We start from the raw sequence: 230686 nt of genomic DNA, 5'->3' as shown, positions 1-230686 counted from the left end.
CGTTGATCAGGGAAGTGATTTCCTTGACCGGATCAACGTTGGAGGTTTCAAGATAGCCTTGCCGGATCCGGCCAAAGCCAGCATCCCCAGGCACGCCATCAATGGGTGTACCAGAGGCGTTGGTTTCCTTGAAGAGGTTGCCACCCTTGGCTTCAAGACCAGCATCGTTGGCAAAGACCGCCATCTGAAGCTGGCCAAGTTTCTGCGGGTTGGTCTGGCTATCAAGCAGCGCATAGACTTCGCCGTCTTCGTTGATCTGCACGTCAACGGTATCGGACGGGAACACAATTGCCGGTTCGACCGGATAGCCATCGGCGGTCACAAGGCGCCCTTCCCCGTTGGTGTTGAAGGCCCCGGCGCGGGTGTAGAGTGTCTCCCCTTCGGCGTTGGTCACGACAAACCAGCCGCGGCCATCAATCGCCATATCGAAATCGTTACCGGTGTTGTCGAGGTTGCCCTGCGTGTGAAGGTTGCGGATGGCAGCAGTGCGGACACCCAGACCAAGCTGCGCACCTTCGGGGATCGGATCCTCGCCAGTGCGGTTGGGAATGCCCTGCACACGCTCGGCCTGATAGAGCAAATCGGTAAACTCGGCACGGGCACGTTTGAAGCCGGTGGTGTTCATGTTGGCAATATTGTTGGCAATGACTTCAACATTGAGCTGCTGGGCACTCATGCCGGTCGCTGCGATAGCGAGAGATTTCATGGACCTATCCTCAGGTGATGATCAAAAAACTGGACTGAATAGCGCGGTTCCCGCTCAGATCGCCATGCGGCTGACTTCCTGATAGGCGCTCACGATCTTGTTGCGAATGGCGATGGCGCTCTGAAGGGTGAGTTCGGCATCCATCACGGCCTGCACAACATTCTGCACGGACTCCTTACCCTGAATCCCGGCAATGGAGGCGCTTTCGCCCTGTTTGATCGTGGCGATCGCATCGCTTGAAACTTTTGCGAAATAGTCGGTGAAGGACTTTCCGGTCTCGTCAACGTCAGCGATAGCATTCGCCTGCTCGGTGTTAACGAACCGGCTTTCTGTCACGCCCTGCGTGCCAATGCTGTTGCTAGTCATGCTGGAAAGGGAATTGATTGCGTCAATCATCATGAGCTCCTAAGCAGATCAATTGTACGCAACACCATGCTGCGCGTTTGAGAAATCACTTTGAGGTTTGCTTCGTAACTGCGGTTTGCTTCACGCATGTCCGACAGTTCGATCATTGTATTCACGTTGGGAAGTTTGACCCGACCGTTTTCATCCGCAGCCGGATGTCCGGGGTCATACTCGATGCGAAACGGGGCCTTGTCTTGGCCGATGTCCTTGATCTGGACGAGATCGGCTCCGGTTGCCCGGTCCATTTCGCTTTTGAACGTTACCGTCTTGCGGCGGTAGGGGTCGGAGCCAGCGGTTTCGCCGGTCGACTGGGCGTTGGCCAGGTTTTCCGAGATGACGCGCAAGCGCTGCGCCTGTGCCGACAACCCGTTGGAAGAAATCTGGAATGTAGCTGAGATCGGATCAATCATTATTGTACCTTTGCGCTCAGAAGCATCATTTTGTGCATTGACTTCATGACACTGGTCGTCAGGGTGTGATCGCGCGCGATCTCGTTGACCTTCATCATTTCCTGTTCAAGAGACACCGAGTTGCCGGAATAGGTGACGTCCCAGCTGTCTTTCTTTTCAACGTCCCCGGTGCGTTCGGTGTGTTCGAGCGCAGACATGTGCCCCGGCTGGGTGCTGCGCATGTTGACCTGTGCCTTGTCAAACAGTGCCGTGAAGGATTCGACGTCCCTGGCCTGATATCCGGGGGTGTTGGCATTGGCGACATTTTGGGCCACGGTCGCTTCGCGAACGGACAGCCAGTTCTGATGCTGGTTTGCCAACTTCATGATATAGACAGGATCCATCGTCACTCTCCGACTGTTTCGATGATCAATATTTAGCGGACCAAACTTGCCCGAAGCTTTCCAAGCTTATCTATCTTATTGAAATATATATATTATTTTCAATTCTATTCAAATTTTCCAAACAATCCTGCATAATTTGCGGCGCGAAAAAGCCAATGAACTCAAGCTCTGCCATGGCGCCAAGCGAGCTTGAGACAAAAAAAAAGCCGCCATTCACGCTGAGTGAATGGCGGCAGGTTTAGCTGCAGGGCAGGCAACAAATCAGAAGAATGAGCGGATCAAGCCCCCGACCAGAATGTTCCAGCCGTCAATCAGAATGAAGAACAGGGCCTTGAAGGGCAGCGAGATGACGGTTGGTGGCAGCATCATCATACCCATGGACATGGTCAGGGTCGCAACGATCAGGTCGATGACGAGAAACGGCAATACCACGAGGAAGCCGATTTCGAACCCCCGCCGCAATTCGGAAATCATGAAAGACGGGATCAGCACACGCATCTCGACATTGTTCGGGTCATCAACGGCGACCCCTGTCAGACGCGCGGCGGCAAGATCGTTGAACAGGGCAAGATCCTTCTCCCTGACATGATCGAGCATGAACTCCCGGAACGGCTGTGACACCTTCTCGTACGCCTGCTCTTCCGTGATTTGATTGTCCATCAGCGGCTTGAGGCCATTGCGCCATGCCTGATCGAAGGTCGGAGCCATCACATAGAAGGTCATGAACAGCGCCAGGCTGATGAAGACGATGTTCGAGGGCGTGGTCTGAAGGCCAAGACCCGAACGCAGAAAAGAAAAGGCAACAGCAAAGCGAATAAAACTGGTGACCATGATCAACAAGCCGGGTGCCAGTGACAGAACGGTCAGAAGGGCGATCATCTGCACCATGCGCCCGCTCGCGGACGCTTCACCGACAGGCAACAGGTCGCGCAAGTCCGGCACCTGAGCGCTCGCGGGCGAGATCAAAAGAAGCAAAAACCCGATAAATACGACTAGACGTTTCACTGGACCACCATCGTTTCGAGAATGAACTCGTTGACCTTGCCTTCGGTCCGGATCTGGGCACGGTGATTGAGATCCTCTCGCAAATGCCGCAGACCGCCGGCTCCCTCGATGTCAACCAGCGTCAAGGTCCGGATGTAGGCGGAGATATCACTTTCGATCTTGCTCACCAGAACCGGAGCGTCTTTGACGTCTTCCTTTTTGAAGATGACAGTGCCCTGAATGCGAACGAACACATTCTTCGGATCGGCAAGATTGGCCACGACTGGCTTGATCGCCTGAATATAGCCGGTGCTTTCATAGATCGGGACGATGCCGTCATCGCTCTGATGCCGTTCGGTCTTGAGCACGGCCAACCGGGTCTGGTCGACAAGATTCATGCCGGCAAGGGCTCCGGCACCCGCAGCCATCAAGGTGAGAATAAGAACAACCGGGATGACACTCCGGTCAGAACGTTGTGCCGCCGAGGCAGTGCCTCCTTCGGCAGGTATCATGAGATCGGTCATTGCAGCTGCGTTCCTGTTGAGCTGAGTTTCACGGTCTTTACGACCTGTTCTTTCCGGGTCAGGCAGGGATGCGTCATCCCTGTCCCAAACGAGATCGATCTTTGGATCAGAAGGGCGCGATTTTTTCATAGACCCGCTGTCCCCAGCCAGGATGCTGCATTTCCGTGACCTGCCCACGCCCACCGTAGGAAATGCGCGCTTCGGCAATCTTGTCATAGGTAATGGTGTTGTCCGGCCCGATGTCTCTGGTTCGTACAATGCCCTCGACATTGAGAACGCGTACTTCGTTATTGACGCGGACTTCCTGCGAGCCGGAGATCACCAGATTGCCATTGGGCAACTTCTGGGTAACGATCGCGGCCACTTGCAGGTCGATGGTCTCGCTGCGGTTGATCGCTCCGCGCCCGTTGGTTTCGATTGCCGAGTCGAGGTCGAGATCGCCCGCGCCTTGATCGCTGAAACCGAACAGACCAAACGCAAAGTCGATCCCGGCATTGTTGTTGGAGGAACGACTGCGATCGGATTTGTTGTCGAGATTGGCCTGATCGGAAATATTGATCGCGACCGTGAGCACATCTCCGATGGACTTGGCCCGTGGTTCCTTGAAAAATTCGGTGCGCTCGGAATCCCACATCGATTGATAGCTTTTGCGCGGCGTTGGCTGATATTGAGCCAATGGCGGGCGCAGCGCCTTATAGCGAAGCCCGTGACCGACCGGGGTCAGCTCCGGTGTTCCATGGATGCTCTTGAGGGTATCCGAACAGCCCGAGAGCGTCACGATGGTCAGCAGCGCCAGAGCGGGTTTGACAAGGTGACTAGTCATCAGCCAACTCTCCTTTGTCCAGTTCAACAAGCGATGCCATGCCTTCGGTCAGGCTCGAGGCGCGATCCGCTTCCATTTCATTGAGAATGCTCCCGACGACGCGCGGCTGCATGCCAGTCAACAGGCCAATCGCGACATCATTGTCCAGTCTGGCCAGGCTTTCCGCAGCGGCGTCGGGACGCATCCGCTCGTAAACCGAAACGATGTGCTCTTTCACTTCACCAAGAATTCGATCTCTTTTTTCGATCCACGCGCGCACATCCGTGCGCAGGGCTTCTAGCTTCTGCGTCCGCTCGTCGATATCTGCCTGCAATGCAACGAGATTGTGCAACTGCCAGGCGATCCGCTGTTCTCTGGCTGCATCGGCGATGTTGGCGCAGTAACTGCGTGCATCGCTCTGATTGACGTCACTGGCAGCGGTCGCGACTTTGGAGGCCACATCGCTTTTGTTGCTTGGCGCCGGCGCTGCGGAAACGACGGCGGCAGCCATGCAGAGGCCAAATACAAGGCCGGTCTGCATCAATCGGTTATTTCGGTGAGCTGGGGTCAGCCAACCTGACAAGCTGATCATTTGCGCCTCTCGTTTTTGCGCATTTTTCACGAACGCGCAGATGGAACGGTCAGGAGGCAGTTTGATCGGGAAAGCTTGTGTCAGGCTGATGTGGTGCCCTTCCCGGCCGGATTGTTCCACCGAACGAGACGATAAGGAGGCTTAATTGGCTATCGTAGAGGGAGGGGACTTTGGGGGTGCCTTTGCGGCACCCGGCCATCTGGATCCGCGCGGGGCGGGCATGATGCCAACGCGGCGCGCCCGGATGCGCCATCGGGCAGAGCCTGCCCGAGCGTCGGTTCAGTTCAGCGTGGACTTGGGTGACCACTCCGTGGCGACCGGCTTGAGACGGGCACCCTTCAAGGCGTCAACAAGACAATCGAGTTCGTCCAGAACAGAGTCGGCGGGCTGCTCGATGGTGAGTTCCTGCAGATTGATGTCCGTCACCGAGGCGGCCAGCAGCATCTCGAATTTGACGACAACGCCAGCGTTGCGAAACTCAAGATCAAGCATGATCCGTGGTGCGTCCCCCCATTCGACAACCATATCGGCGCTGTCACTGTAGATGACAGTGCCCTCGCGGAAGAACAATTCGGCTGAGGACGCGATCAAGTCCCGGATATTTCCATGGGCTTCAGAATGGATATAGGCGATGAGATGATCTACATCGATCAAACGCAATTCAGAGCCAAGGTCCTCGAAAGCCCACATGATGGCACGCGTCAGGCACTCCTGATGACTACCGGTCTGTGTGGACTGTGTTCGTTCACCTGCGGGAGCACTGCGGGTCAGTTTAATCATAAGTCCCCGTAACCGGTTTTGATTGAGTGTTATCAGCGGTATATACATAATATAGCAATTCCGCAACAATACGATAGAACTGTGGCGGGATCTGCATATCCACTTCACTCTTTGCGTAAAGTGCCCGTGCAAGCTGAATGTCCTCAATCACCGGAATGTCGTTGTCTTCGGCGATCTGGCGAATTTTCAGAGCGATGAGGTCCTGCCCCTTGGCAACGACCATCGGTGCCTTGTCATCATTGTGAACATAGCGCAGCGCAACCGCGAAATGGGTCGGGTTTGCGATCACAATGGTCGCCTCCGGAACAGAGGCCATCATGCGATTGCGGGCCCTGTCCCGAGCCAGAGACCGCATACGCCCCTTGACCATCGGATCCCCTTCGGTTTGCTTGTACTCGTCCTTGAGTTCCTTGCGGCTCATGCGCAGTTCACGCCGCCAGTGACCGCGCACCCAGATGACATCGAGTGCGACGAGCGCGATGATTGCGACACAGATCCCGGAAATCAGGCGTATCGTAATCGTGAGCAATTCTTCTGGCAGCAGAGTGGGATCAGTAAACATCATGTTGGCCAGTACCTGACGCTCGTTTGACAAAAGAATGCCAATGACAACAGCAAGAATAATGAATTTGGCAAGAGCCTTGAGAAACTCCACTCCTCCCTGAGCGCCAAACATGCGTTTGAAGCCCTTGCCGGGAGAGAGTTTCGAAAGATCAGGCTTAAGTCTTTCGAAAGACACTTGCGGTGGATGCTGAAACCATGTCGCGGCCAACCCGAAGACGAGAAAGATCGAGACAGGAACAACGAGAAACCGGGCAATTTCAATACCGACGGCACTCGCGAGCTGTATGAAATCCGTTTGGTTTTCAATTCGGATATCTCCTGTTCCATCGAGTATTCGTCCCATGACGACCGACAATCTCGAAACTTGCGAGCTGATCGCATATCCCAGAACGATGAGAAGGCCCAATATGCCAGAGAAGACGTTGACTTCCTTCGAAAGCGGAATGTTCCCCTTTTCGATGGCATCACGGATCTTCTTCTCCGTGGGTTCTTCTGTCTTGCTGTCTTTGTTTTCATCCGACATTTATGGTCACGCAGTTTTGTGAAGGGGGCGTCGTGACTATTGCAACAGGGCTCCTCCTTCCTGCTTCGGATTGAGATCGATTTCGCCGCGCCCGGCCATTTCCAGGGCGAGATCGGTGATCTCGCGCCGGGCTGCCAGAACGTCTCGTTCTGCCGCTGGCTGGCTGCTTGCCAGTTCGTGCTCGACCATGCGCCGTGTCCGGCTTGCGAGGGTCGACAGGATGGACTGTCTGAGATTGACATCCGTCCCCTTGAGCGCCATGACAATCTGATCGGAATTGATCTGATCGAAGATCGCCATGCGGGCGCGCGGCGTAAGATTGACGATATCGTCGAAAGTGAAGAGCAGGCTCTTGAGCGCTTCGGCCGATTTGGGCTGGCGATCCTCGAGATTGTTCAGAGCCGCTTCCATCTGGTCGCGTTCCATCTGGTTGAGGATATTGGCCATACGCGAGAAGGTATCCGCCTCCATGTTGCCCGAGAAGTTCAGCAGGAAGTCTTCGTGCAATACCTTTTCGATGTCCCTTGAGGCATCCTGCACAATCGGCTTGATCGACAGCATGCGACGCATCAGCTGGTTGCGCAGATCCGCCGGAAGCAGGTTCATGATCTTGGCGGCTGCTGCGGGTTTGCTGCGCGACAGGATGAAAGCAGCTGTCTGGGGATGTTCCTTGCGCAGATAATTGGCAATCGCACTTTCGGAGATGGTCGAGATCCTGTCCCAAATGGACCAGTTGGACGCACCGGCGACATCAGCCATGATGTCAGACACTTCATCGTCGGACAACACGCCCGTGAGGAGCTTCTGGACCTCGTTTACCGATCCATAAAGGCTCGAGCCGTCGGAGAATTGCTCGACGAATTCTTCGATGATCTCTTCCATTTCGTTAGCGCTGACACTGCCTAGCTGTGCCGCAGCGCGTGTGATCAGCCGAATTTCATCGCTGTCGAAATGGCGCAGCATTTTGGAGGCGTTGGTCTGGCCCATGCCGAGCATCAGAGCCGCCACCTTGTCAATGCCGCGGAACTTCCTCTTCTGTGGCTGAGAAAGCTGAACTTCGTTCGAAACCGGTGCCAATGCCGTCATGACATACCTCTGTTGGGCTATTCTTTTTGTCCGTCATGTCTTCGCAGACCTGCCCGCGAAGACCGTCTTGAGGGGAGCGCTCCAAGCGCCGTCAGTTCACTGTTTCGGTGGAGGCTGACGCGTTGGTGCCGACAATCTCGGTCAACGAGACGCCAAAGCGGGAGTTGTCGTCTTCAACGACAATGACCTCACCGCGAGCAATGACGCGGCCATTGACCACGACCTCGACCGGCTCGCCAACCCGATGGTCGAGCGGGATCACCGCCCCGCGTCCCAGCTTGAGAAGATTGGACACCAGCATGGACGCAGAGCCGAGCACGACCTGAATGTCGACCGAAATGCCCAGAACGGTATCGAGGTTGCGATCGCTATCGATGGTGGAACCGAAGGTCTGTTCCTTGACGGTTTGCTCGCCAAAGTCCTCGAATCTGGGTTCCTTGTGCACGGCATCCTCAAGCGGAGGGTTGGGCATATCTTCGGGGCTGATTTTCTGGAATTCAATTTCGTCGGACATCTGTCAAAATCCTTCTTACGAATTGGGTTTGTCGGGCGAATGGTCAGCTCAGGACTTGAGACGGACCTTGCGAAGCATGGGTGGAAGCTGATCTTCCAGACGGTGAAAGCTGGGTTCTACAGCTGAAGGTCCGCTTGTTGCGTCCTCACGGCCCCGGCTTCCGGACACGCTATTTGCCGCTTCGCTCACTTTCTTTAGGATGTCGATCTGGTTGGAGCATTCCTTGCCGATCTGCTCCTGAAAGGTGATCATCTCGAGCCGCAACTCTTTCTGCTGCTTGCGCACTTCCCGGGTCATCTGGTCGATATCGGTCACGATGTCCCGCGCTTCATCAATGCGGCTGCCAAGGGCATTCAGCACCTGCTGGCCACGAATGTTGATTTCGTCGATGGACAGCTCGATACCTTCAAGCGCCTGCGTGGTCTGTTCCATGATGCGGCGGAACTCGAACTGGTTGTCCCGCAGTTTCTGGAGCCGCGAATTCATTTTCAGGACCCACACACAGGTCACGACGAGAGCGGTCATCAAAATGCCGTCAGCGAGATAGGATATCATCGAGAATGTCCTCTTTCTGATGGATGGAATCCTCGACCTTGAGGCAATAGGATCCATCGGCCTGACCCATGGTGCAGGCGAACAGGGATTGATTGTTGCAGCGCAAGGTGACCTTGCTTCGCGGCGTCGCCTGAAGTTGCAGCACATCGCCCACCTTCAGGTCCGACAATTCGTCCAGTGAGATCGAGCGTTCCTCAAGGACCGCGTCCAGTTTCACGTTGGTTCTCTGGATCTCGGCCTGGAACTGCTGGGTCCATTTCTTGTCGCGATTGTTGCCTTCGCCAGAGACGACCTGCGTCAGGTTCTGTCGCAAGGGCGTCAGGGCATTGTGCGGTATGACAACGAACATCTCGCCGCCCCGCCCGATCGCCTGCAAAAGCAGACGACCAACAACGGCTGTGTTGTTTCTGCGGCCGATGACAGCAAAGTCCATGCGGCTTTCGATCCGCTCGAACTTCAAGGTGATGTCGGAGATCGACTTGAAGGCATCCTCAAGACACTTGATCGCATCGGCGAACAGGGAGCGGGAGACGCGCGTCTCGATGTTGGAGAAGGCGCGCTCGTCATCAACCGGCGGCTCGGTGCCATCGGCTCCGAACATGACTTCCATCATCGAAAAGATGAAATCCCGGTCGAACCCGATCAGCAGGCGGGTATCCCATTCTGGCGTATAGACAACGGCGGCCAGAGCATTGGCTTCGTTGGCATCCAGAACATCGCCAATCCGTTCGTTGCCGACGTAGCTCACGGAGACATAGACCGGAGAGGCTGCACGCTGGCGCATGGTGTCAGCAAAGACCCGGGCTGCCCTGTCGAAAATGATCGGCAGCATCGGCAGGCGTTCAATCGACGTGCCCGCAGCATCGAGCAGACTGTCGGTAATGGGCGTGTGATGGGCTTGCATCATCGACTTACGCAGCTCCCTTCTGGTTCAACTCATGGACGGAGCCTTCGGCTGGCGAGAAGGTACCGGCATTCATGGTCTGGTTCTCGACCTCGTCAATGCTCGGGCGGTCCAGTTCGGAAATGGTCTTGCGTCCATGCTCAAGGGCAATCTGGGGGGCGGCCCCATTCATGAAGGCCAGCAACGTCTGCTTGACCAGCACATATTGGCGGCTTTTCTTCTCACGTACCGACTTGACCTTGTTGGCGAGCGGACCAACGAGCGCATAGGCGGCAAAGATACCGGCAAACGTGCCAACCAGTGCCGCGCCGATCAGGCCTCCCAGGATGGCCGGGCTCTGATCGATCGCGCCCATTGCCTTGATGACACCGAGCACTGCGGCAACGATGCCGATGGCAGGCAGGCTTTCCGCCTGTGCACTCAGAGCCAGATAGGGTTTCATCTGATCGCGCATGCGGGTCATCAGCTCTTCATCCATAAGGCCCTCGATTTCGTGCGGGCGCGCATTGGACACAATGAGCAGGCGGAAATAGTCACAAATGAAATCCCGCAGGGCGATGTTGCGCTGGATGGCGGGATAATGGGCGAAGATTTCCGAAGTTTCCGGCGTTTCGATATGGGGCTCGACCTCGTTGCGGCCCTTGGCCCGCAATTCACGCATCAGCGTGTAGAGCAGCCCGAGGACATCGAGATAGTCCTTCTTCTTGGGCACCGAGTTGGACACCGCTTCGGTGAAGGCGATCCCGGTGTCGCGCACCGTCTTAAGAGGGTTGGCAATCACGAAGGTGCCGAAGGCGACGCCAAACACGATGACGAATTCCCATGGCTGCAGCAGCACAGCAACATGGCCACCCATGGCAGCGAAGCCACCCAGCAATGAAGCCATTGCGATGAAAAGTCCGAGAAATACACTCAAGATCGGCTCTCCCGATTTAGAATTGTCGTTGAGAACAACCTAGAAGGTCTGTCTTGCGCGAACCTGACCTGAGCGGCCAGCTTGGGAGGCGGGCATCGGCTCCATTATAAAGAGCGAAGAAATGACAGCGGTGGGCGCGCGAAACACACGGCAAAAGACATGGTCAGCCTGGGACAAGCTGCGGGGTGCATTTTCGCTGCAGTAACTTCAGGAGTGCCCGTTATGATAGATACATCCCTACGGCTGACCATGCTCAATTCCAATATGAGCAAGTCGCTTGATACGGTCAGAAAAGACCCTCTTGTTGACCGGCTGAGCGAAAAATATCTCGATAAAATCCGCGACATCAAAACCATCGATGAGTTCATCGAAGACTATGACGTCTTCAGCTATGCGATGAAGGCCTATGGTCTGGAAGACATGACCTATGCCAAGGCCTATATGCACAAGGTGCTTGAAGAGGGCATCAGCAGCGATGACGCCTTTGCCAACAAAATCACCGATGAACGGTTCAGAACCTTTGCCGAGGCGTTCAACTTTGAACAATTCGGCGAGGCGACCACCTCGTTCGAAGAGGTCCAACAGGGCGTTGTCGACAAATATGTCCGCCAGTCGCTTGAGGATCAGGAAGGGGAGGAGAATGCCGGTGTGCAGCTCGGTCTCTACTTCCAGCGCAAGGCCTCTGAAATCAAAAACCCACTCGAGCTGCTCGCCGACCCGGCGCTCGCCGAGGTGGCCCGGACATTGGCTGGCATTCCCAATGAAGCCGCCGGGGCCGATCTTGATGTGCAGGCAGCCATGATCGAAGAGCGCATTGATATCGAGGATTTACAGGATCCCGACAAGGTCAAGGAACTGCTGGTTCGCTTTACGGCCCTGTGGGATCTGGAGAACCAGAATGTTTCGGCATCGGTGCCCAACATACTGCTCAATGGCAACAACATGGTCAGCATGGATGAAAGCCTTTTGGCAAGCCTGCAAGGGCTGAAACTGGGAGGGTTCTGATGCCATCTTCGCTCTATGTCTCTCTCTCCGCTCAGGTGTCGATGGAAAACCGCATGAACTCCATTGCGCGCAACGTTGCCAACGTCAACACCTCCGGATACCGCGCTGAGGAAATCAGCTTTTCCGAAACCCTGACCCATGCGGGCAAGAATGACGTGAGTTTCGTGTCCATGGGGGACACTTACATCTCGCGGCGGCAGGGTGCGATCACCAAGACAGACAATCCCTTTGATGTCGCCATTGAGGGGGAAGCCTGGTTCTCGATCCAGCGCGGTCAGGAAATTGCCTATACGAGGGACGGGCGCCTGACGATGGATCAGACCGGCATGCTGACGACCGTCAATGGCGAACCAATCCTGTCCGCATCCGGCGCGCCCATCCAGATGGATCCGGAAGGCGGCAAGCCCATCATTCAGGCGGATGGCGAGATCATGCAGGATGGTCAGGGTCAGGGCCGTCTCGGCCTGTTCGAGATCAGTGAAGAAGACAAGCTCACGCGCTATGGCGGCTCGGCCGTCGTAACGGATGGCGTCCCCTTCCCCGTGCAGGATCCGACGAAGGCCCGGGTGGTTCAGGGCTATGTCGAGGGCTCCAATGTCAACGCCATGACCGAAATGACCAAACTCATCATGATCAGCCGCAGCTTCGAGAGCGCAGCCAAGGCCATGGAAACAACCGAGAATGCGCAAAGCCAAGCCATTCGTGAATTGGGAAGCGATTCATGACCACCCCAGTCACAGCCACACACTCGATCGCGGCCTCAGATCCTGTTGATCTCAGCCGGATCACTCAGGACTTTGGCTCCTTTCGCCCCGAAACCTCTCATCACGCGACACAAGCCGATGCGCGCTGGACAACCCGGGCCACAAACCCGGGGGTGGCGGATGCGCCTTCCATCGATTTCGGATTTTCGCTTGAAGACATTCCGCTGGTCGGTGACTTCCTGTCGATGGTGTCATCGCTGTTCCACACTCAGCCGTCCGGTCTTGATGGCAACAGGATGGCACAGGATTCGACACCGCCGCCCCCCTCCCAGCTTCATGCATCGGCTCAGCAGCCCGAAGCTCTCAAATCCACCTCCGGGGATAGCGCTCTTGATTTGTCAAGGCTGCTCAAGCTCGACACCATGGCCGGGATTGACCCGACAACGACCACCAAGACAGCCAGTATCGAGGCGACGCGTGATGGGGACAGCAATCTTGATGCCCTGAAACCCGCTCTCCCCGCCGTTTCCGGTCTGGTTCATCATCCATCGAACCGGCTGCCTGCAGAAACCCTTCAGCTTTTGCAGGAACGCTATCTGAAACAGTTCCCCCAAGAGGGCTAGCCCATGGATCATCAGACCTCCAGCAGCCAACCGAGCCCGGCGCGGCCAGCGCGCGCAAACAAGCTTGATCGGCTGCACGGTGTCATCCGACTGCTACAGGATGACACGACCTCGTTGCGCACGTGTGGTGCGGTCACCCAGATCACACCGGGATATTATGGCATCAGCGGGCTGGACAAGCATGTCTGCATCGGCGACTGCGTCGAGCTCGATGTGCGCCGCGCCAATGGGCGTGGACCAGCCCGCGCCGAAATCATCCGCATCGACGAAGGCAAGGTCTACGCAAAACCCTACAGCCAGAATCTCGATGTCGGCATTGGCACACGGGTTCTGTGCATGGGACCAGTGCAACTCTGCCCGGACCATAGTTGGACCGGCCGGGTCATCGACGCGTTGGGACGCCCCATCGACGGACGCGGCATGCTCGTCCCCGGCCGCGACCCTGTGGCGCTTGAAAGCGACCCGCCGCCAGCCATGGAACGGGCAATGATCGACAAGCCCGTCCGTACCGGTGTGCGGGCCGTCGACCTGTTCACACCGCTTTGCGTGGGACAGCGCATCGGGGTGTTTGCCGGCTCCGGGGTTGGCAAGTCGACGCTTCTGGCCATGTTTGCCAAGGCGCTCGATTTCGAGGTGGTTGTTGTGGCCCTCGTCGGCGAAAGGGGCCGAGAGGTGCGAGAATTCATTGAAGGCACGCTCGGTGATGCGTTGCAGAAGTCGATTGTCGTGGTCGCCACAGGCGATGAAAGCCCGATGATGCGGCGTCAGGCTCCCAAGACAGCTATGGCGATTGCCGAGTTTTTCCGCGATCAGGGCAAGTCCGTCCTGATGATCATGGACTCTGCCACGCGCTTTGCTCAGGCCGCGCGCGATGTGGCCATGGCATCGGGGGAACCGGCGGTTTCGCGCGGCTTCACGCCCAGCGTCTTCTCAGAACTCCCCCGTCTGCTTGAGCGGGCTGGACCGGGGCGCCAGCCACACGGCTCATCTGAGCCTTGCGGTGCGATCACCGGCATTTTTGCGGTTCTGGTCGATGGCGACGACCATAATGATCCGGTTGCGGATTCGATCCGAGGCATTCTCGATGGGCATATCGTGCTTGATCGCGCCATCGCAGATCAAGGGCGCTATCCTGCGATCAACGTGCTGTCATCGGTCTCCCGAATGGCCAACAAGGCTTGGTCGAAAAACGAGAACCAGTTGATCCTGCGCTTGAAGGGGATGATCGCGCGCTTTGAGGAAACCAGAGACCTGCGTCTGTTGGGTGGCTACACCAAGGGGGCTGATCCGGACCTTGACCACGCGATGGTACTCATTCCGCGCATCTACGACATTCTGTGCCAGGCCCCACACGACAGCGTGAGCAGCTCGGAAGTCGAGGATCCGTTCCGCGCACTGTCAGAGGCCCTTGCTGCCCAGGAGGCAGCAACCTGAAGACAGGTCAAATGACGGATCACGCAAGACACGCTCGGTCATCAGATCGGCAAGCCACACGCAAGCCAGCACTCCTATCATCCAGAACAGACCTTTTCATCATCAAGCGAGAGACCTGAAATGGCGATTTCCATACCTTCCGATCTGGTACTTGATGTGGTCCGGGCAGCCGATCCGGTCGCGCAACAGAATGCAACGATGCGGCTTGGCACATCTTCGGTGCCAGGCGCACCTGCAACGGAATTTGCCTCTCTCGCCACCCAGTCGACCAATCAGGACAGCATGGATTTCAAGGACACCTATTCGTCCATTACAAATCCCGCCTTTCTGACCGACGCAAGCAGCGGTGTCTCGCGCTATAACATGTCGCCCAAACGTTCAGATCTTGGCGTGAAATTTGAAGCCATGCTGCTCAACCAGTTTCTGGGCGAAATGCTGCCTCGGGATTCCGAAGCGTTTTTCGGCAAGGGCACAGCAGGCGAAATCTGGCGCTCGATGATGGCCGAACAGCTTGGCGACCAGCTCGCCAAATCCCATGCCGTCGGCCTTGCCGACTATCTCAAGATCCCCAATAGCAACAAGACCGTATCACAGGGTTGATGTCACATGACGACCACACATGAAGCCACCGAACTGAATGACAATGAAGCGTCGGCCATTGTATTGCGCCCGTTGAGCCAATCCCTCCCGGCATCCGCCGATGAGGCGTCCTTCTATCTTGAAGAGAAGATGCTCACCACGGTGAACCGCGCCATATCCGTCGTCTCCGACGAGACCAGCGCCCTGCGATCCAAGTTGGTCGTCGATCTCAAACCCTACTCCGATGCGAAGTCACGCGCCCTGCTCGATCTGAACCGGGTGATGAGCGATATCGATATGCGCGATGTCCCCACCAGCGTTGTCAACGAATTGCGCCTGCTGCGCGAGGTGCTTGATGACAATGAACGCCTGCTCGCACAACATCTCGAAGCGGTTCGCGAGATTACGGATCTGCTTTCAGCCACGATGATCAAGGCTGAATCCGACGGGACCTACTCGTCCAGCCCGGCCCAGCATCTGGAGGCAAAATAGATCATGCGATATACCTTGCTGGGTTTCTGGATTGGTGCGGTTGCGCTGCTCTCGGCCTATTTCTCCGGCATCTGGATGAACCGGCAGACCTTGATGGAAATTGCCGAGTCGCCGCAAGCAGGCATGGATTATGAGAAGACACGCGCCATCAGCGTCCCGATGATTGCCGACGGCAAGGTGCATGGCTATGTGGTCGCCCAGTTTGTCTACACCATCGATGGCAGCAAGCTGACCACCCTCTCGGTGCCGCCCAACCCGTTTATCGTCGATGAGGCCTTTCGCGCCATCTACAACGACCGAGAAATCGATTTCAGCGACCTCAAGCGCTATGACCTTGACGGTCTGACCAGCAAGATCCGAACCAATGTCAACGCGCGGATGCGCGGCAATCTGGTGCACGACATTCTGGTCGAGGAATTCAGCTTTTTCCCAAGTTCCATGGTTCATGCCGGATAGGGGGCGCTTTGCTCCCTATTTTTTTGCCCGAACGCCAGACGCCATGCACAGCAAACCTTCGCGAGAGGCATCCCACAAGCCCAACGCAAGTTTGCCGCGTCATTATCCCCAAAAGCAATTGACCCGCATTGGAGAGCGACATGTCTGACTTGAACGTCGTCGCAGGTGTTAGCCTACCGCCTGAGAAGACCAGCCGTGATGTTGGCTTTGCCTTCGGTATCGTCATCATTCTGACGATCCTGTTCCTGCCAATTCCCGCCTTCATGATTGACATTGGGCTATCGCTGTCCATCGCTCTTTCGATCCTGATCCTGATGGTCGCATTGTGGATCGAGAAACCGCTTGAGTTTTCATCCTTTCCCACAATTCTGCTGATCGCCACGATGCTGCGCCTGTCGCTCAATATTGCAACGACGCGGATGATCCTGTCACAAGGCCATGAGGGCCTGCATGCGGCGGGCGCGATCATCAACGGCTTCTCGCAATTCGTGATGAGCGGCGACTTCGTGATCGGTTTGATCGTCTTTGCCATTCTCGTGATCGTCAACTTTCTCGTGATTACCAAGGGTGCGACGCGCATCGCCGAGGTTGGCGCCCGCTTCACCCTTGATGCGATCCCCGGCAAGCAGATGGCGATCGACGCCGACCTCAATGCCGGGCTGATTGACGAAAAGGAAGCCCAGTTGCGCCGCCGGGAGCTGGAGGAGGAAAGCTCCTTCTTCGGTGCCATGGATGGTGCCTCCAAATTCGTCCGCGGCGATGCGATTGCCGGCCTGATCATCACGGCGGTGAACATCTTTGGCGGCATCGTCATCGGTGCCACCCGCTATGACATGAGCCTTGGCGAAGCCTCCGACGTCTTCACCAAACTGTCGGTCGGGGATGGTCTGGTCTCTCAGATCCCCGCGCTGATCGTGTCACTGGCTGCCGGTCTTCTGGTCTCCAAGGGCGGCACCCGTGGCTCGGCAGAAAAGGCGGTCCTGGGACAGCTTGGCAAGTATCCACGCGCCTTGTTTGTTGCGTCCAGTCTGATGATCATTCTGGCTCTCATGCCCGGTCTTCCGTTCCTGCCATTCGCCATTCTGGCGGCCATCATGTCCTTTACCGGTTACACCATTCCGCGCAAGCTGGCTGCCGCGCAGGACGAGGTTGATCGCAAGACTGCTGTTGCGGCTCGCCAGCGCGAACTGGACGAGCGGATGTCCGTGAAACAGAACCTCAAGGCATCGGAAATCGAGCTGTGCCTTGGCAAACAGTTGACGGCCCAGATGCTGACGTCGCGAGATGATCTGGCCAACCGCGTCGCCAAGATGCGCCGCAAATTTGCCGAGGAATATGGCTTTGTTGTCCCGGATATCCAGCTGACGGACAGCCTGAGCATCAACCCGAAAAGCTATGAAATCCGGATCCACGGCACCGTGATTGCCAGCCATGAGTTGCGTGTCGGTGAGCTGCTTGTGCTGTCAGGCCCGGAGAACACCGGCAAGTTGCCCGGTGAGCCGACACGCGAACCCGCCTTCGGCATGCCAGGCATCTGGGTGCCTTCAGCCTATGCGGATGAAGTCAAGCGCATCGGCATGGAATCGGTCGACAACACCTCTATCGTTCTCACGCACCTTAGCGAAGTGATCCGCAACAACCTGCCGCAGCTCCTCTCCTACAAGGACATGCGCTCGCTGCTGGATCGTCTGGACAAGGAATACAAGCGTCTGATTGACGACATCTGTCCGGCCCACATTTCCTACTCGGGTCTTCAAGCTGTCCTCAAGCTGTTGCTGGCCGAGCGCGTCTCGATCCGCAACCTGCATTTGATCCTTGAAGCGATCGCGGAAATCGCACCGCATGTGCGCCGCTCCGAACAGGTTGTGGAACATGTGCGCATTCGCATGGGGCAGCAGATTTGTGGTGATCTGGCCAAGGGCGGCAAACTCGCCGTCATCCGCCTTGGCAACAAGTGGGATCTGGCCTTCCATGATGCGCTCAAACGCGATGCGAAAGGCGAAGTTGTCGAATTTGACATCGATCCGCATCTGGTGGAGCAATTTGGCGAAGATCTCACCAAGCTGGTGCGCGAAAAATCCGGCAACCATCAGAGCTATGCCATTCTGACAACGCCTGATGCCCGCAGCTACGTTCGCATGATTGTCGAACGGCTGTTCCCCACCCTGCCCGTTCTGTCTCATCTCGAGGTGGTCCGAGGCGTCGATCTCATCACCATTGGCAACGTATCTTAACAGGTGACCATGTTCTGGCTTCAGCCAAATACGCTCGTTGCGGTCTTTCTGATCTTTTGCCGCATCGGTGCCTGCCTGATGATCGTTCCAGGCTTCAGCAGTGCTCGGGTTTCCCCGAGCATTCGCCTGTTCATTGCCTTGTCCTTGTCGTTGGCCCTGTCTCCCCTGCTTGTTGCAAAGGTGTTACCGACCGTGACACAGGTCACCAGTGCCCATCTGATGTTTCTCATCGCAGCAGAGATTCTCATCGGGGCAACCATCGGGTTTATTGGTCGCGTCTTCATTGCCGCCCTGCAGACGATGGGCAGTTTTGCCGCCATGTCCATGAACCTTTCCGGCATGGCCGGTGCTCCCATCGAAGACAGCGAACCCGTCCCGGCTCTCGTCAACCTCATGACGCTGACTGCCATCACCCTGATTTTCATTTCAGGGCTGCACTGGCAGATCATCGATGGTCTGGTTTCCTCCTATTCGGCCGTGCCGCCAGCGATGATCATCGATGCGCAGGACACGCTCATTCAGGCAACGGATGCGCTTCGGGAAGCCTTTCTTCTGGCACTGCGTATCGCCAGTCCGTTCGTCATCTATGCGGTGGTTGTCAATCTGGCGCTGGGATTGACCAACAAGCTGACGCCGCAGATCCCCGTTTATTTCATTGCCATGCCGTTTGTCATCGCAGGCGGCCTTTTCCTGATGATGTTCGTCATCGGCGAAATGATGGGCATTTTTGTTGATCACCTGTCTCAAGTGCTGAGCCGCTAACCGGAGAAACGATCCATGTCTCAACGACTCAACCGAATGCGCGTCCTGCTCAAGGCGCAGGAACAAATGCAACGCAACGCGCAACGCGCCGTGGATAAGGCCTCCAAGGAACTGGACTATCTGCGCCAGAAGGAGATGGAGCTGCTGTCCCTCATGTCTGATGGCGACCCGCTGCTCGTCAATGCGCTGATGAACTCCCATGTCAACCAGATCCGACAGGTCAACCAGCGCAAGAACGACATGCAGGATGCCCTGGAGACGCTCAAATCGGAAACACGCAAGCAGGCCGTCTTCATGGAGGCCGTCAAACGCATGGCGTCGGTTCTTGAACAGGAAGAACGCAGCGAAGCGGAAAAAAAGAACCATCAGGAAATCATCGAACAAACCGCTTATCAGAGCGAAGGGCTGTAAACCGAAGCTCCTCAATCAGCTCATAAGCCCTTGATAAAAAGGCCATTTCCCACCAGGAAATGGCCTTTTTCTTTTCAACAGAAAAAGATGTCTTCAACCGCCGATCAGGTCAGGTTCAGGCAAGCTTGTGTGCGTAGTGTCAATCTTGCGAGAGGTTGGACCACAACCCAAACCAAGGTTCAAAGGCATGACGCCGCTCCTCTCGTGCCGGTGAAAATCCGGAATGTCCCCATTATTTGTCACAATCACACATTGAAAGGGACATCATCATGTCTAACAGTATTCTGACCAATGCATCTGCAATGACCGCTTTGCAGACCCTGAACGCAACCAACAAATCCATGTCGGAAGTTCAGAACCGCATTTCTACTGGCCAGCGCGTATCGTCCGCTCAGGACAACGCTGCCTACTGGTCCATTGCAACCACCATGCGTTCGGACAACAACGCTTTGTCCGCCGTACAGGATGCCCTTGGTCTCGGTGCCGCAACGGTTGACACCATGTACACCGCACTGAATGCCACTGTTAAAGTCGTTGATGAAATCAAGGCAAAACTGGTTGCTGCCAAGCAGCCAGGTGTTGACCGCGGCAAAATCCAGTCCGACATCAACGAGCTGCAGAACCAGCTCCGTAGTACGTCCGACTCGGCCGTGTTCAACTCTGAAAACTGGCTGTCTTCCGACGTAGCGACCGTTAACAAAAAAGAGATCGTTAGTTCGTTCAGCCGCGCCGGCGGATCCATCAGCATTCAGACTATTGATGTTGACATCACCGGTGTTCAGTTGTTTGACACTAACGCTTCCAACGCGGGCGGTTCCGAGACTGGTATTCTTGACGCAGATCTCGGTTTCTCGTGGGGTGGCTCCAACATGGGTACGACCTCGAATGTTGTAAACATCGATATCAGTGCTGTAACTGATGATGCTAACGACCTCGCCGACCTTGAACTGGTAATTCAGGCCGTTGACACACAGTTGGGTAAAATCACTGATGCTGCAACGACCCTGGGTTCCGTCAAAACCCGTGTTGACCTGCAGAAAGACTTCGTTGGTGCACTGACGGATGCTCTTGACCGCGGTATCGGCCAGCTGGTTGACGCTGACATGAACGAAGAGTCCACCCGCCTTAAAGCTCTGCAGGTTCAGCAGCAGCTGGGTATCCAGGCTCTTTCGATTGCAAACTCCAGCTCCGACAACATTCTGTCCCTGTTCCGTTAAGATCAGGCAGAGTGAGGCTCTGGAAGTCAACTGCGACAGTCAACAAAGGCACGCCCTCCCGAGGGCGTGTCTTTTCCTTTTTTGGAACTGAGTTTTCCCGTTCTTTGGCTCTGATGATCCGCCTTGGCAGGCTTCGCGCAAGTTTGCCCGCTCATATTGGATATCAGAAGTAATCAGTCTTGTAAGAGGTTCCCGTTCGATGCCAGGAAGTGAACAAGCCGAGAAAATCTGGTCCAATCTAAAAGATCTGGGCCCCAAACGCCTCATGGCGCTGGGCATTATCGGCGTTTTGACGCTGGTGCTTGTTGGCGGTGGAGCTTATCTCCTGTCCCGACCGCAGATGACCACCCTTTATTCCGGTCTCGATCGGGATGACATCACCCGGATCGGCTCTGCTCTGCAGGATGCCGGGATCCAGTTTGATGTGAACACCGAGAGCTCCGCAGTCCTCGTCAATTATTCATCAACAACGCGGGCGCGTATGCTGCTAGCCGAGCGTGGATTGCCCAGAGGCAAGAGCGCCGGCTATGAATTGTTTGATGATCTCGGCTCGCTGGGCCTGACCTCCTTCATGCAGGAAATAACCCGCGTCAGGGCGATCGAAGGGGAATTGGGCCGAACGATCCAGTCGATGAAAGACGTTCAGGCTGCAAGGGTCCATATCGTGTTTCCCGAAAAGGGATCCTTCCGCTCCAAGGACCAGCCGCCCTCGGCATCCGTTGTTATCAAGACGCTCGGCTCGGGGGATTCCAAGACGGCGCAGGCCATTCGCCATCTCGTTGCTGCTGCCGTTCCGGGCATGGTGCCCAGCAAGGTAACGGTCCTTGACTCCACCGGCACACTGCTGGCCTCCGGGTCTGGCGAAGAAAACAGCTCCGCCGGTGAGATGGAAGGCCTTGCCTCGCGTATTTCGTCCCGCATTCAGGAAAACATCCGCAAAACCCTGACCCCCTATCTCGGTCTTTCCAACTTCCAGGTTTCGGTCAACACGGCGCTGAACACGGATAAACAGAGGATTGCAGAAACAATCTTTGATCCCAACAGCAGGATCGAGCGTTCGGTGCAGACCGTTCGCGCCAGCGAAAGTGCGCAGAATGCGACCTCACAACGTCCAACCACGGTCGAACAGAACCTGCCTGATACGGATGTAAATGCCGGTGGTGAAGATCAGTCGATCGAAGAGAATGAACGCCGCGAGGAAACCGTCAACTATGAAATTTCATCCAAGAAGGTCGAACAAACGCGCGAAGGCTATGACATCGAACGCCTGTCAATCGCCGTTCTGGTCAACCGCCAGCATCTGATCGACGGACTTGGCGAGAAAGCTAGCGAAGAGACGATCAATCAAGCACTTAAAACCCACATGGATGAAATCCGCGCATTGGCGACGTCTTCCGCTGGCTTCGATGAGGCTCGGGGCGACCAGATCAAGGTGTCCATGGTCAACTTCGAAGTCGGCACCGGTGATCTGGCTCCGCTTGAGCCCCTGTCCATCACACAGGTTCTGCTTCGACAGTCCGGCAACATTGCCAACGCAGTCAGCATTCTCGTGGTGTCCGGTCTCCTCATCTGGTTCGGCCTGCGCCCGGCGATCAATTCGCTGATGCCCAAGTTCATTGCCAACGACAATGAAGCGCCGGACACCGAGGACACCTTTGAGACAGAGCTGGAAATGGGCGGAGTGGAAAGCTCCATCCACGGGCCGCTCCTTGAAGACCTCTCGCGCAAGCTTGAAGCATCGCCAGTTCGCAAGCTTGAGCAGGTTGTCGATCTGCATGAAGAGCAGTCCGCCGCCATTCTCAAACAATGGTTCTACCAAACGGAGAGCGCATAATGGCACGCGCGATCAAAGATCTCCTGCCCAACGTGAGCATCTCCGAACAGCCCTCGCCAGCAAGGCAGGGCACGCCGATGGCACCGGATCAGGCTGTTTTCGGCGGGCTCGAGGTGCTGCTGAAAAAGTCCGTGCAGGTGGCCTTGCCTCCGGAACCGCAGGATGAACAGAGCCTCAAGACGGAGGCCTGGTCCCGCGGTCTGCTCGAAGCGGAAACGCTGTGGCAGGAACAGAAAATCAAGGATCTGGGAGAGCTGCGTGCCCAGTTCAGCCGTGAAAAGGAAGATCTCGCCAATCTTCTGCATATCTCGCTTTCCGGCCAGATCGATCGGCAGTTTCAAGACATATCAAATCGGTTGGCGGACACACTTGCAGAGCTTCTTGAGCCGTTTCTCGAAGAGCAGGCATCAGCCTTGATGACACAACGTTTCGCCGAAGTGGCGAAGGTGGCAATGAAAGAGGCGGTTGAAGGAACACCGATCCTGAAAGGCCCGAGGCAGCTGCTTGAACAACTCACCATTTGCCAGAGCTACCTGAAGGCGTGCGCGCAAGAAAGCGCCGAAGGCGAGGCAGACGACAGCACGCACACCCAACAGGACGAACTGTCACTGACAATCGACAAGACAGTTTTTGAGACCCGATTGAAGCCTTTTGTGGCGCAACTCAGAGAGGCCGTTCAGGATGAATGAGATTACCAAACAAGGCGAACACGAGCTTATCATCGTGCGCCGCCGTCCTGACATGGATCTCGATAATGCAAAAACCGGTGTCTGGAAGATTGCGCATGCCGACTTCATGACAGCGATGATGGCGTTTTTCCTTGTCATGTGGCTGATTTCCACCACCGATGATGCCGCCAAGCGCGAGATTGCCCAATATTTCAATCCGGTCAAACTGGCGGAAATGTCCCAATATCAAAAAGGCATTGCCGATCCGGAACCCAAGGCGGGAAGCGCGGAGGCGGATGCTGCATCACAGGCGGTGAAGAAGGGCTCGGCTCATGTGACGGAGAATATTTCCTCCGACGTGCGCAAATTCGGGGAAGCCGGCAATCGCACCTTTGAGGAAGGCGCCATCACGGCCGAAGCCATACCAACCTACACCGAGGCAGAGATTTTTTCCGATCCATATGGCGTCCTAAACCGCATCATGATGTCGGCAGAAGCCTCCGGGCAATTCGACGCACAGCAAAGTGATGAAAGCGCGGGAACAGAATCGCGCATCGGGACCAAGGGCGGTGAAGCCCTGCGCGATCCGTTTGACCCTCTCTATTGGCGACTGGAGCCAAACCAGCCGACCGATGGTGCGCTCGTTGCTGATATGCAGCAGCCGCAGCAGCCAAGGATGGATCCCCAACTCGGAGAAGCCAACGAACTCGATGGTCTGATCACCGGTCCCGATCCCGTCTCCGACATTTCCATGGGTCCCGCTTCAGGCACGCGGATGGCATCTCTGACTGAGGGGGTGGAGCCCACACCCGCTCTCTCCGTAAAAGCGGATCAGGCCAAACAGAAAGACAGCAAGGGTGATGGGTCCAGCCTTTCAGCTATTGCCTCGAAGACCGGCTCGACGGTGGCCATGACCGGAGGACCGGAAGCCAAGAAAGCAGCGCTGGCACAGGAACAGACCAAGGGAGCAGAGAAGACCGAGACATCTCCTTCAGCCCTTCTTGAAGACTATCGTGCGGCGCTCAAATCCGAACTCAACAAGGCACCGAAACTGGACATCGGCAAAGAGCTCTCGGTTCGTGACAAGGGGGATGGCCTCCTGATCGATGTCACCGACAGCCCGTCCTGGGGGATGTTCGCGGTCGGCTCAAGCGAACCCTCAGCCCGGTCCATCGCCCTTTTGGAAAAGATCGCACACAGCCTGTCCGGCATCAAAGGCAAGATCATCATTCGCGGCCATACCGACGGCCGGCCCTTCCGCGCCAAGGATTACGACAACTGGCGCCTGTCGACCGCTCGGGCCCATATGGCGCGGTTCATGTTGGTCCGCGGAGGCTTTGATGAAAAACGGCTGTTGCGCGTGGAAGGCTACGCAGATCAGCAGCTCAAGCATCCCGATAAACCGGAAGCCGATGACAACCGCCGTATCGAAATACTGGTACAGCCAACCGCAGGAGCAACCGAATGACGTCCCTTGGCCCCACCCGTTGGTCCCAAGCCATGCGTCTTGGTGCTGCGCTCTTGATTTCCGCCACGGCTTTGAGCGTTGGAGCGGCATTCTCTGCCGAACCCTCTTCCGATGAAGCCAAAACGCCCATAACAGAGAATACTCGCCCCGTGCGTGTCATCGGAACACCGCCGCCCTTTACCACATCACAGAAGAGCACAAGCGGTGCGTCTGAATCTCCTGAATCTAATGTCGCCCAAGCAGTGGATCAGGTGGCAGATCAGGGTGTGGAGACCCCAGTGGATCTAGCGGTGGATCAGACATACGACAAGCCGGATAGCGGACGTGTCGCCCGCGATGATCAGCCCTATATGATGGTGCGCCTGTTGCAGGATCTTCAAGCACAAACCGCCAAGGGCTCTACCCATGCGCTCAGAGCGCAACGGTCGCTTCTGGCCCGGATGAACGATCAGTTTGCTAAGATTGATCCGGTGGTGTGGGAAGACCAGCGCAACATCCGAGCGGTCACCCTGTTCATGCTGTCCGGTGGCCATCCCGCGATCGGCACGCGGCTGCTGGAGATGGACTTGCCGAACCACGTCGACACGAGCCTGATTTCGGCGTCCCTTGCTTATATCAAGGGGCAGAAGTCGGACGCCTACAGGGGCTTTTCGGCGCTTGATCCGCTACAGATGGAACCGAGCCTGGGTGGGCAGATCGCGCTGGTGCAGGCGGTTCTGTTTCTGCCTCACGATCTGAATAGCGCGCTTGAGGCGGTCGACAAGGCACGCTTGCTGATGCCCGGCTCGCTCATCGAGGAAGCGGCCTTGCGGCGTGGTGTCTCCATTGCTGCGGCCATGAAAGATCCCGAGCTGTTCCAGACCTACGCCATTCAATATATCCGTCACTATCACAACTCGATCTACAATTCGGATTTCCGTCGCCGCTTCGGCTTTTCCATGCGTCGCTTCGGGACCAGTGAGAATGAACAGACCTTTGCCGATCTCGATATCGTCATCTCGGAATTCGATCTCGATAGCCAGCGGCAATTTTATCTTCTGCTGGCCCATGCCGGTCTTGTGGAGGGCAATCTGCATCTGGCGCTCCAGGCCGCGACCAAGGCCCTGCCGCTCACCATGAAAAATACGGCAGATCGGTCTCGCGCCGAGCTCTATATCGCCGGTTCGATGCTCAAGGCCGAGACACTCGACCAGGCCCTTGAGCATCTGTGGGCCGTGCGGCGCAAGGATCTTGACCCGCGCGACATGCTTCTGGCGGAGCGCGTCACGGAAATCCTCAATGGCATCCGTCACTGGCCGGAAGCCAAGGAAGCCTTGTCGGAATTTGCGGACAAGGATGTTGATCCCGTTCCGGAAAACAAGGACTGGGAGTTGGACACAATGACCGACGCCCGCAAGCAGCTTGAGCAGGCTGATGATATTCTCAGCTACGCAGACAAACCAATGAAGCAGGCCTCCCGATGACCCAGCAAAGCATTTCCGCATCCCTTGGCATGAACAATGGGTCCCGCGTCACTGCCGGCGGAGGCAAGGGACAGTTTTCCGGCCAGAACTCCAGACAGAATGGCATGGTGGAAGATCCTGATGACGGTGACTTTACCGAACAGGCCAGCGGCTCATCGGACAAGGCTTCAAAGGACAGCGACAAGGCGGACGCCAAAAAGGACGGGCCGGATTTCGACGCCTTGCTTCGCGCGCTCAAAGGCAAGGGACAGAAAGAGGCTGGCGGGAAGGATCAAACAAGCTCGCCGGATGCGATGAACGACGGCTCAGACGCGACCGGCCAGAATGGGGCCGGCGTCTCCTCAGACAGTCTTCTTGCGAAACTCTTCGAGGGGCTTTCATCCGCTGATGCCAAGGCAGCAGCCGACGCCCAACAGGGCGCACAAGGCAAAGCGGGAGCCGCAGCAGAGGATGCGCTTTCGAACGTGATGTCCGCCAACCAGCTAAGCGGCAAGACCGGAGCTCAGGCAGCGGGCAGCGACCAGTCTGCATCCAAAGCAACCATGGCCTTGCTGTTTGACCAGAAGTCCAACGCCTCCCAGATGCCCGGAACCGTGGCCAATGGGGAGACGGTCAATGCCAAACCCGGGCTTTTCGATGCTTATTCCGTTGAGACAAAATCCGTTTCCGCCTTCGACAAGATCGTGCCCGTCGTGAAGGAAGCCGTGCTGTCACCGTCGCAAAAGGCCCTGAGAGACGGCTTTACGGTGATGCGGCAGGAAACCCACTTCGCACCGACAGCGTCGGTTGATGCCTCCAATATGGCGACCACGAACGCGATCTTCCAACAGATCAGCACGGCCATTGCCAATGATCTGTCTCCGTCGACACTCGCCAAGGGGGAGGCTTCTGCCTCGTCTTCGAATGCAGCTCAGCAATCTGCCTCCGGCGGTTTCCGCATGGCGAGTGGCGGTGATGCCCTGCGGGTGCTCGATATCCAGCTTCATCCTGCGGATCTGGGCAAGGTGCGGCTGTCGATCCGGCTCAATGAAACCTCGGTGGACGTGCGTGTGGAAGTAACAAACGCCTCGACGGCTAAAGTCCTCGAAGGCAACAAGCAGATGCTCGACATGCTTTTGAATCGGGCGGGATATCGGGCGGATCACATTTCGATCGTCGCCATAGACGACAAGAGCGGCGCTCAAATCACGCCCCCCTCACCCAACAACAACGCTCAGAACCAGCCCAACCAGCAGGGACAGCAAGGCCAGTCAGGCGCCTTTGCTGGTGAGGGCGGCAATGCCCAGCAGGACAGCGGCGATCAGCAGCAGCCGTCCGGCCATGAAGACCCGTATTCCGGCGCGGCAGTCGATGCGTCGCACTCTGCATCCGATGAGGCTCACAATGATCAGGATACGACACGGCACGCCAAAGGCATTACTCTTTAGCTTCCTCCTTGCCATGAGCCATCATGGCGCAAACGCGGGTCAGGCTACTTTTGACCCCGTTTGCGAGAAGGAAATGCGCGCCGCCGCAGCTGCCGAGGGTGTGCCTCTCGGCATCCTTTATGCTGTCGGCCTGGCCGAGACGGGACGCGGCAAGAAGCTTCATCCCTTTGCCCTGAATATCGAGGGCAAGTCGGTGTTTGCCACCTCCAAGCAGGAAGCGCTTCAGACGGTGAAGACCGCCCGCAAGCATGGCAAGAAGCTGATCGACATCGGCTGCATGCAGATCAATCACCATTATCATCGCAGCGAGTTTTCTTCGCTTGATCACATGATCGATCCCCGCGCGAATGTGTTTTATGCCGCCCGCTTTCTCAAACGGCTGCGAAAGCGTCAGGGAAGCTGGACAATGGCGGTTGCCCGCTACCATGCCGGTCCCAACAACAACCCGGCCCAGAAGCGATATGTCTGTGCAGTGATCCGCAATCTGGTTGCCAGCGGCTTTGGAAACTGGACGCCAACGACGCGCAAATTCTGCAAGTAACCAGCCAACCCGGCGTAAGACCGAGCTGGGGAACACCCCTCCGCGGCCTCGAAAACCAGCCCGACATACCGGGCTTTTCTTTTCGCTATTCTCTTAAAAATTTAATTAATTCAGTAATTTAAACCCTTCGCCTGATCAGTTTCGCGCAAGGCTCCCAAACTATCTTGTCCAATACAGTCACCTCATGAGTCCGCATCGGGCTTGGTAGCGCGCTGGTGTTCCATTGGAAATCGGAGCGGCGCGCGGAACAGACAGGAGAGCAAACATGAGCCTATACGGCGTAATGCGTTCAAGTGTTTCAGGCATGTCAGCCCAGTCCAGCAAGCTCGGCGCCGTCTCTGATAACATCGTCAACTCGGCAACCGTTGGATACAAACGCGTTGAAACCGAATTCCGTTCAATCACCATGTCTTCCGGCGAAGGCTCCTATAACTCAGGAGCCATCGAGGCGCGGTCTCGCTACGCGATTTCAACCGCCGGCAACCTCGACTTCACAACATCGGTGACCGACCTGGCGATCGAAGGCAATGGCTTCTTCATCGTCAATGATGCCGATGGCACACCATCCCTCACCCGTGCCGGACGGTTCGTTCCCGATGAGAACGGCGATCTGGTCAACACAGCGGGCTACTATCTTCAGGGCTATGATCTGGAAAATGGGGTCCCCACCGTGGTGGCAAACCAGATGACAGGCATGGAGACGGTGAACATCACCGACATGCGTCTGGCCACCGATCCCACGACAGAAGGCTCCATGAAAGGCAACCTGCCAGCCGGTGCCGTGGCGAACGCTGACAAAACGCCGATCCCACCATTGCCCTCGTCGGGTCTTCCGGGGGCCGAGTTCGACGCGAAAACCTCGATGGTCACCTATGACAACCTCGGCAATGAGGTCACAGTGGACATCTACTTCACCAAGCTAACCGATACTACGGGCAACTCGACCTGGGAAGTCAGCGTCTTCAACAAGGCTGATTCCACTGATGGCGGCTTCCCCTATGCCATGGCTGGCACCACGCCGCTTGGCACGCCCTACACCAACCCGCTTGGCACCACCACGCTAACCTTTGACAACACCACCGGCGAACTGACCGGTCCGGACGCTGTCGCCTTCAACATTCCCGACGGCACCGCGGCTGTGGACCTGTCGTTCACCGGCATGACCCAGTTGGCGTCCGACTTCATCACCGTTGATCCGAAAATGAACGGCAACCCGCCCCAGCAGGTGGAGACGGTCGAAATCAGCAGCGATGGCACCCTCTATGCGATCTATGAAAACGGCAACCGCGAGGCCCGTTACAAAATCCCGCTGGCCAATGTGGCCAGCCCGGACAATCTCAAGCCAATGGGCGGCGAGGTGTTCCGGACCACCAGCGACAGTGGTGACGTGATGGTCGGCTTCGCCGGTGAAAGTGGGCTTGGGACGATGCGGTCCATGGCAATCGAGGGATCCAACGTGGATCTGGCAACCGAGTTGACCAACCTTGTCGTGGCCCAGCGGGCCTTCTCCGCCAACTCCAAGGTTTTCCAGACCGGGTCGGATCTTCTGACCGAGGTCGTCAACCTCTCAAGATAGGACTCCTAGAGGGCTGCACGGTCATTGCCGTGATGTCGGTGCAGCCCGAAGGATCAAGTAACAGGTTCATCCAATGAGTCTTTCAGTCGCACTTCAGGTTGCCCAGTCCGCTCTGACCACCCGTCAGAGAGAGACGTCCGTCCTGGCACAGAACATCACCAACGCAACGACCGATGGCTATAGCCGCAAATCGGCTCTGGTCTCGTCCCTGCGCTCGCAAAACGGAACAAGCGGTGGCATCACCGTGGATTCCATATCTCGGGCAACGGATCAGGCCCTCTTGTCCAATCTGATAGCGGCGACCTCATCTGCGATGACAGGCGAAGCCTATCTCGATGGTATTCAGCGTCTGTCACAAACCATTGGAGATCCGATCGAAGGGCGTTCACCGAGTGCCGCTCTTGGCAACTTCGTCAACGCCCTGCAGCAATATAGCGCCGAACCGCAAAACACGGTTCTGGCCGGTGCGGTACTGACCAGCGCCGAAGATCTTGCCAACACGCTAAACACCGCAACACGGGCGGTTCAGGCCGAACGCGAACGGGCCGATTCCCTGCTCGCGGACTCCGTGACCACCATCAACACATTGCTCAGCGACTTCGAGGCCGTCAACAACGAGGTTGTTCGCGGCACAAATTCGGGCAACGATATCACCTCTGCACTGGACCAGCGGGACCAGATTGTTCTGGAGCTGTCCGAATTCATGGGTGTGCGTGCGGAGACCCGCGGCAGCAATGACATGATCATCACCACCGACAGCGGTGTGATGCTGTTCGAAACAACGCCGCGCGAGGTGAAGTTCGAGCAGAAAACGACCTTTGTGGCTGGAGCGAGCGGCAACGCGTTGCTGGTGGATGGTGTACGGATCGCCGGGCCGGGCGCAACGATGCCGGTTTCCGAAGGCAAGATCGTCGGGCTGATGAATATCCGCGATGATGTTGCGGTCACCTATCAGACCCAGCTTGACGAAATCGCGCGCGGCCTCGTGACGGCGTTCAAGGAAACCGATCAGGGTGCGGGCACCAAACCGGACCGCGTTGGCCTCTTCACCTATTCCGGCGCGCCAGCCGTTCCGGCAAGTGGAACCGTCATTGCCGGGTTGGCTGGCGATATATCCATTGCCAGTTCCGTCGATCCTGACAGTGGTGGCGATATCAATCGGCTACGAGATGGAGGCATCTCCGAGCCGTATGACGCAGACTATGTCTACAACACAGGCGGAGAAGCGGGCTATGTCGCGCGTCTTCAGGAGATCATCACCGAGCTCGACAAGCCGATGAGCTTTGATCCGACCGCCAAGGTCGACCCCAGCAACCCTCTGGCAAGCTTTGCTTCCTCATCCGCGAGCTGGCTGGAGGGGGAACGCAAACAGGCTGACGGTGTCAACGAACGCACCTCGGTCGTAGTCGCCCGAACCGCTGAATCCCTGTCGAACATAACAGGCGTCAATATCGACGATGAAATGCAGGCAATGCTGGAGATTGAACGCAGCTACTCAGCCACTGCCAAACTCATCACCACCATCAACCAGATGCTCGAGCAATTGCTCGATCTTGCGGGGTAAGCCATGAAAACCGCTTTCATTTCCACGGCCTCACTGACCAACAATACACGCAGCTCGATCATGGACCAGAGCATTTCTCTGGCCAAACTGCAAAAGGAAGTCTCTTCGGGGCGCAAATATGATGTCGGTCTGGATCTGGGCATCGGCACGGGCGAAACCATTTCCCTGCGCAGCGAATTTGCCCGTCTCAACACAATCGTCGATACCAATGCGCTGGTGACGAGCCGGCTTGATGTGACCGAGACCGCGATGATCAACCTCAGGGACAGCGCCCAGAACATGCTGGCCACGCTTGTTGCGAGCATCGGTAGCGAAACCGGTCGCGAGGTTACCATTTCGGAATCGAAAAACAACCTTGAACAGTTTGTCGCCACCCTCAACACCTCGTTCAGCGGCTCCCACCTGTTTGCGGGCATCGATGTAAGCAACCCGCCCCTGACCGATTATTACAATCCGGCGGGCTCCGCGAGCAAAGCAGCGATCGATTCCTCGTTTGCGAGCTTTCTGACAACCAACTCGACAACGGTTGATGCGTTAACGCCAGCGCAGATGCAGGCCTATCTCGATACCGATTTTGAAGCGGAGTTCGCCACTCCTGGAGGCTGGAGCAACTGGTCCACCGCCTCGGATTTCGAAACCGTGAACCGGATCTCAACCTCCGAAACCATCGAAACATCCGTCAGCGCCAATATCGACCCGATGCGCAAAGTGGCTAAGGCCTTCACCATGGTTGCCGAGCTTAAGGGCGCGGACATGAAGCAAGAGACCTTCGATGTCGTGGCACAAAGAGCCGTCGAAATTCTGGGCGAGGCTGTCGAAGGCATGAACAACGCTGTCGGCAAGGTTGGCAACGCTCAGGCCCGTGTTGCACGCGCCTCGGAGAAGCTTTCTGTGCAAACCGACCTGATAAACGAGAGGATTTTGGCGCTGGAGAATGTCGACAAGACCGAAGTTTCGGTGCTGCTGTCCAACGCCTTGACGCAGCTTGAAGTCACCTATTCGGTCACAGGCCGGATGCAGGGCATGAGCCTGCTCAACTATCTCTAGATTCCTCGGTTTTTGCATGAAGCAAAAGCCACAGATACCAAAGTGTAGCAAGGACGATGATGTATACCGCCTATTACGCTGAATGCTCCGATCTTTCGAGCGAACTGAGCCGCAATAACGAATGGTCAGCTCTGGATAATGTGATTTCAGGGCTGAAAATGGCCAAGGAAGAGGGCTACACCACCACTCAGGCCAGACAGGCCTTACACAACACCCTCATGGTGTGGAGCTTTCTGCTCGAAGATCTGAGCGACAACGACAATGATTTTCCAGAACAGCTCCGAGCGGATCTCATTTCCATCGGCATCTTCATCATCAAGCAGATCGGGCGGATCTTTCAGGCCCAGTCCGAAGACATCGAGAGTGACGTCGCCGGACTGATTGATATCAACACGGCAATCAGGGACGGACTTGTGCAATGAAACCCATGCGACTGACCTTCAAACCCGGTGAGCGTCTTTATATCAATGGCGCCGTGATCCGGTTTCCGCAGCGGACGACACTGGAGTTGCTCAACAATGCCGAGTTCCTCCTCGAGAGCCAGATCATGCAGATGGACGATACAACGACGCCGCTGCGTCAGCTCTATTTCGTCGCACAGATGATCCTGACGTCTCCCTCGAACGCGACAAACGCTCAAGACACCTTCATGCATTTTGCCCGCAGCCTGACCCAGTCGGTCGACCATTACAGCCTGTGTGCAGGCCTTCAGGTGGTCGTCGACATGATGAATGCCGGCAAAACCTATGACGCCATGAAGCAGATCAGAAAGCTCTATCCGCTCGAAGAAAGCATTCTCAAGGGAAGCGATCTGGAATGGTCCAGCTCCTCAGACGAGGCAGCCGCACCAGAAGCAGACCCCGCCCCCGTTTCGATGGCCGGTGGGTTCTAGCCGCCGCCAACCCGTTGTTCTTCCCCTATCATGAAGGATCATGACCGATGAGTGTTTCAAACGTTTCCGGCGTTGGTGGCAATCACGCCACGGCCGCCGCAACCACCACAGCCGACGCCACGACCATGGACTATGACTCGTTCCTGCAGCTCCTGGTCACCCAAATGCAAAATCAGGATCCGACCGCTCCGACCGATATGGCCGAGCAGATGTCGCAGCTGGCCTCATTCTCGAATGTGGAGCAGAATATCCAGACCAACAACAAGCTCGATTCCGTACTGTCGCAGCTTTATGTCAACCAGTCCGCATCGCTTGTCGGCAAAACCATCACTTCGGCAGATGGAATCTCCGGCAAGGTGGATGCCGTTGGCATCTATACCGATGGCGTGGTTGCGACACTTGAAGATGGTTCCAACGTTCTTGTCGGTCCGGGGGTCACCATTTCTCAATGAATGAGGTAGACGCACTCGACCTGGTCCGGGAGGCCTTCTGGACGATCATCATCAGCTCGGGCCCGGCCGTTGCAGCTGCAATGATCATCGGGGTGACAATCGCCCTGTTCCAGGCGCTTACACAAGTGCAGGAAATGACGTTGACCTTCATTCCCAAGATCCTCGTCATCTTCCTCACCCTTATCGCCAGCGGCACCTTCGTGGGGGCAAAGATCGCCAGCTTCACCGATCTGGTCTATGACAAGATCGAACATGGCTTCTAGCCGATGCGGCAGGATGCTTCGGGACCAAAAGGACACCCCCGTTCCTGAGCAGAACGAGGGTGCACGTTTGGTAATTGCTGGCTAGTGATGCCCGCCTTTGACCCGCGGTGCCAGCCACGGCAGAAAGGCAGCCAGCATGAACACCACGGCGATGATACCGAACATTTCCAACGTCGATAACAGGACGCTCTGGTGATAGACGGTGCCAGTGAGACTGCCGACGGCAGCCTCATGCGACATGCCTTGCTGCATCATGTCATAGATGACGCTATCCGTGTTGGGCATGGCATTGACGAGCTCGTTCTGCTTGACCCGTGCCGAGTTTTGCCAACCGGTTTGCACCAGCGACGTGGCGAAGGCTCCAGCGAGTGTTCGCATGAAGTTGGACAGGCCTGCAGCATTGGCCATTTCATGCGGCTCCACCGTAGCCAGAGCAAGGCCGGTTACCGGGACAAAGAACATCACCATGAAGGGGCCAGTGAGGAGGGTCGGCCACGCCATCTGCAAAAAGGTGACATCGCCGTTGAAGGTCATGCGCCAGACCATCATGGCACCAAGGCCCAGAATGCCCGTTGACAGAATGATACGGGAATCGATCACATCGTTGAGCTTGCCGATAATCGGTGCGGAGACGAAGGCGAGAATGCCCATCATGCCTGTCGCATATCCGGCCCATGTCGCGGTGTAGCCCATATTCTGCTGCAGCCACAATGGCAGGATCACCACCGAGGCGAAAAACGCACCAAAACCGGCAGCAAAGGTGATCGACGCAGCGGTAAAGCCCCGATGCCTGAAAATGCGCAGGTCGACAATGGGATTGTCATCGGTGAGTTCCCAGATGAGAAACGCCAGAAAGCCAATCACGGCCACCGCTGCCAGAATGCAGATCTCCGGCGAGGCGAACCAGTCCTTGTTGCGCCCTTCTTCAAGCAATATCTGCAAGGCCCCGACCCAGACGACGAGAAGCCCCAACCCCACGACATCGATGCGAGCCTTGGCTTTCGGATCGGGTTGATGGCGCAACAGCGCCCAGACCACGAAGCCGCCTGCGAGCGCTACGGGCACCTTGATGAAGAAGATCCACTCCCAGCCGTAGCTGTCACAGATGATACCGCCCAGAATGGGGCCTGCGATCGGGCCGATCAGCGATGTCATGGCCCACAGGACCGAGGCTGCGGTTGCCTTTTCCTTGGGGAAGATGCGCACCAGCAGCATCTGCGACAGGGGCATGATCGGTCCGCCGACTAGCCCCAGAAGAACGCGTCCAGCAACCAGCGTGGTGAGCGAGTTGGCCATGCCGCAGTAAAGCGAGATAAGCGCGAAGCCGAAAAAGCAGAAGATGAAGGTGCGCATGGCACCGAACTTCATCGACAGCCAGCCGGTGAGCGGGACGGTGATCGCCTCGGCCACCGCATAGGACGTGATCACCCATGTGCCTTGCGACATGGAGACACCGAGCGAGCCGGCAATCGTGGGTGTGGAGACGTTGGCGATGGTGCTGTCGAGCACCACCAGAAAGTTGCCCGTACCGATCGCAAGGGCAGCAATCAACAGGCGAGCCCCAGTGAGGGGCTCGCTTTTGCTATCATCAAATGACATGGTGCACGATCCCCTGCCTCTATTCCGCGACGTGGATGTCGGCTGCCATCGACAGGCCGACTTCGAGCGGATGGGATTTCAGTTGCTCGGGATCAAGCTTGATGCGGACCGGAAGGCGCTGGACAACCTTGATCCAGTTGCCGGTGGCGTTCTGGGCCGGCACCGCCGAGAAGGCTGCGCCCGTACCACCCGAAAAGCCGACCACGGTTCCGTCGAAGGTGACGTCATCACCATAGAGATCGGAATGCAACGAGACAGACTGACCGGGTTTGACGTTTGACAGCTGGACTTCCTTGTAGTTGGCATCAACATAGACTTCATGCAATGGCACGACTGCCATCAACCGCATGCCGGGCTGAACCCGCTCACCGATCTGGACCTGTCGCCGCGAAATGACGCCATCGATGGGTGCTCGGATCACTGTGCGGTCAAGGTTGACCTGTGCCTGATCCCGTGCGGCCTTAGCGGCAAGGACTTGCGGATTTTCCTCAAGGCTCGCCCCTTCAATCATCGCTGCGTTGGCCTGTTGAGCGCCTTCGGCTGCCTCCAATCCGGCCTGTGCAGCCGTAAGCGAGGCCTGCGCCCCTTGCAGATTTGCCTTGGCAATCTTGAAGCCGGTTTCGGCCCCGGTTAGTTCGTCCCCGGATACGGAGCCGCCTTCTGCGAGGGTCTTGCGTCGCTCAAGACCGATCTTGGCCTTTTCGAAGTTCGCCTGCGCGGTCCCAAGCTGCGCCTCGGCTCGGAGCTTGCCTGCTTTACCACCTTCGATTTCGGCCAAAAGGGTCTTGTTGGTCGCCTGAATGGCCCTGACTGAGCGCAAGGATTGCTGGTAGGCGGCTTCCGCCTGCTTCAGGCGCAAGGTTGCGTCGGTGCTGTCGAGCACGACAAGGACATCGCCCTTCGAAACATGCTGGGTGTCGGCGACTTTCACCTCGGTCACCTGTGCGGCGATCATCGGTGTGATGTTGGCAATCTCCGCCCCGACATAGGCGTTATCTGTGACCACATGCTTGGAGGCATAAAGCACATCATAGGCATAGTAGCTGCCGCCAACGATGGCGACAGCAGCGATAAGGCCAAGGAACAAAGGCCCGCGCTTTGCCTTCTTGTCAGGTTCATGCGAGGCCGTATCGGCCTTTCCCGGCAGGGCCGTTACGTTTTTTTCGTCAGACTTGATCGCAATGTCACTCATTTTGTTCACTTGTTTGTCTCCATTTTGCGAAAGCCTCCACCAAGCGCACGGACCATTTGCACATCGAGGGCAAAACTGCGTGCTCTTAACGCTGCGGTTGCACTGCGGGCACCAATCATGGCGTCCTCTGCGGCTAGGACTTCAAGATATGTGGCAAGCCCGCCATTGTAGCGCTGCTTGACAAGATCGTGGGCTTTTCTGGCGGCTTCGGCGGACTTCTGCGTCGCGTAAAGGCGTTTGCGCAACTGGCGTTTACTGACCACAGCGTCGGCCACATCCTTGAGCGCCTGAACCAGTGTCTGGTCATAGGTCGCAACCGAAAGATCGTGACTGGCTCTGGCCATGCGGTAGCTGGAACGCAAGCGCCCTCCGTCCAGAATTGGCAGGGAGACAGCAGGACCAACCGAGCCAAGGGTGGAATTGGTGCGGGTCAGCAAATCCAGCCCCAGTGACTGCTTGCCGATCATGGCGACCAGATTGACGTTCGGGTAGAACGATGCTTTGGCTTCGTCGATCCGGCTGAGAGCCGCTTCCGCTCGCAAGCGTGCCGCGACCACATCCGGACGCCGTCCAATCAGGTCGAGCGGCAGGTTCTTTGGCAAGCCGGAGTAACGCCCGCCGCGCACCTTCGGTCGCTTGATGGACTGTCCACGATCCGGCCCCTTGCCAAGCAGAGCCGCCATCTGGTTGCGTGCGAGACCGATCTCCTCGTCGATTGCGGCAAGGCGAGCGCGGGTGCTTTGCTCGGACGACTTGACGCGTTCGAGTGCGCTTTCGTTTTCAAGTGCCTGATCGAAGCGCGACTGGATGAGCTTTACCGTCGACTTGCGAACACGCAAGGCATTGATGGCAGCGTCACGGCTGGCATAAAGAGCGGCTATCTTGGCATACGTGCCCGCGATACCGGACGAAATGGCGAGACGAGCTGCGGCAGCTTCGGCCTCGGCGGCCTGCTGCTCGCCCTTTGCCGCAGCAAGAGCCGAACGGTTCTTACCCCAGAAGTCGATTTCCCAGTTGAAGTTGAGAGATGCGATCCCGGCATCGTTCCACCCCTTGGGCACGAACGCTTCATCCATCAGATAATTGTAGCTCTGATGTTCCTGTTTGGCGGTTGCCTGTGCATTGACGAACGGCAGCAGGCTGGACTTGGTCATGCCGGTCTTTGCGCGCGCAAGCTTGAGGCGTGCGGCCGCGATTCGCATGTCATTTGCACCAAGAAGGCCCTCTTCCATCAGTTCGGAGAGTTGTGCATCACCATAGACCCGCCACCAGTGATCCGACGGCCACGCAGCAAGACCTGATTTGAGTGCCCCGTCCGTTTGGTAGGCGGTAACGGGCTTGATGTGCGCCAGGTCGCCTTCCTTGGGAGGAATAGCGCAGCCAGCCAGTAGGCATATGAGGGACAAGACCAACGGCTTGGTGCGCGAAAACTCTTGTTTGAAAAGCGACATGATCAGATCATCCAGACATTCGGGATAAATACTTAACCGTACTGTACGGTACTATTTTGAAGCGTTATTAGCTTCTGAGCTTGCGCTCGTCAAGCCAAAACTGTACACTTAGGTTCACGAATAGAAGGATGGGTTAATGCGCGTCAAAACGGACGAAAAGCGGCAGGAGATTGTCGCCGTCGCAACAAAGATCTTTGGAGAGATGGGCTATCACGAAGCCAGCATGTCGGCGATCTCAGCGGCACTGGGCGGATCGAAGGCGACGCTTTATGGCTATTTCAAATCCAAGGAACAATTGTTCGCCGCCGTGTTGACCGACGCTCTGGAAGAATATGGCTCCCAGGTATTTGATGCCCTCGAGACGCGACATGATGCTGATCTTAAAACCGTGCTTCATGAGTTCGGGCATGCCTATCTGACGTTCGTTACAACGCCGGAAGTCATGTCCCTTGGCCAGAATGCCATGACGCAGAAATTCTCCGAGGATCTCGGCCCGGAGCTGTACAAGAACGGTTCTCAAAAAGGCTGGCGGCGCGTCGAACACTTCATGACGGCCAAATTGGATGAGGGAGCGCTGTCGGCCCCTTCTGCGCTCGTGGCCAGTCTACAGTTAAAAGGGCTCCTGGAAAGCGGCATTCTCGAGCCATTACGGTATGGCTGCGAACCGCATGTGACCTTTGATGAAGCCGTCGACTATGCAGTTGCGGCCTTCCTTGGCGCCTATGGTGCTCAGCCGGCCAGTTGAACCACTTTTCGAAAGACGGTTGGCAAGGCTTCATCCTGCCACTCCTCAGGCGAAGACCACCAGCCCTTGTCCGTGGGGCTGTTATGCTCGCTTTTGGCCTCATAAACATCCAGTTCGAGATGGAAATGGGTGAATGTGTGCGTCACCTGCCCGGTGCGCTTGCGAAACTCGAGACCGGACGGGGCAACGTCGAGCGCGGAGGCAGGATCAAAAGCCTCCCCTTCCCGCTTATCTGACCAGTTGGTCGTTGGCACTTCGGTCATGGAGGCAAGCAGGCCACGCGGCGCTCGTTTTTGCATCCAGACAGCACCATCCTCACGCACAATGAGAAAAGCCGCACCACGCCGGATCGGCTTTTGCTTTTTGGCCGCCTTGACGGGAAAGGCTTCCATATCGCCCATGCGCTCGGCCTCGCACAATCCGGTGAAGGGACAAAGCGCACAGGCGGGCTTTTTGGGGCTGCAAAGGCTCGCGCCCAGATCCATCATGCCCTGGGCAAAATCGCCCGGACGGTCCTTGGGCATCAGGTCTGCCATCCGGGCCCGTATGGGTTTCTTGGCTGCAGGCAAAGGCTCGTGGATCCGATAGAGGCGCGAAATGATCCTCTCGATGTTGCCATCCACCACCGGAACCTGCTCGTCAAAAGCAATAGCGGCAATCGCTGCGGAGGTATAATCCCCGATACCGGGCAATTGCTTGAGCTCTGCAGCGGTCTGAGGAAAGCGTCCACCATGGTCATCGACCACGACACAGGCGCATTTGTGCAGATTGCGGGCACGGGAATAATACCCCAAGCCAGCCCAAGCCCTCAGGACATCGTCCTCATCGGCTGCGGCCAGATCGTCTACCGTCGGCCAAAGCGCCAGAAACTTCTCGAAATAGCTTTTGACCGCTCCGACCGTTGTCTGCTGCAACATGATTTCGGACATCCAGACATGATAGGGATCGGCGATGACACCCACATCAGCATCGCGAGGGCTGACGCGCCACGGCAGCTCGCGATGATGGCGGTCGTACCATGCAAGCAGCGCCTTCGCATTCGGGCCATTCGATTTTGTGTCTGATCCAGTGGGGAAGTGGGTGGCCGTCATGTCGGTCGTCTCGAATCCCTTGTTGCCAATTGTCACGGACTTCAAGATGTCGGCGACCACGCATCAGGATGCAAGGGCTAATTTGTGCAAAACGGTCAGGGAGAACGGAACATACGAAGCTCGATCAGGCAGACTTGTCGAGGGCTTTTGCGCCGCCCTTGCCCAACTGCTGGGCTGCTTCGTAGTCATCGGTCAGCTTGTTCATATAGTTGATGAAGGTCATCTTGGACTGCCGGTTCTTGCCGTCCTCAATGATTTCCGAGAAGGTGGATTCGTTGATGCTGCTACCGCCGAACAGCAGAGAAGCCGGGGACTGACTTGTACCCTTGGCGATCTGCATTTTCATGTCCGTAAGATAGCTGACAAATTCATCCTTGGTCAGTCTTCCATCGCCAAAGGTATCTGCAACCTCGAAGTTGGCGCGGCTGAGGATGGGAACACTCTGTGCTTCATCGACATTCAGATCGCCGCTTTTGTCCACATCGAACCGTTTGACCATGATGTCAACGGCATCTTTTTCGCTGATGCGGAAAATTGGAGCAAACCCGGACGACACAAACATACACAGAACCTCCTTTGAATGTTTCCAAGTGTATCTGGGTAGGGTTAATGGATTCTTTCGATTCAAAGTTCCTTTACCATGTCTGAAAAAAGGCAACGAAGTCGTGAACATAGGCGCATTCAACAGTGGGGATCAAAGAAATTTTACTGCATCTGAAGTCGATCGGGCTAAAGGTTTTTCTGGATATTCAGCGCCAAGACCCTTATGTCTAGTTGGAGTTCACAGAATTGCAACAAAGCACCCGGACACATCATGCATTCCTTTTCCTCCGCCCTGCCAGCCTCCCTACAAGCCATCGCGCCCGCCAGCAGTCTCGTGCTGGGACAAGGCGGCGATATGCTCAACAGCTACGGGCTCGACAAGGAAGAATTGCGGCGTCTTCTGGCTGATACAATTCAGGGCTCGGATGACGGCGAGCTGTTCTTCGAGCAAACCCAGTCGGAGAGCCTCATCTTCGACAATGGTCGCCTGAGAAGCTCTGCCTTCGATACCGGTCAGGGGTTTGGCATGCGCGCTATTGCTGGAGAACTGGCTGGCTATGCCCATTCGGGCGAAATGGACATGAATGCGCTGCGTCGGGCCGCCGACAGCGTGCGCAATGTTGCAAAAGGCTACAGCGGCATCGTAGCAGGGCCCCCGCCGCGGGCCAATCACAAATTCTATGAAGCCATCAATCCGGTCGACGACATGGCACTGGGTGCAAAGATCGCCCTGCTCGAGGAAATCGATGCCTATACGCGCGACAAGGATCCTCGCGTGCGGCAAGTCACCGCGTCCCTGTCAGGCGGCTGGCGACGGGTTGCGATCCTGCGCGCCACGGGCGAACTGGTTGAAGATTTCCGCCCTCTCGTGCGGATCAATATCTCCGTTGTTGTGGGCGAAGGATCGCGCAAAGAGACAGGCAGTCACGGCTTTGGCGGTCGGGATTCCTATGAATTCTATCTCAAGGACAATGGCCTTGAAGGTGGCTGGCAAAATGCTGCCGATGAAGCAATCCGTCAGGCCCTCGTCAATCTGGAAGCCGTCGACGCACCGGCAGGCGAACTCGATGTGGTGCTCGGGCCCGGCTGGCCTGGCGTCCTGCTGCATGAGGCGGTGGGCCACGGTCTTGAAGGGGATTTCAACCGGCGCAAGAGTTCGGCCTTTTCTGAGTTGATGGGCCAGCAGGTGGCGGCAAAAGGCGTCACGGTCGTTGATGACGGCACCCTTTCAGGCAAACGTGGTTCCTTGCAGATCGACGATGAAGGCACCCCGACCCAGCGCACCACCCTCATTGAGGATGGCGTTCTGGTGGGCTACATGCAGGATCGGCAGAATGGTCGCCTGATGGGCACCTCATCGACCGGCAATGGCCGCCGCCAGTCCTATGCGCACCTGCCCATGCCGCGCATGACAAACACGCTCATGGAAGCGGGCAATCACGACCCCAAAGAAATTCTGAAATCGGTCAAAAATGGCCTCTATGCGGTGAATTTCGGTGGTGGTCAGGTCGATATCACCTCGGGCAAGTTCGTCTTCTCCTGCACCGAAGCCTATCTTGTCGAAGATGGAAAGATCGGTCCGCCGGTCAAGGGCGCAACGCTGATCGGCAATGGCCCCGAAGCGATGAAACGGATCTCGATGATCGGCAATGATGTCGCGCTTGATACCGGCATTGGCACCTGCGGCAAGCAGGGTCAGGGTGTGCCGGTGGGTGTCGGTCAGCCGACGTTGCGTCTTAACGGCATCACGGTCGGCGGCACCCGAACCTGATCAGGCGAGGCGCGCTGTCTTCAGAATCGCGTTCGCGCCAGCAGTGCGGCACGCAGTCCACTCGCCGTGCCGATCTGACGGCAGCGCTCGTGCTCGTCTTCCCTCTGCCGCTTTCCGTCTCATGCTAGCTGCGACACTTGCGCACAGGCAAATCGACATCAAAGGCGTGTGAACCAGCGGTCGCTAGACGAGCGTGTGCCTTGATGCCCTGTCGCTGGGCAATGTCGCCAAGACACTGCAAACACGTCTCATCTCTTGTCTTGAGGCGTCTTCAGTCATGCGCTCGATAGAAGGAAGCGCTTGCAAGGCTATGCAAATTGCGACACAGTTTCTGATCTTTGCTACAATTGGGGGATAGCAAATTGAGAAGAACCTGGCAGGCCGGGATGATCGCTCTTGCGCGATCTCAGGCCATGAAGTCATTCATGCAAAATAACAGGAGTACGACTGCGCTTGCCAAGCGTTATGTCGGAGGGGCAAATGCCGTCGAAGCGATGGATTGTGCCGTTCGGCTGGCCGAGCAAGGGATCAGCAGCTCCTTTTTCTATCTGGGTGAGTATGTAGACAGCCCAAAGCTGGTAGAACAAAACATTAACGCACTGCAGAGCCTGATCAACCTGATCGAAAAGGCACCGATTGAGGGCAACATCTCTGTCGATCCGACGCAGGTCGGCTGCTCCATCGACTGGAACAGCGGCGCTGCCGCCTTTCGCCCACTCTGCAAAGCGCTCAAAAAGGCTGTCAACAGCCGCCCGGGGGCTCATTGCATCATGATCGACATGGAAGATCATAGCGTTGTTGGGCAGACGGTCGACCTACACAACGCATTGTCTGATGAAGGGTTTCCTGTCGCCCTGACCCTGCAGGCCTATCTCAGGCGTACTGCTGATGATCTGGTGTCGGTCATTGCGCGCGGCGGTCGAGTGCGTCTGGTCAAGGGGGCTTTTGTGGCTGGCGGTAACATCGCCTACGTCGGTGAGCGGGCCGTCAAGGCCAACTACTACCGCCTCATTGACCTGATGCTGTCCAAGGAAGCCCGTGACAATGATTTTTGCCCGGTGTTTGGAACCCACGATCACGAAATCCACGCCTATGTCATCGAGAAAGCGGCTGAAATGGGCTGGTCGAAAGGCTCCTACGAATTCGAAATGCTGTATGGGGCACGGGATGATGTGGCGGCTGATCTGGCGCGAAGAGGCGAAGCCATCCGGCTTTATCTGCCATTCGGTTCAGATTGGTGGCCGTATGCCATTCGCAGGATCGGCGAAAATCCGAAGAATCTCATGTTGCTGATGCGCAGCCTGCTCTAGCACTGGCGCTAAATTTGGCTCTGGCCGGGTCGATCACGGCTCCTTGATGTGCACGTTTCTTGACAAGACCGGGCATTGGCCCAACACTTTGGTATCCGTCCAACGTCAGGGATATCGCCGCCATGGGCCATCCGCTTGAACATGTGATTGAAGAGCGCATCAGGGAAGCAATGGAAAAGGGCGATCTTTCAGATCTGCCCAACGCAGGAAAACCCATAGCCAATCTGGCCGAGAGCACCGAGGATACCCTCGCCCGCGTGATGCGCGAGCAAGGTGGCAAGCCCGCCTTCGTTCTGCTCAATGGCAAATTGCAAGCCTTGCTGACGCGCATGACCGAAACGGATGATCCGCTCGCCCGCAGGGCGATCGAGCAACAGATCGCCGACTTGCGCACCAAGCTTGCCATTGAAAAAGAACGGGGAAGCTGAACCTTTCCTTGCGGGACACCGCCCGCTTGAAAAGCCCCCTTCCCCGCCTGTCATTCTGCGCCCGATCGGCTAGAAGCTGTAGGTTGCGAACACCGATCCAGACATCTGGTTGCTGGTGCTTGAAACCGGGCTCTTGTCTGCATCGCCAACAAGACGCTTGTATTTGATCGTGGTGCCGAGCAGAAGATTGGGGCCGACCGGCTTATAGAGTCCAGCCTCGACGCCCAGGGCCTTGAAGCCCGCGGCCGCGCCAAACACCGACTTGCCCGAGCGTGCCGACTGGGTGGCTGTTACGCCATAATATTCCTTCATGTAGACCTTGTCGGCCCATTCGGCAGACATGCCAAGGCTCAGAGCTGGCCCCGTCATGCCGTGTCCGGGCACATTGGGGTCGGGGCGCACTGCACCGGCATCCGCACCGCCAACCATGGCCAGCGGTATGAAGGTCTTGATCCCGAATTCGCCGCTCACACCTTTGGAGCCGGCGAAATACTTGGTCACGTTGCTGTAGGCCTTGACCGGTCCGGCATCATATTCGATGAACGCCTTGGCGTTGAGGCCACCATCAATATCGCCCAGTCCGTTCAATTCGGAGCGGCTGTCCTTTTCCTTGCGACCGAAATTGTAGCCAAGGGCCGTGCCCAGCTTGAAGCCGTTGTGCGAAAAGACATTAATGCCCAATCCCTTGCGGACATCGAAGAACAACGTGTCGTTCCAGACGATGCTGACAAAGGGGACGGGCATGACCTTGTAGTGCTCGGAGCCCTCATATTCGGGGGTGACAAACAGCCCTCCCCCTAGAGAGATATCCCAATAGCTGGCGTCGGAATAGCCGCCTGCCATCAGTGTGTCGTAGACATTATCCGCCTGTGCAGGCAGAACCGTGCCGAGCATAAGAAGAGGTACGGCGCAAGAGAGCCTTGCGCGCAGCGTGGTATAATTTGTAGCCATGGCGAAATCCAAACTCGTTCAAGCAATGACCCCTTTGATTCTCCCTATTTAGATTAACACCAGGTGAATCAACGCCACTTTTTTACCAATTGTTGAGCATTCCCTTCCTTTTAGCAGCGCTCCCAAGGTCGCATCACCGCTCCTTGCGTACTTCACCCGTCCCACCTAGGCCCTTTTGAGGCGCTTTGAAGATGTGAGGAGAGAATCGGTTCGGCAGCCTCATTGAAGCTGCGAGCCTGAATAACTCATAAAACAGCCGGGCAAGAATTGACCTTTCGGCGAGCCTGCTATAGAAGGAGCGCTCACCCCGTGCAACAGTAGCCGATTGATTGATGACAGGTGGCCAGACCGACCTGTCGTTTTGGGGTAGGGCTTCGAGACGCGGGATTATTTTTTGAAAAGCCGGACCCTTGGTTCGGCGTGGACATCCCGGAAAGTCTCTCTATGACTCAATTCGACGCTGTGCATCCCGCTCTCGGGAGTGCATTGACTGCGCGTGGCTATGAAAATCTCACTTCTGTTCAGACGGCTGTTATCGAAGACGAAGCCAAGGGCCGCGACCTTCTCGTCTCGGCTCAGACCGGCTCGGGCAAAACGGTTGCCTTTGGCCTTGCCATGGCCGAAAACCTGCTGGACGAAGAAGGTGCCCTTCCCCGTGCAGCGGAGCCTCTGGCTCTGGTGATTGCACCAACCCGCGAACTTGCACTTCAGGTCAAACAAGAGCTTACCTGGCTTTACGCCGAATGCGGTGCCATCATTGCATCCTGCGTCGGCGGCATGGATATCCGCAGCGAACGGCGCGATCTGGTGCGTGGCTGTCACATCCTCGTCGGGACGCCGGGGCGTTTGCGCGACCATATCGAACGCGGCACGCTTGATCTCAAATGGCTTCGCGTCGCTGTTCTCGATGAAGCAGACGAGATGCTCGATCTTGGCTTCCGTGAGGATCTGGAATTCATCCTGTCAACGGCAGCCGAGGAACGCCGGACCTTCCTCTTCTCGGCAACCGTGCCGCGTCCCATTGCGCAGCTGGCCAAGACCTATCAGCGCGATGCCCTGCGCATCAGCACGGCAGAAGAACGCCAGCAGCATGCTGACATCGACTATCACGCCCATCAGATTTCGGCCAAAGACAAGGAAAGAGCCGTCATCAACGTGCTGCGCTTCCACGAAGCGCCGAGCACCATGATCTTCTGCGCAACCCGCGAAATGGTGCGCCATCTCTCCTCACGCCTCAGCAACCGCGGCTTTGCCGTTGTGGCGCTGTCCGGCGAGTTGAGCCAGACGGAACGCACCCATGCGCTGCAATCCATGCGCGATGGCCGGGCCCGTGTCTGTGTCGCGACCGATGTTGCGGCACGCGGCATTGATCTGCCGAACCTCGATCTGGTGATCCACGCGGATCTTCCCAACAATGCGGAAGCCCTTCTGCACCGTTCGGGCCGAACAGGCCGCGCAGGCCGCAAGGGTGCTTGCGCACTGATCGTCCCGCACAACAAGCGCCACGTCATTAACCGCCTTCTGAAAACCGCCAATGTGCGTGTGCACTGGGGTCCGGTTCCGAGCATCGACGATATCGTGCGTCAGGACCAGAGCCGCATCTTCACCCATGAGGCACTGACGACCGGGCATGACGACGCTACGATGGAATTGGCGCGCTCGCTGCTGTCCACTTATGGCGCAGAACAGATTGCAGCCGCTTTCCTGTCGACCCAGCAAGCTTACTATCAAGCGCCCGAGGATGTCTCCGACATCATCGAGACGCGCGATGAGAAACGTGAGCCCCGCGAACGCAACGACTTCGAGAACGGCATCTGGTTCCGCATCAATGCGGGCCGCAAGCACCGTGCAGAGCCGCGCTGGCTGTTGCCGCTCATCTGCCGTGTTGGCGGTTTCTCCAAAAAGAAAGTCGGCTTCATCCGCATTCTTGATGGCGAGACCATCTTCGAATTGGCTCCCGATGTTGCGGATCGCTTTGAAGACATCACCGAGACCGAAGGAACCGGCGAGAAAAGCCTGCGCATCACCAAAATCGGTGACCGTCCCGAACAATTGCTCGGCTCTTCAGGGCGCGGCGCGCCGCGGGGCAAGAAAAACACTCAGGGCGATGATGATCGCAGACGTGGCGGCAACAAACGGTTTGACAAGCGCACAGAAGGGCGCAGCGAAGGACGGTTTGACGGTCGCAAACGCAGCAATGGCGAAGGCCACCCCAAGGGGCGCAAGGAAAATCGCGGCAAAGCGTCAGGCAAGTTCGCCACTGATCGGGTCTGATCAGGGATTGCAGGGATAAAGCTGCATATGCGGCTTTATCTTATCTGCCATCGCGAATGAGCATAGATAACAAGGCTCTTGCCTCTTTTTATTTTGCCCAGACGCGTCTATATTGATGATCTACTCTCTACGACGGGCATGCCAGGTGACGATGTCATCCGACATGCCCAACTGTTTTTATGGCCCTTGTCACCCGATACATTGGATTGTTCGGCGATTGAGGGATATGCTGCCCGCCAAAGATGTATAAAGCTGTCTCGAAAGAGGCCTTGAGCCGTCAGCGCCCGCGCGCTCCGGCATAGACCCCACAGGATGGTATATGACAACTGAGGACACGCAGCCCGAAGACTCCCGTTCAAAAGAGCAACCGTCTCCCCAAACCGCCGCTCAACGCGGCAAGTTCGTCACCGGATCCATCTTCCACCACGTCGTCACCATGACGGCTGCGGGATCGGTCGGCCTTCTGGCTGTCTTTTCCGTGGACTTTGCCAACCTGTTCTATATCTCTCTGTTGGGCGAAACTGAATTGGCGGCGGCGATCGGCTATTCCGCAACGATCATGTTCTTCAACAACGCGGTGGGCATCGGCATGACCATCGGTGGCTCGGCCATCGTGGCGAGGGCCCTTGGGCCGGGAGACAAGGAACTGGCAAGACGACGAGCCGGGAGCGCCCTGCTCACAGTGCTTGGCCTCATGGCGATACTGGCGAGCTCGATCTACATGTTCATTCCCGAGCTGCTGACCCTGATTGGTGCCGCCGGTGAGGCGCACACCGTCGCCGTGGGTTTCTTGTCCATCGTCATTCCCTCCCTGCCGCTGCTCGGCATTTCCATGATGCTGGCCGGTTTTCTGCGCGCCAGTGGTGATGCGAAAGGCTCGATGTTCGTTACCCTTTCGGGCGGCTTTGCCTCGGCGATTCTCGACCCGATCTTCATTTTCGGGTTTGATATGGGCGTTGAAGGCGCGGCTATCGCATCGGTTCTGTCGCGGTTGGTGATGATCGGCGTCGGTTTGCGGGGCGCTGTTTATCTGCATAATCTGGTACACCTGCCGCGCAGCCTCAAAGAGGTTGTCGAGCATTGGAAGGTTCTGCTGCCAATTGCCCTGCCCGCCATTCTGACCAATGTCGCCACGCCGGTCGGAAATGCCTATGTGACGATGGCTATCGCGCCTTATGGCGACGAAGTGGTCGCAGGCTGGGCGATTGTCGGGCGGATCATTCCGCTGTCCTATACCGCGCTCTTTGCCCTGTCCGGTTCGGTCGGGCCGATCTTCGGGCAAAATCTGGGGGTCGGGCAGATGGACCGCGTCAAGGAAACCCTCAAATCCTCGATGTATTTCATTCTGGGATATACGACACTCGTCTGGCTTATCCTGTTTGTCGCGCAGGGCTGGATCGTCATGGCCTTTGGTGCCGAAGGCAACACCGCGCAGTTCGTGCGCTACTATTGCACCTGGATAGCGCCAAGCGGCATCTTTCTGGGCTTCCTGTTTGTCACCAATGCCGCGTTCAACAATCTTGGGTATCCGACCTATTCCACCGGGTTCAACTGGGGCCGCGCGACGATTGGCACGATCCCTCCCGTCATGTTGGGGACCCATCTTGCCGGAGCTGAAGGGGCGCTGTTGGGACAGGCAATCGGCAACTGCGTCTTCGGTCTTGCTGCGATCCTGACGTGCTTTTATGTCATCAGCCGCAAAAAGGCCGATATTGATCCGGACGGATCAGAGGGGCCCGGGGATTACTATTCGCAGCGGGCGCTATCGCCACTCTCCTCGGGCAAGGCCAACATGTGATGCGCATTAAAGGCTGGCCAACCATGTTCATTGGCGAGACTTTTCGCATCACAGCGCTGGTCAACAAAGCTCCATGGCGCTAGAAAGAACGCAAACGAACAACAGACACTGACGATCAGGAGCCAAGAGAAGATTATGATCACACTGCCAAGCTCCGGCAAGGAAGCCAAAATCCGCTATCTGGACGCGGACTACCAGATCTTGTCCGGCGGCACCTTTGTCACCTGTGCCGTTACAGGTCGCCCCATTGCGCTTGAAGACCTGAAATACTGGTCTGTCGCTCGCCAAGAGCCCTATGTGGATGCCGCAGCGTCCTATGAAGCCGAGAAGAAAGCCATGAAGGCCTGAGCGACCTTTAAGGCTCAGGCTCGGGATGCTCGGGATGGGCCGAACGGATACCTTAGCGGCGCGAGAATTTGCGCTGCGCCTGTTCGATGGCCCGTCGCGGAAAAGCCCGGTCGTCAAAGACCATGTTGACTTCGACCACATGGGCCTTGCGTGCCAGCTTGTCACCTGCCTTACCCAACCCCACGAGACGGACGTGGTCCTTGGCCGTGGTCACGATGGACAGATTCTGGTCCTTGGCCCGCTTGAGAATGGCTTCGGCTTCCGCCTCGGTGTAGGGGTGATGGTCAGCAAACTCCATCTGGTCGACCCGCTCCAGTTCCAGCTCATCCAGCGTATGATAGAATTTCTCCGGGCGTCCGATACCGCAGAATGCAAGAACGTGCGTACCGCCCAGAAGATTGCACTTGCCGGGGCGCAGGCTTGCATGATTGGATGCCTTGCCAAGCTTTGCCGCCAACTGCCTGAGGCGCGGTGCCCGTTCCCCTTCGCCGATGACGATGAACTGATCCGCCCGGCGCACCTGTGGCAGCAGCGGAGCGCGCAAGGGACCGGCAGGCAGGACAAAGCCGTTGCCGATGCTCTGCTGTGCGTCGACCGCCACGAGCGTCAAATCCTTGTAGAGATAGGGGTTCTGGAACCCGTCATCCATGATGATGATACCGCCACCGTCACCGCTTGAGGCGACGTCCTCGGCCAACTTGGCGCCCCCTACCCTGTCTCTGGCCACGATGGTCGGCCCGATCCGCGCGAGCAGCAAGGCTTCATCACCGACATCCCGGACACGGTGCGTCTTGGGATCGACCTTCAGGGGGCCGCCCTCGGTTCCGCCGTAGCCGCGTGTCAGGAAAATGGGGGACAGTCCGATCGCGCGGGCAGCAGCCCCGATTGCGATGACCATCGGGGTCTTGCCCGCTCCACCGGCAACCAGATTGCCAACACAAAGCACAGGAAGGTGAGCCTTGTAGCGAGCCGGTTTGTTGAATCGGGATAAAGAAATACGGCCATAGAGAAAGCTGACGGGATAGAGCAGCCAGGCAAGCATGCCCCGCTCCTTCCAGAAACCTGGAGCCTTCATGTCCGATTTTCTCCTTAAGGTGCGCGAAACCCTGCATCGGTGTTGGCGCGATTCAGTTCCGCATTGATCTTGAGCGGATTGAGAAACGGCGTCAACTCCATCATTGTCCGATCAAGCGCCCCAGCAAAGGGGCGCAGGGCCTGACGTGCCAGTTCCGAACGCCTGTGCACCTCGGCGGAGGAGGAGAAGAGACGCGCCAGAGTCTGGATGAGATCGCGCTCGGAATTGAGGCGTTCGGCCCCGCCAATCCGGTCAAGAGCCTCGTAGATATCGCCGAAATTGCCGGTATGAGGCCCATGCAGGATCGCGCAGCCGAGGCGGGCGGGTTCAATGGGATTCTGCCCGCCATGGTTCACCAGAGACCCACCGACGAAGGCAACCCGTGACAAGCGGTAAAAAAGCCCGAGTTCTCCCAGCGTGTCGCAAAGATAGACGCTGGTCTGGGGATTAAGGCCCGGTGCAACGGAGCGGCGCTGAACGTTGGGGACCAGCAGCTTGACTTCCCTTTCGATCTCCTCGCCCCTTTCGGGATGACGCGGCACGATGATCGTGAGGAGCTGGGGCATGCGTTGCGCCATGCGCTTGTGAGCCTGAGCCAGCAGGCGCTCCTCTCCGGGATGCGTACTCGCGGCGATCCAGACGGGCCGGCTGCCGATCACTTCGCGCAGGGTCCGAAGCTCCTGCTCGTCGGCGGCGGGCGGCGGCACATCGAACTTGAGATTGCCCGTCACTTCCACATTGGCCACCCCGAGCTGAAGGTATCGGGTGCGGTCCTCTTCGGTCTGGGCGAGACACAAAGGCACATTGCCGAACATTTGCCGCACCGCAAAGGGAAACTTGGACCAGCGTTCGTAGGATCGCTCGGACATGCGCCCGTTGACGATGATCAAAGCAATGTCCCGGTGGCTGAGCTCGGTCATGATATTGGGCCAAAGCTCTGACTCGACAAACAGGGCGAGGTCAGGCTGCCAGAAGTTCAGAAAACGCTTCACGAAAGGAAGAATGTCGAGCGGAACGAACTGGTGCATCGCGCCTTTCGGCAAGCGCTGCTCGGCAACTTGGGCAGATGTCACCGTGGTGGTTGTCAGCAGAACCCGCGTTCCGGTCTCGACGATCTGCTCGATGAGCGGAATGATGGCATTGGTTTCGCCCACCGATGCCGCATGCACCCAGACCAACGGGCCAGAGGGACGATCAAAGGAGGCTTTGCCGTAGCGCTCGTTCCGCCTTGCCCGGATCTCCTTGCCGCGCGAATCCCGCAATGTCAGAAACAGGGGAACGATCGGGCTGAAGGCATAACCAGCAGTGCGATATGCCGAAAGTGCGATGCGTCCTGACCAGTCCATACCTGTTCTGTTCCGTTCCGTTTATCCAGTGGGCGGCTTATGGGCTAAAGATGGCAGAAGCAGGGCCGCATCCCGATCAAACAATGCTATGCTGACACGATGCGCCAGACACGCGCACCTTGCTGCCCTCAAAGATAATAAGACTGTTCTGCCAACCCGGATGCGGGTCCATGTTTGCACGGGGCTCTACAAACCTTTTCGCACCTATACCATCTCGGTGGGGATTTAGAGATTCCTTTTTTCGGCAACAGGGATAAATTCCCAGTATTTTGAATATTTTTTTGTAAAAAATGCTATATTTACCAATGGATAAACACATTGAAACAGCGCCTAGCACCTCAAGAAGGCCTCGCGCTGGTCATGACCAAATGCATCCCGCGTCAAGCAGCTTCACCCACGTTTAGAACGCAGGCTGCCATATGCTCTGTCGGTCACGGCGTTGAGCTGCGCCTCCACGGTCTTGCGTGCCTCTTCGAGGGCGTCCGCGTCAGCATCGTGATCAACATAGATCGGATCGCCAATCACGAACCCTGCCTTGCCGAACGGCAAGTTGATCGAAGCCTTGTCCCACGTGTTGAGATCAATTCGGCAGGAGGATGCGTAGGCGATGGGCACGATAGGACGGCCCGAAAGCTTGGCCAGCGTGACAACGCCGAGGCCGCACTGGCGCGCACCGGTTTTCGGCACGTTGACCGTCATTCCGACATTCACGCCTTCTGCAAGAGAGGAGACAAGGTTCTTCAGCGCCGCGATGCCGCCCTTTGTCATGGTCTTGGCTCGATTGCGGCCACCGGAGCCGCGCACCACTTCCACCCCGAGGCTCTCAGCAGCAACGCTGTTGAGATGGCCGTCGCCAGAGCGCGAAATCAGAAGACGCATCCGGAAGCTTTTGCGGCGCACCAGCGGCATCATGAAATGCTGTCCATGCCAGACCGCGACGATCACCGGTTCCTCAGCCTGTACCCGGTCATAGGCGTCGTCGTAGTCGGTCACGATGCGCGTGGTGTGGTGAACAAGCCGGAGCCAAAGCGCAATCAATCGCCCTGCGATGGTCAGTACGGTCTTCGAGCGGGCGATTTTCTTCAATTCTGGCAATTTTTACGTCTTCCCCGGTCTTTCCATACGCCGCAGGCACCCCATTGCACATAAGTTGTGCAATGGGGTGCGGCCCTGATATAGGGCTATTTGACCTTAAAGGAAAGGGCAACGCACCACTCTGTCACAGGAAGTGAGCCGAAATGGGCACCTCCTCCTTTGCGCGGGAAGCGCTTGTGGGCAATCGCCTGAACCGCCTATTCTTCCTCAGGGTCCATCAGACGATGCATGTGGACGACGAAATAGCGCATGTGTGCATTATCAACCGTGCTTTGCGCCTTGGATTTCCAGGCATCGAATGCGGTCGCATAATTGGGATAGATGCCAACGATATCGAGCTTGTCGAGATCCTTGAATTCAATGCTTTCCAGATCGGTCAGTTCGCCACCGAACACCATATGCAAAAGCTGTTTTGGCTGTTCTTCAGACATAGTCTCTCTCCAGTCCTTTGGTCAGTCCGCGCCTGTCGAGGTCAACGAATAGAGGCCGTTCGCCTCGTCAGCATCCTTACAGGCACATGGTTTGTTCCTTGGCAGATCTATCCGTAAAGAACAGAAAGGGCCAGAGTCGACTGCGCATAATGTGGGGATTGATGCCCCAGATACTGCGAAAGTCGAGTTCCGAAGAGTGCCCTCAGTGCCGTTTGGGGAACGGCAGAACCGGCATGATGGCTGCCATCAGGTCCGCAATCGGGTGACCGGCTGCACAAAGGCACCCGTGGCGACAGTCTTTGCGATTGTATCGAAGAGGCTGGTTGGCATTGTCACGCAGAACACCACCGGCTTCCTCGAGAATGAGATCAGCGGCGGCCAGATCCCAGTCATTGGCATGTTCACGGGCAAGCGCCAGATCAAGCGCACCATTGCCGACCATCACAATGCGATAGGCCAACGAGCGAATATAGCCACGCCCTTCAACCCCGGCCCGGGCCAGCGGCCCCTTGTCGATCACAATACGCGGACCGGCGGCGCGTGCGCCCTCGAGCGTGCGCAGTTGCGGACAGCGCAGTCTGGCTCCGTTCAGGGTTGAACCTGACAGTTTGGAAGCCAGATACATTTCATGCCGCACAGGTGCATAAAGAGCGGCGGCCACCGGCCTGCCGTTTTCCACCACGGCAAGGGAAATCGTCCATTCGGTGCCGCCATCAATGAAGGCGCGGGTTCCGTCGATGGGATCAATGACAAAGACCCGCCGCTTCTCGAGGCGGTCGTCGCTGTCTTCGCTTTCCTCGGACAGCCAGCCATAATTCGGGCGCGCCGCCATGAGGCGCTCTGCAATCAGATTGTTGACGGCCAGATCGGCTTCGGTGACCGGACTGTCATTTTTCTTGGTCCAGACCTCTGGGTCCTTCTTGAAGAATTTGAGCGCAACGTCCCCCGCCTCACGCGCAACCTGTTCAAGGAGCTTGGTGTCTTCACGAAAGGCATGATAGTCCGCGCAAGGCGTCATCTTATCGTCCTGCAACAGTCATTCCCTCGATCAGAATGGATGGCGCGTTGACCGCCTGTTCGAAATTCAGGTCATCCGCAGGAATGATCCGCGCGAACATGTCGCTGAGATTGCCCGCAATGGTGATTTCGGAGATGGATTCGGCGAGCTCGCCGTTGCGGATACGGAACCCTGCAGCACCGCGCGAGTAGTCGCCCGTCACGCCGTTGACACCGTGCCCGATGAGGTCGGTGATAAAGACCCCGTCCTTGACACCACGGATCAGGTCTTCCTTGGTCTGTGACCCTGGCGTAAGCGTCAGGTTGGTCGTCGACGGATAGGGGTTTGCACCGGAGCGCGTTGCCCTGCCGTTGGTCTTCAGGCCCAGTTCGGCAGCTGTGGCGCTGTCGAGCACCCATTGGTTCAGATAGCCATCCTCAACCAGCGCCAGTGGTTTGCAATCCACGCCTTCGCCATCGAACGGACGGGAGCCAAGGCCGCGGACCAATGTCGGGTCATCGGTTATGCTGATGCCTTTGGGGAAAATCTGACGCCCGAGACGATCCATCAGGAACGAGGTGTGGCGCGCGATCGCGGTGCCGTTGATGGCCGAAGCCAAATGGCCAATCAGCGAGTTGGCAACTCTGGGCTCGAAAATGACGTCGTAGGTGCCGGTTTCCATCTTGGCAGGATTGACCCGCCCCGTGGCGCGTTCGCCTGCCCTGCGCCCCACATAGGCGGGGTCCTTGAGGTCTTCTCTGTGCACGGCCGCCGAGAAGGAATAGTCCCGCTCCATATTCATGCCCAGCCCGGCAATGGCGGTGGCCGAGAAGGAAATGCGCGAAGTCAGATAGGCACCGACAAAGCCATGCGAGGTGGCCAGCACGGCTCCACCCAGAAAATGACCTGCGGTGGCGCCACCCGATTTGGTGACCCCGTCCACTTGCAGCGCCCCCTCTTCGGCCTCATAGGCCATCTTGAGCAGCTCTTCGGTGGTGGGAATGCTCGGATCATAAGGATCAATCGCAGCGACGCGGTCGATGACGATGTCATTTTCCATCAGGTCACTGCGTGCCGCCAGACGTGCGAAAGGATCGCGCGGCGACAAGCGGGCCATAGCAACGGCGCGTTCTGCCAGCTTGGCCAGAATTTCGGGATCCGATGTGGTGTTGGTCGAAATGGACGCCTTGCAGCCATCGATGAAGACCCGCAAAGCCAGCGAGTCATTCTCCGAGTGTTCATTCTCCTCAGGCGCTCCGTCGCGCAGGCCGACCGAACTGGAAACCGCGCGGGCGGCAACGGCATCTGCGGAGTCTGCGCCGGCTTTGATTGCAGCCTCAACAAGATGTTGGGCTCGTTCAAGGTTTACGGACTGGTCGAGAAGGTCTGACATGAAGGCTCTTTGCTTGCGGTTCCGGAAATCGATTACGCGAGAGGCGTTCGGATTCCTCAGTCTTAGGGGCTCTTAGGAAACGGAGCAAGTAAAAAGGCATTGGCCCATTGACGCAACCAGTCGTTTGATTGGTTAGGGAAAAGTGAATCTCCCACCTCGGTAACCATTCCCTAACCCTATAAAATATCACGCTTTTTTAACCCTGCGACTTAAGCAAATAAACAATGGTTCCTGCTAGCTTGGAGGCATCAAGAAAGAAGCATCCGAACAGGAGCTCACAGGAGAAGGCACGTGAGGCGTCACGACAATCATAAATACACGGAAGCCATTTCCTACCAGATCGAGGGGGCGGCACGCGTCGACCCCCACGACCTGATGAAATATTTCCAATCCTCGGACATCCGATCGAAAGTCGCCAGACTGGCAGGGCAGGACGAAGCAGACCTGTTTGGCAGTCAGGTGCCCGGCATGGTGCAGATCAAGGAAGATTATGCCCTTGTCGAAAGCATCCTGACCTGCGGTCTGCCGCTGATCGTTCGGGTTCCCATGTCCTATTTCAAGGGCGTTGGTGCGCGCTTTGTCGTTGGCAAGCGTGAAGGCTCTCCGCTCATCTGTATTCTGGAACTCGTCCATGACGATCCGAATCTGACGGTTCCGGTCATGGCCACCACCGATCTGGAAGAGGCGGCCGTTGACTGGAAAAGCTGGTCTCGACGCTATGGTCTATCGATGCTGCACCAGCCGCTCGATGCGGACGGATATGTCACCGTCGACTGGGAACGCGGTGTACCGGCGGGACTGGCTCCCGGACCGATCAAACCGCGCCGCCATCACGCCCAGTTCGCGGCACGGCGCCCACGCTTCCTCGTACGGCGCAAGGTTGGCATCAGCGGTGAACTTGCCAATGTATCTGGCCGTGAAATTATCGCCCGCACCTGATTTGTGCTGCGGGCGTGCCCGCTGTTGGTCGCGCCACCAAGGCTCCCCTCGCTGATCACGAAACCTTGCGCATGACCAGCGCCGCGTTGACACCACCGAATCCGAAACCGTTCGAAAGAATGCTGTTAAGCCGCTTCTTCGTCACCTTGTTGGGCGAAAGCTCGAAGATATCGGCGTCGGCTTCCGACTCGTCGATGTTAAGGCCCGGCGGCACCAGATCCTCCCTCAGAGCCAGCACCGAATAAACCGCTTCAATGGCTCCAGCGGCTCCGAGCAAATGTCCAATAGCCGATTTGGATGAAGTGACGGCAAGATCCTTGCCGCGTTGCGGGAAGACAGACCGGATCGCGGCGATCTCGGCTGCATCTCCGACCGGCGTTGAGGTGCTGTGCCCATTGATATAGTCGATGTCGGCCGCGTCGGCTCCGGCCATTTTCAAGGCAAGCCGCATGGATCGTGCGGCACCGGATCCATCCGGACGACCAGCGGTGACATGATAGGCATCGGCCGTCGTGCCGTAGCCTGCGAGCATCGCTAGAGGAATAGTCCCCCTTTTTCTGGCATGGCTCAATCGTTCAAGCACGAGGGTCGCGGCACCTTCGGACAGCACAAAGCCGTCATGGCCCTTGTCAAAAGGACGCGAGGCCTTTTGCGGCTCGGCATTGTGGCTGACCGACAAGGCTCTGGCAGCAGAAAAGCCACCGATGGATACCGGATCCACACAGGCATCCGCACCGCCGCAAACGGCAACATCCGCTTCGCCTGATGCAATCAGCCGCATGCCATCGCCGATTGCCTGTAAGGATGCAGCACATGCGGTCACCGGACAGCCAACCGGTCCGGAAAATCCATAACGGATGGAGACCTGACCTGCGGCCAGATTGGCAAGAAAGGACGGCACGACGAACGGTGAAAGCTTGCGCGGGCCGCGTTGCTGTACTGTTGTCACCGCTTGGGTAATCACAGGAAAACCGCCAACACCAGTTGCGATGATCGTTGCTGTTCGGTCTTTTTGCTCCTCATCTTCCGGCTTCCATCCCGCTTGCGCCAACGCTTCTTCAGTTGCCGCCAGCGAATACTGGATGAAGAGATCCATCTTGCGCATGTCCTTGGCGTCCATATGATCCAGAGCATCAAAGCCGTGCGGGTCATCCTGTTTGGTTGGCACCAGACCGGCAATCTTGCAGCCATAGTCTGCGGTATCGAACCGGGTGTTGGTGACAATGCCGCTTTGACCGGCAATGAGACGCTTCCAGTTTGTCGCAACACCAACCCCCAGCGGGCTGACTGCCCCTAGTCCCGTGACGACGATCGGATCGTCGGTCCTTTCCTCCAGATTGCGCATTGTTCATTCCTTTTCATCATATTTCGTGTATATACACGTTAAAGCGAAAATTTTACATGGTGCCGAGCAGGTGCAACACGGCGCGATATTCGTCGACATCCTGTTCAGCAAGTCGGGTTTTCATGGTCTCTCGGGCCTCAAGCCACAGCGGAATGAGCTGATCGAGCAGAGCCTGACCCTTGTCGGTCAACATGCAGACCCTGCCATTGCCCTTGTCGGCTCGTTTTTTGACAACCAGTTCCTTGCGGACCAGCCCATCGAGATTGCGGGTCAAGGTTGACCGATCAAGATCCATCAGCGTGGCGATTTCGTTGATTGTCCTGCCTTCGTTGTAGCGCAGGAACATCATGACGAAATATTGCATGGAGGTGGTGCCGTATGGTGCCAGCGTGCGGTCATATTTGCGGGTCAGGGACCGGGCTGTCTTGACTGTATTGAGGAACAGGCACCGTGGGTATTCTTCTTCCACGTTGACGCTCATGTCAGTTTGTTTTCCATCATCACGCATGGCGGCACGGTATCATGTATATACACGAAGTCAAGATGGCCCCCACTCTGCAAGCCAGCCACATCGGGTTTTATCGCGGTGGTGAAGGGTTCAGCTTTCCATCAAAAGCGACAAAGAGCGCTTGACCTCATCCTTGCTTGCTTCGCTGGAAGCAAGGATATCGGCAGCCTTGAGGAAGTCGAGCGGACGGAAACTGGCGATCAGCGGTTGGACCAGAATATCAACCTTGTCGTGACGCATCTTCTCGCGCTGAATCGTCTGCATCAGGATCTGCGTTGCACCGAACCCCATCTCGAACGATCCGACTTTGCCATCAGCAGGCTTTTGCGGCAGGCCGACCACATCGATGGCAATGATGATGTCCACCGCGCCCCTGAGATGATCAACCGGCATGGGATTGACGCAGCCACCGTCGATCAACACCTCATCCCCGATCAACACCGGGCGGAACAAAGCCGGTATTGCCATTGAGGCAGCCATGGCTTTCATGACGCTCCCCTCGCGCATGATCACTTCTTCACCGCTGAAATAATTGGTCGCGGACATGGTCACGGGAATGGAAAAATCCGCGAAATCGGGCTTGATCTCAGGCGGCAGAAAAGCCTCGGCGAGCCATTCGGGATCAAACTGCGCCCAATTGCCGATGTGTCCGGGCGTTGCGAACAGCTCGGAGAAGCTCTTGGGTCGGTTCTGCCAAAGGCGTGACAGCACTTCGCCGCGGTTGCCGAACAGGTCGACCACATAGGTTCTGAGGTCGGCCCCGGACATGCCCGAGCCATAACAGGCAGCGGCAAGGGCACCGATGGAGCAGCCGGAAAGAGCAAACGGCTTGATGCCCAATTCATCCAGCGCTTCCATGATCCAGATATGCGCAAGGCCTCGCGCGCCGCCGCCACCAAAGGCTATGCCGACTGTTTTTTCACTCATCGCCGTTATCCAACTGTTGGGCAAACTCAAAAAGTTGATCGGAATCAAGGGAATTTTGACCAGGCTGCCGTTGAAAGGCAAAGGCCAAACCGTGCCGAATGTATCAATCTGGCTAGATTGACACAATTGGCGCGCCCCTCTTACGCTGATACAGGATTTATATCTGGATTTTGACAAAATTGTTTCATCAGACCTGTTCCGCACCCATATTTCGGCGTTCGGCCAAAAGCACGATCCACATTCCTTCGCATCGCGCCGACCTGTCGGCTCAAGTCGATGCGCTGTGCAAAGGGATTGCGCTTGGCCACAGCATCCATGCGTCTCCGGACGGCATTGCTATTCGGTCACCAGAGGATGCAATGGACGGGCAATGGCTCTATTGTCAGAGCTCGGGCTCGACAGGCAGGGCCAAAACGATCAGGCGCAGACCAGCCTCGTGGATTGCGAGCTTTGACGTGACCGCAGCGCGCTTCGGTGTCGGGCCGGAGGACACCTATGCGGTGCTCGGAGCCCTGAGCCATTCTCTGACCCTTTATGGTCTGATGGAAGCAATGCATCTGGGGGCTGACTGCCATTGTCTTTCCGGCCTTAAGCCGCGCAGCCAATATGCGGTGCTGCAGTCGGGCGCGGTGAGCGTGGTTTATGCGACGCCATCACAATTACGCCTGATGCTGGAGACGAAAAGCACAGACAAAACAGGCAAAGCGGAGGCCGAGGCTGTTCGCCTGATTTTCTGCGGTGGTGGCAAGCTCGATGAACCAACCCGTTTGGGTTTGAAACGCCGATTTCCCGGGGCCGCGCTTTATGAATTCTATGGCGCATCAGAGACCAGCTTCATCACCATCTGGGATGAAAGCACCCCAGCCGGCTCGGTGGGACGCGCCTATCCCGGTGTCGACCTGCGGATTGGGGAAGCATCGGAGCCTGCGCAAGATGGTGTGGGGGACATCTGGGTCAGAAGCCCTTACCTGTTTGATGGATATGAGGGGCCGGACAGTGGCGACACTCGCTGGCAAGATGGCTGGGTCAGCGTTGGGGAAATGGGCGCGCTGGATGAGACTGGCAATCTGTTCCTCAAAGGCCGCCGCAGCCGCATGGTCACCATCGCTGACCAGAATGTATTTCTGGAAGATGCGGAAGCGGTTCTCCTCGCCGACCCAAGAGTGCGGCTTTGCGCCGTGTTGGCCGAGACCGACAGGGTGCGCGGACATGTGCTGGTTGGTGTGGTCGAGGTTGCCGACGGCTCCATTGCGGATGGGGCTTTGGCCGAAGCGCTCGTGTCGCTGGGCCGCGCAGCCCTCGGCCCGCTTGCAGCCCCAAGGCAGATCCGCTTCATTGATGCCATGCCGATGCTTGCGTCAGGCAAGCCGGATCTCAAGACACTCGAACTCTGGCTTCAGCAACGACAGGAAGCGTGCCAATGACCCCTCTCTCTCCGTCCTATGTCATCGCGGCAAGGCGCAGCCCGGTTGCCCCGCGCAGCGGGGCCTTTGCCCACCTTGCCAGTCACGAGTTGTCGACACCGGTGATCAAGGCTTGTCTTGCGGATGCCGGGCTAAGCGGTGATGCGGTGGAGGAAGTCATCCTGTCGAACGCCCTTGGTGGCGGCGGCAACCCGGCCCGGGTCTCGGCCCTTGCGGCAGGCCTGCCGGAGACCGTGGCCGGGCTTTCCGTCGACCGGCAATGTGCGGGCGGCCTTGATGCGCTGATGCTGGCCGATGCGCTGATCCGCTCCGGTCGACACGAGATTGTTCTGGCTGGTGGTGTGGAGAGCTATTCCCGCCGTCCCTTGCGGTTTCGCACTTTTGCCGATGGGTCTGCACCGGAGCCTTATGAGCAATCCCCCTTCACGCCATGGCCGGATCGGGATCCGGATATGGCAGAAGCCGCCAATGCGCTTGCCGAGCATATGGGGGTTGGCCGCAAGGAGCAGGACCTATACGCCATCGAAAGCCACAAGAAGGCGCTGGCTGCCCAGATGGAGAACCGGCTGGAAGATATCGTTGCCATCGACGGGATCGCGTCCGATGCCTTCACCCGTCCGCTTAGTGAACGCCTGTGCGATCGTGCGCCGGTGCATGCGGGCAGCATCACCTCGGCCAACATGAGCGTTGCGGCGGACGGGGCGGCCTTTTGCCTTGTGGTTTCGGAACGGATCGCGCGGTCCCTCTCCTGTTTTCGGATGGAGATTGTCTGCGGCGGCACGGTCGGCGGTGATCCGGCTATGCCCGGTCTTGCACCGGTCAAGGCGATCACCGGCTGTCTTGGCAAGGCTTGTGTCCGGCCTTCCGAACTGACGGTGGCGGAAATTATGGAAGCCTTTGCGGTGCAGGCGATTGCCTGCCAGCGCGGTGGCGACCTGCCCATGGACATCGTCAATCTTGGCGGCGGTTCGCTTGCGCGCGGCCATCCTGTCGGCGCGTCCGGGGCCATTCTGGCCACCCGCCTTTATACCGAACTCAAGCAACGCGGCGGCACCGGTCTTGCGGCCATCGCGGCGGCTGGTGGATTGGGCACGGCCCTCATTGCCAAGGCCACCAACCCGGACGTATAGTGCGCCCAAACAGAATAGGAGACAGTCCGATGATCAAACTCAATGTTCAGGAAATGGCCTGTGGTGGCTGTGTGAAATCCATCAAGGAGGCAATCACCGCCGTTGATGGCAGCGCCGAGGTCAATGCAGACCTTGAAAGCGGCACCGTGGAAGTCACCTCGTCCGCCGCGCCCGAAACCGTGCGCCAGACCATTGAGGAAGCGGGCTTCCCCGCCCAACTCGCCTGATGACCTGAGCAAATACGACCAGACATCTAAAGGAAGCGGGCAAGTCCCGCTTTTTTCACATCTTTTGCGTGTGCGCGGCTTGCCATATCTTCCCGTTCTGTGCAGTCTTGGTTTCAAGACGGGGAAACGCATGTCAGATAGATCAATCTTTCGGAATTTGACTTTTTCCCTTTCGGGCATTGCCGGTGTAATCGGTGCTATTCTGGCCGGATTGGGCGGTATTTTTATCACCCAAGGATCTCCTGTTTTAAACGGAGCAATCTGGGCGGCGATCTTTTTCATCCTGTTTGCCGTTTTTCTCTCCATTCTTACGCTTGTTGACGCACAACCACCGGTGAGAGAGGGGGTTCTCAAATGGATCCGCAAGCGGGACAATATCTGGGTCTATTCTACGCTCGTCCGGTGGTTTGACAGGTTCTTCTCTGGCTATATTTCAAAGGCCCAGATGAGAGCCGGTTTGGACGCAGAGCGGCGCCCTAGTTGTTCGGTCCCGGGATTTGATGGATCGGATTCATTTTGAATCTTTCCGGATCCTCTGTCCACTTTTTGCAGATAAATTCGTATGGGGTCAGGCCCCTTAGCGTCTTCAATCGTCTAGCGAAGTTGTAGGCATCTATGAAAACAGCCAGATGCTTCTGGAGTTGCTCGTGATCGTCGTAATGGAACCGTTTGACGGTGGCATCCTTAATAGTCCGGTTCATCCTCTCGACCTGACCGTTGGTCCATGGGTGCTTCACTTTTGTCAGGCGGTGTTCAATGCCGTTTCCAGTGCAGACCCGGTCAAAGATGTGCTGGAACTCATGGAGATCGCGAGACCGATTGGTGAACTGGATGCCATTGTCGGTCAGAACAGTATGGATGGTATAGGGCACAGTGGCGACCAGATTGCGCAGGAACTGTGCAGCATTCATCTTTCCTGCCTTGGTATAGAGTTCAACGAAGGCATACTTGGAAGTCCGGTCAATAGCCACAAAGAGATAGAGCTTGCCTTCAGCTGTCTGTACCTGGGCAATATCGATATGGAAATAGCCGATCGGATAGCTCTTGAAACGCTTCTTTGGCTGCTTGTCGCCTTCGACACTCGGTAGTCGCGAAACTCCGTGTCGTTGCAGGCATCTGTGCAGTGAAGAGCGCGTCAGATGCGGGATTGTCGGCTGGAGTGCATAAAGGCAGTCGTCGAGAGGCAACAAGGTATGCCTGCGGAAGGCGACAATGGTCGCTTCTTCTTGCCGCGAAAGCACAGTCGAACGTGGCTCCTTCGGTCCGGTTCTTAAGTCCGCTTGTGAGGTGCGCGTCTTCCACTTGACGACCGTTTTCTGATTGATGCCGTATCGCTTGGAAAGCACTCTCAGGCTCTCTTGACTATTTTGTATTGCTCGACGGACTGCCTCTGTCGTCGTGGCGCTGCCGTGTAGAACTTGGCCCATAGTGCTTCCCTCCATTCAAATGAGAAAGGTGCACCATCAAAGCATGGGATCAAACACCTAGTGCATTTTCCTGGCCGGTGATCGACCTTTCACTGCGCCTCGCTGTAGCCTATCCGCTGCTCTTCATGCTGCTTCAATGGACCATTACAGGAGAGGATACCGGCTTTGGAAGTATCATTATTTTCAAAGCCGCAAACGCTTGGATTCGTTACGGCCTGACCTGTCTCATTGCGCTCATGATTGTCTTTGGTATTCTGGCGTCAGCCAGCCCGAACGCGACTGTGAAAAAGCGTTCGGGCTGGCTGTTTTGGATAGCAGGCGCATTCGCAGTCGCATTCGCAGGCGCAGGCGCAGTCGCATTCGCAGGCGCAGTCGCATTCGCAGGCGCAGTCGCATTCGCAGGCGCAGGCGCAGTCGCATTCGCAGGCGCAGGCGCAGGCGCAGGCGCATTCGCAGTCGCAGTCGCAGGCGCAGTCGCAGTTGCCTATTTTACCGAACGTGGCTTTGGACGCTTGGCCTATGGTTCACTTATCCTCGTATATTTGGCTGCAGCCCAAATTGCGATCATTCTGGCATCGCATTTAGCAACCGCCCCCAAACATGAACTACTTCTGACCAGTTTCTCGATTGGTGTTTTACCCCTCATCAACGCCAGCTTTGACTATTTGTCCTATGGCACGACGTCTTGCTTGCTGCGCAAGGGGTTGGTCAGCAGAGGCTCACGAAAGCTCATCTACGGGCTGGTCGATATTGGTGCTGCGATCCTCATCCTTTATGGGGTCGCTCTCAGCGCCTCCCTTTGCCTCAGTCTCATCAACCACACTTCCGCAACCCCGCTCCTGCCTCTCGGACCGCTGCTTGACGCTCTGGAAGATGATAATAGCCGAGGGGCCTATACATGGCTCTATGTCAGCCTGCTCACCACGCTGGTGCCTACGGCTATGCATCTTGTCATCGTCATGCTGAGCGCCACCACGTGGATTCGCATCGGTGCCAAGCAGTGGATGGCATTGAAGATTGATAGTGAAGGCCATGATGGAAACCGGTTGCTCGGGGTAACAAGCTTCGCTTTGTTCATGACAGGGTATGCCATGCTCATCCTTGCCTTTTTTTTCGAGCTTTGCCCCTGGCTTTTCGAGAATTTTGGAGCTGGCGCCAAGGCATTGCGCTACACCGTCGAATTCACCTTGCAGCTGTTTGGTTTGATTTCTTAACCCTATTGCTCCGGTTTCATCCCGAGCGATCAGGGATTTTTTGCATTTTGCAGCAAAATATTCCTGTTTTTCATCAGAAGGCTGAAATGCAAAGACTTTGTTTACCCTGTTTGAGCAACATGTCTCGGTAAGCAGTATTTTTTGAAAGGCGCCTTCATCATGAATTCAGGACACGCGGATGCCAATTCAATCCGCATTGCAGTTGTCAGTTCTGACCCCGCCTTCCGCCGCATGATCAGCGACCAGTTGTCAGGCACTCTCGAGTCCAAGCTGCAGCGCGGCTGTGACTTCCAGATCTTTGACGGCAAAGTCCCTGCGAGCTTTCTGATGGAGCCTGCGTGCGCCCTCATCACCTTTGAGGAAGACGAAGAGCTGAAGGTCCTGTCGCGCCTTGCCAGCCGCCATCCCAACATGCTGTTGCTGGCGCTGAGTGAAAATGGCTCGGTGTCGCGCGCCGTTGCCTCCATGCAGGCCGGGGCTCATGATTTTGTTGCGCGCCCTGTTTCAGCCGATGCTTTGGCCAACCGCCTCAGTGATCTGCTTGTTCATCACCGCCCTGCCCCTCATGCCGATCCGGTGGCGAGCGTGGCCTCGCCGAAGCCCGGCCACGCGACAGCCGAGATTCTGACGCGCGGTGAGGATATCGTGGCTGAGGAAGATGTGATCAAGGATTTCGAAGGCTTCATCGGCAATTCCCCTGCCATGCAGGGGGTCTATGACCAGATCATGCGGGTCTCCGCATCAAGGGCGCCGGTGTTCATCACAGGCGAATCCGGCACGGGCAAGGAAGTCTGCGCGCAGGCCCTGCATGCCCGCTCCAGCCGCGGCTCGGGCTCCTTTATCGCCATCAACTGCAGCGCCATCCCCAAGGATCTGATGGAATCAGAGCTGTTCGGCCACATGCGCGGCGCCTTTACCGGCGCGACCGAAGACCGCAAGGGCGCAGCCGAAATGGCCGATGGTGGCACATTGTTCCTTGACGAGATTGGCGAAATGCCGCTTGACCTTCAGGCCAAACTGTTGCGGCTCATCCAGACTGGCAGCCTCAGGCGCGTTGGCGGCAGCAAGGAAATCTCGCTCGACATCCGCTTTGTGGCGGCGACAAACCGGGATCCTCTGGAAGAGGTCCGCGCAGGGCGTTTCCGTGAAGATCTGTTCTACCGCATGCATGTGCTGCCGATCCACCTGCCGCCCCTGCGCGAGCGTGTCGGAGATATCATGCCTCTCGCCCGCTCTTTCCTGTCGCAATATGCGCTCGAGGAAAGCAAGGGCTTCAAACTCTTCTCGCTTGAGGCAGAAAGCATGCTCAAGGCCTATCGCTGGCCGGGCAATGTCAGGCAGTTGCAGAACATCATTCGCCGGCTAACGGTGATGTATGATGGCAGCGTGGTCGAAGTGGAACATCTGCCGGACCTTCTGGGCGATGACACCTTTTATGACAGCGACCTCAACGAGGCCATCAGCAATCTGCGCAATGTCGGACAAATCATGGCGTCCCACATCGAGCCATTCTGGAAACAGGAAAAGCAGATCATCGAAGGGGCGCTGAACCATTTTGATGGCAACATCTCCCGCGCTGCTGCCGCGCTCGAAATCAGCCCTTCGACGATTTATCGCAAACGCATGAGCTGGGCGCAGAAAGAAGCGGTCTAGCTCCGTCCTCCACGTTCTATCCTTTTTCTCGCCGTGCTGTTTTCTTTTGAACAGTGGCCGTGCACCGATCTTCTCTCGACAGATGCGATCTGGCTCAGTATGACAGATCCAGTATCAAGGAGCGACAAGTCTCCCAGAAGAGGTGTTTTCATGATCCTGATTGTACGGGGACGGGCGAGCGAAGCCCCCAAACCGCCACAGACCAAGCCGCAGCGCCGCAATTTCATGGTCGCGGTTGAATGCGCGTCAACGGCCGATGCAGACGAAAAAGCAACGGCATTCATGAAGGCTGGCGGTTACGACTTCATTTCCGTCATTGGCCACTTGCGGGTGACCGGCGATCTGAAGGATCCAGTCATCGCTGATATGGTGGACAAGGCGCGCCGCAACGGTATCGGCGCTGCGATTTATCGTTAGGCTTTCACTGATGAGCTATTCTCTTATTCGTCCGGCCACGGATGACGACGGTCCGGCCATCAAGGCTCTGATCGCCACCATTTTCAAAGATTATGACCATTGCTTCTTCGCCGAAGAGGAGTTCCCCGAGCTTGAGCACCCGCAAAGCTATTACGCTGCGCTTGGTGGCCAGATGTGGGTGGCAGAACAGGGCGGTGAGATCGTGGGCTGTCTTGCCGTCGGGGAGACAACGGTCGAGGGCCTGTTCGAGCTGTTCAAGGTCTATGTTGCCAAGTCGGCGCGCGGTCAGGGCCTCGCCTGGTCGATGTACAATCTGGCAACGGATCTGATCGACGAAAGAGGCGGCAAAGCGATCAGGCTTTGGACCGACACCCGTTTTGTCGAAGGCCATGCCTTCTATGACAAAATCGGCTTTGAGCGCGTGCCTGTGGTGCGCTTTCTGGGCGATGTCTCGGACACTTGGGAATATTGCTACCGGCTTGATGCAAACTAGCCGCGTGCGCTCATGCAAATGAGCATTTCCGAGACCATGTGATCTCGGAAATGCTTCAAACACATGATACTGAGCGTTCAGTTATCAAAAGAGAGCTGAACTTTTAATTCTGGCTGTCAGGTGCGGTCTGATCCGGTGCCTGCGGAGCCGGGGACTGCTGCTGATTGAAGCAGCCGCGCTGGGACCAGCCACGCTGATTGTTCTGGCCCATGGTGTTGCCCTGAAACTGGCGCCCCATGCCGGGTCCGAAGTGATGGCCGCGAGGCCCACCGCGCTTGTTCATCATGCCACGGTTCGGACGATCGGATTTGTCGATCTTGCCATCGTCATTGCGATCCATGCGACCGAACATGAAGGTCGCCGGTTGCTGAATTTCTTCAAGGGTTACCTTGCCACTGCCATCGCGGTCCATCCGCTGAAAGGCGCGAACCATCGCCTGCTGGGTGATCTTTTGCCATTCGGTCTTGAATTCTTCAAGGGTGATCGCATTGTCGCCGTCGGTGTCATTGTCCTTGATCTTGGCTTCAAGCCCTGTGGTCAGTTCCTCTTTGGTCAAGGTGCCGTCCTTGTCGGCATCAAGCGCCATGAACATTCCCCGCGGGCCCATCATGCCTTTGCCGCCACGCCCTTTAAAGCCGTGCCCCATGAAGCCTTGGCCCATATAGCCCTGCCCCATGTTCGGGCCGCGTTCAAACCCGCGTGCCGTTGCGTTGTCGATGGTCAGCGCAGTTGCGGATACACCACCGATCAGGGCAATTGCCAGGGTGATTTTGCTCAGGTTTTTCATCTCTTTGTTCCTCTATCAAACTGTGCCAATTTCTCATTGGCGGCGGGCCCGTCAGGCCGCAAGGGTCAGGTGACTGGCCTTCCGTATCCCGGGGCCGGTTGGGTGTCGGCGGGTGACCTGTAGAGAGGTTTTTGCCCTGCCGATGAAGTGAAGATAGGGGGTATTTGTCGCGAATCTATCCCGGGAAACGGCGATTTTGTCGCACTCTGTATCGCCATGAGAACTGGTTACACAGGGTTACAATTTACCGCAATTCCGCTCCCGAAAACGCGTTATTCTGTCTTGGTCATCGTAATTTTCGTGTTATCTGAAGAAGAACGAAGCAAATGGTGACACAGATCTATCCGGGTTGATCGGGATCTTGTCATCCCTGACAGCAATTGCTGGCACGGTCCGGTTTGACAGGATGCAATGGAGAGAATGGCAATGGAACAGTCGGTTCATATTCTGGTGGTGGATGATCATCAAGATATCCGCGAACTCTTGTCCAAGTATCTTTCCAAGAACGGCTTTCGTGTCAGCGACGCGGATGGTGGCACCAAGATGCGGCAGGTTCTCAAAACAGCTGCCATTGATCTCATCGTGCTTGACGTGATGATGCCGGGAGAAGATGGCCTGACACTCTGCCGGTATGTTCGCGAGAACGAGAATATTCCAGTCATCCTCCTGACTGCGCTTGGCGAGGAAACCGACCGGATCGTCGGCCTTGAGATCGGCGCCGATGATTATCTGTCCAAGCCATTCAATCCACGCGAACTGCTGGCGCGCATCAAGTCCGTTCTGCGGCGCAGCAAATCCTTGCCGCCGGAAGCCCAGAAGACCGAAGAGCCTGATGTCCTTAAATTCGAGGACTGGGAGCTGCATGTGCATCAGCGCGAGCTGCTCAGCCCAAAAGGCGTCACCGTGCCGCTCAGCGCTGCGGACTATCGTCTGCTTGTCACCTTCCTGAAACGCCCGACGATGGTGCTGTCGCGAGACCAGCTTCTGGACCTCACCTCAGGCCGCACCGCGCAGATCTTTGATCGATCCATCGACAATCAGGTCTCTCGTCTGCGCAAGAAGATCGAGGAAGATCCCAAGACCCCCAAGCTGATCAAGACCGTGCGCGGTGGAGGCTATGTCTTCACAGGCAAGGTGACCGGCAAGGTCTCATCCAGCGACCTCGACATATCTGATCTGGGAGACGCGCTTTAGCATGCCAGATGCCTCTCCCGCCCCAGACGCCTCCCCCAACAAGGATAAAAAGGGCCGGAAGGCCACTCCGTTCTGGCGTCGTTTGCGGCTGTGGCCGCTGTCGCTAGCAGGACAGCTTGTTGCGGCCCTGTTGATCGCGCTGGTCATTGCACAGGTGATTACGATCTTCATCTTTGCCAACGAGCGCTCTCAGGTTGCGGTCATGACCTATCGCGGACAGGTGCTTGATCGCACAGCATCCTTGGTGCGGGTGCTGAACCAGACCGATGAGAGCGTCCATGCCCGGGTCATTCAGGCTGCGGGTGGCCAGACCGTTCTCTACTCGATCCGGGACGAGACCCCGCTTTCCGTACCAAAGGCAGGAACGCTGGAAGCAGCTCTGGCGGGCAAACTGGAGTACCGCGCAGGCCTTGCCCACGGAACGGTTCGGATCAGCGACATTGATGAAAGCCTGTTCTGGCGTCGGCGCGACAATCGCCAGAATGACGCCCCCCCCAGAGCAATGCCGCCCCCAGGCGCAATGATGTCCAGTGACATGCCGCCCAATCCGGACCGGCGCCGCTTCATGCATGAACGGGATGATCGCAGAGGCTGGGGCCGCCGCTGGCGGGAGCAAAACCCCAACCGAGCACCGATGCGCGGACGGTTCCGCAATCCCAAACTCGAAGAACTCGACATGACCCTTGCCATCCCGCTCGACAATGGCAAATGGCTTCAAGTGCGCACCGGTTTGCCAACCCTACCGGACCAATGGGGACGGCCGTTTCTGATTTCACTCGCGATGACTGCTCTTTTGATCCTGTTGGTCGTGCTGTTCACGGTCCGACGCCTGACGGCCCCGTTGCGCGATCTCGAGCGCGCATCGCGCAAGCTGGGCAGAGGCGAAACCATCGAACCGCTCAAGGAAGCTGGCCCCAAGGAAGTGCGCAACACGATTTCCGCCTTCAATGCCATGCAGGAACGCCTGATGCGCTTCGTTCAGGACCGAACGCGCATGCTTGCTGCGGTCAGTCACGATCTGCGCACACCCATCACGACCATGCGCCTCAGGGCAGAATTCGTTGATGACGAGGAAATGCGTGACAAGATTCTGGCGACCCTTGACGAAATGCAGGCCATGACCGATGCGGTTCTTGCCTTCACCCGCGAGGACGCGACCAACGAGAAAACCCGCGAGGTTGATATCGCGGCCATGTTGTCGTCGCTTGAGGAGGATTATCAGGATCTGGGCAAGGAAGTCTGCTTCCAAGGGCCGGACAGTCTGGTCTATCCCTGCCGGGCGGTGAGCCTGAAACGGGCGTTGTGCAATCTCATCGAGAATGCCCTGCGGTATGCAGGGGACGCCAAAATCAGTCTGTCAAAAGACGCGCACGGCATCCACATCAGAATCATGGACAGCGGACCGGGCATTCCCGCAGCCAAGCTGGAGGAAGTTTTCTCTCCCTTCTATCGCGTTGAAGGATCGCGGAACAAGGAAACCGGCGGCGTCGGTCTTGGCCTCTCCATCACCCGGACGATCATTCGCAGTCACGGCGGCGATGTGACGCTTACCAACCGGCCCGAAGGCGGCCTTGAAGCGATCATCAGCCTGCCGCGATAGCAATCGACACGCTCAGAACGCCATCCATCCACCTTGGGAGGGCGCTTGCGGCCGCGCGCTGCCACCGACTTCGTTGGATGGCGATAGGATCGTCATAATCCTGTCATCAAATGGACGCCATAACCATCAATAGCCCAACAGACCCAGTATAGCCGGCTCCCGCCGGATGACGGATTTGCCCTCATCCTTGCAATGGCAGCGGAACGAAAGAGCCGGGCACAAGACAAAGGATAGCTTTATGGCGATCTCATTCCGGCTGGCAAAAGCCCAGCAATTACAGGAAATCCGCGCCCTTTACCTGAAAAACATGGCCTATATCGGCGAACGCATGGGAGTTGGTCAGCCAGCCCATGCTTTCTCTCACCTCGACCAGTTTCTCGCCAACCGCAATCTCTATGTGGCGACAAATGAGGACGGAACGGCAATTGGTGCGGCCGCCATGAGTGAAGTCGACAATGCGCTCTACCTCGATTATCTCGTGATCGGGAAAGACTGGCAGCGTCAAGGGGTTGGGTGTTTCATCCTGTCGGAGCTTGAGCTTATCGCGGAATCGCGGGAATTGCCGTTTCTCAGACTGCATACCCCCGAGGTGATGACCGAGCTCGTCGACTACTACAACGTCAGAGGCTTCACCGAGACCCACCGGGCTGAGCCAGACCACGGGCGCGACAAGATCCTGCGGGTCTATTTCCAGAAGGCGATTTCCGGCAGCGATCTACGCATGGATCCCGAGCACGAACATGATCGCCTGCTCGCCTGAGAAGCAGGCGGCATCCTTCAGACGCATAGGAGCTTTGACCAACGCAGGGCTTGAGACCTCGTCCCAAAGGACGTAATCAATGGCCTTTCTCCTCTTTCGGCAAGTTCCCATGCGTCAACCCAAGATCATTCTCACCTCTCGCGACTATTCCCTTTCGCTTTTCACATCAGACGTGCTTGCAGGCATCACCGTGGCCATGGTCGCGCTGCCTCTCAGTCTGGCGATCGCCATCGCCTCGGGCGCCGATCCCGCGAAAGGGCTCGTGACCGCCATCGTTGGCGGATTTTTCATTTCGCTGCTTGGTGGCAGCAGGGTGCAGATTGGTGGGCCGACCGGTGCTTTCATCGTTGTCGTGTTCGATGTCATCAGCACTCATGGTTACGATGGTCTGGTGCTGGCGAGCCTGATGGCGGGCATAATCCTTCTTGTGGCGGGTTATTTCCGGGTTGGCCGTCTGATCCAATTCATCCCCGATGCCGTCGTCAACGGCTTCACGATCGGCATCGGCATTATCATCGCGACCAGCCAGATCAAGGATTTCGTGGGGATCAATCTTGCCTCAGAGCCCGCGGATTTCATCGACAAGGTGCCTGCCCTCATCGCAGCCAGCGATACCGCCAGTCTGGCGGCGATTGCGATTGCGATGACCACCCTCGTGATGATCGTGCTTTTGCGCCGCACCTTTCCGCGCTTCCCCGGTCTGGTGGTTGCCATCGCGGTTGGATCGCTGCTCGTGGCGTTCCTTTCGCTTGATGTGGATACCATCGGATCGCGTTTTGGCGAGCTGCCGCGCACGCTGCCCTGGCCGCAAGTTCCCGAGATTACCCTTGATCGGATCACCGAGCTGTTTCCTTCAGCCCTGATCATCGCCTTTCTGGCAGGGGTCGAGTCGCTCTTGTCCGCGCTGGTCGCAGACCGGATGATCAACGGCAATCACCGTCCCAATGCCGAGCTTATGGCGCAAGGCGCGGCCAACATCGCATCGGCTTTGATGACCGGCCTTCCCGCAACTGGCGCTATCGCCCGAACGGCAACCAACGTGAAAGCCGGAGGGAAAACCCCCGTGGCGGGCATCGTCCATACGCTGGTCATCCTCCTCGTGATGCTCGTTGCCGCCCCGCTCGCCGGTCATCTGGCGATGCCTGCCCTTGCTGCCCTTTTGATGCTGACCGCGTGGAACATGTGCGAGGTGCACAAATGGGGTGAGTATCTCAAAGGACGACGGAGCGACCTCGTTCTGCTTCTGTTGACGCTCAGCCTCACGGTTCTTGTGGATCTGACCGTCGCGATCGGCGTCGGTGTGTCGGTAGGGCTTGCATTGCGTCTGTCTCGGAGGAAAGCTGTCGATAGTGACTGGCACACTCCGGAGCGCTGATATCTGATGGTTTCCTCTTCCCTGCCCCGCCTCATCCTCACCGGCCCGGAAAGTTCGGGCAAAACAATTCTGGCGCAGGCATTGGTGGAGACACTCGATGGCATTCTTGCGCCGGAATATCTACGGGACTATTTCGAGGTGCGAGGGGAATTGACGCTCGAGGATGCCATTCCCATCGCACAAGGCCAGTGGGCCAATGAAGAACGCGCAGGCGACATCGCGCAGGCAGAAGACAAATTGCTGATTTGCGACACTGACCTGATTTCATCCCTCGTGTATTCTTGCCATTATTACGAAGACGAGCTCAACACACCGCTTTGGGCGCAGTGGGAACAGTGGGCAGAGAGCCACAAGAAACGTCTCAAATCGCCGCCCTTCGCGCCCCGTCTTTATGTTCTTTGCGGAACGGATTGCCCTTGGGTGCCCGATGGTCAGCGCGACGCACCGGAGAACAGGGAGCACTTTCTCCGTCTGTTCGAGTGCGAATTGAAGGCTCAAGGGTGTGACTATATCACCGTGTGGGGTTCGGTGGAGGAACGACTGAGCGCTGTGCTGTTCCATCTCGTTCAGAACCATCTCAAACGCGGCTGAGCGCCACCTATCGCTCGCTCACCCCTCCCTCAAATCCGACAATCTAAAGGGTATCGCGTTTGATTTTTGCGCTAAAACCGAGGGCTGGCGCGATGCGGAAGGGCTCCTGCTACCAAATGGGCAGAAAAAATTGTCGCTTTTTTCGATCGTTTTCTTGACTTGCCTGTACGTCGTGACTACATGAAAGTCCGTCGTTGGCACTCACCAATAGAGAGTGCTAACAGGCTTGTAAATCGAGGAGCAGACCGCTCGGATGCCGCTGTATAAGATAGGGGCATTATACGCCCTTGTCGAGGGTCCGACGGCTGCATAACAGACAAGGGAACGTTTCAGAGATGAAATTCCGTCCTCTGCATGACCGCGTCGTCGTACGCCGCGTAAAATCCGAAGAGAAAACCGCTGGTGGCATCATCATTCCTGATACCGCCAAAGAAAAGCCGAGCGAAGGCGAAATCGTTGCTGTTGGCAACGGTGCTCGTGACGAAGCTGGCAACCTGGTCGCGCTGGAAGTTAAAGCGGGCGACCGTGTTCTGTTCGGCAAATGGTCCGGCACCGAAGTCAAAATCGACGGTGAAGACCTGCTGATCATGAAAGAGTCCGACATCATGGGCATCCTGGGCTAAGCGCCAGGAAAACCCGTCGAACCGCCTCTTATAGACAAGTACTAGATTTCAGGAAGAGCTAACATGGCTGCTAAAGAAGTCAAATTTGGTCCCGACGCCCGCGAGAAAATGCTGCGCGGCGTGGACATTCTGGCTAACGCTGTAAAAGTCACCTTGGGCCCGAAAGGCCGCAACGTGGTGATTGAAAAATCCTTCGGCGCACCGCGCATCACCAAAGATGGTGTTTCCGTTGCCAAGGAAATCGAACTTGAAGACAAGTTCGAAAACATGGGCGCACAGATGGTGCGTGAAGTTGCGTCCAAAACCAACGACATCGCTGGTGACGGCACGACCACTGCTACCGTTCTGGCGCAGGCTATCGTTCGCGAAGGCCACAAGTTCGTTGCTGCTGGCATGAACCCGATGGACCTGAAGCGCGGCATTGATATCGCTGTTGCCGAGACCCACAAGGCGCTCGAAGCTTCCTCCAAAACGATCAACTCTTCTGAAGAAGTTGCTCAGGTTGGCACCATCTCCGCTAACGGCGAAGCCGAAATCGGCCAGATGATCGCTGATGCGATGCAGAAAGTTGGCAACGAAGGTGTTATCACCGTAGAGGAAGCCAAGTCTCTGGAAACCGAGCTGGAAGTCGTTGAAGGCATGCAGTTCGACCGTGGTTACCTGTCTCCGTACTTCGTAACCAACACCGAGAAAATGATCGCTGATCTGGAAGATCCGTACATCCTGCTGCACGAGAAGAAACTCTCCAACCTGCAGACGATGCTTCCGATCCTTGAAGCCGTTGTTCAGTCTTCCCGTCCGCTGCTCATCATAGCAGAAGACATCGAAGGCGAAGCGCTTGCTACGCTCGTTGTCAACAAACTGCGCGGCGGCCTGAAAATTGCTGCTGTCAAAGCTCCTGGCTTCGGCGATCGCCGCAAAGCCATGCTCGAAGACATTGCTGTCCTGACCGGCGGCACCGTGATCTCCGAAGACGTTGGCATCAAACTCGAAAGCGTTACCCTCGACATGCTGGGTACTGCCAAGAAGGTCAACATCACCAAAGAGACCACCACGATCGTTGATGGTGCTGGCGCAAAAGACGGCATCGAAGCCCGCGTTGCACAGATCAAAGCTCAGATCGAGGAAACCTCTTCTGACTATGACCGTGAAAAACTTCAGGAACGTCTGGCGAAACTCGCTGGCGGTGTTGCTGTTATCCGCGTTGGCGGTGCAACCGAAGTTGAAGTGAAAGAACGCAAAGACCGCGTTGACGACGCCCTGAACGCAACCCGCGCTGCTGTTGAAGCCGGTATTGTTCCTGGTGGTGGCACCGCCCTTCTGCGCGCAACCACGGCTGTCGAGAAACTCACCTCTGACAACCCTGACATTGAAGCTGGCATCAAGATCGTTCTTCATGCCCTCAAATCTCCTATCCGCCAGATCGCCGAAAACGCTGGTGTTGAAGGCTCGATCGTTGTCAACAAAGTTCTGGAAGGCGACGAGTCCCTTGGCTTCGACGCTCAGACAGAAAGCTATGTCAACATGATCGAAGCTGGCATCATCGACCCGACCAAAGTGGTTCGCACTGCTCTGCAGGATGCAGCCTCTATCGCTGGTCTGATGATCACCACCGAAGCCATGGTCGCTGATGCACCGTCTAAAGATGGCGGCGCTCCTGCAATGCCTGATATGGGTGGCATGGGCGGCATGGGCGGCATGGGCGGCATGATGTAAGTCATACCCCAGCTACTTTGCTGAGATTAGGGCAGTCCATAGCGGGCTGCCCTTTTTTTGTTGCGCCCATGCTTCTCGCTTGGTCGCGCGTCCTCGCGGCGGAGCCGCTGCGGGCGTGTCATTGTCTGATTTGCGCGTCCTCGGGGCTAACGCCCCTGCGGGCGTCGCGGGGTGGCGGCATGATGTAAGTCATACCCCAGCCACCTTGCTGAGATTAGGGCAATCCATCGTGGGCTGCCTTTTTTGTTGCGCCCATGCCTTAAGGCCTGAGCGTCCTCGCGGCAGAGCATGAATGCACGCTTCCCTGCTGCTGAATCTGATGCATTGAGGCTTCTCCCGGCTGCCCAGATCATAGTGTCACCGCTCGCGCTAGCATTGATGCTGGCGGGCGTCTGAAGATCTGCCTGCGGGGCGATGAGTTGAACATCAGCATCTGGAAAGTCGCTATCGAGACTTGCAATATGCCCGGACCGTGGATGATCTGACTGGCAAAGTGCGCGTTGGAGTCCTCTGGCCTGCCACCATTGGGCGAAGAGGCATCAATCATTGATGAAAATACAAACTATTTCCTCAACACACTATAAATCAAATTCAAAACGCAAACCCTGAATAAAGATCTTATCAAAAGGCGGGATATACATCTTCTCCATACGTTCTTCACAAAAGCCTCGCAGTTATCCAAAATTTTTTCTTTGCCTAGCCATACAGCTTCAGGTTTTGTTGCGATTTTTCACAATTCCATTTCTGTATGTTTTCGTTGGCATTTATGGATACTCGATGTATTTCCCTTCAACTGATAGTCGTTTACCCCGTCCGCAATGACACCTTATGCCACACGCTAATTAGTGAACATTAACTAATAGTAAGACATTCGCCTCATACTGTGCACCCTGAACGGAGGTGTCATGGGACTGTACAGTAGGCTCTCATTTCTTGTGAAGTACCCTAAGGCGGTGAATGCAACGCTGTTTGGTGTGGTTTTCGCTCTGCTTCTCATTGGTGCAGCAGCCATAGGGTCCATCCAGATTCTCAAGGGTCTGGACAAGCAGATGGACCGGGATCTTCGAAGCCTGAATGTGATCGGTGACAATATCGGCAGAACGGTTGCGAAACTTGAGATTCCGAGCACAATGGTGCCTTGCTCGAGCGCCTTTCAATCTTGGCTCGAGCGTATTGGCTTCCTTCCCGATGGTATTCACGAGATCATCTATGATGATGGAACCGTCTCATGTTCCGTAACAGAAGGCCTGCGCCATGCCGGATTGAAGCTCGGCGAGCCGGACATTATCGATCAAGCCAACGGCTACCAGCTTTGGCTCGACCGTGATTTGCAAATGTTGGGTCAAAACGGGCTGACAGGTACATTCTTTCGCAAGAACAGCTTTACTCTGGTTCTTCCCAGAATCGATCTGGAAGAGGCACTGACCACCTGGCATGAGCGGGAGATGCTCTCACCGATCAAGGATGGCAGCATGCGCCATCGGGCGGGGAAATTCGGTCTGAGCCATGGTTTAGAGCTGACAGCGCTCCCCGATTCCGGTTTTAGTCTGGAGAAGGCAAGCTTCTGGTCGTATAAGTGCAACTCCAATGACCTGATCTGCATATACTCGGTTGCGCCTATCGCAGACACCTTGTTCTCCTCAAGAGGAGCGCTTGTTCTGGTGGTTGCCATTTTGGGCGTTGTTGCCTTTATGCTGGCCAAGCTTCTTAGTAGACGCGTCATGCGCATCTGGTCGTTCCAGTCGCGGTTCATCCGCACCATGTCCTATGAAACGCTTGAATGCTTCTACCAGCCGCTCCTGTCTCTGGACACTGGCGAAATCGAAGGCGTCGAAGCGCTCGTGCGTTGGCGGGATACTGATGGCTCGCTTGTATTTCCTGACCGTTTTTTGCCGATTGTCGAGAAAAAGAGACTGACAAAGCAATTGACTGCGTGCGTCATCGCCAGAGCGATTGACGACCTTCGCACTATTGAGTTCTCCGTTGAAGTGCCCCGCGTGAATATCAACATCTTCCCGCAGGATTTTGAGGGCATCTGGCTAATCAAGGCCCTGTTGCCAATGATCGAGGCTCCGCGCAAGCTGCAGCCCGTGGTAGAGATCGTCGAGACGGCCAATCTGCCGCTAGAAGAAACCAAGGAAGCGGTTTCGCTTTTGAGAGCAAGCGGCATAGAGACCTATATCGATGACTTTGGCGTGGGCTACTCGAGCATCCACTATCTAAGCGCTCTGGGCGCTGATGGCGTAAAACTCGATCGCTCCTTTGCCATGGCCCCCGAAGGGAGCCTCAACAAGACAATGCTGTTCAGTGCTATCGAGATGATCAGCAAGACCGGCCTAAAGCTGGTTGTCGAGGGTGTCGAGGATCGTGACCGCCTGATGGAACTACGGGCCACCAACAAAGTGGACATCATTCAAGGCTATCTCATCAGCCCGCCCATGTCGCCTAAGCGTCTGCGTACGTTCCTTGCGGACTTCCAGATAGAACGGCTTCAAAACGTCACGCACACAACTCATGTGCATCCTGACATCAAGGCTGTCTTCAAAAAGTGACCGTGGCATCAATCCGATGTCAGGCCGTGCGTGCCGTCAAACATTGAGCCTGCCCTTTCTTTCCTTTCCGTAGTCGCAAGAAATGATCCGGCCAGTGCCGGACCGTAGAATGTCGTCTCGTGGAACCGATCAAGGTTTGAACCCGAGATTTCATTCACAGGTAAATCATCTTTTACAAAGCTATCCACCCTTGATTGACAATCCATCGATTGCACCCAAAAACCTCAGGAGGTCTTTACCAAGAATCTCCCGCCAGCATTGAATATCCACGCAGTTCTCCCGAATTCAGATAAACGATTGCAGCCTTTACGACCGCAACCAAGCTGCCATCCCTAATTTATATTTAATATTTATACGAGTATAACGCCATTCTTGAATACCTATATTTACCAATTCTTATTGTAGTCTAATTTTAGAAGATGGATTAAAAACTCGTTTACTAAGCATCGTCATACTGAGGTTCATACAGCATTAGTACGGAGTGGTCATGCTTGGTTTTAACTTTGGTGGTCCTGATGACACCGCACGTCTGGCAGCGCTCGGGCGCTCTTGGGCGATTATCGAATTCGATCTCGTCGGCACAATTCTGTGCGCCAATGACAATTTCTGCCAAGCTTTGGGCTACGCACAGAGTGAGATCGTGGGCAAACATCACAGCATGTTTGTATCCGATGAAGTACGCAACTCCTCTGACTATAAAGCCTTCTGGACCGCGCTTGGATGCGGCGAAGCGCAGAACGGTGAATACCTGCGCAAGAGCAAGGATGGCTCCGATGTCTGGATTCAGGCCTCCTACAGCGTGGTGACAAACAAAGTAGGCAAACCTGTCAGTGTGATCAAGATCGCGGCCGATATCACCGAGCAGAAACTGAATGCTCTGGCGGTGGCCGGACAGATTAACGCCATCGACCGGTCGCAGGCCGTGATTCATTTCAAGATGGATGGCACCGTCATTGAAGCCAACGAGAACTTCTGCGATGCTCTGGGGTATCGCCTTGATGAGATCGTCGGCAAGAACCACAGCATATTCATCGATGCAAACTTCAAAAACAGCCAGGGCTATCAGGCCTTTTGGGACAAGCTGCGAGCCGGTGAGTTTCACTCTGGCGAGTTCAAGCGTCTGGCAAAGGATGGAAGTGATGTTTGGATCCAGGCAACCTACAACCCGATCCTGGATGATAGCGGCCGGCCGATCCGTGTTGTCAAGTTCGCCACCGACATCACCGCCACCGTCGAAGAACGTCTTCGTCGCGCGCAAGTTCAACGCGACATCGATGCCGAACTGGATGATGTCGCCAATGCGGTGACACACACCAATGAACAAGCAGGCAGCGCAGCCAACGCGGCCATCGAAGCGTCATCGAGCGTACAGACAGTTGCCGCAGCTGCCGAAGAGCTCGTCGCCTCGATTGAGGAAATCAGCCGCCAGGTCTCTCATGCGACAGGTGTTTCCGAGCAGGCCGTGCAGGAGTCGATCCAGTCCGAAACCATCATGACCGGTCTGTCCGAGCATGCCCAGAGCATTGGTGAAGTCATCGAGCTGATCGATAGCATCGCCGCTCAGACCAATCTTCTGGCCCTCAATGCCACCATTGAAGCGGCGCGCGCCGGGGAAGCAGGCAAGGGCTTTGCAGTGGTCGCGGCCGAGGTCAAGGATCTGGCAGCTCAGACAACCAAAGCCACGGATAGCATCAGCTCGCGGATCAACTCGGTGCAAACTTCAACCAACAGCGCCGTGGCCGCCATCAACGAAATCCGTCAGGTGATCGAAAGCGTCAATCAGATCGCGCAGAGCATTGCTGCTGCCGTCGAAGAACAGTCGGCCGTTACACGGGACATTTCAGACAATATGCAGCAAGCGTCGCACGGTGTCGGAACCATCTCGTCAAACGTCGAAACGATTTCCAACATGACCGCACAGATGCAAGCCTCGACACAAAAAGTACGAGAAGCCTCAAAACTTCTCGCCTAACAAAAACAACAACATCACCACTCCTCCTCCTTGATGGCTGGATCTTCGGATCCGGCCTTTCTTTTTGGTGGGCGCAATGAAGGCTGGGATTAGCCGGGTGAGTGCGACGTTCTGACTTACCGGATTGTCGCAGTGGAACAGAGAACGGTTTCGCGCTATGATGATCTGATTATAAACCTGTCGCTTTGACAGGATGAGTTTGAGCACGAAATTGATGTTCAACTAACATGAGCGCTCCGGCCCTTTCGGGAGGCCGGTAGCGCTCGTATCTTATGCGCTGCCGCTTGTACATGTATGCTGCGCTGCTGAATGGCTAGCTACGGCTCTGGATAATCCGAGCCAGAGTATGGTCATGCTTTTGTCGATCAGTAATGCGGGGGCTTCTGATTGGCCGGAGGGCCGGTGTTTTCCTCCAGCTCCACCACCATATCACTGAGCCCCTTCAATTGCCGGGTCAGACGGTCGATGTGCTGCCATTGCTGAGACATCACTTCGGACAACTCGTCGATTGTCTTGGACTGATGTGTCACCTGGATCTCCAAATCGACGATCCGTTCTTCGAAGTCATTGCTCACAAGAGGTCTCCCTGAACTGCCTAAATTTTGGCCATAGTCGTTGATCCTATAGCAAACAAATGATCGATCACAGGCTTGGCGAGGATAATCATTCTAATCTTCTCATGAATTGACGCAGCTCAAGGTAATTTCCTTTGCAAATCAACAGGAATGTGTCCCGGGGGGCTAGCAGGAGAGCAACTTATGAGATTGGCAAAGGGCACCGATTACGCCTACCGCATTTTGATGCTGGTCGCGATAAACAAGGATCGCGACATGACGGTTGAATCTGTGTCGACCGCCTTGCGCCTGTCCCGCACCCATTGCATGAAGATTATCGCCAAACTGTCCAACGGCGGGTTTCTCAAGACCCAACGTGGTCGGGGTGGTGGGCTGGAACTCGGTCAGGAGCCATCGGACATTCGCATGGGCGATGTGGCCAAGGTAATGGAATCCGATTTCGGCTATGTCGAATGCCTTTGTCCGCGTTGCGATGATGAACCCAAGCCCGACTGCCCGATGTTTGGCGGCTGCGAGATGTCCCGCATCATGTCCCGCTCGGTGAAGCAGTTCGTCGCAAGCCTCAATGAACACTCCCTTGCCGACGTGCTTCGGCGGTCCAAGAATGCCCCCAATCTGATGATGCCGGACTGTCCTGATCCCCTTGATGAAAGCGATCTGGTGCTTTCTGATGAAAAGGCGCTCTAGCTCTCTCATCCCGACAGCATGTTCACGGGCGGGACGCGTACACCTGCCGTTTAGAATTTGTTTGCCTACAACCAAATTCAATGTATGGTTGTTTATACGATGAGTTGATCGCCTCAAGTACAAACAAGGGTTGACCATGTTAGACGATCTCGACGCACGCGACCGGGGAGAACAATTTGCGTTCCTGGTCAAGATGGCCATCAAGGCCAACAAAAGACACGACAATGCGTCTGTCGCGAAAAATATGGGGCTGAGCTATCATGCCTTTCATCAACGCCTTGATGGCAAAACCATTTTCTCTGCCGATGAAATCAGACGCCTGATTGCTTGCTTTCCCGATGCCGCAATCGTCAGCTATCTGCTGAGAGGCACGCGCTTTGTCGCCGCCGAGCGCATCACAGCAGGCCTTTCGGAAGAAGAGGAAGCAATCTATCAAGCTGCGCACAGGATCGTCTTTGAAGCCTCTGATGTGTTGCGCGTCGTGGATCAGGCACTGAACGACGGGCATATCTCGACCCGGGACGTTGTCACGATCAACGGCGAAATCGAGGAAGCAGAACGCAGTCTCGTTTCCCTCAAGGACTTTGTCGACACCCTCAAAGGGAGACACGTGACCAGAGCCTAGGCCTCTGGTGAAAAATACCCTCGTTTTCGAATACGTCTCACCCAACCAGACAGCTGATGCGACATATCGCGCCTGAACAGCTTAAAAATCTGGAGTCGAATTTAATCGATATCATCACCTGAAGTTGCCATCTATGGAGGTACCGAAGGCTTTTTGCAGCTTATCCGGTTACCCGTCCCAGCCAACCCATGGAGGTACTTCATGTTGTCGTCGCATGCCATTCAGGATCTCAGCCCAGCCAACCCTGCCCTTCTCAAAGTCCTGACGCCATCCATTGGTCCGTCCGGTGTTGAACTGGACTCATTTGTCCGCATGCCCGCTCTTGAAGGGCAGCTTTGTGACCTTGCCCACTCCCTGCTCGTTCGGGATATCGTCTTCGAATGTGAGGGCGAAGGCGCCATGGCACAATTGCCGTCCTTTCCGGCGGCGGTTCGCCAGGTCATCGGGACGGAGTTGATGAAGACCGCCTCGCGCGAAGCATTGGCTGGTCTGCCCTGTCCCTGGACACCGGCTTGCGGGTTGCATGTTTTCTTCAATGGGCAGTCCGGGATCGGAGCTACAGCCGATCTGTCGCGCCCCATGCTGCCGCCGCCTTGGTTGATCCGGAGCGAATCAACCGGTGCCAACAGCCTCAGAATCACGGTCCGCCTCTTTGGGTTGGGGCTCTTGTGGACTGGCGAACTCTCCGAGGCGACCCATCGCGCAATCGAGCATGGAATTCACATTGGTGATATTGGCCCCGTCTGTCAGGGCGTTCTGCACCGCTCCATCGAAGATATCTGGACCGGGGAACCGGACGATGCTTCCCAGACCGAATGCGCTCTGATCTCTTTCAACACCCCGTATCTAGCCAGCAGTACCAGCAATCCGGAGAAACCGGAAGCCGGGTTCCTTGCTGCCATGACGGACCGATGCGCCGCCATTGCCCGGTAGCACGGCATGCGTCTTGATGCAGACCGCAAAACCCTTGACCGGGCCATTGATCAGGCCAGTGTCGACGGCCGAGGACTGGGACAGATGGAGTGGAAGCGCACGCTGAGCCAGAAGGGCGGACAGAGCGTCACCATAAAAGGGCATATGGGGTTATTGCAGGTCAAACCAGGTCAAGGCGATTGCGAACCGCTGGTCCAGCTGCTGCATATCGGATCCCTGTTGCATGGTGGGGAACAGGTTGCATTCGGACTTGGGCGATACGATCTCATTCTCATGACGTCACGATCATAGAGCGGAGGAGGCTGGCTCTCCTAAACGCATCAACAGACCCGTGGGCCTGTACCAGGTTGGAGCCTTCCCAAGATACCGACTACAACTTTAAAAAGAGGCGAGCCGCTAGTCCCCCGAAAAGCGACTCGCCCTATCGCATCAACGGATTGCTCCGGTTGCGATGTTATTCTGGTTGTATTTGACGTTAAACTATACCAAAAGCAATCAGATTTCATCCACTGAATTCGATTTGTGTCCAGAGAAAGACAATTTGTTCACTTTTCGAGCAGTTTTTCCCAATAATTTGTTAATACACCGCCCTCGAATGCAGTTTCTGGCACGATTTCGCCCTTCATAAAAATCGCAATCTGCAGGTTGCGCGCGATTGTTTCAGCGCGATCAATGTATAGTGCTGCGGCTGCCGGTGGGCAGATCTCCCGTGCGGTCTTTCTAAACAGATCTAGCCATTGTGCAAAGTCATCGGGCTTCAATCCCTCCAACTGCGTGTGGGCCGGAACGGGTCGCCCACCATATTCTCGTGTTTGCATCAACATCGACCGCCAGAAGCGTTTCATGGTGTCGAGATGATCCGCCCAGTTTTGCGTCATCCCCTTGGCAAACAGCACAGACAAACGAGGGTGCTCCCGAATGCGGTCGTAAAAGGTTTCGACCAACAGAGAAACCTGTTCCTCGGTAATGGAGGAATCGAGCGGTTTTCCCGCGCGCTCCATACGCGGCAAAGAGCGACCGTGTAAAACTACATTGTCGGTCGCGTCTGCTTCGCTTTGCACCGGTTCGGTCGGCAAGGACCCTGCGATTGTGCTGGCGATGCCGGAGGTCTCGTTTGTCGAATTCCTTGAGCGGGTCATCACTCTCAACCCCATAGTGTGCGCTCAGCCGAATCTTTGAGCCACAAAATACCGATTATAAATGATAAAACAAGAGAAAATACCGAGACTGAATGTATCGTCGGCCGGGCGACCCAGCGGATATCGGGTGTCTTGCTGACCCTGATCAGTCGCAAAACAACTGATATTGCGAAACCCGAGCAGAAGGATCCTGATCAAATCGCTCCAGCCGGGCCTGATCTCTTGGACTGTCGACGGCTGGCCGAATCCCCGTCCAGACCCGGGTATCGATGCGCCAGCTGTTCTTCTGAGGCACACGGGCGGGATCCTTGAGTTCAAGCAACATGCGCCTCTGCCATGGCTGCCGAGCATGCTCGGCTGATCGCCAGAGCCAGCGCCGCTCTGCCCGTTCGACCAGACCGCGAGGCCGTGGCAACTCAGCAACCAGAATCGGACACTTCAGCAGCTTGAACTGACTGAGAGCGGCCGTCACCGCCCTGACTGCGACCTCAAACAACAGAATGGGCGGCTCGAGGTGCACAAAGGCTGGCGGGCTACCCCAATGGGCTAAAAACCGACGGATCTGGGATCGGATTTCCGCTTCGATGACGTTGGTCCGCAGATTGAGGCTTCTGGCGGCCCGAGCAAGATCGGGCCTGTCCGGAAGCCTGCCAGCATATTGCCGGTTATCGGGGAAAAATCCCGAAGACAGCGGCGGAAAGCTCTTGGTCAACGTCAAAGTAAGCCCAACCGGGATCTTCGGCGGGCCCTTCTGATCTCGGCTTTGCAAACGATGGGCCTCTTGCGGCCAGATGTCCGAAACTGAAAGACAGGCGATGGCGCCGATAACCTGCCTGCCCGCAAGATCCATGATGGCTTCATCAACGCCTTCTGACAAAGCAAAATCCAAGGCACAAAGCACGGCATGATCCCCGTTCGGAAAAAGGCTGGAAAGGGGTGATCAGATTGTATCCGTCGCCCTTCGCCACAAACATGCACTTCGCTTGGCCTGAATCAAGGGCTGATCGACCTATTATCCCGCTGGATCGAAATCTCCCCGCTCAGCCTTTACATTGCTGTATTCTCAGAATTCCTCAGGTGTTTTTCGCGTATTAGTCATGTATCGCACAATGCTGCTAGGCTTGCTGCATGACTACTTGAATTCCATTGAACAAAACTTCCGCACCAACTAACAAAATTTTCACCTGAATTTGGTCATTTGTTCAAATTTTCTTTTCCGCGCCATTCTCAAGCTTGACTACGCAAGCTATACTCTGCACCTGCGCACGATGAATGTAAGTTTTGGACATTACTTGTTCTGTTTAAAAAATTCGTCCTGCAAAGCATATTATGCTATAATATGATGAGATCCAGTATAGGATAAACTATATTATGCACACCAGATCAATTTAAATATGTTTATTCAGTGAATGCGACTGATTGAAAATTCAAATGCACACCTAAACTAAATCATAAGCGCAGCATACGCACTTTTTCACTTAAATAGGTAGTAAAGCTTTATTTTCAGTAGAATTCTTATTTTTCCTTCCATATACTATTACAAGGGAAGTGCCGAAACCGATAGTGCTTGTCCCCCAAGCTGTGCTGTCGGACCACGGGCTTTCAATCTTCCCGATATGACGGTCCCCACGTGCAAACCGTCTTGAGAGGTCGCTGGACGCAGCGGCCTCTCTTTTTGCCATACCCCGACGCCTTTATCATGCCCCCGTCATCTTGCTCCAAGACCAAAGATATTCACAAGCCGCTTGAACTTCTCTCATTTTCGCCCTATGTTCGCGGCATCATCTAGAGAAGGGCTGGCGCCCTCGCCAACCTGCCGACCGCGGCAAGGTGGCACCTACACGGGATGTGGCGGCATCTTTGCAAACCGCGAAGATGGCGCAAACTAGCGGAATGATACCTTCCCCCGTTTTGCCAGCCTTCCACACCGTGTCACAGGTGTCGTCTTTTTGCGCACCGACATGCAAGGAAGGAAAGACTATGTTTGAAGCTGTCGATTTCGATCGCGATTTCTCCGTAGACCAGCTCAGCCCTGCACCTCAGGGCGGACGCGATCGTGCAAAAACCGCCATGCGCGAGCGCTCTCCGAGCGAGGCGACCCTTGCCGTGCTCGAGGCTGGCTTCCGAACCCGTGTCATGTCGTGGCAAACAGCCCATGATGTCGGCGCGCGCAGCGGCCTGACCCTTGGCTGTCTGAGAGAGAGAACCGAACAGTGCGCCGCCTTGACTCGCGCAGGCCTGCCTTATGCGGTGGATGAAACGCTGTTTGCTGCGCTGGTTTATCACTATCCGGTGCTGTCACGCGAACTTTCAATCGCATTTAAATAGCACGGGCAAATAGCACGGCCAAATAGCACGGCATGTTTGCCGCAGTACGCCGATGGCGGGCCGCCGGAACAATTGTTGCCTACCGGGTCGGAAGAACGGGTCAGACCCGGCGGGATGCCCGCACACGGGCAGCAGAGCTCAGAATCCCGCCTTCCTGTATGCGTCCCTCGCGCACTGCGCTTCTGATCCAGTTGACGGCAATGGCAGGCATGTCGTCGTTGGCCATCGCCGTGTTGGACATAAGCAGCATGTCATAGCCTGCCTCGACCGCACGAATGGTGGCCTCCTGTGGGGGGGCCGTTTTTCGCACGGCCCCCATGTCGAGATCATCGGTCATGGCCAAGCCCTCAAAGCCGAGGCCTCCGCGCAGGACATCCTTGATCAGGGCACGGGAAAAGGTCGTCAGCTCCCCATTGCCGCGCTGACCAACACGGACAAAGAGATGCCCGCTCATGACAGCGTCGGCCAATCCCTGCCGAATCAGAAGCGAGAAGGGCTTGAGTTCCTGCGGATCCCATGTCTCGCGAATGTCCACGAAGCCGTGGTGGCTGTCAGAGCGCGACAGGCCGTGACCGGGGAAATGCTTGATCGAGGTGGTCATACCATGGCGTCGATGGGCACGAATGAAGGCTCCGGCATAGGCTGCGACCGTGTTCGGGTCGGCACTATAGGCACGGCGGTTCTTGCCGATGACCGGATTGTAATCGCGATGCAAATCGACGACCGGCCCCAGATTGAAGGTGAAGCCGGCGCGTGACAACTCCTTGGCGGCGGTGCCGTAGAGTTTTTCCGCACTGGCAACGCTCCGGCTCTGAGCCACCTTGAGCGCTGATGGCAGTCGGGTGAAGCCGTGTTTCTGTCTTAACCGCTGAACTACACCGCCTTCATGATCGATGGCGATGTGCCTCACGCCGGCATTGTGGAACAGACGATTGAGGCCCGCCACATCGCGACTCGAGCCGATGTTGCGCCCCAGATAAACCACCGACGCAGCGCGTCCCTTGGCAATGTGCGAGGCGATGCTCTTGACAAATTTACCGTTGGCGCTGCGACCAGTAAAGCCGATCATGATGAGTTGTCCGATGGCCTGATCGAGCTCGGCGGCATTGACGATCGTCGGGCGGATCAAGACAGGCGCGGCGAGCGCTCCGGCAGTCAGCATCATGGCGCTACGGCGCGTCAGGCTTTTGGGATCGCTCATCAGGGGCCTCATGTTTGGCGCGGTGATTCTTGACGGGAAAGCACGTGAATGGCCTTTCAAGCCAAATCAATGAGTCGAAATCAAGGCTATGGGCAGCCATAAGCTGGTGCCCTCACCTTTTGCTTGAAGCTCAGGTGCTTTCGGCCTCAAGACGGGCCAGCAGATGATCGAACAACGGGTTGGCCGCCTGGAAAATATAATCGAGTTTGCCAACGGAGATGGTGGTTGCCCCCAGAGCCCGCAAACGGCAGGCGATTGAATAGACCGCCCCTTGCGGCGCATGCAGGCGCATCACGTGCTCCTGATGTCCATAGGGCGCGTAGGCGCCGTTCGCCTCGAACTCATCACAGATCTGCTGGCTTATGGCGGCTGCATCGTGATGGGCTGCGGTGATCTCGCGGCGGGTGCGCCCGGCTTCCTCGGCCTGAACGCGGTCGAGAATTTCACCCAGCGCCGTCTTGGCCGCATCGGACCAATCCGCTGTCAGAGAGGCGACAAGGTTCGCTTCAGAGCGCAGCATCACCCCATCATCAAGGATCTTGAGATTGTTGGCCTCAAGGGTCGATCCGGACGAGGTGATATCAACGATGATATCCGCAGATCCGGCAGCAGGCGCCCCTTCGGTCGCTCCAAGACTTTCAACAATGCGATAATCGACGATACCGTGTTCGGCGAAGAAACTGCGCGTCAGGTTGATGTATTTCGTCGCGATGCGCAGGCGATGGCCGTAGCGCGCGGGCATATCCATGGCCACGTCGCCGAGATCCTCCATCGTGCGCACATCGATCCACGCTTTGGGCACGGCTATGACGACGTTGGCATGGCCGAACCCGAGTTTGACAAGCAGATCGATATAGCGCTCCGGCGTTGTCAGATGCTCGCGGATGAGATCTTCGCCGGTGACACCCAGATGGACCGAGCCGTTTTTCAGCTCCTTGGCAATCTCCGATGCCGACAGAAAGGCGATTTCCACATTGTCGATGCCCTTGAGATGGCCACGGTAGTTGCGCGCCCCGCCCGGACGCGCGACATCAAGCCCGGCGCGGGCGAAAAAGGCGTTGGCATTTTCCTGCAAGCGACCTTTGGAGGGCACCGCAATGATCAGAGGATTGTTGCTCATGTTGCTCTCTCCTATGCCATGCTCTTGGTATCGCCAAGACGATCCAGCCAGACGACGAAGCCGATGGCCGGCACGGCGGCGATTTCATTTTCGTCGTTGAGTCTGGCGCGCTTTGCGAGGATGCCCAGCAGGCGGTCATAGCGTCCGCCCCCGGCGACGGGCTTGTCCTGACCATCGAAATGCAGCTCGAAATTGAAGCCCGAATAATAGTCAAGCCGGCGTCCGAAATCGGCCTTGAACCTCAATTTTGTTCCATCGGGAACGGCCGTCTGGATGGCGTCCATACGCTCATTGAAGGCGCTGAGCGCTCCTCCCAGCAGGCCACCCTGCTCGGCGTCAAAGGCTGAAAGCTGCTCAAGGCTTTGCTTGCCGACACCCTCAAGATCGAGAAAGCGCGCAATCAAATCAAGCTTGTCGGCATCCCAACCGGCGTTGGCCGCCAGTTCGGCCTTTTCCATGTAGCGCTCGGCGATATCGCCAACGGACCGGCCACCAATCGCGTCCAAACCGGCAATGTCGAGCATTTCCTCGACTGCCTCGCGCACGTCAGACCCGGCCTTGCCATCAAGGATACGCGCCAGTCCGGCGGATGCATCGGCATTGTCCGAGCCGCCCTTCGCGAGACGCTCGAGCATGCGGTCAAGCACCTTGCGATCCCCAAAGGCACCTTCAAGGCGTCGCTGCCAGACCACAGGGGTACCAAGAGCAGTCAGCAGGGCGGAAAGCAGGGCATTGTCGCCGATCGTCACGGCTGGCGTCGCGCCTGACAGATTGGAGACCATGGCGAGGGCGCGCGCGATGCTGTCAGCGTCAAAGGACGCTCCGCCTTGCGGATCGATCTGCTCGATACCGGCCTGATAGAATTCCCCGGGCACACCATCAGGACGCTGGCGGAACACGGGGCCGACACATCCATAGCTCGCGGCGCGATCGATGGGACCGGTGCCCAGATGATGCAAACAGGCGGGAATGGTGAATTCAGGCCGCAAGGCCATCTTCTCGCCATTTGCGTCCGGTGCCACATAAAGGCGGCGGCGGATATCCTCGCCCACCAGATCAAGGAACAGATCGGCGTGAAAGAGGATCGGCAGATCGATGGCGGTCGCTCCGGCCACGTCGAACTGCTGCGCCAAAGCGCTGCGCATGTCATCTGTCAGAAGTGTCATCTCGTCTCCTTTGGCCCGCGCCTGCATTGCGGGCTACTTGGCAGCGGCGCGACCAGCATCCCGATCCGCGGCCTGATCTGCCAGCATCTTTTTGACTGTCTTAATAAGGTCAGCGGTGGGGACTTCCACCTGCGCCGGACGACTCTCGCGCCAGGTGGCGTTGTCCTCGATTTCCGCAGACAGGCGCTTGCCCTCTTCCAGATCCTTGATCTGGACGACGCCTCTCTCCTTCTCATCGGAGCCCTGAATAACGGCAAGCGGACAGTCGCGCTTGTCGGCATATTTGAGCTGGTTGCCGAATTTCTTCCAGTTGCCCTGATACATCTCGGCGCGAATGCCCTCTGCGCGCAGGTCCTGCACCATCTTCTGGTAATGCCCAAGGCTTTCCACGTCGCCATCCATGACGGTGACCAGCACGGGTGCAATCACATCTTCATTGTCGAGCTTGCCGAGGTTTTTGAGCGCTGCCATGAGGCGTGACACGCCGATGGAGCACCCTGTTGCGGGCACATCGCGACCGACAAAGCGCTTGACGAGACCGTCATAGCGACCACCGCCACCGACGGAGCCGAACTGAACCACTTCGCCCTTCTCGTTCTTGACGTCAAACAGCAGCTCGGCCTCGTAGACCGGGCCGGTGTAATATTCGAGGCCACGCACGACAGACGGGTCAATATGGATGCGGTCCTTGCCATAGCCGCAGGCATCAAAGATGGCCTGCATGGTGGCAAGCTCCCGCGTTCCGGCGTTGTCCATCTCGAGTGTGCCTTGCGTGAAGGCGATGACCTTTTCGACGTTGTCAGGGCTCAGGCCCGCGCCCTTGGTGAAGTCGCCGCTTTCATCCTTGCGACCCTCGCCAAGCAGAAGCCGCACGCCATCCGCGCCGAACTTGTCCAGTTTGTCGACGGCCCGCAATACGGTGAGGCGGGTTTCGGCATGCTCATCACCGGCAAGACCGATTTCTTCCATCACGCCGTCTAGAACCTTGCGGTTGTTGACGCGAATGACATAGTCACCGCGCGAAATGCCGAGGGCTTCCATGGTATCGGCCATCATCATGCAGATTTCGGCGTCGGCTTGCACACCCGGCGCGCCGACGGTGTCGGCATCGAACTGCATGAACTGGCGGAATCGTCCCGGTCCCGGTTTCTCATTGCGGTAAACATAGCCCGCGCGATAGGTGCGGAACGGCATCTGGATTTCGTTGATATTCTCCGCGACGTGACGGGCAAGAGGCGCTGTCAGATCGTATCTGAGGCTCATCCATTGTTCGTCATCATCCAGCAGCGAGAAGACACCTGCATTGGGGCGGTCGGTATCGGGCAGAAATTTGCCAAGGCAGTCGGTATATTCGAACGCAGGCGTCTCGATGGGATCGAAGCCATGATGCTCGTAGACAGCCTTGATCTTGGCGATCATGTCGTCTGCTGCGCGAATGTCGTCAGCAGTCCGGTCCACAAAGCCGCGCGGCAGGCGGGCCTTGAGTTTGTTGGGCTTCTTGTCTTTTGCCATGGTTGGACGTCACTTCGATTTGAATGGGTTAAGGAAATCCCGCTCGTTGCAGGATTATGGCCTTTTCCCTAGCCCATCCGCCCGCAGGCGACAAGGGTGAAGCAAGACTTTTTCGCCCCTGTCATCGTTCCGACAAGAAGGCGTGAGGCAAGCGGCTTTGTAAATACGCGCAAGGAACGGACAGCCTGCCTTGCCCGTTTGCTCGTCGGAAATTGTCCCGGCGACGGTTGACGTCAGGTGGGGCGACGAAAATCAGACCGCTCCTTCTCCACCTGATCGCGGCAGATGCAGCCTTCGATATGGTCATTGACCAGCCCCATGGCCTGCATGAAGGCATAGACCGTTGTCGGGCCAACGAAGCTCCAGCCCCGTTTTTTGAGATCCTTGGAAATGGCTTTGGAGATATCGGTTTGGGTCAGTTTGATCAACTCTTCATAGATTGGCCGGTCCGGGCGATCATTGGGGCCGGGTTCGTGAGCCCAGAAATAGGCCGCCAGTGACCCGAATTCGGCGCGCATCTCCTTGGCGCGCTGAGCATTGTTGATGGTGCTTTCTATCTTGGCGCGGTGCCGGACGATCCCGGCATCCGCGAGGCAGCGCTCCACGTCTTCTTCGGTAAAGGCAGCGACCTTGTCCATGTCGAAATTGGCAAAGGCGGCTCGGAAATTCTCCCGTTTGCGCAGGATCGTGTACCAGCTGAGGCCTGCCTGAAATCCCTCGAGACAGATTTTCTCAAACAGGGTTCGGTCGTCGGCCACCGGCCTGCCCCATTCCCGGTCATGATAGTCCTGATAGTCAGGCTTACCGCCGTGCCACCAACAACGTGCCAGACCGTCTTCGCCGATAATCAATCCGTCCCGCTTGTTCATATCCGCCATTTCGCTACCTCGAACCGATAATTGTTCTTATTTTGTTCTAGTTGAGATTCGTTAATGAGTCAATAAAACCCACAGGCCTTTGACAAGCAGCGTGTCGGTGCTTTCGGGTTATTTGCAAAGCTCTTTGCTACGCAGGCTCTCAGTGCTTTCCGGGGGAAGACACCTGCCGCTGATGGGGCTGTGCGTGTGGGGAGTGAGCTAAGCTTTTTGCTCACGCAAGGCTCTCGGTGCCTTCCGGAAGGAAGACACCTGCCGCTGATAGCATTTTGCGTGTGGGGAGTGAGCTAAGCTTTTTGCTTGCGCAGGCTCTCGGTGCCTTCTGTGAGAAGACACCTGCCGCTGATGGGTCTGTGTATGTGGGAAGCGAGCAAAGCTTTTTGCTTGCGCAAAAAGCTTAGTCGAACAGGGCGTCGATGTCGTCCTGGCTGGCAACACCTTCCTCGTTGTCGAGGGCGGGACCGTTCAGAAGCGCTGCATCGCCTTGTTTTTCCATTGGATTTTCGACTTCGATTTCCTTGAAGTGATCGATGCCGCCCCAGATGTCCATCATGTTGACGATGCGGCCTTCGATAAACCGCAAGACGTTGACCACCTTGGTGATGCGCTGCCCGGTCAGATCCTGAAAGTTACAGGCTTCGAAGACTGAAACCACGCTTTCCTGAATATCGTGGGTCCACTGATCTTCTTCACCGGTCAGGACTTTGGAAAGCTTTGACGCATTCTCGTCGATGATCTCTGCGGAAGCGAGGATCTGCTCGGTTGCCTGTTCCGTGCCCTGCACGATGGCATCGAGTTCATCCGTGACACGGTTCATTTCCGCCGAATGAAGACCGTTGACATGAAGGGTGGCAATCTCGCGCTTTGTCTCGGCGATGGCCTGATAGATCTCGTCCATCTCCTTCTTGAGCTTCAACGCTTCGCTCATTTCGGCGCGATAGCTCTCAACGATGTTCTCGTTGAGGTCCTGAGCCGGGGCCATCATGCTCTTGAGAGCTGCCAGCTCCGTCATGATGTCCTGATACTGCCCCCCGGACATTGAGCCATTAGCTGCTTGGGGCTGTCTGGACGATTCGTTGCCCAGAATCTGCTCAATCCGAAATGGTTTCGTCGCCAGTGCCATTCCCATTCTACTCCTGAACCTTGAATGTCATAGGCCGATTATCATTGCCGGATGTTCCGAAATACCTACGTAACAAATTGGCATTAGCTAACGGCACAAATTTAGGATGACCATAGGCTCGCTTTCGTTAAAAATAGGTTTGTGTTTTCAAAAAAATGAACATGTCCGTTCCGATTTGTTGTCGCATAATTTCCTTAGCTCCGCGCAAAATTGAACGGGGAGAGAACCGATCATGTGAAGTTGCCATCGCGTGGCCGATTGACGCGCATGCCCATTATGCGCATTGTTGGTCTGTTGAATCTGCCGGTTCTGACTGAGCCCGCTTCCCATGCCTGTCTTCGAGCAACACTGCAGGACCCATAAACGTGAAAAAAGCCCCGATCTGTCAGCCTGCCGGCATCCCCCTGCGACAGACACGCCCTTATGGAGCACGGTTGCTCAAGGCCCGAGCGCACGCGCAGCAACTGGACTATCCCAAATGCGATGTCAGTTCATTCGGTTTTGTGGTCCTCATATCGCTGACCCTGTTGTTGGCGATCCTGACGGGACCCGCGTCGGCGAACAGTTTCAGTGACAAAGATGTCATTGATGGATTTTACAAGACCGTCTTTGGTGCCGAAATCAAATCCCTGAGTTGGGGGACACAGACCAATCGGGTGAAAAAATATGTGAAACCGGTCAAGGTCTGGATCGACAATCGCGCCAAACTCAACCGCCTAAAGACCGTGCGCTCGTTCGTGAGGGGATTGCCGAGCAAGATCCCCGGCCTGCAATTGCACCTTGCCCGCACGCCCAAGGAAGCCAATTTCCGGATCTATATCGTGGATTCCGCCAACTACCAGCGCACCGTGCAGGATGAGGTCTTTCATGATCCCAATATGGCTGTTCCCGGCCAATGCATCGTCCGGGTGCTATCCAGACGATCGGGGATCCTGAGGTCAGACGCCGTGATCGTGTCCGATCAGGGGCTGTCGTTGTTCCGGCGCTGCATGGTGGAGGAAATTCTTCAGGGACTGGGTCCGGTCAATGACGATGCCAGCCTGAGCTACTCGGTGTTCAACGATCTGACGACTTATGATGCGTTCACCAAGTATGACCGGTTGATCCTCAACATGCTCTACAGTCCGTCCGTGAAGCCGGGAATGACACAAAAGCAGATCCATCCGCTGACACCGAAGCTGTTGCATTATGCCAAGAAGGTTGTCGGACACTGATCTCCTATCCTCTCCTTTCCTCCTACCCTCTGCTTTTCACGCAAGACTGTCTGACCTGAGAGTCGGGCGGAGCTGATATTATCAAAGTTTTAAGGATAAGTCGGCACCGCTAACCAATTTTTAACGCTGACTCCAATTCGGCGGCTTTGCAAGTTTTCATTAACCTTTTCGATTTGTTTCCAGCCTACCATGGGGACGAGGAAATGCGTAGATCCCGGCCGTGTATTGGGCATGGGAGGGCATTTCGAAAGTGTTGTTTCAGTTGGGCTCAATGTCCATGAGCCCAGTCGTCGATTCTGTGTTGTGAGTATGTCGATGAAGCGTTTGTTATTTTGTCTGTGCACGAGTGCTCTCGTTACCACCGGGTCTTATGTTGCCCCGGCGGGTGCCAGTTCATTGCGTTATGCCCCGCCTCCTCCCGTGATGCTCAAAGCTGATCAGATCCAACCATGGGTCATGCAATTGCGTCCGGGTACACACAGGGCTGTCCCACGTGATGCCCGACCAAGAGTCGATTTCAGCCGTCTGGCACCAGCGCCCAATCAGGGCCGGACCCATGCCGCATCTGCCAAGCAGCGGAAGCAACGCGTCCGCGGCATTGATCCGCGCTTTTTGCCAACTGTCGTCGATTATGCCGGTCCGCATCGGGCTGGCACCGTCATCGTGAACACCAACGAGCGTTACCTCTATCTGGTTGAACCGGACGGCACCGCGCGCCGGTATGGCGTCGGCGTCGGTCGCCCCGGGTTCTCATGGGCCGGAACGCACAAGGTAACCCGCAAGGCCGAGTGGCCTTCCTGGCGTCCTCCGGCAGAAATGCGTGCCCGCCAGCCGGGCCTGCCCGCCTATATGGAAGGGGGACCGCGCAATCCTCTTGGGGCTCGCGCGCTCTATCTGGGATCGACCCTTTATCGCATTCATGGCTCGAACGAGCCGTGGTCCATCGGTCATGCGGTCAGTTCCGGCTGCATCCGTATGCGCAACGAAGATGTCATGGACCTTTATCAACGCGTTGGCGTCGGAACCAAGGTGGTCGTGATCTGACGCTGCAAGCAAAGCTATCTCTGCAGGTGAGAGAGTAGGATCCCGAAGACGGATCTTGCACCTTGGGCTCCCTTTTCGGGGGCCCTTTTTTTTCGATCTGAAAGGGATTTTGAGAACGACCTGGAGGAAAACCACGGTTGCAACGGCAACAGCGCGGAACTGGACGGGATGATGACGCGCTAAAGCATATCGCAATTAATTAACCTCATACCCGGCAGCTTTGAAGTCGTTCAGACACTCCTTGGCAGAATAGAGGTCACAAATGTCACCGATCGCGTCTGAGATTGTATCGAAGCTTCTGGCTGCTCGCTTGCGCAGCAGTGTCTTGAGTTTGGAATATGCCATTTCGATGGGATTGAGGTCCGGTGAATATGGCGGAAGAAACAGCAGCCATGCTCCCTTTGATCTGACGAGCTTTTGAGCTTTCTCACTTTTGTGGAAGGCGACATTATCGAGGATGACGATGTCGCCAGCTGACAGGGTCGGCAGTAGTTGAGTTTCAATCCAAGTTTCAAAGATACGTCGGTTCATCGGAGCATTGACGATCCAGGGCGCAACCATCCCACGGGATCTCAAACCAGCGATGAAGGTCTGGGATTTCCAATGACCAAAAGAAGCGTGAGCGCGATAGCGCTGTCCTTTTGGTGACCATCCAGACCGTTTGGTCAGCTTCGTGTTGGTTGATGTCTCATCGATAAAGATCAATCGGGACAATGCTTTGTTGAAGAAAGGCCGGCGCTGATTGATCCATACATACCGATCATGAGCAATCGCGGCCCGTAGCTGTTCAGTGGCTACCAGACTTTTTTTTATGGCTCAGGCCGAGCCTGTGAAGCACGCGCCCAACGCTAGAGCGATGCACATGGACCCCGCGTTCAGCCAATTCCAGACAAAGCTCATCAAGCGTCAGATCGCCATTCTCAGACATGCGCCTTGTGATCCATTCATGATGCACACCCAACTTGCCTTTGTCTGGTCGGCCTTGCTTGCGAGGCTGCACAGAACCCGTCTCTTTCTTGAGAAGCATCAGGTTATTGACAAACCGTGGTGACACGCGGAAATGGCTGGCGGCCGCCCGATGCGAATGACCGGCATCAACAAATGAAGCAACACGTTCGCGCAATGCAATAGGAAGTGATTTGCCCATGATGATCCCCTTTTCTCAAAGGGAATCACAATTGGCAAAAAATGGGAATCCTGAATCTCATTAACTGCGACACGCTTTAGAGGAAAGCGAGCGTGCGCAGGCGCTTGTCGTGATACATGCGCGCATCGGCCAGAGCCATCAGCGATGCGAGGCTGCCGTCGGATTCAAAGAAATGCACGACACCAATGCTCAGACCAAGCTCGGAGAAGCCCTGCTCGGCGATGCGCTGTTCAATGAGGTTCACCTGCTCCCGCAGATCTTCGGCATCAAGGCTGCCCGCCCTTGGGAAGACCTGAACGAACTCGTCTCCCCCCAAACGAAAGACACGGTTATCGGCAGAAATACGGCTGAGTTCTTCTGCGACAAGACGCAACGCGCGATCGCCCTCACTGTGCCCCAGTGTGTCATTGATCCGCTTGAAGCCGTCAAAATCGATGATCATGATGGCCGAGTTCCGCATGGCCTTGGGATCGAACATCGAAAGCTCGCCCCCGTCCTGCACCTCGTTCTGCATGTCAGAAAGGCATTCCTTGATGAAATTCTCGAAAGCCCTGCGATTGCCCTGTTCGGTTATAACGTCGGTGTTGGCATCCTCTGTCGCTCTTAGCGCTTCGGTTCTGGCGGATCCAACCTCGATATAGAGGCCGTACAGCAGCGCCAGCTCCCGCATCAGGGTGACAACATCCTTGAGATCCTCCATCGCATGATCATTCGCGACAAGCGCATAACCAACACATTCGTTGAAGGAGTTCTTCAATCCCATGCCGAGCACATGCTCCAGCCCTGCGGCTCTGACCTCACTACTATTGGTAAGATAGGTCTCAAGTTCCGTGCCCACCATGATCTGGCTGCAAGGCTTGAAGTCGTCCCGGCAGCGCAGCGTCGGCATCATACCGGACGACAGGGACTGTCCATCATAGGCTTCGTTGAAGCGCAGCGAATGAGAGCCTGCATCCAGCCCACCAAGGGTGATCCAGCGTACATCGAGATGCTTGCGCAATGTATCGAGCGCAGCCCGATCAGGCTTTACGCCGTTGGAGACTCGCTCGGAGAAGTCGTCTCTCAGAGACTGAATGCGTCGCCCCAGCAGATTATCATACTTGACGAGCAGCAAGTTGTTGTCGCCGTAAGCATGGCAGGAAACACTCCAGCCGCTCATGGAGGCCAGATCGAACAATTCGTCGGAGAGATTTCTACCGCACCCACATTTGTGCATAGAACAAAAGGACAGGATCCGCTCTTCCAGACCAGAAGGAAGATCGTTGATGGCCTTGTTGCGATACTGAACCTGACCGGCGGGGTCAATGATGATCACGCCGTCGCTCATTTCTTCGAAGATCGTGTCTAGACTGATTGGCAGTGTCCTAGGCAACGCAGTCATGATTGTTGGCCTCATCTGTGCTCTCAAGACAGAATTATCGACACTGATTCATAAAATCCCCTTAAACCATAGAGTTTTCTTTGTCTTTTTACCACCAAGCCCCCCGCATACATCCTGATGCAGAGAAGCCGCACCGCCTTTTGGGCGAAGTTAAAACGTCCATTCGCCCTTGCAATCATGATTGGCGGGGCTATCCTATTTTTCAACGATTCCAAGTTGTTTGGTTCTCACGAACGGGGCAACTGCGACAATTTGGCTTAATTTTTGATGAAAAAGATGCTTCATCGATGCATCAAATTCGCTAAGAATTCAGTCATGGTACGAGTAAATCCCGACGCTCCTAACCTTGTCGTTAACGTTTGATCGGGTAAATTCGCAAAAGGACATGTCTCATGCGCATTCTATAGGTCCAGACTAGACCCAGACCTGGCGCAAACAGCATGATAGAGAGGACCAATCCCATGAAGAAGTTGATCGCAATCACCGGGCTCGCTTTGTTGACAGCCACCGGTGCAGCGCTAGCAGATGGTGACGCAGCAAAAGGCGAAAAGGTTTTCAAGAAATGCAAAGCCTGCCATCAGATTGGTGAGGATGCAAAAAACCGGGTTGGCCCGATCCTGACCGGTGTGGTCGGTCGCAAGATTGCCTCGGTCGAGGATTTCAAATATTCCAAAGCCTTCCAGGAAAAAGCAGAAGCTGAACCTGATTTTGTGTGGACCGAAGAGAATATCTCCGAATATCTGACCAAACCGAGAGCCTTCATCAAGAAGAACAAGATGGCCTTTGCGGGCCTCAAGAAAGAACAGGATCGCGCCGACGTGATCGCCTATCTCAAGAGCTTCTCTGAATAGAGTGGCCAAGCGACGCTCGATCATTCATTGATCCATCATGCATCCCGGTGAGCCTGTCGCCGGGATGTTTTGATTCAAGAGGCACCTAAACCATGTAGGTGGTCAGGCGCGTGTGACTCTTGCGCAGGTCATCCCAGGTCCATCCCTGTTCACGGAATGCAATCCGTCCGTGGGAGATTACAACCCGTTTGCGGGCCTGAGCGCCGCACATCTTGGCAAAAAAGAGTTCTGCCACATGGTTTCTTGCTGCCATCCAGAGACCAAGTCCTTGATAGTTCTGGGCAATGAGCGCTGCGGCGAGATCGACAAACAGACGCTGACCATGGCCTGATCGCTGATAGTCGGGATGGATGTAGAGAGCATAGAGCTCGGCATCGGTCTCAAGCTCCTCTCCTTCCCTGTCCCCTGTTCGCATCGGCCCGGCCAGACCATAGCCGACGGGTTCACCGTCAACAGCAATCAGCCGCGCGATAAGATCCTCGCCATCATCGGCCAGCCAGTCCCGCCAATGGTGGATCTCCGCTTCGGCATCAAGACGGTCAAGACTTTCCTTTGGCAGCAAGCCCTTATAGGCATGTTGCCAGCACACGACCTTGAGGTGAGCGATTGCGCCTGCATCTTCCGGGGTTGCCGAACGCAGGGAAAATACAGGCTGATTGAGTGTCATTGGTGGTAGCTTTTCGGAATACGGGAAACAGTTGGCGCAGGTGATCTCAAAGACACGATAAGACAGGCTAACTCAAAAAGACAAGCTGGGGTGCTCAACACATTCCCCCAGCTCATCTGGCCTCCCCCGTTTATCTCGTGCCCAGTTCATTTCGTGATGGTCTGGTGCGCACCACCCGGCATGCTCTGAGAGCATTTTCAAGCACTTGCAATCTATCGAATGACGATCTGCGTAAAGTCAGAACGCCGTATCCAATCACTCGATCTAGCACCATGCAGACGGGATGCATTGCGCTTTTTCTGCTTTTAGAGCCAGCTCAACCGATCACGTGAGCCGGCAACCAGAAGACAGCTTGCGGCATGATGAGCACCAGTGTCAAGCCGATCAATTGAAGTATGAAAAACAGTGCCAATCCAATTTGCGGCTGCTTGTGACCGAGCTCCCCGCTGCCGCGTTGCCCGGTGGTTAGCTCCCCGCTCTGTCTCGTGTAGGTGACCACCGACGTGAGCAGTGCCAGCCAGACCAGAGCGGCCATCCAAAGGCGCGTCGGGGCGTATTGATCGAGAAGACTGAGCATCTGGAATGGATGCAGGGCGCTCAAGGACAGATCCGGATCGCTATTCGCCGCCATATCTCCTCGCGCAATGGCAAACTCACTCCACAGGGGGCTCAACAGAGAGGAGAAGTCGAGCGAGGCAAAGAAGGGGCGCAGCATCGGCAGCAGAATGAAGGTCAAAAGGATCCAGTCAACAAACAGGCCGAGCGCCACAAGACATCCCAGCACAAGGAACAGAAGCCACCAGGCGCGTGTCAGTGGGTCAAGCGAAGCAAGAAGGTTTGTACTATCGGCCAGCAGATCCGTCCCGCCAAGCGACAGGAACACCAGATGAAAGCAGTAGGCCGCCAGCATCATGGCGGCAAGATTGCCCGTCGCCGCAAGCGATCGACAAGCCGCTTTGGCGAGCGAAGCCGGACTGAATCTGCCCTGCAAGATGGAGAGCAGCATGATGGCACAGGCGAGCACAGAGAATGTCGTGGGCAACGTCAGCTTCCAATGAAGGAGCAAGAGCACTGCCAATGCCACCAGAAAAAAGAGGGGGGCAACATCGAAGATAAGCTTCGCCAAACGGACCATGCGCCCCTGCGCGGCCACAGCCGCTCCCTTGTGCGCTATCGAATCCGCCAACCCTGCCCGATCCCGCAGCCTTTGCAGATGCGCGTCCACCCAAAGATCAAACAGCCAGTTGACCAGATAGACGCCACACATGAGGGATGCAGGCACCAGAAGAACGAACGTCATCGCTTCGGGGGATAGTTCGAACAGCCTGGCGACGATGATCATGAGCAGGCTTGCCGGCGTGAACATGGTCATGAACAAAGACCGCCGACCCACGTCGACCTCGACAGCCGACTTAATCCTGATCTGAGACTTGCGCTTGGCGCGGCTGGCTTGGTCAATGGTCAGCCAGGCTGGATCGGAATAGCCCTTGATGGCCCGAGAGGCTCGTTCCATTTGGCCGGTCGCCACCATGAATTCGGTGAGCAACAACAACAGGGGTAAACAGAGCAGCGAGGAATCGAACAACAGGTCGGAGAACAGGAGGTGCGGCAGATCACTCATGCGATCGGTTGAGATCAGACCGGTTTGCACGCCAACCCAGCCAAAGGCCAAAGCGAGAGCAGACAGCTGGAACGCAACCGGGTAGCCGACCGGGTAAAGCAGGACAAAGCTCAACAGCAGCAGCACCGGCGCATGGTTGAACCAAAGGCTTTGCAGCAAGGGAAGCCACTCGGTCATTACCCGCCCTTCCCTTCCATCCCCTGGCTTTCCGTCTTGCGACCAAAGCGAGAGGCTCTGAAGGCGGACTGGCTATCGGGCATATCAATGTGAGAGGCGGCCCGTTTGCTGAGGTAATGGGGACCATAAAGATAGACCAGCGAACGCAGCATGACGCTGATCGCCGCCAGACTGAGCAACAGGAAGGCAAATGGAAAAATCGCAACCAGGATCCATTCGGGCACGGTTTGGCCGCCAACCGTCAAGGCAACGTCCGGCCCGATTTCCCGCCCTTGATGGATCTCGATTGCAAACAGACATCCCTGTTTCACGGCGGTCCAACAGATTGGTAACAGGAACAATACTCCGCCGATAAACTCCTGCCACGCTTTGCGCTTGAAGTGATTGTCCTCCAACCGACAGGGTCGACGGTGGTGCGCGTTGCGGATATAGGCGAGCCCGAGCCCACCCAACAGGAAAATGGTGGTGAACCAGCTTAAATAGGCCTCATCGCGACTGACAAGCAACCGCTCCGGGTTTAGCCAGGACAGCCCGGCGACATCGAAAGCCGCCGGGGATCCTCTTGTAACGGACAGCAGAGCCAACAACAGCAAAGGCACGAACAAGAGCGCGGTGAGATAGCCCATGAAGCTCAGGAATCTCGAGAGATCCTCGCTTGCTTCCTGCGCACTTAACCAGACACCGCCACTCTGGCGGCGGCAACTGATCGTGAAGAGGCAAGCCACCAGAAGGATAGCAACAAGAAGCCCCAACGGTTCATGCAACAGATCGTACCAGTCATGTTGTGGGATCCAGATTTTCACGATGCGATCCATGGCGGACGGCAGAATGATGAAGGCCAGAGAAAACAGCACAAAGGCAAGCAACAGAAAAACGGGCCGCCCCCGACGCCAGACAGCGATCAGAAGCGCGACAAAGCCTCCGACAAGTGCGGCAACGACCTGACTTTCTTCAACAAAAATGGTCGCGAGGGTCAAGGCAATACTGAGCCAGGCGAAGAGAGAGCCCACCATCAGCAACCTTCACCATCAATCGGGTATCCCTTGGAAGGCAAGGTATTTGTCCTTGTGTGTGATTTTGATTGCAGCTGCACCTGATTTTCAGGCTGCCACAAATTGCGAAGAATTTCACCGGTAGCAGGCGTCATTCGATCGAATTTATATGTTTTTGTTCATACATCGTTAACGACAACAGACGCGGCAAGGATGGTCCATGCGCGCCCGAGACGCCACAAGCGGGTCGAGGGTCGGTGCCTTTTGCTCACGTCTTGGACGGGGTGAGCAGACGATGAGCCGATTGTCATCACACCCTTGTGGCCGCACTCCACAATATGATGTTGCTGGAAAGGATACGCTCCTGTTACAACCTTTTCTTGGAAGGACTGTTTTTTTTAAAACCAGATCCACCCTTGTGAAAGGCCAAGATGTGCATTGGGCACAGCCGGAAACAGGAAAGGCTTTTCAGCCTTAGTGACGCGATTGCCACAGGAAGCAGGGTAAGTCGCGAAAGACCAATATCCTTCGTGGAGCGCCCCCAGCCCGGTCGCAACAAACGGGCAAATGAAAAGCACCTCATGGAACCGTCTGCATCAACCCAAGGCAGACTGCAACCAGCCAGAAAGGGGTCTCCAGCCGCTCCTGATGGCACCAGACAATGAAGATCACATGGACCAGATTGAATTGAATTTCGGTGATGCGCCAGCCAACGCTAGCAGCAACAAGCGGGTCGGCCTGTTCGTCACCTGCCTCGTCGACCTTTTTCGCCCGACCATCGGCTTTGCCGCGGTGAAACTGATCGAGGATGCAGGCTACACGCTTGAAGTCCCCAAGGATCAGACCTGCTGTGGCCAACCTGCCTACAATTCCGGAGACCGGGATGATGCCAAGGCCCTCGCCAAGCAGGTGATCAAGGCCTTTGAAGACTATGACTATATCGTCGCCCCGTCCGGTTCCTGTGCCGCCATGATCGCCAAGCATTACCCGTCCCTTCTGGCCGATGATCCTGATTGGGCTGACCGTGCCAGCGATGTCGCGGGCAAGACCCACGAACTGGTGAGTTTTTTGGTCGATGTCGCCGGGGTCAACGAGATCGCTTCGAACTACCGCGGTTCGGTCACCTATCATGACAGCTGTTCGGGCCTGCGCGAAATGAAGGTGCAGTCGCAGCCGCGCCAACTGCTTCAGTCCATTGATGGGGTTGAGCTGAAGGAAATGCGCGACAGTGATGTCTGTTGCGGTTTTGGTGGCACCTTCTGTGTCAAATACAGCGATATCTCCAACGCCATCGTCGAGAAGAAATCCCAAACCGTCTCGGATGCCGGTGCCGGAACGCTTCTGGCGGGCGATCTAGGATGTTTGATGAATATGGCTGGCAAACTCAAACGTGAAGGCTCTGCCGTTGAAGTTCGGCATGTGGCGGAAGTTTTGGCAGACATGGCGGACGGCCCGGCAATCGGTGCCAAGAAACAACGCTAGGAGGCGGTAGACGACCATGGAAATCAAGTCACCGACCTTCAAGACCAATGCCCGCGAAGCGCTGGCCGATGCCAATCTGCAAAAAGCGCTTAAGAATGTCGAAAAGGGGTTCATCGGCAAGCGCCAGCAATCGGTTGACGCCCTGCCCGAATTCGAAGAGTTGCGCGATCGGGGCCGAGCGATCAAGACCCATGCGCTCAAGCATCTAGATCTCTATCTCGAGGCCTATGAGGAGAAGGTTCTGGCTACCGGCGGGCATGTCCACTGGGCAGAGACCGGACAGGACGCCTGCGAGATCGTCAAGACAATTTGCCAGTCGGTTGATGCCAAGACCATCACCAAAGGCAAGTCGATGATCTCCGAGGAAATGCAGCTCAATGCCTTTCTAGAGAAGGACGGCATGAAGGTCGTCGAGACCGACCTTGGCGAATATATCATCCAGCTTCGCGGCGAGCATCCCAGCCACATCATCGCACCGGCGGTGCATGTCACCAAGGATCAGGTGGAGGCCGATTTCCGCCGGGTTCACACCCATCTGGACAAGGACCGGGATCTGTCCGAGCCGGTCAGCCTTTTGGGCGAAGCGCGCGAAGTGCTCAGAGAACAGTATTTTGCCGCCGATGTGGGGATTACAGGGGCCAACTTTCTGATTGCAGAGACCGGCTCTTCGGTGATCGTGACCAACGAGGGCAATGGCGATCTCACCCAAACGCTTAGCCGGGTGCATATCGTGCTGGCCTCGATTGAAAAGGTGGTCCCGACCCTCAATGATGCGGAGCATTTCCTCAGGCTTCTGGCTCGCTCGGCCACCGGACAGGAGCAGAGCGTCTATACCACGATCTCGACCGGACCGAAGCGGGATGAAGACCCGGACGGACCGGAAGAATATCATGTCGTTCTTCTGGACAATGGGCGTTCGTCGATGCTGGGCAGCGAGTTCGAGGAAATGCTGCGCTGCATCCGCTGCGGGGCCTGCATCAACCATTGTCCCGTTTATCACGCGGTGGGCGGTCACGCCTATGGCTGGGTCTATCCCGGCCCGATGGGTTCGGTGCTGTCCCCGTCCCTCATCGGGGTCGACAAGGCGGGCCACCTGCCCAACGCCTCGACCTTCTGCGGGCGCTGCGAAAGCGTCTGCCCGATGAAGATCCCGTTGCCCAAGATGATGCGGCACTGGCGCGAGCGCGAATATGAGCGCCACCTCAATCCCACGACACAGCGCTGGGGTCTAAAAGGTTGGGTCTTCGTGGCCAGCCGCCCCCGCCTTTATCACGCCCTTGCGGGCCTTGCGATGGGTGTGATGAAGCATCTGGCTCCGATGACCGCGCTGATGCAGAAGCTGCCGATGACCGGCGCATGGACCAAGCATCGCGAGTTTCCGGCTCCAGAAGGACAGACATTCCAGCAACAGTGGGCCAAGGAACAAGAAAAGAGGAAAGCGGCATGACCACCAATGACAACAATGCTGCCCGCTCGGCCATTCTGGGCAAGATCCGGCGCTCTATCAGTGGCGGGGCCTCTGATGCCGATCGGTCCACTGAGCGCAAAGCAGTTGAGGCGCGATTGGCAGAAAAGGCCATCGGTTTGATCCCCGCCCGTGCCCAGATCGACCGGGAAGAGCAGATCAAGATGTTTCTGGCCTTCTCGCAAGCCGTTTCCTCGTCAACGGATCGGCTGGCGTCCTATGACGATGTGCCCTCCGCAATCTGTGCCTATCTGCGGCAGCATAACCTGCCGCAACAGGTGCGAAGCGGCAGCGATCCGCGCCTTGCCGCCATCAACTGGGCGGCTGAACCGCAATTGGAACGCCTGATTGGTCCATCTGACGGGAAGGACGCGGTTGGCGTTTCGCATGCTCTTGGCGGCGTGGCCGAAACCGGGACAGCCCTTCTGGTGTCCGGCCCGGATAATCCCACAACACTCAATTTTCTGCCCGAAACCCACATCATTGTCGTCAATGCCGATGACATCACCGGCGATTATGAAACCCTGCAGGCGCGGCTTTATGGTGAGGATGGTGAAGCGGTTATGCCGCGGGTTGTCAACCGGATCACCGGTCCGTCCCGCTCGGGCGATATCGAGCAGGTCATCATGCTCGGCGCCCATGGCCCAAGAGACGTCCATGTGATTGTGGTCGGCTAGCCACACGCCCTCTCTGAACCGCGCTTTCTTGACCTATGGTGCGGGGCAAGGCATCCTCAGTGTTTGAGCAATGCTATGCCCCGTTCCCTTCAGCGTCTTTTGGCTCTGAAACGGGGTGGAGGACGGCATAATGGATGACACCAAAAGCCAGTTTCTGACATTTCTCGATCAGATCTATGGCCACGCGGCGATTGAACAGATCTCGACACTGACCGGTCTTGACGGCAACGATCTCGCCAAGGCAAGCGACGTGTTTGTTCCGACATTCCTCACCGAATTGATGAAAACCTTTGGGCCGGATGGTGATCCGTCTCCGCCACTTGAGACATCCCGCACCACGCCGAACCCATTCTGGCCTGAAGCTGTCAGCGACGCCATGGCCTCGCTTTTGGAACAGGGAGCGAGCAGCGCGGCCGCCTCTTCCGCCTCGGGCCAAGATCGACACGGCGCCTTTCCCATGGATCTGATTGCCGGGCAAAGTGCGGCGATGGAAAGCCTCTATCAGGTCTTTATGGGTCAGATGGCACAGGCTAGGCTGATGGAGGACGCACGACGTGCCACGGGATTGTCCCGGCAGCAGTTGTCGGAATTGTTCCCGCTGCTGACAACCTACAGCCTGTTGCCCCTCTCGCCACGGATGATGATGCCCGCGATGGATGATCCGGCTGGCTGGATGGATTACTGGGGAGACTTTACCCGCCGCACCTTCCGTCAGGCCAGTGAGGAACTGGAGGCGATGCCAAGCCCGCTTCATGCTGCTTTTGATGGTCTACTGGCCGGGTTCTATCCCGACGCGACCAAGGCGGAAGCACCGGAAAAAGAACCGGATCCCGCCCAAGAAATGCGAGACGCAACGCTTGAGCTGCAGACGCAGTATCTTAAAGGGCTGAATTCCCTGTTCGAGCATTATCAGCCGAAAATGGCGGGGCGCTGACGAACAACGCGCCAGAGAATGCGGACAAGTCAGAGAATGCGGACAAGTCAGAGAATGCGGACAAGCCAGAGGCGGCAAAGACAAAAAAAGACCCGCCTCAGGCACATCCCCTTTGAGGCGGGTCAAGGAATGGGGATCTCAAGGAAAGATCCCCGGCTGCTTAGCAAAAAGTCCCCCAAAGCCCTCTCTACCGGTACAATAACCGGCCCGGATGTGCGGAATTAAGAGAGCGAGTCGTGCTTCAAGGGACAAGCTTCCTCAGGAGCCGCCGATGCGGCAGGGCGATTCCGAAGGTCTTGGGGCTTCTTGAGCCTTGCCGGATGGGATGATCAACCCGGCAAGGCCTCATTCAGTGGCTGCTATTCAGCAGCGATGCATACATCTGTTCGGCGCGTGGAACGCCCCGCCACATAGGGCTGTTCGGGCAGTGGGCGCGGCCATCGGGCCAAGGCGTCCAGTTCGCTCGAATGCACGCGGCGGCGGGCTTCAAACGGGTCAATGAGGAACGGATCTTTGCGCAAGGGCAAGGCATTGGCACTCACGATATCGCCCCGGGTCAGGCCGATATCGGCAAGGGTCTTCTCATCAAGCTTGCTGAGCTGATTGAGAGCAGCCCGATTGCGGGCGATGTTTGCAAGGCTCGTTGCGAGGCGGCGGAGGCCGCTTGCACTCGAGGACAGGGTTTTGATGAATCCCGCTGTCAGCATGGGTCTTCTCCTAGTGTCGGGATCAGTCCGCCATCATGCGGAACTGATCGGTTACGTTTGAAAGGTCCAAGCCCGGTTTCAATCTTTGGACTTTGGACCGTCCGCCCCGCCCTGCTGCCTGCTTGCCAGATCGGTTTTCACGATCAGGCGTCGGTTTGAACCGGTGACAGGACGCACACCCCTGCTCTTGAAAAACGCGATCTGCAAATCGGTGTCTCAACCGTTTCCATGCTTGCTCATCGGAACAGGTTCCCGTGGTGGGTGTTGACCTCAATATCGTGGATTTCGTTTGATAAATCCAACGAATGTTTTTTATGGAAACCATCTTATTTTGTGATAGATTAAAAAAACAATCATGTGGTCCATTGTCAGACCCTGCCCCTAAAAATTTCCATTACTATATGAAAAGATTGGCAAAAACGTGAATGCACTTCTGGATCTTGATCAGCTTCGCACCTTCATAGCCATCGCTGAAACAGGCAGTTTTACCAAGGCTGCAGAGCAGGTGAACAAGACGCAATCAGCCGTTTCGATGCAAATGCGCCGTCTGGAAGAACGTGTCGGCCAGCCGATTTTCGCACGCGACGGGCGGCAAAGCAGAGTGACTGATGCGGGTGTGCGCTTGCTGGATTATGCGCGCCGAATGCTGTCCCTCAATGCGGAAACCTTCGCGGCCTTCTCGTCAGACGGCATGTCCGGCAAGGTACGCCTTGGGCTTCCTGATGATTATGCCCCGCGCTTGCTGCCGACGGTGCTGGCGAGTTTTGCCACGACCCATCCCAACATCGAGATCGAAGTGGTCTGCGAACAGAGTTCCTGCATCTACCGGCGGATAAAGGATGGCCGACTGGATCTTGGCATCGTCACTCACGGGGACTCGATTGCCGAGCGCAATGGACGGATCATTCGCTCTGAACCCCTTCTGTGGGTTTCTTCGGCGCATCACTCGGTGCATTGTCAGACGACCATTCCACTCGCCCTTGGCACCAAGACCTGTTCGTGGCGTCAGCGGGCAACGGAGGCCCTGTCCAAAGCGGAGAAGAAATACCGGATTGCCTATGTCAGTTCTTCGGCTGCGGCTGCGACCGGTGCCGTGATGGCTGGCCTTGCGGTGGCCGTCCTGCCTGAAAGTGCGCTGACATCGGACATGCGGGTTCTGGGTGCACGTGAGGGCTTTCCGGAGCTGCGCAATTGCAACATTGCGCTGATACGCTGTGAGTCTGCCAAGGATCGCATTCACACGGCACTGGCCGCCCATATCGTCAACGCGCTCGACAACGTATCAGGCAGCAGCCTTGCCGCTGAATGAAGATTGGCCTTCATCGCCCACGCGTTGCTAGCCGTGCTACGAAACACCTGTCCTCTGGCGCTGTGGCGGGAAGCTAGCAATGAAGTCCGGGTCATCGATGTCAAGATGCTGCGCCACTTCTGGCAACCGATCCCAGATTTCATCATAGCGAAGACAAAGAACAGTATCGCAGCTTGCTTGTTTTTCGAACCAAGCCTGCTTTTGCTTGCGGATCGCGCTCTTGTAAGCCTGTCTGGCGCGCGCGCCAGACGAAATCGTGGCCAAAGGGCAAGCAAGCTTTGCAGCCTGAAATTTCAGCCATCTCCGTCTGAGAATGCTTCTGGTGGCCTCTTCTTCGGACCCGAATATGTATAGCGCTGTTCGAGGGGTGTCTCTGGGTTCCCAATTGGGTGGCCGCGGTAGATGCTTCAAACCGTCATGGTCATGGGGGCTGTTGATCCGCTTGTACCGGGCGACCTCGTTCATCAGTATTGAGGTTGCGACGCCTCCCGGCGAGCTAATCAGCACATCAATCTCTCTCGGCACGACAGGCAACCAGACCTTCCGCCAACAAGCCTTCAAGAATAACTTGATCGTGCGCTTCATTTTTCGTCCTCCGTCAATTGGATTGAACTGAGGTCGATCTCCGGTCGAGACCGAGACGCAACAATATGAGGCCAGTGAAGGACGACTTAAGTGACCATTTTATGGCAAGTGTGATATGGAAGGAACCCCGGCGCAGGCCGCGAGATGGTACCCGGCAAGGGCTTTAGCGATTGCCACCCTGCATGACGAGAATGTTGCCGGCAACGATCGCGAGCAGGCCCGCAAGGCCTGGCAATGTCCATTGATAGCCCTCGAAAATCGTCGACAGCACGAGAGCCACGATGGGAAAGAGCACCGTGAGATAGCCCGCGCGCGCAGGCCCGATGCTCGATAGCAGGGTCATATAGCCCCAGAAGGCGATGACCGATGACATGATCGTCAGCCAGCCCATGGCAATCCAGTATTTGGGGCTCCAGTCGATGAGAAACGGCTGATCAAGCACCTGCGAAAGAATGAACAGCCAGACCGTGCCGTAGAACATGCTCCAGGCATTGGCGCTGATGAGCGGGACCTCGAATTTCTTGTTGGCGACGGAAATCATATTGCCCGTGGAAAAGCACAAGGTTCCGGCCATGCCCAGAGCAAGACCAATGAGAATGCCTTCATTGCCCGCGTTGTTGGCAATTTGTGGCCAGAAGATAAGGCCAATGCCGGTAAAGCCGAGAAGAGCCCCGATGAGGCCGAAACGCGTCGGGATCTGGCGAAAGAAAATTGCCGACATGATGATGTTGACCAGACTGGTCAACGAGAAGATCACCGCCATCAGACCGGACGCCATATAGCTCGCCGAATAGTAGAACAGCACAAAATTGCTAGAGAACATAAACATTCCCAGCGCCATGATGCGCAGGTGGACCTTTGGCGGAAAGCGCAGGCGATACCCACCGATGAACGCCCCGATGAACATGATAGAAGCGGAAATGGCAAATCGGTAGAGGCCGGTGACCAGCGGTGAGACGATGTCGAGCTGATTGGCCATGGCAATCCAGCTGGTGCCCCAGACGACCACCATCATCCCGTAGAGCCCCATATCCTTTGGCGACATGGCACCGAATTTACGCGGCGCCTGCCCGGATGCAGGTGGTATCATCGTTGCTTCGCTCATGGGGTCCTCAGCGCATACACGTGCCGGTCGCGTGCCTCGACAGAGGGGCTGCGCGAAAATAACGATGCAAGTCTAGCCAACCCGATCGATTGAAACCAATGACAAATCGAATACCTTTCATCAAATTTTGTGATCATTAGGGCTGCCATTCCCTTCCGCCTGCCATTGTCACAGCGATATCGCGTGCTGGCTTGCGTTCCGGGCATCATCTGGAAATATTTTTCCGTTTTGGACAGTTTTCGATACAATTCTTCCATCCAACTTCCGCTTTGGATCACGAACAGAGGGAAGACCAAGACCATGCATTTCAATCGCGATCCTTTTGCTCAAGCGTTATCGCAGCTTGATCGCATGATGGTTCGGCGCAGATCGTTACTGAGCTCGACCGAGGCCGGTGGGATACGTCTTACATCTTGGGGCTGCACGACTATTCCGCCTGTTGATGGCTATTCAAAAAGTCGTGACCGGACAGTCTACGCCATCCTGTCTCGCGCCCGTTTGCAGAACTGATACCCTCACGGAATATGCCTTAAAATGCTACCAAATAAGGACTTTTCACCTGTCTGAGCAGAGGTTAACAAAGCCTTACGGAGTTCACTCCGAAACGGGAACATTTCCAAAAGCAATTATTTTTGAGAATAAACTTTCTCTACAACCAGAAATTAACTTGACTGATCGGCGTGAATGGTTCGTAATTGCCCTATCAGAGTTGAGTCATGAAGTTTATATGTAACGCCCTGGTTGTGCTGAGTTATCAGCGAGCAAGTTATACCCTGCTTGCTGACAATGCCGATCTAGGCACAAATTGAGTTTCAATCGAGATACGGGGACGCAATTCACGGGTTTGGCTGGTCACCGAGCTCCACTTTCGGAACCGATTTCCAGTTTTCCGCTTGCGCTTTGCCCCCACAGACAGCTGATGGATTCGACGTTTATCCTGAAGCGCAACCGGCTTTTTTTTCTCAAACAGGCTGAATGCCAGACAGATAGGTCCGCCGATCTTGTTCCGTTTCAGCCCCAAGAGAGTAAGCCAGCCAGGTCTGAATGGTGCCCGCCGTATCCAACTCCGTAGTCGGCAGATTTCACGTCGACATGATTTCTTGGGAGGAGGTTCGCAATGCTTGAAAGACTGGAGAGTCCTCAGCAGACTGCAAACACAAATGTGCCCTACGGTCGTGATCTGACACGCCGTAACGAATTTGCTCAGCCGGGCATTGGCATTTCAAGCTCGATCAGGATTGCCAAGCTTGAGGAGGATCTCGCTTGGCACCACGGTCAGCACGCGCTTGAATCCTGGCAGTTTTCAACCAATCTGCATGGAATGGGAAAGACGTTTTCTTTCCGCGTTGATGTCATATTGGTCAAGACCGGAAAAGGCAAATCAGAAGCATCTCTCGGCCTTTGCCTGATGGATCTGGAAACCGGGTGGATCCGCGAAACTGATACGATGCTACCGCTGGAAGACCTTCACGTCGGCGGTAAGGGCTTACGCATTCAGACGCCAGAGCTGACGATCCGCGGCAGCAGCACGGACATTTCCATCATCGCCGACATGCCAGACGCCTTTGTTGAACTGTCCGGACTGGTGCTCAATCCGGTGCTGCTCAACAACGGTGGCGCTCCGTTTCATTTTCTGGGCGCAAAACAACGCAAATTTGCCGTCCCTGCAATGAGTGTTTCGGGAGCGGTCACGCTGATGGGCATGCGCCAGTCCGTGAACGGTGCCATGTGGTTCAATCGGCAGTGGGGCGAGTTGCCCAAGCGGTTCAGCCTTGGACGGGATCTGGAACGACGCCAGTGGATCAACGTCTATCCGCATCTGGACAACGGCATCAGCCTCAGCGTTACACAGTTCTGGGACTTTGAAACCGACACGATCGACACCGAATGCACCGTCATGTTGTCGGATGGAACAAATGTGGTGGAGGCCATTGAGCCGCTGCAGATGCACAATTATGTCAACAGTCGCCGCTCGGGAAAACGCTACCCGCGGCATCTGGTGCTCTCGAGCGAACCACTGGAAACCTGTCTGCAGATCAGTCTGCCAGACAAGCACCGCGAAGTGCTCTCGAAGATGGGTCAGATGACCAAATTCGATGGCAAGATCAATGTCAGCGGCTATCTCTATGGCGAGGCCGTGAGCGGAGACGGGTTTGCCGAAATGCTGGGACGCTGGCGCTAACGCACCTCGTGGCCCCTCCTCTTCGAGATTACACAAAGCCCTGCGGCCGCTCATCCGAGCGGCCCTTTTTATTTCAGCCATCTGGGACGATAAAGGACCGTACGCTCCGGGATGACCGTTTCATCATCACTGCGGTAGATCTCATATTCGGCACATTGCTGTTGGCCAGCCTTGGTCGCGCTGATCGCCGTGCATTCAGCGATGAAGATCTTGCCTGACTTGGTGGTGAACTTCAGATCATCGAGCGGTTCGTTCTCAATGGTCTCCACGGTTCCGAAATAGCTCTTTCCCTCGAAGACAACCAGATCATCGAGGCGCACGCCGCCGGGATAGAAAAGCAGTTTCACCGGTGTCTTATCCGGTTTTTGACCCATGATATCAGTGGGAACACACGCTCCCAAAGTCGACAAGGTCAAAATGCCGCCAATCAGAAACTGTATCAGCCTTTTCATCGCATAGATCCCCCGTTCCGTCCTTCATGATCCTTTGATCCAGAAAGGGAGGCGAAATGCGTCGGATCCGGCTTCTTAGTAGGCGAAGTCCTCAAAGACCCGATCGATGTTGCCGCCCCATTCGTTGTTATATCGCATGAGCAACTGGTCCGAAGGCGTGAGGCCCATGGTCACGGTTTCCTCAAGCGCTGCCAGATACTGGGTTTCATCGAACCCGGCCCCATTGAGCCGATCCCGTGCGGCAAGACCTTTGCGGGAAAGGTCAACCACCTGTTTGGCGATGGCGAGAATGTTCGTGTCCCGGAATTTCGTCTTCAGGCCATTGGTCGCAACATCGATGCGCATCGCGTCCCGCTCTTCCGCGGTCCAGTCCTTGACCAGATCCCAGGCCGCATCCAGTGAGGGCTGATGATACAGCAGCCCCGTCCAAAGCGCAGGAAGCGCACAGATGCGTCGCCATGGCCCCCCATCCGCGCCGCGCATCTCGATATAGCGTTTGAGGCGCACTTCGGGGAAGACGGTTGTCAGATGATCTTCCCAATCCTGCAGGGTGGGCATGGTGTCGGGAGTGTCATCCTTGCGCTTGCCGTTGAGGTAATCGCGGAATGTCATCCCGGTCATGTCGTAATAGGTGCCTTCCCGCGTGATGAAATACATCGGCACGTCGAGCGCCCAGTCGACATATTGCTCGTAGCCAAAACCTTGCTCGAAGACGAAAGGCAAGGTGCCTGTCCGGTCCGGATCCGTGTCGTGCCAGATCGCGCCGCGCAGGGACTGGTAGCCGTTCTTGTGACCATCAACAAAGGGACTGTTGGCAAACAAGGCAGTTGCTATGGGCTGAAGGGCGATACCAACCCGCATCTTCTGGACCATATCCGCTTCGCTGCCGAAATCGAGATTGACCTGAATGGTGCAGGAGCGGAACATCATATCAAGACCACGACTGCCCACCTTGGGCATATAGTTCATCATGATGCCATAGCGGCTCTTGGGCATCACCGGGACCTCTTCGCGATGCCACTTGGGTGACACGCCCAGACCGAGGAAACCGATACCCAAGGGATCAGCCACTTCACGGAGTTGTGCCAGATGGCCATGCACTTCGCGGCAGGTCTGATGCAGATTGTCGAGCGGAGCGCCGGACAACTCGAACTGGCCACCGGGCTCAAGAGAGATGGCTCCGCCTTCGATCGGATCGACCAGACCGATGATCTTGCCCTTGTCTTCCACGCGCTTCCAGCCCAGAAGCCCTTCCATGCCGAGCAGCAGGCGTTCTATGCCGCGCTCACCCTCGTAGGGCACAGGATCCAAGGTATCCTTGTAGAAGACGAACTTTTCGTGCTCGGACCCAATGCGCCATTTGTCCTTGGGCTTCTCGCCGCTCGAAAGAGACTCGATAAGGGTCTCGCGGCTATCAAGGGTCAGGACGACAGGGGATGTATCGGAAGCGGCCATTTATGGGCTCCTTGCAAATTGGGCAGGCTTGGCTGTCGATTAAGGGAAGGCAGCACGCTGTGTCAACTTAGGATCTTGGAAGCCGGGTTACAATGGCAGCGCTGCGGATTGTTGCGGGATTCAATTTTCATATTCCCGATCATGACATCAAAAACAATCAAAGAAAGTCAATGTATCCCGTCTTGTGCACCGAATTTCCATGAGACACAAGGTCAATATAGCGAAATTCAAGCCAATTCAGGCGGTTGTTCAGAAGGCCTGAACGATGAGCAAAAGACCGCCACGAAGGCGGTCCTGTTCGTCGTTCCCATTGGGGATCTGCTCGGCTGAGAGGGGTGTCATCGGTCGAGCCTATTTGCCCGCCCGATCGGCTTTGGCCCGGCTGCCTGCCCATTGGAACAACACAATGCCGGCCCCGATCATCAACGCGGACAGCAACAGGTTTGGCGGCAGCGCCTCATCAAGCCAGAGCCGTGCAACGCTGGCCCCGACCACTGCGCCGACCAATCCGATCTGCGAAAGATAGACGGGTCCTGCAACCTTTTGCAGGATGAAATAGAGCAGGTAGAGCAAGCTGAATGTGGCGACCTCAAGGGCCAGAAAGGGCAGTGTGGCGGGCTGGAACAGGCTTGCGGGACCGGATGGTCCCTCAAATGTCAACGCCAGCGGAAGCAAGCCGGCTCCGGCAAACAGCAGCATCATGCTCGCCAGAAAGAGCGGCGCGACGCCTGTAGGCCAGCGCATGGTGCGGTAGATATTGCCCATGGCGAGAAAAAGCGGCCCGGTCAGTGAAACAAGGATCCAGAACAGCGGCGCATCACCCAACCCCGCCTTGGATGCTGACAAGAGCACACCGCCCGCCAGTCCCAGCAGGAGAGCAACCATGCGCCAGAGCGCAAAGCGTTCGACACGCAGCATCAATGCCAGCAGATAGGTGATGAGCAGCGGGAACAGAAGCGTCATGGAAATGAAGCCCGCTCCCACATGACCGACGGCCATGAAGGCAACCGCATTGGGCAACACGAACAGCAAACCCGACAAGATGCCATATTCGAGCACCTGTCCCCGCAGAGCGGCCCCCTGTCGCCGAACAAAGCTTGTCACGAAGAGCACAAAGCCTGCCAACATCAGGGCAAACGAGAGAAAACTGAGCGGACTGGCTCCGGCGCGAATGCCCTGTTTGCCCAGAAGCACCTGAGCGGCAAGCAATGTCCCCACCACGAGCACCAGAAGCACGGGCAGGGCCTGCTGCTTCAGTGTCTCAGTCGGTGCATCCGGGATTGCAGAGGCGGGCGCTTCATCCAGTACCGCGTTGGTACCGGCATCGGCGGCGATCGTTTCTTGTGTCATTGGCTACCTCTATCACGAAGCTTCAAAATCTGGAAGGCTGCGGAAATGGGTGCCTTCACGCGCCTTCGAGTGCATCTTCAATATATCTTGTCATTAATTATCTTAATGTCAAGATATTTACTCAAAAGATAAATTGCACATGATCGTTCAGCGCCTTATGGTGGGGGTTATGGCGGCCGCAAGGCTCACAAATTGACAACGCAAGCAGGGAAACGAGGCAATGAAACAGCAACAGAAGGACCGAGCGGGGGTCGCAGCAGATCAGTGGCGGCAGGAAAAGCCGGACTGGGATCTGCTGCCGATGGAGCTTCTGGGGCGCATCAACGAAACAACCAATGTCGTGCGGTCACGCCATATCGACCCCCTGTTCGAGCAATTCGGATTGCAGAGCGGTGAGTTTGACGTACTGGCGACCCTGCGCCGTGCGGGGCGCAATGAAACGGGCCATTATGCCCTCACCCCGTCGCAAATGTATGATGCAACCATGATTTCGTCGGGCGGCATGACCAACCGGCTTGACCGGCTGGAAAAGGCCGGACTGGTTGAGCGACGGGCCAATCCCAAGGATCGGCGCGGCACCATTGTCGCCCTGACCGACAAGGGCACCGATCTGATCGAGACTGTTGCTCAGCGCCATCTGACAAATGAAGCGCGCATTCTCGCAGCCCTGACACGCGAAGAACAACAGACCCTGAACGGTCTGATGGCCAAGCTGCTCATCAGTGTCGAGCAGCTTGATGGCCCGCAACAGGAAGCCTGAAGGGCAGACCGGCTGGCTTGCACGTGAGAATTCTTGATGCTTCAGGCTTTGCCGTGTGAGGCGGCTTGACGCTGCGCGAGCTGTTCGCGGTAGATCATGTAAATACCGCCGCAGACGGTGACGACAATGCCCAATCCGGCCAGTTGATTGGGCAGATCAGAGAAGATCGCCCAGCCAATCGCTGTGGCAAACGGAATTTCCAGATATTGCATCGGAGCCAAGGTTGCGGATGGCGTATAACGAACCGCAGCGGTCATCAACAAGTGACCGACGGTGCCGATGGTGCCTGCGCCGATCAACAAGGGCCAGTCCTCAGCACTCGGCCATAGTGGACTGAAAAGCGGAAATACCTCCGCATCCAGCACAAGCACCGGGATGAACAGGATGCCCAGCGCCATGATGCCCGAGACCACCTGAATGGAAATGGGGTCGATCTCACGGCTCATGGTTCTGGTAACCAGCATGAAGACCACAAAGGTCCCGGCCACGCCGACTGGCCAGAGCGCATTCGCCCCGACGGCAAGGAAATTGGGCTGAACAACCATCAGCGTCCCGATGAAACCGAAAAGCGCCGCCGCAATCCGGTGCGGTCCGATCTGCTCCTGCATAAAGATATGGCCAGCGAAGAGCATCAGAATGGGATAGATGAAGGCAATGGCCGTGGTATCCGCAAGTGCCATGTGCTTGAGGCCGTAATACATGCCCACGATGCCCAGAATGTGCATCAACGAGCGCCAGAACAGGCACCACCAAGCTTTGGCGGACAGGTTCAGAAGATGACCCACGCCCTTCTTCTGGCGCAGCATCAGGGGCGTCATCAGCACAATCTGGCAAATGTAGCGCACGATGAGTACCGTGACGACAGGAACACTACCGGACAGGATTTTCATAAGTGCGTCGGCAAAGGGAATGACAGCACAAAAAGACAGCATGAAGGCAATGCCAAGCAGGGGCCTGTCACGACCAGCCATCAGAAGCGGCGAGAGTTTGGGTGTGCTGTTGTCAGTCATGGCGCGACGCTATGCAAGAATGGGGTGAGAGACAAGTCAAAGATTTTGATCGGTCAAAGCCGCTTTGTTGATGAATGGCAGCAAGGCGAAGCTGGGCTGACAGCCCCGACGCACTTTGGTCTATTCGCTGAGCGCAATCCGGGCACCGATGCCCAGCAGCAAGCCGCCAAAGGCCCGGTCGATCCACTGAGTGAGTGTGTTGTGGTTGCGCAGGAACCGCCCCAATGACGCAGCAGCGAGCACGAAGCAGGCCTCGACGGCGAAGGCGATCAGGATGACCACGCAACCCAGGAACACCGTCTCGGCAAAGATCACCAGAGACGACCGCCCTATATCATGGGCTATGAACTGGGGCAGGAAGGCAAGAAAGAACAAGGCGGCCTTGGGATTGAAAATATCCACCAGAACGCCCTGCCGATAGGCGGCAAAGGGCGTCACGCTCTGCTTGTCGTTGGCCTCGTCAAGCGCCAGTGATGACTGTCGGCTGAACAGGGTCTTCAACCCCAACCAGACCAGATAGGCCGCGCCAACATATTTCACGATCGAAAAGGCCATGGCAGAGGTGGCCAGGATAGCCGAAAGCCCGAGCGCGGCGGCAAAGACATGAACCAGCGCCCCGCTACATACCCCGAGAGAAGCCGCGATCCCAACTTTCCTGCCGTGACCGATTGTGCGGCTCATTATGAAAATCAAATCGGGTCCGGGCGCAATATTCAGCATCAGACAGGCGAACAGGAAAAGGCCCCAAGAGTCAGCGGACATGATCATTCAGGAAATCCCATGATGAGAGAGGGGGAGGAACTAGACACAATCGCAAGCGCATTGAATGGTGTATGTGCCTTTGGGACAGTATGTTTATCGCTTGCGGGTGGTTGGCGGGCCTAACGCCAGTCACCCAAAACTGCCTGAAGAATGGCGAGCGCGGCCACCGCAGCGGTGTCGGCTCGCAAGATCCGGGGCCCGAGCGGGATTGGCGTGACAAAAGATAAGCCCCTGAGACGCTCCCGTTCCTCGACCGAGAAGCCTCCTTCAGGACCGATAAGCAAGGCGAGTGGCGGCACGGCCTCGCCCTCACCACGAAGCGTATCGAGCAGCGCCAAAGGATCTTTGCCCAACTCCCCCTCATCGCAGAAGACAATATGGCGGCCGTCCTCATTGTCTTCCCAACCGTCAAGCAGTTTGGGCAGCGTAACAGGCTCGGTGACTTCAGGGATGGCAAGGATTCCGCATTGTTCTGCTGCCTCGATCACATTGACGCGCATCTTGTCGAGTTTGGGACGCCGCTCCTGCGTGTGCTGGGTGAACACGGGGCGCAACTGGCTTGCTCCCATCTCCACGGCCTTTTGCGCCATATAGTCGATGCGAGCGGATTTAAGTGGTGCAAAGAGATAATGCAGATCCGACCCCAGCTCTTGCGGTTGGGGTCGCAGCTGCTCGACCGGCACAAGGACGCATTTCTTGCGACCAAGAGGCCGCACTTCGACCTTCCATTCACCATCGCGCCCGTTGAAGATGAGCATCTCGTCACCCTCTTCCATGCGCAGCACATTGAGCAGATAGTTCGCTTGCGCCCGGTCGCAGGGAATGGCGATCCGCTCGGCAATATCCTGTTCCACCCAAAGGCGCTGGCTCTTGAAGTCGTAATGGGACATCGGTCTCGCTCGGTCTTGAGAAATCACACTTGTCCTTATTGCGCCGAATGGGCCCATGTGACAAGAGGCAGATCGCCCGAACTCCCATACAGAAACACCGCGCTGACACTCCGACGATGGACTCGGCACATGATGTCTGGATGGTGCGTCAGGGCACAGGGGTGCTTGACCGGAGCGGGAAAGACAGGCACCTATGAGGATCAAGCCTTTGTTCCGATTCTGATCCTTGGGAAGTGCCATGTCCGACCCTGCACCCTCCAACGCTACCGAATTCACCGTCTCGGAAATCTCCTATGCGGTGAAGTCCTCGATTGAGGATCAGTTCGGCTATGTGCGTGTGCGTGGTGAATTGGGGCGCGTGTCTCGCCCGGCCTCCGGCCATGTTTATCTCGATCTCAAGGATGACAAGTCGGTGCTGTCCGGCGTTATCTGGCGCGGACAGGCCTCGCGCCTTGCCGTGAAGCCCGAACAGGGTCTTGAGGTGATCGCAACGGGCAAGCTGACCACCTTCCCCGGCCAGTCCAAATACCAGATGGTCATCGACCATATGGAGCCGGCGGGCGCTGGTGCCCTGATGGCGCTGCTCGAAGAGCGCAAGAAGAAACTTGCTGCCGAAGGGTTGTTCGCCAAGGAACGCAAGAAGCCTCTGCCCCACCTGCCGCGGGTTATCGGTGTGATCACCTCACCGACCGGGGCCGTTATTCGCGACATTCTTCACCGGGTACAGGATCGGTTTCCTGTCCACGTGCTGGTCTGGCCTGTTCGGGTTCAGGGAGAGAGCTGCGCCGAGGAAGTCGCAGCCGGTGTGCGCGGGTTCAATGCCTTGCCTGCGGATGGTCCAATCCCGCGGCCTGATCTTCTGATCGTTGCACGCGGGGGCGGGAGCCTTGAGGATCTGTGGGGGTTCAACGAAGAAGCCCCGTGCCGGGCCGTCGCCGATAGCGATATCCCCGTCATTTCCGCCGTCGGGCACGAGACCGATGTCACCCTCATCGACTATGTGGCTGATTTGCGCGCGCCGACTCCAACAGGCGCTGCGGAATTGGCGTTACCGGTGCGGTCTGAGCTGGTGGCGACACTGGGTGATCTGGGCCTTCGCCAATATGGTGCGGTGGCCCGCATGATGGATCGTCGCCGGGCGGACTTGCGCTCAGCAGCCCGCGCCCTGCCCCAGCCGCGAGACATTCTTGCCCTTGCCAGACAGCGGTTCGACATGGCATCGGGTCGGCTCGATCAGGGCCTTGTCAGCCTGACGCAAAATCGCCGGTCGCGTCTTGAGGTCGCTTCGTCCCGCCTGCGTCCGGGCTTGATTTCGGATCGCGTCCGCTACCAAAGAGAACGGCTCGAGGATCGCAACAACAGACTGCAGAAAAGCCTTGTCAGCTCCACCCAGACCAGACGCGCTCACCTTGACAGCACGGCTATTCGCCTGCGCGGCGGTCTGGTCACTGAGCGGACCAAAAATCACAAGCAGCGTCTGGCTGATCTGGGTGATCGCCTGACAAACAGCTCGATGCTGACGCGCAAGCAAAAGCGCTCAATGCTGGATTCAGCCAGCCGACTGCTCGACAGTCTGTCCTACAAGGGTGTGCTGGATCGCGGCTTTGTCATGGTCAGGGATCGGGATGGCTCTCCCATTCGCCGCGCCGAACTGGTTAATCCGGGACAGGGGTTGAGCCTGCAATTCGCCGATGGTCATGTCAACGCAACGGCATCTCTGATCGACCCCTTCGTGCCGAGCGATGAAGATGTCGCCCCGGTGGCCAGCGCTCCGCTTCCCACAGAAGCGGGCTTGGGATCTGAACAGGGGGCCGGGATCATGGGGGCCGCTGCGATTTCGGCCGAGGACATCGAAGCCCACCTTCTGTCCATCGCCGGAAAGCGCGCCCGTCGCCGGGTTGTGCGCCGCAAGGCTCCGGTGACCGCGGAAAAAGCCGAGGCCGCAACCAAGGCAGAGGGAAAAGCGGGAAAAGAGAGCTTGGACAGTTCGACGCCACCGCTTGAAACCGCAGAAGACGAAAGGCTGGTGGAAGAACTCGAATCCTCGGTGCAGGCAGCCGAGGAGGTATCCACGCAGCGTCTTGAAGAAGCCACCGCGAAACTTGCCAAGACAATTGAGCAGGAAATCCTTGCCCGCCTCAAGGAACAGGCCAAGCAAGGCCGTGCCCGCAAGAAAGCGGAGAAGGACGGCAACAAGGATGGTAAGGATGACAACGTGCAGGGCACCCTGTTCTAGGTCCGCCCTGCCCGCTTCGTTTGATCAAGTCATCTTATCGATGCTGCGCAAGGTTTGACCTCAAGCGCCTTTCAGCTGCTCGATGATGCCAGTTGCACCGGATTTTTCGACGACACCAGGATTGTCTTCGAGATTGAGATGGGTGACGACACCATCATCGACAATCATCGAGAAGCGGGAGCTGCGCACGCCCATGCCGCCTGCTGACATGTCCATGTCGAGGCCACAGGCCCGGACGAACTCAGCGTTCCCGTCAGCCAGAAATGTGACTTGACCCTCGCCACCGCTTGCCTTGGCCCATGCGCCCATGACGTAGACGTCGTTGACCGAGACAACCGCGACTTCATCAACACCAAGCGCATGCAGGCCATCGATAGAATTGATGTAGCCGGGCAGATGGTTGTGGTGACAGGTGGGAGTGAAGGCTCCGGGCACACCAAACAGGACCAGCTTGCGGCCTGCGGTCATGTCGGAGAGTCTCTTCTCGATCTTTCCATCTTTGCCCATGACCATAAAGGTCGCGTCAGGCAGTTTGTCTCCGATTTTAATCATGTGAAGTCTTCCCTTTGTTGATTTCGGTATTTGGTTTGGTTGATCTCAAGTCTAGTTTTTTAGTGTTATTGACTGTTCCACGGCGTCATCACCGTTGGTCAGCGTAAAGGTCAGCTGGGCACCTTTCGTGACTGCGCCTTTCGGCAAGCCTTCGAGCAACAGTTCGAACTGTTGCGTGTCACCGTTCAGAGCCAAAGGTTTTGCCAGTGGCAACAGCCAGCCCTCGGGGCCTTCAACAAACAGGTCCTTGTCGCCGTACCCATCAGGAATGCGCGTCGAGATGAGCAGCCGGCCGGGCGCGTTGTCGGGCGTTTCTTGCGCGATGTCCGCAATCGAAAAGCCCTCGGACGGAACGCCGGGCACCAGAGCCATGTCTCGATCAATCAGAAGCTCCGCACCGGGATCAAAATTGTCGCCACCAGAAATGTCCAGCGATAGATCCGCCGCAATGGGGACGCACAATTCAGAGCAAAGGCCCAACTGTGCATTGATCTTCAGCTCGACCGGTTCGCCATCGTCATCAGGCGTCACCAGAATCGGGAAAATAATGGCATCCTTGAAACCCAGCATCTCACTCGTACCGACCTTGTAGCGCACTGGAGCGGGCCATCTGATCTCCATTTTCGCCATATTCCCGGAGCCGGATGCGTCGATGAGCGGTGGAATTCCGGAATCACCGGGTACCTTCCAATAGGTTTTCCACCCCGCATCCAGAACTATTTCGAGCCCTGCCTTATAATGGCCATCGACCGTACCCCCTGAAATCAGACGCATCCGACCGCCAAGGCTTTCCTGCCATGGAGAGGTCGCAGCCTCAGCCTGAGGCAGAAAAACGAGGATCGACAAGGCAGCTGCGCCAATGCAGTGCAACAGATTATTTGAATGGAATATCAATCGCTTCATTGCTATCAGACCTATTGCGATGAACGCATTTTCAGCAAACACGCCGGGCCTTTGCCTGTCAATCCCGGTCGCATGCCGCTTTGGTACACACCGCGTGTAATGGCGGACAATCACGTCGACATCATGACATAAGCCATGTACCCCTGCCTTCTGCAAACAATGGAGTTTCATATTTTTGTGATGAACCCGACAGCCTCATGGTACTAGGTTTGCAAGGGATCTTTACAGTCTCATATCGGCGCGGGTAACCTTAAGACATGATTGATTTGATCAAACAGGACGAAGACAGAAACGAGATGCCCTCCTCGCTGGAGGGGCAGTTTCTTGTCGCCATGCCAAACCTCAAGGGTCCGCATTTCGAGCGGAGTGTCGTCTACCTGTGTTCGCATTCACAGGATGGAGCGATGGGGCTCGTGGTCAATCAGGTCTCGACCCAGATCACCTTTCCCGATCTTCTCCGCCAAGTCGACATTCTGGGCGAGAATGACGACATGATCAATCTGCCCATGCCCGCCAGAGGCATGGATGTGCTCAATGGGGGACCGGTGGATCAGGGGCGCGGCTTTGTGCTGCATAGCGCGGACTACAAGCTGGAAAGCTCCACGTTGGCGGTGTCCGATGAGATCTGCCTGACCGCAACTGTCGAAATCCTGCGCGCGCTGGCCGAGGGCCGCGGGCCGAAGTCTGCATTGCTGACGCTTGGCTATGCAGGATGGTCGCCCGGCCAACTCGAGGACGAGCTGCAGAGCAACAGCTGGTTGACATGCAGTGCCGACAGTTCCCTGTTGTTCGATTGCACCCCTGGCGAACGGTACGACCGCAGCCTCCAATTGATGGGCATTGATCTTTCGATGCTCTCCAGCGAAGCGGGTCACGCCTGACCCCGGCAATAAGCCCGGCAAACGGTTTTTCCAAACGCCTTTCAACAGACAGTCAGTTGCACACCCGATGACACGCGCCGGATCGCTTTCTCGCGCAGGCAAGAGGTCTAGGGCTTCTTGCCACCGCGCATGGCTGATTGGATCGCCGAGGCGATGTCTTGATCGATGTTGGAGAGATCCGGCATGTTGAAGGGCAGATCGGAATCCTCCTCCTCATCCATTTCGGTTTTGTCTCGTTCAACAGGGGATGGTGTTCCGGTGCCATTCTTGTTGTTGGCATCAGCATCCGCGTTCGCTGAAGAAACGTCCTCCGCATTATCCGGCTGCCGGGATGGCCCCACAGGGTCACCCGTGTTGTCCGGCTCAGACTCGGCCGATTTGGCTTGCTGAGCTTCGGGACGCGCCTGCTCATCTTGTGGTTCGGCAGGGGCTCGCGCCTCTTCTTCGGTCGGACGTGGCGGCATCGGCTGAGCCGGTCTTATCAAGGGCGGCGTTTCGAGGCGCTGCGCTTGCACCGGAACCGGGTTCACGGGCCCTGATGGTGGTTGCGGCAACGGCTGGTTCTGGACCGAAGGCATGTTTGGCTGTACCGGACGGGCTGCCTGCGGTTGGGCCGCGGCAGGACGCGGCGCGGGCGCTGCCGGTGAATTGCTGTAGGCCGGTTTCGATATCGCAGCAACTTGTGGCATCTGGGGATTCGGTTGCTGGGGTCTTGGTTGACCGTGTCCGGACATGTTGGCGTACTGCGGCCTTTGCGGCTGAGGTCCGTTTGGCGCTCCGGCCTGCGGATGTCTGGCTGCTGCAGGCATCGGGCGCTGGCCCTGCGGCACCGGCTTTTGTCTGGGGTGCGCGGGATGAGCAGGTCGTCCGGATGGCTGCACTCTCGGATTGTCTTGCGGTTTCTCTTCTTCGGCGGCTTGCTTCTTGCGGAACGGATTCACGAACAGCGAAGCTGTCGCCTCCATGCGTTCACGAAGGCTGGTTTTGGGCGCGTCATGGTCTTCCACGCTGTCTTTACCATCGGCGCTTTCGCGGCGCATGGGCTTGTTGCTCGGGGCCGGAGCCGTTTGGACCGGGCCAGAGCTTCTCGCATCGTTTGACGAGACGGCTTCTGCCGCAGCCACACCCAGAGCATTTTCAAGTTCGATCTCAAAACCGGCCAGCACATCGTCAGGAATTCCCGTCTCGCCCTGCTGGGGGCTGGCTGGGGAGGCTGCTGGCTGATGCCGAGTTTGCGGATCGCCTTGCACCGGTGCTGGACGGGCGACTGCTGCGTCCCGCGGAGGCATCTGACTGTGCGCCCGCCTATCGTCTTCGCGCTTCTTCAACATGCCATTCATGCGTTCGCTCAGGCGTTCGACGGCAGTCTGGCCGGAGGTCTCTTTGGGTGCAGCTTGCTCACTCGGCGCGGGTTGTTGCGTTGCATGATTCTGCGCGGTTGAACGGTCCTTTGGCTCGTGCGCCGTTGGCTGTTCTGCCTTCTGGTCGCCGCGCGCTTCGGCCTCTGCTCTCTTGGCACCTGCTGGCTTGGCACCTGCTGGCTTGGCAGGCGCTTCCTCTGACGCCAGATTGGCGGCGAGGCTCTCTGCGAGCTGGGTTTCGAGCGTATCGTCTTCTTGAACCGCTTTATCCGCTTTGCTGTCAGGCGTCGCACCAGTCTCGGGTCTGTTGGCCTCGGCGGCTTTCGTCTCGCTTGATTGGATCGCAGGACCCGCTTCACCCTCGGTCTGGGAGGCAGGCCGGGGTTTGTGCATGGGTTCCGGCTTTGGCAGGCTCTGAGCAGCAATCTCGCGGGCATGGGCCTGCTTGCGTTCCAGCTCTTCAACTTCCTTGCGGCGTTTTTCTTCGCGAATTCTGCGCACTTCCTCGGCCTTGCGAGCCGCAGCCTCGGCTTCTGCCTGACGGCGGCGCATCAAGGCTTCTTCCTGAATCTGGCGTACTTGCTCAATCTGTGTGAGCAGCAGCGCGGCAGCATCGGCGGGGGCCAGCGGCTTGCCGAAAAGGTAGCCCTGCCCCATAGGACAGCCCATCTCGACCAATTGTGCGGCAGCTTCGTCGTCCTCAATGCCTTCGGCAACCAAATTGAGTTCAAGGTCCTGAGCAAGCTTGACGATCGAACGCAGAATGATCGGAGCGCCCCCCTGATCATGGCCGACAAAGCTCTTGTCGATCTTGAGCGTATCGAACGGGAAGTGCTGCAAGTAGGATAGCGACGAATAGCCCGTGCCGAAATCATCCAGCGACAGGCCCGCTCCCAATTCACGCAGCTTGTCGAGCACCTGAGAGGCGTATTCCGGATTGCCCATGACCAGGCTCTCGGTCAATTCCAGCTTCAAAGTACCCGGATTGACATTGCAGCGCGACAGGATGGTCTTGACGTCGTTGATGAGATCATGACGCAGGAGCTGTTGCGAGGAGACATTGACGCTCATGAAGAGATCGCCCATGCCTTCCATCTTCTGTTGCCACTGATTGAGCTGGCGGGCGGCCTGTTCCATCACATGGATGCCCATGGGAACGATCAGACCGGTGCGCTCGGCTGCGGGAATAAAATCGGACGGGGGCACGTTGCCGCGCTGCGGATGGTTCCAGCGGGCAAGGGCCTCGAAGCCCTTGATCATGCGATCATTGAGATTGACGATCGGCTGGAAGACGACTTCAATTTCGTTGCGATCAAGCGCTGCGACAAGATCCTTGTCGAGCGATCCGCGCCCGCGGCCCTGTTGCCGCAAAGATGGTCTGAATGGCTCGATGCGATCGCCGCCCATGCGCTTGGCATGGTAGAGCGCCAATTCGGAATCGTTGACCACGTCGCCAGCCGCCTTGTGGCCGTGCACGTCCTGAATCGCGATGCCTATGGAGACACTGAGTGTCAGTTCGCGTTCACCGAAGACGATGGGAACCTTGAGCACTTTGCGCACGCTGTCAGCAAAAACGGCAATGCGCTCGGGTTGCTGCTCGGAGATCAGGATGATGGCAAACTGGTCACCATAGAAGCGGGCGATGGAATCCTGTGGCTTGAGTAGCCGTGACAGCCTGCGCGCAACCGTCAACAGAATGGAATCGCCAATTGAAAGACCGTAGTTGTCGTTGATGTGCCGGAAGTTGTCGATGTCAACGAGCAGAACGGCGGGCTTGGCGGCCCCTTCCGCCTGTGTGCGGACCATGGCTGCGGTCAGCCGGTCATGCAGCAACTCGCGATTGGCAAGGCCGGTCAGATTGTCATGCACGGCATCGTGCAACAGGCGCGATTCGGCCGTGCGCTGGTCGGTGATATCAAGAAGCGTGCCCACACAGCGAACGACCTCGCCATCGGTGCCGACCACAGGTCGGGCGCGCAGTTTGAACCAATGATAGTGGCCATCCTCGGCCCGCAGGCGGAAGTCCTGATTCACGCGGCCCCGGCGCTGTTCGATGATGGCATCCAGCATGGCAGAAAACCGGTCCCGATCGCGCGGATGCAACAGCTCAAGCCAGTCGCGTGCATGGCCACCCAGAGCACCGCGTTTGAGGCCAAGCAGCTTTTCCGCGTCGCGTGAGGTGTGAATACGGTCGCGTGGCACATCCCAATCCCAGACCATGTCGCCAGAGCCGACAATCGCCAGAGCACGACGCTCGCTATCCGAGACGATCCCCTGGGCGAGAATGCCGCCCGAGAAGGCATGCTGCATGATGGTGAAGCAGAAAAGCAGCACCAGCAGCACAAGACCACCGCTGAGGGCCGGCTGCACCAGATCGTTGTCGATGACGCCGGAAACCGCACTGCCGGAGGCGAGCAGCCACAAGAGCAACAGGGACCAGGTGGGAATCAGCATGATGGCCCGGTCGAACCCGGTGTAGGCCAAATAGAGAATGACCGCCAGACCGGCCACAGACGTGACCACCATTGAAAGGCGCGCGATACCGGCGCCAAGAGAGGGATCATAAAAGGCAACACCCAGCACGACAATCAGGAACACAAGCCAAATGCCAGTGGCGTGCAGATAGCGCACATGCCAGCGGTGCAGCGTGAGATAGGTAAAGAGAAGAATGAGTATGGAGGCTGAGAAGACGACCTCGGCAACCGCACGCCAGATCGGCTCGGAGGCCGTGGGGATATCGAACAACCGCCCCATGAAGCCGAAATCGATGGCCAGATAGGCCAGCACGGACCAAGCCAGCAGGGCCGCCGCGGGGAACATCGCCGCCCCCTTGACCACAAACAGGATGACAAGGAAGAGCGCCAGCAGGCCAGCAATCCCCAGCACGATGCCGCGGAAGAAGGTGTAGCTGTTCACATAGTCCTTGTAGGCCGCAGGCTCCCAGAGGCTGAGACCGGGCAGGCTGCGATGGCTCTGCTCCCCGACAAAGGTAACCACGTTGCCCGGGTCGAGCGTGACGCGAAAAACGTCTGCCTCGCTGTCCGGAATGCGTTCGGGCGCGAAGCCCTGCGAGGTGGAAATCGCAAAGACGCGCTGCGCACCCAGATCGGGTTTCAGCAGGCCAGAACCGGCCATGCGAAAATGCGGGACAACGAGATAGCGGTCGATCTGACGATCAGAATTGTTGGCGAGCGCGAAGACAAACCAACCCGGTGGCGTGCCCTGTTGGCGTGCGCGCACCTCGATTCGCCGCACAATGCCATCCGGGCCCGGTGCTGTGGAGACCTGAATGCGGTCGCCTTCGCCCTGATAGGTTTCGACAACCGGAGTGAGGTCGAGCACCTTGATATCAGCCTTGACATCAACAGCTTCGACCGCCCAGGCAACAGAGGTTGATGCCAATCCAAGCAGAATGGTCAGAAGACAGGATATCAGGACGGTTACGCGATTCACCAGGGGCCCTCATCTATTCAGTATCTGTTCAGATACAGTGAACCATAGTTAAAATTTTGCGACTCGCCACACAAGGCGAAATTCCATTCTTGCGCCTTTTTCAAATGAAAAGGCAATCATTTGGCCATCCTGAGACGTCGTAGATGCCTCAACGGTCAGAAACGCGCTTTTGCAAGAGGTTTCCATAGTTAAGCTTTATCGGATTCGACGCGCGACAATCTACCGATCATGAGCAGGAAAACTCCATTCCTCCCTCTCAACGCCTTATATTCGCGGATCGTCTCCGTGCCGGGCAAAAGCTCAGCTTGCCCGTCAGTCGCTCGCTATCTGTTCAGACAGTCACCAAGGTGGATTTTCTGGCTTTTCAGATCAGATCTGAGAAGCGAGAACAGCAGATGATCTTCCCACCTGCCGTTGATGCAAAGATAGCTGCGGGCCTTTCCCTCCAGCTTGAACCCCTGTTTCATCAATACAGCCATTGAAGCCTGATTGATCGGCAGGCAAGCGGCTTCCACTCGGTGGAGCCCCTGAAAATCAAACAAATAGGGCAATAACAAGGCCAGAGCCGCGCTCATGTGCCCCTGTCCAGCATGATCCTCGCCCATCCAGTACCCAATCGAGGCCGACTGGCAGATGCCGCGGCGAATGTTGGTGACGTTGACGCCCCCAAGCAGGTGGTCTCTGTCGCGATCAAAGATCAGATAGGGCAACGCCCGTCCGATGCGCCGATCCCGCTGATACTGCTCGAGACGACGCCGAAAGCCCTCGGGGGTCAGGTCATCTGACGGCCAGACCGGCTCCCACGGGCGCAGAAAATCCGCACTTGCGGCGCGCAAATGCGCCCATTGGGAATAATCGACCTTCGCCGGAGGACGCAGATACAATCGTTCACCGCCCAAAGGGTCGCCGATCGCGGGGACGGACACGCCTCGCGTTGCGAACTGACTGACGGAGAAAGCCAACCTCTGTGTGGAGGCCCAACTCCTCGGGCGATCAGGGGAAGTTTTTGGCTCTGCCGAGAATCCGGTCTGGTCCGGATGGGAAGCGGAACGCGAACGCATGACTTTGCCTTTCAATGCATAACGCAAGAAGGACATCCAATCCCTGCCGTTTCTGGCCTGTTCACCGGCCATCGCAACAACTCCCGTTTCTCCGCCTGCGGATCGGACACGCCCACGCACAAAGGCGCAGGCGCGCAAAGATCCCCATACCCTCACGAGAGAAACGGTGGGGGCAGATGCCCAGATCCGACTCTCCCTTCGGATCCATTTTACTCAATTGACCTGTTTTCAGATAGTCACAATCTACCACAAGTCGAAATTACCGCCCCTGCTCGAACTGACCTCTTTTCAAGGCGTTTCGTCGTTCTTGTTGTCAGGTGCGGCGGTTGCCTCGTTGTCCTGGATTGCATAACCGAAGGCTCGATGCCCGAGCCCTTTGGTCCTGTCATCCCTTGCAGACAGCGAAGGGGTTGATCAGCTCAAAGCCCTCCTCCCACGGCCTTGATCTGTTCTTCAGTGGCCGCCGGGGCACAGCCCAGACGACTGGAAATCTCGTCGATCCACATCAGATTCTCGACCGGGCCGACCGATGCCATTGATGGGGGCGAGCCGGTGATCAGATTGCCTGCCAGATCGCGCACATCGGCAACCGAAATGTTGGCGACGGAGTCGATCATTTCTTCAAGGGATTTGGGATGTCCGAAGAGCAGCTTCTGACGCGCCAATTGACCGGCGCGAGCCGAGGGGCTTTCCATGCCCATCAGGAGACCGGCCTTGATCTGGGCGCGGGCCCGATTGAGCTCCACTTCGGTGAGATCCTCGGCAGCACGCGCAAGCTCACCGGTGATGACCGGCATTAATTCTTCAAGATTTTCTGCCCCTGTCGCCGCGTGAATGCCGAACAGGCCAGTCTCGACGACCCCCCAGTGGAAGGCATAGACCGAATAGCAAAGGCCGCGCTTTTCGCGCACTTCCTGAAACAGACGTGACGACATGCCGCCGCCAAGCATCGTGGCAAGAATCTGGGCCGTGTAGAAATCCTTGTCCTTGTAGGACCGTCCCTCAAACGCCAGAATCACTTGCGCTTCCATCAGGTCGCGCTGAAGGTCACGGCTCTCGCCTCCCAGATAGGTGGCCGGTGTCGGTAAGGGGCTTTCTTCTGCATCAAAGCTCGAGAGGGCCTCTTTTCCCAGCGCAACGAGCTCTTCATGCTTGACCGCCCCGGCGGCGGACAGGATCATTGAGGGTCCGCGATAGTGGGTGTCCATATATTGATGCAGATCGGACGGGTTGAAATCACTCACCGTATCGGGCGTGCCCAGAATCGTGCGCCCAAGCGGCTGACCGGGAAAGGCCAGCTCCTGCAAGTGATCGAAGACGCGATCTTCCGGCATGTCATGGGACGCGCCGATCTCTTGCAAAATGACGTGCTTTTCGCGGTGCAATTCGTCAGGGTCGAAGCTGGAGTTGACGAGAATGTCACCCAGAATATCAATGGCGAGCGGAAGGTCTTCCTCCAACACGCGGGCATAGTACGAGGTGTGCTCAAGGCCGGTCGCGGCGTTCAGCTCCCCGCCGACGGCCTCGATTTCCTCGACGATAGCCACAGCTGACCGATTGCTCGTGCCCTTGAAGGCCATATGCTCCAGCAGATGGGAAATGCCGTGTTGCCCTGCCTTTTCGTGACGAGAGCCAGCCGAAACCCAGACCCCGACGGCCGTGCTTTTCAAATGCGGCATTTCATCAGACAGAACGGTCAAACCGTTCGCCAAACTGGACATATTTACGGTCAAACTCTCACTCCCATCTGATGATTTCTCATCCCTACTGTTCAGACCGTTCGATTATCAGCATTTTTTGACCCAACACTCAATCCTGATTTTGGACAGCCCTTGCATGGGAGAGAATGAAAGCCTCGACCGCCTCGACACTATTGTCGATGCTTGACAGCTTTTCCTCCCTGTCCAAGAGGTCCGACAACCAGGCGGGCAAATCGGGATGGTACCCGGATGCGTCTTCAACGGCTTTGGGGAACTTGGCCGGGTGTGCTGTCGACAAGACGATCATCGGGCTTTTCGGCCCCGCACTTTCACCTTGCGCGTCTGCCGCGGCTTCTTCCTCGGCCAGTTTGCGGGCAACATGCACGCCGACCGCGGAATGTGGGTCGAGCAGATAGCCCGACGCCCCGAAGACCGCCTGAATCGTGGCGGCGGTGGCCGCTTCGCTGGCCCGGTCAGCCGCAAAACTCTCGCGCAACGCCGTAAGGGGCGCCTCGGCAATGGTGAACGAGCCGGACTGTTTGAGACCAGACATCATGCGACAGACAGTCTCGCTATCACGATCATGAAGCTCGAATAGAAGGCGCTCGAAGTTCGAGGAGACCTGAATGTCCATGCTGGGCGAGACGGACGGGGTCACACCGAGCACCTCATAGGTGCCCGTCTCGATGGTGCGAGCCAGAATGTCGTTCTGGTTGGTCGCAATCACCAGCTTGTCGATGGGCAGGCCCATTTTCTTGGCGACATAGCCTGCGAAGATATCGCCGAAATTGCCCGTCGGCACCGTGAAGGAAACAGATCGCTTCGGCGCGCCCAAAGCAACGGCGGCGGCGAAGTAATAGACCACCTGAGCCATGATGCGGCCCCAGTTGATGGAATTCACACCGGACAACGCCACCGTCTTTCGAAAGTTCTCGTGTGCAAACATGTCCTTGACGATTGCCTGACAATCATCGAAGTGGCCCTTGAGCGCGATGCAATGCACATTGTCATCAAGCACCGACGTCATCTGACGTTGCTGGACCTCGGAGACACGCCCCTCGGGGAAGAGAATGAAGATGTCGGTGTTCGCGCGTCCCTTGAAGGCTTCAATCGCGGCACCACCCGTATCGCCGGACGTCGCACCGACAATCGTGGCACGCGCATCGCGCTGCTCTAGGACAAAGTCCATCAGCCGCGCCAGCAATTGCATCGCCACATCCTTGAAGGCAAGCGTCGGACCGTGAAACAGCTCAAGAACGAACTCGTTTGCCCCGGTCTGCACCAGCGGCGTCACCGCCTCGTGCCGGAAGGTGGCATAGGCCTCGTTGATCATGGTGCGGAAAGTCGCATCGGGGATCTCGCCATCGACATAGGGCTTCATAACGGCAAAGGCGATGTCGGCATAGCTCTTGCCCGCAAGATCCGCGATTTCCTCGTCAGTCAGGGTCGGCCAGACCTTTGGCAGATAGAGCCCCCCATCGCTGGCAAGGCCAGCCAGGATTGCATCACAGAAACCCAGTTCAGGGGCTCCGCCCCGCGTGCTCAAATATTTCACGACTAACCAACCTGTGTTTGTCTCTGCTCATCCCCAACAAAGGGTCGAGCCGCTGAAGTCGCGCGAACCCTACATCCTCCGACATGGCAGGGCAAGAGCACGCGCGGTGCTGTCCCTGTCCGCGTCACGTCGCCGACCATACAGACGGCTCAGCGCTGGCGACCAAACGTGAAAAAGCAGCGCAGGGAACCCTACGCCGCTTTTTACAAGGAAGGCAAACTTCCGGCCAATGTGTGGGGTGGGACGCTCTATTCAGCCGCGATCTGAGAGCGCAAGAGGCCTTTAGTGGCTGGGATCGCCGGGATGCTCTGCTCGGAGTCTCCAGCAACAGAGGCCAGCGTTCGCATGGCTTCGGTTACGGATTGAGAAACGCCCCGAACATCCGGGTTCTGATCATCCAGCGCGCCGACAAGACCGGCATCTTTGTTTTCCAGTTCGCTCTTTTTGAGGTTGAACTGGATCTGCTGTTCTTCCAGAAGGCGGAGGCCTGCCTGCAACACGTCCGCGTCGCTTGCAAAACGTCCGGTGGCCACCTGGCTGGAGATGAACTGTTCGAAATAGGTGCCGATTTCTACCGCTTTGTCTGTCGTATTCACGTCAGCTTGCCTTTCTTTTTTTGGTCATGCCATCCTTGATCATGCGCATGTCGATGGTGCCGCATCTAACATGCAACATGATGCTGTGAAGCTGGCGGCCAGCCCTTATCGAACCGTCAGGTTTGCCTCGTAAGAAAGCTGAAATTGCTCACTTGAAAGACCGGTGTTTGTGACCTTGGTGCCGTTTGTAGCCACTTTCGTGCAAACGATCTTTCTTGGTCCCGGTTCTTTCCTCCGCGAACTTCACGACTGCAGTGTGGCAAGCTCTTAACACTTTGGAAACGATTCTTTCACGCTGTTTGTCCACTTCCTATGACAAGCGTTTTTTTAATTTCCACAAATCCCCAGAGTTCGCATTGGTAAGCCTCTGACACTTCATGGCTCCTGCCTGTCAAGCGTGGCAATTCGCGCAATTGCTCAAATTTTTTGCGTTTTGTCTGGACAGCGAATTATCCCCAAATCGTACTTTTTTTGTTCCTCTCGACCGACGCTGAGCCGGGCCAGTTCGCGTCAGTATGGGCGAACGAAGCAACATTGTTTCACACAACGGATCGTGCCGGATTCGCGTTCCTGCAAAGAATCCGGGTTCGGCACAGCAGGCATTTACGGATCGTTAACCGCCGAATCAATCCGGTGATGATTGTCCCGCTCAATTTTGATAGAATTTTAGTTAAATCATAAGGCGACAGACATGTGGGGGCCTTCCGGCCCTTGTCAGCTGTTGCCACCTCAGCAAAAGGATAAAAAGCCGTGACAGTCACATCGGAGCGCCGCCGGGAAGACAGGAAGCGTGTCCTGAAAGGCGGCAAAATCTTTTACAACAATTTTTCGATCAGTCTGGATTGCACGATCCGCAATGAAAGCGAACATGGCATGCAGATCCGGATTGATCCGCAAGCGGCTCTGCCGTCGCACTTCGCCCTTCTCAATCGCAAAGAGGGAACCCTCGCCGAAGCCAATCTGGTGTGGAAGCACGGAGACAGTGTCGGCGTCGAGCTTTCGACCGAAATGAAAGACGTTCGTACATTCGGAAAATCCGATATCCGACGGATGTCGATTATCGCAACAAGGGGCTGAAAACGCGCTGATCCCAGCAAGACACGACCTCAAGGCATGCTTATCTCGCACGTAAGCGTGGCGGTGGACCCTCACAGGCCAACGCTTTTTCGTTCTGCTCGGTAAGAAGTCCAATCGGGGACCGAAGTTCCGGCTATCCTTTGAATGGTGCCATGCCCTTGCGAGCCAGCTCGTCGGCCCGTTCATTGCCCTCGTGACCGGCATGCCCCTTCACCCAGTGCCAATTGACCTTGTGCCGCTTGAGCGCCTCATCAAGCGCCTGCCAGAGTTCGACATTCTTCACCGGCTTCTTGTTGGATGTCTTCCAGCCATTCTTCTTCCAGCCATGAATCCAGCCGGTGATCCCGCCCTTCACATATTGACTATCGGTCCACAGATCGACTTCGCATGGGCGCTTGAGGGTGTTGAGCGCCTCGATGGCAGCCCGTAGTTCCATGCGGTTGTTGGTGGTTTCCGCCTCGCCGCCGCAGAGTTCCTTCTCATGTGTGCCCATCGTCAGCAAAGCCCCCCATCCTCCCGGTCCCGGGTTTCCCGAACAGGCACCGTCGGTGAAGATAGTCACATTATCCATGGAAAGGTCCTTTGGGTCTGAAAATCCGGCTAACTGGGTATGCTCATAACGCCTGATGAGATCACGCGCCTGAGGGCCTTGTCTAGACACACTGAGCTGTCGTGACAAGCCCATTGGCACGGCGGGGCTGGACCTTTCCAGTGTGCAGGTGTAGAGCTTGGCCAACAGTGAAAGCCTTCAGGAAGACGTGATGAGCGAATTGAACACAGAGGCATTGGCCGAAGCCTATAACAGGGCACTAAAGCTTGAAAAGGCAGGTAATCTGGATGAGGCAGCCGCGGCCTATCGCGAGGCGCTGGCGCTGGATCCGGATGATCACACCGGTGCTGCCATCAGGTTGGCCTCAATCGAGCGCGGTCCGTCACCGGAGAAGGCTTCTGTTGCCTATGTGGCAACGCTCTTTGATCAGCATGCGTCCGCCTTCGAGAAGATCCTCGTCGACGATCTGGGCTATGCCGTCCCGATGATGGTGCGGGAGATGATTGTCGGATATCAGCCCGAACGGCAGTTTGCGCGCATGCTCGATCTTGGCTGCGGCACCGGCCTGACCGGCATCAGCATGAGCGGCAAGGTGGACGAGATGATCGGCGTCGACATTTCCACCGGCATGCTCGATGAAGCCTACGACAAAGACGTCTACAGCGAGCTTTATGCGGGCGATGTGGTCGAGTTCCTCCGCGACATCGAGGATGACGGCTCGGATCAACAGGGTGGCTGGGATCTGATCGTCTCGACCGATGTCCTGCCCTATCTGGGAGACCTCGAAGAAAAATTCCATCATGTCGGACGGTGCCTCGACACAGGTGGTCTGTTTGCCTTTTCCTCCGAGACCATGCCCGATGCCTTTGGAGACGCCGATTACAAAGTGGGACCGAAACAGCGCTTCGCACATTCGGAGCGCTATGTGCGACGCCTGCTCACGGCGAACGGCATGGATGTGAAGCATTTCCAGGCCATTGTGGTGCGCACGGACGAAGGCAATCCCATTTATGGCCATCTGGTCTTGGCGGAAAAGCGCGCTGGCTGAGATCATCGCCGGAGTGGCAAAAGACGTTTTAGGGCAACAACGCCGCCTTTCCGTTTCCCTCAGCTTTTTGTTCGGGCGAGAAATACCGGCTTGACTTTGCCCCCCCTCCCAAGCAACTTGAAGCCAACAGGATTAATGTCGCGATCCAACCTGCGGTGAGCCCGAGGGGAAGCCCCAGCGGATTTGCTGCATCAGGCCAGCGGGAGAGCAAGAGGATCAAATATCCGATTGCGCCGAAGGAGCAACCGCCTCGGAAACTCTCAGGCACAAAGGACCGCCCGGCCAGCGACACTCTGGAAAGCAGCCGCGGGCATCGTTCCCGGCTCACCGAAGGAAGCAACCGGACCGCATAGACCCCGATGGGCTGAGCGGGATGGGAAATCTCTCAGGTTCTGTGACAGAGGAGGCACCGATGCTATTGGAACCTGTCCGGTTTCCAGACGCACCCGTGCAACCCCGGGCGCTTTCGTGCGCCGATTGAACAGGAAAGAGATGATGGCTGATCTCAGTGCTACCCAAAAGACCCCTCTTTACGATCTGCATGTGGAACTGGGCGGCAGCCTTGTCGACTTTGCGGGCTATGCCCTGCCCGTGCGATATCCCGCCGGCATCATGGCCGAACATCTGCACTGCCGAGAGAGCGCCTCTCTGTTTGATGTGTCGCACATGGGGCAGGCCCTGCTTAAGGGCGCCGACCATGAAAGTGTTGCGCGCTTTCTTGAAAGCCTGACGCCGTCGGCCTTTACCAAGCTTGGCGTTGGGCGCATGCGATACAGCGTCCTTCTCAATGACGCAGGCGGCATCATTGATGATTTCATTGTCACCCGACCAGAGGATCCCTCGCTTGATGGCACCTTGATGCTGGTGGTCAATGGCGCGTGCAAGGATGGCGACTATGCCCATCTGAAAGCCAACCTTCCCGATGGCATTACGCTGACGCCGCTCGACAGCAAAGCCCTCATTGCCCTGCAAGGCCCCAAGGCCATTGATGCCCTCAAGCGCCATTCCGGCAAGGCAGACGGGCTGACCTTCATGTCGCAAACGCTCGATGTCATCGATGGGATCGAGGTTGTCATATCCCGTTGCGGCTATACCGGCGAGGACGGCTTTGAGCTTTCCTGCGACCAACAAGATGCCGAACGCCTTGCCCGCCTTTTGCTTACAGAGCCGGAAGTTGAGCCTGCGGGACTTGGCGCCCGCGACAGCCTGCGGCTTGAAAGCGGTCTTTGCCTTTATGGTCACGACCTCACCACCGAGATTGATCCGGCTGAAGCGGATCTTGGCTGGGCGATTCAGAAGCGTCGGCGCGAAGAAGCCGGGTTCCCCGGAGCGGAGCGCATTCTGACTGGCCTTAGCGAAGGTCCGTCACGCATTCGGGTGGGTCTCAAGATTGTGGGCAAGGCCCCGGCGCGGGAAGGCACGGAAATCCAGTCCCCTGATGGCGAGAGCATCGGCATCGTGACCTCAGGCGGCTTTGCTCCCAGTCTTCAGGCCCCCATCGCCATGGGATATGTACTGCCGGAGCATGCAGTGGCAGGAACCAAAGTCAATCTCATCGTGCGCAAGCGGATCATTGAGGCCGAAGTGGCAAGTATGCCCTTTGTTCCGCAGCACTATGTTCGCAAAGCTTGATAATCACGCCCAAGCTGCCACCATGGCAGTTCGGCCAGACCGTTCAAACGACCAGTTGATCAAAAGGACGCCAGATCAATGAGCACCTATTACAGTGAAGAACACGAATGGATTTCTGTGGAGGGCGACGTCGCCACCATCGGTATCACCAATTATGCCCAGAGCCAGTTGGGCGATATTGTCTTTGTCGAGCTACCCGACGTTGGCACCACTCTGGAAAAGAGTGATGAAGCTGCTGTTGTCGAGAGCGTCAAGGCAGCATCGGAAGTCTATGCGCCGCTTGATGGCGAGGTGGTGGAAACCAACGGCAGTCTTGAAGAGGATCCGGCGATGGTCAATTCCGATCCGGAAGGGGATGCCTGGTTCATCAAGCTCAAACTCTCCAACAAGAAACAGCTTGATGATCTGATGAACGAGGATGAATACAAGGCTCTGGTGGCAGACCTCGACTAACCAGCGCGTCCCAAACGAAAGCCCGGCTGTCGAGCACTGATGCACCTGCACAGATGTGCTTGGCGCCCGGGCTTTTTTTGATTGTGCAACCCGTGTCCCATCAGGCTTCGAGCTGTAGCGGCTCCGGCTGCGCACTGTCGTGCATTTCGTTGAGTAGGGCCAACATGCCCAGCTTGTGCATCGGGCGACCAAAAAGATAGCCTTGCGCGATGTCGCAGGCAGCTTCGCGCAAGAACGCGACCTGATTCTCGGTTTCCACCCCTTCTGCCACGACTTCAAGCCCCATGCCCCGGGCAAGGTTGATAATACCGCGCACCAGCTTGCGGTCCTCTTCCTTTTCCTCAAGCAACATGACGAAGGATCGGTCGATCTTGAGCGTGTTCAACGGCAGGCTTTTTAGATAGCCAAGGTTGGAGTAGCCGGTACCGAAGTCATCCATGGCCAGCGAAATGCCCTTGTCGACAAGGCGCGACAGCATGGCGGCTGCGGCCCATGTGTCGTTCACGTCGACGCTTTCGGTGATTTCAAGGGTCAGGTAATTGGGGTCAAAACCGCACCGGTCCAGATGGCCGAGCAGTTCTTCCGGCAGGTTGGGATTGTTCAGCTGCAGCGGCGACAGGTTCACCGACAGATCGATCATATAACCCGCCTCATGCCACAGAACAACGTCCTGACAAGCCTGGCGAATGATCCAGTCCGATAGCTCGTCAATCAGCCCGGCGGTTTCTGCAATTTCGATAAATTCCATCGTCGGGATCTGGCCACGTTTGGGATGGAACCAACGCACGAGGGCCTCGACGCCAACAATGCGGCGGGTGCCATCACGGTCATCGAGGGAGACCTGCGGTTGATAGTAGACCTCAAGACCCGAGCCGGTTTCACTGCTCAGTGCCCGGCGCAAGTCGCCTTCCAGCAGCATGCGATGCTTGATCGCCACGCTCATTGCAGGCTCAAAAAACGCATAGGTCTGGCGGCCCTTGTTCTTGGCGGAGTAAAGAGCCAGATCGGCATCACGCATCAGGTCTTCGACAGAACTGGACAGCTGAGGATAGCAGGAAATACCGATTGAGGTCGAAATGCAAATCTCGTGCCCGGCAATTTCGAAGGGCGAGGACAGCGCGTCGATCGCTTTCCGGGCCGAAGACTTGGCGTCATCACGGGAGCCATACATCACGATTGCAAATTCATCCCCGCCAAGGCGCGAGACGATATCCTCTGTTGAAGAGAAGATGTTGACGATACGAGAGGCCGCTTTTTTCAGCAGCCTGTCTCCCATTGGATGGCCGAAGGTGTCGTTTACATCCTTGAATTTGTCCAGATCAAGCAACAGCAGATGGAAGCTCCCCCCATCCCGATCGCAGGTCTGGATGTAGTCCGCGACCTTCTCATTGAGAAAGGATCGGTTTCTCAGTCCGGTCAGGGTGTCATGCTGTGCCAGAAACCGAACCCGTGCCTCACGCGCCCGGGTTTTCTGTTCCTCATTGCGGGCGCGCAGAGCTTCCAAACCGATAAGGCTCATGAGCAGAGCACCACCAATCGCAGATGAAATCAGCAGGGTGTCCATGGATTTCAGAGCATGGGTCAATTTGTTCTGCAGGCGATCCGCTTGCCGCATGCGACTGCCGGTCACCGCGCTTGCAAAGGTGGAGATCAGTTTGTCGTGCCCGTTCAACTCATCGCGGACCGCACGATAGCTTTTGAAATCACCCGGCCTCAAGATCTGAAGAATGGGATCAATTCGCTGAAGCGTTTGACGCAAGGCAGCCAGTTCTTCCTCCAGAGCCGGCTCTTCCTGTTTCACGATATTGAATTCGGTGTTGTTGATCGAAAACATCCGGCTCCAGAAGATATCGAACCAGGTCATCAAATCCTCATGCGCGACATAATCGCTTCCGGCCGTCGAGAGCAAACCGGAATCATTCAGGATGTAATTGGTCAGCTTCGTGCGGAAACGCCGGTAATCCAGTTCGAGACGCAACCCCGCATCCCGGCCGGATGTCATGTGGTAGCTTTCCTCGATCTGCATGCGAAGACTATCGGTCTTGTTGAACTGGGATAGCTCAAGCAAGAAAAGCAGAGCAACGGCACTCAGGTAGGTAACGACCAGCAATTTGTACCGATGTTTCATCTGACGTCTATCTTCCTGATCTGCCAAACGTAGCGCGCCGCATATTTGGGATCGTGTAATTCGCTATTGTGGTCGTGTGGATAGATCAACCGCAACGGGCCACGTGTACGCACCGTCAGGCGTTTGCCATCCTGCTCAAAGGCAAGAAGAACGTCATGCTTGTAGAAATCTTCGGTGGGTATTTCGACCTGATAACCATCCAGTGCGCTGATGGTCACGCGATGGCCCCTGGCTCCCACGTGCGTGAGCAGACTACGCATCAGCACGCCCTTCCAGTCGGACGCCGTGTCGGAACAACATGTCCGGGTGTGCAGGCGCTTGGTGCCAAGGCTTTGCAGCATGCCGATATCAAATCGCGCTTTGCCGCCGCCATTGTGATTGGAAAGCAGCCCAACAACGGTCAGGATCGTTGGGCCTTTTGGCTCTTGGAGTGATTTTGCGTTTGCGTTGGTCGCCACCAGACCCGGGAAATGGAACAATGTGACAGTCATGATTGCGATTGGTAATCGCCTTATCATGTTAAATCTGCTCATCATCCGTAACCCTACCCAGTAGCTAAAAATTTAATCGAACCTGAGCAAACCACACCGGGTTTCACAAATCGTAAAATATGGGGACAGGGTAGTACAGAATTCCGGGTACGTGACGGCTTTAATTAGTCAAGGTTAGCCAAGTGTAAAAAAGCCGGACACCCCGTCGATTTTACAAGACTCTCGATTGCGGCAGGCGACGGTTGCCGCCGCGCTTGCCGCTATTCTGGCTTCCAACTGCTCAACGCATCGATCGTGGCGGGCAATTCCGCCAAGCGGCGAACAACCGTCTCAGCGCCTGCATCCATCAGATGCTCACCATGCCCCAGATAGGTGTGCCCAGCACCGATGAACCCGATCACACGCATGCCGGCGTTGCTTGCCGCCTGCACGCCATGAAAGCTGTCTTCCACGACGAAGCATTCGGCGGGATCGACATCAAGCGTGGTTGCCGCGTGCAAAAAGACATTGGGATCCGGCTTTGGTGCCTTGGTGCCAACTTCGATGGCGGAATAGATATAGGGGCGGAAACGATCCCACAGACCGGTGCGGCGCAGATTGGCCTCCAGCATTTCGGAGCTCGAGTTCGAACACATACACCGGGCATAGTCGAGTTGATCGAGCATCTCTTGCGCGCCTTCGATGGCTTCGAGCTTGTCGATCCTGCGCATGGCGAGATCGTTGATGCGGTCCGTCAGATCATGCGGCAGCGAGCGCTCCAGCTCTGCTTCGATCTGCTGGATGATTTCCTCGTTGGTCATGCCCGCATAGGTGCTGTTGTAATCCTCAAGGCCAATTTCGAGCTCTTCTTCCTGAAAAATTTCAACGCTGGCCCGAGCCCAGAGAATTTCGGAATCGATCAGAGTCCCGTCGCAGTCGAAGATCACCAGCATGTGTATTTTTCCTTGAAGTCAGTCGTGTGGGCTTTGAAATTGGCGGGAGAGCCCCGTCCAGTCGATGCATGAACCGTTTGGCCGTTAAGGTCAATGGCCATGCGATCACATATAGTGACAGTCTTTGCGTTCCACAAACTCAGCCTCAGCTTCGCGCTGATGGGCCGCGCAGGCTTCGATAGATCCAGGCGCCATAAACCGCAATAAGCGCAAATGCCAATCCGAACCAAGTCAGGGCATAGGAGAGATGCGCATTGCGGAAAGTGATACGCGTTTCGCCGCCCTGAGGCAGCCCATTGACGCCCTGCCCGCTCAAAAGGTCGATCCAGTAAGGCGCAGTACGATCCTGATCGAGCAGCATGAAACCCGCCATCTTGTCCACCTGACGGCCGATCCAGACATTCTTTTCCCTGTCCGGTCTGGGGCTGTTCCAGTGTTCGGGTTCATCGAACCGGACCAGACCGGTGACGGTCTGCTCGCCCGCCACGAGAGTCTGGGGGCGTGTCTCGGTCTGTTTCATTGTTTCGGGAACGAAGCCGCGGTTAACGATCACCGTCCAGCCTTCGGCAGTGGTCAAGGGCGTCAGAATGAAGTAGCCAGACCCGCCATAGTCACCGCCTCTTGGATTGTTGAGCGGAAACCAGACATGGACCTCGCGGTCGTGATTGTAAGTGCCCGTGGCGGTTACCGGAAGATACTCGCTTTCTTCCTGGCTGAGATCGGCCCACTGGTCCGGGCCCATGGCGGGAACGGGTGCGGCCTCGATGCGCGCATTGACATCCGCGATCAGTTGCTCCTTCCATTCCAGCCGGCGCAGCTGCCATGTCCCCAGCGCGATGAGGGCGCATAGGAGGACGAGCGCAAACAGGGTAAAGGTCGCGATCTTGAGTGTTCTAGTCGATCCGGTCACGCGTCAATCCATCTCACAGCAACAATCAGGAACATCTTCAACGGTTATAATGCCGAATGCCAACAAGGCATATGCTTTCCGTTCAATTCGTTCATTCCTGAGCAAAATATCCCCTGCCACGCCTAGTGTTGATCATCCGGTTCAACTGTCGAGATGTGACCCTGCTCGGCCTTGGTCAAAAATTGCTGGGCAATGAGCGCGCCTTTCAACCAGTAAAGGAAGGCAAGGCAAAGGATGATCGTCACTGGCCCCCAAATGAGCGGTAGAACCCACAGGGGCGGCTCATAGACGAATTCGGTGTAGAGAACACCTCCCATCGCCATAAATCCGACGATCGTCATGACAAACACCGCCGGGCCATCACCGCTATCGGCAAAGGAAAAGTCGAGACCGCAGACATCGCAGCGATCGGCAATTTTGAGAAAACCGTTGTAAAGCGAGCCCTGACCGCAGCGAGGACATTTGCCGCTCAGTGCGGATTTCATCACGCTGCCCTTGTTGCTGTCCATATCGCCTCTCTTTTTGCTCTTTGCCTTAATGCAAAAAGGGTGATGCAAGACCACCCTTTCTTTCGTCTCTCGACCCTTAGCCCGCGAGTGGGGCAGATCATCTAGTGGTGGGCGATCACGCCGCCCGCATTGCCCCACAGATAGATGGAGGCGAACAGGAACAGCCAGACAACATCGACAAAGTGCCAGTACCATGCGGCAGCTTCGAACCCGAAATGCTTCTTGGGGGTGAAGTGGCCCTTGTAAGCACGAACAAGACAGACGATCAGGAAGACCGTTCCCACGAAGACATGGAAACCGTGGAACCCGGTTGCCATGAAGAAGGTGGCCCCATAGATGCTTTCCTTGAAGCCGAACGGCGCATAAACATATTCATAGACCTGCACGCAGGTGAAAATGACGCCGAGAAGGACCGTCAGGATGAGGCCCCATTTGAGGCTGTCATTGTCTTCCTCGATCAGGGCGTGATGGGCCCACGTAACCGTCGTGCCTGACGCGAGCAGCAAAAGCGTGTTAAACAGCGGCAGATGCCACGGATCAATCACTTCGATGCCTTGCGGAGGCCATGTGCCGCCAGTAAATTCGGCACGGGCATATTGTTGAATTTCACCGGCGAAGAGGCTCGCGTCAAAGAAGGCCCAGAACCAGGCCACGAAGAACATCACCTCGGACGCAATGAACAGGATCATGCCGTAACGCAAGTGCATCTGGACCACCGGCGTATGGTCACCGGCGCGGGATTCCTTGATCACATCGCGCCACCAGGCAATCATGGTATAGAGCACGCCCAACAGGCCGATGAGCATGAACCAGATCGGACCGTCATGGAAATAGGTGACCGCACCGACAGCCATCACAAAGGCCGACACCGAGCCAATGAATGGCCACGGGCTGGGATCGATGATGTGATAATCGTGATTTTTGGTATGAGCCTCAGCCATTATGGGTCCCTCCAAGCTCCTTAGCTTTTTTGCTGCGCCCCTGCGCGCAGCTCAATTGGTTCTCTGCCTGTCCCGGTTCCTTTCACCGCAGCTTCTTTTGCTTTGGCGTTCGCCTTTTCGTCGGGAAAGAACGTATAGGACAGGGTGATCGTATCGATCGATTTCAAATTCGGATCCAAGTCGATGTCAGGATCGACAAAAAAGACCACCGGCATGGTGACGTGCTCGCCCGCCTGAACGGTCTGTTCAGTGAAGCAGAAACACTCCAGCTTGTTGAAATAGATGCCTGCTGCCTGCGGCGTGACATTGAAGGTCGACGTGCCAGACGTCGCGATCTTGCCCTTGTTGACCACCTCATAGGCGATCTGGGCGGTTTGACCGATCTTCATGGTCACCGGCCGGTCGATCGGCTTAAAGTTCCAATTCAGGCCACCTGAGACATTGGCATCGAAGCGTACCGTGATCTTGCGATCAATCAGGCCAGCAGGGGCAGTGTCTGCGGCTTGCGTGGTGCCTCCATACCCCGTCACCTGACAGAAAAGCTGATAGAGAGGCACCGCAGCATAGGCCATGCCGACCATGCAACCAACAAACACAAGAAGACCTATCGCCAGACGCCGGTTAGCGCTGGAGGGATCTTTCCGGCTCTTGTTGTGCATGGTCTTGGTGTCACTCATCGGGTTTCTTGTCTTTCTTTCGAACAGGTCTGGTCGTCAATCACTTTACAAAGGGCGATCCATCACGCCCGGACCCATCTTGACGATGGTGACGGCGTAGAACAGGACCACCAGCAGCCCGAGCACCACCGCGATGGCGATGGAGCGATTGCGCTGACGTTTTTTCTGCTCTTGGTTCAATTGAACCATTTCAACGATCTGGGGCATGGTCTTCTCCTTTTGGGTTCCAATGCGCGCTAGATCAGCGCCGAGAGCATCGGCAGCCCGATGAGATGCTCTGCCAACAGTGTGGCATAGAGCGCAAACAGATAGAGGATGGAAAAGCCGAACATCTGGCCGGCGGCCTTCTTGGCAGGTGCACCCTCGCGAATGAAGTAGACGCGCAACGCTGCGACAAGGAACAGGGCTCCGAGCCCGGCAGAGAGAACGGCGTAGGTTATGCCTGCGAAACCGAGCGCGGCAGGCGCCATGCCCAGCGGGACAAGCAGGACTGAATAGAGCAGGATCTGAGCGCGGGTGACTGCCTCGCCAGCCACGACGGGCAGCATCGGCACTTTGGCCTTGCGATAGTCCTCGCTCTTGATCAGAGCCAAGGCCCAGAAATGGGGTGGTGTCCACATGAAGATGATGAGGAAGAGAAGGATCGATTCCATCGTCACGGAACCGGTCACGGCCGCCCAGCCGATCATCGGAGGAAAGGCCCCTGCGGCACCGCCAATGACAATGTTCTGCGGCGTCGAGCGCTTGAGCCAGATGGTGTAGACCACAGCATAGAAGAAGATCGTGAAGGCCAGCAGCCCGGCGGCCAGCCAGTTGATCAGCAGCCCGAGGATCAGCACAGAGCCGACCGACAAGGACAGCCCGAAGCTCAGGGCCTGCTCACGCGAAATGCGCCCGGCGGGAACGGGACGATTGGCGGTGCGCGTCATGACCGCATCAATGTCGGCGTCATACCACATGTTGAGGGCACCGGATGCGCCGCCACCGATGGCAATGCACAGGATCGCGATGAAGGATTCGAGCGGATGCAGGGAACCGGGGGCAATCGCCAGACCGACGAACGCGGTGAAGACAACAAGAGACATGACCCGAGGCTTCAGCAAGGCGATATAGTCGCGCACGTCTGCACCACCAAAATCAACCATTGTGATGTCGGTGCCGTTCAGCGTCGCTGTCTGGTCTGTCTGCTCCATCAGGCTCATGTCACTCTCCCTTTTCTTACCAGCAATCGGACGGATCAATTAATGCCAATCAGTCCGGCGTGGGTGTCGGGAGCGCCCCTTTGGGCGGGCCCGGATCTCGTGGGGGCAGTCTTTGGTTGGAATGCCCCGATACGCCTTGCCTTACTTGATGCGCGGCAATTCTTCCCATTGGTGGAACGGCGGCGGTGACGACAGCTGCCATTCGAGGGTATCAGCCCCTTCACCCCAAGGATTGGCAGGAGCCTTGCGCTTCTTGGCGAAGGCCTCGAAGATGCTGTACAGGAATACCGCGACACCGATTATGGTGATGTAGTAGCCATAGCTCGAGACAGCGTTCCAGCCAGCGTAAGCATCGGGATAGTCCGCATAGCGGCGCGGCATGCCCTGAAGGCCGAGGAAGTGCTGCGGCAGGAAGATCAGGTTCACACCAATGAACATGACCCAGAAATGGATCTTGCCGAGTGTCTCGTTGTACATGATGCCGAACATCTTCGGGAACCAGTAGTACCAGGCCGCAAAGATCGAGAAGACAGCACCCAGCGAGAGCACATAGTGGAAGTGGGCGACCACATAGTAGGTGTCATGCAGGGCCCGGTCGAGACCGGCGTTGGCCAACTGCACCCCGGTTACACCACCGATGGTGAACAGGAAGATGAAGCCGATGGCCCAGAGCATGGGGACGCGGAAGGACAGCGACCCGCCCCACATGGTGGCGATCCACGAGAAGATCTTCACGCCAGTGGGCACCGCGATGACCATCGTTGCAAACAGGAAGTAGGCCTGCGTATCCACATCAAGACCGACCGTATACATGTGGTGAGCCCAGACGATGAAGCCAACGACACCGATCATGACCATGGCGTAGGCCATGCCCAGATAACCGAAGATCGGTTTTCTGGAGAAGGTGGAAACGATGTGCGAGACGATGCCGAAACCTGGCAAGATCAGGATATACACTTCCGGATGGCCGAAGAACCAGAAGAGGTGCTGATAGAGGATTGGATCTCCGCCACCGGCCGGATCAAAGAAGGTGGTGCCGAAGTTGCGGTCCGTGAGCAGCATGGTGATGGCACCGGCCAGCACGGGCAGCGAGAGCAGCAGCAGGAAGGCCGTGACCAGCACCGACCACGCGAACAGCGGCATCTTGTGCAGGGTCATACCCGGCGCACGCATATTCAGGATCGTGGTGATGAAGTTGATGGCACCCAGAATGGACGAGGCACCAGAGATGTGCAGTGCCAGAATGGCAAAGTCCATGGCCGGGCCGGGATGACCACCGGGGCCAGCGCTCGACAGCGGCGGATACGCGGTCCAGCCACCACCAAAGCCGTTCGAGCCGGACGGACCTTCAACAAACAGCGAGATGATCAGCAGCGCAAAGGCGGGTGGCAACAGCCAGAAGGAAATGTTGTTCATGCGCGGGAACGCCATGTCCGGTGCACCGATCATGATGGGCACGAACCAGTTCCCGAAACCACCGATGAGCGCGGGCATAACCATGAAGAAGATCATGATCAGGCCGTGGCCGGTGGTGAACACGTTGAACATATGCGTGTTGGTGAAATACTGAAGGCCGGGTTCCTGAAGTTCCAGGCGAATCCCGCCAGACAGGGCACCACCGATGATCCCAGCGACAATCGCGAAGATCAGATACATCGTGCCGATGTCCTTGTGGTTGGTCGAATAGACCCAGCGCTTCCAGCCCGTCGGGGTGTGATGCGCATCACCATGCGCGTTTGGGGTAGCGGATGAAGACATATCTCTGGTCCCTCTCGCGCGGCCTATTGGGCGGCCAGCTTCAGATTTGTTTCGGGTTCAAGCGATGCAAGAAGCGCCTTGTTGGCAGCCTCCACATCGTCGGCGGCAGCGGCGAGCCAGGTGTCATACTGCTCTTGCGTTACAACGCGCACAACGAGCGGCATGAAGGCATGGTCCTTGCCGCAAAGCTCTGAGCACTGGCCGTAGTAGATGCCCTCTCGATCGGCTCGGAACCAGCTCTCGTTGAGGCGTCCCGGCACGGCGTCCATTTTCACACCAAACACCGGCATGGCGTAGGAGTGAATGACATCGGCGGATGTGATCTGAAGCCGAACGGTCGTGTTGACAGGCACCACCATTTCGTTGTCAACGGCGAGCAGACGTGGCTCGTTGGTGCCTTTTTCTGCGCGTTCCTCGTCGGTCAGCATGATAGAATCGAACAGGACATCAGGCGTGTCGGGATATTCATATCCCCAGTACCACTGATAGCCGGTCACCTTGACGGTGAGATCCGCTTCGGGAATTTCCAACTGCTTGTAGAGCAAGCGGAACGAAGGCACCGCCAAAACTAGGAGGATGAGGATCGGAACAACGGTCCAGGCGATCTCGATCATCGTGTTGTGCGCGGTCTTGGAAGGGTTCGGATTGGCCTTCTCATTGAACCGGACCATCACGATCACCAGAAGGGCCGCAACGAACAGAACGATGACACCGATAATCCAGAAGGTGAAATTGCCGAACCAGTGGATGTCATCCATGACCGTGGTCACCGACTCCTGAAAGCCGATACCCCATTCGGACGGTAGTGCGAGGGCGGCACCAACGGATGAGAACGAAACCGCCATCGCCGCGAGGAGCGCAAGCATTGCCCTCCTGCCGGTATCCACCATCGTTCCGATGGCCCTGTTAAGAGACTTGCTGATCAACACCTTCTTGATCCTCCCTTTCGAGCGTGCTCTGCGCGCCCTCAAAACCCGAGGGCACCACTGATGCTTGCTTTGCTGTCTTTCGTGGCGTGAACCGGTGCAACACCTAAGCCCACTGCCAAACATGGTCGGGACCGGAGAGTCGCTTGCGCCCCCTAAAGGCCGCGATCACACTCCGGTCCGAACCATGCCGAACTTTCGACACTTTCCTGCATCAAGCTAACGCTTCCTCCGATGCAGGCCTCTTGTCTCACTTGCGCCTTCGCGCGAGGGTATTTGATCCAGATCAAACACCCCCCATTGACGCATATGCGTCCGTCTGTCGCAACCTTTGAAATTGGGAAATTAGTGCGACAATATGTCTCTATTTACAGAAAAGACGCGAGAGAACCTAACTTTTCCTATCTGTAATTTTCCATATTGGGTGGAAAAAGTTGCATTATCCCCAATGTTTTATTGCCACAATTGCAGGTTAGTGCTCACAGAGCATTCAAATATGCGACATTTGAACGACGAATCAGGCAAATAGGACGGGACCCGAGGTCTCAGGGCCTTTTTTCGAGCAGACATTCATGGTGACGATCCCGATGAAAGAAGAGCGCGCGCAAGACCGCCTTCCCCGCAGTGTAGCCACGTCGGCCCTGTTGGCAGTGGCATTCCTTTTGAGCACGATTGGGCTAATGCTGGGCCTTGGTTCCGGCAGCGCCCTTGCACAAGGCGCGGTTCGCTCCGTGCATGGCGAGTGGGAAATCCGGTGTGACACACCGCCAGGTGCCCCTTCTGAACAATGCGCCCTCATGCAGTATGTAACCGCTGCGGATCGCGACAATGTGGGCCTCACCGTGATCGTGCTGCGCACTGCGGACAAGTCAGCCCGTATTCTGCGCGTCCTCACGCCGCTTGGTGTGTTGCTGCCGCACGGGCTTGGCCTCAAGGTTGATGATACCGATGTGGGGCGTGCAGGGTTCGTGCGCTGTCTGCCTCAAGGTTGCATCGCCGAAGTGATCATGGACGACAAGCTGGTTGAGCTGATGAGCAAAGGCAGCACGGCCACTTTCATCGTCTTTCAGACACCGGAGGAAGGCATCGGCATTCCGATCGCCCTCAGCGGCTTCAAGGCTGGCTTCGAAGAGCTGAAGTGATCCATTCTTCGCGTGACGGGTAAGGGCCTCATCTGAGGCCTTTTCTTTTTCAAAGGCTTTTCATCATGACAGACATGCATCAGGGGAGCTGTCTTTGCGGCGGGGTCTCTTTCCGCATCCAAGGCCCGTTCGAGCACTTCTTCCTGTGCCATTGCTCCCATTGTCGCAAGGGTACCGGCTCAGCCCACGCATCCAACCTGTTCAGCAACTCAGCCCATCTGACTTGGCTAGCTGGCGAGGACCTGATTGCCCGCTACAATCTGCCGGACACGCGACACAGCCGCAGTTTCTGCAAGTGTTGCGGCGCGGCGTTGCCCAGTGTCCAACAGGACAATAGCGGCATCATGGTGCCCGCCGGGTGCCTCGATACGCCCGTGGAGCTCGAACCGACCGCGCACATATTTACAGGCTCTCGCGCCAACTGGGATGAGAAGCTGGAAGACGTCATCCGCTTTGACGCCCTGCCGACAGGTTAAGACTAGCGAAACGGCAGCTAATGTAACGTGGGAATCTGCGGTGTGTCACTGCACCCGCCACCGCTCGACTTTTCCGTCTGGGCTCGAAGAGATTTCTTGAGGGCAGCCAGTTCCATCTTGGTCCACGTAATGCCGAGCCCTTCTATTCCTTCAGGGCGATGTCCCATCAGGGCCTTGATCTTTTCGGCTTCCTCAGGGCTGGGAAAGGCCCCGAAAGCAGGCAGACTGTCGCCATTCTCCAGCACAGGGTGCAGCGACAGTACCGTCTCCTCGGTCGCCCAGGAGGGGCGATAGAGCTCAAGGATGGCGATGTCCGAGAAGGGGGTGCGTGTTACGCGTTGGCGAAATAGCCAGTCACGGGACGTCTGTACAAGCTGCTGGCAGGAGAGATCCAGCCGCGTTTCCCGTGCTTCTCCCAGAATGGCAGAAAGCAGGAAAGAGGTTCCCGCAGCCGCACCGACAAGGCCCAGAAAGCCATATGGGATGAGCAGCCAGCTGAAATGGTTCCAGTTCGGCGCAACCAGCAGATACCACGGCAAAAGCCAGAGCACACAGCCAAAAAGGCCCACCATCACCCTCACTGGCAGGGGATAGTGATTGCGGAAAAGGAATGGATCATCCTTCGCCTTGGTGCCGTGGCCTGTGCCGCATCTGCTCATGCTGTCTCAACCCTCAATACCATAATCCGCTGCTGACCGGATCGAGCGGTGGAAGCGCAGTTTCTTCAGATACTCCACCGGATCCTTCGGTGTGACTTGCGCGCCTTCCGGCACATTCAGCCAATCGTAGAGCCGGGTGAGCAGGAAGCGCAAGGCCGCCCCCCGGGCCAACAGCGGCAGGGCGTCATATTCAGCCTGCGTGAGTTTGCGCACCGACTGGTAGCCCTTGAGCAAGGCGCGGGTCTTGGTCACGTTGAACATGTCATCAGGCTCGAAACACCAGGCGTTGATGCAGATCGCGATGTCGTAGGCGAGCAGATCGTTGCAGGCAAAATAGAAATCGATAAGGCCGGAAAGCTCATTGCGCAGGAAGAAGACATTGTCCGGGAAAAGATCGGCGTGAATAATGCCTTCTGGCAGGTTCTTGGGCCAGTTGTTTTCAAAGAAATCAAGCTCGGCGGCGATTTCGGCCTTCAGTCCCGGCTCCACCGTGTCGGCTCGATCGGAACACATCGCATAAAGAGGCCGCCAGCCGGGCACCGAGAGCGCGTTCTCGCGTCTCAATTCGAAATCCTCGCCCGCCTGATGCATCCTTGCCATCGCGACACCAAGCTGTTCGCAATGCTGAACAGTGGGCCGCCGGACCCACATGCCTTCCAGAAAGGTGACCATGGCGGCAGGACGGCCAGCGAGATGACCCAGCGCCTTGCCTTCCTTGTTGCGTAACGGGGTCGGACAGTTGAGGCCGCGCTCGGAAAGATGCTCCTTGAGGCCAAGGAAGAAAGGCAGGTCGTTTGGATTGACCCGTTTTTCATAGAGCGTGAGGATGTAGGGACCGGTCGTGGTCTGGACGAGGAAGTTGGAATTCTCCACCCCTTCGGCGATGCCCTTGTAAGATGTGAGCGAGCCCACATCGTAACTGTTCACGAAGGCGTCAAGTTCTTCGTCGCTGACCTCGGTATAGACCGCCATATCGGGCCCCTTTCGTTCTTCTTCTTGCGTTTTTTCTAAAAGCTCAGCGCCGGGCAGAGTGAACCGGCGGTATCCGGGTCACCCCACCGCCTCGGCCTTGGGGCCCGCCTCGAGAACACCTGCAGCAATGGCAGCCTCGCGCAACTCGCGGGGGATGTTGAAGATCACATCCTCATTGGCGGTGACAACCGTCTCAACTTTTGCATCATAGCGTTCCGAGAAGGCGTCGATCACTTCATTGACCAGTATTTCGGGCGCCGATGCGCCTGCCGTGATGGTCACGGAGGAAATGTCGCCAAGGCTCTCCCAATCGATGTCCGATGCCCGTTGCAACAACAGCGAATGGCGGCATCCGGCGCGTTCGCCGACCTCGCGCAGACGGCGCGAATTGGAGCTGTTCGGTGCCCCCACCACGATCATCACATCAGAACGAGGGGCCGTCTGCTTGACGGCTTCCTGACGGTTGGTCGTGGCGTAGCAGATATCGTCCTTGTTCGGCCCCTTGATGGAGGGAAAGCGACGTTTGAGAGCCGCAACAATATCAGCCGTGTCATCGACCGACAGGGTTGTCTGGGTGATCCAGGCAAGATTCTCCGGATCTCTGGGCTCCAAGGCCTCGACATCTTCCACGGTTTCAATGAGCTTGACCACATTGTCGCCAAGCTGCCCCATGGTGCCGATGACCTCGGGGTGACCGGCATGACCGATGAGCACGATCTCGTGGCCGCGCCTGTCGTGCAGGATCGCTTCCTTGTGAACCTTTGACACCAGTGGGCAGGTCGCATCGAGATAGAAGAAATTCATCGCACTTGCGGTCTCGGGCACCGATTTGGGCACGCCGTGGGCCGAGAAGATCACCGGCTGCTTGGTCTGGGGGATTTCATCCAGTTCCTCGACGAAAACCGCGCCCTTGGCCTTGAGGCTCTCGACCACGAACTTGTTGTGCACAATCTCGTGGCGAACATAGACAGGCGCGCCATAGGTGGCCAGCGCCAGCTCTACGATCTGGATCGCACGGTCAACGCCCGCGCAAAAGCCGCGCGGGGCACACAGATAGATGTCGAGTGGGGGGCGTTGTTCGCTCATACTGTCCTGTCCTTGGTGCAAGCCTTGCTGCGCATGTCGGTCGCTTTTTGGGAACGGGACCCGATCGGATCGCTCCTATTTGCTGCTAACAAGGCGATTGTCCGGGACAATGTCAAGATGTTAGGACCGGGAAAACGCCTCCAGATCCCGAGAAAAAGCCTTGGCAATTCTGTTAGTATTCGCCATTTGATTCAATTGTGTTATATGTTCCGCCCAATTGGGGCCTCAGTTGCAGGCAAAAGGTTGAGCTCTCACAGCTCATCAGGTCTGCCGCGATGGTGCGGCTCAAGTCAGTGCGTCAAGAAAGAGTTGAATATGCCAGTGTCTCTCTCCCGTCTTCGTGATCTGGTTGCCCTGTCTGTTGTTGGTCTGTCCCTGGCGGGATGTGTCACAGACGGCGTGCAGACCACGGCGAGCGATGTGTCCAATTCGGGTAAGGTGGTTGACGAAACCACGCAGTTGGTGCTGTCCAATGCGAACAAACTCAATGGCTATTGTCCAACGATTGCCATTCTTGGGGATACCAATGCCTATCAAAGCTACACGCGCGGCAACGCAGGCAATGCGCACGAGCTGATCTATCAGGCCTCCATCACACAGACCGCTCGGGAGTGTACCTCACTGGGGGCGGAGATGTTCCTCAAGGTGGGGGTTGCCGGCCGCGTTCTTGGCGGACCAAAATCCTCAGATAACAGCAAGGCCGTCCTGCCGCTGCGTATTGTGGTGAAGCAGGAAGACACTCTGCTCTATAGCCAGTTGCACAAGGTCACTGTCCAGCTGAACCCGCCGGATCGTTCAGGTTTGTTCGCCAAGGTCGACGAAGCCATCGGCATCCCCAGCCCGCAGGAGCGGAATGTGGAAATCCTCGTCGGATTTGATTCGGGGAACTGAGGGCGCCTATCGGCCTTCGGCATCCGCCTGTTGCCGCGCCATAGCCACGGCGTCCTTGATGCGCGTGACCATTTCTTCGGCCTCCTGACGGCTGTCGAACATGCCGGCGCGCATGAAGGGGCGACCGCTGGGATCCTTCATTTCAATCAGCGCTTCTGCAGTCAGACCTCCCTCACCTCTGACGGGCCCTTCCTTGATGACGAAATCGACGATTTCGGAAAAGGGCACAACGTAGGGCCGCGACCGGCCAAGGATCGAAGCCGAGATCTGACGCGCCTCATTCTTCTCGAAATCGAAATCGAACTGGCGTGACCATCCCATCAGCCCGTGCGAGAACCACACCCACCCCAGCCCGAAAGCAATAAAGGCAGCAGCTAGCATCAACAGGGTCAGGTAGACGTTGCCCCCCTCGATGCGTGGCCCGAAGAGCACGTAGAGCGACAGCGCCAAAAGCGCCAATCCGACAATGAGTTTTCTCAGGCGCACCAACCGCGAGAGATGGTTGCGGATGGATATGCGCTTCGGGTTCGGATTGCTCATGATCGGTCCTTTTCAGACTTTGTGCTCTTCTCCAACGCTTCTTGCCTTGTGATTGCGACAAAGACAAGAGCCTGAGACATCTTGCCACCTATATGATTGAGCGATGGCAAAGAGATCCTACGTGGTCACACCATGTCAGATTGGCGGGAAAAACAGATCATAGAGCACATAGAGGCTGAACAGGCTCATCATCGTCAAGGTGCAGAAAACCGCGAAGGACCCCAGATCCTTGGCTTGCCGTGCAAATTCGGCGAACTCGTTGGTGAGATGATCAACCAGCACCTCAATGGCGGTGTTGAGCGCCTCGACCGCGATTGTGACAAGAAAAATGAAGGTGAGAATCGCGTAATGCTCGAAGCGGGCACCGATCAACATATAAAGCAGCATCAGGGCGCCATAGAAGATCGCCTCGGCCTGCGCAGCCGTTTCCTGAAACAGGCGCTTGGCACCGGCGAAGGAATAGCGCGCCGCATTGAAGGTATGGCGTATGTGTTTGGTGGCGGTTGGGCCAGTTGGCTCGTCTTGCTCGACCATATCCATCAAACTCTTGTCATCCATCTGAATCTCATCGGGCATCTGAATCTCATCAGGCATCTGCATCTCATCAGGGGCGGACCATCCTTATAACACATGCACTGAATAACATAGCACTGTGTGATTCTCAGGAAGATCCCAATGACCGGATCGTTTGGCGTCCTTACACCCGATCCGTGTGACAGAGAGATGACGGGGGAGATGACGAGGGAGATGACGGACACGATTTGCGGACTGGCTGGTGGTGTTAGGGCAGGGAAAACGGGCGCTCAGCTCCGACCAAAGAGCCTTTCGATGTCACTGAGCTTCAGCTCCACATAGGTGGGGCGGCCATGGTTGCACTGACCCGAATGCGGTGTGACTTCCATTTCGCGAAGCAGTGCATCCATTTCTTCAGGCCGCAGGCGTCGCCCCGAACGGATTGATCCGTGACAGGCCATGGTGGCGGCGACATGGAGGATTTTTTCCTCCACCCGACTGGCCTTGTCCCATTCGGCAAGGTCGTCAGCAACATCCCGCACGAGGCGGTCAATATCCGGTTTGCCAAGAATGGCCGGGGTTTCGCGCACGGCCACGGCACCCGGACCGAAGGCATCGAGCGTCAAGCCGAGGGCTTCCAGATCTTCCTGTGCGGCTTCAAGGCGTGCCACGTCATCTTCTTCTAGTTCCACCACGTGGGGAATGAGAAGACCCTGACGGGCAATGCCCTTTTTCTCAAGCGAAGCCTTCAAGCGCTCATAGACCAACCGTTCGTGGGCTGCATGCTGGTCGACGATCACAAGCCCGTCTTCGGTCTGGGTGATGATGTAATTCTCGTGAATCTGGGCACGCGCGGCACCAAGGGGACGCCTCAAGGTTTCGCTGTCCGGCTCTGCCATCGTCGCGCGGGCGTCCGCCGACGGACGGCTGACATCGGCCATTCGGCCTTGCGATTCCCCCCCCTGCCCGATTGGTGCGTTCGGATCAAGGGATGCCTCGTGAGGCTCCATCCAGTGGCCCGGGGCAAGGCCCTCGGAGAGCCCCGATATCTCATGACCCGATCGTTCACTAAAGGGCTCATTGTGTGTCGGCAAATCGTGTCCGGCCGTTGCCGTAGCCTCGACCGGATCGCTCGCCGGGGCATAGGGGCTTTGGCGCCAGTCCCAATCAAGCGGGCGGTTTGGCTGTGCGAACGGACGTTGCGGTTGGGCAGCGCCGGACGTTGCCTGCGTATGGCGCATGCCATCCGGGCGCAAGGCTGCAAGGGTTGCCGTGCCGCCGGTCGAGGTGGCGCGGTGCCCCGCCTCCATCAAGGCCTGACGAATGGCCCCGACGACAAGGCCGCGAATGTGCCCTGAATCCCGGAACCGGACATCGGCCTTGGTTGGGTGGACATTGACATCCACTTCGTGCGGATCAAGATCGATAAAGAGAACGACGCAAGGATGCCGCCCCCCTGCCAGAAAGTCCGAATAGGCACCGCGAATGGCGCCAAGCATCATCTTGTCGCGGATGGGACGGCCATTGACGAAAACGAATTGCTGCAGGGAATTGGCACGGTTGAGGGTCGGCAAACCGGCATAGCCGGTGAGACGCACCGTATCGCGCAGGGCATCAAGCTCAACTGCGTTGTCGCGAAAGGCCTTACCCATCACCTGCCCCATGCGCACGAGATGAGCGTCCGGTCCCTTGACTGATGCATAATCAAGTCGCGAGCGATCCTCACCGGTAACGGTGAAGCGAATGCCGGGATTGGCCATGGCGACGCGCTTGATCACTTCGGAGATGGCAGCGTTTTCCGCCCTGTCGGTCTTCAGGAACTTCAGCCGTGCGGGCGTTGAGAAAAACAAGTCGCGTACCTCGATGCGCGTCCCGACATTCAGCGCCGCGGGCTTGGGTTTGCTTTCCTTGCCGCCTTCCACTGCGATTTCCCAGGCATGGGGTTCGCTGGCGTGGCGTGACGTGATCGTCAATCGCGCGATGGAGCCAATGGAAGGCAGCGCTTCGCCGCGAAACCCCAGATGCCGGATATCCATGAGGTCATCGGGATCAAGCTTGGAGGTGCAATGTCGCTGCACCGCAAGTCCCAGATCCGGCTGGGTCATGCCGTCACCATTGTCGAGCACGCGGATGAGATTCTTACCGCCACCCGCCGTGACGATCTCGATGCGGTCGGCACCGGCATCAATGGCATTTTCCACCAGTTCCTTGACCACGCTCGCGGGCCGCTCAACCACCTCACCAGCGGCAATCTTGTTGATCGTCGCCTCGTCCAGCTGAAGAATTCTCGAAGTGGTTTCCGCCATGGGAACAAGCTGCTTTCTTGGATTTGAGAATCGCCCGATCCAGAATCAGGGCAATGCCGGAGAATGCCACAGAGCGGGGAGCCGTCGCAATCGCCTGCAGCCTGAGCTGCACGTCAAAAAAAGTGGTGTCAGTTCAACCAAGAACCGGCTGTTCTTTGCCGACAAGATCGTCAAGCTGGTTGAAAAGCTTTTGAGAGCAAGGACTGAGAGCGGTTCAGCCTCTTGGCGGGGCGGCCTTCAGTCCCGCCGCGCGGCAAAGAAATCCTTGAGCAATTCAGCGGCTTCGGTTTCGGAAAATCCTGAATAGACATCCGGCGCATGGTGACAGATCGGCTGATGATAGAGGCAGGGGCCATTGTCGACGGCACCGCCCTTGATGTCAGCGGCGCCAAAATAGAGTCTGCGGATGCGGGCAAAGGAAATGGCCGCCGCGCACATGGGACACGGTTCAAGCGTCACGTAGAGATCGCACTCGGGCAGGCGCTGGCTCCCCTGCGCCTTGCAGGCCTGCCGAATGACAAGAATTTCGGCATGGGCGGTGGGATCATTGTGCTCAATCGTTCGGTTGCCATCAGCAGCAAGGATTGTGCCGTCCCTGACCAGCACAGCACCGATGGGCACTTCGCCCCGCGTCTGGGCAGCGCGCGCCTCGGCGAGTGCGCGTTGCATGAAGCTCTCAACACCTGTGATGCTGCCGCTTTTTTCCGATGCTAACCTTGTGTGACTGCTCTGCATGGGCCACTTGCCGTTTTCGCTCGCCTTGACTGTCGCATCTGTGGTAAAGGCTTTCGCCATGGAACGCAAATCTGGTCAAAATGGACCCGGTTCTGCCGACGCGACGTCGCCAGACCGATCCGAAACTGCGCGCCGCGATGGCGCCCACAAGAAAAATTCTGCAAGCTTTTCTGATAGGAAAGACAGCATGCACAAAGGTGGCAAGGACAACAAAAGTTCTTCAACAAAAGGCCGTGGCGAGAAAAAGCCATACCGGACGCGCGATCGCGACGGTGGCGGCTGGGCTCCGGGCCTTGATGCCCGGCGCGAAACGCAAGAAGAGAGCGAAATGCGCAGCAGCAACGAGCGAACCGAGCGTGATGAACGCAAGCCCGCCAAACGCTCGTTTGGTGCAGACGGAAAGCGCGGCTTTGCCGGAGAGCGCCAAAAACCCGGCGCGAAGTCGTTTGACGGCAAACGCAAGGACCGTCCCGCATCGGCCCGCCCGCACAGCAACAAATCCGTCAAGCCCACGGAACCCGACAAGCCGAAGGGGCCAGCCTACACGCCGCCAACACGCGCCCTCGAGGAGGGCGAGCGCATTGCCAAGATCATGGCACGCGCTGGTCTGTGTTCGCGCCGCGATGCGGAGGTCTGGATTGATGCCGGCCGGGTAAGCGTTAACGGCAAGGTGCTCGACACCCCCGCGATCAACATTCATCCCAAAGACAAGGTTCTGGTCGACGGCGCTCCCCTGCCCGTTCGCGAGCGCACACGCCTGTGGCTTTACAACAAGCCCAGAGGTCTTGTGACCACCACGTCCGACCCGGAAGGCCGTCAGACGGTGTTTGAAAAGCTGCCCGAAGGGTTGCCGCGAGTGATCACTGTGGGACGCCTTGATATCAACACCGAAGGTCTTCTGCTGCTGACCAACGACGGCGGTCTCGCCCGTGTGTTGGAGTTGCCCTCCACGGGTTGGCTCCGGCGCTATCGCGTGCGTGCCTATGGCAAGGTGACACAGGCCCAGCTCGACACGCTGGCCGAAGGTGTTGCTGTTGACGGCGTTCTCTATGGCTCCATCGATGCAGAAATTGAGCGCGAAGTGGGCGACAACGTCTGGATCACGGTCGCTCTGCGCGAAGGCAAGAACCGGGAAGTGAAAAAGGTTCTGGGCCATCTTGGCCTTGATGTGAACCGTCTGATCCGTGTCTCCTATGGTCCGTTCCAGCTGCTTGATCTGGAAGAGGGCAAAATTTCGGAAATCCGTGGCCGCGTGCTGAGAGATCAGCTCGGCGAACGGTTGGTGGAGGATTCTGGTGCGGATTTTGACGCGCCGATCCTGACCGAGATTGCCAAGGAAGATCCCAAGAAGGACAAGAAAGACGAGCGCAAGAAATCGGGCGGTGCCAAGGGCGGCTATCTTTCGGCCAAGGAAGGCGCACGCGTGATTGCCGATCGCGAGGGTCGCAAAGCCCGCGGATCCGACAGGGATCGGGATGGCGGCTTCAAGGATCGCGATGGCCCCCGCAGCCGAGACCGCGATGGTGGTCGGGACAGAAATGGTGGCCGGGATCGCGATGGCGGCCGGGATCGGCAGGGCGATGACCGCGGCTTTGATCGCGGCGACAAGCCAAGCTACAACGCCATTCCCTATGCCGAACGCAAGAAGTTTGATCCAACCGCTCCGCGTCGCACGAGCTTCGTCTACCGGGAAGAAGGCGCAGACGGACGCAAGACCTCAGGGCGCAATTCGCGCAAGGTCGGCGGTCGCCCCCAAAAGGCAGACATGCTCGACCCCAATGCCCGCATTGAGCGCAAGAAGTCCGACGGCTCCAAATCCTTTGGCGGCAAGAAGGGCTTCGGCGGCGGCAAGAGCAATGCCGGGTCAGGTAAATTCCGTGCCGATGGGCCGCGCGGCTCTGGCCCCAAGGGATCACGTTCAGAAGGGCCACGCTCCGGTGGACCGCGTTCTGGTGGACCGCGTTCTGGCGGCTCAGGTCCGCGTGGATCGGGTCAGGGCGGTTTCCGGCCCGGTGGTCCGAAGGGACGGTCCGGGCGCGACTAGTCCAAACGGCTTTGTGCCATTCCGATTGACCGGGCGTTGAAACCGTCCGGTCTTTCCTTGTTTCAATACGTCTCTGTCTTTACGAACATCAAGAAGGCCCCTGATCATGCGCATTGTCGGAGGACGCCTCAAGGGCAAGCAACTGGCCAGTCCCAAAAGCCAATCGATCCGCCCCACAACGGATCGGGTGCGCGAGACCCTGTTCAATATTCTTGCCCATTCCTATGATCACGTGGTTGAGGATGCGCGGGTGCTCGATCTGTTTGCGGGCACTGGTGCTCTTGGCTGCGAGGCGCTTTCGCGCGGCGCATCAGCGGCGCTTTTCGTCGAAGATGGCATCGAGGGGCGCGGTCTCATCCGGACCAACATGGAAACCCTCGGCCTGAATGGCGTTGCCAAGATCTTTCGCCGGGATGCAACAAAGCTTGGCGACATCGGCACCATGGAGCCCTTCTCTCTTCTCTTCATGGATCCTCCTTACAACAAGGGGCTTGGAGAGCGGGCCCTCGAGAGTGCTGTTGCAGGCGGCTGGCTCAAACCGGCGGCTCTGATTGTCTGGGAAGAGGATGAGCGGGCCGAGCTTGCCATACCCGATGGCTTCGAGCGTCTCGACGAACGCAGCTATGGCGACACGAAGCTTGTTTTCCTGCGGTTGGGCCAACCGAACCTCGCCTGATTTACGCAAAAACCAGTTGCTTGAGCGCGCAACCACCCAACAGGCATTGAACGTCAGGCTTTTCCTGCTCTTTTTAATCTGTGATCACGCCAGATCGTGAAGACACCAGCGAAGACGACCAGCATGGATCCCAGCAGCATTACCATGGTCAAATTCTCGTTGAAGATGAAATAGCCATAGGCCAATCCATAGACGAGTTGCAGATAGCTCAGGGTCTGGACCGTCACCGCTTCAGAAAGGTCCAGCGCCCGAATGAGGCAATAGTGACCTGACACCCCTGTCAGACACAAAGCGATCAGCCATACCCAATCCGCAAGCGGAATATCGGTCCAGAAGAACGGCCCGATGCAACTGGTGACCACGAGGCCGATCACGCCGGTGTAGAAGAAACTCACTTGCGGCGGATCCGTACGTCCAGCCAGGCGGGTCAGAATGTTGTAAAGGGACAGCGTGAAGACACAGAACACCGGCAGGAAAGTATAGTTCGAGAAATCCGCATCAAAGGGATTGATGATGATGAGGACGCCGCACATGCCCACGGCAATTGCCATCCAGCGCTTCCAGCCAATGATCTCACCAAGGATCGGAATGGACAGCAAGGCTACCATCAGCGGCGCGGCAACGAAAATCGCCTGACTTTGCGCCAGGCCCACATAGGCGAAGCTGAGAATTGATAACAGGATTTGCACGACAAGCAGAAGGCCTCTGCCAATCTGCAACATCGGGCGGGCGGTGTGGATCGCCTGGCGAAAGCTGCCCTTGGTATTCATGACCAGCAACACACCGAACAAAGCAAAGGCCCAGTAGCGGATCATGCTGATCAGAAACGGCGAATAAAGCTGGCCCACATGCTTTGTGATCGCGTCCTGAATCGAAAAGATCGTGACTGCAAGCAGGGCGAAGACTGGGCCGGAAATGCGCATCTGTCATTCTTTCAGGGGTGTGCGACCGCTTGTGGCTCGTGGCTTGCCTGAGGAAAGACAAGCACCAATGGACTGGCCACACATGGAGGGCGACGGGAAGCTTCTTGACTATTAGCAAGCGTTGCCTCGACATGACAAGTCGTTTCTGGTCATGACAGTACGCCACAAACCCGGATCGGGCTTTCTGCTTGAAAATGTGCAATTTTTCTGCTTTGGAGAGACGAGGACAATGATTGCTCTACACCTTTTGGCTATTGCTCTGACCACTTGATTCCAATCAAAGCAGTCCATAAAGGCGTTGGGCCATAGTCACATAGCCGAACACTCGGCAGTCTCTGACGGCGGCTTGCTCACTTGCTGAAGAGATATTCATCTAGTCATGAAGATCGACCAAATCCGGAGATTAGGATTTGGCGGTCTATCACACATTTGCCCCCTAGGAGAGGAGGCCGGATATGGCCATCAAAGATATCGTTTGCCTGCTCGACACGGAGACGGATCTCACAACCGCCCCCGTCCAAATCGCAACGGAAATAGCCAGCCATCTGAATGCGCACCTCACGGGCGTTGCTCCGCTGATCGAGCCGGTCGTCCCGGCTCTCATGGTTCAGCCGGTGCCCGATCAGTTCATTGCCGACGCGCGTAACCGTTCGATCCAGAAAGCAAAATCTGCTCTGGAGCGGTTCTCGGAATACGCTCAAAAAAGCGACGTCACGCTCGAAACCCGGTTGCTGGACATCACACCCGGAGGTCTAGAAACCTTCGTCAACAACACGCGCCTTTGCGATCTGATCATCGTGGGACAGGACAATCCGGACAAGCCGGAACCCCTGCGCGCGGATCTGATTGAAGCTGCACTGTTCGATTCAGGCCAGCCGATCATGGTCGTGCCCTACGTCGGCACAGAAGCCTTCTCGGCCAAAAAGGTCATGGTGGCCTGGGATGGGTCCAAGACGGCCGCGCGTGCCATCCATGCCGCCATGCCCATCCTTGAACTTGCCGAGGAAGTACAAGTCGTGCTGGTCGATGGCAAGAAACTGCATCTGCCGGGCGACCCCGGCGCCGATCTGGCAACCTATCTCGCCCGTCATGGGGTAGAAGTAACGATCAGCAGTGTCTCGTCCGAAGGCAAGGGCGTTGCCGGCGCTCTGCTGGACTATGTCGAATCGAACAAGATCGAACTCGTCGTGATGGGCGGATACGGTCATAGCCGCATGCGCGAATTCATCATGGGTGGGGCCACACGCGAAATGCTGACGTCAATGTCAGTGCCTTGCATCATGGCCCACTAGAGCGCACGACAGCGTGCCCGGCGAGGATAGCCTTGCCGGGTGGCGCATTTTGGTGTCCCCTTTTGAGGGCCGTCGTTTCCTGCACGGCGTCTACTCGACAAGGATGACCCAGCTCATGATCAGCTGGATGATGGCAAACAGCGGCAACCAGGTATGCTGGGTCTGGACATAGTTGGGTGTCCTCGACGCCATTTCCGCCAGTTTGCGCAATTTGGATTCAACCTTGTTGAGTCGTTCCTGCGATTTCAGGGAGTTCTCGTGCATTTCCTGCAAGGGCGCGATCTGCTGCAGAAGCATATTGACCTGCCCCTTGAGGCTGGACACTTCCGTCAAGACTCTTTCCATGTCTGCAGAGCGACCATAATCGGCCGCCGAAAGCTTGGTGCCCAATACATCAATGTCCGAGCGTAGTTTCTGGTATTCCGCAATTGCTCGATGATGATTGGCCCGGTGGCTTTCATCAGCATCAACCAGATTCTCCACACTCCCCAGTTCCATTTCCCGTTCCAAGTGCCTTACCCCTGTCGCGCGCCCACTCAATACCCGTTCACGATCGCGCTAGGCGAAAGACTAACAGCAGAACTTTAATAGATTGCATCTGTTTTTATTTGCCTTTTCCTTTGCTTAACACCTTATTAATCGCCCCGATCTTGGACAGGACTGTCTTTAACTAAAGTATGATCCAGATTGCTTGTGAATTTCAAAGCAAAGCGCTGGCAACACTGGATACATCAAGGACAAGCTGTCATGGGCCGGTTAGGGACAGGAGTGCCTCCTCGCGGGGTGCCGTTTCATGGGCTTCCGTGGGCTTACATGGACTTACAGCGAATGAGGGGATCATGAGCAGCTACCATCTCGACGTCTTTTTCAGGCCCCGCAACGTCATCGTCGTCGGTGCCTCGGCAGCGGAGGGAACCATCGGACAGGCGGTTACGCGCAATCTTCTCAGCGGCAAATATCGCGACAAGGTGTATCTGATCCACCCGGACGGGGGGGAGATCGAGGGTTTGGCGGTGCTCACGTCTGTTGATGCGTTGGAGATCAAGCCCGATCTGGCCATTGTTGCCCTTGCGCCGGACAAAGTTGCGCCCGCCATCAAGGCCTTGGGCGAGAAAGGCTGCCGGGGCGCCGTGGTGATCACCACGGAGATGGGCGGGCTTGACGACAAACAGAAACGCGAAACCATGGATGCGGCGGCAGATCACAAGGTGCGACTGATCGGTCCCAACTGCATGGGTATCCAGTCCCCGCGCCATGGTCTCAATGCGTCCTATTGCCATGTCTCGGCACTTTCAGGCGATCTTGCGCTGATTTCCCAATCGGGAGCGATCACGGCCTCGGTTGCGGATTGGGCCAGCCACAACAACATCGGATTTTCTGGCCTCATTTCCCTTGGCGACAAGGCTGATGTCGATTTTGCCGACATGATGGACCACTTTGCCATGGACCCGCACACACGGGCGATCCTGCTTTATGTGGAGACCATCATCAACGCACGCAAATTCATGTCGTCAGCCCGTGCGGCCGCCCGCACAAAGCCGGTGGTCCTGATCAAGTCGGGACGCCACGCAGAGGGCGCATCGGCCTTTGCCTCGCGCAACAACAAACTGGTCGGTGCCGACGCGGCCTATGATGCCGCGTTCGAGCGCACGGGGCTGCTGCGGGTGCATGACCTCGACGAGTTCTTTGCCGCCGTCGAGACCCTCACGCATGTGCGCAAGCTCAATGGCTCCAAGCTTACGGTGATGACCAACAGCGCCGGCATCGGTGTTCTTGCCGTGGATGATCTGATTGATCACGGCGGCTCATTGGCCACGCTTGAAGACAGCACGATTGACAAACTCGACGCCATTCTGCCAGCCAGCTGGTCTCGCAGCAACCCGGTCAACATCGTGGTGGATTCTGGCCCGCAGCGCTACAAGGATGCGCTTGATATCCTCATGGAAGACCGCAACAGCCACGCGATCCTAGTCATGACCTGCCCGACCGCGCTTGCCACCGGCGAAGAGGCAGCCAAGGCCATCATCGACGTGATCGAGGAACGCAAGAAGGCGGGCAAACGGCGCATTCCGGTGTTTGCGGCATGGCTGGGCGGAGGCGAAACCGTCAATCGGATGTTCGAGGCTGCTGGTATCCCACACTATCCAACGCCCGCTGATGCCCTCAGGGGATTTTCCTACGTGGTGCGCTACATGGAGGCGCAGGATCAGTTGATGCGCATGCCACCTGCCATCGGCGATTTTCAGCCCGATTACGAAGCGGCACGGACGGTGATCGATGACGCTCTGCATGATAGTCAACACCGGTTGAATGCAGTGGCCGTGACCAAGCTTCTCGAAGCGTATGACATTCCCATCGCCCCCTCCTATGCCGCTCCAACGGCGGTTGAAGCGGCCCAGAAGGCAGCCCCCCTCATCGCTCGTTATGGCTCCGCCGTGGTCAAGATTGACAGTCCCGATATTCTCTATAAATCCGACATCGGCGGCGTCGTGCTTCACCTTGGCAACACCGGAGCCGTTGCCACGGCGGCACAACAGGTCATGACCCGGGCACGGGAGGCCAACCCCGAGGCCGTGATTGACGGCGTGACGGTTCACCCCATGGTCAGGAAGCCCCATTCCATCGAACTGTTCGCCGGCATGAACGTAGATCCGATTTTCGGGCCGGTGATGGTCTTCGGGCGCGGCGGTACTGCGGTCGAGGTGATCCGGGACAAGGCCATGGCACTGCCTCCGCTCGATCCCCTCTCGGCGCTCCGCATGATCGAGAAGACACGCGTCAACCGCCGCCTCGAAGGCTATAGGGACACGCCTGCTTGTGATCGCGCGGCCCTTGCGCAAATCCTCGTTAAGATGAGCCGGATGGTCGCGGACTTCCCCGAAATCGCTGAACTCGATTTCAATCCCCTGTTGGCCGATGCCGGTGGCTTTGTCATTGCCGATGCCCGTGTTGAAGTGATCAAGGTGCCCGAGGGCATCCATCCGCACAATCGGTTTGCCGTCAAACCCTACCCGCACGACTGGGAACAGGTGCGCGAGCTCAAGAATGGCCGCACGGTCTTCATCAGACCCATGAAACCCGAAGACGAGGCGCTGTTTCCGGGCTTTTTCGATCATGTCACGGATGAAGACATGCGGCTGCGTTTCTTCTCGGCGGCGCGCACCATGACCCACGCCTTCATCTCCCGGTTAACGCAAATCGATTATGCCCGTTCCATGGCCTTCATCGCGGTGGACCCCATGAGCGGTGAAATGCTGGCCTCGGTCCGCTTGATGGGGGATGGCAATCATGAAACGGGTGAGTATGCCGTGATGGTGCGTTCGGATCTCAAGGGATTGGGTCTTGGCTGGATCATGATGAAGCTCATCCTGCAATTTGCCGAAAAGGACGGTTTTCGCGAAGTGGCCGGAGAGGTCCTGCGCTCCAACAAGACCATGCGCCAGATGTGTGAAGCCCTCGGCTTTGAAACCCGGACGGACCCGGATGACCCTGATCTGGTGCATATGGTGTTCAAGGTGCCTGAGATCGGCCGCAAGATTGCGGATCTGATCTAGCCGCCATCAAAGCATGAACGTGGATTCCATAAAGCAGGACCGCGAACCGGGGGGATTCGCGCTCCTGTGATGTCAGTGTTACGGGGCAGAGAGACCGCCGCATCTCAATGCTGGTTTCCTGTTGCAGCCAGTCGGAACTTTTGCTTTTTGCCCTATCCTGTTCCGAGCGATCAGCAACCAGGAACGCGCTTTTGCGAACAAACCGGTTCTCTCCAGTCGTCATGAATGCGCTTCCTGACATGCCCCATCAGCTTAACATGATTCCAATCGTTGATCTCGTCAGCACCGACCAAAAGTTGTGCTGTCAAATCGGCTCCACGGTGACGACTTGAAAAGTGTAGAGATCGCCGTCTTCATCCTTGATCGAGACATATTCGCCCGGCCTGAAGGGGTGCTGACCAAAACGATAGCCGGCCTCGACGTCGTCTTCACCTTCGATATCATAGGTAAAGGCCCAACTGCCTCCGGGCCGATGGATGAGATGGCCATGCTCGTCGGTCTCCCCCTGCCAGAACCGGTGAACCCGACAGTCCTTTCGATGCTCCCGCCAGGTTGCCGCGTCAATGTGGCCTTCGGCATCAAGCGGCGCAACAAACTCATAGCCGTGTTGGGCGCTGCCGTTCGGATGCTCAGCATCGCGCGCCAGATTAAGCCGCACTTTTTTCATGATAATGTTGGACATGTTTCCTCCCTGCGCTTTCCTTGTCTGGGTGTTCGACCTGCAATCAGGCCTGCCAGTTGCGTCCAGAAAGCCAGCAACCGCTTGACCCCAATACACGTTACGCCCGATCTGATGCACCGCACCCCCGGCTGGATCGCGACTCGCAAGTTTCCTTATTCGCACGATGCTCCCGAAGAATAGCCCCAATTACCTTCGATTGCTTCACGTCAAGAATACAACTTTAATCCAAGCTCGCAGTCAAATAGCCCTAGCGTATTGTTTTTGCGTATAAAATTCGCCCACATTGAATCGTTTAAAGAAGCTGTATGGGAGGTTACGTATCTTGACATCCCTCAATGCAAAAGACGCTTCCTGTCGGCATTGTTAGCGCATGATTGGCCGCAGTCAGTTCGTGTTAACTGCCTTCAGCTCGGGCGTGGTGCAAAGTTTCACCACTGCATTCTTCGGAAGCGGACAGATGGAATCCCTCAGTTACCAAATCCCGGCCAAAGAGCCGTTCGATTCTCTGGACCAGGATCACGCGCTTACAGCAACGCACAGCGGTCTGCCGCTGTCTGTGAGCGATGAACAGCGCGCTGTCGTTGCCTTTCTGACTGAGCCGCGCAGTTATGGCGAGACCGATCCGGTCGATCGGATCGACATGATGTCTTCGGTGCTGTTCATGGCCGGCGGCCATTGCTACAAACTGCAGCGCGACGTACCTCTGGGACAAAGCGAAGCCTTCACACTTGAACAGCGCCATCAACTGGCTAAAGAGGAAATGCGGCTGGGAAGTGCCTTTGCCCCGGAGCTTTATCTCGGGCTTGTACCGGTGCGATGTCTCCATAATCAGCTGTTTCTGGACCTGCCTCTGACGGCAAGCGAAGAGAGATCGACCGATGTCGCACGCATGGCATCAGAGGCTCCAATCGTCGACTGGCTGATCATGATGCAGCGGTATGATTTCTCCAAGTGCTATGACAAGCGGGTGGAAATCTATCAGCCCAATTTCGACGAATGCAATCGGCTGGCCGATCTGATCGCGCCCAGCCAGACCAGACGGCAGAAGCGCCGATCCGCCCGCAGCTGGCTGCGGCATCTGGAGGAGATGATCGGCAGCTTCTCGCCGCTGGTTCGCGCACTTGATAGAGATGCAAAAAACACCACTCTCAGAGCCTGTCTCAATCGGGCCTCGGAATTGCTTGAGCGCGCCTCACAAGGGTTGCAGGAACGCTGCCAGCACGGCCAGTTCCATCCCATTCATGGCAATCTGGGCCTGAGCAACGTGGTGGAGACATCCAAGGGCCTGCGGCTTATCCATCCACTGGTCAGCTCAAAAGCCAATCAGGTGCGCAAGTGGCATGGTGACCCCTTCTATGACCTCGCTTCTCTGATCGCCGAATTGTGGTCGCGTGGTTTGCATCGTCAGGCGAATTGGGTTTTTTCGCACTATTGCAACAATCAGGTCGACAGCGATGCGCTCAACGGATTGAAGGTGCTGGATCTTTATATCTTCATGCGCGCCACGGACAGGGCGAAACGGCTGAGTGCCGCCTTGACCACCCGACCATTGCATGAAACCGACGGCGGCATGAAACCCCGTGCGCTCAAGGGATATGTGACGACGGCGCGCGAGAGTCTCTTGCAGGATGAAGCAGCACTGGTGGTCATTGGCGGCAGCACCCATGCAAACCGATCCAACCTTGCACGGTTGCTTGCTCCGGTCATCGGGCGCCTGCCGGGCGCGGTCTATCTATCGGCAGATCAGGAGATCCTGTCTCTGCATGCGGTGGCGTCACCGTCCATGCTGCCCCAATCGGCCCATCGCAAGTCGGTTTGGCGGTTGGTTTATCGCAGAATGGCCGAGAAGGCACTGATTGCCCTTGAGACCGGATATTCAGTGGTCCTGGAAGGACGGTTCGACAGCCCGGAAAGCCGAGAGATATTGACCGAGCTTGATCACAAGATCCCAACCTCGGTGTTGCTTCAGGCCTTTCATCTGTTCGATACCTCGCGAGACCATCGGCATGGTGCAGAACTTGCCCCAAAGGCAGGAGCGCTTGAAGAGTTGGAATTGCAGAGCGCATCATCAGGGTGTGACCGTGTCGAGCTTGGCACCTCAGAGGCAGTGTTGCCGATTCTCCGCAGAACCGAGCTCAGCCGGGACTGGACCCGCTGGATCGAACTTGATGCATCAAGCTCTGTAGGCAGCCTTCTTGAACAGACGCTCAGCCAGATCAATCCTGAATGGACACCAGTTTCCAAGGGAACGCTTCACTAGGCCGACCTGGAGCATGACAGCTCATCAATCCGTTTTGGTGCGCTGCGTTGACGCCATCCGAAACCGGCAATGCATCAGGGTTCCAAGACCTTGTTCACTCGACAGGGTCATTTCCCCGCCGATCGCTTCAACAAGTTGGCCCACCAGCATCAACGGCAGGATTTGCCGCAAACCGATCTCGCTTAATTGCGACTCGATGTGCAAGGGGTTGGTGATCGTCCGGATTTGGCGTGCCGACAGAGCCGTGCCCGTGTCCAGACACTCGAACACGATATGCTGACCTGAACTGTGCTTGCGCAATTCGACGCGAACCGGCTGTCCCTCTTCTCCCAGAAGCCGTGCCAAAGCCCCCTCGACCGCAAGTGAGATGATGCGCGAGAAGGCATTGGCATCGCCATTGACCATCAGGCCTGAGTCGTCTGTGCAATCGATCTGGATCGGGCTGTTGCGCACTTCAGCTAGGGTTTTGAGAAACGAGGATTGTTCCTTGAGCAAACTGGCAAGGTCGCAGCTGTGATCGCGGGAATAGAACCCCTTGATTTGCGCATCCGAGAAATCATGAAGCAACTCGAGCTGGTGAGCGGTGCGTGTGACCGAGCTCGTTGCCGCGACGACCAGATTTTCGATTTCGTTGAATTCGGCCTGCAAGGGCATATGGCGGCAGAACTGCTCAAGATCCTGAAGAGCTGGTTGAAGCAATATCTCCATGGCTTCCTCAAGCCAGACGCGGAATTCAACGCCGTTGATCGCAGTACTCTCGCTGTTGAGGGTCCCGTCCAGCAACAGCATGATATCTTCTGCTTTCACTTTCAGGGTATCCTCGGCAAACCGGATCCGGGACGTCATCGCGGCATTTTCTTTGCTGTTACCGGTCGCGCTCTGAATGCGATCAACTGCCCGATGGGCTTCATTGCGCGTTCGCACCACCGCCTGACCGAAGATCTGTGCCAACTGCGAGCTTTGTTCACTATCGCTTTCAGCCTCCTGCATCGACACACTGCCGCGGCGGCCCATTTGGGACAGAAAAAAGTCCATTTCACTCTGAATGCCGAATTGCGCCCGTGAGAGGCCGCGCGCTTCGTCAAATTCACTAACCCTCAGTCTGCCGTAGAAATCGAGAACCCGAGCTGCGGCATAGGTTATGCCAAATGACCAGGCTGAAATCGCAAATATGCCAATTAGTTGGGCAATCATAAGCTCAGTCAGGTTTGCACTCCGGCTCATCTGGAGCACTGGCGAGAGAAGGCCACCTATGAGGCCGCCAGCGAGGAACGTTGCAATCAGATCTCCCGGATCGTCAACCTCGATGACCATCAGAATGCGCCGCAGACCGATACAGACCGTTCCTGCAAACAAGCCAATCAGGGCTGCATTTGCTGCGGTGACGTACGGCGCAAAGGCAACCAGCGCGATGGCACCAGCGAGTGCGGCAGCCATGACATCCATCGCCGCTCCCTTTTCGCGCTGGGACATCAGCAAGATCATGGCGGACACCACGGCGAAGCTCGCCCCCAAGAGAACCTTGAACAGAACGTCAGGCATGGCGTCGAGATTAGAAACCTGAGCGATGCTCAGACCGGCTGTGCCAAAGATCATGACAATCACGCCAAGCGCATGCATCGTGGGGCTATGGCCGCGGGGGCGTCCGGAATGGAGCGGGAAGCGCCCTCTGCGAGGACCAATGGCGGCGCTGGCGGCCAACCCAACAGCCCCGGCAGAGACGAAGATGGCCTCGGCGCCAGTCTGATCGTTGAATCCCAAGCCAGAGATCCAGCCGGCGTGACCGGTCCCATTCGATCGCACCCAGTGGGTCACGAGTGGGACAATAAAAAGTGCGGCAACCCCGACCAGAGCATTGCTTCCGATGAAGTTGCCACGTTCGGACAGCGAAGCCGTGGCGAGGATGCAAGGGATCGTATAGAGCAGAAGAAGAGGCAAATCGTTCATGTTGAAATCAACATCGATCTGCCCAAACAATCCAAAGCCAAGGCCGAAGAGGCCCGCGACGCTCCTGCCACTGATAAGCGAGTAACCGATCAGCCAATAACATACAAGCCCAATGCAGAAACCGGCGACGACGCGCGTGATCGTGTCCAACTCGTTGCGAGCTTTCACTCGGCCGGACATCAGCAACAGTATGCCCAAAGGCAAACCGAAGCCTGTCATCGACATGAGGAATTGAGCCAGTTCGAGCATGGGATTCTCTTGAATGTTACAGTATGACGGCTATTGCAAAGACCACAGTACAACTATCAGAGACCTCGAAACAACCGGTCCAAGAGTAACGAGGTTCAGGTTAGCCGCCCGTTAATAATCACAACGCAACGGCGGCAAATGCTGATTTGTTTTAGATTGCCCATAAGCACAAACACGCAAGTATCAACCGAATGTGCAGCGATTGGCATTATTGCATGGAATTCCCGTGGGGGCGTTCATGGCTGAGGGCGGATTTCGACCCTCTGGGAATCAGCTAAGCCAACAAGGATATGGTCGCCGCTCTCGTTGATCCGCATGCGCCCATACTGCGCCCGCTCAAAGGCGCTTGCGTGGCCTTCCTGAAAGAAAAAACTGTCGGGATGCAAAGCCACAGGTCGCACAGAGTTTCCGGGATCGACGCGAAAGGCAAACAGACGCTCATTGCTTTCGAGCGCCACGTCCGAGCGGTGAAAACGGTTGAAATGTGCCACCTTGTTGCCATCGATGCGCAGCACCAGTTGAGAGGCGTCTTCGGCAGCCTCTGCTGCACCGCCGCCCTCATCTCTCAGCGCGTTCAGCCGGCTTCCCGCTTCTTGTGCGATCTTGTAGTTCAGGCGCATGTAATCCCCTTGCATCAACGAGCGCGGATCAACGGGCGCGAGCTCCAAGAAGATCAACTCACCATTGTTCCTGAGGGTTTCCTTGCTGAAAATGGCATAGTTGAAAACGACGAGGATCGGCAGCAGCGCGATGAGGATAAGCCGACTAGGCATGGTCTGCATCTCCATTGGACAGGGGCCCTGTCACCGTGGGGTTCTTCACCGCCGACAGATGCCAGCCCTTCGCGTAAACGATGGCCGCACCGAACAGGAAGACAATGCCCGACAGGATGAGAACAACAGACTTCTGCAAAAGCGTAATATCCAGAGCATAATAATAGTAGCAACCAAAGCCGAGCGCTAACAAAAGCCCCAGCAGCGAATGAACGGGCCGGTGCGTGGCATAGCCAGCGATCATCAGAGCCAGAGCCAGAAGGATTGCAGGATCGGCAACAAGGCCCAGAAGAACAACCCCGGCAAAGGCGATCAGGATCGGTTCGGACCGCCAGGCCGTTTGTCGCCCGGCGATCCAGCGGATCAGGGCGAACAAAGCAAGCGTGAGCAGGATCTGAATGGGCCATTTCTGTGCGAACCCGCTCATATCGATCGACAGATCGACAACATCAAGATCGACCTGCTTCAGGCCGTGCATCTTGACGAAGGTCGACACGATGCCAACACCGGCACAAAGCGAGACGATCAGCGCGTCAAACAGGCTGGTGAGCGCTTTGCGGACCCACGGATAGGCTAGAAACGCAGCTAATGCGAGAAGATGCGCTGCGACCAGAGCGGTGAAGGCAAAGGCGCGCCCTCCCTCCGGCCCGTCAATCAGCAGACAGATCCAAAAGGACATCAGAAAGGTGATCCCCGCCACGAAGCGCTCGAGCGACGAAGGGAAAAGCAGAAAGGACAGGATCGCCACAAGCCCCAGAATGGCCGCCACCGGCCAGGTCCATGACAGATTGAACAGGGTATCGGTCATCTGAACGAGACCGGAGATCAGTGCCACCTTGCCCGCTTGCAGCAGAGTGAGCGCGGTCTGGACCATAAAATCCTGCGCCAGTCCGAGTTTCTTGATGCCGGACCGGTATAGCCCCATCGCAACCAGCATCAAAAGCAGGCCATTGCCGATCAGACTGGCGTCATTGAGTTTGAACAGACCAAACAGATAAAGTAGATAAAGGAACAGAAGTCCCGAGACAATCGCACCAATGCCGCTGAGCGCTCTGAGATAGAGCGGCGCCTCTGCATGAGCGCGATCTTCAATGGCAAGAATTTCGGTCTTTATCGCGGCCGCGTCCTCCGCCGTCAACGAGAAGTCCTTGCGCACATGGTCCAGCCACTGAGGAACCTTCGGTGCCTCGAGCATCCAGCGGTAGCCCTCCTCGATGAGCGGGGCGTGTTTCTTCGTTGCTGTGGGCTCCTTTTTGATCGGGGTATCAGTCACCGTGCTGCTCCCCGTTCATTGCTTCGATTTCAGTGGGTTCCACTTCAGATACAAGCTGCAGAAGTTTGCGCAGATATCCGGCGGCCGCGCCAAAGGACCCAATGGCAGCGATGCCTGTCAGAAGCGTGGTAATCAGCGCATCAGCCTCGTGGTTGTCAAGAAAGACAGCGAGGCCGACCAGGAACAGCAAACAGGCAACGAGTAGTGCCATGGCAAGCACCGGAATATCGAGATCCACATAGCGGAAATAGAGATAGGCCCCGGCAAGGAGCACGCAGCCGACAGGGCCAACCAAGCCGGAGACACCCTCCCCCGATGCCACGGCGGAGACAAACTCGATCAGCAACGGGAAGAGACATCCAAGGGTCGCTGCGACCAGAAGCCAGCGGGTCCAGACCGGACCGAGCCATTGGTTCGTTTCCCCTCCCCGTTTCGCGCTTAAGCGCACGATCCCCTCTCTCAGGACAAGTGCGCTGCCGTTCAACAGGCTGAACGTAAAGGAAAGGTAGGCATCAAGGGCGGAATTGCTGCCCAATGCTTCGTCCCACCACAACATCAGAGCGATGTTGATCAGCGCCCACCATATAAGCCAGAGAGCGGAAAAGCGGGACAGGAGTGTCCATGGCGTGATCAGCAGAGCCCAAAGCGCGAACAATTGCCATGGGTCCGCGCCACTTTGATAGATCTGCCCGAACGTTGCCAGAAACACGCCAACGAGCGTTGAGGCCACAAGCAGCAGCAATTGTCCGCTCAGCCGTTTGAGCGTTATGAACCAGGCGCCAAGGGCCGCAGCGATCAAACCGGCCTCGATCATTCCCAGCTTTGCCAGATCGGGAATGGAGGCCCAGTTGAATGCGAAGAAGAACACAATGCCAGCAAGGATAAGCCCGGTGCCGAAAGCCAGCATCAACACCATCGCCCACTGGGCCCACGCCCGAGACGGATGCAGCCAATCGAGGGATGCTTGACGTAGGTCCGGCGAAATCACGCCCTTCAGCGCCAACTCGTCGAGGAGATGACGGTCGAGAGATATGCTGTTCAACCGTCGCTGGTCTGAGGATGTGCTTGCGTTCCGTGTCATGGCGTTCCGTGTCATGGCGTTCCGTGTTATGGCGGCATTGTCCTGATCCGTAAGCTCGCGTCGAGCGGCTGAAAGACCTATTCAGCCGATTGCGGCCATTTCGTGAGCAATACCGCCTTGGGCGTAGGTCTCAGGCAACCATAGCACGGGTTTTGGTTGGAATCAGTGCCTAGGAACGGTTTGCCGCTTCCGTCTTGGGACGCAGCTTTTCGGTCACCGTGATCACCGTGACCGACGCGAGGCCACAAAAAACAAAAGCACCGGCGAGTGCCAGAATGGAGCCGTCATAAATCAGCCCGAGGCCCGTCGCGATCCCCATGGCAATGAAGGTCGAGATGGCACCGACCCACGCGGATGCCATACCGGCGACATGCCCGACTTCTTCCATGGCCAGCGAGTTCATGTTGCCGAACATCAGGCCAATGCAGAAGAACATGGGGCAGAACATGGCAACGAAGAGCCAGAGTGGTGGAACAAATCCGTAGGGGTAAGATACGGCAAGCGATATGGCAGCCAGTATAATCAGGGCTGTTACCGCCGTCTTGGCGACGCGGCGCATGCCGAAGTGAACCGCCAGCCGGCTGTTGGCAAACGAGGCGACGCCGATCGACAGAGCCAAACCGGCAAAGAAGTATGGGAAATTCTCACCAAGACCGTAGGTGGACTGGAACAGGTGCTGTGCAATACTGATGTAAAGGACGAATGGCCCCATAACGATGCCAGCGCCAATCATGTAACCCAAACAGCTGACGGTGGTGAAGACCGTGCGTGTGCCATTCCAGAGCGATGCTGGCGAGATCTTGATCCGGCGTGATGGGGGCAGGGTTTCCTTCTGCCGGACCAAGAGCCAAACGCCTCCGATGGTCGACAAAAGCATGAAAAACAAAAACAGCGATCGCCAGCCAGCGATTTGCGCCACCACCTGTCCGAGGATCGGCGCTATGACGGGAACAAAAATGAACACGCCCATGACAAAGGACATCACCCGCGCCATCGCACGCCCGACAAACAGATCCCGCACCAGCGCGATCAACACGATGCGCGGTCCGGCAACACCGATGCCTTGCAGGAACCGCCCGAGCATCAGCGTTTCAAACGAGGTGGAGACCATCGCAAGAATGTTGCCAGCAATGAAGATCGCCATACCGATGAAAATGGTCTTCTTGCGACCAAGCTGATCAGACAGGGGGCCATAGAACAGCTGGCCAATCGCCAGACCGGCAAACAGCGTCGTGATGACCTTTTGCAGGTCCTGAGGAACGGTATGGCCCAGCTCCCTGCCCACTTGATCCAGAGAGGGCAGAATCGCATCGGTGCTGAGGGCTGGAAGTGACATCAATAGCGCCATCAAGATGATGAATTCTGCAAAGGGCATGTTCGGCTGCGCCTGATCCTTGTCAGTTTCGTTCGGCGTTTGCGCCTCCGACGGAGGATTGACCGTGGTCTGCTGGGTCACTTGAAGTGCTCCAAAAAAGTAGAGCCCAAAACCATTGCACGCTGACAACGCGAGCAGCTGTTTGCGTTAATGATCGGGACTGAAATGTCTAAATCGGATGAACCGGGGAAACGAGAATACGGCACCGGTGGATGAATTGAATTGTTGTTATTATCATCTCCCAACATGCTTGGCTAGACATGACATCGATACGCACTTTATTGGTGCATAGATGAAAAGTCGTTATAAATTCGTTCTTCGAATTAAAATAGATCAATAAATATTGATAAATCATCAGTTCAATATACTATCATTTTTTATAAATTTTATGATCATATAAATCTCCAAATTTCGAATATAACGCATTTTATTTTCATTGTATTCTTGCTGGAAAGATCCAAAAAAACCTTCTTACACTCAATACACGACCACATTATGCAAGTATTGCATACCCAATAATCTACTATAAGTATATTTACATACATTGAAGATTCCCTTCTTAGAAGATGCTAATGTTTTAGCATTCATTAAGATTGTTATAGAATACTAATAAAAACAATCCATGGTTGTTTCTCCATACGCTATGCTGGCCACAGCCCGTACTAAGGCTCAAGAGGCAATTCTAATGACATCCAAAAAACGTTCAATTTTTCCGGCATGGCTTCATGGTCTGTCAGCGAAAATCTATTTCATCGTTCTTGTGTCCATTTTGGGGATCGGTGTTCTCACTGTGCAAAGCAGTTTTTTCAGCAGAGAGGATCTCGAGCGCTCGAAAAGTCTGGAACTCAAACATCTGATCGAAACCGCTATGGCCACGATTGAGTCGTTCGATCGTCAGGCAAAGGCGGGTCAGATGAGTGTGGAGGAAGCACAGACTCGCGCACAAGAAGCCCTGTCGATTCTGCGTTACAATGACGGCGACTATTTCTGGATCAATGACGACAACGCGGTCTTCGTCATGCATGGGACCGATCCCGAACTTAAAGGGGTTGACATGTCGGACAAGCAGGATCCCAACGGTCTTTATTTCATGCGGGAGTTCGTCAACGTTGCCCACGATGGTGGCGGCGTCGTTCGCTACTCCTGGCCACGCCCGGGCAACAGCCAGCCGGTTCCAAAGATGGCGTATGTCGACTATCACAAGGACTGGGGCTGGGTTGTCGGAACCGGCTCTTACATCGATGATCTCGATGCGATCTACTGGTCAAATCTGAAAAGTCTGCTCATCAGCAGCCTGATCATCTTGGCAGTGCTCAGCTCCGTCTCGGTCTTTCTTGCGATCAGCATTACCCGTCCGATTGGCCAAATTGTTCATTCGATGCTGCAACTGGCGGAAGGCCAACTCGACATTTCCATTCCGCATCAGAAGCGGCGCGATGAAATCGGGAATATGAGCAAGGCCTTGCTGGTTTTCCGCGACAACGCGAATGAACGACTGACCCTTGAAGCACAACAGGCTGAACAGAAGGCGCTGGCAGAAGAACAGCAGCGAAAGATGTTGCTTGAGATGGCGGATACATTCGACCGGCAGGTCGGCTCGATCTTTACGCAGGTCAAGCAAGGGGCTGAGATGCTTGAGCAGGAAATGAGCCTTCTCGCTGATCGCGCCAAGGAAAACACCGATCGTGTGACAACGATTTCTTCGGCCATGGAAGAATCGAGCACCAACGTGGAAACCGTTGCAAGCGCGACCGAGGAAATGACAGCCTCGATTTCAGAGATTGCCGTTCAGGTAGAAGAGTCACGTGGTGTCGCCGAAACTGCGGTGGATGAGGTGAACAAAGCATCTCATGTGATCTCCACACTTTCGCAGGCATCCGATGCCATCGGCAGGATCGTCGGTCTCATTCAGGATATCGCGGAACAGACCAATCTTCTGGCGCTCAACGCGACCATCGAAGCGGCAAGAGCAGGTGAAGCCGGCAGAGGCTTTGCCGTCGTTGCCGCAGAGGTCAAGGATCTTGCTTCGCAGACCGGCAACGCCACCGAGGAAATCTCAGGCCAGATCGTCTCCATCCAGAACAACATTTCCGGTGCAGTCGACGCGATCGGGCTGGTCAAGAAAACCATCGACAGCATGACGGCTATATCGAGCACGATTGCTGCTGCGGTTGAGGAACAGGGAACGGCAACCGGCGAGATTTCCAGCTCTATCACACTTGCAGCTGCGGGGAGCCGTGACGTTTCGCACAATGCGGAAGCCCTCAATGGTCTGGCCGGCGAGAATGGCAAATCGTCCGTCATCATGTCTGACAACATGCGCGAGCTTTGTGAACAGATGGATTCTCTGGAGCAGCAGATCGTTGACTTCCTCTCAGGTGTTCGGGAGCATCGCACGGATACTCAGGAAGCGACAGCAGCCTGACCCCTGAAACGATCCTGAAACGCCTTTTGGGCAATTGTTTCAAGATGTTTCCCAGACAGACAAGCTCTTCAATCCCGCATTTCCCAACAGAAGTGCGGGATTTTTTCATTCATGAGCCGCGATGCCGCTCGGTAAAGCGCCCCTTGGCGCTTGTTGAGGGGCGCGACCTGCCCTCCTGCCAATTTCCACGGGGCGTTTATATATATTTCAATATTTTTCTGTGATGCTCACTGAACCTTCGTTGTGACACGGATCGAAAGCAGCGGAATACTCGGACGATGACTTTTAGGGCTGCCAAATGAGTGATGGCCATTTCATCCGGGGACTGTTTGGACAGAGTTCGAGGATATCGGGATGCATGAAGGAACTGGCAACAAACGTGACTATTTGATAGCCTTTTGCCTGCTGATTGTCATACTTGCCGGAGATGCCGTGCTCCTTTATTTCTCGTTTGGGGAAGGCACCCAGACCGCAAGAAACGCCCTGTCCTTTTCAAACCAGATCTTCATAACAGCGACGACGCTTCTGTCGATCGGACTCTATTTTTCGATCAAGCATGTCAAGCGGCTCGCCCAAGAGCTGAGCCATCTGCAAACCAAAGCAGAAAAGCTCGAGCGCAAACATACCTCTCACAAGACAGGCATCGACTCCCACGCCATCGTTTCGATCACCGACGCCCGCGGCACCATCACCTATGCCAACGACAAGTTTTGTGAAATTTCCAAATACTCCCGGGACGAGTTGGTCGGCCAGAACCACCGCATCTTGAACTCGGGTTACCATGACAAGAGCCTGTTCAAGGACATGTATCAGAAGATCGTGCTTGGCGTGAGTTGGTCGGGAGAAATCCGAAACCGCGCCAAGGACGGCAGCATCTATTGGGTTGCAACAACTGTGATGCCGATCTACGACAAGGACGGAAAGCTCGAAGAAATCATTTCCATCCGCACCGACATCACCGAGCTCAAGCTGCAGGAGAACGCTCTCAAGGAGTACAACAGTCTCCTGTCGGCGACCTTTGAAAACTTTCCAGGTTCCATCAGTGCCTATGACGCGGATTTCCGGCTGCAGATCGCCAATCCGTCTTTCTATGACCTTAACAGCATATCGGAAAAGGAATTTCCTGTTGGCAGTCACATGACGGATCTGCTCCGTTTGATGGCCGAGCGGGGAGATCTTGATGAGCTTGGCGCAGATACGGTTGAAGACCTCGTTGACAAGGCTTTCGATCAGGACTTCTTGCTTCAGCCACATGTGCTGGAGAAGAAAATGTCAAATGGCAAGGTTCTCGAGATCAAAGGGTGGCCGATTGAAGGTGGCGGTTTTGTCAGCTCCCACATCGATGTGACCGAACGCAGCCAGATGATCGAGGATCTGAAGTTCAAGCGCGAGGAAGCAGAACAGGCTTCCCGCGATCTTTCTGCTGCCCAGCGCGAGCAGATCAAGACTAATTCGCATCTGCTCAATTCAATCAATTCGATGAAGAACGGCTTTGTCATCTGGGATTGCAAGGACAGACTGGTAATGGCCAATGATGCGTTCAGGCATTTCAATGGCCCCATCGCCGAGCACATCAAGCCCGGTCTGCTGTTGCGCGAGTTGCTGACCCTTTGTGTGGAGAAACAGGTCTGGCGCGCCGAGGGTTGGGAAACGCAGGCCCTGATCGACAAGCGCAACGAATCTCTCGAAGAAAACGGTGAAATCGAGCACGAAATAGCGCTGTACGACGGAACTCAGCTCGTTGTCACCGATCGCAAGCTCTCAAATGGCGATATCCTGTCCACCTATGCCGATGTCACGACAGCCCGGGCACGAGAGGCGGAATTGCGCCGAACACGAGACGCTCTGCAGCATATCGCCTATTATGATGCGCTTACCACCCTTCCGAACCGCGCACGCTGTCAGCAGGATCTGGAAAAGAAATTCAAGTCAGCGACGACACCGCGCCGTTTTGCCATCGTTCAAATCGACCTTGACCGGTTCAAACGTGTCAATGACACGATGGGCCATGCTGTCGGCGATCATCTTCTCAAGGAAATCGGGACGCGCCTGATGTTCCTTGCGGAAAAGGTGCATACATTCCATCCCTATCGCTGGGGCGGAGATGAATTCGTGGCAACGGTCGAGGTTGACTGCACGACCGATCTTGAAGATCTGTGTCAGGAACTCACAGATCTGGTGGCCATTCCGGTTCAGTCTGACACGCTCACTCTTTGGCCAACAGCGAGCCTCGGTGTCGCGGTGTATCCTGACGATGCTTCTGATCTTGAATCCCTGATGATCTACGCCGATCTGGCCCTTTACAAAACCAAGGAAATGGGACGCGACGGCTATCAGTTCTTCGCAGCCGAGATGAAGGAGAAGGTCGACAGCGACATCGAAATCGAAACCGACGTGCGAACCGCCCTTGAGCAGGACCAGTTCGAGCTCTATTTCCAACCACAAATCAGTACGATAGACGAACGCGTCACCGGGATCGAAGCTCTGCTGCGCTGGAACCATCCCGAAAAGGGCCAATTGCCCCCCGGTCTCTTCATGGACGTGGTCGAGCAACATGGCATGGCATCGGCGCTTGGTCGCACGATCTTTGAAAAGGCGATGATTGCTGCGCGAAAATGGATTGATGAAGGGCTCGATTTCGGTCGCCTGTCGATCAATCTGTCTCCGTCCCACCTCAAGAAGAATATTCTCATTGACGACTTCTTCGAGAGCGTCGAGCGGCACGGTGTGAACCCTGACCTTCTGGCCGTTGAACTGCTCGAAAGCACATTGATGGATAACAAGCACCCCAACATCATGGAACTTGTCAGCGCCATGGCGGCAAGAGGCGTTCATATCGAGCTGGATGACTTCGGAACCGGATATGCGTCCCTTTCGCATCTATCGAACTTGCCCGTCGACGGCATCAAGATCGACCGGTCGTTCGTGAGCAACATTTCAAGCTGCGAGAAGCAACAGGCGATCGTTGAGGTCGTGATGTCCATGTCCAAGTTGATGCAGTTGCGGGTCGTGTGCGAAGGCATCGAGACGCATCAGCAGCTGAGCACCGTATCCCAGATCGCCAATTGTTCCGTACAGGGTTACCTCGTCTCGCGCCCGCTGAGCTTCGATCTCGTCACCAAATGGCTGCGCGAGAAGCGCTATGAAGGGGTGCTAACCCCTCCGCCTCCTCGCAAGCAGGACGATGACGATAAGGCAACGACCTACTTCGGCAGCACCAACTGATCCCTCTAGAGACGGAGACCCGGATCAGCTTTTTGGCTTGTCTGCCCCTTCGTCATCTGTTGTGACGTCTGATTGCTCTGCAGAGACCTTTTGCTCTGACGAAACTGGGGCGCCGTCTGAAGCATCGTCCTTAGCGTCGTGTGCCTCGTCCGTCTCTTCCGGCTCAGCCTCAGTGTCCGCTGCCTCCGCTGCTTCTGTGTCTTCATCAGAGGAAATCTCTTCCTCTTCTTCGGACGGTTCCCAGCTATCGGGAACGACAACATAGCGGTCTTCTTCGTTGAGCAGTTCGGGAGAGACAACACCACCGAGGGTCGCCGAGGTGGACGCGAAATCGAAGTCGTCCTTGTCTTCGGCAACCAAGGCGTCGTTGCGCACGATCCTCACCGCCAGATAGGCGACCAGAAAAGCCAGCAGGAAGCAGGGGAAGAGGAAAAGAGCATCGACACCCATATATTGCATCAACACCGAGGTGACGACCGGACCAATCGATGACCCAACGCCGAAAGACACCAGAAGGCCTGCCGCCATGCGGACATAGCCATTTTCATTCGCATGGTCGTATCCATGCGCAGCAGCGAGCGAATAGGCAGGCTGGGTTGCCGCGCCAATCAATGCCCCGACAAACAGGAAGAGATAAAAGTTCCCAGAATCGAGCAAAGTGATCGAGATCGAGGCGAAGATGCCCAGAATGCTGATCACAAGCAGAACCAGACGCCGGTCCATCCTGTCGGAGAAGCGACCAATCGGCCATTGGCTGAGCATGCCGCCAAGCCCCAGCATCGCGGCAAAGATGGGTGCCTGGGACATCGAGTTATATCCCTTCTCCACTGCATAAATCGGCGCGAAACTCATGTGAGAGCCCACCACCACACCAATCACCAGCGCCGAAACAATGGCGGCAGGAGAGGTCTTGAAAACCTTGCGCAGATCAAGCTTGACGATGGCGATCGGAGCTGGCTGAGCCGCTTTCGTCATGGCGACGGGCATCACGGCCATCGAAATGATGATCGAGGCAATAGCAAAAAGATGAAAACTCTCCGGCCCGGCCAAGGTTGCCATGAGCTGACCGCAGGTGAAGGCAGCATAGTTCACGACAATATAGACCGACATGATCAAGCCGCGGTTCGAATTGTCGGCGAATTCGTTCAGCCAGCTCTCGATGATCAGATAAAGGCCGGAAATGCAGAAGCCAGTCATGAAGCGGAACAGGATCCAGGCTTCGGCCTGTGTAACCAACGGATGCAACAGCGCAGCAGCCGACATGGACGAGACCATGACGGCAAAGCCACGAATATGTCCGGCCCTCACCACCACGTGCGGCGTGATGATGGCACCTGCAACAAAGCCAGCGAAGTAGGCAGACGCTGCAAGACCGATCATGAAGCCTTCAAACTGAAGGGACAGTGATGCAAGCGGCACGATGGTCATCTGGAGACCATGGCCTAGCAGAAGCAGGACAACTGAAAAGAGAAGCGACGCGACGGGAGCGATCATCTGAGCCATGGCGATCATCCGAAGAACGTTGTAGCAGGAGCAAGCCTGCATAGTCTAAATGTCGGGTGGATGGATCCCTGCACCTGGTTTGCGTCAGGATACTGCGAGAAGAGCCGTTGGTCCCGTCGACAACCAGAGCGCTGCTTTGGAGACAGGCATTGGGTTGAGGGCGACCATTTCCACACCCCGTAATCTCTTTGTTTTGATTTGCATAGGGGGGATTTCAAAACTACCCTAACAATTTCCCATTTTTTCTTGGGTGTGGTTGTCAAGCCACTCACTCTTCGGGTGGCCAAGGGCGCAAGAGGTCAGCCTCAGACCATGCAGCGACCCAGTCGGGGACTGCAGCGCTCTCGTTCGCTCCGGGAATGGAGGCCATGACATCGCTGGCGAGAAGCGAGCGCCCCTTTTGCGTGACGCACGTGCGCAACAGGGCCGATGACACCGGCTCCCCCCGAACCCACATGGATTGGGCCATGTAAAACCAGCGCCCTTCGATGCCCGCAACCCTCGTGCGCATGGTCACCTTGTCGAATAACCGAACGCGGCGACGATAGCGGGTCGAACTCCCGGCTACGGCCAATCCCCATTTCTGCTTCTTCATGGCATCGCTGAAACCGGTGCGGATGGCATAATCAAACCGCCCCAGATCATAAAGGGTGAGAACCCGCCCGTTGTTCATCTCCATGAACATGTCCAGATCCCAAGGGCGGCAGATGAAAGTAATCTCGCTCGTCTTTTCAAACGGCAAGCGTTCTCTTTTCAACTGGGCTCTGGCGCTCAGTATAGTCTTGGTGAGGCGCACGACGGGATACATGATGGACGGGGCCCTTTCTCGGCCAAGACAGATATAAGCAGAAGGGATGTGGGCAGATGAGGCTCCTCACCTTCCCTTTACGATAACGGCAGTCATCTTCTACTGTATCCCTTTGTCAATGGCAAGGTTGAACCCGGCTAGGTGCCGTTGCATGATGTGCTTCATCGTGACGCGCATGCAGATGCACAAAGGAGACCAAGATGTGTGGACGCTTTATCCTGAAGGGCTCTTGGGCGGCCATCCATCAGATGTACAATCTGATCCATCCCGAGGACACGCACAGAAACGTGCCACCGCGTTACAACATCGCACCGACGCAGGAGATTCTCTATGTCGCCGATGTGAATGGCGAGCGCCGTCTTCTGTCGGGGCGCTGGTGGCTCGTGCCACACTGGGCCAAGGATCTGCAGAACGAGTATCCTATGTTCAACGCCCGTTCGGAGGAAGCGCACAAGAAACCCGCCTTTCGCGAAGCATTCAAATATGGCCGCTGCCTCATCCCGGCGGACGGCTATTATGAATGGACGAAAAGCCCGAAAGACGGCAAGAAAGATCCGCATCTGCTGCACCTGCCGGACTTCGAGGCGTTTGCCTTTGCGGGGCTCAGTGCCTTCAACGAAACCCTTGGCCTTTTCAGCTGCACCATTCTGACCGCACCCGCCGTCAAGGAAATCAAGCATATCCACCACCGCATGCCGGTGATCCTCAAGCCCGAGGTCTATGATACCTGGCTTGATCGCTCGAACGGCGTCGATGATGCCCGCGCTGTCCTCAACGAACATCGCGATCACGAACTGATCTCCTACCAGGTCGACCGAGCGGTTGGCAACAGCCGGGCAAGCGGAGAAAAACTCATCGAACCGGCCGAAGAGCCGCCTTCCCTGTTTTCGCTCTGAACGTTTGGGGAGACGTGCGGCAACAGGCAGCCAAAGAAAAAGCGCCGGAGCGGAGGCTGCCGACGCTTTTTCCATTTCAGACGACTTGCGGCCCGATCCAGATCTAGGACTGGAGCTTGTCTTCAGTGCGCAGGTCGAAATCGGATGCATCATGACGCTCGTGCAGCTGTTCGCTCAGTTCGCCTTTGACACGGTTGACCATGCGCCCGCGCTGGACAGCTGGTCGCTCAAGTATTTCGTTGGCCCAGCGACGCACATTCACATAGTCCTCGACAGAGAGAAACTCACCGGCATCATATTGCTTGCCCAGCGCTAGATTGCCGTACCAGGGCCAGGTTACCATGTCGGCGACGGTGTATTCGTCGCCGCCAAGATACCGGTTCTTGGCCAGCTCCTTTTCCAGAACATCGAGCTGGCGCTTGGCCTCCATGGTGAAGCGATCGATGGCATACTCGATCTTGAACGGCGCATAGCTATAAAAATGGCCAAAGCCGCCGCCCAGATAGGGTGCCGATCCCTGCAGCCAGAACAGCCAGTTCAGAACCTCGGTGCGATGCGCAATATCGGTGGGCAGGAAGTGACCGAACTTTTCCGCCAGATAGAGACAGATCGCGCCGGATTCAAACACGCGGATGCCGCGGTCCTTGTCGAACAGCGCCGGGATCTTGGAGTTGGGGTTCACCTCAACAAAGCCCGAAGAAAACTGTTCGCCATCGCCGATCTTGATCAACCAGGCATCATATTCAGCGTCCTTGACGCCCAGCTCAAGCAGCTCCTCAAGCAAAATCGTGACCTTTTGGCCATTGGGTGTTGCAAGAGAATAAAGCTGCAAGGGATGCTTGCCCTGCGGCAATTCCTTCTCATGTGTTGCGCCGGAAACAGGGCGGTTTATCTTGGCCCAGGCGCCAGCCCCTTCCTGATCCCAAACCCATACCTTTGGCGGCTCGTACCCATTCTGATCAGACAATGCTCTAAACCTTTCATTATCGGAGAAGCGTCAAAACGACGATCGATTGCTGTTCAATATAGGCACTCATGCCCGGACACAAAAGTCCCCATCAAGACCCGCTATTACAAAGTGGCGGTGATGCAGCCTTTAAGAGATCCAGTCCAATGGGATTTTGGTCAAAGCCACCAGGCAACTTTCCCCATGATATATTTTACGGTACGCTACACCTTTTCATACGCCCGACAATCGTCCCCTACAGGGCCCAAAAGGCTGAAGACGATGAAAAATCCCTTTGCAAAGCTCGCAGCCAAAACCACGAACAGTCTGTTCAAAAGAACCAAGAGCTATCGCGAGCTGTGCGCGCGCATCGAGTTGCTCGAACATCTCGTCATCCCGCCGATGACAGCTGATGCGGTGATCACCTTGCGGGACGGGGCGCAGTTTCATGTTCCCAATCATCAGCAGGATATCATCCAGAAACATTTGCTCAAGCTCAGAAACTATGTCGAATTCGAGATACTCGAGAGCTTGAAAAGCCGCATTCAAGAGGATGCTATCATCCTTGATATCGGCGCCAATATTGGCAACCATGCTGTCTATTGGGGCAGACACACCCATGCAAAGCACATCTACTGTTTTGAACCAGTGCCCGAGACCTTCTCAATTCTTGAGCGGAATGTCGCACTGAACGCCCTTGAAGGCCGCGTTGACTGTCATAACTTTGGACTTGGCAATTCCCCTTCGAAAGGCAGCATTGCACAGTTTAACGAGGACAATATCGGCGGCACAAAGATCAAGCCCGATGCAGACGGCACGCTGGAAATCCGGCCGCTGGAGAAACACATGCAGCGGATCGGCGCCCACCTGTTGCGCCATTAGACTGGAGAGGAGCCGGAACGCGTTGGAATCTTTCTCTCGCCTCAAGATGGCCTAAACGGTCAGGCCACGCCGTCTGGCGATATTTTCATCAGCATTCTCGCCGTTCAGAAAACCGAATCCGAGGATGAACTTGCTGCCATCATCGCGCACGAGATGGGTCACATCCTGATGGGCCACCACAAGGATGCCGAGGTGGTGCGTGCCATGACCGATGCGGGCTCTGTTGCGGCGCAGGCCTTTACCTACGCCAGCGTCGTCTCGCGCATGGACTCGCGCAAAATCGGCAAGGGATCTTACCAGTATTATCTGCCGGACAGTGAGCAGGCCGCCGTGCGTGACGATGCTGTCCACAGCGCGGCCATGCTCGTAACCGGGGTGACCTTGCTCAAGGATGTCGGATTGGCCCAGTTCGACCGCAGTCAAGAACACAAGGCAGATGCCTTCGCCGTCGAAATGCTCCTCAAAGCAGGCTATGATCCGACCGCGATGGCCGATGTGCTAGAGCATATCCGCACCGCCGAGGCCGAGGCCGAGAAACAGAGGCTGGCGCGCAACGGCAAGAAAACCAAAATCAAGAGTTTTGACTTCGACTCGGTTACCGACGTCATGATCAATGGTATTACCGGTTCGGTGTCCGAGTTGGCCCAAAAGGTCAAGCAAACGCATCCATCGGCAAAATCGCGTCTTGATCGGGTCAACAAGCAGGCAGCCAAGCTGCTCGGAGATTCGGTCCCGGCGCAACGCGAGACAAAGCGTCACAAGGCAGCCAAGTCCGCATCTTCCTTCCGCAATCTTGCATCTTTTTATCAACGTCTGCATCAGTATATCGCAGATGCCGATAACAAATCGAGCCTTCGCAAACTTGCATCCATGCTCAAAGGAGGCTTCGGCAAATCAGCAACCGCGCGCACCATGGCCTTTGCTTCGCTGAACACTTGGGATCCAGAGATAGCCTACAAGCTTCTGAAGGGAGCCCAAAACACGCAATCGGCACCAATCGGCTACTATTGCATGTTGGCTGGGGCCCATGCCCAGCACAAGAATGGCGTTGATGCCAAAAAGGTCATCGCTCGGATGCAGCGAAAGTTTCCGGTTTCCAGCACTCTGCCGACTGCCATCACGACGGCCCGGACACTCGGTGATAAAGAATGGATGACGGCTAGTATGGAGAGCTGCAAATCGCAGGGCGACAAGCAGATTCGCGACCTTTGCAAGCAAGCGTCCCAAGGGCGCCGCGCAGATGAAAAGTACCGCTCAGCCGATGGTTTGATCGGAGCTCTGGCAAATAGTGGCGATGACCAGAACCGGGGGCTGGCGCCACAAGCCTCAAACAGCAAATTCCTTGGAGGACTTCTCGGTCTCTAGGAGTCGTTCTGCATTTGCTAGCGGATTGTTTTAGCTAACTAAAGAGGCATCATCATTGACGATGCCTCTTTGTTTTTGCTTGGTCGACATTCAAAGGCAGGCAACACAGCGGTGCAAGCCGTGTTTCACCTGCCTTGCCAGATCAAGGCTTGAGCAGGATCTTGCCTGCCCGGCCCGGTGTCAGAGCCGCGGTCATGGCTTCCTTGGCTTGGTCGAGGGCGTAGATCCCGCCGGTTTCCAGTGGTAAGTCCCCCTGAAGGGCCAGCTTCACCAGCTCAGAAATCAGGTCCTTGCGCAGATCCGGTGCCATATTGGCGCTCACTTGTGCCCCCCAAAACCCCTTGATCACGATCTGCTTCATGATCAGCGGCCCGGACCCAAGCTTCATTGGCTCGCCCGTGGCGGAGCCAAAAATGACCAGCTCCCCGTCCGCAGAGAGCAGATCGATCAGATCGGCGGATATCGCCCCGCCGACAGAATCGATAGCGGAGGTGATGCGACCATCGCCGACCAGAGCGCGGGCATCGTCTTTCCACCCCTCAACCGAGGTAGAGAGCACATTCTCGATACCCGCCTCGCGCAACTCTTCGGCGGCCTCTGGACGACGCACCAGATTGAGAAGGTGAATGCCGCGCGCCTTGGTCAGGCCCACCATGATCCGTCCGACAGCGCCGTTGGACGCGGTCTGAACGATCCACTCGCCGGGCTTGGCCTGAAGGGTCTGCAACAGGGAGATGGCTGAAAAGGGCATCGCGATCAATTGCGCGCCCTGTTCGTCGCTGATCTGCTCGGGCAAGGGCAACAGGCCCGCTGTGGGCGCAATGAAGTATTCAGCCCATGACCCGTGCACACCGGCAATCGCGACACGCCGGCCAATCATCGCATCATCAACGCCTTGCCCGACCGCTTCGATGGTTCCCACGGCTTCGGAGCCGCCAATGGCTTCGGGAAGCGGCGGCTTGTAGCCATAGTCTCCACGGATGGTCCAGAGGTCGTGATTGTGAATTGGGGACAGGATGGTCTTGATCCGGACCTCGCCCTCGCCCGGAGTGGACAGATCAACATCGCGGGGTTCGAGAACATCTGCGGGGTTTCCAAACTGGTCGTGAACAGCAGCTTTCATGAGTCATAATCCTTATGGTCAGACGATCAGACGTGCCTTTATGTCTTCCAGAACCGCTTCCAGCGGGGTCTGATCGTGCGAGAGTTTCGATTGGATGGCCGCGCCCAGCAATTGCGCGTAGAGCACCTGTACTGACCTTTCCGTGGCCTCCTGGGGGTGGAGAGAGCCGTCGGCCTCCCCTTCACGCATGATGATCGCAAGTTTTCCGACGAGCGCCTTGACGCCATTGTCGAGCACCAGACGCATCGTCTCCGACAGATCGGCGACTTCGGCCCCGAGTTTGACGACAAGGCAGGTGCTCACCAGTCCCTGATGCCGATCGTGATCCAGCCATGCAGAACAGAAAGCCATAAGCTTGTCTGCGCCGCACCCGTCCCGGGTCATCAGAGCCTCGACGCGCGTCAGATAGTCTTCCACATAGTCCCGAAGCATCGCTTCGCCAAAGGCCTCCTTGGAGGGGAAGTAATAGTAGAAGGACCCCTTGGGGACCCCGCTCTCATTGAGCAACGTCGACAGGCCCATGGCGCCAAAGCCGCCCTTTGTCACGAGAGCCCGCCCCGTGGAGAGGATCGTCTGGCGGGTTACATCCGATTTTTTCATGCGTTTCATACTTGCCATATAGGGACTAATAGACCGGTCGTCTAGTGTCTGATGCAAATTAGGTTAACGCGGATGGTACGCATAACGGGCCAGAGGGCAGCTGGCATGCTGACCGCCACCCGGTTCCTACTGTGCCCGAGCTTGTGTGGCTCTTTTCAGGAAGGGCTCGACACCTGAGGCAATTTCGGGGGCGAGCAGAGAGGAGCCTTGAATGGACAGGTGATCATCATCAAAATAATAGACGCTGTCCCTGAAGGCCTGAGTGCCTCCGACCGTATTGGCGAACTCGACTCCCTAAGCGACCCAACCCGACCACGACAAGCACAAAGGCTTCGGCAGGTGTGATGACCGTGTGGGGAAGGCACGGAGTCCTGTATCAACCTTATCGGACAAGGACGACAGGGTGCTGGCGGATATCCGCAAGGGCAATATCCGCAATCCGCCCCATTGAGCACCCTCCCCCTTACCTGTCGGTTCAGCAGGTCAATGGCTATCCGGCTCGTGCTTTTTGTGCGATTTGCTGAAGCTTTGTTGCACCTGGATGTGGTGATGCGGAGAAGCGCGTTCGCCTTCGTGGACATGGTGTGTGCCACTGGCGGTCACGGGGACGAGGGAGAGCGATCCATGCGCGACCCCTCGTTCCAAAAAGAGGGTTTCGGCGGTGGAGGCAACATCACGCAGTTTTCCATGCGTGACTTCGATCTCCAGCGCGGTGGAATGATCCAGAGGAATGGAAAGGGAGGTAAGGTGCCTGTCGTGCGCATCAAGGCGGCGTTTTGCCAACCGCGCTCCGAGGTTTCGGGTTGTTTGGTCCACGGTGTAGGACACAACCCCGAGGCAGTCGGCATCCTCGGGCCCCTCCGGTCGGTCGAGCATGGCGCGGCGAACCAGATCCCTGATGGCTTCTGACCGATTTTGCGCGCCGCTTTCGCTCATATACTGGTCTAATGCTGCTGCGATTTCATCTGAAAGCGTGATGGTTATGCGCTTCATTTCTTTTCCAGACTTCCGACTGTTACCCCCGGCTCGACGCCACAACAGGAACCTAGCAGCAAACGGGCGATATCAGAAGAAGCAAAATACCACCTGCCCGCAATCCGGGCCTGACGAAGCCCCCCCCTATCGCAGTGTCTTCAGTGACTGGAACTCATCCCCTCCCTGCCATTCCACCAGAGGACGAGGCTCCGTCCCGAGCCTCGGTGCGGTCGAAACACACATCAGGCTGCAATTGTCCGCCCTGAAGCTGGAAGCTTTTGGTGCAGACGGCTTTGCGCAACCTGTCATCATGGCTGATGACGACAAGGCCGATGTGCCTCTCGGTCAGCACAGCCAACAAGGCCTGCCAGATCTGCCGCGCCGAGATGGCATCAAGCTGGGCGGTGATCTCGTCGCAGATGAGGAGGCGCGTTGTTGGCAGGATGAGGCGCGCAAGCGAAACCCGCGCAAGCTCTCCACCCGACAGCTCGCGCGCTCGTCGTCCATGCCATTCAGGCCGGATGCCAAGCCCTTCAAGGATTGTGTCATCAATCGCGCCGCCATTTTCAAGGACATCGGCAATGGACCAGCGCGGATCCACGGCCAGCTCTGGAGACTGCGGTGCCAGTTGCACGGGCGATGGCCCCTTAAGCGCGGCGATATCCGCGCCATCCCAAGAGACATGACCCGCTTGCGGCCGCAACTGACCGGCCAGAATGCGGCCAAGCGTCGTTTTTCCAACACCGGACGGACCTGCGATGCCTATCCGCGCGGTCGCCTCTACTGCAATGCTTGCCTGATCGAGGATCACGGCATCGCCAAACCGGTGGAACAGACCCTCAGCGCTGAGCATCGTATTGCCCCTCTCTTGGTGGGAGAGCAAAATCTTCCCAGGTTTGCGCCTGCCAGAGCGCCTTGGTGAACGGATGCGTCAGCGCCCCGGTGTGGAAGGCTTCCGTGTCGGTTACGTCCACTTGTCGCCCGTCCTTCAGGATCACCATTTGCCTAGCGATTTGCGCCAGCCGCGTGAGATCATGGCTGATCACAAGAACGGCCTTGCCATCTGACGCAAGAGATCCAAGAAGCGCCATAATGCGGTCGGCGGCTTCTCCATCCAGACCTGCGGTTGGCTCGTCCGCGATGATGCAGTCAGCCCCGGTTGCGAGCGCAGTTGCGAGCAGCACGCGCTTTGCCATGCCGCCCGACAGTTCATGGGGCCACAGCTTCAGGTTTGCTGGCGGCAGCCCAAGATGCGAGAAGAGCGTCGCCACATTACAATCCCGTCCGGCAAGCTTGGCAAAACGGGCGACCTGACGACCGACCGGGCTGAGTGGGTCCAAGGCATCCCGGCTTTGCGGGGCAAGCGCGAGAGTGCCGTGCTTTAACCGTGCGCCATCAAACTCCATCCGCCCCGTGATTTCGGCATTGTGGGGCAAATTGCCAATCAGCGCCTCGGCAATCAGGCTCTTACCTGCCCCCGATCCACCGACCAGCCCGGTGAGCTCCCCCCGCGGCAGAGTGAAGGACACGTCCCTGATCGGAGCCAGATGAGCCCCATCGTGCTGTCGGAACCGAACAGACAAATTTTCAACCACCAGCATCAGGCCACCCCTTCGTCTGGGTCGGATACCCGCCGCAGTGCTTCGCCGAACATCTCAAATGACAGGGCAACGAGCAGCAGGCCCAGACCGGGAAAGAAAGCGAGCCACCAAAGGCCAGATCCAAGCGCCCTTAGGGACTCGGACAGAATAACGCCGATGGATGGCAGGTGCGGCGGCACCCCGAGCCCGATGAAGGACAGCCCCGCCTCGTGCAGGATGGCATGGGGGAAGATAAGCACGAAGCCAGCAATGATCTGGGGGATGAGATGAGGCAGCAGATGTCGCCGCGCCACCCAAAGCGGACTGCGCCCGAGCCCACGCGAGACGGCCACATAATCGGACGCCAGCACCCGCTGGGTCTCGTGACGCAACAGGCGCGCAAGACGCGGCCAATGGGTGAGACCAACCCCAAGGATGACACCCTTGACGCCTCCACCCGCTGCATAGGCAACCAGCATCAACAGGACGAAATGGGGCAGGCCCAGAAACAGCTCAGTTGCGACCCCGACGATCCGGTCTGCGATGCGATTGACACTGGCCAGGAGCCCGAGAATGACAGACAGAGCCGTGGAGACAATGGCCGCAAACAGCCCGATGCCGATGGATTGGCCAAGCGCCAGCAGCGTGCGGAGCAGCATGTCCCTGCCGAGCATATCTGTTCCAAACAGATGCTCCGGGGAAGGCGATAGCATCCGCAGCGAAGGACTGACCCGCAGGTCATCAGAAGAGACAAAGAGGGAGAAGGCAAAAACACCCAATACCAATGTCAGGGCGATGAGACCGCTCAGGATAGCCTGACGCCGGATGCTCGATGCATCCTTGCGACCGACGGGGCCGCTCGCGGCTCCCTCTGGCTCAGGCCATTCATCAAAACGAGCCTTCTCGATCAAATCCGTCACGGCTTTCCCTCGCTCGTCGTTTCGATATCTGTCGATGGCATCCGCGCCCATCTGCGTCCTTTGTGCCCGACGCCCGCCTGATTGCGAAGGCGCGGATCAAGAAGATAGGCACAGATGTCCGCCAGCATATTGCCAAGGAACACCACACCGAGCGTTGCGAGGGCAACACCCATCAGCAAGGGGGCATCGGCGCCCTTGGCCGCGCGCACCGTCGCTTCGCCCAGACCGGGCCATGAAAAGACGCTCTCGGCCAGAACGGAACCGCCGATCAGCTCCCCCGCTCCTGCCAGATGCACCGTTAGCGCCGGTCCGAGCGCATGGCGCAGTCCGGACCCAATGAGCAGTGGCAAATCGCGGGCTCCATGGGCCTTGAGATGACGCGCTGCGGGGCCTTCCAGAAAAGCACGTGCCCGCGCTCTGGTGTGCAGGATAAGAGGCGCAATGCCAACGATCGAGACGGTGATGGCAGGCAGGATCAGATGGCGCAGCCTGTCGCCGAGCGTCACCTCATCCAGCGTCAGGCCCGGGGAAGCGGAACAGCAGGCAGGCAGCCAGCCAAGCTGCACCGAGAACAGCGCAATGAACATGAGCGCCAGCCAAAAGCCCGGACTGACCGCCAGCGTCACGGCAAATCCGCGAATGATCCGGTCCGGCCAGCGGCCTTTGGATGCAGCAGCAATCAGCCCCAGCGAGGTGCCAATGACAAAGGCAAAAATAAAGGCGCTTCCGATCAGAGACAGGGAGGCAGGCCAGCGGGCCATGATCACCTCGCCGACCGGTGCGTTAAAGAGCATGCTGTCGCCGAAGTCTCCCTTGAGGAGATGAGAGAGCCAGCGCAGGAATTGTTCAGGCACGGGATCATTAAGGCCCCAAGCCTTGGCAATCGCGGCGCGCTGTTCCGGCCCGACCAGAGCCACGCGCGCGCCCACATAGGCCTGCACCGGATCAACCGGCGCAAGCCTGATGAGCGTGAACAAGCCCACCATCGCCAATGGCAGCAGCCACAGGAGACGAATGAGGCGTTCACCCAACAACCCCAAGAGCCAGTGATACCGGCTCATTCACAAGTCCACTTCCAGGACGGCAGCCCTTGGGTAATTGGATAGCCATGGCCGTGGGGTTCAATCTGGACGGGGCCGATGTCGAGGCAATCGCTGATCCAGTAGGCATGGTCGATGTTGACCATCCAGGCCCACGGCGCATCGCCCTTGGCGCTAAACCCGGTCTTGCCATCCCACTGAGCGGCTTTCCACTCGGGAAGGGACGCCTTGAAGCTGGCGGCCGACTGGGCTGCATCAAGATGGGCATCGACAGTGGCATTGCGATAGAAGCCCGTGTTGTACCACTCAACCCCGGCATTGCTGCCGTGATAGAGCGCATAGATCTCTGATGGATCATGCGCCCCCCAGCCAAGGACCACAGCGCTTGCGTGCATTTCCTTGCCAATTGCATCCCAGCTCAGGCCCCGTGGTTCGGCTATGATGCCAAGCGCGCGCATCTGTTCGGCCGCGCCCAGCGCCAAGGCCTGACGCAGGGAATCCGATGCCGGGTAGATGAGCGGGAAGCGGGCTTCAAGGCCATCCTTTTCCCGGATGCCATCGCCGTTCTCGTCCTGCCAGCCCGCAGCGTCCAACGTGGCTTTTGCCGCATCGACATCGCCTCCTTCGAGGTGGGCGTCGGGATTATCCCACGGCAGACCATCAACCGGACCATAGGCCGGTGTGCCGTGCCCATTGAGCGCCAATGCGACCAATGCCGCCCGATCAAGACCCTGATTGATGGCAACACGGATGGAGCGATCAGCGGTTACATCATTCCCAATCGGTGCGCCGTCTTTTGTTTGACCGCCCGATGGAAGCATGGGGAAGGCGATACCGCGGTTATCGACTGTATCGACATATTTGACATGCATGCCACCTGGCACCTGCTCCGCGTCAGTCGGTGGAACCGCGACCAGATGCGCCGCCCCGGATCGCGCCAGATTGAGCGCCACGGCCTCTTCGCCAAACACGAAGGTCACGCGCGGAAAGGCAATCTTTTCGCCATACCAATAGGGATTGGGTTCGACGATCAGCTGCTCGCCTTCTCGCCACTCGACCATTTTGAAAGGCCCGGCGCCAATCGGGTGGCGCGCATAGTCGTCGCCATAGCTGCCTTTGGGCACAATGCCCAGTGCCACCAGATGCGAGGTGAAGGTGATCTGCGGCTTTTTGAGTTCGAATTCGACCTTATTTGGCGAAGTCGCGAGCGCCTCTTTGAGGTTCTTCATATCCGTCAACCCGCCCGCGTCTCTTGCCGCGTTGAAGGTGAAGGCAACATCCTTAGCAGTTAGCGGTATGCCATCGGAGAATTTGGCATCCTTGCGGATCGTGACGGTCCAGACGAGGCGATCGTCGGACAGGGACCAATCCGTCGCCAAACTGCCCACCATCTCAAGATCAGCATCACGGCGCAGCAGCGTTGCCTGAAACAGCGGATTGCCATACCGACCCCAGCCCATGATCGGGTCAAATCCGGTTTCCGGCTCCCCTCCCACTGCCAGAACCAGCGGCGGCGGCGCGGCAATGGCCGTCGTAACCGAGACAAGGGACGCGAAAACAGAGGCAAGCAACATCGAGCGGCGCATCATCAACTCCACAGTATGATTTTCTTTGTCATTTATCATACTGCTTTTATATACGAAAGTACGAAATGCACCTGAGGCTCAAACCTCTTCCTTTGGACCATTCCCGCTGTGGAATGCCGCTCAGGACGCAGGATACAGGCTCCAAAGATCAGGCGCGCCAGACCTTGCGATACTTGGAATCGCCCTTGTGTTCGCCCCACTTGTCCCGGTGAATACCCAGACGCCGACGGTTGAAGGCATAGCGTTTCATCTTCACCTGCTTTGTCTCAACGGAGGGCGCGTTGATGGTCAAACGGCCATCAACCCAATCGGCATTGAACTGCTTCTCGGCGCGAATGACGCGGTTTGACTGGCTGGACAAGCCGATAACCGCGATCTTGATGGATTGAAAATCGGTGAGATTGTCCTCACTGCCAGTTTGCAGATGAACACGCTCTGCCAACTGTCGAAGCGAGCCAAGATCAAGGAAGCAGCCGCCCTTGAGCGGTCCGCGGTTGGTTCTCGAAAGGGGCGTTTCATTGATGTCTTCATCCATCTCTTCACGATCCGCGACAATGGCAGAATAGATCTCATCATTGATCTCGATGTCTGCGATGACATCTTCAATATAGATCATGTCCGACCCCATATTGGTGACCAGACACCGAGCGCTATGGCCTTTTGCAGCGGCTACATCAATGTGGAGTTCTGTTCGGGTGTTGCGTATGTAACTGCGCCAGAAAACATGAAGATAGACCGCCCAGATCACCACGCCGAGAAGGTTTAACCCAACATTCAGCGCGCCGGAATAGTCATTCAACCTTGTAAGCCCCTCAAGCACGCTGACACCTCGCTCTCAAATTCATTGCCCAATGATTATCGAACGTCTGGTCTTCCGCATTGTTCCAAGAAGACCATGTGGGCGGATGGGGCGTTCCAAGATCGGTTCATCTCGCGCCGCGTATCAGCGATGGCGCAGAACCAGCCCCAGGCTTGCATCTGGAGCTGGTGAAACGCTGTCTTGCCTTCTACTCACTCGCGTTCAGCACCGCTTGATGGGCCTCTGCCAGACTTTGATCGTCCTTGAAAACATACTGAAAGCATGGCCGGGCGATGATGCGATCGCGATAGTCTGCAAAAACCTGCCTTTCCGGGACAGCGCCAAACATCATCGTCCAATGAAGCGCCGACGCCCATTGAATGTCTGCGATGCTGAAGCGATCACCCAAGAGGTAAGGGCCGTTCGATAGGACCACTTCCAGCATTTCGAGCACTTGATCATAGCTGCCGTAGACCGACATTGCCTCTGGTCCGGAATCTCTTGATTGCGCTTTATCGACAACAGCTGGCTCAAAGCAGGCCGCATAAAAGAGCATCCAGCGCAAATAGGCGCCCCGGTCGGGATCGAGAATGGTCGGTGCGAGACCTGCATCGGTGAACAGATCACCGAGATAAATGGCGATGGCGATCTGTTCCGTGATGATCGTCTCACCATGTTTGATGGCAGGCACTTTGCCCAGCGGGTTGATCTTGAGATAATCCGGCTTTCGGTTCTCCCCCGCCTTCAGGTTCATGACATGCAGATCATAGGGAGCACCGAGTTCATCAAGAATGATCCGTGTGGAGCTCGAGCGTGTCTGCGGACAGTGGTAAAGGGTCAGGTTTCTTTCGTCGGTCATATCGCGGTCTCGTTTTCTCTTTTCTCGAATGGAATTTAGATGCCGAAGAGAAAGTACGCGCCCATACCTGTCAAAAACTGTCAGGTATCTTTAGGATAATTCGAGAAAAGGAGAATTTTCATGCGCGCCAGTCGTCTCTTGAATATCCTGACCACACTGCAAGCCTCGGGGCGTGCAACGGCCACGAAGCTGGCTGAGGAAAATGAGGTCTCGCTTAGAACCATCTACCGCGACATTGATGCGCTCTCTGCTGCCGGCATTCCTGTTTATAGCGAGCGCGGGCCTGAAGGTGGGTACAGATTGCTCGAAGGTTATCGCGTCCGGTTGAATGGCATGTCCTCGGAAGAAGCCGAGGCGCTTGCCTTTTCGGGCATGGCTGGTCCCGCCGCCATCCTCGGGCTTGGGTCCATCTTGGCCGCCGCTCAAAACAAACTCATGGTGGCCTTGCCGGAAAGCCTGCGTGAAGGAGCCGAGCAAATGCGCCAGCGCTTCTATCTGGACGCGTCCGCCTGGTATCAGGAAACCGAAGAGCCTCCCTTTATCCGCGAAATCGCCGACGCGGTCTGGCGCAGCACCGTCATTCGGATGACCTATCGCAGTTGGCACGCCGAAAGAGACCGTACCGTTTGCCCGGTCGGCCTGATCCTGAAAAATGGTGCATGGTATATGGCAGCGATGAGGGAAGGCTCCGTCAAAACCTACCGCGTCAGCCGCGTGTTGAAGATGCAAGCAACATCGGAGGCCTTCACCCGTCCTCGCCATTTCGATCTGGCAGCCTATTGGCAGGAAAATGCAAAACGACTGGAGAGAGACTTGTATCCGCATCGAGCGAAGCTGCGGGTCACTGCGCTCGGCCTGCGTATTCTGCAAGGCATTAGCCCCACCTTTGTACGCGCGCACATGGAGATTTCCGACCCCGATGATGAAGGGAACCGAATCGTTTTGTTACCCAGCGGGACACAAGAACAAGCGATTCATGAGTTTCTGCGCCTTGGCCCCGAAATAGAGGTGTTGGAGCCTGCGGAATTGCGAGAGGCAATGGCTGCTGTCACACGGGATATGGCGGCACTTTATGGGGAATAACCGCCAATTTTATCAGAAAAATCCGCCGCTCGCCTATTTTTAAAGATGCACCGCCTGTGGTTCGTGGAAACCGGCATTCACCCCAGGTATGTCAATCTGACGCATCGCATACTTAGGATTGCATATTGAAGTACAAAACGAATTTTCGATTACCAAAGGGTCCGATTCTTTGGAAAAGACGACTATCAGGATAATCAGTTTTAAACATTGTTAATCATAACAACCGGAGAATTACTAAAGTGTCCTCGTTCTAGGAAAAATACGATGCGGATCTCCATACGCCTACTTTTGGTCTCACTGTCGCTTGCACTGCTCATTTCAATCTTTGCCTTTTCGTGGCTATCATATGATAGCGCGGGCTCTCTGAATGACAACACAGTGGAAATCGCTACCAACTGGTTGCCCAGCACGAGGGCCGTCAATTCCATCAACACAACCACGTCGGATTTCCGCATCGCGGAAGGATCGCATATCCTCTCAACCGATCCGACCGAAATGGCACGGGCAGAGAAAGATATCCGCGCTGCAGACGAGCACATCAAAGCCATTCGAAAAGAATATGGAGGTTTGATCAGTGCGGCTCGCGAACGGACGGCATATGAAAGCTTCTCTACGAAGTGGTCTCTTTACAAAGACCTGCATAAAGAGATGCTCGAACTTTCACGCGCCAACAAAAATGAGGAAGCCTCTGTTCTCTTCAAAACCGAGATGAGAAGTGCCTTTGATGAAGCATCGGCAATCCTTGGAGATCTTTCTGAACTCAATCAGCAAGGGTCTTTGGCGGCATATAATTCCAGTAGCCAGGTCCATGACAATGTCGTCACAGCGATTATTGTCGCCATGACCATCTCAACCCTTATTGGCCTCACCATGATGGCCTATGCGGTTATGGCGTTACCAATCCAATCGCAAAGATTACGACAGCGATGCAACTGGTCTCTAGTGGGAAATTGGATACGGAGATTCCCTTCGCTGGCAAACGAAACGAACTTGGCGACATGGCTGGAGCGCTGGCCACATTCCGTGACAACCTCGCTGAAACCGAGCGGATGCGCGCTGAACAAACTGAAGCAGAGAAGCGGAATGCTGAGAAGATGAAGGCAGAACGGTTTGCCATTGCGGATCAGTTTGATTCCAAGATGGGAGCCCTTGCCAACTCCTTCGTTCAGGCTTCCGGTGAAATTGCCGAATCTGCGCGCAATCTCTCCGCGACCGCGGAAGAGACGTCTCGGCAGGCGCAATCCGTTGCGAGCGCCGCTGAAGAAGCTTCTACAAATGTTCAGACGGTCGCGTCAGGGACCGAAGAGCTCTCCGCTTCTATCAGGGAGATTACTTCTCAAGTCAGCCATTCGGCAAAAATCGCCAGTGATGCTGCCAATGAAGCCGAAGTGAGTAGCAAGAAGGTCAACGATCTGGCAGTCGCAGCAGATCAAATCGGTGAGGTTGTTGAACTGATCACCAATATTGCCGAGCAAACAAACCTGCTTGCTCTTAACGCCACCATCGAAGCCGCACGAGCAGGTGAAGCAGGAAAAGGCTTCGCCGTTGTTGCCGCCGAAGTCAAAGGTCTGGCAACGCAAACAGCGCGCGCGACAGAAGAAATCGGACGCAAGATCTCAGAAATCCAGTCCGCAACCAACGTCACGGTTGAGTCGATTGCCCTTATTGTCAAAACGGTCGATGATATTCGGGAATCGTCTGAGGCCATTTCTGCTGCTGTTGAACAGCAGGATGCTGCAACCAACGAGATCGCAGCAAACACGCAACAGGCCGCATCCGGCACGGGTGAAGTGACAAAGAATATCGAAGGTGTTGGATCGTCTGCAGAGATGACGGGGGCGGCATCAACGCAGATGATGAATCTGTCGAGCCAGCTCAATGCGCAGTCCGACACGCTTCAGCAGGAAGTCTCGGAATTTGTTCAGACACTTCGAACTGCCTAGGGGTTGGGTTCCTTTCAAAACGAAAGGTGAAACGCTAACCATTTTAGGCTTGATGTAAGGAGGGACACGGAGGGCATTTCTTGCTCTGCTCTCCTTGCCCATCAGTGATAAGCAAAGATCAAAAGGGTAGAGGCTCACGCCCCTACCCTTTTTCTGTTTCGGCAGCGCCTCGAAAGCTCATCAAGTCGCCAAACCGCACGAACCCAAGCTCTCTTGCAGAGATGGTTGTGCAAAGAGAAAAGGCGCACTACAGACGCAAGGCATTGAAATGCTTGGTATATGTGGTTCTTTGAGGAGGAATGGTGCCTAGGTTCTGTTGACAAACTGTATTCCCAAATCAGCTGAGATATGATTCAAGATAGCTTTCAAGGAGGCTATGTTGGCGCGATTGACGATGAGCGATGCGGAATGGGCATTTTTCGACCCTTTCGTCTATGCATTACGCAACCAGATCGAGCGTTGCTTCAACAAATTCAAGAATGCCAGACGACTGGCAACCCGATATGACAAAACGGCAAATAGCTATCTGGGCTTCATTCACATCGTATCAGCAAGGCTTTGGATCAGGCAGTTTGTCAACAGATCCTAGATTGCTGCTCAAGTCTCCTGACGAGGATAGAATAGAATATTTCTTGTAATTAATTACAAATAGACCCAAAAATTATCCGCAATTCAAAATGAAATCAAAATAGATTCTGCGTTTATATGGACAATTCCCTCAAGGATTTATATTTTTTTTACCAAGAAGTCCCAATCATGTAGTTAAGCGTCCTCATGAGAAAGAACTCTTGTTATACCAAGGGCGTGAAGTTCTGACTCTTTAGGGATTCCATTTTTAGCACTGGCGTGATTCAACATGGCAAAGGAGATTTTGCCATGTCTGCCGCTTTGATTCTTAGCGATGCTTTTGACGCCGATAGTTTGCGCCGTCTTGCCAAAGGATGCCGCAATGCCAAACAGAGCCGCCGCCTACTGGCCATTGCGGCTGTCTATGACGGCATGAACCGTGCTGATGCCGCCAAAGTCGGCGGTATGGACCGCCAGACTTTGCGAGATTGGGTTCTTCGCTTCAATGAGCAAGGCACCGATGGTCTTGTCGACATCAAAGCAACCGGCGCTCCCATGCGCTTGAGCCCAGAACAGCTCGAAGAGTTTGTTGCTATCGTTGAAACCGGTCCTGATCCTGAGAAGGACGGCGTCTCTGTCTGGCGTAGCCAGGATCTGGTGCGTGTGATCCAAGAGCGGTTTGGGGTCTCCTACAAGGAACGTGGAGTACGGGATCTTTTGCGCCGCATGGGGTATGTGCGCATATCTGGTCGACCTCAACATCCAGAACAAAAGCCTGAAGTCATTGATGCTTTCAAAAAAACTTCTCCGCAACGTTGGCAGCGCATGTAGGCCATTTGCCAAAGAACAAGCCCATCGAGATTTGGTGGCAAGATGAGGCTAGGCTTGGTCAGAAGAATGGACTGGCCCGACTATGGGCAAAAAAGGGAACCAGACCACGTCTGCCAGCCGATCAGCGATATAAAAATGCCTATCTGTTCGGTGCAATATGTCCAGCGCGTGGCGTTGGCGCGGGATTGATGATGCCTTTTGCAAATACACAGGCCATGCAAATGCACCTCGAAGAAGTCTCAAGGACAGTGGCGCGCGGCGCTCATGCCGTGGTGCTGATGGATCGTGCCGGATGGCATACGACAAGCAGACTCAACGTGCCCAAGAATATCACCATCCTCCTGTTGCCTTCCAAATCACCGGAACTGAACCCAGTTGAGAATATTTGGCAGTATCTGCGCGGTACCTTCCTGTCCAATCGGGTCTTCGAAGACTATGCCGCCATTCTTGATGCTGGTTGCCAAGCATGGAAGAGCCTCTCCGCCAACCCAACCATCATCCATTCAATAGGTATGAGAAAATGGGCTCAAGAAGGTCAGAATTAAATGCCGTTGGTATCACAGCCTCAAGGACATCGCCGGAAGTACACAAGAGCAATCAACATCTGCCTCAGCAGCGTCAGAACAAGCGACCGCAAACGTCCAGACCGTTGCATCCGCGGCAGAAGAGCTGAGCGCCTCCATTGGCGAGATCAATCGCCAAGTCAGCCAAAGCAGTACAATTGTTGGGAAGGCCAGCGATAGCGCCCGCCTTTCCAACGACAAGGTCAACAGTCTGGATGAAGCTGCGCAAAAAATTGGAGAAGTTGTTATCCTTATCCAGGCAATTGCTGAGCAGACCAACCTTCTGGCTCTGAACGCAACAATTGAGGCCGCCCGCGCAGGAGAAGCAGGCAAAGGCTTTGCGGTTGTTGCCGCCGAGGTGAAGGAACTGGCGACACAAACGTCCAAGGCCACAGAAGAAATTTCTTCGCAGATCTCAGCAATCCAGAATTCGACACGCGAAACCGTCGCAGTGATCGAGGACATCACCAACATCATGGAAGAGGTCCACGGCTACACCACCGCGATCGCAAGTGCAGTCGATGAACAAGGTGCGGCGACCAGAGAGATTTCCTCCAACGTTCAGGAAGCCGCTCAGGGAACGCGCTTGGCAACTGAAAACATGCACGGCGTTGCCAATGGAGCAACGCAGACGGCCCAGACTGCGGACGGGGTGCTTGACAGCGCTGATCATGCGTCACAAAGCGCCAGTGAATTGCGCAAGCAAATAGAGACTTTCCTGAAGAATGTCGCGGCCGCCTAACATCGGACCTGCAGATATCGCGAAACAAGAAAGCCGGCGCTTGAAGTCGGCTTTTTTAATAAAGGCGCTCCATCTTGCCCCTTCCTAAGTTCAAACCATTTACGCATAGCGGCGTCGTTCCGGCCCAACCTTCGAAGCTCTCAAAATAGTTGCGTTGAAGCGAATGTCCCCTTTGTCCGCTGTGCTGCTGGTCGTTGACTCAGTTATGAACAGCTGCTTTTTCATTCTCACAATGCGTCTTTATAGGGAACAAAATAGTCCAGAAAAAGCACACGTCAAGCAGATACAAAAAGGCCCGCTAAAAGTGGGCTATCAATCAAATCAAGTGAGTTGTCCAGAAGATTTCGCCCACCTGTCCAGAAAATCGCGCCGCGCCACAGCAGAATGAAAAGGCGTGTCGCACGCAGTTGCTAAAAGCTGGAGCGAAAACAATGGCTTAAACAAGAAAATGGTGCCCGGAGGCGGATTCGAACCACCGACACGCGGATTTTCAATCCGCTGCTCTACCAACTGAGCTATCCGGGCACATTGCGATGCGGTTGTCGCGTAAAGAGGCATCTTGAAGATGCTTCAGGACAAGAGCACTGGCGTGGGCCATCGGGGTGACCCCCCGTGCAAATTGTTTGGGCGTTATAAAAGGTTCAAATTCCCCTGTCCAGTGCACAGTCGGCTTTTTCTACAGGGTGTGCTCGGTTTTTCCCCGGTCATGATGCGGTTGCCGACAAATGTCGCCCCTGCCGGCTGAAATCTCGCTTTTCACGATCTTATCCCGTTGTTTTTTCGCCCGTTTCGCTCAAGCGCCTGAGCGCTTTATTGCTCGGGGTCGTAGTCGGCCTCTTCCGGGTCGTCTTCTTCCACGGCAGGGATGGCGTAGGCACCCTTGAGCCAGCGGCCGAGATCAACATCTCTGCAGCGCTGGGAACAGAAGGGATAGTCCTCCTTGGTAGACGGTTTGGAACAGATCGGACAGGGGCGCGCCCGGCGCAATCCCTTGACCTTGCCTGCAGCGGCCGGCTCGGACGCTGCTTGCTGGCTACTGGCTTTCTTGTTCATTGCCAATCCATATACTCTCGAGAATGGTTTGCTGATGCTTGCCTCATGCATCGAGGCTCCATGGCTGCGGCCTTGTCATGCGGTCTAGCGCACGCCGCCCAGCCATTTGAGGCGCAAGGGATAGCCCTCACCGGTCAAGAGGTTGGCCGTTTCATGCAGCGGAAGGCCGACGACGGAGCTGTAAGAGCCAACGAGGTTGACCACAAAGGCCCCAGCGATGCCCTGAATGGCATATCCACCCGCCTTGCCGCGCCACTCACCGGAGGCCAGATAGGGATCGATGTCATCCCCCAGCCGCTTGAAGCGGACGCGGGTCTCGACGACCTTGGTTCGGGTCTTGCCCTTCGGTGTGACGAGACAGATCCCGGTGAAGACCTTGTGGGTGCGACCGGAGAGCAGCGTCAGACACTGGCTGGCCTCTTCGGCCAGTTCGGTCTTGGGCAGAATCCGGCGTCCCACGGCAACCACGGTATCGGCCGCCAGGATGTAGCAGTTCGAGAACTGCTCATCGTCCTTGCAGTCGCGTCGGACGGCTTGTGCCTTTTCCTCGGCGAGGCGCCGCGCCAGCGCGCGCGGCTGTTCGTTTTTCAGCGGCGTTTCATCCAAATCTGCAGGCTTCAGCGCGAAAGGTTCGATGCCAATCTGCTGGAGCAATTGCAGGCGTCTGGGTGATGCGGAAGCCAGAATGAGACGATAGGGATCTGACATGATGCAAGGCTTTGTGGTGAAGATGCTAGAAATCCGGCTGCATTGTCACATCCACTTGCGACATGATTCAAGTCAGCCATGCGTGTGCAGAGCGGGATTTCCCCGTTTGCGTCCTTGGCAGATCCACCCTGCCGATCGTCAAGCCCCGAAGCATCGGTCCTTGCCGGGGCTCCGACTCATTTGAAGCGGTAGGTGATCCGGCCCTTGGTCAGGTCATAAGGTGTCATTTCGACCTGCACCTTGTCGCCAGCCAGAACGCGGATCCGGTTCTTGCGCATGCGGCCCGCAGTGTGAGCCACAATTTCATGATCATTTTCGAGCTTCACACGGAAGGTCGCATTGGGCAGCAGTTCGGTAACAACACCCGGGAATTCCAAGACTTCTTCTTTCGCCATAAGCGTTTTTCATATCCTCTTTGTCGGCATTCGATTCAAACGGGATCGGGTGGAACAACCGGCGGCTTTGTCATGCCTGCCTTTGAAGGGTTGTCCCACTGGTCTTTGCTTGTGATCAGGTCACCTGATCATAGCACGAATCCCCTTGCTGAAACGCAAGTTTCTGATCCGAATGACATCATTCGATTTCAAGATCGCGGGCAATCTAGTCCAAAGCGTCTTTAAGTGCAATCGCCTACAGTTGCCACCATGACTTATGAGGCAAGAAATGGCGCAAAAGCCTGTTTTGCCGGAACTTGGCAAGGACGCAGCAAGGCAGCTATTGGGGGAAACGCGCCCCTTGGACAGCATTACACCGCTCTATATAGCCATTTGACGGGAAAAGTCCAGCCTAGCCGCCTGCGTTGGAGACCCATTCGAATCTGTCCTTGAGCTTGGCAATCAGGCCATCCCGCACACCGCGATAGGAATCCATGATCTGCTCGCGCGAGCCATTGGCAAGGGCGGGGTCCAGCGTCGGCCAATATTCGGTCTCGACTGCGTCGCTGCGGCTCCATTCAAGGGCCCGGTGATGGGCTTCGGGCGCAAGCGAGATGATCAGGTCAAAGTAGCTGTCTTCGAGATCATCAAAGGTACTCGGTTCGTGCTCGGAAATATCCAGTCCGATCTCTTCCATCACGGCAGCGGCAAAGGGATCGGGTTTACCACAGCGCACACCGACGGATTTGACGTAGAAGCTGCCCGGAAAGAGATGACGGGAAAGGGCGGCCGCCATCGGCGAGCGGATGGCATTCATGCCGCAGGCAAACAGGACTGAGGAAGGACGAAAGACGCCACCAAGAGCTGTTCTCATTCAGCTACCCCCGCCAATGCAGTGCGCAGATCAGGGTGAACAGTCGGCGCGCCGTGGGAAAATCGGTCATGATTTTGCCTTCCAGGCGGGATTGCAGGATTTGGGATCCTTCGTTGTGCAGACCGCGACGCCCCATGTCGATGGCTTCAATCCGGCTTGGCGTGGCGGTCTTGATGGCTTCGTAGTAGCTGTCGCAGATCAGGAAATAATCCTTGATGATGCGGCGAAACGGGGTGAGCGATAGAATATGCGTGGCGATCTGATCGCCTGACTCGAGCTTGATGTCCATCACCAGCTTGCGCTCGACCATCGACAGGAAAAGCTGATACGGCCCACCTTCGTCATGCCCGACAGGGTGAAAGCTGTTCTCTTCCACGAGGTCGTGAATCGCGACTGTGCGCTCATGCTCGATATCGGCGGTTGCGGGTTGAATGCTTTGGGAATCGAGATGGACGGAGCAAAGACGAAAACTGTCTAACTGTTTGTCCAAGGTCTCGCCCGACTCTGTCGTCACGTCATATATCCCGTTCGTTCAGCCATAGTCCTTACACAACCTGCCGAGGTTGTCTTGCTTGATGTTTGCCTGCTTTCGGGCAAACTGTCAAACGTTCACATGGTTTAGCACCCAAGACTTGCAAGCTCTTTGCCAGACGGAGCCGCCAACCCGAAGCGCAAAGAGCGGCTTCAGGCCATGTTGAGGCGCTTGGCCACCGACAGGGCGTGGGCTTCAAGGCCTTCCTGACGCGCAAGTGTTATGGCAGCCGGGCCGATTTCGCGCAGGTTCATGGCGTTGCATTCAAGCACCGACGTACGCTTGACAAAATCAAGCGTCGACAGCCCGGAGGAGAAGCGCGCTGAGCGGGCGGTCGGCAACACATGGTTTGAGCCGCCAACATAGTCTCCGACAGCCTCGGGGGTGAAATGGCCGACAAAGATGGCCCCTGCGTTGTGGACCTTGTCCACCATATCAGCGGCACCATCCATGGCAAACTCGAGATGCTCCGGTGCGATGCGATTGGCAAGCGCCATGCCGGTCTCCCAGTCCTTGACGGTGATCACGGCACCATAGTCACGCCAGCTTGTGCCCGCGATCTCGGCCTTGGGCAGAGTGGTCAGGAGCCTTTCGACGGCTTTCTCGACCGCTTCGGCCATCTCGGGGTCATCGGTGATCAGCATCGCCTGCGCGGCGGTATCATGTTCGGCCTGCGCCATCAGGTCCACCGCCAGCCAATCGGGGTCATTGTTCTTGTCAGCTAGGATCAGCACTTCGGATGGCCCGGCGATCATGTCGATACCAACCAGACCGAAGACACGGCGCTTGGCCGCTGCGACAAAGGCATTGCCGGGGCCGACGATCTTGTAGACAGGGGCGATGGAGTCCGTGCCGTGCGCCAGAGCGGCAACCGCCTGAGCGCCACCAATGCGGTAGATCTCATCAACACCAGCCAGCTTTGCTGCGGCCAACACGAGCGGATTGAGAATATCATCAGGGGTGGGCACCACCATGACGAGGCGTTTGACGCCGGCAACCTTTGCAGGAATGGCGTTCATCAAAACAGAAGACGGATAGGCAGCCAGCCCGCCGGGCACATAGAGGCCAACCGCCTCGATCGCAGTCCAGCGTGAGCCCAGTTTCACACCAAGCGCATCTTCATAGCTTTCATTGTTCGGCATCTGGCGGGCATGATGCGACCGGATGCGCTCGGCGGCGAGTTCCAGCGCCTTCATGACATCTGGATCGACCTGTGCGACGGCGGCTTCGATTTCGGCCTTGGTGATGGCCAACCCCTTGGCGCGAGCGTCAAACCGATCGAATTTGGCGGTGTAGTCGAACAGGGCTTGATCGCCGAGCGTTTTCACCTGATCGATGATCTCGCGCACAATGGCATCGACATCGTCCGAGACTTCCCGCTTCATGGACAGCAGGTCACGAAAGGCGGCTTCGAAGTTGGCGTCGGATGCGTTGAGGCGAATGGCCATTGGATCTCTCCCAAATTGCTGGAGGTGCGGGCGTTTTTCGCCGTCTTTATGAGAGCATCCCGCAAAAGAAGCAAGAGGCGTTTCCACCTCCGCCAGCAAACGGGCGATCGCTGAAGCGAGTGCGGAGTCGGCAATAAGATCATTTGATCTTGAATATAAGTCCATATGGCCTTATATTCCACCAAGAGGTGAACCATGGAACCCGCACTCAAAACCCATTCCCCAGCAGACAGACAGGCTGTTGCGCTCAAAGCTTTTGGCCGGATTGCCCTGAGCTGGAAGCTGACCTTGCAGGAAGCTGCACATCTTGCGGACATGTCCGAGTCATCATGGAAGCGAGCCAAGAGGCAGGATTTCGCAGGCACCCTGACGCGCGATCAGATGCTGCGCCTCAGTGCGCTTGTCGGCGTCTATAAATCGCTCGAGCTTTACTTCAGCCCTCCCCTTTCCTCCCAGTGGGTCAAGCTCGCCAACAACGGGTCTGAATTTGATGGCCAACGACCGCTGGACGCAATGATTGCCGGCGGCTTGCCGAAAATCCTGCGCGTTCGCACCTACCTCGATGCGCTCAGAGGTGGAATGTGAAGCTCACCAGCATCAATGGTCGGGGCTGGGTGCGGCTCATTCCGGCCACCTACCACAAGCCGCCCGTTCTGCGTGGTCTTGTCGACACCGACGAGGAAGCGGCCATTCTGGCCGAACTTGAAGGGGAAACCAGCGCGCGCCTTTTGGCCGAACAAGTCGGCAGCCCGTCGCTCGATCGACGCGAGCTGGCGTTTGCCCGCCGGTCCAATGACCTCAAGGTCTATGGCCAAAGCCACATCAACGCTGCCTTTGCCTATACGAGGCCATCAGGCAATCGCTTCAACGATGGCGCCCGAGGCGCATGGTATTGTGCCTATGAGACGCTGACTGCAGCCGAGGAAGTGGGCTATCACCGCACAAGAGAGTTACAGAATATCGGAATTTTTGAAGATGAGGCGCTCTATGTCGAGCTGTTGGCCGACTTTATTGGCAGCTTTCCTGATCTTGAGGGCGAGTATGGTTACCCTGCCCTCAACGAGGATACCGCGCTAGGCTATCCAGAGGGACAGAAGCTTGCCCTGTCTCTGCGCCAGAAGGGCCATTCGGGCCTGCTCTATCCATCGGTGCGTCACCACGGCGGACGCTGCCTTGTGGCATTTGATCCGGGCATTGTTCAAAATGTGCGCCCAGGCGCGACCTGGAAACTCAGCTGGAACGGGTCCGAGAGCTTCTCAATCTGCGCCGTTCAGACACCAGACACCCAGGAAGGCAACCATCAGGAGCGGGACTGAGCGGCCTGTGCCTCAAAGCTTTCTGCGGCTTCATGCTCAGGCAGATTTTCGGTTTCCCATGCCGCACCGGTATCAGTGAGCTGGGCTTCGATGCACTCGACCTCGAGGCGCATTTCCGCATCCCCGGCAAAAATCAGGCTGATCACTCCGTCCGGACCCTCGCCGTTCTGCTCGAACGTGATGGCGAGAAGGTTGAGGATAGCGCTCTTGGCATCCATGCGGATGTTCCGCGCCTTGACCGATGAAACCCGGGCGAAGTGCAAAATGGTCTGGTGACGTTCGTAACTGCTCTTGGGACCAAAGATGCGACGTTTCTGGCTGATCGCCTCTTCCCACGCGAACCGATGCATGGTGATAAGCACGCGCCCTTCGGTCGGCAGCCAATGAATGTCACCAACCTTGACAACAGCATCCTGAGACTGGCTCGAGACGACTGCAAGATCCTCAGCATCCAGAGCAGCAAGCTTCAGCATAGACATGTCATTCTCCTTGGTGGATCGGGCCTCGCCACGTTGGCAACTCACAAGAGTTGGCCAACCCGGTTTGTTCTCATTGAAAGAGATAAGGACAGCCAAAGGGCAATACAAGGCAACACCCCGCCAATTCCTCGCACCAGAGCCGTCAATCACCGATGTCAGGCAACCGGGTCGCCATCAGCGTCAGGCGGAAATGCGCTCCACGGTGGCTCCACATGCAGCAAGCTTGTCCTCAAGGCGCTCGAAACCGCGGTCAAGGTGATAGACCCGGTTGACCTTGGTTTCTCCTTCGGCCACCAGACCGGCAATGACGAGCGACACAGATGCGCGAAGATCTGTCGCCATGACTTGAGCCCCCGTGAGCTTTTCAACGCCGGTGACATGCGCCTTCTGGCCATCAAGCGAGATCTTGGCACCAAGACGGGCCAGCTCCTGTACGTGCATGAACCGGTTCTCGAAGATGGTCTCGGTGATGGTGGAGGTGCCCTCCGCCATGGTCATCAGCGCCATGAACTGGGCCTGCAGATCGGTCGGAAAGCCGGGGAACGGATCGGTCGACACGCTGACCGCCTTGAGCGGTGCTCCATTGCGAGAGACGCGAATGCCATCGTTTGTCGTCTCGATGCTGGTGCCTGTCTGCTCCAGCGTATCCAGAGCGGCCTGCAGAAGGTCAGCGCGCGCGCCCTTGAGCAGCACGTCGCCACCGGTCATGGCAACGGCCATGGCATAGGTGCCGGTCTCGATGCGATCTGGCAGCACGGAATGCCGGGCGCCATGCAGTTTTTCGACACCCTCGATGGTGATGGTGTCGGTGCCTGCGCCGGAGATCATGGCGCCCATGGAGATGAGGCAGTCTGCGAGGTCAACCACTTCGGGCTCGCGGGCCGCATTTTTCAGAACCATCGTGCCTCTGGCAAGGGTCGCGGCCATCATTAGAACGTGAGTTGCGCCGACAGAAACACCAGGGAAGGTGAATTCGCCCCCCTTGAGACCATCGGGAGCCTTGGCGACGGCATAGCCATTTTCGATCTCGATTTCCGCACCCATGGCGGACAGACCGTCAATGAAGAAATCAACCGGGCGCGTGCCAATGGCGCAGCCGCCGGGCAGCGAAACCTCGCATTGTCCCATCCGGGCCAAGAGAGGCCCGATAACCCAAAAGCTTGCCCGCATCTTCGAGACGAGATCGTAGGGTGCGCGGGTGTCGATGATTTCCTTGGCCTGAAGATGAACGACCTGACCGGCCATCGAGTCCTGACCGGGGCGCTTGCCCTCGATCATGTAGCTGACGCCATGATTGGATAGGATTTGCTGAAGCAATTGGACATCTCGCAGGCGTGGCAGATTCTCAAGGATCAGCGCTTCATCGGTGAGAAGAGACGCGATCATCAACGGCAGGGCGGCGTTCTTGGCCCCGGAAATGGGAATCACGCCGTTCAGCCGTGCACCACCAACTATGCGAATTGCGTCCATATCAAACTCTTTCCTCGTCAGGGCGCCTTTATCGCGGCCCTTCGCTCAATGTTCTCATTCTGCTTCTGATCCGGCCCGCAACAACCAGCTCTCTTGCAATCGGCAATCCTAGACTGCAGGAGACGATCGTCAGGTGATCAGAGTCAGGATTGTTGTTGTTCCTGCGGTTGGTCGCTTGCGCCCTTGGCATCTGCGACAGCCGCGTCATCACCCTCTGCGCCTTGCGCCTTGCGCCCGCGCACCTGTGCCTTGCGCCGCCTGAGATTGTTTCTCAGGGCATCAGAAAGCCGGGCCTTGCGTGCATCCGCATCACTGGCCTTGTTTTTGCTGTTCTGTCGATCTACTTCGGACATCGGGCACTCTTGCCGCTTGTGCCAGCCGGTCAACCGCCTCAGACAGGCTTTCTCGGCAAGCATTTGCTAGGGTTAAAACTTTGATTGCTTCTATACCATCTGCCCCGTACAGGAAAGGCCAGATTGCGGCCTTTTGATGTTTGGACCGCTCATTTCTGCGGCCATGGTTTACGTGAGATGCCAATCAACCGATGTTGCCTGACTGAGCCCCTGCCCCGTGCGATGTTCACAGCTGTCATCAAATTCACAAATTTCCCGACATTTTTCAAAAACGCGCTTGCATAATCAGAGCCCGTGTGCAAAAAACCGCCCGCACCGGGTGACAATCACCCGCAGCAAATAATGGAACGCTGCCGTAGCTCAGTGGTAGAGCACTCCCTTGGTAAGGGAGAGGTCGAGAGTTCAATTCTCTCTGGCAGCACCATTCTTCTCTTCCCAAATTTGTCCTAAAAGGCTGGAAAACCTGCGCTTCTGTCAGGGTGTCGCTTAAAGTCTCAAGTTGGCCGTCTGTTTGCATTTTTCAGAACGATGAAAGAACAAACTGTACGTGTGTCGTAAGTCACGGCACAAATACGGCACAGTCTGAACACGGTCTGTTCCGAGCGTCGTAAACTTATACAAGCATTTTGCGGATATCACGCATCACATTGTCATGTCTTCTCTGGTCAGTTCGGCGCCCTCCGAGCCGCTCACGGTCAACCTGCTGAGGCGTTCCTTAAATCCTTCAAGATATCTCTCCCTGCTCTGCACGGCCACGACGATGTACAATAAGTCGTCTATTCCTCTCGGCGGTGAAGGCAAAACCATCGCTGCCGACGAAACCTATATAGGCTAGCGTAAAACACCCTGCATTTCCGAAGCGCCAAAATATGGAATCAGCTATCATTCTCCGATGCGATAAATTCAGGAGGCAGAAATTGAGCAGTTCTAGGTCCGCAATACGCGCTGATATACGTCGGCGCGTCCTTGTGGAAGCAGGGCATAGGTGTGCCATCCCTACCTGTCGCCACATCGATGTCGATGTTCACCATATCGTTTTTGTGGAGCAAGGAGGAAAAGACGCTTATGAAAACCTCATTGCTCTCTGCCCCAATTGTCACCGGATGACGCATCAAGGAAAAATCGATAGAAAAGCCCTGCGCATATACAAATCCAACTTGCGATTCCTGCATGACAAATACTCTCAGGCTGAAATGGATATCTTATTTGAATTAAGTGCTGCTGAAGCAGGAGCAGCTATGCCATGGATGCTGTACCTAACCATTCTTATTAAAAGATCCATTGAATCTGGCTTTTTAGAGATCGTGCAGCGACAAGGGATGAGCATTAGCACGGGTGGCGTAGATACTACGCCGATCTTTGTGCAAATTACTCAGGCGGGGCGTCAGTTTGTAGCCGATCTAGGAGATCACGAGCTATAGTTTGTCCGTCATCCTTACCTGTTGACCTAGACGGCGTCTTCAGCATCCGACGCGTCTGACCATCTGAGCTTGAGCATCATCACCCTCGCAAGAAAAAGAAACGCCCACGCCGGGAGGAGCAGGTGCGGGCGTCTAGGCTGTGGGCCAGAACACACCGACGGTCAGGGCTTCAGAGTTCCAGTGGGCAGTCCGTTGATCTGGCCGTCTGCAACCGCACTCAGTTGGTCAGACATCGCATCGATGTGCCAGCGATGAACGTAGGCCCGCCCGGGCACATGCAAAGGCCGGCGATGGCGTCACCGGCGCGATCCGCAATGCCCTCACCGCTTTGGGTGAAGACATGACCCCTTATCCCCCAGCCAACCCTCACGCTGTAAGTGAGATAAGACTGCCGGTGATAATCATTAATAAGAATTGGTTGTTACGCCTTAACTTTCACACTTAAGTTGTGTAGCTTATTGGAATACACACAACAAACAAACCAATCCCTTCTTTGATATTCCTAACAGAATGCATGTGGCAGATGACAAACACCAACGGAATAAGCTTTGAAGATCAAGAGCGTAGGTCCGCTTCAATTCTGAACTATGCTAAAATTATTGCACTTCTTGCTGCAGGATTCTGGACTTGGTTTCAATGGGACAAGACAATCTTCCCGCAAGCCAAAGACGAAGAATATGCCCGAAAGGCAGCTTTTCGGACAGGTCTTGATGTTGATGAAATATCTTTCGACGCAAAATTCGTGCGTTCTTCAGAGACCAAAGAAGGCGCCCCCAAATTACTATTAATTAGTGGCAACCTGAAATTGAAAAACAACACAGGTTATCCAATTGCCTATTTCCCTCTTCAAGCTGAGCTATCTCTTTTTGAATACAAATCTTTAGATGCAGAGCATCCAGACGAGTTTAAGGAAGTGGGTCGAGTAGAGACGTCCAAGCTCACTATCGAGATTTTGACGGGACAGTTTCCAGAAAAAAGAAGCGCTCATATTGTTGTCGAGGCAGATAAAACTCTGCAATCAGGGATCTCAACAATGGTGCAGGTTCCGATAAATGCTGATCTCGAAACTTCAATGTTGATCTTAAAGTTCCCGTTCAAGACTCAACCAATTGATCCGATTACGAACAAACCTCGGATTCCTCAAGAAAAAAGTAGAATTGCCCAAATACACAAGACGCTGGACAATAAATCAGCCTCTTCTGATTTGAATATTTTTTGGTCAAAAATGCCAGAAGACCCACGCTCCAATCTATTTAGCATGTGATTGGACCAAGATCTGAGATCTTCTCAATCTTCTAATCAACATTGTTCCTATAATTTTGACTTTTCAGCCGCAGGAAAGAACAGACCGCGTCACCTATCTGTTGCTGGGCAGGGCGACATTGCATCAGACCACGGTCTGCTCATTGCTGCGGGCAAGAAAAAACCCGGGCGACCGTTACCGGCCTCCGGGCTCATTTCCTGATTATGTCTGAAGCATAGTCTCCTCTGATTGGCAGGCTCTCTCACACCTTGTGTTTCTTTCACGCCGCCCTCCCATATTCGCTGGACAGCCATAGGCCAGAAGTTGCTTTTTGCGGCAGGTTGTCGTTTGCTGATCTCAAGCAACGATAGGCAAGGCCGCGATTATGAACGACAAGGAAATCATCTCGTATTTGACCCCAGCCGGTCACTGGCTGAAGGACCATTCGATTTACTTTGGTCTGATTGTGCTTTGCTTCACTATCGGTAGCCTTTGGTTGATCTTCATAGACGTCGCCAGCACCGAAAAGAGCGATTGGGAGATCTTCAGCGCGATCGCCCGCAATCTTGGCCTGCTCTTGCTTGGCGCCATTGGCCTGCCTCTGGCTATCTGGCGCTCGGTCCTTGCGCATAGACAAACCGCAATCGCCAATCGCAATGCTGCAAATGCTGTCGAACAGACCAAGATCGCAAATAGCAACACAGCCAACGCTCTGGAACAAACCAAAGTCAATCGACAAGGCCAATATGCTGATCGCTTCGCCAAAGCGGCTGCGATGCTGGGCGACGATAAGCTGCCCGTTCGGGAGGCAGGCATCTTTGCCCTCAGAGAACTCGCCATAGCTGACCCGACAGGTCACTATTTTAAGGTGCAAGACCTTCTCTGCAGCTTCATGCGTGATGTAGGCCAGCAGGACAGGGATCAGGCTGATATGGATCGGACCAAACCCGATGCCGATGCCGATGCCGATGCCGATACGGAAGCAGATGCGAAGCAAAAAGAGCTCGAATTGCCCGCCTGCAAAAGCGATGTTACCTCTACCTTGCGCGCTTTGTCTGATTTGAGAACAGACAAGAACCTGAAGCAAGAAGAAGAACGCATTTGGAAACTAGATTTGCAAGGGGTCAATCTGTGCGAATTTCCGGGCCATTCGAGAATCATCAGGCTTCAGAACGCCAACCTCAGGAAAGCAAACCTCCAAGTGGCCGAACTCAGGGAAGCAAACCTCCAAGAGGCCTGCCTCATTAAAGCAAACCTCAAAGAGGCCAACCTCGAGGAAGCAAACCTCAAAGAGGCCGACCTCAGTGGAGCAAACCTCCAAGAGGCCGACCTCTGGGAAACAAACCTCCAAGAGGCCTGCCTCATTAAAGCAAACCTCAAAGAGGCCGACCTCAGTGGAGCAAACCTCCAAGAGGCCAGCCTCATTAAAGCAAACCTCAAAGAGGCCGACCTTACGGAAGCAAACCTCCAAAAGGCCGACCTCACGGGAGCAAACCTCACAGGCACAATGCTCTCTCTTCCAATCTGGCAAGAAGAAGAATGGCCTGCAGAACATCGTCCTTCTGACGTCATGACTATGAAAGACCCTCTTAAAGGTCTTATTGAGTACTTCACCTTCAAACCCATCGACGACAACGAAGACTGACATCATTCCCCCTCCCCGATCTTGTCTCTCAATCGCCGAATGGTCTCTTCCATCTCGGCCTGTCGTGCGCGATGTGCGTTGATTTCCCGTGCGGCGCGCTGAAGCAGATCGCCAACATAAGTTGCAGCGCCTTCTTTCTTCTCAATCGCATCTGCCGTGCTGTTCAGCTCGCTCAGAATGTCAATCATTGGAGTGACCCTCCCGCCGTAAAAACCGCACCTCGGGCGAAAAAGACATGCCACGCTCCCAGACGAACCAAGCGAAATCCTTAGTGCCACCACCCGGCTTTTTATTGGCGAGGATCACCGCGCCGGGGCGCATCGAAGGGCGCGGGGTGAGGACATGAACCCGTACAAGCGGCGTTTCTTCGAGAAAAAGACTGCGTTTCATACCGCTCAACCATGTGAGAGGCAGAAGCAAAGCCACTTTGCCAATGGCCATGCCGAGTGAAATCTTCAGCCAGTCTTCAGCGATGCCAAAGGGCGGGTTTGAGACGATGTTGCACCCAAGTGGAAGCCCCGCTCGCCTGAAATCCACCTGATGCGCGCAATGGCTGGACCTGACCACAAGATCCGATCCCGTGGCCTCGTAACCGGCAGCAGCCTCTTTCTTGATCGCGCGCCACTCGTCCAGTGTCTTGATGCCGTCTGCTTCAGCTTCAAGTATGGCCTCATGCGCCTCGGCGGCTTCCTTCACGCTGCCCTGCATCAATGCGAGCAGGCTCTTGCCCCGCCCCGCGTTGCGCTTCACAAGGTCATATCCGGAAAGTTCGGCCAGCCAGGCGGCAAAGGACGGATAGTCGAGAAGCACCTCGAACTCGGCCCCGACATCAAGCGGGATGATCAACGGATCATCCGTATCCTCATAGCGCTTGAGGTGCGTTGCCGAGACCCGCGCGACAGAGGCCATCGCCGCGCGCCCTCGATGCTGCCCGTGCCGGCACAGCTTGATCAGTTGCCCGGTCTTGAGCGAGATCTCTTCAACATCCTCGGCTGATATCAGCCTCTCGGTTCCGTTCGAATTGACAATCGCGGTCATGGCGGCCCTACCGTTGTCTTGCAGCATGCATCAGCCGATGACAGGCCCTTGCATGCCGTGGGATAAAAAGCTCAGGCCGTTGGGCCTGAGAGTTGGGGAGCTGCCGGAAACTCGTAAAACCGACATGCCCAAATAGGGTGCCCGGTGGTTGGGAGAGAGGATCAGCGAAAAGCCCATCCAACCCACCGGGCATAGCGCGGAAGAAAGGAATAGGAACCGCACCCAAACTGTTTGATGACTACGCCGGCTCTTTAGCCACTGACTGCCGAGGCACATCAGACGGCCAGTCGACATCAGAGGGCCATTCACTGCCCTCAGGCCAATTCAAGGCAAAGTCTCGCATTGCCTGTTCATAGCGAATGCAGGTGAGTGTTGCGCCGTGTTCAATCGCAAGCAGCTTCTGGCCGTCATTGAAAAACTGACGGGAGACAGCGGAAAGACGTCTCGAAACAATTTCAGAATAGCTGTTAGCGACCCGCAAAAGCTTGTCATGGAGTGTCATCGTATGGGTAATTTCACCCTTTAAAGCAAATCTGTCAAGGGTAATTTCACCCTAATCAAATCTTTATTGATTTCGGGTAAAATGCCCCATATGACCGACTCATTAGCAGACCGTATTCAAAACCGCATGGCAGAGCTGGGGCTTAACCCGTCCAGCGCAGGTGCTCGCGTAGGCAAATCTCGAGAACTGATCAGGAACGTCCTAAGGGGACAATCGAATACGCCGAGCGCCATCAATTTGAAATTGATAGCACAAGCGCTCGAAACGTCGTCGGAATGGCTCTTGGAGGGTAAGGGTCAGCCGAACGCCACCGATCAGTTGCCTGAACAGACGGGCAATGTGTCACCGTCAACACAGAGACTTGGGCGGATCCCCATAAGAGGCGAAGTGGCCGCTGGCTTATGGCGAGAACACGACGATCTGGCACAGGACCTGGACGAGCCGCCTCAGTATGCGCCGACTGTGTCGAATGACCGCTATCCTTCAGACCATCAGTTTGCGCTCGTTGTTCGCGGAGAGAGCCTGAACAAGATCGCGCCTGATGGTTCGACACTCCATTGCGTCGAGTTGATCAATGGTGGCGCCTGGGATGTCAAAGATGGCGAGCTCGTCATTGTCCAGCGCTCAAAGTTCCAGGGCGCGATGATCGAGACAACAGCCAAACGTGTGCGAAAGAATGGCGACTTCGAACTCTGGCCCGAAAGCACGCACCCGGATTTTCAGGAACCACTCCGGATTCAAAATCGGTTGGAGCAAGGCACAGACGAGGAAGTGAGGATCCTCGCCAAGGTTATCAGCATCACACGAGTTCCCTGAAATTCAGTCCGAAAAACTGTTTCCCGATCCTGCCGTTCGTCGAGAACTGCAGCATTGAAGCCCAGACCAACAACGGCTCTGCGGATGGTGTGGATGGCTCCTGCACCACCGGCGCCGAAATGCGCCATACTGCAATTGTCATATGCTGTTCGAGAGGAGTCACCCCATGCAAGTTACAACAATCGGCCTTGATTTGGCGAAAAACATATTTCAGGTCCACGGCATTGATGCCAACGGTAAGATAGCATTCAACCGGTCTTTGCGTAGATCTCAAGTCCTCGCATTCTTTAAAAGCCTCAAGCCATGTTTAGTTGGCATTGAAGCCTGCGGTACCAGTCATTACTGGGCACGCGAAATTAGCAATTTAGGTCACCCTGTCAAACTGATCCCACCTGCATACGTCAAGCCATATGTAAAGCGCGGCAAATCTGATGCTGTAGATGCGGAAGCTATCTGCGAAGCCGTAACCCGCCCAACTATGCGATTTGTTGAAATCAAGACCCCGGAGCAGCAAGCAATATTGTCGGTTCATCGCACTCGAAATCTTCTGGTTCGACAACGAACCCAGTTGATCAATATGCTGCGGGCACAATTGGGTGAGTTTGGCATTGTCATCGCGCAGGGTGTTTATCACGCGTTACATTTTGCAAAAGAATGTCTGAACGGAGAACAGCCAGACATTCCCTCAATTGCCAGCGATGTGATTTTCGAACTCTGTGAGCTGTTGCGGCAACTACATGAAAAAATCAACCGTTGTACTCGCCAGATCAAACAAATTGCTAAGAATGAAAGCCGGGTGGCGCTGCTTGAGACAATTCCGGGAGTTGGGCCTGTTATTGCGTCAGCGATTGTTGCAACGATTGGCAGTGGCAAACAATTCAAGAATGGCCGACAGTTTTCTGCTTGGCTGGGGCTTACCCCGCTCAACAAATCGAGCGGTGGGAAAGAGCGGTTAGGTCACATATCCAAGATGGGAGACCAATATATTCGTCGTCTATTATTCCTCGGCATGACTTCCCGTATTCGTAGAATCCAGGCAGAACCGGAGAAATTCGATCCATGGTTTGCAGATATGTTGTCGCGCAAGCCACGCATGCTGGCTGCGATAGCCATGGCCAACAAGACAGCTCGAATGATTTGGGCAGTCCTAACGCGCAACGAACCTTACAAGGTAAGAACAGTCTGAACTGAAACAAACCAAACGAAATAGGATAATTGCAAGACCCACGAAGTGATGGAAATTGTCAGCCCGAAACCAAGAAACCCGAGAAAGGTCCCGAACGCTAGCTGTTCGATATGCGGAATGGGACTTGGTTAGTGGAAACCATCAGGGCCAGCGGCCATGTATGTCGCGTCAACAGGCCGAACACAAGACCGCTTCTGACAATGGAAAACACCAAATAGGACTTGCAAAAAAGGAGCCATCCACACAGGACCTTTCGGACATAAGCTGCAACGCAACCAAACGATCGAAAGACCATGCGGCAAAACGGGCGAATACCGTTGAAAAACTCACTTTTCTAGTCGGGTTTCAGGTATTCCAAGAATAGACGAATGAGATTGCCTCACGCCGTTTGCGGCTTTGGTCTGCGTCTGAAGCATTCCCCTCGCACAAATGGGTGTTTTCACCCTTTTATTGATTGACTGGGTACTTTCACCCTTCCACGCTTCCCCAATCACCACTACTGATAGGGGCACACAATGCTTGCAGTTAAAGAGCCGGTCGAGCCGCTGAAAACAGAGCGGGCAGAATTCTCCCAAAAGACAAAAGCTGAGGCGTTCTTGCGCGCCGGTGGCCGCTGCGCCGCTTGTGGTCAGTCGATCACCGGAACGGTCGAGTATGACCATGAGACGCCCTGCGCCCTGGGCGGTGACATCACACCAGAGCCAGGGCCCGATGATTGGAAGGCGGTCTATGTGGCCCTCGATGACCTGCTCCAACTGATGGAAGCTAAGTTCACCGAGTGCCTGAACGATCAGGATATGCGGCCTCAACAGCGCTGCGCCGCCATAGTTCGCAAGAACACGGTCTTCTGCAATGTCCGCCTGCTGTTCCAGACGATGCATGAGATTGATCCGCACAATCCAGAAAGCCCCTTTCACACCTGAGACAAGGCGGCATGGCCGCCGCCGTCGACAGCAAGCGCATCGCGCGCGCCAGTTGGCCGCAAAGCGGGCAACGAGAGCACCCCACAGGAGACAGACCGATGATCTATGTCCCAGACCAGAAGAGCGGCATCAAACCAGCAGCAATGCATGTGCTGCGTGATTTCCGTCACGCGCCCGCATTCATAGCCGCCCTGGGCTGCGTCCTCGTCTGTCTCCTCCCCCCTTCTTCTATTGGCAGTAGTCTGAACCATGACAAATCCCGGAGGCGTTGCCGCCGATCAACTGCGAGCCCTAGTCGAGCGCATCGAGCGACTTGAAAAGGAAAAAGGGCCCTTTCTGACGACATCAAGGATGTCTATGCCGAAGCCCAGGGCAACGGCTACCCGTGGAGGTCTTTGAAGGGACCCTGAACGAAGCGATGGCGCAGAGCGTGGCCCTCAATTCGAAAAACCAACTGCCGATGACCAAGGATGACAGGCTGAACGGCGCGTGGCGTCTTGTGCTGGCAACCGACCTTTCCAAGACCAAGATCCACAAGGCTTGTGCAGCTCGATTGGAAACATGCGCAAGGTAAAGGAGCAGCTGCTTGAGGAGGCCGAAAGGACACTTCAGGACCTATGCGATATGTCGTGGGAGGCCGCAAGAAGAGAAGCAGATGGAGCAAAGGCAAATGAGGAAATAGACTTCAACGCAGAGATGAACAAGCGAGCCTTGAGGTTATGCAAGGACATGAGCCGAGCAGTTGGACCACGGGCCTTTCAGGACACTGATGCATTCGCTTTGGCGCTTACCATGGTGGACCAAAGGTTGCCCAAGATGCTCATGCAGTCATTCGAGTGGTGGGATCCACTGCGGGAAACCATCGCGGAGCTCAGTGATGACCTTGAAGATGCGGATGAGCTGACCTCCTCTTGGGAGGAGAAAAGACGAGAAGCAGAAGCTGAGAAGGCAGCTCAGGTTGCCCTATGGGGATCCTGAAGTAGACTACTAGATGTCCATGCCTACATGTCCAGAATGGACAGCATGAGCTATGTTTTACGGGAGGGCTGCCATTGTTGCCCTTCTTTGCCACTGGGACTATGGAGAATTTTGTGCCCTGGCGTGGTAACTCTAATATGAGGAGACCCACGTATGAGCATCGACAAAGCCCTTTTGGATCATCTGATGAAAGGCCGCAAAGCGGGCGATCTGTTCGGAGAGGACGGGATTCTGCAAGAACTGACCAAGGCGCAGGCCGAACGAGCCCTGAGCGCCGAACTGGACGAGCATCTGACCGAAGAACGCGCCGATGCGCCGCCTGAAGGCGCGAACCAGGCGCCAAATCGTCGCAATGGCCGCAGCCAGAAGACGGTGACCACCGACAGCGGGAAGGTCATTCTCGACATTCCCCGTGACCGCAACGGCAGCTTTGATCCTCTGCTGATCGCCAAGTATCAGCGCCGCTTTCCCGAGTTCGACACCAAGATCATCAGCATGTACGCGCGCGGGATGACGACCCGCGAGATCCAGGGGCATATCGAGGATATCTATGGTATAGAGGCGTCCCCGAGCCTGATTTCGGCGATCACCGATGCCGTGATGGAGGAAGTGACCGCCTGGCAGAACCGCCCGCTGGAACCGTGTTATCCGATTGTGTTCATGGACGCGATCCGGGTCAAGATCCGCACCGACGGCGTGGTTCTGAACAAGGCGGTTTTTGTGGCCCTGGCTGTTCTCCCGGACGGCACCCGCGACGTTCTGGGGCTTTGGTTCCAGGCCAATGAGGGTGCCAAGTTCTGGGCTAAAGTTCTCAGCGATCTGCGCAACCGTGGCGTTCAGGACATTCTCATCGCCGTCGTGGACGGTCTGAAGGGCTTCCCCCAGGCCATCGAGGCAGCCTTTCCTCAGACCCAGGTCCAGACCTGTATCGTGCATCTGCTGCGCCATTCCATGAGCTTTGCCAGCTACAAGGATCGCAAGGCCGTCGCAGCGGCTCTTAAGGCTGTCTACACCGCTGTGGACGCGACTGCGCTGGCGGAGTTCGAAAACAACGACCTTGCCGCCAAATACCCGGCAATCGCGCCGAGTTGGCGCCGGGCCTGGAACGAGGTGATCCCGTTCCTCGACTATCCGCCCCAGGTGCGCAGGCTGATCTACACCACGAACGCCATTGAAGCACTGAACTCGAAAATCCGCCGGGCCGTTCGCTCCCGCGGGCATTTCCCCAGTGACGAGGCAGCTGCGAAATTGATTTATCTCGCCCTGAATGCTACTTCTGTGGAATGGAAACGCTCCGTGCGCGAATGGCACTCAGTGAAAAGCCAGTTCGCAATAATGTTCGAAGATCGTTTCCAAATGGCGTAATCAAAGCGCCAGGGCACAAAATTCTCCATAGTCCCTTGCCACTCCACCTTTTTCGTCCCTGTGGAAACCCTCAGAGCACCATAGAATTCGTTCGTAAACTATCTGGCGGGAGTAGCGCAGCACCCAAAACGCAGCAGCGAGGCCCTGAGCGTTCCTGACGACTGTTTACCTCAGGCGGCATATTCTGCGTGAAATTTGTGAGGCCGTAATCGTAGGCATGTGAAGACTGAAGCTCCCCCGTACCGGGTGGGACGCAACTTCAATCGTCTATGCGAGTAAGAGAACAGAGAGTCGTTACATAAAGGCGAGGCCCTATTGTTGAGCTTCCTAAAGCAGTCGGCACACACTGGACCGCGCAACTCCCAGCTCCTTTGCAATGGCTGCTGGTCCCTTGTCCTCTTGTTGGAGTTTGATGATAGCCTCTCGGTCGATGGACTTCTTGCGCGCCCGATACTTCCCAGCTTCCTTGACCTTGGCTATGCCTTCAAGTTGATGCTCTCGCCTGATGTTGGTCTCGAATTCTGCTAGCACTCCGAGCATCTGAAGGAAAGCGTTGCCCGTTTCGATGCTGGTGTCATTGATAGCCAAAGCGTCAAAACAACGGAAAGCGGCGGGCTTTCCGGCTATGATGTAGGGAAAAAGATCACGGGTCGCAAGCGCCATATCATTACCGACACCCTTGGCCTGATGCTACATGTTATCGTCCATGCCGCCGATATTCAGGATAGGGATGGAGCTCCTGACGTGATTAAGGCTATCCGCGGCCGCGTCCCATTGCTGCGACATGTCTTTGCTGATGGTTGTTATGCTGGAGAGAAATTGCGGGCGGCTTTGAAGGGGTATGGCGACTGGACCGTTGAAATCATCAAACGTTCGGACACAACCAAGGGCTTGGAGGCCCTTCCTAGACGAGGGGTGGTTAAGCGCACCTTTGGGTGGTTTGGTCGGTGTCGCAGATTGGCAAAGGACTGGGGGGCTTCTATCGCCAGTTCAGAAACATGGGTCACAATTGCAAGCATCAGGGTTATGATCCGACGTTTGGCAACATATTGTTATGTATTATAAACTTTGAATCGGGCACTTATAGGGATAGTGTTTCTAAAGGTCCGCAGGCATCCTTCTGACATAGTGAAAGCGCCCATTTCGGCTTTACTAATATTTATCATCATCGCGCATCGTGTACCACACTGTGACACACAGTTTCACAAAAACCTGTGATGCACAAGACAACGAAAAACCAACCGCACAAGCGTTTGATTTGTCTTGTCATTTTCAATTTTTAAGGGAGAAAAGTGGTACAGTCGGGTGGATTTGAACCACCGGCCTTCGGAGCCACAATCCGACGCTCTAACCAACTGAGCTACGACTGCATATCACCTGACAGTGGGCGTTTATTATTCGCGCTGGCTGAAAAATGCAAGGGCAGATGTGGGAACTGCCCACAGATTGTCAATAAAATGTCACTCAACGACCGACCGCATCGATCAACATGGGCGACCAAATAGGCCACGACTTGGGGGGAATGCCTTGCAGGGTAAGACATAGGCGATGGCGGGATCCGGGTACATGAGCGCGAGTCGCTTCTTCAGTCCCCAACAAAGGAGGCGGGGCGGCATTCCGGGAGGATGAGCGCCAGCCCCTTTTGTTCATCAAAGCCAATCAGAGGGCCTTGGCTTTTTCCATGGTCTTGTCTGTGGCTGCCTTCAGCGGTGCATTGATGTCTTCCAAAGACTTGCCGATCGATTCCTGAAAGTCCTTGCTCTGGGCGGTCAGGGTTTCGAGCTGTTTGCTTGCAAAACTGGTCTGCAACTCGATGGCATCACTCAAAGTCTTGGCGCCCAGCAAATCAACCATGAAGGAAAACCCTGCATTCATATTGTCGCGGGTCGCATCAATTGCTTTCTTGTTCAGCAACTTGGCGCTAGAGGCGGCACTGTCATAGCTCTCCTCCAGTGCTGCCTTTTGGTCCTCGAATGCGGTTCTGGAGCGTTCAAAGCCATCCCGAGCCGAGGCGATGGACTTCTCTGCCGCCTCGCGCGCCACATCGGGCAGCGCGCTTTGCGACAGATCGAACTGAGAGAAATCCAACGTCGTGAAAGCAAGAGAAGCGGCCACTTCAGAAGCCTCTGGAGAAGCTTTCGGGGCTGCTTTTTCTTCTTTGGTTGTTTCTTTGGGGGCTTCAGTCGCCGCCGCTATCCCGGTTGCCGGCTCGGTGCCGGCTTTGACAGGCGCTTGCTTTTTGGCGGGAGCAGGAGATGCCGCCGCCTTGGATGGGGTGCGTCTTGCGGGTGTCTTCTTCGTTGTTGCGGTCATGACATTGTCCATTCCTTGGGATTGTCGGCAGGCACACGGTAAAACCGGCGTACCTTACGAGGTCACGGAAAGGGACACGAGAAAACGCGGAACGATGCCTGCGCATTGTGGTCTTGCAGATCAGGGCGATCAGGCACGCAGTCGCTTTGACCATTGTGCATGGGGCCTATGCCCTTCCCTTTCTGCAACCATTCGCAGATCTCTGCCCGTCTGTTTCCGGACGGTTTTGAAATCAGGTCGGCCATCTTGTGCGACACGTGACTGGAGGCGCCGCACTCTTTTTGTCGCGCCGATCAAGCCACCGGTCTGACCGGTGGTGAAGGATCAGAGGCACCTGAGCATGCTCAGTCTTTTTTGGTTGCGTCTACAGCGGCCTTGGTTGCAGCTTCGCCCATGTCGCGTGCCACTTCGCCGAAGCGCTGCATCTGCGACTGCACATATTTGGTCTGAAGCTCAAACACTTCCTGAATGTCTTTTGCCTTGACCAGATTGGAGGCCAGATCAAATGAGGCATTCATGCTTTCCTCGGCAGCGGACATGGCTTTCTTGTTCATGTCGGCAGCGCCGCTGCGCATGGTCTCGGCTGAGCCTTCAACCTTGGAAGTGGCTTCGCTGGTGGCGGCGAGAAACTCGTCATAAGCCTTGCGTGTCTGCTCGACACCCTTTTCTGCCATTTCGCGAACCTGGGTCGGAATTTCAAATCCTTCGGGGGCCTTCATCATTGTCCATTCTCCTGAGCGATTGGTTGAGGCCTTCTCCATGAGGCCGTTTCCATCTCATTGTGCGCTGCACCATAACAGACTTTATATTGCACTGCAACATAAAATTTACACACGAGATTTGCGCATTGTTTGTACCTATAAAATGTTGCGTTGCGATGAAACTTCAAGAGCCACTTCGCTATTGCAGCAAAGCGTCCCGATTTGAGACACGCGCCTGTCTGCTCGATAGCGTTCACCGAATTTTGGGGAACCCTTAGCCTCCCCGGACGTTCAATCAAACAGGCATGAAACTTGCCTTACTGGACGGATCATTCAAACATCCGTATAATTGACAATCAGCTTTATAAATCAATTCTCTGTCCTGTCGCAGCTATATTAACCATTCCGGCTCAATCCCGTCATCTTCTGCCGCGATGCCATGGACCTTGACGCGCTGAAAAGGTATTAACAACTATATAACGACAGCCGACAGACAGGCGTCCTGTTTTTAAATTCGGTCCTGACCAAAGGTTATCTGACGCAATGTCCATTTCTCATCCTTCCACTCTGGCGATGCCGTTTTTGACGCTGACAGCCAATCCGGCGATCGGTGCGGTGTTGCTCGATTCGCGTCCGGCATGGGTGTGGAATGAAGAGGGAAACCGGATCCTCTGGTCGAATCGGGCTGGTCTCGATTTCTTCAGCGTTGACAGCATGCATACGCTGCTGGATCGTCGCTTCGGTGATGTTCATCCCGCTAGGCGACATCTCGCCCGCCTCGCGCGCAACGCACGGGCTGAAGCGCCGATTCTCGACCGTCTGAGATTCTTTCTGGGTGAAACGACCGTGACGACCTCCTGTCTGTGCAAGCGGCTACAGGTCGAAGGCGAAACGGTCCTGCTGGTCATCGCCACCGAGCGGACCGGTGAGAATCACTCTTGCGAGGAAAACGCCCGGTATCTGGTTGAGTCTCTGGCCGCTGATGGTGGCATAGCCGCCGCGTTTGTCGATTCCGGCGGCCAACCCTGGACCTCTGCGGGGGAAGAGGACGACAGTCTCAAGGGTCACTGGGAAACGCTTTTCCGCGATCAGGGTCGGCTCCACGTCATGATTGCAGAATCCAATACCCCTTTGCGGCTGGCGGCCTGCACGATCCTTGCGGATGAGCCACAAGGGGACGGACAGGGAGATCGGCCTGACCCGCTCGCGGCGCTCGTGCGCATCGGCGAAGAACAGGACAGACATTATCTGGTGCTGCTGCATCGACCGGACAATCTGGACGAGCAGATGGCGGAAAACCTTCATCTGCTGACCAGTGCATTTGATGACGGCACGGACGGCGAACCGCAGGCTCTGTCTAGCGCGGAAATATCCGAACTGTTCCCGGACATTTTCAATGAGGACGTCGATCATCCCCACCCTGGAGCCGATCAGGATTTGCATCGTGACAGCGATGTGAAGCCCTTTTTGTTTGACGATCATTCCAAAGGCTTCTCCGGCACCGAGCATCTTGGCTCGGGCTCAGCTCCGGTGCGACTGGTGACCGAGGCCACCGATCACGGAGCAGATGATCCAAAGGTCGTGCATCTGACGGTTGGCTCCGATAAGCCTCAAACGGATAGCCGCGTCACCCTGGGGCACGAGACGGAACAGGCCGATCAGGGCGGAGAGTTCCGGTTTGACGGCACCGCTGGTCCTTGCCATTTCATCTGGGAAAGCGATGAAGTGGGCCGTTTCACGCTCGTTTCAGACGATCTTGCCAAAGCGGTTGGCCCTGCCCACGCGGCCCTTGTTGGCAAGGATTGGCCAGAAATCGCTGACTGGTTGACCATCGATGACGACCGGAAAGTCGATCAGGCGTTTCAATCTCGCGACACCTGGGCGGGTTTGACGGTTTACTGGCCCGTGGAAGGGCATGACCTGATCGTTCCCATTGAGCTGACCGGCCTTCCCGTCTTCGGACGCTATCACGGGTTTCAGGGTTTTCGCGGCTTCGGCGTCTGCCATATCAATCGCGCTCAAACGGCTCCTATTGACGAAAAAAGCGACCAGAGCGGCCCCAATGCCCCCTTTGAGACCATCACAACGCCACAGTTTGACGCTAGAAGCGAGCTTTTGTCGGATGAATTGCTTCAAGTCGCCCGCACAGCCGTTGCAACGACCGAAGCAGTGATTTCCCCCGTGTCCGGCGACGATGGAGCAGCGGACACGGATAGAAATGCGCCCGAAGACAAGGTGACAGCAGTGTCTGAAGAGCCAAGAGATCCACATGAGGAGGCCACCGGAGGAGAGGACAAGACTGTTGATGAGGCGCAGAGCCATTCTGCGACCAAGCGTTTGTCCCTGGCGCGCAATCCCTATGATCTCGTGACGTCCCTGCTGCAACCACCTGAACCGGGATGCGAAGAAGAGCCCTCCTCTGAGACATCCGAGGAAACCGGATCATCGCCTGAAATGGACGATAGTCATGCGCTCAGCCTTGGCGAACGCAGTGCTTTCGACTCGATAGCCGCCGCGCTGATGGAAAGTGCCCGCCCCCGGCTCGATGACCGCGACGAAATGGATGACGATTACGAAGAGCCCGTTCTCATTGATGACGAGGAAGACGAAGGCGACGCTGATCGGGCCTCTGTTACCGCCTTGTCCGAGGAAGCGGCAACCCTTCTGAAGGAACAGAATGTCTTCGACTTTGGCGAAACGCCGACAGCGCCGAAGACGCCCGAAGTCAGCCCTCCCGAGCCATCCAGACAAGCCCCCAAACGTGACACAGCGTTGCGCTCGGCGACCTCTGCGGCATTTCAGGAAATCATGGTGCTGGACCCGATCTTCCGCAGCTTACGGGAGCGGAGCGCCGGGTTGAACCATGCAGGAGCGGAAGAAACGGCCCCCGAGGATAAAGCGCCTGCCGATTTGATCGCTGAGGACGCGACACCTGAAGAACCGGCAGCTTCGACACCGGTTGATGAGGATGACGCGCACGTTGCCACTTCTGAGGATGCGCCTGATGAGCCGCAGGATGAGAGCTCCATCGAAGGCAAGGATGATGCGGACGAAGAGTTGAGCGTGCGCGATCAGGTCGACGACATCGAATCTCCGGCCCCGGTTGATGAGGATGACGATAGCGAAGACACATCCGAGCCAGCCGAACCGATGACCATTCGGGAAAGCTCGATGGTGCTTGCGGCTGCAACCGTTGCCGGTGTGGCAGCGCTTGAGGATTCGTCGCTTTGGGACCGCAAGACCGATTCGCCGCTGATTGATCTGCTCAACAAGATCCCGACCGCCATTCTGGTGTCGGCCAATTCGGAAATTCTCTTTGCGTCCAGAAAGGCCCTGCGGGACCTTGGCTACGAGTCGGCGGCGACCCTTGAGGAAGCCGGAGGCATGGAAGGTCTCTTTACCGGACGTCCCGGTGACTGGCTGACCAAGACCGATGGCCGGACGACCCTGCGCGGGGCAGATCACGCACACCGCTCTGTTCTTGCCTGCATTTCCTCGATCAATTGGGGCGACAAACCCGCCGCGATGCTGACGTTCGAGCCCGCACCCGATACAGCTCCGGGCACGGGCGTTTCGGAAGAAGACGAGAAGATCGCCGAACTCGAAGCGATCCTGGACACCGCCACCGATGGCGTCGTGGTCATGGACGAAACGGGCCATATCCTGCGCATGAACCATTCTGCCGAAGCGCTGTTCGAAGTCGACCGGCATGAAGTGGCGGGCAACAGTTT

Annotated in this window: 214 protein-coding genes, 3 tRNA genes, 8 pseudogenes and 2 riboswitches (2 of these 227 running past the window's edge); of the genes and pseudogenes, 105 read left to right on the top strand and 120 right to left on the bottom strand. The window is 56.4% G+C overall.

The window, feature by feature from the left end:
- The 15 genes from flgG to motA form a co-directional block, all read right to left on the bottom strand.
- Positions 1 to 706 carry the 5' portion of a flagellar basal-body rod protein FlgG gene (flgG, locus tag CPH65_RS12105; protein WP_096173701.1) on the bottom strand. 83 nt of this gene lie to the left of the window's left edge, so only the first 706 of its 789 coding nucleotides appear in the window; the start codon lies at positions 704 to 706; its stop codon lies beyond the left edge, outside the window.
- A 54-nt stretch (positions 707 to 760) separates the two neighbouring features.
- Positions 761 to 1102 carry a flagellar hook-basal body complex protein FliE gene (locus CPH65_RS12100; protein WP_096173700.1) on the bottom strand — a complete coding sequence of 114 codons (342 nt, stop codon included), beginning with the start codon at positions 1100 to 1102 and terminating at the stop codon, positions 761 to 763.
- Positions 1102 to 1521 carry a flagellar basal body rod protein FlgC gene (gene flgC / locus CPH65_RS12095; protein ID WP_096173699.1) on the bottom strand — a complete coding sequence of 140 codons (420 nt, stop codon included), beginning with the start codon at positions 1519 to 1521 and terminating at the stop codon, positions 1102 to 1104. Before flgC ends, CPH65_RS12100 begins: the two co-directional genes overlap by 1 nt.
- Positions 1521 to 1904, bottom strand: coding sequence for a flagellar basal body rod protein FlgB (gene flgB, locus CPH65_RS12090; RefSeq protein ID WP_096173698.1), 384 nt, complete (start codon positions 1902 to 1904; stop codon positions 1521 to 1523). Before flgB ends, flgC begins: the two co-directional genes overlap by 1 nt.
- A gap of 261 nt (positions 1905 to 2165) precedes the next feature.
- Positions 2166 to 2909 carry a flagellar type III secretion system pore protein FliP gene (gene fliP, locus CPH65_RS12085; RefSeq protein WP_172891513.1) on the bottom strand — a complete coding sequence of 248 codons (744 nt, stop codon included), beginning with the start codon at positions 2907 to 2909 and terminating at the stop codon, positions 2166 to 2168.
- Complete coding sequence (locus CPH65_RS12080; protein WP_157747658.1) at positions 2906 to 3412, bottom strand: flagellar basal body-associated FliL family protein; 507 nt, start codon at positions 3410 to 3412, stop codon at positions 2906 to 2908. The genes fliP and CPH65_RS12080 overlap by 4 nt, the downstream gene beginning before the upstream one ends.
- A 106-nt stretch (positions 3413 to 3518) precedes the next feature.
- A complete protein-coding gene (gene flgH, locus CPH65_RS12075; protein ID WP_096173696.1) occupies positions 3519 to 4235 on the bottom strand; it encodes a flagellar basal body L-ring protein FlgH in 717 nt (238 codons plus the stop codon).
- Positions 4228 to 4806: a MotE family protein gene (locus tag CPH65_RS12070; protein WP_157747657.1), complete on the bottom strand. Its 579-nt coding sequence runs from the start codon at positions 4804 to 4806 to the stop codon at positions 4228 to 4230. Before CPH65_RS12070 ends, flgH begins: the two co-directional genes overlap by 8 nt.
- 279 nt (positions 4807 to 5085) lie before the next feature.
- On the bottom strand, positions 5086 to 5586 hold the full coding sequence (locus CPH65_RS12065; protein ID WP_096173694.1) for a hypothetical protein: 501 nt from the start codon (positions 5584 to 5586) through the stop codon (positions 5086 to 5088).
- Positions 5579 to 6673, bottom strand: coding sequence for a flagellar biosynthesis protein FlhB (gene flhB / locus CPH65_RS12060; RefSeq protein ID WP_096173693.1), 1095 nt, complete (start codon positions 6671 to 6673; stop codon positions 5579 to 5581). Before flhB ends, CPH65_RS12065 begins: the two co-directional genes overlap by 8 nt.
- Positions 6674 to 6709: 36 nt before the next feature.
- Positions 6710 to 7759, bottom strand: coding sequence for a flagellar motor switch protein FliG (locus CPH65_RS12055; RefSeq protein ID WP_096173692.1), 1050 nt, complete (start codon positions 7757 to 7759; stop codon positions 6710 to 6712).
- A 91-nt stretch (positions 7760 to 7850) separates the two neighbouring features.
- Entirely contained in the window at positions 7851 to 8273 is a 423-nt protein-coding gene (gene fliN, locus CPH65_RS12050; RefSeq protein WP_096173691.1) for a flagellar motor switch protein FliN, read from the bottom strand.
- 48 nt (positions 8274 to 8321) lie between these two features.
- A complete protein-coding gene (locus CPH65_RS12045; protein ID WP_096173690.1) occupies positions 8322 to 8828 on the bottom strand; it encodes a hypothetical protein in 507 nt (168 codons plus the stop codon).
- On the bottom strand, positions 8809 to 9735 hold the full coding sequence (locus CPH65_RS12040) for a flagellar motor switch protein FliM (RefSeq protein ID WP_096173689.1): 927 nt from the start codon (positions 9733 to 9735) through the stop codon (positions 8809 to 8811). The genes CPH65_RS12045 and CPH65_RS12040 overlap by 20 nt, the downstream gene beginning before the upstream one ends.
- A gap of 4 nt (positions 9736 to 9739) precedes the next feature.
- Positions 9740 to 10648 carry a flagellar motor stator protein MotA gene (gene motA, locus CPH65_RS12035; protein WP_096173688.1) on the bottom strand — a complete coding sequence of 303 codons (909 nt, stop codon included), beginning with the start codon at positions 10646 to 10648 and terminating at the stop codon, positions 9740 to 9742.
- Between the two features lie 222 nt (positions 10649 to 10870).
- Between motA and CPH65_RS12030 the strand changes: the two genes are divergently transcribed.
- The 24 genes from CPH65_RS12030 to fliQ all read left to right on the top strand — a co-directional run bounded on the left by CPH65_RS12030 (position 10871) and on the right by fliQ (position 33760).
- Positions 10871 to 11653, top strand: a complete 783-nt coding sequence (locus CPH65_RS12030; protein WP_096173687.1) for a DUF1217 domain-containing protein — start codon at positions 10871 to 10873, stop codon at positions 11651 to 11653.
- Positions 11653 to 12378, top strand: coding sequence for a flagellar basal-body rod protein FlgF (flgF, locus tag CPH65_RS12025; protein WP_096173686.1), 726 nt, complete (start codon positions 11653 to 11655; stop codon positions 12376 to 12378). The genes CPH65_RS12030 and flgF overlap by 1 nt, the downstream gene beginning before the upstream one ends.
- The gene (locus tag CPH65_RS12020; RefSeq protein WP_096173685.1) at positions 12375 to 12980 is read left to right on the top strand and encodes a hypothetical protein; all 606 of its coding nucleotides are present in this window, start codon (positions 12375 to 12377) and stop codon (positions 12978 to 12980) included. Before flgF ends, CPH65_RS12020 begins: the two co-directional genes overlap by 4 nt.
- Positions 12981 to 12983: 3 nt before the next feature.
- Positions 12984 to 14414 carry a flagellar protein export ATPase FliI gene (gene fliI / locus CPH65_RS12015; RefSeq protein ID WP_096173684.1) on the top strand — a complete coding sequence of 477 codons (1431 nt, stop codon included), beginning with the start codon at positions 12984 to 12986 and terminating at the stop codon, positions 14412 to 14414.
- A gap of 120 nt (positions 14415 to 14534) precedes the next feature.
- On the top strand, positions 14535 to 15014 hold the full coding sequence (locus tag CPH65_RS12010) for a rod-binding protein (protein WP_096173683.1): 480 nt from the start codon (positions 14535 to 14537) through the stop codon (positions 15012 to 15014).
- 6 nt (positions 15015 to 15020) lie between these two features.
- Positions 15021 to 15485, top strand: a complete 465-nt coding sequence (locus CPH65_RS12005) for a hypothetical protein (RefSeq protein WP_096173682.1) — start codon at positions 15021 to 15023, stop codon at positions 15483 to 15485.
- A gap of 3 nt (positions 15486 to 15488) precedes the next feature.
- Positions 15489 to 15941 (top strand): hypothetical protein, encoded by a 453-nt coding sequence (locus CPH65_RS12000; RefSeq protein ID WP_096173681.1) that lies wholly within the window; start codon positions 15489 to 15491, stop codon positions 15939 to 15941.
- 140 nt (positions 15942 to 16081) lie between these two features.
- Complete coding sequence (flhA, locus tag CPH65_RS11995) at positions 16082 to 18175, top strand: flagellar biosynthesis protein FlhA (RefSeq protein WP_096173680.1); 2094 nt, start codon at positions 16082 to 16084, stop codon at positions 18173 to 18175.
- 9 nt (positions 18176 to 18184) lie between these two features.
- Complete coding sequence (locus tag CPH65_RS11990) at positions 18185 to 18937, top strand: flagellar biosynthetic protein FliR (protein ID WP_096173679.1); 753 nt, start codon at positions 18185 to 18187, stop codon at positions 18935 to 18937.
- A 15-nt stretch (positions 18938 to 18952) separates the two neighbouring features.
- Entirely contained in the window at positions 18953 to 19348 is a 396-nt protein-coding gene (locus CPH65_RS11985; protein ID WP_157747656.1) for a hypothetical protein, read from the top strand.
- A gap of 269 nt (positions 19349 to 19617) precedes the next feature.
- Positions 19618 to 20565: a flagellin gene (locus CPH65_RS11980; RefSeq protein WP_096173677.1), complete on the top strand. Its 948-nt coding sequence runs from the start codon at positions 19618 to 19620 to the stop codon at positions 20563 to 20565.
- 199 nt (positions 20566 to 20764) lie between these two features.
- Positions 20765 to 22399, top strand: coding sequence for a flagellar basal-body MS-ring/collar protein FliF (gene fliF, locus CPH65_RS11975; RefSeq protein WP_096173676.1), 1635 nt, complete (start codon positions 20765 to 20767; stop codon positions 22397 to 22399).
- Positions 22399 to 23088, top strand: a complete 690-nt coding sequence (locus tag CPH65_RS11970; protein WP_096173675.1) for a hypothetical protein — start codon at positions 22399 to 22401, stop codon at positions 23086 to 23088. Before fliF ends, CPH65_RS11970 begins: the two co-directional genes overlap by 1 nt.
- On the top strand, positions 23081 to 24535 hold the full coding sequence (locus CPH65_RS11965; protein WP_096173674.1) for a MotB family protein: 1455 nt from the start codon (positions 23081 to 23083) through the stop codon (positions 24533 to 24535). The genes CPH65_RS11970 and CPH65_RS11965 overlap by 8 nt, the downstream gene beginning before the upstream one ends.
- Positions 24532 to 25998, top strand: a complete 1467-nt coding sequence (locus CPH65_RS11960) for a chemotaxis protein (protein ID WP_096173673.1) — start codon at positions 24532 to 24534, stop codon at positions 25996 to 25998. Before CPH65_RS11965 ends, CPH65_RS11960 begins: the two co-directional genes overlap by 4 nt.
- On the top strand, positions 25995 to 27425 hold the full coding sequence (locus tag CPH65_RS11955; protein WP_096173672.1) for a flagellar hook-length control protein FliK: 1431 nt from the start codon (positions 25995 to 25997) through the stop codon (positions 27423 to 27425). Before CPH65_RS11960 ends, CPH65_RS11955 begins: the two co-directional genes overlap by 4 nt.
- A 13-nt stretch (positions 27426 to 27438) precedes the next feature.
- Positions 27439 to 27966, top strand: a complete 528-nt coding sequence (locus tag CPH65_RS11950; RefSeq protein WP_197703836.1) for a transglycosylase SLT domain-containing protein — start codon at positions 27439 to 27441, stop codon at positions 27964 to 27966.
- A gap of 265 nt (positions 27967 to 28231) precedes the next feature.
- Positions 28232 to 29542, top strand: a complete 1311-nt coding sequence (locus tag CPH65_RS11945; RefSeq protein WP_096173670.1) for a flagellar hook protein FlgE — start codon at positions 28232 to 28234, stop codon at positions 29540 to 29542.
- A gap of 73 nt (positions 29543 to 29615) precedes the next feature.
- Positions 29616 to 31106: a flagellar hook-associated protein FlgK gene (flgK, locus tag CPH65_RS11940; RefSeq protein WP_096173669.1), complete on the top strand. Its 1491-nt coding sequence runs from the start codon at positions 29616 to 29618 to the stop codon at positions 31104 to 31106.
- 3 nt (positions 31107 to 31109) lie between these two features.
- Positions 31110 to 32153 carry a flagellar hook-associated family protein gene (locus CPH65_RS11935; RefSeq protein ID WP_096173668.1) on the top strand — a complete coding sequence of 348 codons (1044 nt, stop codon included), beginning with the start codon at positions 31110 to 31112 and terminating at the stop codon, positions 32151 to 32153.
- Positions 32154 to 32209: 56 nt separating this feature from the next.
- Entirely contained in the window at positions 32210 to 32575 is a 366-nt protein-coding gene (gene flaF, locus CPH65_RS11930; protein ID WP_096173667.1) for a flagellar biosynthesis regulator FlaF, read from the top strand.
- Entirely contained in the window at positions 32572 to 33045 is a 474-nt protein-coding gene (flbT, locus tag CPH65_RS11925; RefSeq protein ID WP_096173666.1) for a flagellar biosynthesis repressor FlbT, read from the top strand. The genes flaF and flbT overlap by 4 nt, the downstream gene beginning before the upstream one ends.
- 47 nt (positions 33046 to 33092) lie before the next feature.
- Positions 33093 to 33497: a flagellar hook assembly protein FlgD gene (gene flgD / locus CPH65_RS11920; RefSeq protein ID WP_096173665.1), complete on the top strand. Its 405-nt coding sequence runs from the start codon at positions 33093 to 33095 to the stop codon at positions 33495 to 33497.
- The gene (gene fliQ, locus CPH65_RS11915) at positions 33494 to 33760 is read left to right on the top strand and encodes a flagellar biosynthesis protein FliQ (RefSeq protein ID WP_096173664.1); all 267 of its coding nucleotides are present in this window, start codon (positions 33494 to 33496) and stop codon (positions 33758 to 33760) included. Before flgD ends, fliQ begins: the two co-directional genes overlap by 4 nt.
- A gap of 81 nt (positions 33761 to 33841) precedes the next feature.
- Here the strand turns inward: fliQ and CPH65_RS11910 are convergent, their stop codons facing one another.
- Genes CPH65_RS11910 through CPH65_RS11900 form a run of 3 tightly spaced genes read right to left on the bottom strand, consistent with a single transcriptional unit; the run spans position 33842 to position 38002 of the window.
- Positions 33842 to 35359: a DHA2 family efflux MFS transporter permease subunit gene (locus CPH65_RS11910; protein WP_096173663.1), complete on the bottom strand. Its 1518-nt coding sequence runs from the start codon at positions 35357 to 35359 to the stop codon at positions 33842 to 33844.
- Between the two features lie 19 nt (positions 35360 to 35378).
- A complete protein-coding gene (locus tag CPH65_RS11905) occupies positions 35379 to 36551 on the bottom strand; it encodes an efflux RND transporter periplasmic adaptor subunit (protein ID WP_096176381.1) in 1173 nt (390 codons plus the stop codon).
- A gap of 5 nt (positions 36552 to 36556) precedes the next feature.
- Positions 36557 to 38002: an efflux transporter outer membrane subunit gene (locus CPH65_RS11900; protein ID WP_096173662.1), complete on the bottom strand. Its 1446-nt coding sequence runs from the start codon at positions 38000 to 38002 to the stop codon at positions 36557 to 36559.
- Between the two features lie 136 nt (positions 38003 to 38138).
- Between CPH65_RS11900 and CPH65_RS11895 the strand changes: the two genes are divergently transcribed.
- Entirely contained in the window at positions 38139 to 38747 is a 609-nt protein-coding gene (locus CPH65_RS11895; RefSeq protein ID WP_096173661.1) for a TetR/AcrR family transcriptional regulator, read from the top strand.
- On the opposite strand, the gene mutY is transcribed toward CPH65_RS11895, so the two are convergent.
- Positions 38732 to 39838 (bottom strand): A/G-specific adenine glycosylase, encoded by a 1107-nt coding sequence (gene mutY, locus CPH65_RS11890; protein WP_096176380.1) that lies wholly within the window; start codon positions 39836 to 39838, stop codon positions 38732 to 38734. The genes CPH65_RS11895 and mutY overlap by 16 nt on opposite strands.
- 124 nt (positions 39839 to 39962) lie before the next feature.
- Positions 39963 to 40400, bottom strand: coding sequence for a hypothetical protein (locus CPH65_RS11885; RefSeq protein ID WP_096173660.1), 438 nt, complete (start codon positions 40398 to 40400; stop codon positions 39963 to 39965).
- A gap of 336 nt (positions 40401 to 40736) precedes the next feature.
- On the opposite strand from CPH65_RS11885, the gene tldD reads away from it, so the two are divergent.
- The 3 genes from tldD (at position 40737) to CPH65_RS11870 (ending at position 43890) form a co-directional block, all read left to right on the top strand.
- On the top strand, positions 40737 to 42152 hold the full coding sequence (gene tldD, locus CPH65_RS11880) for a metalloprotease TldD (RefSeq protein ID WP_096176379.1): 1416 nt from the start codon (positions 40737 to 40739) through the stop codon (positions 42150 to 42152).
- A 425-nt stretch (positions 42153 to 42577) separates the two neighbouring features.
- Positions 42578 to 43462 (top strand): proline dehydrogenase family protein, encoded by an 885-nt coding sequence (locus tag CPH65_RS11875; RefSeq protein ID WP_157747654.1) that lies wholly within the window; start codon positions 42578 to 42580, stop codon positions 43460 to 43462.
- A gap of 59 nt (positions 43463 to 43521) precedes the next feature.
- Positions 43522 to 43890: a DnaJ family domain-containing protein gene (locus CPH65_RS11870; protein ID WP_172891512.1), complete on the top strand. Its 369-nt coding sequence runs from the start codon at positions 43522 to 43524 to the stop codon at positions 43888 to 43890.
- Between the two features lie 69 nt (positions 43891 to 43959).
- Here the strand turns inward: CPH65_RS11870 and CPH65_RS11865 are convergent, their stop codons facing one another.
- Positions 43960 to 44841: a MipA/OmpV family protein gene (locus tag CPH65_RS11865; protein ID WP_096173657.1), complete on the bottom strand. Its 882-nt coding sequence runs from the start codon at positions 44839 to 44841 to the stop codon at positions 43960 to 43962.
- Between the two features lie 444 nt (positions 44842 to 45285).
- On the opposite strand from CPH65_RS11865, the gene CPH65_RS11860 reads away from it, so the two are divergent.
- The 3 genes from CPH65_RS11860 (at position 45286) to CPH65_RS11850 (ending at position 49261) form a co-directional block, all read left to right on the top strand.
- Positions 45286 to 47115 carry a DEAD/DEAH box helicase gene (locus CPH65_RS11860; RefSeq protein WP_096173656.1) on the top strand — a complete coding sequence of 610 codons (1830 nt, stop codon included), beginning with the start codon at positions 45286 to 45288 and terminating at the stop codon, positions 47113 to 47115.
- A 319-nt stretch (positions 47116 to 47434) separates the two neighbouring features.
- The gene (locus CPH65_RS11855; protein ID WP_096173655.1) at positions 47435 to 48913 is read left to right on the top strand and encodes an MATE family efflux transporter; all 1479 of its coding nucleotides are present in this window, start codon (positions 47435 to 47437) and stop codon (positions 48911 to 48913) included.
- 135 nt (positions 48914 to 49048) lie between these two features.
- Positions 49049 to 49261, top strand: a complete 213-nt coding sequence (locus CPH65_RS11850) for a DUF2093 domain-containing protein (protein ID WP_096173654.1) — start codon at positions 49049 to 49051, stop codon at positions 49259 to 49261.
- A gap of 52 nt (positions 49262 to 49313) precedes the next feature.
- On the opposite strand, the gene lpxK is transcribed toward CPH65_RS11850, so the two are convergent.
- From lpxK to CPH65_RS11820, 6 genes are all read right to left on the bottom strand, one after another.
- Positions 49314 to 50336, bottom strand: a complete 1023-nt coding sequence (gene lpxK, locus CPH65_RS11845) for a tetraacyldisaccharide 4'-kinase (protein WP_096173653.1) — start codon at positions 50334 to 50336, stop codon at positions 49314 to 49316.
- A gap of 14 nt (positions 50337 to 50350) precedes the next feature.
- Positions 50351 to 51682, bottom strand: coding sequence for a 3-deoxy-D-manno-octulosonic acid transferase (locus tag CPH65_RS11840; RefSeq protein ID WP_096173652.1), 1332 nt, complete (start codon positions 51680 to 51682; stop codon positions 50351 to 50353).
- Positions 51683 to 52072: 390 nt separating this feature from the next.
- Complete coding sequence (locus tag CPH65_RS11835; protein WP_096173651.1) at positions 52073 to 52777, bottom strand: lysophospholipid acyltransferase family protein; 705 nt, start codon at positions 52775 to 52777, stop codon at positions 52073 to 52075.
- Between the two features lie 197 nt (positions 52778 to 52974).
- Complete coding sequence (locus tag CPH65_RS11830) at positions 52975 to 53208, bottom strand: DUF4170 domain-containing protein (RefSeq protein WP_096173650.1); 234 nt, start codon at positions 53206 to 53208, stop codon at positions 52975 to 52977.
- Positions 53209 to 53410: 202 nt separating this feature from the next.
- Positions 53411 to 54241 (bottom strand): 3'(2'),5'-bisphosphate nucleotidase CysQ, encoded by an 831-nt coding sequence (locus CPH65_RS11825; protein ID WP_244574386.1) that lies wholly within the window; start codon positions 54239 to 54241, stop codon positions 53411 to 53413.
- Positions 54228 to 55598 (bottom strand): TldD/PmbA family protein, encoded by a 1371-nt coding sequence (locus CPH65_RS11820; RefSeq protein WP_157747653.1) that lies wholly within the window; start codon positions 55596 to 55598, stop codon positions 54228 to 54230. The genes CPH65_RS11825 and CPH65_RS11820 overlap by 14 nt, the downstream gene beginning before the upstream one ends.
- Before the next feature lie 291 nt (positions 55599 to 55889).
- Here CPH65_RS11820 and CPH65_RS11815 point away from each other — a divergent pair, with 291 nt between their 5' ends.
- Positions 55890 to 56537 (top strand): DUF6101 family protein, encoded by a 648-nt coding sequence (locus CPH65_RS11815; protein WP_096173648.1) that lies wholly within the window; start codon positions 55890 to 55892, stop codon positions 56535 to 56537.
- 55 nt (positions 56538 to 56592) lie between these two features.
- Here CPH65_RS11815 and fabF read toward each other — a convergent pair whose 3' ends face one another.
- The 3 genes from fabF to CPH65_RS11800 form a co-directional block, all read right to left on the bottom strand.
- Positions 56593 to 57882, bottom strand: a complete 1290-nt coding sequence (gene fabF, locus CPH65_RS11810) for a beta-ketoacyl-ACP synthase II (RefSeq protein ID WP_096173647.1) — start codon at positions 57880 to 57882, stop codon at positions 56593 to 56595.
- Positions 57883 to 57934: 52 nt separating this feature from the next.
- Entirely contained in the window at positions 57935 to 58363 is a 429-nt protein-coding gene (locus CPH65_RS11805) for a MarR family winged helix-turn-helix transcriptional regulator (RefSeq protein ID WP_157747652.1), read from the bottom strand.
- A gap of 117 nt (positions 58364 to 58480) precedes the next feature.
- Positions 58481 to 59317 (bottom strand): patatin-like phospholipase family protein, encoded by an 837-nt coding sequence (locus CPH65_RS11800; RefSeq protein ID WP_096176378.1) that lies wholly within the window; start codon positions 59315 to 59317, stop codon positions 58481 to 58483.
- Between the two features lie 170 nt (positions 59318 to 59487).
- Between CPH65_RS11800 and CPH65_RS11795 the strand changes: the two genes are divergently transcribed.
- From CPH65_RS11795 to CPH65_RS11785, 3 genes are read left to right on the top strand one after another with little or no spacing between them, the layout of a single operon-like run.
- Positions 59488 to 60741 (top strand): AMP-binding protein, encoded by a 1254-nt coding sequence (locus CPH65_RS11795; RefSeq protein ID WP_157747651.1) that lies wholly within the window; start codon positions 59488 to 59490, stop codon positions 60739 to 60741.
- Entirely contained in the window at positions 60738 to 61871 is a 1134-nt protein-coding gene (locus tag CPH65_RS11790; RefSeq protein WP_096173644.1) for a thiolase family protein, read from the top strand. Before CPH65_RS11795 ends, CPH65_RS11790 begins: the two co-directional genes overlap by 4 nt.
- Before the next feature lie 29 nt (positions 61872 to 61900).
- Positions 61901 to 62098, top strand: coding sequence for a heavy-metal-associated domain-containing protein (locus CPH65_RS11785; RefSeq protein WP_210201009.1), 198 nt, complete (start codon positions 61901 to 61903; stop codon positions 62096 to 62098).
- Between the two features lie 476 nt (positions 62099 to 62574).
- Here the strand turns inward: CPH65_RS11785 and CPH65_RS11780 are convergent, their stop codons facing one another.
- Positions 62575 to 63525 (bottom strand): IS481 family transposase, encoded by a 951-nt coding sequence (locus tag CPH65_RS11780; RefSeq protein WP_096172544.1) that lies wholly within the window; start codon positions 63523 to 63525, stop codon positions 62575 to 62577.
- A 77-nt stretch (positions 63526 to 63602) separates the two neighbouring features.
- Between CPH65_RS11780 and CPH65_RS11775 the strand changes: the two genes are divergently transcribed.
- The 4 genes from CPH65_RS11775 to CPH65_RS11760 all read left to right on the top strand — a co-directional run bounded on the left by CPH65_RS11775 (position 63603) and on the right by CPH65_RS11760 (position 67302).
- The gene (locus CPH65_RS11775; RefSeq protein ID WP_096173643.1) at positions 63603 to 64739 is read left to right on the top strand and encodes a hypothetical protein; all 1137 of its coding nucleotides are present in this window, start codon (positions 63603 to 63605) and stop codon (positions 64737 to 64739) included.
- Between the two features lie 159 nt (positions 64740 to 64898).
- Positions 64899 to 66392 (top strand): sigma-54 dependent transcriptional regulator, encoded by a 1494-nt coding sequence (locus CPH65_RS11770; protein WP_096173642.1) that lies wholly within the window; start codon positions 64899 to 64901, stop codon positions 66390 to 66392.
- A gap of 150 nt (positions 66393 to 66542) precedes the next feature.
- Complete coding sequence (locus CPH65_RS11765; RefSeq protein ID WP_096173641.1) at positions 66543 to 66809, top strand: hypothetical protein; 267 nt, start codon at positions 66543 to 66545, stop codon at positions 66807 to 66809.
- 10 nt (positions 66810 to 66819) lie between these two features.
- Positions 66820 to 67302 (top strand): GNAT family N-acetyltransferase, encoded by a 483-nt coding sequence (locus CPH65_RS11760; protein ID WP_096173640.1) that lies wholly within the window; start codon positions 66820 to 66822, stop codon positions 67300 to 67302.
- A gap of 103 nt (positions 67303 to 67405) precedes the next feature.
- Here CPH65_RS11760 and CPH65_RS11755 read toward each other — a convergent pair whose 3' ends face one another.
- Positions 67406 to 68089: an EF-hand domain-containing protein gene (locus tag CPH65_RS11755; protein WP_096173639.1), complete on the bottom strand. Its 684-nt coding sequence runs from the start codon at positions 68087 to 68089 to the stop codon at positions 67406 to 67408.
- A 426-nt stretch (positions 68090 to 68515) separates the two neighbouring features.
- Between CPH65_RS11755 and CPH65_RS11750 the strand changes: the two genes are divergently transcribed.
- The 9 genes from CPH65_RS11750 (at position 68516) to CPH65_RS11705 (ending at position 80472) form a co-directional block, all read left to right on the top strand.
- Positions 68516 to 69283 (top strand): response regulator, encoded by a 768-nt coding sequence (locus tag CPH65_RS11750; protein WP_096173638.1) that lies wholly within the window; start codon positions 68516 to 68518, stop codon positions 69281 to 69283.
- Position 69284: 1 nt separating this feature from the next.
- Complete coding sequence (locus CPH65_RS11745) at positions 69285 to 70883, top strand: ATP-binding protein (RefSeq protein WP_096173637.1); 1599 nt, start codon at positions 69285 to 69287, stop codon at positions 70881 to 70883.
- Positions 70884 to 71121: 238 nt separating this feature from the next.
- Entirely contained in the window at positions 71122 to 71643 is a 522-nt protein-coding gene (locus CPH65_RS11740; RefSeq protein WP_157747650.1) for a GNAT family N-acetyltransferase, read from the top strand.
- A 109-nt stretch (positions 71644 to 71752) separates the two neighbouring features.
- On the top strand, positions 71753 to 73018 hold the full coding sequence (locus CPH65_RS11735; protein WP_096176376.1) for a SulP family inorganic anion transporter: 1266 nt from the start codon (positions 71753 to 71755) through the stop codon (positions 73016 to 73018).
- Positions 73019 to 73024: 6 nt separating this feature from the next.
- Complete coding sequence (locus CPH65_RS11730; protein WP_096173635.1) at positions 73025 to 73609, top strand: AAA family ATPase; 585 nt, start codon at positions 73025 to 73027, stop codon at positions 73607 to 73609.
- Positions 73610 to 73944: 335 nt separating this feature from the next.
- The gene (groES, locus tag CPH65_RS11725; protein WP_096173634.1) at positions 73945 to 74232 is read left to right on the top strand and encodes a co-chaperone GroES; all 288 of its coding nucleotides are present in this window, start codon (positions 73945 to 73947) and stop codon (positions 74230 to 74232) included.
- Positions 74233 to 74295: 63 nt separating this feature from the next.
- The gene (gene groL / locus CPH65_RS11720; RefSeq protein ID WP_096173633.1) at positions 74296 to 75948 is read left to right on the top strand and encodes a chaperonin GroEL; all 1653 of its coding nucleotides are present in this window, start codon (positions 74296 to 74298) and stop codon (positions 75946 to 75948) included.
- 905 nt (positions 75949 to 76853) lie between these two features.
- Positions 76854 to 78500: an EAL domain-containing protein gene (locus tag CPH65_RS11710; protein WP_096173631.1), complete on the top strand. Its 1647-nt coding sequence runs from the start codon at positions 76854 to 76856 to the stop codon at positions 78498 to 78500.
- Positions 78501 to 78987: 487 nt separating this feature from the next.
- Complete coding sequence (locus CPH65_RS11705; protein ID WP_096173630.1) at positions 78988 to 80472, top strand: PAS domain-containing methyl-accepting chemotaxis protein; 1485 nt, start codon at positions 78988 to 78990, stop codon at positions 80470 to 80472.
- A gap of 365 nt (positions 80473 to 80837) precedes the next feature.
- On the opposite strand, the gene CPH65_RS11700 is transcribed toward CPH65_RS11705, so the two are convergent.
- Positions 80838 to 81047: a SlyX family protein gene (locus tag CPH65_RS11700; protein WP_096173629.1), complete on the bottom strand. Its 210-nt coding sequence runs from the start codon at positions 81045 to 81047 to the stop codon at positions 80838 to 80840.
- A 183-nt stretch (positions 81048 to 81230) separates the two neighbouring features.
- On the opposite strand from CPH65_RS11700, the gene CPH65_RS11695 reads away from it, so the two are divergent.
- From CPH65_RS11695 to CPH65_RS11680, 4 genes are all read left to right on the top strand, one after another.
- A complete protein-coding gene (locus CPH65_RS11695; RefSeq protein ID WP_157747649.1) occupies positions 81231 to 81734 on the top strand; it encodes an Rrf2 family transcriptional regulator in 504 nt (167 codons plus the stop codon).
- A 136-nt stretch (positions 81735 to 81870) separates the two neighbouring features.
- Positions 81871 to 82359, top strand: coding sequence for a phage regulatory CII family protein (locus CPH65_RS11690; protein WP_096173627.1), 489 nt, complete (start codon positions 81871 to 81873; stop codon positions 82357 to 82359).
- A gap of 201 nt (positions 82360 to 82560) precedes the next feature.
- Entirely contained in the window at positions 82561 to 83292 is a 732-nt protein-coding gene (locus CPH65_RS11685) for a hypothetical protein (RefSeq protein ID WP_096173626.1), read from the top strand.
- Positions 83293 to 83298: 6 nt separating this feature from the next.
- On the top strand, positions 83299 to 83583 hold the full coding sequence (locus tag CPH65_RS11680; protein ID WP_096173625.1) for a hypothetical protein: 285 nt from the start codon (positions 83299 to 83301) through the stop codon (positions 83581 to 83583).
- Positions 83584 to 83837: 254 nt separating this feature from the next.
- Here the strand turns inward: CPH65_RS11680 and CPH65_RS11675 are convergent, their stop codons facing one another.
- A complete protein-coding gene (locus CPH65_RS11675; RefSeq protein WP_157747648.1) occupies positions 83838 to 84368 on the bottom strand; it encodes a group III truncated hemoglobin in 531 nt (176 codons plus the stop codon).
- Positions 84369 to 84576: 208 nt separating this feature from the next.
- The gene (locus CPH65_RS11670; RefSeq protein ID WP_096173623.1) at positions 84577 to 85332 is read right to left on the bottom strand and encodes a ChbG/HpnK family deacetylase; all 756 of its coding nucleotides are present in this window, start codon (positions 85330 to 85332) and stop codon (positions 84577 to 84579) included.
- Between the two features lie 875 nt (positions 85333 to 86207).
- Positions 86208 to 86318: riboswitch (SAM-I-IV-variant riboswitch) on the top strand.
- A gap of 93 nt (positions 86319 to 86411) precedes the next feature.
- Between CPH65_RS11670 and CPH65_RS11665 the strand changes: the two genes are divergently transcribed.
- Complete coding sequence (locus CPH65_RS11665; RefSeq protein WP_096173622.1) at positions 86412 to 86759, top strand: hypothetical protein; 348 nt, start codon at positions 86412 to 86414, stop codon at positions 86757 to 86759.
- Positions 86760 to 86859: 100 nt separating this feature from the next.
- Here the strand turns inward: CPH65_RS11665 and CPH65_RS11660 are convergent, their stop codons facing one another.
- From CPH65_RS11660 to CPH65_RS11635, 6 genes are all read right to left on the bottom strand, one after another.
- On the bottom strand, positions 86860 to 87960 hold the full coding sequence (locus tag CPH65_RS11660) for a glycoside hydrolase family 3 protein (RefSeq protein ID WP_157747647.1): 1101 nt from the start codon (positions 87958 to 87960) through the stop codon (positions 86860 to 86862).
- A gap of 130 nt (positions 87961 to 88090) precedes the next feature.
- Entirely contained in the window at positions 88091 to 89080 is a 990-nt protein-coding gene (gene hisG / locus CPH65_RS11655; protein WP_096173620.1) for an ATP phosphoribosyltransferase, read from the bottom strand.
- Positions 89081 to 89091: 11 nt separating this feature from the next.
- Positions 89092 to 90246: an ATP phosphoribosyltransferase regulatory subunit gene (locus CPH65_RS11650; protein WP_172891511.1), complete on the bottom strand. Its 1155-nt coding sequence runs from the start codon at positions 90244 to 90246 to the stop codon at positions 89092 to 89094.
- A 33-nt stretch (positions 90247 to 90279) separates the two neighbouring features.
- A complete protein-coding gene (gene hisS, locus CPH65_RS11645; protein WP_096173618.1) occupies positions 90280 to 91758 on the bottom strand; it encodes a histidine--tRNA ligase in 1479 nt (492 codons plus the stop codon).
- Positions 91759 to 91991: 233 nt separating this feature from the next.
- Complete coding sequence (locus CPH65_RS11640) at positions 91992 to 92627, bottom strand: DNA-3-methyladenine glycosylase I (RefSeq protein WP_096176375.1); 636 nt, start codon at positions 92625 to 92627, stop codon at positions 91992 to 91994.
- 403 nt (positions 92628 to 93030) lie between these two features.
- Positions 93031 to 93756, bottom strand: coding sequence for a protein phosphatase CheZ (locus CPH65_RS11635; RefSeq protein ID WP_096173617.1), 726 nt, complete (start codon positions 93754 to 93756; stop codon positions 93031 to 93033).
- Positions 93757 to 94121: 365 nt separating this feature from the next.
- On the opposite strand from CPH65_RS11635, the gene CPH65_RS11630 reads away from it, so the two are divergent.
- Positions 94122 to 94970 carry a DUF2927 domain-containing protein gene (locus CPH65_RS11630; RefSeq protein ID WP_157747646.1) on the top strand — a complete coding sequence of 283 codons (849 nt, stop codon included), beginning with the start codon at positions 94122 to 94124 and terminating at the stop codon, positions 94968 to 94970.
- 315 nt (positions 94971 to 95285) lie between these two features.
- Positions 95286 to 96014 (top strand): L,D-transpeptidase, encoded by a 729-nt coding sequence (locus CPH65_RS11625; RefSeq protein ID WP_096176374.1) that lies wholly within the window; start codon positions 95286 to 95288, stop codon positions 96012 to 96014.
- A gap of 195 nt (positions 96015 to 96209) precedes the next feature.
- Here CPH65_RS11625 and CPH65_RS25035 read toward each other — a convergent pair.
- Positions 96210 to 97161 (bottom strand): annotated as a pseudogene (locus CPH65_RS25035) (IS630 family transposase).
- A 76-nt stretch (positions 97162 to 97237) separates the two neighbouring features.
- Positions 97238 to 98542 carry a GGDEF domain-containing protein gene (locus CPH65_RS11615; RefSeq protein ID WP_157747645.1) on the bottom strand — a complete coding sequence of 435 codons (1305 nt, stop codon included), beginning with the start codon at positions 98540 to 98542 and terminating at the stop codon, positions 97238 to 97240.
- A 461-nt stretch (positions 98543 to 99003) separates the two neighbouring features.
- Between CPH65_RS11615 and CPH65_RS11610 the strand changes: the two genes are divergently transcribed.
- Entirely contained in the window at positions 99004 to 99393 is a 390-nt protein-coding gene (locus CPH65_RS11610) for a cytochrome c family protein (protein ID WP_096173614.1), read from the top strand.
- Positions 99394 to 99478: 85 nt separating this feature from the next.
- Here the strand turns inward: CPH65_RS11610 and CPH65_RS11605 are convergent, their stop codons facing one another.
- From CPH65_RS11605 to CPH65_RS11595, 3 genes are all read right to left on the bottom strand, one after another.
- Positions 99479 to 100060: a GNAT family N-acetyltransferase gene (locus tag CPH65_RS11605; RefSeq protein WP_096173613.1), complete on the bottom strand. Its 582-nt coding sequence runs from the start codon at positions 100058 to 100060 to the stop codon at positions 99479 to 99481.
- A 316-nt stretch (positions 100061 to 100376) separates the two neighbouring features.
- Complete coding sequence (locus CPH65_RS11600) at positions 100377 to 101858, bottom strand: hypothetical protein (protein ID WP_096173612.1); 1482 nt, start codon at positions 101856 to 101858, stop codon at positions 100377 to 100379.
- Complete coding sequence (locus tag CPH65_RS11595) at positions 101858 to 102871, bottom strand: hypothetical protein (RefSeq protein ID WP_096173611.1); 1014 nt, start codon at positions 102869 to 102871, stop codon at positions 101858 to 101860. Before CPH65_RS11595 ends, CPH65_RS11600 begins: the two co-directional genes overlap by 1 nt.
- 651 nt (positions 102872 to 103522) lie before the next feature.
- On the opposite strand from CPH65_RS11595, the gene CPH65_RS11590 reads away from it, so the two are divergent.
- The 4 genes from CPH65_RS11590 to CPH65_RS11575 all read left to right on the top strand — a co-directional run bounded on the left by CPH65_RS11590 (position 103523) and on the right by CPH65_RS11575 (position 107408).
- The gene (locus CPH65_RS11590) at positions 103523 to 104332 is read left to right on the top strand and encodes a (Fe-S)-binding protein (RefSeq protein WP_096176373.1); all 810 of its coding nucleotides are present in this window, start codon (positions 103523 to 103525) and stop codon (positions 104330 to 104332) included.
- Positions 104333 to 104348: 16 nt separating this feature from the next.
- Positions 104349 to 105779: a LutB/LldF family L-lactate oxidation iron-sulfur protein gene (locus CPH65_RS11585; RefSeq protein WP_096173610.1), complete on the top strand. Its 1431-nt coding sequence runs from the start codon at positions 104349 to 104351 to the stop codon at positions 105777 to 105779.
- Positions 105776 to 106474, top strand: coding sequence for an LUD domain-containing protein (locus tag CPH65_RS11580; RefSeq protein ID WP_096173609.1), 699 nt, complete (start codon positions 105776 to 105778; stop codon positions 106472 to 106474). Before CPH65_RS11585 ends, CPH65_RS11580 begins: the two co-directional genes overlap by 4 nt.
- Before the next feature lie 130 nt (positions 106475 to 106604).
- The gene (locus tag CPH65_RS11575; protein WP_096173608.1) at positions 106605 to 107408 is read left to right on the top strand and encodes a hypothetical protein; all 804 of its coding nucleotides are present in this window, start codon (positions 106605 to 106607) and stop codon (positions 107406 to 107408) included.
- Positions 107409 to 107767: 359 nt separating this feature from the next.
- Here CPH65_RS11575 and CPH65_RS11570 read toward each other — a convergent pair whose 3' ends face one another.
- Entirely contained in the window at positions 107768 to 108115 is a 348-nt protein-coding gene (locus CPH65_RS11570; protein WP_096173607.1) for a DUF1127 domain-containing protein, read from the bottom strand.
- A gap of 421 nt (positions 108116 to 108536) precedes the next feature.
- On the opposite strand from CPH65_RS11570, the gene CPH65_RS11565 reads away from it, so the two are divergent.
- Entirely contained in the window at positions 108537 to 109424 is an 888-nt protein-coding gene (locus CPH65_RS11565) for a LysR substrate-binding domain-containing protein (protein WP_096173606.1), read from the top strand.
- 36 nt (positions 109425 to 109460) lie between these two features.
- Here CPH65_RS11565 and CPH65_RS23885 read toward each other — a convergent pair whose 3' ends face one another.
- Positions 109461 to 109688: a hypothetical protein gene (locus tag CPH65_RS23885; protein ID WP_157747644.1), complete on the bottom strand. Its 228-nt coding sequence runs from the start codon at positions 109686 to 109688 to the stop codon at positions 109461 to 109463.
- A 484-nt stretch (positions 109689 to 110172) separates the two neighbouring features.
- The gene (locus CPH65_RS11555; protein WP_172891510.1) at positions 110173 to 111099 is read right to left on the bottom strand and encodes a DMT family transporter; all 927 of its coding nucleotides are present in this window, start codon (positions 111097 to 111099) and stop codon (positions 110173 to 110175) included.
- A 1132-nt stretch (positions 111100 to 112231) separates the two neighbouring features.
- On the opposite strand from CPH65_RS11555, the gene CPH65_RS11545 reads away from it, so the two are divergent.
- The gene (locus CPH65_RS11545) at positions 112232 to 113296 is read left to right on the top strand and encodes a hypothetical protein (protein WP_096173602.1); all 1065 of its coding nucleotides are present in this window, start codon (positions 112232 to 112234) and stop codon (positions 113294 to 113296) included.
- A 68-nt stretch (positions 113297 to 113364) separates the two neighbouring features.
- Here the strand turns inward: CPH65_RS11545 and CPH65_RS11540 are convergent, their stop codons facing one another.
- Positions 113365 to 113670, bottom strand: a complete 306-nt coding sequence (locus CPH65_RS11540) for a hypothetical protein (protein WP_172891509.1) — start codon at positions 113668 to 113670, stop codon at positions 113365 to 113367.
- A gap of 153 nt (positions 113671 to 113823) precedes the next feature.
- Positions 113824 to 115203 (bottom strand): glutamate--cysteine ligase, encoded by a 1380-nt coding sequence (locus CPH65_RS11535; RefSeq protein WP_096173600.1) that lies wholly within the window; start codon positions 115201 to 115203, stop codon positions 113824 to 113826.
- 141 nt (positions 115204 to 115344) lie between these two features.
- On the opposite strand from CPH65_RS11535, the gene CPH65_RS23880 reads away from it, so the two are divergent.
- Positions 115345 to 115533, top strand: coding sequence for a hypothetical protein (locus CPH65_RS23880; RefSeq protein WP_157747643.1), 189 nt, complete (start codon positions 115345 to 115347; stop codon positions 115531 to 115533).
- Between the two features lie 21 nt (positions 115534 to 115554).
- Here CPH65_RS23880 and CPH65_RS11530 read toward each other — a convergent pair whose 3' ends face one another.
- Positions 115555 to 116553: a DMT family transporter gene (locus CPH65_RS11530; RefSeq protein WP_096173599.1), complete on the bottom strand. Its 999-nt coding sequence runs from the start codon at positions 116551 to 116553 to the stop codon at positions 115555 to 115557.
- A gap of 220 nt (positions 116554 to 116773) precedes the next feature.
- On the opposite strand from CPH65_RS11530, the gene CPH65_RS11525 reads away from it, so the two are divergent.
- Entirely contained in the window at positions 116774 to 117313 is a 540-nt protein-coding gene (locus CPH65_RS11525; RefSeq protein ID WP_096173598.1) for a MarR family winged helix-turn-helix transcriptional regulator, read from the top strand.
- A gap of 41 nt (positions 117314 to 117354) precedes the next feature.
- Here CPH65_RS11525 and CPH65_RS11520 read toward each other — a convergent pair whose 3' ends face one another.
- The 3 genes from CPH65_RS11520 to CPH65_RS11510 form a co-directional block, all read right to left on the bottom strand.
- Entirely contained in the window at positions 117355 to 118323 is a 969-nt protein-coding gene (locus tag CPH65_RS11520; protein ID WP_197704014.1) for a DMT family transporter, read from the bottom strand.
- Between the two features lie 120 nt (positions 118324 to 118443).
- On the bottom strand, positions 118444 to 119091 hold the full coding sequence (locus CPH65_RS11515; protein WP_197704013.1) for a LysE family translocator: 648 nt from the start codon (positions 119089 to 119091) through the stop codon (positions 118444 to 118446).
- A 113-nt stretch (positions 119092 to 119204) separates the two neighbouring features.
- Positions 119205 to 119975, bottom strand: a complete 771-nt coding sequence (locus tag CPH65_RS11510; RefSeq protein ID WP_096173597.1) for a 16S rRNA (uracil(1498)-N(3))-methyltransferase — start codon at positions 119973 to 119975, stop codon at positions 119205 to 119207.
- Positions 119976 to 120213: 238 nt separating this feature from the next.
- Here CPH65_RS11510 and xseA point away from each other — a divergent pair.
- A pseudogene (xseA, locus tag CPH65_RS11505) lies at positions 120214 to 121788 on the top strand (exodeoxyribonuclease VII large subunit); the annotation flags it as partial.
- A 483-nt stretch (positions 121789 to 122271) separates the two neighbouring features.
- Here xseA and CPH65_RS11500 read toward each other — a convergent pair.
- The gene (locus CPH65_RS11500; protein ID WP_096173595.1) at positions 122272 to 122763 is read right to left on the bottom strand and encodes a peroxiredoxin; all 492 of its coding nucleotides are present in this window, start codon (positions 122761 to 122763) and stop codon (positions 122272 to 122274) included.
- Positions 122764 to 122814: 51 nt separating this feature from the next.
- Positions 122815 to 123666 (bottom strand): protein-disulfide reductase DsbD domain-containing protein, encoded by an 852-nt coding sequence (locus CPH65_RS11495; RefSeq protein WP_157747642.1) that lies wholly within the window; start codon positions 123664 to 123666, stop codon positions 122815 to 122817.
- 257 nt (positions 123667 to 123923) lie between these two features.
- Between CPH65_RS11495 and CPH65_RS11490 the strand changes: the two genes are divergently transcribed.
- Positions 123924 to 124547 (top strand): YqgE/AlgH family protein, encoded by a 624-nt coding sequence (locus tag CPH65_RS11490; protein ID WP_096173593.1) that lies wholly within the window; start codon positions 123924 to 123926, stop codon positions 124545 to 124547.
- A 1949-nt stretch (positions 124548 to 126496) separates the two neighbouring features.
- Here CPH65_RS11490 and CPH65_RS24575 read toward each other — a convergent pair.
- From CPH65_RS24575 to CPH65_RS11465, 5 genes and pseudogenes are all read right to left on the bottom strand, one after another.
- Positions 126497 to 129343: pseudogene (locus tag CPH65_RS24575) on the bottom strand (EAL domain-containing protein); the annotation flags it as partial.
- Between the two features lie 341 nt (positions 129344 to 129684).
- On the bottom strand, positions 129685 to 130287 hold the full coding sequence (locus tag CPH65_RS11480; RefSeq protein WP_371359459.1) for a GNAT family N-acetyltransferase: 603 nt from the start codon (positions 130285 to 130287) through the stop codon (positions 129685 to 129687).
- 554 nt (positions 130288 to 130841) lie between these two features.
- The gene (locus CPH65_RS11475; RefSeq protein WP_096173591.1) at positions 130842 to 132155 is read right to left on the bottom strand and encodes a pitrilysin family protein; all 1314 of its coding nucleotides are present in this window, start codon (positions 132153 to 132155) and stop codon (positions 130842 to 130844) included.
- Positions 132156 to 132231: 76 nt separating this feature from the next.
- On the bottom strand, positions 132232 to 133677 hold the full coding sequence (gene thrC, locus CPH65_RS11470) for a threonine synthase (protein WP_096173590.1): 1446 nt from the start codon (positions 133675 to 133677) through the stop codon (positions 132232 to 132234).
- Positions 133678 to 133925: 248 nt separating this feature from the next.
- Positions 133926 to 134273 carry a type II toxin-antitoxin system ParD family antitoxin gene (locus CPH65_RS11465; RefSeq protein WP_096173589.1) on the bottom strand — a complete coding sequence of 116 codons (348 nt, stop codon included), beginning with the start codon at positions 134271 to 134273 and terminating at the stop codon, positions 133926 to 133928.
- Positions 134274 to 135023: 750 nt separating this feature from the next.
- Between CPH65_RS11465 and CPH65_RS11460 the strand changes: the two genes are divergently transcribed.
- Entirely contained in the window at positions 135024 to 135350 is a 327-nt protein-coding gene (locus CPH65_RS11460) for a PilZ domain-containing protein (protein WP_096173588.1), read from the top strand.
- A gap of 133 nt (positions 135351 to 135483) precedes the next feature.
- Here the strand turns inward: CPH65_RS11460 and rnhA are convergent, their stop codons facing one another.
- Entirely contained in the window at positions 135484 to 135921 is a 438-nt protein-coding gene (gene rnhA, locus CPH65_RS11455; RefSeq protein ID WP_096173587.1) for a ribonuclease HI, read from the bottom strand.
- Positions 135922 to 136111: 190 nt separating this feature from the next.
- On the opposite strand from rnhA, the gene CPH65_RS11450 reads away from it, so the two are divergent.
- The 3 genes from CPH65_RS11450 (at position 136112) to gcvH (ending at position 139033) form a co-directional block, all read left to right on the top strand.
- On the top strand, positions 136112 to 136948 hold the full coding sequence (locus CPH65_RS11450) for a class I SAM-dependent methyltransferase (RefSeq protein WP_096176369.1): 837 nt from the start codon (positions 136112 to 136114) through the stop codon (positions 136946 to 136948).
- A 190-nt stretch (positions 136949 to 137138) separates the two neighbouring features.
- Positions 137139 to 137235: riboswitch (glycine riboswitch) on the top strand.
- Between the two features lie 208 nt (positions 137236 to 137443).
- Positions 137444 to 138580, top strand: coding sequence for a glycine cleavage system aminomethyltransferase GcvT (gene gcvT, locus CPH65_RS11445; protein WP_096173586.1), 1137 nt, complete (start codon positions 137444 to 137446; stop codon positions 138578 to 138580).
- 78 nt (positions 138581 to 138658) lie between these two features.
- Positions 138659 to 139033 carry a glycine cleavage system protein GcvH gene (gcvH, locus tag CPH65_RS11440; protein WP_096173585.1) on the top strand — a complete coding sequence of 125 codons (375 nt, stop codon included), beginning with the start codon at positions 138659 to 138661 and terminating at the stop codon, positions 139031 to 139033.
- A 100-nt stretch (positions 139034 to 139133) separates the two neighbouring features.
- Here gcvH and CPH65_RS11435 read toward each other — a convergent pair whose 3' ends face one another.
- From CPH65_RS11435 to coxB, 11 genes are all read right to left on the bottom strand, one after another.
- The gene (locus CPH65_RS11435; RefSeq protein ID WP_096173584.1) at positions 139134 to 141161 is read right to left on the bottom strand and encodes a bifunctional diguanylate cyclase/phosphodiesterase; all 2028 of its coding nucleotides are present in this window, start codon (positions 141159 to 141161) and stop codon (positions 139134 to 139136) included.
- On the bottom strand, positions 141158 to 141652 hold the full coding sequence (locus CPH65_RS11430; RefSeq protein ID WP_157747641.1) for a molybdopterin-dependent oxidoreductase: 495 nt from the start codon (positions 141650 to 141652) through the stop codon (positions 141158 to 141160). The genes CPH65_RS11435 and CPH65_RS11430 overlap by 4 nt, the downstream gene beginning before the upstream one ends.
- 260 nt (positions 141653 to 141912) lie before the next feature.
- A complete protein-coding gene (locus tag CPH65_RS11425) occupies positions 141913 to 142584 on the bottom strand; it encodes an HAD family phosphatase (protein ID WP_096173582.1) in 672 nt (223 codons plus the stop codon).
- 145 nt (positions 142585 to 142729) lie between these two features.
- The gene (locus CPH65_RS11420; protein WP_096173581.1) at positions 142730 to 143494 is read right to left on the bottom strand and encodes an SURF1 family protein; all 765 of its coding nucleotides are present in this window, start codon (positions 143492 to 143494) and stop codon (positions 142730 to 142732) included.
- 122 nt (positions 143495 to 143616) lie between these two features.
- On the bottom strand, positions 143617 to 144003 hold the full coding sequence (locus CPH65_RS11415) for a DUF983 domain-containing protein (RefSeq protein ID WP_096173580.1): 387 nt from the start codon (positions 144001 to 144003) through the stop codon (positions 143617 to 143619).
- A 101-nt stretch (positions 144004 to 144104) separates the two neighbouring features.
- Positions 144105 to 144944 (bottom strand): cytochrome c oxidase subunit 3, encoded by an 840-nt coding sequence (locus CPH65_RS11410; RefSeq protein WP_096173579.1) that lies wholly within the window; start codon positions 144942 to 144944, stop codon positions 144105 to 144107.
- A 20-nt stretch (positions 144945 to 144964) separates the two neighbouring features.
- Positions 144965 to 145621, bottom strand: coding sequence for a cytochrome c oxidase assembly protein (locus tag CPH65_RS11405; RefSeq protein WP_096173578.1), 657 nt, complete (start codon positions 145619 to 145621; stop codon positions 144965 to 144967).
- Between the two features lie 45 nt (positions 145622 to 145666).
- Complete coding sequence (locus CPH65_RS24115; RefSeq protein ID WP_172891508.1) at positions 145667 to 145828, bottom strand: hypothetical protein; 162 nt, start codon at positions 145826 to 145828, stop codon at positions 145667 to 145669.
- Positions 145829 to 145857: 29 nt separating this feature from the next.
- The gene (cyoE, locus tag CPH65_RS11400) at positions 145858 to 146823 is read right to left on the bottom strand and encodes a heme o synthase (RefSeq protein WP_096173577.1); all 966 of its coding nucleotides are present in this window, start codon (positions 146821 to 146823) and stop codon (positions 145858 to 145860) included.
- Positions 146824 to 146964: 141 nt separating this feature from the next.
- Complete coding sequence (gene ctaD, locus CPH65_RS11395; protein ID WP_096173576.1) at positions 146965 to 148581, bottom strand: cytochrome c oxidase subunit I; 1617 nt, start codon at positions 148579 to 148581, stop codon at positions 146965 to 146967.
- 23 nt (positions 148582 to 148604) lie between these two features.
- On the bottom strand, positions 148605 to 149471 hold the full coding sequence (gene coxB, locus CPH65_RS11390; protein WP_371359458.1) for a cytochrome c oxidase subunit II: 867 nt from the start codon (positions 149469 to 149471) through the stop codon (positions 148605 to 148607).
- A 608-nt stretch (positions 149472 to 150079) separates the two neighbouring features.
- Between coxB and CPH65_RS11385 the strand changes: the two genes are divergently transcribed.
- Both CPH65_RS11385 and CPH65_RS11380 read left to right on the top strand, forming a co-directional pair.
- Positions 150080 to 150649: an invasion associated locus B family protein gene (locus CPH65_RS11385; protein ID WP_371359443.1), complete on the top strand. Its 570-nt coding sequence runs from the start codon at positions 150080 to 150082 to the stop codon at positions 150647 to 150649.
- Positions 150650 to 150714: 65 nt separating this feature from the next.
- Complete coding sequence (locus CPH65_RS11380) at positions 150715 to 151125, top strand: GFA family protein (protein WP_096173574.1); 411 nt, start codon at positions 150715 to 150717, stop codon at positions 151123 to 151125.
- Positions 151126 to 151142: 17 nt separating this feature from the next.
- Here CPH65_RS11380 and CPH65_RS11375 read toward each other — a convergent pair whose 3' ends face one another.
- From CPH65_RS11375 to ispH, 3 genes are all read right to left on the bottom strand, one after another.
- Positions 151143 to 151784 (bottom strand): hypothetical protein, encoded by a 642-nt coding sequence (locus CPH65_RS11375; protein ID WP_096173573.1) that lies wholly within the window; start codon positions 151782 to 151784, stop codon positions 151143 to 151145.
- 6 nt (positions 151785 to 151790) lie between these two features.
- Positions 151791 to 152756: a homoserine kinase gene (locus CPH65_RS11370; RefSeq protein ID WP_096173572.1), complete on the bottom strand. Its 966-nt coding sequence runs from the start codon at positions 152754 to 152756 to the stop codon at positions 151791 to 151793.
- 78 nt (positions 152757 to 152834) lie between these two features.
- Positions 152835 to 153842: a 4-hydroxy-3-methylbut-2-enyl diphosphate reductase gene (ispH, locus tag CPH65_RS11365; RefSeq protein WP_096173571.1), complete on the bottom strand. Its 1008-nt coding sequence runs from the start codon at positions 153840 to 153842 to the stop codon at positions 152835 to 152837.
- Between the two features lie 315 nt (positions 153843 to 154157).
- Between ispH and CPH65_RS11360 the strand changes: the two genes are divergently transcribed.
- The gene (locus CPH65_RS11360) at positions 154158 to 154733 is read left to right on the top strand and encodes a hypothetical protein (protein WP_096173570.1); all 576 of its coding nucleotides are present in this window, start codon (positions 154158 to 154160) and stop codon (positions 154731 to 154733) included.
- A 6-nt stretch (positions 154734 to 154739) separates the two neighbouring features.
- On the opposite strand, the gene CPH65_RS11355 is transcribed toward CPH65_RS11360, so the two are convergent.
- The 4 genes from CPH65_RS11355 to CPH65_RS11340 all read right to left on the bottom strand — a co-directional run bounded on the left by CPH65_RS11355 (position 154740) and on the right by CPH65_RS11340 (position 158761).
- Positions 154740 to 155273, bottom strand: coding sequence for a hypothetical protein (locus CPH65_RS11355; protein ID WP_096173569.1), 534 nt, complete (start codon positions 155271 to 155273; stop codon positions 154740 to 154742).
- A gap of 135 nt (positions 155274 to 155408) precedes the next feature.
- A complete protein-coding gene (locus CPH65_RS11350) occupies positions 155409 to 155867 on the bottom strand; it encodes a diacylglycerol kinase (protein ID WP_244574598.1) in 459 nt (152 codons plus the stop codon).
- A gap of 209 nt (positions 155868 to 156076) precedes the next feature.
- Positions 156077 to 158092, bottom strand: coding sequence for a DNA mismatch repair endonuclease MutL (gene mutL, locus CPH65_RS11345; RefSeq protein WP_096173568.1), 2016 nt, complete (start codon positions 158090 to 158092; stop codon positions 156077 to 156079).
- Positions 158093 to 158329: 237 nt separating this feature from the next.
- A complete protein-coding gene (locus CPH65_RS11340; RefSeq protein ID WP_096176366.1) occupies positions 158330 to 158761 on the bottom strand; it encodes a nucleoside deaminase in 432 nt (143 codons plus the stop codon).
- 253 nt (positions 158762 to 159014) lie between these two features.
- Between CPH65_RS11340 and CPH65_RS11335 the strand changes: the two genes are divergently transcribed.
- Positions 159015 to 160871, top strand: coding sequence for a pseudouridine synthase (locus CPH65_RS11335; protein WP_244574597.1), 1857 nt, complete (start codon positions 159015 to 159017; stop codon positions 160869 to 160871).
- A gap of 106 nt (positions 160872 to 160977) precedes the next feature.
- Positions 160978 to 161547 carry a 16S rRNA (guanine(966)-N(2))-methyltransferase RsmD gene (gene rsmD, locus CPH65_RS11330; RefSeq protein ID WP_096173567.1) on the top strand — a complete coding sequence of 190 codons (570 nt, stop codon included), beginning with the start codon at positions 160978 to 160980 and terminating at the stop codon, positions 161545 to 161547.
- A 53-nt stretch (positions 161548 to 161600) separates the two neighbouring features.
- On the opposite strand, the gene CPH65_RS11325 is transcribed toward rsmD, so the two are convergent.
- Positions 161601 to 162470 carry a DMT family transporter gene (locus CPH65_RS11325; protein WP_096173566.1) on the bottom strand — a complete coding sequence of 290 codons (870 nt, stop codon included), beginning with the start codon at positions 162468 to 162470 and terminating at the stop codon, positions 161601 to 161603.
- A gap of 455 nt (positions 162471 to 162925) precedes the next feature.
- Between CPH65_RS11325 and CPH65_RS11320 the strand changes: the two genes are divergently transcribed.
- Positions 162926 to 163762 (top strand): universal stress protein, encoded by an 837-nt coding sequence (locus tag CPH65_RS11320; protein WP_096173565.1) that lies wholly within the window; start codon positions 162926 to 162928, stop codon positions 163760 to 163762.
- Between the two features lie 90 nt (positions 163763 to 163852).
- Here CPH65_RS11320 and CPH65_RS11315 read toward each other — a convergent pair whose 3' ends face one another.
- Positions 163853 to 164272: a hypothetical protein gene (locus tag CPH65_RS11315; protein WP_157747640.1), complete on the bottom strand. Its 420-nt coding sequence runs from the start codon at positions 164270 to 164272 to the stop codon at positions 163853 to 163855.
- Positions 164273 to 164601: 329 nt separating this feature from the next.
- Here CPH65_RS11315 and CPH65_RS11310 point away from each other — a divergent pair, with 329 nt between their 5' ends.
- Complete coding sequence (locus CPH65_RS11310) at positions 164602 to 167316, top strand: acetate--CoA ligase family protein (RefSeq protein WP_096173563.1); 2715 nt, start codon at positions 164602 to 164604, stop codon at positions 167314 to 167316.
- A gap of 304 nt (positions 167317 to 167620) precedes the next feature.
- On the opposite strand, the gene CPH65_RS11305 is transcribed toward CPH65_RS11310, so the two are convergent.
- On the bottom strand, positions 167621 to 167998 hold the full coding sequence (locus tag CPH65_RS11305) for a hypothetical protein (RefSeq protein WP_096173562.1): 378 nt from the start codon (positions 167996 to 167998) through the stop codon (positions 167621 to 167623).
- A 457-nt stretch (positions 167999 to 168455) separates the two neighbouring features.
- Between CPH65_RS11305 and CPH65_RS11300 the strand changes: the two genes are divergently transcribed.
- Positions 168456 to 170258, top strand: coding sequence for a hypothetical protein (locus CPH65_RS11300; protein WP_157747639.1), 1803 nt, complete (start codon positions 168456 to 168458; stop codon positions 170256 to 170258).
- A 24-nt stretch (positions 170259 to 170282) separates the two neighbouring features.
- On the opposite strand, the gene CPH65_RS11295 is transcribed toward CPH65_RS11300, so the two are convergent.
- The 5 genes from CPH65_RS11295 to CPH65_RS11275 all read right to left on the bottom strand — a co-directional run bounded on the left by CPH65_RS11295 (position 170283) and on the right by CPH65_RS11275 (position 177037).
- Positions 170283 to 172454, bottom strand: coding sequence for a hypothetical protein (locus CPH65_RS11295; protein ID WP_096173560.1), 2172 nt, complete (start codon positions 172452 to 172454; stop codon positions 170283 to 170285).
- Positions 172455 to 172690: 236 nt separating this feature from the next.
- The gene (locus CPH65_RS11290) at positions 172691 to 173227 is read right to left on the bottom strand and encodes a GDYXXLXY domain-containing protein (RefSeq protein WP_157747638.1); all 537 of its coding nucleotides are present in this window, start codon (positions 173225 to 173227) and stop codon (positions 172691 to 172693) included.
- Positions 173220 to 174500: a DUF4401 domain-containing protein gene (locus CPH65_RS11285; protein ID WP_096173558.1), complete on the bottom strand. Its 1281-nt coding sequence runs from the start codon at positions 174498 to 174500 to the stop codon at positions 173220 to 173222. Before CPH65_RS11285 ends, CPH65_RS11290 begins: the two co-directional genes overlap by 8 nt.
- The gene (locus CPH65_RS11280; RefSeq protein ID WP_157747637.1) at positions 174493 to 175581 is read right to left on the bottom strand and encodes a DUF2157 domain-containing protein; all 1089 of its coding nucleotides are present in this window, start codon (positions 175579 to 175581) and stop codon (positions 174493 to 174495) included. The genes CPH65_RS11285 and CPH65_RS11280 overlap by 8 nt, the downstream gene beginning before the upstream one ends.
- A 169-nt stretch (positions 175582 to 175750) precedes the next feature.
- Positions 175751 to 177037, bottom strand: a complete 1287-nt coding sequence (locus CPH65_RS11275; protein WP_096173556.1) for a multidrug effflux MFS transporter — start codon at positions 177035 to 177037, stop codon at positions 175751 to 175753.
- A 604-nt stretch (positions 177038 to 177641) separates the two neighbouring features.
- On the opposite strand from CPH65_RS11275, the gene CPH65_RS11270 reads away from it, so the two are divergent.
- Entirely contained in the window at positions 177642 to 179381 is a 1740-nt protein-coding gene (locus CPH65_RS11270) for a methyl-accepting chemotaxis protein (RefSeq protein ID WP_172891506.1), read from the top strand.
- Positions 179382 to 179735: 354 nt separating this feature from the next.
- Positions 179736 to 182606, top strand: a complete 2871-nt coding sequence (locus tag CPH65_RS11265) for an EAL domain-containing protein (protein WP_096173554.1) — start codon at positions 179736 to 179738, stop codon at positions 182604 to 182606.
- 24 nt (positions 182607 to 182630) lie between these two features.
- Here the strand turns inward: CPH65_RS11265 and CPH65_RS11260 are convergent, their stop codons facing one another.
- Positions 182631 to 184109, bottom strand: coding sequence for an MFS transporter (locus CPH65_RS11260; RefSeq protein WP_157747636.1), 1479 nt, complete (start codon positions 184107 to 184109; stop codon positions 182631 to 182633).
- Between the two features lie 268 nt (positions 184110 to 184377).
- Entirely contained in the window at positions 184378 to 184851 is a 474-nt protein-coding gene (locus CPH65_RS11255) for an acyl-CoA thioesterase (protein ID WP_244574596.1), read from the bottom strand.
- Between the two features lie 266 nt (positions 184852 to 185117).
- Here CPH65_RS11255 and CPH65_RS11250 point away from each other — a divergent pair, with 266 nt between their 5' ends.
- Positions 185118 to 185813 carry an SOS response-associated peptidase gene (locus CPH65_RS11250; RefSeq protein ID WP_096173551.1) on the top strand — a complete coding sequence of 232 codons (696 nt, stop codon included), beginning with the start codon at positions 185118 to 185120 and terminating at the stop codon, positions 185811 to 185813.
- A 103-nt stretch (positions 185814 to 185916) separates the two neighbouring features.
- On the opposite strand, the gene yghU is transcribed toward CPH65_RS11250, so the two are convergent.
- The gene (gene yghU / locus CPH65_RS11245; protein ID WP_096173550.1) at positions 185917 to 186780 is read right to left on the bottom strand and encodes a glutathione-dependent disulfide-bond oxidoreductase; all 864 of its coding nucleotides are present in this window, start codon (positions 186778 to 186780) and stop codon (positions 185917 to 185919) included.
- A gap of 261 nt (positions 186781 to 187041) precedes the next feature.
- Between yghU and CPH65_RS23875 the strand changes: the two genes are divergently transcribed.
- Both CPH65_RS23875 and CPH65_RS11235 read left to right on the top strand, forming a co-directional pair.
- Positions 187042 to 187641 (top strand): FkbM family methyltransferase, encoded by a 600-nt coding sequence (locus tag CPH65_RS23875; RefSeq protein ID WP_157747635.1) that lies wholly within the window; start codon positions 187042 to 187044, stop codon positions 187639 to 187641.
- 27 nt (positions 187642 to 187668) lie between these two features.
- On the top strand, positions 187669 to 189006 hold the full coding sequence (locus tag CPH65_RS11235; RefSeq protein WP_096173549.1) for a M48 family metalloprotease: 1338 nt from the start codon (positions 187669 to 187671) through the stop codon (positions 189004 to 189006).
- Between the two features lie 142 nt (positions 189007 to 189148).
- Here the strand turns inward: CPH65_RS11235 and CPH65_RS11230 are convergent, their stop codons facing one another.
- The 10 genes from CPH65_RS11230 to CPH65_RS11185 form a co-directional block, all read right to left on the bottom strand.
- Complete coding sequence (locus CPH65_RS11230; RefSeq protein ID WP_096173548.1) at positions 189149 to 190129, bottom strand: zinc-binding dehydrogenase; 981 nt, start codon at positions 190127 to 190129, stop codon at positions 189149 to 189151.
- Between the two features lie 18 nt (positions 190130 to 190147).
- Positions 190148 to 190738 (bottom strand): TetR/AcrR family transcriptional regulator, encoded by a 591-nt coding sequence (locus tag CPH65_RS11225; RefSeq protein WP_096176363.1) that lies wholly within the window; start codon positions 190736 to 190738, stop codon positions 190148 to 190150.
- Positions 190739 to 191212: 474 nt separating this feature from the next.
- Positions 191213 to 191722: a nickel-responsive transcriptional regulator NikR gene (gene nikR / locus CPH65_RS11220; RefSeq protein ID WP_096173547.1), complete on the bottom strand. Its 510-nt coding sequence runs from the start codon at positions 191720 to 191722 to the stop codon at positions 191213 to 191215.
- A 154-nt stretch (positions 191723 to 191876) separates the two neighbouring features.
- A complete protein-coding gene (locus tag CPH65_RS11215) occupies positions 191877 to 192557 on the bottom strand; it encodes an ATP-binding cassette domain-containing protein (RefSeq protein WP_096173546.1) in 681 nt (226 codons plus the stop codon).
- Positions 192544 to 193305, bottom strand: a complete 762-nt coding sequence (locus tag CPH65_RS11210) for an ATP-binding cassette domain-containing protein (protein WP_096173545.1) — start codon at positions 193303 to 193305, stop codon at positions 192544 to 192546. Before CPH65_RS11210 ends, CPH65_RS11215 begins: the two co-directional genes overlap by 14 nt.
- On the bottom strand, positions 193305 to 194204 hold the full coding sequence (locus tag CPH65_RS11205; RefSeq protein WP_197704012.1) for an ABC transporter permease: 900 nt from the start codon (positions 194202 to 194204) through the stop codon (positions 193305 to 193307). Before CPH65_RS11205 ends, CPH65_RS11210 begins: the two co-directional genes overlap by 1 nt.
- Positions 194201 to 195265, bottom strand: coding sequence for an ABC transporter permease (locus CPH65_RS11200; RefSeq protein WP_096173543.1), 1065 nt, complete (start codon positions 195263 to 195265; stop codon positions 194201 to 194203). The genes CPH65_RS11205 and CPH65_RS11200 overlap by 4 nt, the downstream gene beginning before the upstream one ends.
- Positions 195262 to 196869, bottom strand: coding sequence for an ABC transporter substrate-binding protein (locus tag CPH65_RS11195; RefSeq protein ID WP_244574595.1), 1608 nt, complete (start codon positions 196867 to 196869; stop codon positions 195262 to 195264). Before CPH65_RS11195 ends, CPH65_RS11200 begins: the two co-directional genes overlap by 4 nt.
- Positions 196870 to 196978: 109 nt before the next feature.
- Complete coding sequence (locus CPH65_RS11190) at positions 196979 to 197629, bottom strand: hypothetical protein (RefSeq protein WP_096173541.1); 651 nt, start codon at positions 197627 to 197629, stop codon at positions 196979 to 196981.
- Between the two features lie 208 nt (positions 197630 to 197837).
- Entirely contained in the window at positions 197838 to 198488 is a 651-nt protein-coding gene (locus CPH65_RS11185) for a glutathione S-transferase family protein (RefSeq protein WP_096173540.1), read from the bottom strand.
- A 120-nt stretch (positions 198489 to 198608) separates the two neighbouring features.
- Here CPH65_RS11185 and CPH65_RS11180 point away from each other — a divergent pair, with 120 nt between their 5' ends.
- The 7 genes and pseudogenes from CPH65_RS11180 (at position 198609) to CPH65_RS11160 (ending at position 204217) form a co-directional block, all read left to right on the top strand.
- On the top strand, positions 198609 to 199571 hold the full coding sequence (locus CPH65_RS11180) for a YafY family protein (protein ID WP_096173539.1): 963 nt from the start codon (positions 198609 to 198611) through the stop codon (positions 199569 to 199571).
- Positions 199572 to 199835: 264 nt separating this feature from the next.
- Positions 199836 to 200315, top strand: a pseudogene (locus tag CPH65_RS24570) (MCP four helix bundle domain-containing protein); the annotation flags it as partial.
- Between the two features lie 182 nt (positions 200316 to 200497).
- Positions 200498 to 200548, top strand: a pseudogene (locus tag CPH65_RS24565) (hypothetical protein); the annotation flags it as partial.
- Between the two features lie 72 nt (positions 200549 to 200620).
- Positions 200621 to 201514 (top strand): methyl-accepting chemotaxis protein, encoded by an 894-nt coding sequence (locus CPH65_RS24285; RefSeq protein ID WP_197704088.1) that lies wholly within the window; start codon positions 200621 to 200623, stop codon positions 201512 to 201514.
- Between the two features lie 421 nt (positions 201515 to 201935).
- Positions 201936 to 202103, top strand: a pseudogene (locus CPH65_RS11170) (transposase); the annotation flags it as partial.
- 287 nt (positions 202104 to 202390) lie between these two features.
- A protein-coding gene (locus tag CPH65_RS11165; protein ID WP_096171592.1) for an IS630 family transposase occupies positions 202391 to 203457 on the top strand; the annotation gives its coding sequence in 2 pieces (ribosomal slippage) (positions 202391 to 202895 and positions 202895 to 203457; 1068 coding nt in all).
- A complete protein-coding gene (locus CPH65_RS11160) occupies positions 203453 to 204217 on the top strand; it encodes a methyl-accepting chemotaxis protein (protein WP_096173537.1) in 765 nt (254 codons plus the stop codon). Before CPH65_RS11165 ends, CPH65_RS11160 begins: the two co-directional genes overlap by 5 nt.
- 449 nt (positions 204218 to 204666) lie before the next feature.
- On the opposite strand, the gene CPH65_RS11155 is transcribed toward CPH65_RS11160, so the two are convergent.
- The 7 genes from CPH65_RS11155 to hisD all read right to left on the bottom strand — a co-directional run bounded on the left by CPH65_RS11155 (position 204667) and on the right by hisD (position 209206).
- Positions 204667 to 204742 (bottom strand) — tRNA-Phe (locus CPH65_RS11155).
- Between the two features lie 285 nt (positions 204743 to 205027).
- A complete protein-coding gene (gene yacG / locus CPH65_RS11150; RefSeq protein WP_096173536.1) occupies positions 205028 to 205270 on the bottom strand; it encodes a DNA gyrase inhibitor YacG in 243 nt (80 codons plus the stop codon).
- An 84-nt stretch (positions 205271 to 205354) separates the two neighbouring features.
- Positions 205355 to 205978 carry a Maf-like protein gene (locus CPH65_RS11145; protein WP_172891505.1) on the bottom strand — a complete coding sequence of 208 codons (624 nt, stop codon included), beginning with the start codon at positions 205976 to 205978 and terminating at the stop codon, positions 205355 to 205357.
- A 176-nt stretch (positions 205979 to 206154) separates the two neighbouring features.
- A complete protein-coding gene (gene infA, locus CPH65_RS11140) occupies positions 206155 to 206373 on the bottom strand; it encodes a translation initiation factor IF-1 (RefSeq protein WP_090070279.1) in 219 nt (72 codons plus the stop codon).
- Positions 206374 to 206764: 391 nt separating this feature from the next.
- Positions 206765 to 207226, bottom strand: coding sequence for a low molecular weight phosphatase family protein (locus tag CPH65_RS11135; protein WP_096173534.1), 462 nt, complete (start codon positions 207224 to 207226; stop codon positions 206765 to 206767).
- 4 nt (positions 207227 to 207230) lie between these two features.
- Complete coding sequence (locus tag CPH65_RS11130) at positions 207231 to 207716, bottom strand: UPF0262 family protein (RefSeq protein ID WP_096176362.1); 486 nt, start codon at positions 207714 to 207716, stop codon at positions 207231 to 207233.
- Between the two features lie 194 nt (positions 207717 to 207910).
- Positions 207911 to 209206 carry a histidinol dehydrogenase gene (gene hisD, locus CPH65_RS11125; protein ID WP_096173533.1) on the bottom strand — a complete coding sequence of 432 codons (1296 nt, stop codon included), beginning with the start codon at positions 209204 to 209206 and terminating at the stop codon, positions 207911 to 207913.
- A 195-nt stretch (positions 209207 to 209401) separates the two neighbouring features.
- Here hisD and CPH65_RS11120 point away from each other — a divergent pair, with 195 nt between their 5' ends.
- Both CPH65_RS11120 and CPH65_RS11115 read left to right on the top strand, forming a co-directional pair.
- A complete protein-coding gene (locus CPH65_RS11120) occupies positions 209402 to 209791 on the top strand; it encodes an antitoxin Xre-like helix-turn-helix domain-containing protein (protein WP_096173532.1) in 390 nt (129 codons plus the stop codon).
- Positions 209788 to 210522 carry an RES family NAD+ phosphorylase gene (locus CPH65_RS11115; protein ID WP_096173531.1) on the top strand — a complete coding sequence of 245 codons (735 nt, stop codon included), beginning with the start codon at positions 209788 to 209790 and terminating at the stop codon, positions 210520 to 210522. Before CPH65_RS11120 ends, CPH65_RS11115 begins: the two co-directional genes overlap by 4 nt.
- Here CPH65_RS11115 and CPH65_RS11110 read toward each other — a convergent pair.
- The 3 genes from CPH65_RS11110 to CPH65_RS11100 form a co-directional block, all read right to left on the bottom strand.
- The gene (locus CPH65_RS11110) at positions 210507 to 211001 is read right to left on the bottom strand and encodes a DUF2948 family protein (protein ID WP_096173530.1); all 495 of its coding nucleotides are present in this window, start codon (positions 210999 to 211001) and stop codon (positions 210507 to 210509) included. The genes CPH65_RS11115 and CPH65_RS11110 overlap by 16 nt on opposite strands.
- A gap of 180 nt (positions 211002 to 211181) precedes the next feature.
- Positions 211182 to 212471, bottom strand: a complete 1290-nt coding sequence (gene murA / locus CPH65_RS11105) for a UDP-N-acetylglucosamine 1-carboxyvinyltransferase (protein ID WP_096173529.1) — start codon at positions 212469 to 212471, stop codon at positions 211182 to 211184.
- Between the two features lie 143 nt (positions 212472 to 212614).
- Positions 212615 to 212824 carry a hypothetical protein gene (locus CPH65_RS11100; RefSeq protein ID WP_157747633.1) on the bottom strand — a complete coding sequence of 70 codons (210 nt, stop codon included), beginning with the start codon at positions 212822 to 212824 and terminating at the stop codon, positions 212615 to 212617.
- 349 nt (positions 212825 to 213173) lie between these two features.
- Between CPH65_RS11100 and CPH65_RS11095 the strand changes: the two genes are divergently transcribed.
- The 4 genes from CPH65_RS11095 (at position 213174) to CPH65_RS11080 (ending at position 217133) form a co-directional block, all read left to right on the top strand.
- Positions 213174 to 213248 (top strand) — tRNA-Thr (locus tag CPH65_RS11095).
- Positions 213249 to 213741: 493 nt separating this feature from the next.
- Complete coding sequence (locus CPH65_RS11090) at positions 213742 to 214245, top strand: HNH endonuclease (RefSeq protein WP_197704010.1); 504 nt, start codon at positions 213742 to 213744, stop codon at positions 214243 to 214245.
- Positions 214246 to 214768: 523 nt separating this feature from the next.
- Complete coding sequence (locus tag CPH65_RS11085; RefSeq protein WP_157747631.1) at positions 214769 to 215509, top strand: hypothetical protein; 741 nt, start codon at positions 214769 to 214771, stop codon at positions 215507 to 215509.
- Between the two features lie 364 nt (positions 215510 to 215873).
- A complete protein-coding gene (locus CPH65_RS11080) occupies positions 215874 to 217133 on the top strand; it encodes a pentapeptide repeat-containing protein (protein WP_096173525.1) in 1260 nt (419 codons plus the stop codon).
- A 2-nt stretch (positions 217134 to 217135) separates the two neighbouring features.
- Here the strand turns inward: CPH65_RS11080 and CPH65_RS11075 are convergent, their stop codons facing one another.
- From CPH65_RS11075 to CPH65_RS11065, 3 genes are all read right to left on the bottom strand, one after another.
- Entirely contained in the window at positions 217136 to 217321 is a 186-nt protein-coding gene (locus CPH65_RS11075) for a hypothetical protein (RefSeq protein WP_096173524.1), read from the bottom strand.
- The gene (locus CPH65_RS11070; RefSeq protein ID WP_157747630.1) at positions 217314 to 218171 is read right to left on the bottom strand and encodes a hypothetical protein; all 858 of its coding nucleotides are present in this window, start codon (positions 218169 to 218171) and stop codon (positions 217314 to 217316) included. Before CPH65_RS11070 ends, CPH65_RS11075 begins: the two co-directional genes overlap by 8 nt.
- A gap of 238 nt (positions 218172 to 218409) precedes the next feature.
- Complete coding sequence (locus tag CPH65_RS11065) at positions 218410 to 218673, bottom strand: hypothetical protein (RefSeq protein WP_096173522.1); 264 nt, start codon at positions 218671 to 218673, stop codon at positions 218410 to 218412.
- An 81-nt stretch (positions 218674 to 218754) separates the two neighbouring features.
- On the opposite strand from CPH65_RS11065, the gene CPH65_RS11060 reads away from it, so the two are divergent.
- From CPH65_RS11060 to CPH65_RS11045, 3 genes are all read left to right on the top strand, one after another.
- Positions 218755 to 219489, top strand: a complete 735-nt coding sequence (locus tag CPH65_RS11060; protein ID WP_157747629.1) for a LexA family transcriptional regulator — start codon at positions 218755 to 218757, stop codon at positions 219487 to 219489.
- Positions 219490 to 219655: 166 nt separating this feature from the next.
- A complete protein-coding gene (locus CPH65_RS11055; RefSeq protein ID WP_096176279.1) occupies positions 219656 to 220675 on the top strand; it encodes an IS110 family transposase in 1020 nt (339 codons plus the stop codon).
- A gap of 515 nt (positions 220676 to 221190) precedes the next feature.
- Positions 221191 to 221598: a hypothetical protein gene (locus CPH65_RS11045; protein ID WP_096173519.1), complete on the top strand. Its 408-nt coding sequence runs from the start codon at positions 221191 to 221193 to the stop codon at positions 221596 to 221598.
- Here CPH65_RS11045 and CPH65_RS23860 read toward each other — a convergent pair.
- The gene (locus CPH65_RS23860) at positions 221589 to 221849 is read right to left on the bottom strand and encodes a hypothetical protein (protein WP_157747628.1); all 261 of its coding nucleotides are present in this window, start codon (positions 221847 to 221849) and stop codon (positions 221589 to 221591) included. The two genes, CPH65_RS11045 and CPH65_RS23860, sit on opposite strands and share 10 nt — an antisense overlap.
- On the opposite strand from CPH65_RS23860, the pseudogene CPH65_RS11040 reads away from it, so the two are divergent.
- The 4 genes and pseudogenes from CPH65_RS11040 to CPH65_RS11030 all read left to right on the top strand — a co-directional run.
- Positions 221848 to 221999, top strand: a pseudogene (locus CPH65_RS11040) (DUF2312 domain-containing protein); the annotation flags it as partial. The gene CPH65_RS23860 and the pseudogene CPH65_RS11040 sit on opposite strands and share 2 nt — an antisense overlap.
- A gap of 17 nt (positions 222000 to 222016) precedes the next feature.
- Positions 222017 to 222172: a hypothetical protein gene (locus tag CPH65_RS24110; protein WP_172891504.1), complete on the top strand. Its 156-nt coding sequence runs from the start codon at positions 222017 to 222019 to the stop codon at positions 222170 to 222172.
- Positions 222160 to 222576, top strand: a complete 417-nt coding sequence (locus CPH65_RS24105) for a hypothetical protein (RefSeq protein WP_096173518.1) — start codon at positions 222160 to 222162, stop codon at positions 222574 to 222576. Before CPH65_RS24110 ends, CPH65_RS24105 begins: the two co-directional genes overlap by 13 nt.
- Positions 222577 to 222729: 153 nt before the next feature.
- Entirely contained in the window at positions 222730 to 223941 is a 1212-nt protein-coding gene (locus CPH65_RS11030) for an IS256 family transposase (RefSeq protein WP_096173517.1), read from the top strand.
- Positions 223942 to 224268: 327 nt separating this feature from the next.
- Here the strand turns inward: CPH65_RS11030 and CPH65_RS24560 are convergent, their stop codons facing one another.
- Complete coding sequence (locus CPH65_RS24560) at positions 224269 to 224481, bottom strand: hypothetical protein (protein ID WP_244574633.1); 213 nt, start codon at positions 224479 to 224481, stop codon at positions 224269 to 224271.
- 27 nt (positions 224482 to 224508) lie between these two features.
- Here CPH65_RS24560 and CPH65_RS11020 point away from each other — a divergent pair.
- Positions 224509 to 225006 (top strand): annotated as a pseudogene (locus CPH65_RS11020) (IS5 family transposase); the annotation flags it as partial.
- 228 nt (positions 225007 to 225234) lie between these two features.
- Here CPH65_RS11020 and CPH65_RS11015 read toward each other — a convergent pair.
- The 3 genes from CPH65_RS11015 to CPH65_RS11005 form a co-directional block, all read right to left on the bottom strand.
- Positions 225235 to 225311: transfer RNA gene (locus CPH65_RS11015), tRNA-His, on the bottom strand.
- A 289-nt stretch (positions 225312 to 225600) separates the two neighbouring features.
- The gene (locus tag CPH65_RS11010; RefSeq protein WP_157747626.1) at positions 225601 to 226254 is read right to left on the bottom strand and encodes a phasin family protein; all 654 of its coding nucleotides are present in this window, start codon (positions 226252 to 226254) and stop codon (positions 225601 to 225603) included.
- A gap of 344 nt (positions 226255 to 226598) precedes the next feature.
- The gene (locus CPH65_RS11005; protein WP_157747625.1) at positions 226599 to 226976 is read right to left on the bottom strand and encodes a phasin; all 378 of its coding nucleotides are present in this window, start codon (positions 226974 to 226976) and stop codon (positions 226599 to 226601) included.
- A 522-nt stretch (positions 226977 to 227498) separates the two neighbouring features.
- Between CPH65_RS11005 and CPH65_RS11000 the strand changes: the two genes are divergently transcribed.
- Positions 227499 to 230686, top strand: the 5' portion of a protein-coding gene (locus tag CPH65_RS11000) for an ATP-binding protein (RefSeq protein ID WP_096173513.1). Its footprint extends 1000 nt past the window's final position; 3188 of the gene's 4188 nt are visible here — the first part of the coding sequence; the start codon lies at positions 227499 to 227501; the stop codon falls past the right edge of the window.

This window comes from Cohaesibacter sp. ES.047, from assembly GCF_900215505.1.
In the GTDB taxonomy this organism is placed as follows: Bacteria; Pseudomonadota; Alphaproteobacteria; order Rhizobiales; family Cohaesibacteraceae; genus Cohaesibacter.
Note: the sequence above shows the minus strand (reverse complement) of the source record. Positions and strands in the feature narration are given on the sequence as shown.

Excerpts from the sequence above, each read along its gene's own strand:
- CPH65_RS11270 (WP_172891506.1), top strand. The coding sequence starts at position 177,642 with ATGACATCCAAAAAACGTTCAATTTTTCCGGCATGGCTTCATGGTCTG.
- flgF (WP_096173686.1), top strand. The coding sequence starts at position 11,653 with ATGCCATCTTCGCTCTATGTCTCTCTCTCCGCTCAGGTGTCGATGGAA.
- CPH65_RS11380 (WP_096173574.1), top strand. The coding sequence starts at position 150,715 with ATGACAGACATGCATCAGGGGAGCTGTCTTTGCGGCGGGGTCTCTTTC.
- CPH65_RS11510 (WP_096173597.1), bottom strand. The coding sequence starts at position 119,975 with ATGTCCCATTACGACTTCAAGAGCCAGCGCCTTTGGGTGGAACAGGAT.
- hisS (WP_096173618.1), bottom strand. The coding sequence starts at position 91,758 with ATGGCAAAAGACAAGAAGCCCAACAAACTCAAGGCCCGCCTGCCGCGC.
- CPH65_RS11855 (WP_096173655.1), top strand. The coding sequence starts at position 47,435 with ATGACAACTGAGGACACGCAGCCCGAAGACTCCCGTTCAAAAGAGCAA.
- CPH65_RS24105 (WP_096173518.1), top strand. The coding sequence starts at position 222,160 with ATGCGCAAGGTAAAGGAGCAGCTGCTTGAGGAGGCCGAAAGGACACTT.
- CPH65_RS11310 (WP_096173563.1), top strand. The coding sequence starts at position 164,602 with ATGAGCAGCTACCATCTCGACGTCTTTTTCAGGCCCCGCAACGTCATC.
- CPH65_RS11200 (WP_096173543.1), bottom strand. The coding sequence starts at position 195,265 with ATGAGCCGGTATCACTGGCTCTTGGGGTTGTTGGGTGAACGCCTCATT.
- CPH65_RS11785 (WP_210201009.1), top strand. The coding sequence starts at position 61,901 with ATGATCAAACTCAATGTTCAGGAAATGGCCTGTGGTGGCTGTGTGAAA.
- CPH65_RS11665 (WP_096173622.1), top strand. The coding sequence starts at position 86,412 with ATGTTTGAAGCTGTCGATTTCGATCGCGATTTCTCCGTAGACCAGCTC.
- CPH65_RS11350 (WP_244574598.1), bottom strand. The coding sequence starts at position 155,867 with ATGCCTGATGAGATTCAGATGCCCGATGAGATTCAGATGGATGACAAG.
- CPH65_RS12030 (WP_096173687.1), top strand. The coding sequence starts at position 10,871 with ATGATAGATACATCCCTACGGCTGACCATGCTCAATTCCAATATGAGC.
- CPH65_RS12055 (WP_096173692.1), bottom strand. The coding sequence starts at position 7,759 with ATGACGGCATTGGCACCGGTTTCGAACGAAGTTCAGCTTTCTCAGCCA.
- CPH65_RS11625 (WP_096176374.1), top strand. The coding sequence starts at position 95,286 with ATGAAGCGTTTGTTATTTTGTCTGTGCACGAGTGCTCTCGTTACCACC.
- lpxK (WP_096173653.1), bottom strand. The coding sequence starts at position 50,336 with ATGAAGGCTCCAGGTTTCTGGAAGGAGCGGGGCATGCTTGCCTGGCTG.
- CPH65_RS11385 (WP_371359443.1), top strand. The coding sequence starts at position 150,080 with ATGGTGACGATCCCGATGAAAGAAGAGCGCGCGCAAGACCGCCTTCCC.
- CPH65_RS11060 (WP_157747629.1), top strand. The coding sequence starts at position 218,755 with ATGCCCCATATGACCGACTCATTAGCAGACCGTATTCAAAACCGCATG.
- gcvH (WP_096173585.1), top strand. The coding sequence starts at position 138,659 with ATGAGCACCTATTACAGTGAAGAACACGAATGGATTTCTGTGGAGGGC.
- CPH65_RS11650 (WP_172891511.1), bottom strand. The coding sequence starts at position 90,246 with ATGACACTTCTGACAGATGACATGCGCAGCGCTTTGGCGCAGCAGTTC.
- CPH65_RS11265 (WP_096173554.1), top strand. The coding sequence starts at position 179,736 with ATGCATGAAGGAACTGGCAACAAACGTGACTATTTGATAGCCTTTTGC.
- CPH65_RS11210 (WP_096173545.1), bottom strand. The coding sequence starts at position 193,305 with ATGCTGGTGGTTGAAAATTTGTCTGTTCGGTTCCGACAGCACGATGGG.
- CPH65_RS11135 (WP_096173534.1), bottom strand. The coding sequence starts at position 207,226 with ATGAGAACAGCTCTTGGTGGCGTCTTTCGTCCTTCCTCAGTCCTGTTT.
- flgB (WP_096173698.1), bottom strand. The coding sequence starts at position 1,904 with ATGGATCCTGTCTATATCATGAAGTTGGCAAACCAGCATCAGAACTGG.
- CPH65_RS11120 (WP_096173532.1), top strand. The coding sequence starts at position 209,402 with ATGGAACCCGCACTCAAAACCCATTCCCCAGCAGACAGACAGGCTGTT.
- CPH65_RS11340 (WP_096176366.1), bottom strand. The coding sequence starts at position 158,761 with ATGCAACGCGCACTCGCCGAGGCGCGCGCTGCCCAGACGCGGGGCGAA.
- CPH65_RS12080 (WP_157747658.1), bottom strand. The coding sequence starts at position 3,412 with ATGACCGATCTCATGATACCTGCCGAAGGAGGCACTGCCTCGGCGGCA.
- CPH65_RS11300 (WP_157747639.1), top strand. The coding sequence starts at position 168,456 with ATGGAATCCCTCAGTTACCAAATCCCGGCCAAAGAGCCGTTCGATTCT.
- CPH65_RS11595 (WP_096173611.1), bottom strand. The coding sequence starts at position 102,871 with ATGGTGGGCTCTCTCTTCGCCTGGCTCAGTATTGCCTTGACCCTCGCG.
- CPH65_RS11735 (WP_096176376.1), top strand. The coding sequence starts at position 71,753 with ATGCGTCAACCCAAGATCATTCTCACCTCTCGCGACTATTCCCTTTCG.
- CPH65_RS11805 (WP_157747652.1), bottom strand. The coding sequence starts at position 58,363 with ATGAGCGTCAACGTGGAAGAAGAATACCCACGGTGCCTGTTCCTCAAT.
- CPH65_RS11260 (WP_157747636.1), bottom strand. The coding sequence starts at position 184,109 with ATGGCTCAGATGATCGCTCCCGTCGCGTCGCTTCTCTTTTCAGTTGTC.
- fliQ (WP_096173664.1), top strand. The coding sequence starts at position 33,494 with ATGAATGAGGTAGACGCACTCGACCTGGTCCGGGAGGCCTTCTGGACG.
- hisD (WP_096173533.1), bottom strand. The coding sequence starts at position 209,206 with ATGGCCATTCGCCTCAACGCATCCGACGCCAACTTCGAAGCCGCCTTT.
- CPH65_RS11885 (WP_096173660.1), bottom strand. The coding sequence starts at position 40,400 with ATGTTTGTGTCGTCCGGGTTTGCTCCAATTTTCCGCATCAGCGAAAAA.
- CPH65_RS11935 (WP_096173668.1), top strand. The coding sequence starts at position 31,110 with ATGAAAACCGCTTTCATTTCCACGGCCTCACTGACCAACAATACACGC.
- ispH (WP_096173571.1), bottom strand. The coding sequence starts at position 153,842 with ATGAGCGAACAACGCCCCCCACTCGACATCTATCTGTGTGCCCCGCGC.
- CPH65_RS24115 (WP_172891508.1), bottom strand. The coding sequence starts at position 145,828 with ATGCCCCAGATCGTTGAAATGGTTCAATTGAACCAAGAGCAGAAAAAA.
- CPH65_RS11610 (WP_096173614.1), top strand. The coding sequence starts at position 99,004 with ATGAAGAAGTTGATCGCAATCACCGGGCTCGCTTTGTTGACAGCCACC.
- CPH65_RS12070 (WP_157747657.1), bottom strand. The coding sequence starts at position 4,806 with ATGATCAGCTTGTCAGGTTGGCTGACCCCAGCTCACCGAAATAACCGA.
- CPH65_RS11250 (WP_096173551.1), top strand. The coding sequence starts at position 185,118 with ATGTGTGGACGCTTTATCCTGAAGGGCTCTTGGGCGGCCATCCATCAG.
- CPH65_RS11990 (WP_096173679.1), top strand. The coding sequence starts at position 18,185 with ATGTTCTGGCTTCAGCCAAATACGCTCGTTGCGGTCTTTCTGATCTTT.
- flhA (WP_096173680.1), top strand. The coding sequence starts at position 16,082 with ATGTCTGACTTGAACGTCGTCGCAGGTGTTAGCCTACCGCCTGAGAAG.
- CPH65_RS11950 (WP_197703836.1), top strand. The coding sequence starts at position 27,439 with ATGAGCCATCATGGCGCAAACGCGGGTCAGGCTACTTTTGACCCCGTT.
- CPH65_RS11225 (WP_096176363.1), bottom strand. The coding sequence starts at position 190,738 with ATGAAACGCATGAAAAAATCGGATGTAACCCGCCAGACGATCCTCTCC.
- CPH65_RS11590 (WP_096176373.1), top strand. The coding sequence starts at position 103,523 with ATGGACCAGATTGAATTGAATTTCGGTGATGCGCCAGCCAACGCTAGC.
- CPH65_RS11875 (WP_157747654.1), top strand. The coding sequence starts at position 42,578 with ATGCAAAATAACAGGAGTACGACTGCGCTTGCCAAGCGTTATGTCGGA.
- CPH65_RS11730 (WP_096173635.1), top strand. The coding sequence starts at position 73,025 with ATGGTTTCCTCTTCCCTGCCCCGCCTCATCCTCACCGGCCCGGAAAGT.
- cyoE (WP_096173577.1), bottom strand. The coding sequence starts at position 146,823 with ATGAGCCTGATGGAGCAGACAGACCAGACAGCGACGCTGAACGGCACC.
- flaF (WP_096173667.1), top strand. The coding sequence starts at position 32,210 with ATGATGTATACCGCCTATTACGCTGAATGCTCCGATCTTTCGAGCGAA.
- groL (WP_096173633.1), top strand. The coding sequence starts at position 74,296 with ATGGCTGCTAAAGAAGTCAAATTTGGTCCCGACGCCCGCGAGAAAATG.
- fliI (WP_096173684.1), top strand. The coding sequence starts at position 12,984 with ATGGATCATCAGACCTCCAGCAGCCAACCGAGCCCGGCGCGGCCAGCG.
- CPH65_RS11215 (WP_096173546.1), bottom strand. The coding sequence starts at position 192,557 with ATGCTCAGCGCTGAGGGTCTGTTCCACCGGTTTGGCGATGCCGTGATC.
- CPH65_RS11490 (WP_096173593.1), top strand. The coding sequence starts at position 123,924 with ATGATTGATTTGATCAAACAGGACGAAGACAGAAACGAGATGCCCTCC.
- CPH65_RS11375 (WP_096173573.1), bottom strand. The coding sequence starts at position 151,784 with ATGAGCAGATGCGGCACAGGCCACGGCACCAAGGCGAAGGATGATCCA.
- CPH65_RS11840 (WP_096173652.1), bottom strand. The coding sequence starts at position 51,682 with ATGGACTGGTCAGGACGCATCGCACTTTCGGCATATCGCACTGCTGGT.
- CPH65_RS11740 (WP_157747650.1), top strand. The coding sequence starts at position 71,122 with ATGGCGATCTCATTCCGGCTGGCAAAAGCCCAGCAATTACAGGAAATC.
- CPH65_RS11100 (WP_157747633.1), bottom strand. The coding sequence starts at position 212,824 with ATGTCCGAAGTAGATCGACAGAACAGCAAAAACAAGGCCAGTGATGCG.
- CPH65_RS11860 (WP_096173656.1), top strand. The coding sequence starts at position 45,286 with ATGACTCAATTCGACGCTGTGCATCCCGCTCTCGGGAGTGCATTGACT.
- murA (WP_096173529.1), bottom strand. The coding sequence starts at position 212,471 with ATGGACGCAATTCGCATAGTTGGTGGTGCACGGCTGAACGGCGTGATT.
- CPH65_RS11070 (WP_157747630.1), bottom strand. The coding sequence starts at position 218,171 with ATGACCGCGATTGTCAATTCGAACGGAACCGAGAGGCTGATATCAGCC.
- CPH65_RS11500 (WP_096173595.1), bottom strand. The coding sequence starts at position 122,763 with ATGATTAAAATCGGAGACAAACTGCCTGACGCGACCTTTATGGTCATG.
- CPH65_RS11065 (WP_096173522.1), bottom strand. The coding sequence starts at position 218,673 with ATGACACTCCATGACAAGCTTTTGCGGGTCGCTAACAGCTATTCTGAA.
- CPH65_RS11055 (WP_096176279.1), top strand. The coding sequence starts at position 219,656 with ATGCAAGTTACAACAATCGGCCTTGATTTGGCGAAAAACATATTTCAG.
- CPH65_RS11820 (WP_157747653.1), bottom strand. The coding sequence starts at position 55,598 with ATGTCAGACCTTCTCGACCAGTCCGTAAACCTTGAACGAGCCCAACAT.
- CPH65_RS11110 (WP_096173530.1), bottom strand. The coding sequence starts at position 211,001 with ATGTCTATGCTGAAGCTTGCTGCTCTGGATGCTGAGGATCTTGCAGTC.
- CPH65_RS11370 (WP_096173572.1), bottom strand. The coding sequence starts at position 152,756 with ATGGCGGTCTATACCGAGGTCAGCGACGAAGAACTTGACGCCTTCGTG.
- CPH65_RS12065 (WP_096173694.1), bottom strand. The coding sequence starts at position 5,586 with ATGATTAAACTGACCCGCAGTGCTCCCGCAGGTGAACGAACACAGTCC.
- CPH65_RS11955 (WP_096173672.1), top strand. The coding sequence starts at position 25,995 with ATGACCCAGCAAAGCATTTCCGCATCCCTTGGCATGAACAATGGGTCC.
- CPH65_RS11180 (WP_096173539.1), top strand. The coding sequence starts at position 198,609 with ATGCGCGCCAGTCGTCTCTTGAATATCCTGACCACACTGCAAGCCTCG.
- CPH65_RS11755 (WP_096173639.1), bottom strand. The coding sequence starts at position 68,089 with ATGAAAAACCTGAGCAAAATCACCCTGGCAATTGCCCTGATCGGTGGT.
- CPH65_RS11280 (WP_157747637.1), bottom strand. The coding sequence starts at position 175,581 with ATGACACGGAACGCAAGCACATCCTCAGACCAGCGACGGTTGAACAGC.
- CPH65_RS11230 (WP_096173548.1), bottom strand. The coding sequence starts at position 190,129 with ATGAAAGCTGCTGTTCACGACCAGTTTGGAAACCCCGCAGATGTTCTC.
- flgK (WP_096173669.1), top strand. The coding sequence starts at position 29,616 with ATGAGTCTTTCAGTCGCACTTCAGGTTGCCCAGTCCGCTCTGACCACC.
- CPH65_RS12010 (WP_096173683.1), top strand. The coding sequence starts at position 14,535 with ATGGCGATTTCCATACCTTCCGATCTGGTACTTGATGTGGTCCGGGCA.
- CPH65_RS11750 (WP_096173638.1), top strand. The coding sequence starts at position 68,516 with ATGGAACAGTCGGTTCATATTCTGGTGGTGGATGATCATCAAGATATC.
- coxB (WP_371359458.1), bottom strand. The coding sequence starts at position 149,471 with ATGGTGGATACCGGCAGGAGGGCAATGCTTGCGCTCCTCGCGGCGATG.
- CPH65_RS11770 (WP_096173642.1), top strand. The coding sequence starts at position 64,899 with ATGAATTCAGGACACGCGGATGCCAATTCAATCCGCATTGCAGTTGTC.
- CPH65_RS12045 (WP_096173690.1), bottom strand. The coding sequence starts at position 8,828 with ATGATATCCTATCTCGCTGACGGCATTTTGATGACCGCTCTCGTCGTG.
- CPH65_RS24560 (WP_244574633.1), bottom strand. The coding sequence starts at position 224,481 with ATGCTCGGAGTGCTAGCAGAATTCGAGACCAACATCAGGCGAGAGCAT.
- CPH65_RS11425 (WP_096173582.1), bottom strand. The coding sequence starts at position 142,584 with ATGCTGGTGATCTTCGACTGCGACGGGACTCTGATCGATTCCGAAATT.
- CPH65_RS11075 (WP_096173524.1), bottom strand. The coding sequence starts at position 217,321 with ATGATTGACATTCTGAGCGAGCTGAACAGCACGGCAGATGCGATTGAG.
- rnhA (WP_096173587.1), bottom strand. The coding sequence starts at position 135,921 with ATGGATAATGTGACTATCTTCACCGACGGTGCCTGTTCGGGAAACCCG.
- CPH65_RS11435 (WP_096173584.1), bottom strand. The coding sequence starts at position 141,161 with ATGAAACATCGGTACAAATTGCTGGTCGTTACCTACCTGAGTGCCGTT.
- CPH65_RS11415 (WP_096173580.1), bottom strand. The coding sequence starts at position 144,003 with ATGGACAGCAACAAGGGCAGCGTGATGAAATCCGCACTGAGCGGCAAA.
- CPH65_RS11605 (WP_096173613.1), bottom strand. The coding sequence starts at position 100,060 with ATGACACTCAATCAGCCTGTATTTTCCCTGCGTTCGGCAACCCCGGAA.
- CPH65_RS11430 (WP_157747641.1), bottom strand. The coding sequence starts at position 141,652 with ATGACTGTCACATTGTTCCATTTCCCGGGTCTGGTGGCGACCAACGCA.
- CPH65_RS11585 (WP_096173610.1), top strand. The coding sequence starts at position 104,349 with ATGGAAATCAAGTCACCGACCTTCAAGACCAATGCCCGCGAAGCGCTG.
- CPH65_RS11660 (WP_157747647.1), bottom strand. The coding sequence starts at position 87,960 with ATGAGCGATCCCAAAAGCCTGACGCGCCGTAGCGCCATGATGCTGACT.
- CPH65_RS11745 (WP_096173637.1), top strand. The coding sequence starts at position 69,285 with ATGCCAGATGCCTCTCCCGCCCCAGACGCCTCCCCCAACAAGGATAAA.
- CPH65_RS11680 (WP_096173625.1), top strand. The coding sequence starts at position 83,299 with ATGCGTCTTGATGCAGACCGCAAAACCCTTGACCGGGCCATTGATCAG.
- fliF (WP_096173676.1), top strand. The coding sequence starts at position 20,765 with ATGCCAGGAAGTGAACAAGCCGAGAAAATCTGGTCCAATCTAAAAGAT.
- CPH65_RS24285 (WP_197704088.1), top strand. The coding sequence starts at position 200,621 with ATGCGCGCTGAACAAACTGAAGCAGAGAAGCGGAATGCTGAGAAGATG.
- CPH65_RS11865 (WP_096173657.1), bottom strand. The coding sequence starts at position 44,841 with ATGGCTACAAATTATACCACGCTGCGCGCAAGGCTCTCTTGCGCCGTA.
- CPH65_RS11335 (WP_244574597.1), top strand. The coding sequence starts at position 159,015 with ATGCACAAAGGTGGCAAGGACAACAAAAGTTCTTCAACAAAAGGCCGT.
- rsmD (WP_096173567.1), top strand. The coding sequence starts at position 160,978 with ATGCGCATTGTCGGAGGACGCCTCAAGGGCAAGCAACTGGCCAGTCCC.
- CPH65_RS11010 (WP_157747626.1), bottom strand. The coding sequence starts at position 226,254 with ATGACCGCAACAACGAAGAAGACACCCGCAAGACGCACCCCATCCAAG.
- CPH65_RS11980 (WP_096173677.1), top strand. The coding sequence starts at position 19,618 with ATGTCTAACAGTATTCTGACCAATGCATCTGCAATGACCGCTTTGCAG.
- CPH65_RS11290 (WP_157747638.1), bottom strand. The coding sequence starts at position 173,227 with ATGCCTAGTCGGCTTATCCTCATCGCGCTGCTGCCGATCCTCGTCGTT.
- CPH65_RS11145 (WP_172891505.1), bottom strand. The coding sequence starts at position 205,978 with ATGTCAGATCCCTATCGTCTCATTCTGGCTTCCGCATCACCCAGACGC.
- groES (WP_096173634.1), top strand. The coding sequence starts at position 73,945 with ATGAAATTCCGTCCTCTGCATGACCGCGTCGTCGTACGCCGCGTAAAA.
- CPH65_RS11850 (WP_096173654.1), top strand. The coding sequence starts at position 49,049 with ATGATCACACTGCCAAGCTCCGGCAAGGAAGCCAAAATCCGCTATCTG.
- CPH65_RS11580 (WP_096173609.1), top strand. The coding sequence starts at position 105,776 with ATGACCACCAATGACAACAATGCTGCCCGCTCGGCCATTCTGGGCAAG.
- CPH65_RS23860 (WP_157747628.1), bottom strand. The coding sequence starts at position 221,849 with ATGGTTCAGACTACTGCCAATAGAAGAAGGGGGGAGGAGACAGACGAG.
- CPH65_RS11540 (WP_172891509.1), bottom strand. The coding sequence starts at position 113,670 with ATGGGTCAAAAACCGGATAAGACACCGGTGAAACTGCTTTTCTATCCC.
- CPH65_RS11450 (WP_096176369.1), top strand. The coding sequence starts at position 136,112 with ATGAGCGAATTGAACACAGAGGCATTGGCCGAAGCCTATAACAGGGCA.
- CPH65_RS11790 (WP_096173644.1), top strand. The coding sequence starts at position 60,738 with ATGACCCCTCTCTCTCCGTCCTATGTCATCGCGGCAAGGCGCAGCCCG.
- CPH65_RS11355 (WP_096173569.1), bottom strand. The coding sequence starts at position 155,273 with ATGAGCAATCCGAACCCGAAGCGCATATCCATCCGCAACCATCTCTCG.
- fliN (WP_096173691.1), bottom strand. The coding sequence starts at position 8,273 with ATGTCCGACGAAATTGAATTCCAGAAAATCAGCCCCGAAGATATGCCC.
- CPH65_RS11185 (WP_096173540.1), bottom strand. The coding sequence starts at position 198,488 with ATGACCGACGAAAGAAACCTGACCCTTTACCACTGTCCGCAGACACGC.
- mutY (WP_096176380.1), bottom strand. The coding sequence starts at position 39,838 with ATGACGGCCACCCACTTCCCCACTGGATCAGACACAAAATCGAATGGC.
- flhB (WP_096173693.1), bottom strand. The coding sequence starts at position 6,673 with ATGTCGGATGAAAACAAAGACAGCAAGACAGAAGAACCCACGGAGAAG.
- CPH65_RS11410 (WP_096173579.1), bottom strand. The coding sequence starts at position 144,944 with ATGGCTGAGGCTCATACCAAAAATCACGATTATCACATCATCGATCCC.
- infA (WP_090070279.1), bottom strand. The coding sequence starts at position 206,373 with ATGGCGAAAGAAGAAGTCTTGGAATTCCCGGGTGTTGTTACCGAACTG.
- CPH65_RS11800 (WP_096176378.1), bottom strand. The coding sequence starts at position 59,317 with ATGAGTGAAAAAACAGTCGGCATAGCCTTTGGTGGCGGCGGCGCGCGA.
- CPH65_RS11615 (WP_157747645.1), bottom strand. The coding sequence starts at position 98,542 with ATGACTGCGTTGCCTAGGACACTGCCAATCAGTCTAGACACGATCTTC.
- CPH65_RS11305 (WP_096173562.1), bottom strand. The coding sequence starts at position 167,998 with ATGTCCAACATTATCATGAAAAAAGTGCGGCTTAATCTGGCGCGCGAT.
- CPH65_RS11600 (WP_096173612.1), bottom strand. The coding sequence starts at position 101,858 with ATGACCGAGTGGCTTCCCTTGCTGCAAAGCCTTTGGTTCAACCATGCG.
- CPH65_RS11780 (WP_096172544.1), bottom strand. The coding sequence starts at position 63,525 with ATGGGCCAAGTTCTACACGGCAGCGCCACGACGACAGAGGCAGTCCGT.
- yacG (WP_096173536.1), bottom strand. The coding sequence starts at position 205,270 with ATGAACAAGAAAGCCAGTAGCCAGCAAGCAGCGTCCGAGCCGGCCGCT.
- CPH65_RS11760 (WP_096173640.1), top strand. The coding sequence starts at position 66,820 with ATGAGCTATTCTCTTATTCGTCCGGCCACGGATGACGACGGTCCGGCC.
- CPH65_RS11545 (WP_096173602.1), top strand. The coding sequence starts at position 112,232 with ATGCTTGAAAGACTGGAGAGTCCTCAGCAGACTGCAAACACAAATGTG.
- CPH65_RS11960 (WP_096173673.1), top strand. The coding sequence starts at position 24,532 with ATGACGTCCCTTGGCCCCACCCGTTGGTCCCAAGCCATGCGTCTTGGT.
- CPH65_RS11640 (WP_096176375.1), bottom strand. The coding sequence starts at position 92,627 with ATGAACAAGCGGGACGGATTGATTATCGGCGAAGACGGTCTGGCACGT.
- CPH65_RS12040 (WP_096173689.1), bottom strand. The coding sequence starts at position 9,735 with ATGATGCAAGCCCATCACACGCCCATTACCGACAGTCTGCTCGATGCT.
- CPH65_RS11030 (WP_096173517.1), top strand. The coding sequence starts at position 222,730 with ATGAGCATCGACAAAGCCCTTTTGGATCATCTGATGAAAGGCCGCAAA.
- CPH65_RS11635 (WP_096173617.1), bottom strand. The coding sequence starts at position 93,756 with ATGGCACTGGCGACGAAACCATTTCGGATTGAGCAGATTCTGGGCAAC.
- CPH65_RS11945 (WP_096173670.1), top strand. The coding sequence starts at position 28,232 with ATGAGCCTATACGGCGTAATGCGTTCAAGTGTTTCAGGCATGTCAGCC.
- CPH65_RS11195 (WP_244574595.1), bottom strand. The coding sequence starts at position 196,869 with ATGATAAATGACAAAGAAAATCATACTGTGGAGTTGATGATGCGCCGC.
- CPH65_RS11985 (WP_157747656.1), top strand. The coding sequence starts at position 18,953 with ATGTCTCAACGACTCAACCGAATGCGCGTCCTGCTCAAGGCGCAGGAA.
- hisG (WP_096173620.1), bottom strand. The coding sequence starts at position 89,080 with ATGAGCAACAATCCTCTGATCATTGCGGTGCCCTCCAAAGGTCGCTTG.
- CPH65_RS11295 (WP_096173560.1), bottom strand. The coding sequence starts at position 172,454 with ATGCTCGAACTGGCTCAATTCCTCATGTCGATGACAGGCTTCGGTTTG.
- CPH65_RS11900 (WP_096173662.1), bottom strand. The coding sequence starts at position 38,002 with ATGTCGCTTTTCAAACAAGAGTTTTCGCGCACCAAGCCGTTGGTCTTG.
- CPH65_RS12000 (WP_096173681.1), top strand. The coding sequence starts at position 15,489 with ATGCGATATACCTTGCTGGGTTTCTGGATTGGTGCGGTTGCGCTGCTC.
- CPH65_RS11765 (WP_096173641.1), top strand. The coding sequence starts at position 66,543 with ATGATCCTGATTGTACGGGGACGGGCGAGCGAAGCCCCCAAACCGCCA.
- CPH65_RS11830 (WP_096173650.1), bottom strand. The coding sequence starts at position 53,208 with ATGTCTGAAGAACAGCCAAAACAGCTTTTGCATATGGTGTTCGGTGGC.
- flbT (WP_096173666.1), top strand. The coding sequence starts at position 32,572 with ATGAAACCCATGCGACTGACCTTCAAACCCGGTGAGCGTCTTTATATC.
- CPH65_RS11690 (WP_096173627.1), top strand. The coding sequence starts at position 81,871 with ATGTTAGACGATCTCGACGCACGCGACCGGGGAGAACAATTTGCGTTC.
- flgH (WP_096173696.1), bottom strand. The coding sequence starts at position 4,235 with ATGACTAGTCACCTTGTCAAACCCGCTCTGGCGCTGCTGACCATCGTG.
- CPH65_RS11405 (WP_096173578.1), bottom strand. The coding sequence starts at position 145,621 with ATGAGTGACACCAAGACCATGCACAACAAGAGCCGGAAAGATCCCTCC.
- CPH65_RS11320 (WP_096173565.1), top strand. The coding sequence starts at position 162,926 with ATGGCCATCAAAGATATCGTTTGCCTGCTCGACACGGAGACGGATCTC.
- CPH65_RS12100 (WP_096173700.1), bottom strand. The coding sequence starts at position 1,102 with ATGATTGACGCAATCAATTCCCTTTCCAGCATGACTAGCAACAGCATT.
- CPH65_RS11910 (WP_096173663.1), bottom strand. The coding sequence starts at position 35,359 with ATGTCATTTGATGATAGCAAAAGCGAGCCCCTCACTGGGGCTCGCCTG.
- CPH65_RS11970 (WP_096173675.1), top strand. The coding sequence starts at position 22,399 with ATGGCACGCGCGATCAAAGATCTCCTGCCCAACGTGAGCATCTCCGAA.
- CPH65_RS11555 (WP_172891510.1), bottom strand. The coding sequence starts at position 111,099 with ATGATACCACCTGCATCCGGGCAGGCGCCGCGTAAATTCGGTGCCATG.
- CPH65_RS11045 (WP_096173519.1), top strand. The coding sequence starts at position 221,191 with ATGCTTGCAGTTAAAGAGCCGGTCGAGCCGCTGAAAACAGAGCGGGCA.
- CPH65_RS11695 (WP_157747649.1), top strand. The coding sequence starts at position 81,231 with ATGAGATTGGCAAAGGGCACCGATTACGCCTACCGCATTTTGATGCTG.
- tldD (WP_096176379.1), top strand. The coding sequence starts at position 40,737 with ATGCTCAACAGCTACGGGCTCGACAAGGAAGAATTGCGGCGTCTTCTG.
- CPH65_RS23880 (WP_157747643.1), top strand. The coding sequence starts at position 115,345 with ATGACATCAAAAACAATCAAAGAAAGTCAATGTATCCCGTCTTGTGCA.
- CPH65_RS11685 (WP_096173626.1), top strand. The coding sequence starts at position 82,561 with ATGTTGTCGTCGCATGCCATTCAGGATCTCAGCCCAGCCAACCCTGCC.
- nikR (WP_096173547.1), bottom strand. The coding sequence starts at position 191,722 with ATGAAGCGCATAACCATCACGCTTTCAGATGAAATCGCAGCAGCATTA.
- CPH65_RS11085 (WP_157747631.1), top strand. The coding sequence starts at position 214,769 with ATGACAAACACCAACGGAATAAGCTTTGAAGATCAAGAGCGTAGGTCC.
- CPH65_RS11575 (WP_096173608.1), top strand. The coding sequence starts at position 106,605 with ATGGATGACACCAAAAGCCAGTTTCTGACATTTCTCGATCAGATCTAT.
- CPH65_RS11710 (WP_096173631.1), top strand. The coding sequence starts at position 76,854 with ATGGGACTGTACAGTAGGCTCTCATTTCTTGTGAAGTACCCTAAGGCG.
- flgC (WP_096173699.1), bottom strand. The coding sequence starts at position 1,521 with ATGATTGATCCGATCTCAGCTACATTCCAGATTTCTTCCAACGGGTTG.
- CPH65_RS11530 (WP_096173599.1), bottom strand. The coding sequence starts at position 116,553 with ATGACACAAGAAACGATCGCCGCCGATGCCGGTACCAACGCGGTACTG.
- CPH65_RS11705 (WP_096173630.1), top strand. The coding sequence starts at position 78,988 with ATGCTTGGTTTTAACTTTGGTGGTCCTGATGACACCGCACGTCTGGCA.
- CPH65_RS24110 (WP_172891504.1), top strand. The coding sequence starts at position 222,017 with ATGGCGCAGAGCGTGGCCCTCAATTCGAAAAACCAACTGCCGATGACC.
- CPH65_RS11520 (WP_197704014.1), bottom strand. The coding sequence starts at position 118,323 with ATGACTGACAACAGCACACCCAAACTCTCGCCGCTTCTGATGGCTGGT.
- CPH65_RS23875 (WP_157747635.1), top strand. The coding sequence starts at position 187,042 with ATGAAAAATCCCTTTGCAAAGCTCGCAGCCAAAACCACGAACAGTCTG.
- CPH65_RS12020 (WP_096173685.1), top strand. The coding sequence starts at position 12,375 with ATGACCACCCCAGTCACAGCCACACACTCGATCGCGGCCTCAGATCCT.
- CPH65_RS11515 (WP_197704013.1), bottom strand. The coding sequence starts at position 119,091 with ATGATCATGTCCGCTGACTCTTGGGGCCTTTTCCTGTTCGCCTGTCTG.
- CPH65_RS11570 (WP_096173607.1), bottom strand. The coding sequence starts at position 108,115 with ATGCTGACAGCGGGATTCATCAAAACCCTGTCCTCGAGTGCAAGCGGC.
- CPH65_RS11905 (WP_096176381.1), bottom strand. The coding sequence starts at position 36,551 with ATGAGTGACATTGCGATCAAGTCTGACGAAAAAAACGTAACGGCCCTG.
- CPH65_RS11525 (WP_096173598.1), top strand. The coding sequence starts at position 116,774 with ATGAAACAGCAACAGAAGGACCGAGCGGGGGTCGCAGCAGATCAGTGG.
- CPH65_RS11495 (WP_157747642.1), bottom strand. The coding sequence starts at position 123,666 with ATGAAGCGATTGATATTCCATTCAAATAATCTGTTGCACTGCATTGGC.
- CPH65_RS11325 (WP_096173566.1), bottom strand. The coding sequence starts at position 162,470 with ATGCGCATTTCCGGCCCAGTCTTCGCCCTGCTTGCAGTCACGATCTTT.
- CPH65_RS11535 (WP_096173600.1), bottom strand. The coding sequence starts at position 115,203 with ATGGCCGCTTCCGATACATCCCCTGTCGTCCTGACCCTTGATAGCCGC.
- CPH65_RS11895 (WP_096173661.1), top strand. The coding sequence starts at position 38,139 with ATGCGCGTCAAAACGGACGAAAAGCGGCAGGAGATTGTCGCCGTCGCA.
- CPH65_RS11965 (WP_096173674.1), top strand. The coding sequence starts at position 23,081 with ATGAATGAGATTACCAAACAAGGCGAACACGAGCTTATCATCGTGCGC.
- ctaD (WP_096173576.1), bottom strand. The coding sequence starts at position 148,581 with ATGTCTTCATCCGCTACCCCAAACGCGCATGGTGATGCGCATCACACC.
- CPH65_RS11005 (WP_157747625.1), bottom strand. The coding sequence starts at position 226,976 with ATGATGAAGGCCCCCGAAGGATTTGAAATTCCGACCCAGGTTCGCGAA.
- mutL (WP_096173568.1), bottom strand. The coding sequence starts at position 158,092 with ATGGCGGAAACCACTTCGAGAATTCTTCAGCTGGACGAGGCGACGATC.
- CPH65_RS11080 (WP_096173525.1), top strand. The coding sequence starts at position 215,874 with ATGAACGACAAGGAAATCATCTCGTATTTGACCCCAGCCGGTCACTGG.
- CPH65_RS12005 (WP_096173682.1), top strand. The coding sequence starts at position 15,021 with ATGACGACCACACATGAAGCCACCGAACTGAATGACAATGAAGCGTCG.
- flgD (WP_096173665.1), top strand. The coding sequence starts at position 33,093 with ATGAGTGTTTCAAACGTTTCCGGCGTTGGTGGCAATCACGCCACGGCC.
- gcvT (WP_096173586.1), top strand. The coding sequence starts at position 137,444 with ATGGCTGATCTCAGTGCTACCCAAAAGACCCCTCTTTACGATCTGCAT.
- fabF (WP_096173647.1), bottom strand. The coding sequence starts at position 57,882 with ATGCGCAATCTGGAGGAAAGGACCGACGATCCGATCGTCGTCACGGGA.
- CPH65_RS11360 (WP_096173570.1), top strand. The coding sequence starts at position 154,158 with ATGCCAGTGTCTCTCTCCCGTCTTCGTGATCTGGTTGCCCTGTCTGTT.